Genomic DNA, 230,686 nt, shown 5'->3' with positions numbered 1-230,686 from the left:
TGGATATCCACGTCTGCCTGGAACTTCTTTTCTTGCAGCGGAAATTTCTCTTAAAGCATCGGCGTAGTTTGTCATATCTGTCATTATAACAAGTACGTGCATATCTTTTTCATATGCCAGATACTCTGCTGTAGTCAGCGCCATTCTTGGCGTTGATATTCTCTCTATGGCTGGGTCGTTTGCAAGGTTTAAAAATAGAACGGATCTATCAATAGCACCTGTTCTATTAAATTCATCTATAAAGAAGTTAGCTTCTTCAAAGGTAATTCCTATTGCTGCAAATACAACGGCAAACTTAGAGTCAGAGGATAAAACTTTTGCCTGTCTTGCAATCTGTGCTGCAAGCTCGGCGTGTGGAAGTCCTGAAGCAGAGAACACAGGAAGCTTTTGACCTCTAACAAGAGTATTAAGATGGTCTATAGCAGAAATACCTGTCTGAATAAATTCTGACGGATAGTCTCTAGCTACAGGATTTATTGCTTCTCCAGTTATATCCAGTTTTTTCTCAGGAAGGATTTTAGGACCATTATCCTTTGGTCTGCCCATACCATCGAAAGTTCTTCCAAGCATATCTTCTGATACACCAATTTGAAGAGGTCTTCCAAGGAATTTAACTTTAGTTTGAGTTAAGTTTATTCCAGATGAACCTTCAAATATTTGCACCATTGCCTTGTCTCCATTAACTTCAAGTACCTGACCTCTTCTTTTTTCACCGGTTTGAAGTTCAATTTCAACAAGTTCGTAATATTTTGCTCCTTCAACGCCCTCAACAACCATAAGAGGGCCTACTACTTCTGTGACTGTTTTGTATTCTTTAAGCATGTTTTTTTAGCCCTCCTTCCTCAATTAGTTTGTCTATAGCTTCTGTAAGTTCCTTTTGAATATCATCAATTTTATTTAAATCTTCTTCAGCTATATATTTGCTTCTTGCTATTTTGTCTCTTACTTCAAGTTCTAGGATGCTCTTTAGATAAATACCATTATCAAGAGCTCTTTTTCCTTCTCTGTAGAAGGAGACTATAAGCTTTAACATTTTATACTGTTTATTAAGTGATGTGTAAGTATCAATTTCATGGAAAGCATTTTGCTGCAGATAATCTTCACGGACTGATTTAGCAGCTTCAAGCTTAAGCCTATCTCTTTCAGATAGGGCGTCGATACCTACAAGCCTAACTATTTCATCAAGGCTAGCTTCTTCCTGAAGAAGTGTCATAGCCTCAGTTCTAAGCTCAGACCAATCGGAAGCCTGATGCTTATTTATATAGGAGTCAATTTTATCTTGATATAGAGAATAAGAGTTAAGCCAATTTATAGAAGGGAAGTGTCTTCTATAAGCAAGCTGTGCATCAAGTCCCCAGAAAACTTTAACTATTCTTAAGGTAGATTGTGTAACTGGCTCCGAAAGGTCTCCACCAGGAGGAGATACCGCACCGATAGCTGTTACCTCACCAATTCTGTTTTCATCACCAAGGCATACAACTTTACCAGCTCTTTCATAGAACTCAGCAAGTCTTGAGCCAAGGTAGGCTGGGTATCCTTCTTCACCAGGCATTTCTTCAAGTCTTCCGGACATTTCTCTTAAAGCTTCTGCCCATCTGGATGTTGAATCAGCCATGATAGCTACTGAGTAACCCATATCTCTAAAATATTCTGCAATAGTTATACCTGTGTAGATAGAAGCTTCTCTGGCAGCAACAGGCATATTTGAAGTATTTGCTATAAGAACAGTTCTCTTCATTAAAGATTCGCCTGTTTTTGGGTCTTTTAGCTCAGGAAATTCCATAAGAACGTCTGTCATTTCATTTCCGCGTTCGCCGCAGCCAACGTAAACAACTATTTCAGTATCTCCCCATTTTGCTATCTGGTGCTGAACAACAGTCTTTCCAGCTCCGAAAGGCCCTGGTACTGAAGCAGCTCCGCCTTTAACAACAGGGAAAAATGTATCAATAACTCTTTGACCAGTAAGCATTGGTTCCATTGGGCTTAGTTTTCTAGCGTAAGGTCTACCGCGTCTTACAGGCCACTTCTGCATCATTGAAAGCTCTTTAATACCTGAGGAAGTTTCTACTGTACAAATTGTATCAACTATTGTAAATTCACCAGATTTGATTTCCTTAACTGTACCAAAAACTCCATAAGGAACCATAATTTTATGAAGTACAACAGAGGTTTCCTGAACAGTTCCTATAATAGAACCAGGTTCAACACTATCTCCTGCTTTAACAGCAGGTGTAAATTCCCATTTCTTTTCTCTATTTAATGAAAAAACTTTTACCCCTTTTTTTAAGAAAGAGCTGTCAGCTTTTTCAAGGTAAACATCAAGAGGTCTTTGAATTCCATCAAACATGGATTCAATAAGTCCAGGAGCAAGCTCAACTGAAAGAGGTTCTCCTGTAGTTGTAACAGGGTCTCCAGGTCCAAGACCAACGGTTTCTTCATAAACCTGAATGGAGGCTTTGTCACCTCTCATTTCTATGATTTCGCCGATAAGACCATGTTCGCCAACTTGACATACGTCATATACATTAGCATTACTCATTCCCTCAGCCACAACTAGAGGGCCAGCTACTTTGATTATTCTTCCCATGCTTATCTTGTTCCGCCTTTCTTACAATATATTCATACCGATAGCTTTTTGAACATTATCTTTAATTCGCTTTTTACCAACTCCAAGGCTTCCTTTATTGCCGGGTATTAAAATAATTGATGGAGTAATCATCTTGTTGTATCTTTCAATAGTTTCTTCTATCTCAATTGCTGCCTGCTCTGTAATAAAGATTACTCCATAGTTATTAAAAGCCAAGGTGTCTACAGTTTTTTTAGCTTCTTCGCTGTTTTCTACGGAGAAAACTTCAATCCCAATTGCCTTAAAAGGCAGAACGGAATCTTTATCTCCAACAACTGCAACCTTATACATAACTATCACGCAGCCTTTCTCTAATTAGATTTTCAGAAACCTTATTAAGTTTGCCAACCAAGATGATTCTTATGTTTTTAATTTCAGTTTCCCGAGCTAAGATATAAACAACAATGGGTTCTGGGCCTAAGTTGATGAATTTTGCTTTTTTCATATAATTCATTAAATAGTTGTCGATATTTTTTTCAAGGATAGCAAGGGAATCAGTTTTAAAATAATATTCCATGCTTTCCTTAAGCATACCGCCGTACTCAGTGGAACTTAATTTGTGAGAAATATCTTCTAGGCTTTCTTGGTAAAGCTCATTGAAAGTTCTTTTATCTATTTTTCCACCTTCAATTAATAAGTCTCTGAAAAAAGCAGCTTCTTTATTTAATTTTTTAACTCTTAGCAGAGTTTTTATGTTGGTTAAATCAATTAAAATAATGAGAAACTTATTTATAAATTCATTATTAATGTCTTTTACAATTTGTCTCATATGAGAGAACATATATTTATCTAAAATAATATCGATTCTCTGAGGATCTTTAACAGCTTCATAATCTTTTAAGGCTGCTTCTATGCCTTTTTTAATTACATCAGGTAAATCCTTAAGTTCTTCACTGCTTATAGCAGCTTTAAGCTTATCAATATGTATAATTCCAGTTGGAATTAAAATATGTGAAAAATCTTTTTCAAGGATTTTACCTTTTATTAGTGTTTTTATGTTATGATAATCAAATTTTACTTTCATAAAATTAACTATGATTTCATAAGGAGCTGCTTTAGAAATATCTCTGTACATATTTCCGGCTGCTGCATTTAAAGCTGTTTCAAAATTGTCATTTTCTAAAAAGCTGCCATAGGGTGTTTCCTGTAGAAGCTTTAAAGCATCCTCCAAGTTCTCTGAGTCTATTAGTCTGTCATATTGAGACTTTGTAAGGAGTTTTGATTCCCATACTCTTATTAAAGAGACTATAGAGGCAAATTCTGTTGTTTTCATGGAATCACACTCCTTACTCAAATAGAATTTTGGTAATATCAAATATTAAATCTTCCTTTAAGGAATTGATTAATGCTTCAAAGGTAAAGTTTATTTGAATACCTTTTTGTTCAACTATAAATCCATCCTGGTTATTTTCAAGTGCTTCTCCAAGAGTTAAATCAGCTCCTGCTAAGCTTTTAAGTTCACTTAATGTTACTGGTGTTATAAGAGCATGTCTAGCAGTGTTTACACGAAGTACACTGTTCCCAGTGATTCCATAGTTTTTAACTGTATTTTTCAGGAAGTTTAAAAACTCAGTTTCATTAAGATTTTTCAAAGCATCTAAAGCATATTTAAAAGTTTTCTCAATAACTTCATGTTTAGCAGTAAGTTTCTGATTTCTTACTTTAAGTTCAGCACTTTGAATGATTCTATTTTTTTTAGTTTCAGCTTCTTCTTCAGCTTTTCTTATTATATGCTCTTTAGAAGATAGAGCTTCTTCTACTTTGCTGTTAATTAATTTCTCAGCTTCCTGCTTAGCTTTAGCTAATATATCAGCTTGCTTTTCTTTGGCATCGCTAACTATTTTATCTGTAATATTTTTTATTGACATATCATCACATCCTACAAATTAAAATGTTCTGTTAACTAGCAAGAATGACATAACGAAGCCAAGTAATGCATAAGTTTCAACCATTGCAGAGAATATTATACCTTTAGTTGTCTGTTCTGGTTTCTTAGCTAAAATTTGAATACCGCCAACAGCAACTCTAGCCTGAGCTATAGCAGACCACAAACCAGTTGCACCAACTATAAGACCAGCTAGTAAGTAATTTAAACCTTGAGTTAAGGATAAATCAGTTCTTAAATTAGTCATTATTAAAAAGCCTATAACAAATCCGTAAAGACCTTGTGTACCAGGAAGCAATTGAAGTACAAGTGCCTGACCGAATTTTTCAGGCTGCTCTGATGTTAAAGATGATGCAGATTCACCCACAAGTCCAACACCTTTTGCTGAACCAACTCCAGCCATTGCTACTGCTAAAACTATTCCAAGAATTGACATTACTAATCCACCATTAGTTTGAAACCACATAATAAAAAATCCTCCTTATACTACTTAATTTTTATATATTTGTTTATCATTTTAAAAGGTGTAAAAGGTCTACCTCCACCTTCATAGAACTTACTGAAGTATTCAACATACTGCAATCTGCATGTATGAACATAAGCACCTAAAAGGCTTAATAACAGATTGAAGATTTGAACAGCTGCGAAAAATAATGGACCTATAATATATATGCTTACTCCAGGGAAGTAGCTCATTATAAGGTTCATAGCACCAGCTATAGAACCACCAGCTATACCAAGAGCCATAAGTCTTGTGTAAGAAACTAAGTCTCCTATATATCCTGTAATACCATATAAAGCGTATAGTCCACCACCTAGTCTTGCACCAAGTGAGCCGGCCTGACGTCCATTTGTTGCAACAATTAATAACATACCGAGTATCATTGTATATTTTGCTGCGGCTAAATTAAATGCTGCCATTAAACCTATACTTACTAAAGTAATTATCCAAGAACCAGCGTCATACAAGGCATCAAGCGGTTTACCATCTCTTATAAGGACATAAGCTTTTATGAATAAACCAACAAAAATCTGAAGCACACCAAATCCAAGAGAAAGATAAAGTACAGAGAAAATATCTTTATTAGGATTTATAAGTGCTGGAAGTTGTACCAGGTTTCCAAAGAAAGAGCCGTAAACAGCTCCCCAGACAGCAGTTGAAATACCTAAATAGAAAAAGAACCTAACAAAATTCTCGGTTTTTTCTTCCAGGTTAAATTTGTTAAGAACAAATAAAGCGGCTAAAGTTACTATAAGACCATAACCTAAGTCTGCTACCATCATTCCAAAGAAAATCATATAAAATGGTGTTAAAAGCGGAGTAGGGTCAATGCCTGTATATTTAGGCAGACTATACATTGCTGTAATGGACTCAAAGGATTTAACAATTTTATTGTTATTGAGCATAATTGGAACATCATCAATTTCTTCTTCTTTAACTTCTGAGAAGTCTAAGAAATAATGATTTCCAGTTACATCCTTTACATAACTTTCCAATACTTCAGTCTTTGCCTCAGGAACCCATCCAGAAATAACAACTGTTTTATTACTCTTTAGGAAGTTTTCGCTTTGACGATACCTTAAAAGCTTATTTTCATAATATTCATAAGCTCTTTCTAAATCAGTAAGCTTATCAGCAAAGGCTTTTAACTCATCTTCAATTGATGGTTTTTCTTTTAAAAGACTGTTTAATTGTTTATTAATATCATTGATTATAGCTTCCGGCTTTTTTGTATAATTAAGCTTAACTTCGGAAAACTCAAAAGTCTTTATCATAGCCTCAATTTCCCTGCTTTCGTTTTTATGAGCAAAAACTAAAATATAGGCAGAGTTTGTATCCCGGCTGATAACTTCTAAATAGCTGTTTGGAAAGTTTTTATCAAGTTCAGAGTTTAAATTATTTTCGTTTTGAAGTGGAATTGTTCCTATGTAATAAACTACATTTTTCATACCTTCTAAATCAGTAAAAGGTATATCAAAATTTTTCCAAGGGTATAATGCATCAAGCTCTGACCTTAATTTAGAAACAGCATTATCAATTGCATTTAATCTTTCCGCCTTGCTTTTTAGAAAGCTTATGGTATTAATCCAATGCTTTTCATTACCATACTCTTTAAGGTCTTCATAAGTTAAGGTTGGTATACCTTCCTTAAGAGCCTTTAAAGCGGATTCTTTAGGAACGTAATTTTTAAGAAATTCAATGGCAGATCTTAACTTAGACAAAATGTCTTCAATATCTTTAGCAGATGAATCTAATGTGTCTTCCTGTAAAAAACTTAAAGCTTCATTTTCTTCTTCCAGCCTTTTGCTCTGTAAGTTAATAAATTCAACTTCACCAAAGGCTTGCAGCTTTTTAAGAAGTTTGTTCTTACTAGCTTCAAAGGCTATAAGAGTGAACTTGTTCATTCTAACTATTGCCATTGCTATTTACTATCCTTTCAATTATTAATTTTACAGCAGAATCAAGCTTTGTCTTTGGGATATTCAAGATAGCCTCAACTTCAGTTTTACCTCTAGCAAGTATTATTTCAGCTTCTTTTTCTCCAGAAGATATAGCAGAGTCCACTATGTTTTTAGCCTTAGCATTTATTTCCTGCAGAGTATTTTTAAATTTTTCATTAGCTTCAAGCTGAGCATTTTTTATAATATCTTTAGCTTGATTTTCTGCATTTTTAATTAATTCTAAGGCTTCATCTTCTGCTTTTTTTATTTCTTGAAATTCATGTAATGCCAAAATTTCACCTCCCCGTGCTATAAGTATATAATAAAAAATGAGTTTTGAAACGATATTTTTAAAATTATAAATATTCAAAATTATTTTAGAAATATAAGTGAATTATATCATAATTGTAAAAATAGATAAAGTTTATATTAAATTTTTTAATACAAATATAATTTGTATAAATCATAAATTATAGTTTGTTCCATGATTTCTTTTTTAGTCTTAAAAGATTTAAATTAAGAAATATACAGAGTAGTTATGTTTATTTTTCTCATGGGTTGTCCATAATATAAATGAGTAACAACTTTTATAAAGTCTGCATATATAATTAATGAATTTTATTAAAAGGGGATACGGTGAGAAAAATGGAACTAAATAGTAAAGACAGAGAATTAATTGAAAGAGGAACAAAGGCTTTAATAAATGAATTGGGGTATTCTGGATTTTTAAAATATATATCAAGAATACATTTATGCAGCAAGAAATATTTCAGAGCAGAAGAAGAGATTTATAAAAGTATATCGGCAGATGAAAAACTTAAAGAAAATAAAATAGGGTAGTTTTTAATACTACCCTATATTCTAACAAAATGTTTCATATACTCTTATAGTATTTATTATATTTTTTTCCCACTTATATTTATAAGTTACTTCTGATTGTTTATTTATAATTTGTTCTCTTTTGCTTGTATTATTAATTATATCTGAAATTTCATCTACCAGCATATTATGATCATTAGCATCTACTGGCAAACCTGAATCACCAAACACTTCTTTGAAAAAACTTACATCATTCCATATAACAGGTGTATTACAAGCCATAGCTTCTAAAGAAGTCAAAGGAAATCCTTCATATTTTGAAAGATTTATAACACATTTTGCTTTGCTGTAAAAATAAGGCATATCATTGTAATCTACTTCTCCTGTAAATATTACAGAATCTATTAAATCCATATCTTCTATTAACAGTCTAAGCTTTTTATAATATGCTTCTCTCTTGCCTTTGCAGCTGCCGACAAAAACAAGTTTTAAGTTTTTATTATATAAATTAACGTATTTAAATGCTTTTATTAACTTTTCTAAATTTTTTCTTATATGAATACTGCCTGCGTGCAGTATGTAATCACCATTTATTTTGTACTTGCTTTTTAGTATATTTACACAGCTTTCTTCGTTCTTAGGTTTAAAAATAGCAGAACACCCTGGGTAATTTACAACTATCTTTTTATCAGGAATATCAAAATAGTTTTTTAGTTGTTCTCTTAAAAACTCTGATACCACAATAATCTTATCAGAATTTTTTACTACATTGTTAAAAACTCTGTTAAACTTTTCTAAATATTTATCATCAACAAAATTTTTATTAACCACAGGAAGTAAATTAACTACAGTGCTTATATAGTGACATTTTTTATTTTCTGGTATGCTAAATCCATTATTAGGTGAATGATATATATCAATTTTATTTTTAATAATATGGTTTTCAATACTGCTATAATCATTATTAAGTCTATTAATTTGTAAATTCAAAGGAAATACTTTGCTGTTTCTGTTTACCTTGAAATCAAAGTTTTCACTATCATACAGCAGGTGATATTCAGGCTGTGGATACATATATAGCAAATTTTTTAAGAATTCAAAGGTAAAAGTGCCCAATCCCGTTCCACTTAAATTAGATACACCTATACTATCAATGCATATTCTCATACCATCCTCCTATAGATATTCAGCATCTATATCAATAAGGTTATTTTTAAAAGTTATGTTTTTTTCAACTGTTTCGTTAAAATCACGCTTTATATCTTTTGAAATAGACATTTCACTGAGTATCTGTTCTTTTAGTTCTTCTTTTTTATTTTTATAAGCTTCATTTTCATTTCTTCGTACGTCTCCAAAATAGTGAATATCCAATATATAAATTATATGGCAGTACAATATTTTATAATTGAGTAATTCAAAATATGTATCTGCAATATAAAGATTTATTTTTTCTGTTTCAATGGCACTACTTTCTATATCAAAAAATAAATTAAAAGGAGAGTTTAATTCTATTACTCCCATATTATTATCCATATCATAATAAGCAATTTTAAATTTTTTAAAACCATCTATAACCACAATTCTGTTTAAAGGTGTATTTATAACTCTTGTATCTTTTATTTCAGCATGAACAATTATTTGATATATATTTTTAATTTTAATATTACTATCAATAAGTAAATTTTCAGTTTCTGAGGCTTCTATATGTTGTCCATTTATTCGATCTGGAAGTTCATTTTCAGGAGTTATTCCTATAATATCTATACAATTTCTTACAACACCCATCTTACCCCTTCTTTTTCATAAAAATTACGTATATTATTAAGCTTGTAATATTATGATATTTTCGTACGGCAGCATAACTTAATATTATTAGCTTTAGTATTTGAAATTTGGTCTTTTATTTTATCGCAAATATATGCAAAATAAACATTATAATATTCCATTTCATTACTTGAAAAGTATATGCCTGAAGAATCTAAGTTCCAATCATAATCACTTATGTTTATTCCGCATTCATTTTCTGTTAAATTGATAATGTGGTTTTTTAATAAGTCATAGATATAAATATCAACTTTTCCGAAATTTTCTCCAATAAAAGAAATATATCTGTTATTTAAAGAAATTTTTATATTTTTAATTTTCAATTTTAATTTAGATAGGTGCAGACAAACACTGTAATTATATATTAAGTCTACTAAAAAAATTTCATCTCTGTTATCTTCGCAGCCTAACATATATTCTTTTTTATTTTCATTTTCATCCTTCTTTCTGCAAACAACTGTAATTCTTGAGCTGTTATTTTCCCAGCAGAAATCCTTAATGTAACCTAAGTTTTCAATTTTTCTGATTCCTAAGCCGTTTTTTTTCATTACATATAAGCTTCTCTCGTTATTTACTACCCTTATGAATGCAATTTGTTCACCGTTAAAAGAAACTTTAGGTTTAATACTCATGCATCCTGCCGATCCATAAGTAAGCTGCTTCCATTCTAATGTATTTAAATTTATAGTGAAAATATCTTTATTTCCGTTAAAATAAGCTGTAAATAATATATCAGTACTATTTTTCTGCCAGGAAAAACTGCTTATAAACTTGAACAAATCTGTATCAGTTACAGGATATGTAGTATTTCCTTTAATATCTGAGATGCATAAAAAGCTTGAATCCTTCTGCTGACATATATAGGCAATCTTTTGCCCACAGGGAGACCACTGAGGCATAATTATTTTTCCTTTATTAAAAGATGTAATTTTTCTTTTTTTAGTTCCGTCTTTAAAGGTTATAAATAATTCACTTCTATGACAATTATAATCCTCTATATAACAGAGCATATAACTGGGGATTATTTCTGCTTTAATAAACAAAGCTACAGTTTTATATATATGTCTATTATCAATTTTAGAAGCTGATGCATTTTCTACTTCAATAGAAACTTTAATATATTTATTGTTTAATAAATACTCTATACTTGTTCCGTATATAAATTCCGGCACAATAATCATTATACTTTTATAACAGTCATTTTCAATTACATGTACTGATTGAACAGTAGTTTTTGAAATATACATTACCTTTTGTCTCATTTTTATTTCAACAGATAATTTTTTGCCTGTTAATCTTTCGCCTTCTACGGAACAGCCTATGGGAGTATCGATAATTCTTAAAGAAATTATTTGAGGATCAACTATAATAGAAGCTATATCTTCAATATCAAGCTTTTGCTCTGGAACAGCAATATTCTCTTCACATAAAAATTGTGTAAAAAATAATTGTTTTTTATTGCAGCTTCTTTTATGATTCATAACAGGTTTTCCTCCTAAAATAATACTACAGCCCTCTTACAAAAATATTCATAGAGGAATTTAAATATTACTGAATTAACTGAATAAAAAATAATTTATATTGTTATAAGAACAGTAATTTTTTTATATAAACTTTACATATATTTATAAAGTGAAAATCATTAAAACTCTTAAGGAGGCTTGTATGGCAAGTATCGTAAAAAACCTTATAGAGTATGTGGGTATTGTATCCCCTGCTCAACTTCCAACTTTAACTAATCCAGATGCATTTAAAGAATTTGTTGTGGAAGAAAAATTAACAATACCAGAAGCAAAACCGGATATTGAACAGATCGTAAGAGTAATGGCTGAAGCAACTATCACAAGTTTAAAGGTAATAAAAACACCAGCTGCAACCTCAATTGGAGGTCAGGTTTTAACAGGATGGAAAGTAATAGTAGAAGGATTTATAAATCAAAAGATAGAATATGTTGCAGATGAGCCTACTCAATCAGTTCATGCTGCTCATTTTAAAGTGCCTTTCAGTACATTTATTGTATTACCTCCTGATCCAACATTCACCAAAGATATGGTAGTAAATGTAATTCCGTATATAGAAGATATTTATGCTAAGCAACTAGATAAAAGACACATATTTAAAAATGTCACCTTACTGCTTCATGCAATTTATTAAAAATAGGAGGTGTAATATATGGCAAATATAGTTCGTGAAAATGTTGAAGGTATTGGTGTTTATGAAGATATAGAAAATATTCCGTTAGCTGATGGTGATACATTTATCGAAATAGCTGTTCCCGAAACTGTTGTAATACCATCTGCAAAACCAGATATGGAAGAATTACTTTCTGTTATGGTTGATGCTAAAGTAGTATCTGTAAGAGTTATTGATACTCCTGCACCTACTACAACTCCTTCTGCTGAAGGACAAATACTTACTGGCAAAAAATTAAGCGTTGAATTAGAGCTTCAGCAAAAAGTTAAATATATAGCTGACGAACCGACTCAATCAGTTCATGCTGCTCATTTTAATAAATTAGTTAATAGTATTTTACTAGTAGCTCCAGCAGCCGTAAACAGTATACCTATTGAAACATTATTAATGCAGGGTAAGGTTATTGTTACACCTTATATTGAAGACATATATGGTGAAAAACTTGATAATAGAACAATTTTCAAAAATATTACCTTATTGATAGTTGTAAAATTTGCTGTATAGCATAATGTTTTAAGGAGGTTATTATGGGAAGTATCGTTAAAGGTTTAATAGATTACTCAGGCATAGCAATTAAAAGTGATTTTCCGATTAATCCAAGATCCTTTAAACAATTTACTGTTCAAGAGGATCTTGAAATACCAAGTGCTAAGCCTGATATTGAACAAATTGTAAGGGTCATTGCACAGGTAGTTATAACTAATACAAGAGTTATTGTAACACCTGTTTCAACGTCCTATGAAGGTCAGATTCTTACAGGCAGAAAACTAATTGTTGAAGGTGAACTTGTTCAAAAAATAGAATATGTAGCAGATGAACCAGCCCAAAGTGTTCATGCAGCTCATTTTACAGTTCCTTTTAGCACATATATTGTATTAGACAGCAGTTATACCGATGGAGATATTGTAACGGTTGTTCCTTATATTGAAGATATCTACGTTCAACAAATTGATAAGAGAAAATTATTCAAGAATGTTGCATTATTTTTACATGCAGTGATAAGTTAATAGTACTTACTAATAAAAAAAGGGATTTCTAAGAAAGTTAGAAATCCCTTTAACATTAACAATCTAGTTTTCCTTGAAGCATTAAAGTAACATTTTTAAAGATTGTTCGCTTATTAATAAGTCGAACGAATACATCTTCAATAATCCCTTCAACCTTTATACGCTGACACTTTTTATAGTCTTTAGAAAGTACTAAGAAAGTGCTGAAAGGTATATCAAATTCTGCTGCGTGTACTGATTGAGCAGGTTCATCGGCAATATAAACTATTTTTTGTTTAAGCTTGCCTTCTACAATTAATTTCCATCCTGTTAACTGCTGACCTTCATAGGAGGTAACTACAGGAGTTTTAATTACATTAGTATAGGTTATTACAACATCAGCTATGACTTCCAGTATCTCCTCTACATCAGGTTTTACATCTGGAATAGTTAAATTTTCATCTACACTTATTTGTTTAAAGGCTTTTACTCCTACATAGGTTACAGCTTCATTGCTTTCAATTGTTAAACTTCTCTGTGTTTCAATTATAAAAGTACCCTTTATCAAAGCTATATTAACTAATTTTGGAGGACATGGTTTTGATACTATCTGAACCTTGAATGTTATTGTCTTTGATTCACCTGGTGCTATACTGCCGAGATTAATATTTTGTACTGGTTGATTTCCTACTAGTATTGTACCTTCCGGTATTACGTCATTAAAAATAACATTATCTATAGTTATATTTCCAGTATTTTTTATAACTACAGTATAGGTTAAAAAATCTCCAACTTCAGCTTCAGTTTTATCAACTGTTTTAACAGCTTCTAACTGAACTTTTACTAAATCTGTTTCTACTTTATTACTATTTACAGGGTCTCTTGGCTGCAGCTGTCCATCTAATTCAACATCAAAGGTTACTAAGGCTACGTTTTCTGCTATAGGTTCTTTTGGCGGATTTGGGATAGCTGCAACTTTTACATTAAACTTGATAGTAACTATTTCACCTGGTGCTATAGTACCAATAACTGTACCTGCATCTAAAGTAGAATTAACTTGACTTCCGTTTACTGTAAAACTTCCGTCTACGAACTCTGTACCTTCAGGAACATTATCACTAAATACTACATTTTTTGCTGCTGTATTTCCGTTGTTTATTATTAGCACTGTATAGTGTAGTATATCACCTATAGTAGCTATACTTTCCTCTACGGATTTTATTACATCTATTTTTATTAATTTAACTTCCGTAGTTACTTCATCAGTTACAGGAACTCCTTCTCTTATTGGTCCGCCTGGGAATAAACTATAAGAAGGTACTGCACTAGCTGCATTAGTTATTTCTTGTGGTGCTGGTGGACTTGGTAAAGTTAAGATTTTAACCTTATAGCTGAATATTACTGAAGATTGAGGCTGTATATTATTTATATCTAAATCTATTAAATTACTATCGGGTAAAGTGTTATTAATTATTGTTGCACTTCCGCTTATTAAATTAAAGCTTCCAGTTACATATTGAGTAACTGCTGGCAGTGTATCTGTAAATTTAATATTAACAGGTACTGTAGATTTATTACTTATTGTAACTGTATAGGTTAAATTTTGTCCTACTTCTACATAATTACTGTTTGATGTTTTTAGAAGCTCAACTTTTATTTCCTGAATAATTGTACTAACAATATTACTTGGTATATTGGTTTTACTTAAAGCAGGTGGCAGCTGAGGGTCTAAACTGTATTTAAAGTTTCCATAAGCTATATTATCTACTTTACCTGATGGCGGTCTGCTGATTACTTTTGCGTTAAATTGTATAATAACTGCATTAGGATTTGCTCTTATAATATTAACTTTTATATAACTTGGGTCTGTTCCTGTTATTGTATCTCCTGCCTGCTGTGGTGTAACTATTAAACTTCCTGGTACAAACTGCAAAAAAGGAGATAATATATCAGTAATTTCCACATCGTAAGCATTAACAGTACCTGTATTTTTAACAGTTAGAGTATAAGATAAAATATCTCCTGTTTCAGCATATTGATTTGAAACAGTTTTTAATATTTCTATTTTTGCAATTTCTACTTTAGTATTTACCTGATTACTATTTACTGGTCCTGCGGGCTGACCGGGTCCTGGTTCATTTGGATTTAACTTAAAGTTATAGGTTACTGACCCTGTATCTGGTATATTTACAGAGGCTATAAGGTTAGGATTTATTCTAATCTTAAAACTAACTACAACTTGACTATTATTAGGAATAGTTCCTATGAAAGCCCCTGGGAATTGAACAGGATTTTCTTCAGGGTTAAGTGAAAATGAACCTGAAACAAAGGTAGTATCTGCAGGCAGTGGATCATATAGATAAACATTTGTTATGGGAACACTGCTTTGGTTGTTAATTGTAAAGGTGTAGGTTACTTCTTCTCCAGGCTCTGCGAAAGTTTTGTTAACTGCCTTTGTTAAGCTGACCTTTATTTCTTCTACGTTTAGGGTAAAGCTGTCTTGCATTTGCTCAGTGTAAGTTTCTTGTCCTACTTGATAAGCAAAACTTACTGTAACTGTATTATCTATTTTTTTATCTGGCGGTAATGCTGTAATTAATACATTATAGCTTATTGTTGTTGACTGGCCAGGCTGTAAAATTATATTTAAAGGCATATTAGTTGCACTTGGAGTTGTAAATCCTATTTGCTGTATAACATCTGTAAGGTTTGTAAGAGTTACAGGCACATTACCTGTATTAGTAATATCTACTTTATATGGTATCGTATCGCCTACTTTTGCAAAAATTATATTTCCTTCAGTTCCTTTATCTACAGTAATTATACCTTGTATAACATTTGTTGTTTCACTATCTGATACTGGTGGTTTTTCTACTCCATCTACTGTATAAATTGCGCTAATATTATTTGTTATTGTGTATGGAGCAGGGGGGAGCGTGTTAACTGCAACTGTTATAGTAACATTTGCTGTGGCATTTACTGGAATAGAAGCTACTTGCAGTGTTATTATCTGACCTACTTGACTTATAAATGTGGCACCAGTTGAACTAATATAATTTGTTCCATTTGGTATAGTATCTACTAATTTTACATTAGTAAGTGGTACTTTACCATTGTTAGTTAAAGTTATTGTATAGGTTAAATTTTCGCCGAGCCTTACGAAAGCAGGGGCAGCTTTTATAAGCTGCAGGGAAGCTATATTAGTTTCCACAGTATTGCTATTTACACCGGTTATTGTTCCAGTGTCTGGAGATTCTATTATATAAGTGTAATCAACGGTAGCATGATTTTGTACTGGATTTGGTGGTATTGAGTTAACCTGAACATTAAACTCCACAGTTATTTTGTCAGTAAAAGTTCCTGGAGTTGCTCCTACAGGCTCTAAATCTCCAGTTACTATAACTTCTATTCTTCCAGGGGAAGGTGCAGCTATATATTGTGCTGTTATATTAGGAGTTGGAGATATATTTTCAGTTGTAACATTGAGAGTTCCTGGTATATAACTGGTTCCTGTTGGGATTAAATCCGTAAGTTTTACTTCTTTTATTAATGTGTTTCCTGTATTGGTTATATCTATTTTATATTTTAATATATCACCTATAGCTGCATTTGTTTTATCAACACTTTTAATAGCAGAAATATCGGGTAATACTATATTAGTTATAGCTCTATTACTATTTGGTGATGTTAATGGCACATCCGGGTCTGGAAACCTGTTTACATAATTAACTTGTGCTACATTTATAATTTCATCTGGTGGTACAACAACATTTCCTTTATGGGCAGCATTAACAGTTACTGTAAGCACATTATTTGGTGCATTTTGTGCTGGAGGTATAACTACAGCTTGTGGATCTGGTGTCGTTTTAAATACTATTTTCTTATTTATAGTATCAATTGATGCTGGTGTTGGTATTACATTGATTAATCCAAAATTAAAATAATCAAATAAATTTGGATCTACAAGTTCTATATCATAGGCTGGCTGATCGCCGCTATTTGTAATAGTATAAGTGAATACTACACTGTCACCGGATTCTATAAATGTTTCAAAGTTTCCGTTAACCCTTTTTTCTACACTTAAAAATGGCGAGTTAGATGGTACAATTGTTAAAGCGCTGCAGGCATTTAGTTCATAAGGATTTTGACCTGTAGCAAAAATTTCATCTCCATAAGTTGCCGAAAAGGTTATAGGAAATGTACCAGGGCTGCCAGGAGTATAATTAAGAACGTCAAAGGTTATTGCTTGACCTCCATCTAAAGTTATATTGCTCCAAGTTATAGTATCTCCAATAATACTAGTTGGTGCTATGCTGAAATTACTTGGGATCATTCCTGAAAGTAAATTAATAGAAATAGTTGCATTTTTAGCTTGAGCTCCACCTAAATTTTTAATTGTAAAAGTTAAATTGTTTGAAGCTCCCGCATTTATAGAATTAGGATTTATTATTAAATCTATAAATGGTTTTGTCACTGACAAAAATATAGAATTTAACACAAATTTAGTATACATGTTTTCTGGATTGCCAGTATATGGAGTACTATTTGTATATTGATGTCCCCCTTCATATATTACTGCTCCTGCTCCAGCAGTACCTGGATAAACTGTGCTTCCTTGATACTTACCGCCCACCATAAAATCATACTGTATAGCATTTCTTATAAAATATGCAAAAATTTTAGTTAGGGTTTTGTAAGTTGTTAAACTGTTCTGCCAAGTCTGTACGCTTCCTCCAGGTAAAGCTTGTGGATTAGTTGTAGAAACAGCTTGAAGAAGAGGATTAGTAGCTTCTGCTGTATTTATAAAGAAACTTGTACCTTGATTAACTGCGTTAATCCCGCTGATAGTTAAAAATTTTGCATTATTTTCAATTGCTTCTATTGAAGCACACATTGAGTGCAAAACTCCACCAAGTCTTATAAATTGATCCAAGTTTGGCAAAGTTGCCGGCAAATCAGTCCAAGTTTTTTCATCTGTATGAGGGGATATAAATATATCATATCCTAGCTTCCTGCAAATTGATTGTACTGTGCCACGAAAGAAAGCTCCGGTATTTATTTCATTAGATGTTAATACACTTGTATTGGTAGAAGTCCATACAGGTGCTGCTCCATAAGCTCCAGATAGTACATAGTAATCAGGTAGTCCTGCAGCATTTAAATAAGCTCTAACGATGCTATTATTAGTATCTTCAACTGCTATTCTTGGTGGTCTTATTAATTTTGCTGCTGTGTCTATTGTTACCTGGTCAACAAGTTCGTGGATAGTTACTACTGGAGTGTTGTTAGTATTCCAGGTGTTTATAAGAGTTTTTACATAAGCTAAATCATCAGATTGTATAATAAAGGGGCCTCCGCTGTATTGACGTGCTGCAACAGGATCTGATGTGTTGTATCCTTTAGTAGTTGCAGTAAAATCAACAGTTGTCAGTGTTGTTTTAGTAGGATTTATTGCCCAGTAAACATATATAGGTTTATAATTAACATTGGTATTTATTATATTTTCGTAAAGCAGCCTGAAAATTAATCCATAAGCTTTATACATACCATTATTTTGGAAAGCTGAATCCATTGGTACGATTAAAGTTGTGGCAGGTAAAAATGTCACTGGTACTGGTGTATAGGACATTTTATTTTTCCTCCTTTCTTATCTTACTTTAATTAGTACATGTAAAAGTTACATCAATAAACAAAGTAATATTTTTAAAAATGGTTCTATTATCTTTTTGCTCTGCATATATATCTTCTATATATGGGGAAACTCTAACCTTACCTGCTTTTAATAAAGTATCTATTGAAAAATTGTCAATATATTTTGGGACAATTATAAAGACACTTCTCATAACCTCTTCATAATGAGCTGCATGTACTGGCTGGGAAACCTCATCAGCTACATAAACTATTTTTTCTTTAAGCTTTAATTCCAAAATAAGTTTTTTACCGCTTAACATTTCACCTTCATAGGATTTTAAGCAAGGGGTATCAACTAATCTCATAGACATAATTTCCGGTTCAACAAGCACTTCAACTAATTGCTCTATATTTGGTTTTTGAGAAGGAATTTTAATTATTTCAGGTATTGATATTTCAGTAAAATATTTTGGTTTATCTGGCAATGCCTTTGCTACCCCTGCAGTTTTTACGGGCTGGTCATTATTAGCCATCATTTTACCTCCTTTGCTATAAAATTCTAGCTACCAGTAATATTGTTATATTTTTAAATATCTGTCTTTTTCCTATTTTCTCTGCATAAATATCTTCAATATATCCTTCCATATTAACGCACTGTCCTTCTTCAAAATCTGGAGGAAGAACTACAAAATTACTGAAAGGCACATCAAAATGTGCACCATGGACGCTTTGAGCAGGTTTATCCGCCACATATTGTACTGTCTGCTTTAATTCACCTTCTATAATTACTTTCCAGCCTGTCAAAACCTGTTCGCTAAGAGATATTGCTGCTGGTGTTTTTATTACTTTTGTGCTTGTTATAATAAGTTCAGATTTCACTTTTACAAGCTGTTCTATATCTGGCTTTTCAGCAGGAATATCTAAAGTTTCCTGAACATTAAATTCTTTTATCGGTGCAAATTTTTCTGAAAACTGAGGCAAAAAGTCTGAAATTCCGTCTAATTCAATGAGGTTTTTTACAATACTTGCCATGATATCACTTCCTTATTTATTTCATAAAGAGTTCATTAAATAAATCTTATCCTGTTATACAGTATATTCTTAGTAAGGTAATGTGTGTTTCACAGGCATATGAAACAAAGATAAATAAAAACAAGGCCGTTAATAATTTTTAACAACCTTGTTTTTAAAAATTATCCTTATTTAATTTATCTATAATTCATCATCATTAAGAGACATTCTGATTTGTATTTGTTCCTCATGTTCCTCTTCATTATGTGTTCTATAATTATGATTACAATCATGGTCATCATTAGGATTTTCAATGCAGTTATCATTACATTCTTCTGGTTTAATAACAAGTTCTCTAGTTTTTACATGATTAATCCATACTTTAATTACATATTTTACATGAGGGCAGAGAGGTCCAAATAAAAATTGTCCGTGTTCATCGGTGAAGGTATGAGTTATAGGTTCTAACCGTTTAGGATCATGACTGCTCATTTTTAATAGTTTTACAACTGCATCCTTTTTAGGTCTATTACATTCGTCTAGTACAACACCATGAATTACACTTCGAGGCTCCTTAGGAACTTTTATTATGGCATCTATTTGTTCATTTTCCTCTGGCACAACATTGAATTTTACTAATTTATATCCCATGAAACTCCTCCAAATATATTTGATTACTCTTTCTTAAACATTATATGTTTAAGAAATAAAAAAATGTCATTAACTTATAAAAAAACAGGTCTTGCTCTGAAAATGTTTTTTAAAAATTTAAATAAATAAGGTGAATTTTCAAATTACTGCATATTTAATTAATGCAAGGGCAAAACAGCCCGAATTATTGAAAGGAGCTGATAATATGGCAGTTAATTCAACAAAGGTGCAAAGCACCATGGTAATCAAGTTTAAAGCTGGAACAGACATCAATGGAAATGACATATTTAAAAATCAGAGGTTTTCAAAGGTAAAGGTTACTGCAGATGATGAAAGTATTTTAAATGTAGGAACTCAACTAGGCACACTTCTTAAATATCCTTTAGTTGAGGTAATAAGAGAAGACCAGAATCTTGTAGAAGCAGCTGAATAGTAAATAATCATTTTAAGCTGGAAAATGTAAATATTTATTAATGGGGAGGTTTTATAATGGATAGAAGTTTAGTAATGAGCTTTATGAATGAAGCTGGAAGAAAAGTTTCCATAAGACTGGATGGAATAGGGGATACAGTAACTCAGGAACAGGTTTCTTTAGTTATGGATGCTATAATAGCAAATAACATATTTGAATCCACTGGAGGAGATTTGAAGGTTAAGGACTCAGCACAGATAGTTTTAAAGGATGTTGAAGTGCTTCAGGTTAAATAATTAAGATTTAAGGGTGTAGAAGTAAATTCTACGCCCTTTGTTAGATTTAGAATACAAGAAAAACCAGCTCTTAGGATAAATATCCTTGAGCTGGTGTAAATAAATTATTCTATTGAATCAGCTGCAAAGAAGCCGGCTCTTATTGCGTTGCCTACCTTGCCTACATTTGTACAGTCGCCTATCATTCTTGTTTTTAGTACAAAGCGGTCACGGATGGCTGCAGCACTGTCTGTGTTTGGTTTCATGCCGAAGGCAGCAACCATTGTATCTCCTTTTATTGTAACTTCTTTTCCGTCTTTTGTTTCTGCAATGATACCGTCAGGGGTTATAGCAAGAACCTTATGGCCCGTCAGTTGTTTTACACCATATTCATTTAATTTGTTGAATAAGGATATGGAATTAATAAACATAAGATCCTTGGCAAGAGAATCCATCATTTCAACTATAGTTACATTCTTGCCCTCCATTGCAAGCTCTAGTGCGCTGTCGCATCCAGAAAGGCCACCGCCCATCATAATGATGTTTTCGCCTTTTACTTTGCTTTTATCCATATGGGCTGTTAAAACATCTAAAACATTAGCTCCATCAATTCCAGGAATAGGAGGAATAATTGGCGAGGCACCTATGCCTACTAAAATATTATCAGCAGCTGCAAGCTCAGGAGTATCTGCTGTAACTTCAACATTGAGTCTAATGTCTACGTTTAATTTGTTCAGCTGAACTTCATACCAAGTGATGAGTTTTCGAAGCTGGGTTTTAAATGCAGGTGTTGCTGCTGCAGCTATTTGGCCTCCTAAAATATTATTCTTTTCAAATAAAGTAACCTTGTGACCTTTTATAGCGGCTACCCTTGCTGCTTCCAGACCAGCCGGACCTCCGCCTATAACTACAACATTCTTTGAAGATTTTGCATCTTTTATAGTAAAGCGTACCTCATTACAAGCTCTTGGATTTACTGAGCAGCTAAGCTTAGTTAAACGGTTAACAATTCTGCCTATACATTCTTCATTGCAGCGGATGCATGGGCGGACATCTTCCGCTCTGCCTTCCATAAGTTTATTAGGCATATCTGGATCAGCAATAAGTTGACGGCCGAACATTACAAAATCAAGGTTACCTGATTCTATTGCTTTAAGAGCTGTTTCAGGTGTATAGTTTCCTGTATTTAGTATAGGTATGGATACAGCCTTTCTTGCTGGTTCACACACATAATTCATGCAGGCATCTCCAAGATAAGTTGGTGGGAATATATAGTCAATAGTTTCATAGGCGCCTGCATCTATATCTATTGCATCCACACCAGCATCCTCTAATATTTTGAGCATTGCCATACTTTCTTCTAAGGTTCTTCCTCCGTTGAAGCGATGGTCACAGGATATTCTAAACAGGATAGGCATGTCAGGACCTACAGCACTGCGGATGGATTGTACTATTTCTACTGCAAAGCGCATTCGTTTCTCTAATGTACCGCCATATTCATCCTGACGCTTATTCCAGATAGGAGACATAAACTGGTCGATTAAATATCCTGCATGACCGTGGATTTCTATGGCATCAAAACCTGCTGCTTTTACTAAACTGGCTGATGATGCAAATTGTTTCATGATAACTTTAATATCTTCTACTGACAGAGGACGGCAAAGTACATCAGGGTTGAACTGAGATGGGATTGGTGAAGCTGATACTGGCGGTTCTCCAAACATATTTGGGAATGCATTACGGCCGGTACCACAGCTTAATTGAGCAACAATTTTAGCACCATAGCGTTGAACAGCTTCACATAAATCTGTTAATCTTGGGATTACATAATTTTTTTCTAATACACCTTCCATTGAACCCTGAGCTAGTTCAGCGGTGAGGAACTGGCAGCCCATTATTATCATGCCGACGCCGCCTTTGGCTCTTTCTTCAAAATAGTCAATTTCATCTACAGAAATAGTACCATCAATATGAGCAGAGTTTGTTCCCATAGGTGACATGACAATACGATTTTTAACTTCCATCTTACCGATTTTAAAGGGAGTAAATAGCTTTTCGAATTTGTTTTCCATGAAAAATACCTCCATATTAAATAAATTAATGTAAGAGTTACATTAATTTATGGCTTAAACCATTTGTTATTAATGCAACAAGATTGATGTTTTTTTAACAATTTTATTTTAGCATAATGGTAAATGGAGGTCATTATGCAGGTTTTTAGAAAATTATTAAATTATATTGTGAATTTTGCACTGAAGTATAAAAAGGAAAAACAGCAAACTCCACATAACGTACCGGAATTTACTGGCTGCTATAAACGCCCTGAATACTTAAGTATTTTGTAAGAGACAAAAATATGCATAAGCAAATCATTATTATTAAGATCAATACCTGAAATCTCCTGTATTTTAGCAATTCTGTAGCTCATGGTGTTTCGATGTATAAAAAGGGAGTCGGCAGCAGAAATTAGGTTTCTGGCATTTACTATATAGGTATATAAACTTTTTACATAATCAGTTTTATGTTTGTTGTCATATTCAAGTAGCTGAAGAAGTGCAGGATGACAGAATCTAGCAATGTTTTCATAATGATTTAATATATTAATCATGTGGTAAAGTGAATAATCGTCATAAACATACAGTACATCATTTTTGTTTATTCTTAATCCAATATCTATAGATGAAATGGACTGCTTGTAATATTCCTTTAAGTCTGTGATTTTGTTAAAACATTGACTTAGTCCAGCGCTCATATTATTTTTTCTTAAGAAACTAATGAGAGGCTGAAAATCTGACTTTGTTAAACTTTTTTCTTTGCTGCAGCCAAGTATAATAACAATACGGTTATCGTAAATAACTGCATTTTCTCCTTCCATCATTTTGCCTAAAGAGTCTCTTATATATGGAATTAATGTAAAGCTGTTTTCTAAACCACCTATATCTATAGATAGTACGTATAACTTATCTTTTATTTTCCATTCAAAGTGATTTATCCTTTCTTGAATTAAATTTTCATTTTGATTTATGCCATTTAGTAAATCGGTTATCAAATTTTCATATATAACTGCTTTTGTGTTTAAAAAATGACTGTTTTTCTGCATTTCAGAAGAAATTACATCGCATATGAAGGCGGTTATTTCGATATCGCTTTCAGTGAAGGGTTTATTATGCTCTAATACAGCCAAATGTCCAACTATTTTATTGTCTATTGTTATCTTTGCCAGTATTCTTCTCTTTTTTTCAGCTGCTCCTGCATCGGCTATAAATGGGGTGCCGCTTTTTATTTCCTGCTCAATTAGTTCCTTGAATTTATAACGTGTAGCAAAGTCGTAGGAGCAGTAGCCTTTGGCTACTAGTTCGTTCCATGCTGGATCATCCACTTCCTCATTTTTGGAATGGGCTAACAGTCTGTAGTTGGTATCTCCAAGCATAATAGGGTTACCTAGGAGTTGATAGCCGATTTCGATTATATACTGAAGCCCTCGTCCCTCTATTATTGAGTTTAGTAAGGCAGCAGAACTTAGGATAAACCTCTGTTTATCTAATAATATATCCTGAATTTCATTTAAAAGTTCTGCTGTATCTGCTGAACTTTTTACTTGAAGGAGATTGACACAGGTATTTTTTACAACTTGTTCAGGAAGATTGCAATCTTTAATACATAACAGGTTTATATTCATATTCTCCGGCAGTCTGCACGGCAGGTCGGATAAATTACCAACATATAAAATGTCCTGCTGAAAGTCATCTTGTGTTTTTTTAAATATTTTACCGCCCTTATGGAAGCATTGCTGTAATTAATAAAAGATGAGGGCAGCAGTTTATGTTTAAGTTTTTCATACAGTATATTAATTTCTAAATTCAATAAAGTCACCACCTGCAATTAGTATTTAAACAAATCTTTTTATAATGGTATTGTACATTAGATAAGTTTGATATAACAGTTTATAAATAGTAAAAGGGACTGTTGACAGCCCCTTTTTAATATTAATTATTCAGCTAAATACATTTCACCAATCTTGTAAACATCTCCTGCGCCTACAGTAAGAAGTAAGTCTCCATTTTCAAGCACAGTATTTAAATAACTCACTATGTCCTCGAAACCGTGGAAGTTTTTACAGTTTTGTCCAAGTTCTCTGATTTTATCTCCAAGCATATCTGAGCTAACTGCTTTTGTAAACTTCTCTCTGGCAGCATAAATATCTGCCAGGATAACTTCATCAGCGTTAGAAAAAGAGTGCACAAAATTATCAAAGAGTGTTAGAGTTCTTGTGTAGGTATGCGGCTGAAATACGCAGTATATTTTTTTGTGAGGATAATTTTTAGCTGCCTCTAAGGTAGCTTTAATTTCTGTTGGGTGGTGAGCGTAGTCATCTACTACTGTTACTCCATTTTTTACACCTTTAATTTCAAATCTTCTGTGAGTACCAAAGAAATTTGCCAGCCCTTCAACTATATTTTTGTAATCTACATTAAGACTTAAGGCAACGCATATACTTGCCAGACCATTAAGCACATTGTGCTTTCCTGGTACATTTAAATTGGCTGTAAATAATTTTTCTTCATTTTTATAAACATCAAAAATAGCACAGCCTCTGTCATTGAAATTTATGTTCTTAGCCCTTATATCTCCTTCATTAATTCCATATGTTAATACATTACATTTTGCAGATTTTATTACTTTCTTTAATTTTTCATCCTCGCTATAAGCAATTAAATATCCGTCCTCTGGAATTAATTTCACAAATTCTGTAAAAGTATCTTGTATGTGATCTATATTTCTATAAAAGTCTAAATGATCCGCTTCTATGTTTAATATAACTCCTATATAAGGAAAGAATTTTAAAAAGGATGCTTTATATTCGCAGGCTTCTGTTATAAAATATTCACTTTTTCCTGTCTTTACATTTCCGTCTATTATGTCAAGTTCTCCACCTACAAGTATGGTAGGGTCTAAATCTGCATTTAAAAATATGTGTGAAACCATAGAGGTTGTAGTAGTTTTACCATGGGTTCCTGATATTGCTACATTATACTTGTGTCCCTTCATTATTTTGCCTAGAAATTCTGCTCTGTCCATAGTAGGAATATTCAGTTCTTTAGCTCTTATAAGTTCTGGATTGTCCTCTGAAACAGCGGCAGTATACACAACTAAATCAGAACCTTCTACATTTTTGCTAGCATGACCTATGAAAATCTCAGCACCATGCTTGCCTAATTTTTCAGTAAGAAGTGAGGATTTCATATCTGAACCGGAGACTCTATAATTATTTTCCAGTAGTATTTCTGCAAGGCCGCTCATGCTAATGCCGCCTATGCCTATAAAATGTATTTTTTTATGTTTATCTTTTATAAAATCGAAAGACAAATTATCAACTCCTTAAAAACCACTCTATTATATCATTATATACAAATTTCATAAAAAGCAACACTTGTTACGAATATTTATTTGAAATTCAGTTAAGTATTTACTAAAACTGTTGATAATGTTCGTAAAATAGAATAAAATATGAATAATAGAATTTAACATACAAGAAAATATTCGTGTTAATTAAAAGTTTAAATAAAAGGTGATGCATATGGAAAAATTTAGCAGAAATATGAGGATATCAGCTATAAGTAAAATGCTTACAGAAAATCCTAATAAGGTTATAAATTTAAATACTTTTACAGAAAAATTCAATGCAGCAAAGTCTACAGTCAGTGAAGATATACTGGTTATAAAGGATACATTAAGCAGACTTAATTTAGGAAGAGTAGAAACAGTAGCTGGTGCTGCCGGCGGAGTTAAGTATGTATGCGGTATTTCAGAGGAAGACAGAAGGGAATTTGCAGAACAATTATGTACTATTCTTAGAGAAGAAGACAGAATTATACCTGGTAATTATATATATATGACAGATATAATGTACAACCCTGAGATAATAAGTAAGGCAGGATTGATTCTAGCAACTGCTTTTAACGATAGAGTTGTAGATTATATAGTAACCGTTGAAACAAAGGGAATACCTCTTGCCTATGAAGTAGCTAAGATGCTTGGGGTTCAGCTTGTTATAGTGAGAAGAGATAATAAGGTTACAGAAGGTACTACTGTAAGTATAAATTATGTTACGGGTTCAAGTAAAAGAATTCAGACTATGTCTCTTTCAAGAAAAGCATTAAAAAGCGGAAGCAGCTGCATTTTTATAGATGATTTTATGAAAGCAGGGGGAACAGCTTTAGGCATAGTGAATATGCTTAAGGAATTTGACAGCAAACTTGTAGGTATAGGAGTAATGATTGAAGATGTAGAAACACCTAAGAAACTGATTGAGGATTATATTTCTATAGTGAAGTTTAAGGGAGTCAGTGAAGAAGGTATTGCAGTAGTTTCTCCGTCGAAATAGTTTAAATAGTGAAATATTCAAAAAAGTATTAAATATTTTGAAAAATAAGCAGGAGAAATAAAAAATATGTAGAATACTATTATGTATGAGCATCGTGGAGGTGGTTTTATATGCAAATTACAGATGTAAGAGTTAGAAAAGTTGCAGCTGAGGGTAAAATGAAAGCTATTGTTTCAGTAACTTTTGACAATGAATTTGTTGTTCATGATATAAAGGTTATTGAAGGTCAAAATGGGCTTTTCATTGCTATGCCAAGCAGAAAGACTCCAGATGGAGAATTCAAGGACATAGCTCACCCAATCAATACTCAAACTAGAGAGAAGATTCAGCAGGCTATATTAGATGAGTATGAAAAAGTAAAAAATGATGAATCAACAATTTCTCAAGAGGAATAAATAAAAGGGGGTTTTATACTCCTTTTTATTTTTTGCTGCAAATTGTTTTGTAAGGTTGCAAAATAATATTATATAAAATATAATAAAAGAGGCGTTTTTATGTTATACGAATAAAAATATAAAGTAGCCTATTTTTGTCTGTGTATGGAGAGTGATGTTATAGTGTATAAGTGTGCTGCTATACTGGCTGCAGGTGAAGGAAAGAGAATGAAATCTGATACACCTAAGGTTCTTCACAAGGTATGCGGGAAAGAAATGGTAAACCATGTTATTGACATAATGAGAAAAGCTGGAATTGAAGATGTTAATGTAATAGTTGGAAAAGGTGCAGAGAAGGTTAAGGAAGGAACAAAAGACAGAAATGTCAGCTATTCTTTTCAAGAAGCACAGCTTGGCACAGGTCATGCAGTTAAGTCTGCAAAAGACTTTTTAAGCAGCAAAAGCGGAACAGTAGCAATATTTACGGGAGATGCTCCTTTAATAAAAGAAGAAACAGTAAAAGAATTTATTGCTTTTCATGAAAATGGAGGCTTTAAAGCTACTATACTTACTTCGGTTATAGATGATGCTGCACATTATGGAAGAGTTATAAGAGACGAAAACGGTGATGTATTAAAAATAGTTGAAGCTAAAGACTGTAATGAAGAAGAGTTAAAGGTTCAAGAAATAAATGCAGGAATGTATTGTTTTGATATAGAGTTACTATTAGAAAGCTTGGAAAAGCTGACTAACAATAATGCTCAGGGAGAATACTACATAACTGATGTTATAGGCATTTTAAAAAGTGAAGGCTTTAAAGTTGGTGCAATGATTACTGACTATGAAGAAACTATAGGTGTAAATTCCAGAGTTGAGCTTGCTGAGGCTGAGGCAATACTTAGAGACAGAATAAACAGAAAGCACATGGAAAATGGAGTTACTATTATAGATCCAAAGAGTACGTACATAGGAAGCGATGTAGAAATAGGCAGAGATACTATTATATATCCAGGAAACGTAATAGAAGGTAAAACAGTTATTAAAGAAAATTGTACTCTTTATCCTAATTCAAGAATAGCTGACAGTACTATAGAAGCAGGAGTAGACATTCAAAGTTCAGTTATAATAGAAAGCTATATTGGAGAAGGAACTACCGTAGGTCCTTTTGCATATATAAGGCCTGAAACTAATATTGGTAAAAATGCTAGAATAGGTGACTTTGTTGAGATTAAAAAATCTACAATAGGTGATAATACTAAGGTATCACATTTGACTTATATAGGTGATGCTGAAGTTGGAAGCGGATGCAATTTTGGCTGTGGGACTGTTGTGGTAAATTATGACGGAAAGAAGAAGTATAAGACTAAAATAGGAAACAATGTTTTTATAGGCTGCAATACAAATTTAGTTGCACCTGTTGAGGTAAAAGATAATGCATACACAGCTGCTGGTTCTACTATAACATCAGAGGTTCCAGAAGATTCCCTTGCTGTAGCCAGAGCTAAGCAGGTTAACATAGAAGGCTGGGTAGTTAAAAAAGGATTAAAGAAAAAATAACAGCTACTTAAAATAAATAGCGGTGCTTTTATAAGGAGGAAAACTGATGATAACTCATGGTAAAGACATTAAGATTTTTACAGGAAATTCCCATAAAAATCTGGCAAAGGAAATTGCTGATATATTAGGTGTGTCTGTTGGTCAGTCTAATGTAGGAAAGTTCAGCGATGGAGAAATATCTGTTGATATTAATGAAACTGTAAGAGGTTCCGATGTATTTGTTGTGCAATCAACTAATGCTCCGGTAAATGATAACCTTATGGAGCTTTTAATTATGATGGATGCATTTAAGAGAGCTTCTGCAGGAAGAATTACTGCTGTTATACCATATTACGGCTACGCAAGACAGGACAGAAAGGCAAAAGCTAGAGATCCAATTACTGCAAAGCTTGTTGCTGATATATTAACAGCAGCAGGAGCAGACAGAGTACTTACTATGGATTTACACGCTGCTCAGATTCAAGGTTACTTTAATATACCAGTGGATCATCTTTTAGGTGCTCCAATACTTGCAAAATACTTTATTGATAAAGGTTTCCATGAAAGAGAAGATGTAGTTGTTGTATCTCCTGACCTTGGAAGCGTTACAAGAGCTAGAAAATTTGCAGACAGACTTCATGCTCCAATAGCTATAATTGACAAGAGAAGACCTAAGGCAAATGTTTCAGAGATTATGAATGTTATCGGAGATGTTAAAGATAAAATTGTTATTCTTATAGACGACGTAATAGATACAGCAGGAACTATATGTAATGCAGCTAATGCTTTAGCAGATATGGGGGCTAAAGAAGTTTACGCCTGCTGTACTCATTCAGTACTGTCAGGACCTGCTATAGAAAGAATTGAAAAGTCTGCCATAAAAGAATTAACAATGTTAAATACTATTAATCTTCCACAGGAAAAAAAGCTTGATAAGTTTAAAATTCTTTCAGTTGCTCCAGTATTTGCTGATGCAATAAGAAGAATTTATGAAGATATGCCTGTAAGCAAACTTTTTGAAGAAGTTTAAGTAATATAAATAGAACAATAAGAATATAAAAAAGCATGCACGAAACCTTATGGTATTTGTGTGTGCTTTTTTATATTGGTAAATTATTTGTAACTTTTTAAATATACTATATTTGTAGGCAATATTTTATGATAAATTATTATTAGTAAAAAAAGATAAATTAGGAGGAAATTATGGAAGGAACTATAGGAAAAGTTTTAATTGTGGATGATGATGAAAACATTTGTGAAGTTATAAAAATGTATCTTGAAAGCTCAGGCTATGCAACAAAGCTGGCTCATGACGGAAGGTCAGCTCAGGAAGCTTTTTTAGATTATAAACCAGATTTAGTTCTTCTTGATATTATGCTACCTCATATTGATGGGATAGATGTTTTAAAATGGATTAGAAAAGACTATGAGACACCGGTTATAATGCTTACTGCAAAGGGTGAAACTTTTGATAAGGTGCTTGGACTTGAGCTTGGTGCTGATGATTATATTGTAAAGCCATTTGAACCAAAAGAGCTTTTGGCAAGAATTAAGGCGGTACTTAGAAGATACAATACAGAAAATACAAATAAAGAAGTTATAAGCTTTGAAGATTTGATCATAGATGTAAATTCCTACAACATAATTTATAAAGGACAGGAAATTAAAATGCCTCCAAAGGAATTCGAGCTTGTTTACTATCTTGCAAGCAATAAAAATAGGGTATTTACACGAGAGCAGCTTCTTTGCGAGGTTTGGGGTTATGATTACCCAGGGGATTCAAGAACTGTTGATGTGCATGTAAAAAGACTTAGAGAAAAACTTCCTGGGGGGGCTAATTGGCAGATAGAAACTGTATGGGGTGTTGGATACAAATTTGAGGTGAAATAGATGAGATTAAAACTCAAATTTAAAAAAGGTTTATTTTCGAAGATGGTATTTACTTATGTAGTTATTATTGCTCTAAGCTTTATAATAATAGCAGCATTTTTATCTGTATGGTTTGAGAAGTATTATTTTGCACAAAGAAAAGCTCAGCTGGAAAAGGAATCTACATTAATAAGACCTTATGCCATTGATTACATTAAACATGAACTTAAATACAAAGCTTCTCAAAGAGATGAGATTTTAAAGTTTTTCAGCAGTTATACAATGGCGGATATCTGGCTTGTGGACAGATACGGTTTTGTATATTCTGTATCAGATGAAAAATTTGAGAATTTAAAAGGGAGACAGGTGCTTACTAAGGGTCTGGAAGAAATGAGGTTAAATAAAATATATGAGATTAAAGGAACTTACGGTGAGATAATTCCTAAATCCTCACATATTTATGGTATACCTGTATATGATTCAGAAGCTTTTTGCGGGGCTGTAATAATGATTACACCGTTAAATGAAATACAGGAGCCTCTTACTGGTGTTTACAGGATTATATGGGCTACAGCACTTTTTGCAGTAATAATATCTTCTTTCATAATATATTATTTTTCAGAAAGAATAATTATAAAGCCTCTTGCAGCAATTAACGCAGTAGCTAAAAAGATATCCAAAGGGGAAGTAGAGAAAAGGGTAAAGATAAACTCTAATGATGAGATAGGAGAACTGGCGGAATCTTTTAATTATATGGCAGATAGTCTTGAAAAGGTTGAAAAAGCAAGGCGTGATTTTATATCTAACGTATCTCATGAAATACGTTCTCCTATAACTTCAATAAAAGGTTTTATTGGAGGAATATTAGACGGAGTTATACCTTATAATAAGGAAAAATATTATTTGTCTATAACTTACGAAGAAATCCAGAGATTAACAAGATTGGTAAACGATTTACTGGATTTGTCTGCAATTGAAGCAGGACAGTTTAGACTTAGAATTGATGAAATAGATATAAATGAAATTATAAGGGTTTCTATAATTAAGTTTGAAACAAAGATTAAAGAGAAGAAGCTGAATGTAGATGTATTATTTAATCAGGAACACCAGTATGTTGCAGGGGATAGAGACAGACTGATACAGGTTGTGACTAATTTAGTAGATAATGCTATAAAATATGTAGATGAAGGCGGAACGATTAAAATATGCACTAAGGTAAAGGGAGAAAAGGTGCTGGTTTCAGTATTTAACAGCGGGCCATTAATAGCAAAAGAGGATTTGCCGCATATATGGGATAGGTTTTATAAGGCTGATAAGTCTAGAACTTCAAAAGTAAGTACAGGTCTTGGTCTTCCTATTGTAAGAAATATATTAACTCAGCATGGGGAGGATATTTGGGTGGAAAATAAAGAAGGTGAAGGAGTGTTTTTTACCTTTACACTTAGAAGGCTTAAATAAATACTTACATTTTGTTCATATCTTTTTAAAACAGTAGGTATATAATAAAAATAGAAAAAACCATTTAACAGGAGGAAAACGTTGATGGAAAACAACGATTACAAAGAATATAAAGATGCGTCCTGGGAACTGGTAAGCCGAGATGGGCATACATTTGAAGGGACAGGAATAAAGTTCAGGAATAAAAGAAGAAACGGAGCTGTAAGAGGATTTTTTAAAGGAGTTGCATTTATATTGATTGCTGCTGTTTCAGGAGGAGCAACTGCAGCTTATATTGTAGATAAAAAGTATAGTAATTTAACCAACACTTATGTTCCAAATAATCCATCGCTGATTGAGCAGAAAAATAATAACACACCAACTGCGGAAATTCCTAAAAATGCTATAACTAAAGTTGCAGAAACGGTAGGACCAACTGTTGTAGGAATAAGTAATCAGGTGGAAAATTTTTTTGGTGAAAGGACAAATGGAAGCGGTTCAGGTATTATTTTTGACAAAGAAGGTTATATAGTTACTAACTATCATGTAATTCAAGGTGCGGCTAAGGTTACTGTTAAGCTAGCCAACTCTGATAAAGTTTTTACGGCTAAGTTTGTTGGTGCGGAACCTAATAGAGATATAGCAGTTATAAAGATAGATGCGCAAAATCTTCCTGTAGCAAAGTTTGGCGATTCTTCTAAGGTTAAGGTTGGAGACTTGGCTATAGCCATAGGCAACCCTCTTGGACAAGAGTTTGCAGGCAGCGTTACAGCTGGTATAATAAGTGCAGTAAATAGAGAAATACAAATGCAGGATTCAACTACAGGCAGAGTTGTAAAGTATAAGGTACTTCAGACAGATGCTGCAATAAATCCTGGAAATAGCGGTGGAGCATTAGTTAATGAAGCTGGTGAAATAATAGGAATAAATAGTTTAAAAATTGGTTCACAATATGGTGCAGAAGGTATGGGATTTGCAATAAATATAAATGATGCAAATGAAATTATTAAAAATATAATGGGCAACAATGAACCAATAGATATAAGTAAGGGAACTGTAGATGTTCCAAGAGTTATGCTTGGTATTTCGGGACGTACTGCTGTACTTGAGGGTAATGATAAAATCAGCGGTGTTTATGTTGATGAAGTAAGCTCTGGAACTGGAGCAGATAAGGCAGGGATTAAGCCCTCTGATATAATTACGGAAGTTGATGGTAATAAGGTGGAAAGTATTCAGGATGTGCAGGATATTTTAAGAAAATATAAGGTAGGAGATGTAGTAACCTGTAAAGTATGGAGAAATGGAAAAAACATAGATTTAAAAGTAACCTTAACTGAAAGAAAGACTGAATAAAAGGAGACTATAAAGTCTCCTTTTTTTAAAATTATTTTACTTCAGTAACCCAATTATGTATATCTTCAATTTTACCTAACTGGATACCTGTTATGTTATCATATAATTTTTGACTTAAGCTTCCAATACCGCCGTCTTGTATTACCATTACTTCATCTTTCCATCTAAGCTTTCCTACAGGAGAGATTACTGCTGCTGTACCAGTACCCCAAACTTCTTCAAGCTTTCCTGTTTTATGAGCTTCATATATTTCGTCAATTGATATTCTTCTTTCTTCTACTGGAAGTCCCCAGGATTTACATAACTTTATTACTGAATCACGAGTAACACCTGGCAGTATGCTTCCGTTTAATGCAGGAGTTATTACAACTCCGTCTATTTTAAAGAATATATTCATAGCTCCTACTTCTTCAATGTATTTTCTTTCTACACCGTCAAGCCAAAGTACTTGTGCATATCCTTCTTCGTGTGCTTTTACTTGAGCCGCCATGCTTGCTACATAGTTTCCGCCGGTTTTAGCTTCTCCTATACCGCCTTTTACAGCTCTTACATATTCGTCTTCAATCCAGATTCCTACAGGACTTAATCCGCTTGAGTAGTAAGCACCGCTTGGGGAAAGAATTATCATAAATAAATAAGTGCTGGAAGGTTTTACACCTAAAAATTCATCTGTTGCAATAATGAATGGTCTAATATATAAAGATGTACCTGGCGCTGTTGGAATCCAGTCCTCATCTACTTTTACTATTGCTTTTATAGCTTGTACATAATCTTCAACAGGTATTTCAGGAATACAAAGTCTTCTATTAGTGTTATTTGATCTTTTTGCATTCATTTCAGGACGGAACAAAAGAGTTCTGCCGTCTTCTGCTTTATAGGCTTTTAGTCCTTCAAACATTTCCTGACCATAATGATAAACCATGGTAGCAGGAGATAAGGAGATGTTTTGAAATGGTACAATGCGAGCATCATGCCAGCCTTTTCCTTCTGTATAATTCATAATAAACATATGATCTGTAAAAATTTTACCAAAACCTAAAGGCTGGTCTGCTGCAGGCTTTTGTTTTGGAGCAGTTGTTTTTACTATTTTAATATCAAGCATATAAATAAGCCTCCCTTTTTACTTAGCTATATAACTTTTTATTATTTTTATTAATGAAAAATAAAGTTTCCCCTTGCAAAGTTATATAACTGAAATTTTATTTAAATATAATTTTTTTATTTATAATACTGCATAAAACTGGATTTGTAAATAAAAAACTTAAAAAAATGTCAAGTGCCAGGCACTTGACATTTACATTAGTTCTTAAAGCTGTGAATAGGAGCAGGAATTCTTCCGCCTCTATTTATAAAGTCAGTACTTGCAAATTTACTAACAGCCATAATTGGAGCTCTTCCAAGCAGTCCTCCGAATTCAACGGTATCACCGATAGTTTTGCCGTGAACAGGAATTATTCTTACACCTGTAGTTTTATTATTAATAACTCCAATAGCTGCTTCATCTGCAATGATAGCAGATATTGTTTCTGCAGGTGTATCACCAGGTATTGCTACCATATCAAGTCCTACAGAACATACGCAGGTCATAGCTTCAAGTTTTTCAAGGCTTAAAGAGCCCACAGATACTGCATTGATCATTCCTTCGTCTTCGCTTACAGGAATAAATGCACCGCTAAGTCCTCCTACATGATAAGCTGCCATAACTCCTCCTTTTTTTACAGCATCGTTTAAAAGAGCTAAAGCAGCAGTAGTTCCATGACACCCGCAGCTTTCAAGCCCCATTTCTTCTAATATTCTTCCAACGCTGTCCCCTATAGCTGGAGTTGGTGCAAGAGATAAATCTACTATACCAAAGGAAACACCTAGTCTTTTTGAAGCTTCTGAAGCTATGAGCTGTCCAACCCTTGTAATTTTAAAGGAAGTTTTCTTAATAGTTTCTGATAATACATCAAAGCTTTGTCCTCTAACTTCTTCAATAGCTGATTTAACAACACCAGGGCCGCTTATTCCAACGCTAACAACACATTCTGCCTCGCCAACTCCATGATAAGCTCCTGCCATGAAGGGATTATCCTCTACTGCATTAGCAAAAACTACAAGCTTTGCACAGCCTATGCTTTTTTTTTCTTTTGTAAGATAAGCTGCTTTTTTTATAATATGTCCCATATCCCGTACAGCATCCATGTTAATTCCTGACTTTGTACAGCCTACATTTACAGAGGCACAAACCTTGTTAGTAACAGCTAAAGCTTCAGGCAGAGAATTTAAAAGTATTTTGTCACCCATGGAGTATCCTTTCTGCACAAGAGCTGAAAAACCGCCAATAAAGTTAACTCCTACAGTATCTGCAGCTTTATCTAATATTTTAGCAAATTCCACATAATCAGTATCGCTGCTTGACTGTGCAATTAAAGACATAGGAGTAACGGAAATTCTTTTGTTTATTATAGGGATTCCATATTGGGTTTCAAGTTCTTCTCCTACTTTAACCAGGTTTTCTGCATATTTAGTAATTTTGTCATAAATTTTCGTTCTAACCTTTTTTCCGTCGCTATCGCAGCAGTCTAAAAGGGATATTCCCATTGTTATAGTTCTTATATCAAGTTTTTCTTTTTCTATCATTTGAATAGTTTCCATTATGTTTTGAAAGTTAATCATATTTTTCAGCTCCTTAATTTATATTGTGTGCATTGAATCAAATATATCCTTATGCTGAATTTTGATTGAAACACCTAATTTATCTCCAACATCGTCTAGTGAAGCCTTTAGTTCTTTAAAATCTGATTTCATATTTGTTAAATCAACAAACATAATCATTGTAAAATAATTGTCAACAAGAGTTTGAGTTATATCTAGTACATTTACGTTAGCTTCTTTAAGAACACCAGTTACTCCGTAAATAATACCAACCTTATCTTCGCCGATTACAGTAATAAATGCTTTCATTTTAATATCTCTCCTCACTACTGAATATTTTATATTTCAATAAAAAATAAAGACTAAACGTGTAAGTTTAGCCTCTGGAGATAATAAGGATTTTATTATAAAAAGAAATAAAATACATTGACTAAAGCAAATTATGTGCATAGCCTAGCATTAATACTTTTTATAAAATCCCCTGTCCTTTTACCTGAGAGTTTCACCAATTATTTTGGCTTTCCCCTTCGGTGCCCATCTGAGTCTCTCCAGAGGCTCGTCTAATAACGGTCTATTAAATATCCCGCTATCTTCAACCGAATTTATTAAATTATAATGGCAATTATACCATAGATAGTTTGCATGTTCAATAATATTTTTAAAATTGTGAATAAAGAATGTTGAGGTTAGCTTATAAAATTTCATTGTTTCTTCGAAATTACTGATTTGAAAAAAAGTTAAGAATATAAAAATAATAGGGGGTAATTTACTATAGGAATTAGCCTTGGTTTATTTTATAATATAATTACAATAAATTAAAGAAAGGGTTGATTATCATAGAAGCTATAAGCACTAAAAGAGAATATTTTATCACAGGTATGTATACGTTATCACTAATTTTTTTCGGTTTTATAATTAATTCTACAAAAGAAATTTTAGAGGGAATATATAAAATAATTAAGGAACAGGATGTTTTAATTAGTGATTACATTGATATAGGAGGATTAGGAGCAGCTTTTGTAAACAGCGGCATTTTAGGATTTACAACTCTAATTATTTTATATATATTAAAAATAAATATCACTGGAGTTTCAATTTCAGTTGTATGGTTGATGAGTGGTTTTTCACTTTTTGGTAAAAACATATTTAATGTATGGTTTATTATTGCTGGAGTATTTTTATATTCTAAGTTCCAGAAAGATAAATTTTCAAAATATGTATATATAGCTTTGTTTGGTACAAGCTTAGCACCATTAGTTACTTTTATTATGTTTGGATTAAATACTTCAAGATTTATAAGTGTTGTTTTAGGTGTTGTCGTTGGACTAACTGTAGGTTTTATATTATCACCTTTAGCAGCATATCTTATGAGAGTACATCAAGGATTTAATCTTTATAATATAGGTTTTACAGCAGGGATAATCGGTACAATAGTGATGTCTTTGTTTAAATCATATGGATATTCAGCTAAAATGCGCCTGATTTGGAGCTCTGGTAACAACAAAGTTTTAAGTGTATTTCTATTTATTTTATTTATATCTATGATAATTACTGCATATATACTTGACAAACAAGTGTTTACTAAGTATAAAAAGCTATTGAGTTATTCCGGGAGATTAGTTACAGATTTTATGATTTTAGAAGGGTTTGAAGCTTGTTTGCTTAACATGGGGATAAATGGTATTTTTTCAACAGCATATGTTTTATTATCCCGCGGAGAATTAAACGGGCCTACAATTGGAGGTATTTTTACTATAGTTGGATTTAGTGCTTTTGGAAAACATTTAGGGAATATGATTCCTATATTTATTGGTGTATTAATAGGGGGAATAACAAAAACTTGGAGTATTAACGACCCAGCTATTCTTTTAGCTGCACTTTTCGGAACAACTTTAGCTCCTATAGCTGGAGCTTTTGGATGGAAATATGGTATTATGGCAGGTTTTTTACATTCATCAGTTGTTTTAAATGTAGGGGCATTGCATGAAGGTATTAATTTATATAATAATGGTTTTTCAGGTGGAATTGTAGCAGCCACTTTAATTCCAGTTATTGAGGCCTTGAGAAAGGATGACTAAAAATTGAAACATGAAAGTTTAAAAATATCAAAAATGGCAGCAGAATTAATGAATTATTTCTTTTATATGAATGCTACTGATATAAATATTAATATTAGAGAAACTGAGCAGCATTATGAAATAATTTGTAAAAGTAATTATAAAGATGAAACACAGAAAAAAATAAATAAATTTATGAAACTTATAAATTGCAAAAAATATGAAGAAATAGAGGAATACTATTGGAATCTTACTGGTGATTGTGATGTAGCTAATGAACTTTCTCTTATTGCAATGATGGCGGATAAAGTTGATGTGCAAATTAAGGATAATGCAGAAATGGAAGTTGTTATTTATAGATATAAAAAATAATTTTAGGCCACTTTAAGTGGCCTTATATTATATAAAAATAAATTTTTCTTTCAATAAGTATTTTACAACTTCATATAAAGCATCGCAGTAAGATGATTGAAAATCTGAGTCAAAATTAATGGTTTTTCTATTCATGTTTTCACTGCATATTTTTACTCTGTATTTATCATTTTTTATTTCAGGTATAGGGAACTGACCGGTGTAATCTTCTACAATTTCAATTAGCTCACCGACTTTGACAGAATATCCATAGCTTAACAGCATTCCTTCTTCATCTTTCATTCCTTTTTTATATTCATTTTCTATATATTCTTTTGTAAGGCCGGTAACTAAAGATAAAAGAGTTATTCTATCTTCAAAATTTATTTCTAAAAGCTGATTTCCTAGTAGATGTTGTTTCATATTAAATTACTCCTTTCAAATTTGTATTTTATAAAATATTTATTAAAACATTTTCAATAAAAATATTCTACATTTTTTATTAAAATCCTTCAAAAATTAAAAATTAATAAAGGAACTGATAATGTAAATTTGTTATCAGTTCCTTTTAGGAATTATGTAGTTGGTTGTTCATTTTTTTCTGTAGCTGGTTTTTTTGAAGGAGGACTGTCTGGAATAATTTTTTCCATTACTTTATCAGCTTGTTCCTGTGTAATTACTCCATCTGATACTAATTGACTTAGAGGATTAAATCTTCCCTTTTTTTCAGTTGATTTTTGTGTTGTTGAAGAGAAAGCTTCTAATATTTTATTACCTTGAGTTTCAGTAATGGTTTTATCTTGTACGAGAGATGCAATAGTTTCTTTTAACGATTCAGTGTTTAACTTTCCTCTTGCATTGTCACCTTTTTGAGAAGCTCCGGATACTGTATCTGAGCTTTCAGGTTTAGAATTATTATTTTCTTTAGCTGAATCATTTGATGATGAATTAGAATTCTGCTGAGAATTATTTGATGAAGATGCGTAAGTATTGGGTTCTGTTTCAGCAGTACTATTATTTTTGCAGCCTGTAAAAATAGATAGTGCTATAACTGTTGTAAGTAATGTTACTAAAGTTTTTTTAGCTAAATTTACTTTTCTCATTTACTTAACCCCTTCCTGTAAATTTATAATAATTATCTTAATAGTATATTAGAACAAGTTTATGACAGTTTTGTGGCAAGATTTTAAAAATTATGTTTATAAATTAGACAAAAATTACATTTTTAAGCAGCTATTATTTAATATAACTTTATTTTCATAAATTAAGCCCAAGTATTTTTCCTACTTGAGCCTTTTGAAATTTATTTTAAAATATTATTTATAAAATATCACTTTACAATTTAAATTTTTCAACAAGAGTAGTTAGTTCCACTGCCATGGCATTAGTTTCTTCAGCAGTAGATGTTAAATTTTCAATTGCAGCAGTTTGTTCCAAGGCAGCTGAGGATACATTTTCACTAGTTTTGGAAGTATTTTCTGTCATTGTAGCTATTTCATTTATTAATTTAACTATTTGGTCTGAAGATGCAACTTCATCGTTTGTTATATTCAGTATTTCTTCAATATTTTTAACTATTTCTTCTACTGCAGATAATATATTAACAAAGGCTGTATCTGTTTCTGATACTATTGTTACACCATTATTAACTTCTATTTTTGCTCTTTCCATTAATGTTACTGCATTTTTTATATAGCTAATCATTTTATTAAGCAAACCGGATATTTCCGTTGCTTTATCGTTGGATTCCTCAGAGAGTTTTCGTATCTGTTCAGCAACTACGCTGAAACCTTTTCCGTTTTCTCCTGCTCTTGCAGCTTCTATAGCGGCATTTAACGCAAGAAGATTGGTTTGCTTTGCAATAGAATTTATAGCGTTAATGATTCCTCCTATTTGAGCGGATAAACTATTTAATTGTTCTAATACCTGTGCTGTTTCGTCAGTGCCTTTATTAATAACACTAATTGCTTTAACTGTTTCATTTACTTTTGTTCTTCCAAGTTCTGCAACCTTCATTGAATTTTCTGTATTTAAATTTGCTGCTCTTGCTTTACTTTGAGCAAGTTGAACGAGACTTGAAAGCTGCATCAGCACCTGAGAAACATTAATTATAGATTGGTTTTGCTTTTCTGCATCGTCAGCTACCTTATTTATACTTGAACTAATTTCTTCAGATGCTGCATTTATTTCTTCAGAGGAAGCAGATAATTCTTCAGATGCTGCATTTAACTGTTCAGCCGCATTTAAAACTTGTTTCACTATGTCATGCTGATTATTAATCATAGAATTAAAGCTGTCACCTAACTGTTTTAATTCATCATTACTTTTTATATTTATTCTGACGCTTAAATCTCCCTCTCCTGCACGTTTCATTAATTCTTCGAGCTTAACAATAGGTGTTATTATTGTTTTGTGTGAAAAAACATATGATAAAATAATAGCCAAAATACAAGCTATAACTAATATTAGTATTGTATTGTTTCTGATTTGTATAGCTGGTTTCATATATTCATTATAATTGCTGGTTGTTACTATTAACCAGTTTCCTACTGTTTTAAAAACAGCATACTTATAAACACCTTGGTAAGTATAAAAACCTTCGGATGTTTTTTCAGTTACAGCTTTATTAAAATAAGCAGTTAAATCTTTATTGTTTATATCTTTTAAGTTTTCCTTAAGTACTTTATTACTGTCTGGATGATAAACAAGTAAACCTTCTTTATTAATTATATAGGCATATCCGTTAGTACCAATTTTAACTTTAGATGCATATTTAGAAATTGTATTAAAAGGAATGCTTCCTATTAAAGTGCCAACAACAGTATCACCTTTTTTTAAAGGGTATGCTATTAAAACTGAAGGTTTATTTGTAAATCTAGATATTACTACATCACTAACTGATGCTGTACCGCTTATAGCCTTTTTAACATAATCACGATCACTTAAATCAATATCAGGATTTCTAGTTTCGTTAGTCATAATAGCTTTGCCTTTAGAATCTGTAATAATTATTGTTTCAATAGAATCATTATTTTTTTCTTTAACATTTTGAATATATTGAAAAGCAGCATCACTATAAGCATCCATGGGGTTTTGTGCCACATTAGCAATAGCTTCATTTAAGCTGGCAGTTTCCATAGAACTTTTAACATTAAGAAGTATGTTTTCTATTAATTCAGCAGTCTGTTCTGTGCTTTCTTTTAAGTGGCTTTCAATAGATTGTTGTAATGCATTTGATGACATTTTGTAGGAGAAATAACCTAAAGATAACATAGGAATAGAAATAAGCAATACAAAGGCTGACATTAATTTTGCTTTTAAAGAAAATTTCACTTTTAAGACACCTCTTTATTAATATATTTTTTCACTAAATAAGAAACAAATCTTTTTTGCTTTATTTAAAGATTATTGTTCATTAATATTAATATTTTTAAATGTTAAAATAGGTTCTTTTATTAGCAATTTTTTATTATTAAACACATTTACCATCATTTAAAAATTGATACAAACTTAAGAAATATTTTCATATATTTTTCTTAAGTTTAATAAATTACCATTTTATAATATAAATTTCTTATAAATTTTTCAATAAAACATTGTTAATTTTTTATTAATTGTTGCTATTATGCACAATTGTTCAAAGTAATGGAACTTAAATTAAAATTTTACAAAATTTTAAACATTATCATTGTAAATTTAATGCATTAGTTGAAATGTATATACAAAAACGAAAAAGTTTACATGTATTTTAGATTTAGAATAATAAATATTTAGATTTCATTGTTAAAACAGGGGAAATTGTTTATAATAATATAATAATAGTTATGTATATAAAAATCTAATATTAAAAGTAATTTCAAGCTAACTATGAAAAGTAGTTAGCTTATGCGTTATGGGCATTTTTACAAAATATGCAGTAATGGAGGTTGTAGTATATGTACTTAATAGTTGGCTTAGGAAATCCTGGCGATGAATATAGACATACAAGGCATAATGTTGGTTTTGATATTATAGATTTAATGGCTAAGAAGTATAATATAAGGCTTAACAGGATAAAATTTAAAGGTACCTATGGAGATGGAATAATAGGCGGGGAAAAGGTAATTCTTCTTAAGCCGTCTACTTATATGAATTTAAGCGGTGAAAGCGTAATAGAAGCTGCAAGTTTTTATAAGATTCCAAAGGAAAATATAATAGTAATATATGATGATGTAAGCCTTCCTGTTGGAAGGATGAGGCTAAGACCTGAAGGAAGTGCAGGAGGACACAATGGTATAAAAAATATAATTCTCCACCTATCTTCAGATATTTTTCCGCGCATAAAAGTAGGGGTAGGGCAGCCTGAAAAAGATTTAGTTTCTTATGTTCTTGGTCGTTTTCCAAAAGAGGAGTGGGAAACCTTGCAAAAAGTGTTCCCAGCAGCCTGCGACGCAGCGGAGGTTATAATACAAAAAGGTATTAAAGAGGCTATGAATAGATTTAATGGATTTACTGTAGGAGGGTTAAAATGAGACTTGAGGGCTTAATGCAGCCTTTGAAAGAAAGCAAAGAGTTTGGAGAAATTATGAATGCAGTAGAAAAGCACAGATACCCAATTGGTGTATTTGGGCTTTCAGAGTCTGCCAGAAGTTATTTAATAAATGGAGTGTATAATGAATTAGACAAGCCATTTCTAATTCTTACTCATAGCGATGTAGAAGCAAAAAACATATACGAAGACTTAAACTTATATCTTCCAAACGTATTCTATTTTCCAACAAAAGAAGTTGTATTTTATAATATAGATGCAATTTCAGGCGATTTAAGATGGGAACGATTAAAAGTAATAAAGGAAATGACTAAAAAAGGGAAAAAGATTATAGTAGCTTCAATAGAATCTTTGGCTCAGCGATATATTCCCTTTAATCTTTTTAAAGAATATACCTTTAAGTTTTCTGTAGGAGACAGCATAAGCTTAGAGCAACTTAATGAAAAACTTGTACAAAGCGGCTATGAAAGGGTGGACATAGTAGAAGCTAAAGGACAGTTTTCTATAAGAGGAGGAATAATGGATATATTCCCTCCTTATGGAAGTTTGCCTTATAGAATAGAGCTTTTTGGTGATGAAGTTGACTCTATTAGAACTTTTAATACAGAATCTCAGAGAAGTATAGAAAAAGTTAAAAGAGTAGAGATTTTTCCTGCAAAGGAAATGATTTTAAGCAGCGAAAGCATTAAAAAGGCTGCAGCAGCTATTGAAGAAGATTTAAAAACTGTTTTAGAAACATTAAAATCAAAGAAAAATAAAGAAGCTTTGGAAAAGATAAGTTCTATAACAAAAGCTAATCTGGAATCTTTAAAAGAAAACTGGAGCTTTGAAACTATAGACAGCTATCTTACCTATTTTTATGAAAGTACATCAAGCTTTTTAGATTATATTCAAGACGGTTTTGTAATTATTGATGATATTCAAAGATGTAAGGGAAAGCTTGACAGTGTATATTTTGAATTTGAAGAAAACTATACAAATTTCCTTCAGCTTGGGAATATACTTCCAGGTCAGGGCAATTTGTTAATGCCTAAGGAGGAGCTTCTGGAAACACTTGCATCTAGCAAGGTATTAACATTAAGTGCAATACCTAAGTCCACTGATTTTCTTGCACCAAGGGCAATTGTAAGCTTTACTCAAATAACTCTTCACAATTATCATGGACAGCTAGATCTTCTTATAGAAGATATAAAGGACAAGAAGGCAAGGGGATTTAAAACAATTATACTTTCAGGCACAAGGCCTAGAGGGGAGAGATTGGTTACTACTTTAAGGGATAGAGGCATAGAAAGCACTTACAGCGATGTTATAAGCAATATGGAATTTGGTCAGGTTATGATAACCTTTGGAAATCAGCTCAGGGGGTTTGAGTACCCGGATTTAAAGGTTTGCGTAATTTCTGATAAGGAAGTGTTTGGGGAAGCCAAAAGAAAGAAAACCTCAAAACCTCAGAAAGGTGTCAGCAAGATAAAGAGTTTTACCGAGCTTAAAATCGGGGATTATGTAGTTCATACAAATCATGGTATAGGTGTTTATAGAGGTATAAAGCAGCTGGAGCTTGAAGGACACAAAAAGGATTACCTGCAGGTAAACTATGAATCAGGTGATATGCTTTATGTGCCTGTAGATCAGCTGGATTTAGTTCAGAAATATATTGGTCAGGAAGGAAAAATACCTAAGGTAAATAAGCTTGGGGGAACAGAGTGGGCTAAGGCCAAATCTAAGGTTAAGAAGTCTATTGAGGCTATAGCTGAAGATTTAGTAAAGCTTTATGCTGTGCGTTCTACCCTTAAGGGACATAAGTTTTCAAAGGATACTGTTTGGCAAAAGCAGTTTGAAGGAGAATTTCCATATGAGGAAACGCCGGATCAGTTAACTGCTATAGCAGAGATTAAAAGGGATATGGAAAGCGATAAGCCTATGGACAGACTTCTTTGTGGAGATGTTGGCTATGGTAAGACAGAAGTTGCTATCCGTGCCGCCTTTAAGGCAGTAATGGACGGAAAGCAGGTAGCTTTTCTAGTTCCAACTACAATATTAGCAGAGCAGCACTACAATAACCTTGTGCAGAGATTTTCTGATTTCCCTGTAAAAGTGGATATGGTAAGCAGATTTAGAACTCCAAGTCAGCAAAAGGCTACTATGAAGGCAGTTAAAGAAGGAAACGTGGATATACTTATAGGTACTCACAGGCTGCTATCTAAGGACATACAGTTTAAAGATTTAGGACTATTAATAATTGATGAAGAGCAAAGATTTGGAGTAACTCATAAAGAAAAGCTTAAGGAGTTTAAGAAAAATATAGATGTATTAACTTTATCTGCTACTCCTATTCCAAGAACTCTTCATATGTCTTTAGTAGGGGTTAGGGATATAAGTGTTATAGAAACTCCTCCGGAGGAAAGATACCCGATACAGACTTATGTAGTTGAATTTAACGATCAGCTTATAAGAGATGCTATAATGAGAGAACTAAATAGAGGTGGACAGGTATATTTTGTTCACAATAGAGTTGAAACTATAAGGGAGATGTCTTCTTATCTTCAAAAACTGGTGCCTGAAGCGAAAATTGCTGTTGGCCATGGACAGATGAGTGAAAGAGAACTTGAAGATGTAATCATGGGGTTTGTAAAAAGTGACTATGATATTCTTGTTTCAACTACAATAATTGAAACAGGAATGGACATACCAAATGTAAATACAATAATAATCAATGATGCAGATAAGATGGGACTTTCTCAACTCTATCAGCTAAGAGGAAGAGTAGGACGTTCTAATAGAATTGCTTATGCATATTTAACTTATAGAAAAGATAAAATACTTACAGAAGTAGCTGAAAAAAGGCTTAAGGCTATAAAAGAATTTACAGAGCTTGGTTCAGGTTTTAAAATAGCCATGAAGGATTTAGAGATTAGAGGAGCAGGAAACATGATGGGGTCTTCACAGCATGGTCATATGGCGTCAGTAGGTTATGACCTTTATTGCAGAATGCTCGAGGACATGATTAAGCTTATTAAAGGTGAAATTGAAAAAGAACCAGTTGAAACAACTGTGGAGCTTAAGGTGGATGCTTATATTCCTTCTGACTATATAAGTGATGAAATGCAGAAGATTGAAGTTTATAAGAAAATTGCAGCTATAAGTTCTGAAGATGATATGATGGAAATTCAAGACGAGCTTATAGATAGATTTTCTGATATTCCTCCTTCTGTACGTAACCTTATGAATATAGCCTATATAAGAAGTATTGGTAAGTTATTAGGAATTGAAGAGATTAAGGAAAGAAAAGATGAGCTTCAGCTTGTGCTTGAAAGCAAAGATTCAATAAATGAAAATTTAGTTAAGGTTCTTATGGAAAAGTACAGTAGAAAGATTTCCTTTAAAGAAGACAGAAAGCCTGTTATTGTCTACAAGCTTACAGATGTAAAAAAAGAGGATTTAATAACAGTAGTACGGGAGCTTTTGGAAAATATGAAAACTGGTGTTGCAATAGCATAGCATTATGATACAATATTCAGTATGAGAAACAACTAATTTAAAGGTTAGAAAACAAAATTAAGAGCGGGGGAATTAGAGTGAAAAACATTAGAAAAATAGCAGCAGCTGCATTAATAAGCGTGTTTACTGTAGCTTTAGCAGGCTGCAATATGATAACAAAGACGGACGAAGCGATTAAAAAGAGTCCTGTTGCTAAGTTTGGCAATATGAGCATAACAAAGGGTGAGCTTGATGAAGAACTTCAGTTTGTGTCTAAAGAAATGGAAGGTCAGTATAAGTCAATTTATGGAGAAGAATACGTAAAAGGTGAAGATTTTAAAAAGCAAAAACAAGAATATATAGATACGTATAAAAAACAGATTCTTGACAGCTTAATAACTAAAAAAATAGCGCTAAATAAAGCTGCTGAAAGAAACCTTATTGCATCAGATGATGAGGTGAATAAAAAGATAGAGGAATACAAGAAGGACACAAAAGAAGAAACTATTAAAGAGCTTGGGTATACAGAAGGCTTTAACGATGCTAAGTATAAACAGAGTATAAAAGACCAATTAACTTTGGAAAAACTTCAGAATGATATAATTAAAGATGTAAAGGTTGAAGATAGTGAAATTCAGGATTACTATAACTCAAATCAAAGCAAGTTCACTGAACAGCCAAACAAAATTCATGTAGCCCATATACTTTCTGCAACAGAAGAAGATGCTAAAAAGGTTAAGGAAAGACTGGATAAGGGCGAAGACTTTGCAAAAGTGGCGAAGGAAGTTTCTACAGAACCTGCTGCAAAAGAATCAGGCGGAGATTTAGGTTTTATTGAATATGATAATGCAAATTACGATAGAACCTTTATGCAGGCTGCAATAGCACTTCCTGAAGGGAAAATATCAAATCCTGTTCAGACTCAATTTGGATGGCATATAATAAAGGCTATAAAGAAAGAAGAATACCCTGTTAAAAAACTTGAAACTGTAAAAGAAGAAATAAAGTCTACCTTACTGTCACAGAAGCAAAATGCTAAGGTAAGTGAAGAAGTTTCAAAGTGGAGAGAAGAAGCTAAAATCAAGTATTACGAAAAGAATATGTAAAATATATGCAATTGTAAAACTTAACTGAATATATAAATATAAAAAAACGACTTAAAAGTTAGCTTTTAAGTCGTTTTTTATACAACTAATATAATGAAATATTTCTAAAATTTTCAAATTTAAAAATAAAAGAGTCCAATCTGTGTATAAATTTTCATAATTGGAAGGATAATAATAACACAGATAAGATTTATTAGTTAATTTTTAATTTATATTTTAAAGGAGGTTATTACATAATGAAAGCAACTGGTATAGTTAGGCGTATTGATGATCTTGGAAGAGTAGTAATACCTAAAGAAATAAGACGAACTTTAAGAATAAGAGAAGGAGATCCGCTTGAGATATTTACTGATAGAGAAGGTGGAGTAATACTTAAGAAATATTCACCAATAGGAGAATTAAGTGATTTTTCAAAGGAATATGCAGAATCACTTCAACAATCAATTGGACATATTGTACTTATAGCTGATAAAGATGCTATTATATCCGCCAGTGGTGCACCAAAGAAAGATTACTTGGAAAGAAAAATAAGCAATGAACTTGAAAAATGTATGGAAGATAGAAAAACAGTAGCTTTAGGAGAAGGAACTTCCAAAATGATACCTCTATATGATGATGAAGATGTTGAAGGAAAATATACAGGACAAATAATTTCTCCAATTATTGCAGAAGGCGATGCAATTGGCGCAGTTGTCATACTAGCAAAGCAGCCTGGAGAAAAGCTCGGAGAACTAGAACTTAAACTCGCCGAAACCGCATCAGCCTTTTTAGGGAAGCAAATGGAACAATAATGGTAGACAGCTAATGGCAGCGTGTCTGCCATTTGTTTTTTTGCTTCAGTTTGAATTATAGACAACAATTAAACAAAATATACAGCTATTTTATAAAAAAGTAATAAAATTTCTTAAATTTAAATATTAATAATATGAATAATTTTTAGGCAGCACAAAGAACAAATAGGGGGAAGTATCTTTATGAGGAAACAGTCTTTAATTAAAGGAACATTAATATTAGGTTTAGCAGGTATTTTTGCCAAGTTTCTAGGTATATTTTTCAGGTGGCCATTAATAATGCTTATAGGAGATAAGGGTATTGGATACTACCAAATGTCTTATCCTCTTTATACTTTCTTTGTTGCTGCAGCATCAGGAATTCCGCTTGCTATTTCAAAGCTTGTAGCAGAGAGAAATGCTGCTATGGATAGAGCAGGAATTATTCAGGTATTAAATAGTGCGCTTCTTCTTATGATAATACTAGGAGGAGGTTTTTCTGCAGTACTTATTATTTTTTCACGACAGCTTATACAATTTTTTAACTGGGATGCTAAGGCTTATTACTCACTTATGGGAATATCTATGGCACCAATTATAATATCAATAATGAACAGTTTTAGAGGATTTTTTCAGGGTTTACAGAACATGATGCCTACTGCAGTATCACAAATAATAGAACAAATAGGAAGAGTATGTATTGGGGTTGGACTAGCTTATCTATTTCTTCCAAGAGGAATAGAGGTTTCTGCAGGTGGAGCTGCTTTTGGAGCAGCAGCAGGCGGGTTTATGGCAGGAATATATTTAATTTATAAATATATAAGGGTAAGAAAGGAATTTATTGTAAGAAGATATACAAAAAATACTGATATAATGTACAGACTTTTGAGAATTGCTATACCTATGTCCTTAGGAGCAACTGTAAGTTCCATTATGGGACTTATTGACGTTTTATTGGTTCCGAGAAAGCTATTAGAGGCAGGAATCTCGCAAGATGAGGTTATAGCACTTTTCGGTCAGTTAACAGGAAAAGCGGGTACTCTTGTGAGTGTACCTTTGACTCTTTCCATGGCACTTTGTATGTCACTGGTTCCAATAATTGCAGAGTCTCATTTTTTGGGGCGAACAATAGATGTACACAGTAAAGTAGATACTGCTATCAGAATTTCTACAGTGGTAGCATTTCCATGTACTCTTGGACTTTACTTCATGGCCAGACCTATTTTACAATTAATATTTCCAGGACAGTCTGATGGATATCTTATTTTACAAGTTTTATCATTATCTGTGCCTTTTATAATTTTAACTCAGGCTAGTACATATATTCTACAAGGAGTTGGAGAAGATATAAGACCTGTTATTAATCTAGGTTTAGCATGTATAGTTAAGGTTATAATAACCTATATATTAGTGCCTATACCGTATATAAATATATATGGAGCTGCCTTAAGCAGTTTAGGAGCATACATAGTTGCAGCTTCATTAAATATGCATCTTTTAAAGAAAACCTTCAATGTAAAGATTAATTATTATGAAATTGTTATAAAACCTGCTTTTGCAGCTGTTTTAATGATAATAGCAGTTGTATTTATCTATTTGAATGTCTATAATTATACAGTAAGCGTTAGAATTTCAAGTTTACTTGCTATCGCAGCAGGAGCTTTAATATATGTACTTTTAATAGTTGGTTTTGGAACTTTTAAATATAGCTACATAAAAAAGAGATTTTTGAAAAGGTAAAATCAGAAGGCATAAAGATTGATAATTTTTATGTGCTCTCTAGGAATACAGAAGGGAAGATATAAATGATTAAAATTGTTGGACTTGGGCCTGGAGCAAAAGAGGCTATGACTTTAGGAACATTAGAAGTTTTAAAAAAGGGAAGTAAAGTTTTTTTAAGAACTTGTAAACATCCTAATGTAGAATATCTAAAGGAATTAGGAGTAGAATTTAAAACCTATGATGATAAATACGATACCTTTGATAGTTTTGACGAGGTATATAATTCAATTGCAAAAGAGCTTATAGATGAATATGAAAAGAGCGGAGATATAGTTTATGCAGTTCCGGGACATCCGCTTGTGGCAGAAAAATCAGTAACTATCTTGCTTGAGCTTTGCAGAGAAAAGGGCATTCAAACTGAAATTTATCCAGCAGTTAGTTTTGTGGATGCCATAATGGAGAGTTTAAAGCTTGACCCTGTAGAGGGTTTAAAAATAATAGATGCTTTTGATATAAAAAATCAGGTTCTGGATAAAAGAATAGGAACTATAATAACGCAGGTTTATAACAAGTACATAGCTTCAGAGGTTAAGCTTGCATTAAATGAGTATTATAGAGATGATACCGAAGTTTATTTTATTAGAGCAGCGGGAGTAAAGGAATTTGAAAGCATAAGAAAGATAGCATTATACGAATTAGACAGGCAGGAAGATATTGATCATCTGACTTCTATTTATATTCCAAAGGATTTAAATAACACTATGGATTTTCATGACTTACTGGCAATTATGGATACTTTAAGAGGAGAAGATGGCTGTCCTTGGGATAAAGAACAGACTCACGAGTCTTTAAAGAGATATTTGATTGAAGAGTGCTATGAAGTTTTAGAGGCAATAGATGAAAAGAATGAGGATATGCTTATTGAAGAGCTGGGAGATGTGCTTCTTCAGGTAGTATTTCATGCAAGGATTGGCAAGGAAGAAGGTTACTTTGATATGAGTGATGTTATAAAGGGAATAAGCAATAAGATGATAGAAAGACATCCTCATATTTTTGGAAAAGTTAAAGCAGAAACATCTGAAGAGGTTCTTAAAAACTGGGATGAAATAAAGAAGAAGGAAAAAGGTTTTGAAAGCTATACAGAGGAGCTAAGGCATGTTCCTAAAAATCTGCCGGCACTTATGAGGGCTGAAAAAGTTCAAGCTAAAGCAAGAAAAGTAGGATTTGATTGGGACAAAGTTGAAGATGCATTAAATAAGGTTTTTGAAGAATTCAATGAGGTTAAAGATGTATATAAAGGGAAAAACAGGGCAAAAATACTAGAAGAAGTTGGAGATTTGATATTTGCAGTGGTAAATGTATGCAGATTCCTTGACATTGAGCCAGAGAATGCATTAAATTATACTATAGAGAAATTTATAAATCGCTTTGAATACATAGAAAAAGTTGCTTTAAGTAAAGGTATGAAACTTAAAGAGATGACTTTAGAGCAAATGGATGCTCTTTGGGAGGAAGCTAAGCAAAAGAAAATTTTGGCTGAAAAGAAGGAATTTTAATATTAGTGCAGAATATAGTAATTCACTAAGATTTATAGTTTGTAGATTAGAAATACAAGCTAAAAGTAAGTTTGTTTAGTTATATTTTTACATATATACTAAAAGAAAAAATGGGCTGAAAATAAATAAATTTTTTAGGAGGTGAAAACCCTGGTTTAGGTTTTATTGCCTATCTTGCTGGCCCGGTGGATAAATCTAATAGATTGAAACCAGGATACAAAAGTGAACAAAGCAGAATTAATAACAAGCATGGCTGAAAAAAGCGGTTTAACAAAAAAAGATGCTGAAGCAGCTTTAAAATCATTAATAGAGAGTGTTCAAGAAGCACTAGCAAAGGGAGAAAAAGTTCAATTAGTAGGATTTGGAACTTTTGAAGCTAGAGAAAGAGCTGCTAGAGTAGGAAGAAATCCAAGAACTAAAGAAGAAATAACTATACCAGCATCAGTAGTTCCAGTATTTAAAGCTGGTAAAGAATTCAAAGAAGCAGTAGAAAAGAAATAATGACTTTTCAAAAAGCCTGGATTTTTAATTCAGGCTTTTTATTTTAGATTAGGAGGATTTTCATGAGGCTAGATAAATATTTAAAAGTTTCAAGGATTATAAAGAGAAGAACTGTTGCTAAAGAAGCTTGTGAAAATGGAAGAGTTAGCATAAATGGAAAAACAGCAAAGCCAAGCACTGACATTAAAGAAGGAGATATAATAGAAATTCAATATGCTGCAAAGATTTTAAAAGCAAAAATAACAAATGTAGCTGAGCATGTAAGAAAAGAAGAGGCTAAGGCTATGTATGAAATATTAGTTGGAGAAGAAGACACGGACGAAGAGTAATATATAAAGACTTCCAGGCATATAAATAAATACAAGAGGGGCAAGACCTCTTTATATGATTGAGCAATATTAATGTAATGCCTGGAGGGATAAAATGGAGGCTAAAAAAGAAATAAAGATAGAAGATAAAAGGAGTAATTTAACCCTTGAAAACAGAAGAAAGCTGTCATTAACTGGAGTTGTTGAAGTTATAAGTTTTAATGATTCACAGATTATGCTTAATACTAATCTTGGCTCTATGACTATCAAAGGGGAAGGGTTAAGAATGAACAAACTAGATGTACAAAATGGGGAAGTTATAATTATAGGAATGATTAATTCCTGTGTTTACTCTACTGCTGAAATTAAGAAAGACAACGAAAGCATATTTGCTAAGTTGTTTAAGTAGGTATAATTATGTTATTTCCCGTTTCAGTTCAGTTAAATATTCTTATTTTCAGCATACTGGCAGGAGTATTAACAGGAATATTGTTTGACTTATATAGAGTTTTTAGAGGGCTTGAAAACCCAAATAGGATAGTTACATTTATTGAGGATATGTTGTTTTGGATATTTACTGGTATAGTAGTATTCATATTCCTCCTATTTACAAACTATGCCTACATGAGAATGTATGTATATGCAGCAATAGGAATAGGAATAATCATATATATGGAAATGATTAGTAAAATATTTATTAAGGTACAGTATAAGCTTATTAAAAGTATAATTAAATTTATAAGAATAACTTTTAATTTTTTAACATATCCAATTCAACTATTGTTTTATAATATTAAAAGAAAAAATAAACAAAAAATCCTTAAGAAAAAACTTGAAGAAAATCAAAATAGAATTTAAAATATATAGTGAGACATAAAAGTGATATTAACCAATGATTAAGAGTATAAGGAGTAAGGGCACATGAATAAAAAGCTTAATCTTAAAAAGGTATTGATTATATTGGCTTCGTGTTATGTGGGTTACATACTTGTCAGTACTCAGTTAGTTATGGTTAAAATCAAAAAAGAAATAAAAGTTAATCAGCAGGAACTTTCTAAACTAAAGCAGAAAAATCAGCAATTACAGGATGAGGTTAATATATCAAAAACCGATGCTTACATTGAAAAGCTTGCAAGAGAAAGGTTAGGCTTAATAAAAGAAGGAGAGACTCCTGTAATATCAAAATAACTTAGTTTTTAATATTATAAATATATAACATATTTAATTTTTAAGGAGGAGTCTTTTTAATATGACCTTACAGACAGGTAGTATCCTAGAAGGTACAGTAGTTAACATTACAAATTTTGGTGCATTTGTTGAAGTGGATGGGAAAACAGGTTTAGTCCACATATCAGAGGTTTCAGACACTTTTGTAAAAAACATCAGAGACTATTTAAAAGAGAAAGATAAAGTTAAAGTTAAAGTAATTTCAGTGGATGATAATGGAAAGATAAGCCTATCCATAAAACAGGCTACCCCTCCAAGAAAATCTGTAAGACCAATTGAAATTGATTGGAGTCAAGAAAAAAATAGATCAAATGCTTCCAGTTTTGAAGATAGACTTTCAAAGTTTTTAAAGGAAAGTGAAGAAAAGGTACAAGAACTTAAAAAACATCAAGAGTCAAGAAGCCGTGGTTACAGAAAAAGTTCAAATTATTAGCATATAGAGGAATCGCTAAGGCGATTCCTTTGTTAAGCTGTAGGTATGTGGTAAGTTACATTTTGGTATGATATTAATATATGAACAACCAAAAAATAACTTATAAAAAAATGTTGACATGATATAATATATAATATATAATAAACTATGTCGCTAGGAAACGACATGCTGAAGTGGCGGAACAGGCAGACGCACAGGACTTAAAATCCTGCGGTGGTTAAACACCGTACCGGTTCGATTCCGGTCTTCAGCACCAATATCGCGGGGTGGAGCAGTTGGCAGCTCGTCGGGCTCATAACCCGAAGGTCGCAGGTTCAAGTCCTGCCCCCGCAACCAAAAGTTTCAGATATGAAACAAATAAATAATATGGCGGAATAGCTCAGTTGGCTAGAGCAATCGGTTCATACCCGATGTGTCGTAGGTTCAAGTCCTATTTCCGCTACCATACATAAATCCTGAAGTATTACTTCAGGATTTTATTTTATACTAAAGCTCTGTACAAACAATGCAGAAGATATGGCTACATTTTCATTACTATGAATTATTTTAACTACATACCAGCAATAATCTTCAGTTATGGTAAAGTCTAAATTCCATTCTAATACAGAGGCTGCTTTAAAGTTTTTTTCTGCAATTATCTTTCCTCTATTTGTAATTACTTCAACTTTTTCTATAGGATTAATTAAATCTTCCGCTTTAATGTGAAGATTTAATTTATCTCCTATATTAATATTCAAAATACTTCCCATCCAGCGGTTATTTCCTTTAACTACAAGTTTTAGAGTTTTAGATTCAGTTGAGTAAACTCTTCTTAATTTTATTGCATCTAACAAAGAATCTATAGTGAGTTCTTTTGCTATAACTGCGGTAATGTTAGGAGAATTTCCCCAATCATTAATGTGATTATCCTGGCCGTTTATTGCAGCGATATGCCATCCGTCATCTAACGCATTATAATAATTTTTTTCTGTTCTAGTGTAGATACGAGTGGTAGAGCCGTTGCCTACTTCATATAGATTTACAAAATTATCAAAGTTATGGGAAAAAGGGAGAGTTTTTGGAGAACGATGAGGATGATTTATAGAAAGAAGTATATTTTCTTCTGTAATAAGCCATTCATAAAGTTCTTCTAAAAAATTCGGCTTTTTTTCTATAATGCTTTGGCTGTTGATAATGTTAATATGTCCCCAAAATTTTGTGCTTAATTCAAAACCAAAAAGAGCAGCAAAATCTTTATATCTTTTATTTGCAGCAGCAGCTTCAAGTTTCAGCATTTCCCATTTCGGGTGTTTTTTTCCGATTATAAATATGCTCCTGTCATAATTATATTTTCCATTAACAAGTTTTCCCTGATGATCAGTTACGATTAAGAAGTTAAGACCATTATTTTTAGCCTGTTCATAAGCTTCTGTAGGTGTACCAATTCCATCGGAATAGGAGGTATGGGCATGTGGTATGCCGAAATAAAAATTATATTCCATAAGTTCATCTTCAATTATAAATTTCCAGATAAATTCTTGGGGGTTATTATCTTTATCATTAATAACGAGCTTTACTGTATGAGTTCCATACTGTAAAGGGTCTTTAACAAAATAACTTATACTGTTGTTTTTTAAATAAGCATTCAGTTCTTTGTTATCTACATAAAGTTTAGAACTTTTAAAATCTAAAATTTCATTTCCCTGCTTTAGATAGGCACAGATATAAGGCTTTGTATTAGAAGTTGAGGTAAGGTTGCCGGGAGTTAAATAAAATATTATAGGCTGTTTAGCATTTTTAATTCTATATTCGCTTGAGCGCATATTATTAAACAGAAACTCTTCCAATGAACATAAAAAATGTTCCTTCAAAATCAAACACCACCATAAAAATCATCTGAATATATATTATTCAAATTGCAGATAACAGGTGACTAAATATTACAAAAAATAAGTAAATAAAAAGCTCCGTTATGTGGAGCTTTTAAAATAACAATCATTGTTTTCCATTTATGTATTCAGCTAATATTCTTGCTACATATACACCTGAAGTTTTAGCTTCTTCTAGAGTATTGTTTTCCGAACCTACTTCTAATAACAGGGCGTTAGGGCTTTTTTGCTGGTTGAACTTAGTTCCGTTATTATGGACATAAATGCCGTAATCACCTTGATTTCCAGGACGTATAAGTCCAGGAAAAAGACTTTGCCCTATGTTTACAAGTTTTTTCATAAGTGCTGCATTTTTATCCTTATTAGGATTTCCTGGTCCTTCAACAAAGATAAGCCTTGCAACATTTGAACTATGCATACTTACAGTTACATCTTCTTTTTTTGGTCCACCATCTCTATGCAGGTCTATTATTACTTTAAAGTCTTTATATTTATTTAAATACTTATCTAAGGTTTCTCCTGAACGTGCGTAGCTCTTATTAAATACCATATTATGTACTGTTTTATCGTGAATTACAGCAATACCGTAGTTTTTTTCAAGTTCATTAGCTATTACATCTCCAACAGCAACAACAGTTTTGCTTTGATCATCTGATACGTTGGCTGCATAAGGTTTATAGCTTTCAGTTGTGTGAGTATGATAAATTAAAACTTCTGGTTTTGCGGGATTTAAAGTCTTCTTTAATTTAGCATTGTATACTTCTGCAATTTTAGTATAATCCACAGGAGTATTTGAGTCGGTTGTTTTAACATCTGTATTTTTTATTATGTTGTTTTCGTTAAGCTTAAAAGGATTTAGAGTAAAAGGCGTTGTAGTATCTCTGGCTATTCCTTTAGGATCCCCATCTTTAATAAGGTTAAATTCACGACTAACAATTGATAAAGGACTGTTCACATCTAAACCCATCATTTCGAGGAACTTGTCCGTTAATGAGAAATCAGCTTCTGCCATGTCATCTTCGTCAAGGTTCATTGATTTTAAAAGAGGCAGGGCGTTTTTCATTACTTCTATATAGTACATGCTTTTATCAAAAGAAACGGTATCTTCTGTACCTGCTTTTGCAGTCAAGGGTACAGATAAAGTGAGTAATAAGGACAATGAAAGTGAGGTATAGATTTTACCTTTTGTATTTTTATTCTTTAACAATTTAATCCCCTCCATACAACTCATTATATTCAGAGAGGTTTGCTGATTATTACAGGTTTTAAAAAATAAATTATTGAAATACCGACATGTTTTCTGTTTATGTTGCATAAATTAATAAGATATCTTATTCAAACTATCTTTTATAAAATTTACTAATAGCTTGTTTTTATAAGGTTTTAATGGGTAAAAAGCAAATTTAAAAATTTTATTAAATGGTAATTATTTGGAAAATTATACGAATTAATGTCCAAATAAATTTGGTAAAGGCTTTCATGGTATGACATTTATTTCCAAAGAACTTTGTTATAATAAAAAGCAAGATTGGATGGGGGAGTGTTATTAATGCAGTACGGAGCAAATTTGTCAGCTTATGAGAGAGCGGTTAAGACTAAGAAAAAAGAGGAAAAGAAATTAGTAGATGTTAGGCTTATATTAAAACTGCTGGTTTATTTTGCAGCGTCTTTTTTAATAAGCAGAGTACTTTTAGTAAATTATATGGCTCCATTTGGCATAGCTTTTTTAATAGCAGCTGCTATGTTTGGAGAAGAGAGAATTTCTTTGGTTGCTGGATGTGGTTCTCTTATTGGTTATGCAACACTGTATGGAAATTTAAAGGAAATGCCTTCCTATATGGTATTGGTTGGAATTATCACTTTTGTAGGTTATTTGTCTATGGGTCTTGGAAAAAAGAAACAACTTATATTGTTATTCTCAGCTGTTTTAATTGAGTTAACAGCATATAAAATGCTTATTTTGAGTTTTACTATTGGTGTAGCTTTTTTTACTGCTTTTTTGGAAACAGTTTGTATATTCCCATTATATTTTATTATAAATTATTCTATACTATGCTTTAAAGATTTAAAAACAAAGCATTTATTTACAAATGAAGAACTTATAAGTATGGCAGTAACGTCGTCTCTTATTATATCAGGAACCTGGGGCGCCAGTATTTTTGGAGTTTCTTTAAGAAACCTTTTTGCTCTTTTATTTGTACTAGGTATAAGTTATATAAAAGGAAGTACGGTTGGAGCAGCCAGCGGGGTAGCTATAGGAGTAATTGTTGGAATTGCATCAAATAATATGACTTTGTTTATAAGTGTATATGGCATTTGCGGGCTTATAGCAGGAACCTTCAAAGAAACTGGAAAAATATTAACCGGGCTTTCATATTTAGTGGCTTTTGTTATAGTAAACATTTATTCCAATATCAATGGAGAATTTAGATTTATAGAAGCAGCAATTACCTGCGGGGTTTTTCTTTTTATTCCAAACAAGATTTATGATAGATTAGCTTTAGAGCTAGATTTTGAAAAGAAACAGGAAAGTATAAGTTCAAACTATGTGGAAAAAATTAAAAATATGTTAATAGATAGATTAGATAGTTTTTCAGATGTACTTTTAAATATGTCAACAATACTTGAGAACTTAGCAGAAAATGATAAGCTTGTTATGAAAAATAAGAGCTCAGCTTTAATAGAAAATCTGGCAGATAGGGTTTGCAGCAACTGCAATATGAATTCTATGTGCTGGAGAAGGGAAAGCTATTATACATATAATGCCTTTGGAGAATTAATTCAAAACTATCAGGAAAAGAATGAGACAATGCCTCAGGAACTTGAGAGAAAATGTGTTAAGAGAACAGCTTTAATAAAAAGTACTGAGGAGATAGTGAATAACTATATAATAAGCGAGATGTGGAGAAAAAGATTAAGCGAAGGAAGAGAACTTCTATCTAATCAGATAGGAAATATGGCTGATTCTGTTTCAGAAATTATTGAGGATTTTAATGCTAATATAAAAATTGATGTTGAAGCTGAAAATAGTATAAGAAGAATATTAGACAGAAACAGAATAAAGTATAGAGATGTATTTTGTTTAAATAATAAAAATGATAGGTTAGTAGTTAAGCTTAAAATGGCAGCTTGCGGCGGAAGACAAAGCTGTGTTAAGGATATACTTCCTCTTATTAATGAAGTTATTCATAAAAACATGTGTGTCAGCGATGACGGATGCAATATTGATCCAAAGGATAATAATTGTACTATAACTTTTGAAGAGGCACCAAAGTTTCATATAGGTTCCCATGCTAAAAGGGTGTGCAAGGATGGAGAAAATTATAGTGGAGATAGTTATACTTTTGGAAAGCTTAGTGATGGGACTTATATGACGGTTATAAGTGATGGAATGGGTTCAGGTCCTCAGGCAGAACAGGAAAGCAATGCAGCAGTTGAACTTATTGAAAAGTTTGCCAGTACAGGTTTTAACAGAATTACTGCTATAAATACAGTAAACTCTATAATGAGTTTGAAGTTTTCTGCTGATGAAAAATTCTCTACGGTAGATTTAAGCAGCATAGACTTATATACTGGTGAAGCAGAATTTATGAAGGTCGGTGCTGTTGCAAGTTTTATAAAGAGCGGAAATAAGGTAGAAGTTATAAGATCAAAGACTCTTCCTATGGGTGTGCTTGATAAGGTGGATATAGATATAGTGAATAAAAAGGTAAAAAATGGAGATTTGGTTATAATGCTCACAGACGGAATTTTAGATTATAATAATGAATCAGCAGGGAAGGTAGACTGGATAGTTGACTTTTTGCAGAATACAACCTGCAGCAGTCCGAAGGAACTTGCTGATGAAATTATAGAAAAAGCTAAAGAACTTGGCGGCGGAAAAGTGAAAGATGATATGACGGTTGTGGTTTCAAAGGTTTATTCTTTATATTAAAATATATAGAAGGGAGATTTAGTCTCCCTTTATTTATGTTATAATAAGTTTAATTATTACATTTAGGAAGTGTTTGTTTTGATAGATAAGGTTTTGAATACAATAAATCAATATAATATGTTTGAGAAAAATGATAAAGTAATAGTTGCAGTATCTGGGGGACCTGATTCTGTCTGTCTTCTTCACCTTTTGTATACTTTAAAGGGAGATTTTAACTTAACGTTGTATGCTGCACATGTAAATCATTGTCTCAGGGGAGAAGAAGCAGATAAGGATGAGGAGTATGTAGAGGAGTTTTGCAGAAAACTCGGTATAGAATGCTTTGTAAAGAGAGTAGATATAAAAAAACTTTCAAAAGAAAGAGGATTATCTTCTGAAAGTACAGGAAGAGAGGCTAGATATGAATTTTTTGAGGAGCTTTATAAAAAACTGAGAGCTGATAAAATAGCACTGGCTCATAACTTTAATGATAAGGCAGAAACTGTGCTTATGAGAATAATAAGAGGAACAGGTATGGAAGGTCTTTCAGGGATTAAAGCAGTCAGAAGTAATATATTTGTAAGACCTTTAATAAATATTAAAAGAGAAAGTATTGAAAAATACTGCAGAGATAATAAATTAGAGCCCAGAATAGACAAGACCAATTTAGAAAACATTTATACGAGGAATAAAGTAAGGCTTGAACTTATTCCTTATATTGAGAAAAATTTTAATAGTGATATAATAAATAGTCTGAATAGATTAGCAGATACTATGGCTTTAGATAATGATTATTTAGAAGCAACCTGTAAAGAAAAGTATAGAAACTATTGTGAAAAGAAGGGCGGAAAGGTTATAATATACAAGGAAGCTTTTAAAGAACATGAAGCAGTACTTAGCAGATTGCTTAGGTTTGCTATAAGAGAGGTTAAGGGTAATCTATATAATATTGAAAAAGTACATATTTATGATCTTATTAATCTTCAAAAAAGTGGAACGGGGAAAAAAATAACTTTGCCTGGGGATTTAGTCGGGTTTAATAATTATGAAAATATTGAACTTTCTATAGCTGAAGTTAATAAAGTTTATAAAGAGAAAAAAGAATATACTATTCAAATTGAAGAGAAAAATTATATTGAAGCCTTAAACTTAGAAGTTCAGTTAAGATTATTAAATAAAGACGAAAAGCCTGATTTTAAAGAAAAAACTTACATAAAATATTTTGATTTTGATAAGATTAAAGGAAGGATTACCTTAAGAACAAGAAAAAATGGAGACAGGTTTATTCCGCTTGGTATGAAGGGAAGCAAAAAGCTAAAGGACTTATTTATGGATTTAAAAATTCCACAAGAGGAAAGAGACTATATACCGCTTATTTGCTTTGGTGATGATATAGCCTGGATAGTAGGCTATAGAATAAGTGAAAGCTACAAGGTAAATAGTGATACAAAAAATATACTAGAGATAACTGTTAGGAAGGGGAACAGCAATGAGAGACCATATTAAAAAAATACTTTTAGACGAAGAAAAAATAAGTGAGAAAATTAAGGAATTAGGTAGCCTTATAAGCAGGGATTATGAAGGAAAAGACCTGGTGCTTGTTGGTGTGCTTAAAGGTTCTGTTATGTTTATGGCAGATCTTTTAAAGGAGATTACTATTCCATGCTGCATGGATTTTATGGCTGTATCAAGCTATGGAAATTCTACAACAAGTTCAGGAGTAGTTAGAATTTTAAAGGATTTGGATTTTGAAATAGAAGGCAAGGATGTGCTTGTAGTAGAAGATATAATAGACAGCGGAATAACATTAAAGTATCTTATGGAATACTTAAAAGGAAGAAAACCTAATAGTTTAGAAATAGTCTGTCTTCTTGATAAACCAGAGAGAAGAAAGGCAGAAATAGGAGTAAAATATAAAGGTTTTTCTGTCCCAGATGAATTTTTAGTAGGTTATGGATTGGACTATGCAGAAAAGTATAGAAATCTTCCATTTATAGGGGTATTAAAAGAGGAAATTTATAAATAATTCATAATAAGTTTATTGTAAAGAAAAAAGCCTTATGATACAATTTTACAATATAGATTAACAGAAAGAGAGGGGGGCCTGTATGAAGAAATACTCTGGTATTACGGCCTGGATTATTATACTTGTAGGAGTTATTTTTGCTTCTCTATTTTTGGTGGAGACGGGCAGAAATGTAAATAGTATTACTTTCAACGAGTTTCAAAAACAATGGATAAGTAATAATATAGAGAGTTTTAAAGTAAATGAAGACAGAACTGTTACAGGTACTTATAAAGATGGAACAGCTTATGAAACTGTAGTTCCAGCTGAAAGACTGTTTCAATTTATAAATCAATATCCAAAGAACGGCGAAGTTAAGGAAATTTATGCAAAGCCTGCAACAATACCTCTTTGGGTACAGTATCTGCCTACAATTCTTCTGATTTTACTGTTTGTAGCCTTTTGGTTTATGTTTATGCAGCAATCACAAGGTGGTGGAGGCAACAGAGGAGTTATGAATTTCGGGAAAAGCAGAGCAAAAATGGCTACTCCCGATAAAAAGAAGGTTACTTTTAATGATGTAGCAGGTGCAGATGAGGAAAAGGCTGAACTTGCTGAGATAGTTGACTTTTTAAAGCAGCCAAAAAGATACATTGAGCTTGGTGCCAGAATACCAAAAGGAGTTTTATTAGTAGGACCTCCTGGAACTGGTAAGACACTTCTTGCTAAGGCTATAGCTGGAGAAGCTGGAGTCCCATTTTTCAGCATATCTGGTTCAGACTTTGTGGAAATGTTTGTGGGTGTTGGTGCTTCCAGAGTCAGAGACCTTTTCGATCAGGCAAAGAAAAACTCGCCTTGTATAATTTTTATCGATGAGATTGATGCTGTAGGAAGACAAAGAGGAGCTGGACTTGGAGGCGGTCATGATGAAAGAGAGCAGACTTTAAATCAGCTTCTAGTTGAGATGGATGGTTTTGGAGTTAATGAAGGAATAATAATGATAGCAGCTACAAATAGACCAGACATACTAGATCCGGCGCTTTTAAGACCAGGAAGATTTGACAGACAGATAGTTGTGGGAGCACCAGATGTTAAGGGGAGAGAAGAAATACTAAAAGTTCATTCAAAGAACAAGCCTTTAGCTGAAGAAGTTAAGCTTGATGTGCTTGCAAAGAGAACACCAGGTTTTACAGGAGCGGATCTTGAAAACCTAATGAACGAAGCTGCTCTCTTAGCCGTTAGAAATAATAAAAAGATTATCGGAATGGATGAACTTGAAGAGGCTGTAACTAGAGTTATTGCTGGTCCGGAAAAGAAGAGCAGAGTTGTAAGTGAGAAGGATAGAAAACTAACTGCTTATCATGAAGCTGGTCACGCAGTTGTTATGAAGCTTCTGCCAAATGCTGATCCTGTTCACCAGATAAGCATAATTCCTAGAGGAATGGCTGGAGGATACACAATGCATCTTCCTGAAGAAGACAGAGCATACACTTCAAAATCAAGACTTAAGGATGAAATGGTTGGGCTTCTTGGTGGCAGAGTTGCAGAGAAGCTTATCATTGGAGATATAAGTACAGGAGCTAAGAACGATATAGATAGGACTACATCTATAGCTCGAAAGATGGTTATGGAATTTGGTATGAGCGATGAGCTTGGACCAATATCCTATGGCAGCGGTCATGATGAAGTATTTATAGGTCGTGATTTAGGTAAGAGCAGAAACTTCAGCGAAGAGGTTGCAGCTAGAATAGACAGTGAAATCAGAAGATTTATCGATGAAGCTTATTCCAAAGCAGAAAGTCTTTTAACAGAAAATATAAATAAGCTTCATGCAGTAGCACAGGCTCTTCTTGAAAAGGAAAAGCTTGAAGCAGATGAGTTTGAAGAGATATTTAATAATGCATAAATATAATTACGAACAATAATTATATAAATGATTAGAAGTATAGGTGTTATTAGGAATAATGCCTATACTTTTTTGATTATAATTCGTAATAATTTATTGTTAATAAATAAATTATAATGATATAATAAGGTTAAAATAATATTTAGGAATGGGGCGATAATTTGGAGCATAATTTAAAAGAAGGATTAACCTATTCGATGGAGCTTTTGGCAGATGAAAAACAGACAGCTAAATTTTACGGTTCAGGGAGTTTAGACGTTTTTGCTACTCCTGCAATGATTGCACTTATGGAAAATGCTTCAGCAAATTGCGTAGAAAGCAGGCTTCCAGAAGGTTATACAACTGTGGGCATAGAGGTAAATGTAAAACACATAAAGGCTACACCAGTTGGAATGAAAGTAAAAGCGGAAGCCTTGCTTGTAAAAATTGAGGGTAAAAGATTGTTCTTTAAGGTAGAAGCTTTTGATGAAAAAGCTAAGATTGGAGAGGGAACTCACATAAGATATATTGTAAATTCAGAAGAATTTATGGGAAGATTGGCACGATAATTATTAATGTAAATTGTCAAGTGCAAAAACACCCAAAAAGGAGGAAACTTAAGTGAAAAATGATATAGAAATAGCACAAAGTGCAAAAATGGAGCCTATTGTTAAAGTTGCGGAGAAGTTAGGACTTTCAGAGGATGACATTGATCTTTACGGAAAGTATAAATGTAAAATTTCCCTTGATGTACTAAAAAATCTTAGCGATAAAGAAGATGGAAAGCTTATTTTAGTAACTGCTATAAATCCAACTGCTGCAGGAGAAGGAAAATCTACTGTTACGGTGGGACTTGGTCAGGCCTTATGCAAATTAGGAAAAAATGCTGTTATCGCACTTAGAGAGCCTTCACTTGGACCTGTATTTGGAGTTAAAGGAGGAGCTGCCGGAGGTGGATATGCTCAGGTAGTTCCTATGGAAGACATAAATCTTCACTTTACTGGAGATATGCACGCTATAACAGCAGCTAATAACTTACTTGCAGCAGCTATTGATAATCATATACATCAGGGCAACAATTTAAGAATTGATTCAAGAAGAATAATCTTTAAAAGAGTAATGGATATGAATGATAGAGCTCTTAGAGATATTGTTGTGGGAATGGGAGGAAAAGTTAACGGCTTTTTAAGAGAAGATGGCTTTATGATAACAGTTGCTTCAGAGATTATGGCTATCCTTTGCTTAGCTAAAGATTTAATGGATTTAAAGATGAGGATTGGGAATATATTAGTTGCTTATAACTTGGAAGGGGAGCCGGTATTTTGTAAAGATTTAAAGGTTCAAGGAGCTATGGCACTGCTTATGAAGGATGCTATAAAGCCTAATCTTGTTCAAACATTAGAAAATACACCTGCTATAATTCACGGCGGACCATTTGCCAATATAGCTCATGGCTGTAATAGCCTCCTTGCTACAAAAACCGCTTTAAAGCTTGGAGATTATGTAGTAACAGAAGCGGGTTTTGGAGCAGACTTAGGTGCTGAAAAGTTTTTTGACATTAAGTGCAGATATGGTGAACTTAAGCCGGAGTGTGTTGTTATAGTAGCTACTGTTAGAGCACTTAAAATGCATGGCGGTTTAAAAAAGGATAGTTTAAGTGAGCCTAATGTTGAAGCTTTGTCTAAGGGCATTGAAAACTTAGAAAAGCAAATCGAAAATATCAAAAAATATGGAGTTACTCCAGTAGTTGCAATTAACAGATTTATTACAGACAGCCAAGAAGAACTTAAGTTTATCGAAGAATATTGTAATAATTTAGGAGTAGATGTAGCACTTACTGAAGTTTGGGCGAAGGGCGGTGAAGGAGGTATCGCTTTAGCTGAAAAAGTTTTACATATTCTAGAGAATGGTGAAAGTAATTTTAAGGTTTTATATGACGAATCATTAAAAATAAAAGAGAAATTAGAAATTATTGCTCGGGAAATATATGGCGCAGATGGGGTGAATTTCTCGAAGGATGCAGAAAAACAAATTAAAGAATTAGAAGCTATTGGACTTGATAAATTGCCTATATGTGTTGCAAAAACTCAATATTCTTTATCTGATAACCAGGCTTTGCTTGGAAGACCAAGAGGTTTTAATATTACAGTTAGGGAAATAAGAGTATCAAACGGTGCAGGGTTTATAGTAGCGCTGACAGGAGATATAATGGTTATGCCAGGACTTCCAAAGATTCCTGCTGCAGAGAAAATGGATATATTAGAGGATGGAACAATAATAGGGCTATTTTAAAAGATATGTGAAAAATTTACCATAAAACTTCTAAACATAAATATAATGAATAATGCTAAAAATATTAGCAAGGAGGGATAAAGAATGAAAAAAAATATAATAATCCCTGCAATATTTCTGGCATTATTCATTTTGCCTTTTAACAATATTAAAGCAGCTGAAGAAGAAAAATTTAAAATAGATACAGAGTTCAGCACTAATAAACTGAAACTAAGAGAAAATACTTTTATACTCGATTATAAATATGAAGATGTTACTGGAGATAATATTAAAGATGATATCTTACTTTTAGGCCATAAGAATAGTAATACTCAAAATACCTGGAGCGATGACATTTACATAATACTTCAGGATGGAAAAAGTAACAGGTATTCTAAATTCTCAATAGGGAAAATCAATTATGGTTATAATAGTAAGATGTTTTTAGGTGATTTTAATGGAGATAAAGTAGATGATATTTTTGTAAAAGTATGTAATGGAAAGGAAACAGGAGCTTATTATAGTTTAATTTCTTTAATTAAAAATAAGGCTTTATATTTGTTTGAGCAGAAAAAGTTTTCTTTAGGCATTCCCTTTGATATAAACTATGTTGATGATTTTAAGGTTAATATATTTTGTAAAGATATTAATAAGTCATATACTACAGATGTATCAAATAAAAAAAATATATATATAAATTCAGAAGTTTATAATAGTATAGGAGAAGTGCTTAAGGAAACAAAAGGAATTCAAAGCAGCTTAGAGGAGCTGCACCCTATAGATATAGATAAAGATGGTGTGTATGAACTTAAAGGAGTGCAAAAGTTGAGAGGTTTTTGCTATGCTGATGTTGTAGGCTATGCAAAATCCATATGGAAATATGATGGCTCAAAGATGAAGCTAATAAAATTAGACATAACTTCTATTAATAAGTCAGAAAATATTAAAAATGCACAAAATGTACTTCCTGTAGGAATATTTAAAAACTAAAGAAAAAAGAAACGGGGGATAAATAGTGGATAGAGATAGTCTGCAGAATATGGATGTATTTATGCTGTTAAGTTTAATAAATATGAAACTCAGAGATGAGTTTGACAGTCTTAACAGTCTATGTGATGATTATGATATAAAGGAAGATGAAATTAAAACAAAATTAAGAACAATAGGTTATGTGTATAATGTGGATAATAATCAGTTTATATCAGAGTAAATGTTGATAAATCTGGTTGATTTTAATAAAAAAATATGATATATTTAGCATGTTAGAATTTATGGGTGATGGAGTTCACCAGAAACGCTAAATGCTAATGACTCCTACAGGCGACACTATAGCTGTACCTGTAGGAGTTTTTATATTTATTATCTTATTTATGGAGGGGATTTTTATGGCAACAAGCTTAGCACTTATAATTATACTAGGATTAATTTTTAATACTCTGTTTGCAAAGATTAAAATGCCTGGGCTGCTTGGAATGTTAATTTTAGGAGTGGTCATAGGACCTTATGGGTTTAATTTAATTCAACCTGAAATAATGAACGTTTCTGCGGACTTTCGTAAAATAGCACTTATTATAATTTTACTTAGGGCAGGTTTTGGAATAAGTAAGGAAGATTTAACCAGAGTTGGAGCACCTGCATTGAGGATGAGTTGTATTCCGGGTATATTTGAAGGTTTTTTTATTGCCTTTGCTGCGGTAAAGTTTTTAGGATTTTCTTTTATTCAGGGAGGAATACTTGGTTTTATAATTGCAGCAGTTTCTCCAGCAGTTGTAGTTCCGCAAATGCTCAATTTTATGGAAAAGGGTATAGGTACTAATAAAGGAGTGCCAACCTTGATATTAGCAGGAGCTTCTATTGATGATGTGTTTGCAATTACAATTTTCAGTACTTTTTTAGGTTTATACAGCGGAAGCCATGTCAATATAGGAATTAAGCTTATAGGAATACCCGTTTCTATTATTTTAGGCATTGCAGCAGGGATAATTATTGGATTTATATTTATTAAGCTTTTTAAAAAGTACCATATTCGTGATACGAAAAAAGTTCTTCTTATATTAGGAGCCTCAATACTTCTTACAACTATGGAAAATCTGATTAAAAGTAAGATTGAGATTGCAAGTCTTCTAGGAGTTATGACTATTGGTTTTATTATACTTGAAAAAATGCCTGCAGTAGGGAAGCGATTAGCTATAAAGTTTAATAAAATATGGGTGTTTGCAGAAATACTTCTCTTTGTACTTGTAGGTGCCCAGATGAATGTATCTGTGGCAATTAATGCAGGTATTTCTGGAATTATTATAATTTTGATTGGACTAATTGGAAGGAGTTTAGGTGTAATCATTTCTTTAATAGGAACAGACTTAAACTTTAAGGAAAGATTGTTTTGCACAATAGCATACATACCTAAAGCTACTGTACAGGCAGCTATGGGAGCTATTCCTTTATCTTTAGGTGTAGTTTCTGGAGATGTGATACTTGCAGTAGCGGTAATGTCCATATTAATTACAGCACCTCTTGGTGCAGTAGCAATAAGTTTATCTGCACCAAGATTACTGCATATAGATAAAAATTAATAAAAACAACAGCTGATTTTATAGAAATCAGCTGTTGTTTAGTTATTCATAAAGCTGTTTTTCATTTTTCATTCTTTTTATCTTTTTAATGTGAGATATAAACATTTGTGTTGATACAGCAGTTATGGTTAGATTTAAAATTGAAATAGAAAAGTTAAAAAAATGTGATACTATTCCGTTCTTTAAGCTAAGAATAAAGTTTGATATTGCAGGAAATAAATTTAATAGTGCAACTGTTCCATACAATATGGCAATTTTTTTATAAAGTTTTATTCGTGAATCATAGTCAGAATATATATCAAAAGAACCTTCGTTTGCTTTTTTTCGGAAATAAACCCATCTCATGTAAGATGCAACACATTCCACTCCAGATTCCTCCATAAAATTTATATAGGCTTTACTCTCAGGATTTGAGGGAAACTTATTTAAAAGTTCAATTCTGTAAATATATTCTGAAGGCATCCCTTTTTCAAATATATATTTTCCTATTGAGTAATAAACAAGGTTTAATCCTTTTGCAGCCATATCGTTAAGCCATTTTTCTTCTTTTTCATAGTTTATAAATAATTTTCTTACTACGACCTTCATTTCTATACCCCCAATATTTTTATTCCGTTATTTAACAGCTCTTTAAGTCTTTTAATTTCATCCAATAATACCTTGTGTCCCTCTTCTGTGATTTTATATTCTTTTTTTCTGCTGTCTGCTTCACTTGGAAGAGCTTCAATCCATCCTTTTGATAACATTGTATTGATAGCTCCATATAAAGTTCCAGGTCCCAGGTTAACTCGATTACCACTTATTTCTTTAACAAACTGCATAATTCCATAGCCATGCATAGGGGTGTTAAGTGCTAAAAGAATATAGTATACAGCTTCCGTTAATGCTCCACGTTCTGTGCTTTCTGGCATTATTAAATCCTCCTGATATTATTATTGTTAAATATTATATCATCCATAGATATATCGTAAAACGATATAAATTATATTATTAGTATATCGGCTAACGATAGTTTTGTAAATACTTTTTTATAAATTTTTCTAAATATATTTATTATTTGCAGTAGAATAAACCATGATAAATTTCTATTTCATAATAATATGAGAAATGTTATAATAAGTCATTATAACAAGTGGGGTTGATAATATGGATGCTGAACTAAGAAATATGCTTGTAAAGATACTTGAAAATCAAGAACAGTTCAGAATTAATCAGGAACAATTTAATAGCAAACTGGAAGGCTTTGAAAACAGGTTAGAAGGTTTCGAGAATAAATTAGAAGGCTTTGAAAACAGGTTAGAAGGTTTTGAGAATAAGTTAGAAGGCTTCGAAAGTAAACTTGAAAAAAATACAGAAGCTATTGTCAGCTTAGAACAGAAAATGATGGATAGAACAGAAGCTTTATTTGACGGCTATAAAGCAAATACTGAAAAAATAACTGAGCTTAGTGAAAAGATTGATGACTTAAGATATGATTTAAACAATTTTGGAATTAAAGTTTTAAGAAATGAAACTAAAATTTTGGATTTAGATAGAAGATTAGCAAAGTAAGGGGCCTGGTTTGGCTCTTTTTTCTTTAGAAAGGAGAGAACCTCAGATGAACATACAAATTTTTGGAGTAAAAAAATGTTTTGATACCCAAAAGGCAGAGCGCTATTTTAAAGAAAGAAGAATTAAATATCAGTTTATAGATTTAAATCAAAAGGCTTTAAGTAAAAGAGAACTAGAGAGTGTCAGAGCAGCTGTTGGATTAAAAAATTTAATTGATGAAAAATCAAAGGAATATGTAAAGCTAAATATTGCTCAAATAAGAAGTGATCAGATGAAGGAAGAGCTTCTGCTTAATAATCCTAAGCTTTATAAAACTCCTTTAGTTCGTAATGGAAAGCTTGCAACAGTAGGTTATGTGCCTGAGGTTTGGGGTGCTTGGGAGTAAAAAGAAATTTTATAATAAAGTATGAACCTTTAATTGATTTATTGACATTTTATTTATATTAAATTAAAATAAACATAATTTAATAAAGATTGTTTCTTATCAAGAGAGGCGGAGGGACTGGCCCGGCGAAGCCCGACAACCTATGTTCTTTTGCATGTTAGTGTGCTTTGAGAATAAAAGGTGTCAATTCCAGCAGAAATATTATTTCTGACAGATAAGAAAAATAGTTGGGGTACTTTATATTAACGCTATTTTTCTTAGAGAGAAATAGTGTTTTATTTTTATAGATAAGTTAATACCAAAAAGGGGGCATTAAAATGAGATACAATATAGAAGAGCTTTTAAAAGAAAAAATATTAGTTCTTGATGGGGCAATGGGAACAGCAATACAGAAGTTTAACTTAAAGGAAACAGATTATAGAGGACAATATAGCTGCCATTGCAATCAGAAAGGCAATAACGATATACTTAATTTAACTTTGCCCGAAGTTATAAGGGAAATCCATAGAAGATATCTGGAGGCTGGAGCTGATATTATAGAGACCAATACCTTTAATGCAAATAGAATATCTCAGGCAGATTATTTTTTAGAGAATAAAGTTTATGATATTAATTATTATGGTGCTAAAATAGCAAGAGAGGAAGCAGACAGCTTTACTTTAAAAGATAGTTTAAAGCCAAGATTTGTGGCTGGGTCTATAGGGCCTACTAATAAAACCGCTTCACTATCTCCAGATGCTTTAAATCCAGGGTTTAGAAATATTAGTTTTGATGAACTTAGAGAGGCTTATGAGGAACAGATAGAAGGACTTGTAGATGGCGGTGTAGACCTTCTTCTTATTGAAACTATATTTGATACTTTAAATGCAAGAGCAGCAATTATAGCTGCAGATAATGTGCTTACGAAAAAAAATAAAAATCTTCCCTTAATGATATCAGGAACTATTGCAGATAAAAGTGGAAGAATACTGTCAGGACAAACTTTGGAGGCTTTTGCAGAAAGTATAAAAAGTGAAAGAGTAATAAGCATAGGTTTAAATTGTTCTTTTGGAGCTAAGGACTTAATCCCATTTATAAAGAAGTTATCTAAAACTCAGAATTTATATATAAGCTTTCATCCTAATGCAGGGCTTCCAAATTCTTTGGGAGAATATGAGGAAAAACCTGAGGAAACAGCGAGCTTTGTAAGAGAGCTGGCAGAGGAAGGACATTTAAATATTGTGGGAGGCTGCTGTGGAACTACTCCTTCTCATATTAAGGCTATTTATGAAACAGTTAAAGATATTAGGCCAAGAGTTGTTCCAGAGATTGAAAGAGAAACAGTATACTGCGGACTTGAGATTGTTAAAGTTAATAAGGAAAATAACTTTGTAAATATAGGGGAAAGACTAAATGTAGCTGGTTCTGCAAAATTTGCAAGGCTTATAAGAGAAAAAAAATATGAGGAAGCTTTATCTATTGCAAAAGAACAGGTGGAAAATGGAGCTCAGATAATAGACATAAATTTCGATGATGCCCTTTTAGATGCAGAAAAAGAAATGGATACATTTTTAAAGCTCCTTGCTAGTGAACCAGAAATAGTAAAGGTACCTGTAATGATTGATTCCTCAAAGTTTCAGGTACTAGAGACTGGACTTAAAGCAATTCAGGGAAAAGCTATAGTAAATTCAATTTCATTAAAAAGTGGTGAAGAGGAATTTATAAGGCAGGCTCAAATAATTAAAAAATATGGAGCTGGAGTTGTTGTTATGGCTTTTGACGAAAAGGGGCAGGCAGACAGCTTTGAGAGAAAAATTGAAATATGTAAAAGAGCTTATGATTTGTTAGTAAATAAAGTCAAGTTTCCACCTGAAAATATAATTTTTGACCCAAATATTCTGGCTATTGCAACAGGTATTGAGGAGCACAATAATTATGCAGTGGATTTTATCAAAGCAACAAAGTGGATTAAAGAAAATCTTCCCTATGCAAAGGTAAGCGGAGGAGTAAGTAATCTATCCTTTTCTTTTAGAGGAAACAATCCAATAAGAGAAGCTATGCATTCTATATTTCTTTATCATGCTATAAATGCTGGTATGGATATGGGGATAGTAAACCCTGGAATGATACAGATTTATGATGAAATTAATAAGGAGCTTTTGGAAAAAGTAGAGGCGGTAGTTTTAAATAAAAGCAGCCAGGCTGCAGATGAGCTTTTAGAGTTTGCAGAGAAGTATAAAGGTACTGAAAGTCAAAGCAGGGAGGTTAATGATAAACTTTCCTGGAGAACTTTAAATTACAGCGAAAGATTAAAGCATGCTTTAATTAAGGGGATAACAGATTTTCTTGAAGAAGACGTTGAAGAAGCAAGAAAGGCTTCTCAAAAGGCACTTCAGGTTATCGAAGGACCTTTAATGGATGGAATGAGTGCTGTGGGCAATCTCTTTGGAGAAGGTAAAATGTTTCTTCCGCAGGTAGTAAAATCTGCAAGAGTTATGAAAAAGGCAGTAGGTTATTTGCTTCCATATATTGAACAGGAGAAAGACAAGAGTGAAAACAGTAGTGCTGGTAAGGTTGTTTTTGCTACAGTTAAAGGGGATGTTCATGATATAGGAAAGAATATTGTATCTGTTGTGCTTTCCTGTAACAATTTTGAAGTTATTGATTTAGGTGTAATGGTTGATTCTAAAATTATACTTGAAACTGTAAAAAGAGAAAATGCCAGTTTAGTAGCTTTAAGCGGATTAATAACTCCTTCTCTTGAAGAAATGGCACAGGTAGCAGAGGAAATGGAGCGTCAAGGATTTACTATTCCTATTATGGTAGGAGGGGCTACTACTTCCAAGGTTCACACAGCCTTAAAGCTTGCACCAAAGTACTCAAAGGGAGTTGTTCATGTAACAGATGCTTCAAAAGCAGTAGAGGTAGCCAGAAAGCTTGTTGATATAAATACAAGAGAACAATATTTAGAAGAAATAAATAATGAATATGAAAAAATAAGAGAAAATTATTTAAGTATGCAGAGAAAGCTGATATCATTTAAGGAAGCAAGAGAAAACAGCTTTAAGATTGATTGGAAAAACGCTGATATAAAGCTTCCAAACTTTACAGGGATTAAAAAACTTATAAATTTTCCTATAAGGGAGCTTAGAAAATATATAGATTGGACCTTTTTCTTTGTAGCCTGGGATATGGGAATGGTTTATCCTAAGATAATGGAGGATTCCAAATACGGTACAGAGGCAAGAAAGCTTTTTGAGGATGCAAACAAAATGCTCGATATATTAGAGAAAGAAAATATACTGACTGCCAATGCCGTATTTGGAATATTTCCTGCAAATTCAAAGGGTGATGATATTGAAGTATATAGTCCTAGTGATAGGGGTCAGGTTCTTACAACTTTTAACATGTTAAGGCAGCAGGAAGTTAATAAGAGTAATGAGTATAGATGTCTTTCTGATTATATAGCACCTAAAAACAGTGGTATAACTGATTATATCGGAGGCTTTATTGTAACTTCTGGCATTGGAGCAAAGGAGTATGCAGAAAGTCTTAAGTCAAAGGGTGATGACTACGGTGCAATAATGGTGAAACTTCTTGCAGATAGGCTTGCTGAGGCTTTTGCAGAATATCTTCATTTAATGATTAGAAAAGAGTATTGGGGTTATGCAGCAGATGAGAACTTATCTGTTGAGGCTTTACTTAAAGGCGATTACCAAGGAATACGTCCAGCCTTTGGGTATCCTTCATTAAGAGATCACAGCGAGAAAGAAAAGCTCTTTAAGCTTTTAAATGGAGAAAGCATAGGAGTTTCATTGACAGGAAATTATATGATGGAGCCGGCAGCCAGTGTAAGCGGTCTTTATTTTGCAGCTAAGGAAGCTAAATATTTTGACATCTACAAAATAGATAGAGAGCAGTTTGAAGATTATGTAAAGCGAAATGGCAAAACTAGCGAAGATGTGCAGAAAGTATTAAATTCTATTATAGAATTTAAATTTTGATTTATTTAAATGGTTAAGCTATTCTTCTAAGAAGAATAGCTTAACTATTTAGAAAACTTTAGGTATTTGAACTTGTGGCGCTAAAGAATTGCTTACTTTTTCTACAACAATATCTTTGTTTACAACATAGGGGACTGTTCCTTTAATATTTTCTGATGAAGCACCTGCTTTTATTTCGTAGGTACCTTTTTCTAATATCCATGTGGATTGATTTTCATCAAAGGATGATAAATCTTTTACAGTTAGTTCAAATTTAAGAGTTTGTTCTTCGCCTGGTTCAAGCAGCTTTGTTTTTCCAAAGGCCTTTAATTCTAAGGCTGGTTTTTCAAGCTTTCCTTTTGGTGCAGTTACATAAATTTGAGCTGCTTCTTTTCCAGGTACTTTACCTGTATTTTTAATTGTTACAGATACTGTAAAAGAGTCTTTAGATTTATTTTTCTGAGTTATTTTTAAATCATTGTATTCAAAGTTTGTGTAAGAAAGACCATAACCAAATTCATAAGCAGGTTTTACATTAAAGGTTGTATTGTAGCGATAACCTGTATAGATATCTTCTGCATATATTACTTCAGCAGGATTATCAGGGGGATTACCTGGAAAGTTTGCAGCTGACGATACATCGCTGTAGCTTATAGGAAATGTAGTTGCAAGTTTTCCTGATGGGTTAACAGACCCTGATAATATATCGGCAATTGCGTGCCCTGCTTCCTGACCAGGCTGCCAGGCTAGCAAAATTGCATCTGTTTTATCTCTCCAGCTGGCTACATCTATTGGACTTCCTATATTAAGAATTACAGCTGTGTTTTTTCCTGCTGCATGATATTTATTTGAAATCTGGTCAATCATTTTTTGCTCTGCATCTGTTAATAGAAAATCTCCTTTTTCATTTTTTCTATCTTTAAATTCACCAGAGATTCTACCTATGACTATTATACCAATATCAGTATTCTTTACCGCTGCATCAATTTCGCTTGATTCAACAGGCTTTTCTGGAATAGTAGGAATTACTTTTCCAAGGGTGCCCTGATAGGGTTTATATTGCTCTTCTTTTCTTAATTTTGATATATAATCTGTATAGCTTTTTAACAGTTCTTTATCTAACTTAAATCCTGCAGCTTGTAATCCCTCTGCAATAGAAACTACTTTTTTTACATTTACATCGCCGCTGCCAGTTCCGCCTTTAATTGTTTCAATTTGAGTATTACCGAATAATCCTATTGAAGTACCTTTATTTAATGGCAAGGCTGATTTATCATTTTTTAGAAGCACCATGCCGGCTGCAGCAGCTTCACGTGATATTTGTGCATTTTGGATAAGATTTGGTTTGTTTGAATATTGATAACCTTTGAAAGCAGGCGTTTTAAGTATAACTTTAAGAATATTTTTTATATTTTTATTTAATACCTTTTCATCAAGGCTGCCATTTTTAACAGCATTAATTATAACCTCTGGCTGATAAATTATATTACTTTCTAAACTTCCTCCAGGCATTATAAGATCGTTTCCTGCCTTCATCTGAGCAATAGGATTTTTTCCTGCAAACCAATCTGTCATAACAAAACCTTTAAATCTTAAGTCATTTCTTAATATGTTAGTAAGTAAATCCCTGTTTTCAGAAGAATAGGTTCCGTTGATTTTATTGTAGGAGCTCATAACCGTCCAGGGCTGTGCTTTTTTTGCTGCAATTTCAAAGCCTTTAAGGTATATTTCTCTTAATGCTTTTTGAGAAACTATTGTATCTATGGTCATTCTGTTTGTTTCCTGATTGTTTGCAGCAAAATGTTTAAGAGTTGCTCCTACACCATTTGACTGAATACCTTTAACTGTAGCTGCAGCCATTTCACCTGAAATTAACGGGTCTTCAGAATAGTATTCAAAGTTTCTTCCGCCTAATGGATTCCTATGAATATTTAATGCAGGTGCCAGCATTATGTCTATGCCGTATTCTTTGGCTTCATTACCTATAGCACTCCCTACTTTGTTTGCAGTGTTTATGTCCCAGGTAGATGCAATAAGAGTTTCAATTGGAAATGCCGTAGCGTAATATGTATCGCTGCTTTCAGGACGTGTAGGACTTATTCTAACTCCAGCAGGACCGTCTGATAGTATTATTGATGGTATTTTAAGCCGTGGTATAGCATAAGTTGCCCCTGCAGCTCCAGGAACACGTGCAACATTCATGCCGGTACCAACAACTAAATTAGCTTTTTCCTCTAATGTCATTGCATTAATTACTGAATCAATGGAAGCTTCATCTGCTAATTTGGGCACTTTGGCAGAATATGATGTTGAAGGATAGAATAATACTATAACAGATATTAATAAGGACATAATTGCACTTGATTTTTTCACTGACATCACTCCTAAGGTGTTTATTATTTAAAAAAAAGCAGTAATAAAATCATTATTAGATTTTGTAGAGTTATTTATAGTTATACATATTTAAATTTGGTATAAAAAACAAAATTGTAACAAATTATGGTATTTCACTTGGATATATGTTAAAATATAAACATTAATCTATATTTTAGAAGTAACAAGGATTAATACAAGGAGGTAGAAAATATGGAACCAATTACAAATGAGATTAATCAGGAAATAAATCTAACATTTGGAGAGAAACTTAAATACTTCTTCATTAAGCCAGGAAAGGTTTTTGCGCAGTTTTTAGAGAAACCTAAGTACTTAGGGAATATGCTTGTTCTTGCAGTTATTACCTGCATAACTTCTGTAATGGGCTCAATTGCAGCAAAAGGTGTAATGGATGAGATTTTAGATAAGCAGACTCAGGGGTTAGATCCAGCTGCTGCACAGATGTCAAAGGGTATAGCAAATGTAATGACTTCACCTGCAGTTGCTGTTATAGGCGGCTTAGTAGGATTAGTAGTTGGCATTTATGTGTCATCAGCAATTTATTTTGGACTAGCTAAGCTTTTTAAAGGAGAAGGCACTTACACACAGATGGTGGCGGTTTATGTGCTTGCACATTATCCATTAGTTATAGGTAAGTTTATAAGCACTGTTTATTCAGTAGCTGTGAAAAAAACAATAGCAGACCCTAATAAAGCTGTAGGTTTTGGAGATGTAATAATAAACGCACTTAATGTGTTTGGAATTTGGAGAATGGTTATATTTGCAATAGGTATTTCAGTAGTATTTAAGATAAGTAAAAAGAAGAGTGCCACAATTGTAATTTTAATATGGGCTATAGGATTAATATTCTCGTTAATTTCTGTAGGTTTTGCTCAAGCAATGCAAAATATTGTACCTGCTCAATAAAAAATGCCAGACTAGTGACAAGTAACAAAATTTAATATGTTACTTGTCATGAGTCTGGTACTTTTTATTCGTCCTTGATAGAACTTATAACATCAAGTTTTGCTGCCTTAGTGGCAGGAAGTATGCCGGATATAAATCCAATAAGTGCACTAAAGATAAGTATGAATATTATTAACCCGAAACTAGCGGAAGCTATTTTAATAGAAGCTGTACTTATAGTATTTTTCATGTAAAGGTTCATAACCACGTTTATAAGAAAGTTTACAATAAACCCAAGAGCAATACCGATTACTCCTCCTAAAAGACCGATGGTACATGCTTCACCTACAAAAATTTTCTTTATATCTTTAACGCTTCCACCTATAACCTTCATAACTCCAATTTCTTTTTTTCTTTCATAAATGGCCATGTTCATGGTATTTGTTATACCAAAGGCTGCAACTAAAAGGGATATTCCGCCAAGAGCTGCTAGCACAAGTTTTACTCCATCTAATAAAGTTCCTATGCTTTTTTGCATTTCTTTAAAGGAGTTAATCTGGTAGCCGTCTTTTTTAAGAATTTTTTCAGCTTCGTCTATTTTATTAATATCCTTAAGTACTACATCAATGCTGTTATAGGTTTTTTTGTCATTGTTTTCGCTGTCTTGAGTTTTCCATTTTTGCACATCTTCAAGCACTTTAAGGGGAGTTTTTACTATAAAGTCATCTAAAGTACTTTCTTTAGCTATGCCGACTACAGTTAGGTTTATTACTTTTTCATTGTCTTTATTAGACACTTCCGTATCAGAAATAGTACCTTCTTTAGTTATCTTTAGTTTTATTGTTTTTCTAAGTATATTGTCTATTTCTCCTTCATCTATTTTATCTGTTGGCTTATGTCCAAGGAGCATTAAAGCTATTTTATATCCAAGTACACATTCATCCTTGCCGTCTACAGCAAATCTTCCAGCTGCAAGCTTATTATCTTTTGATAAGTCTTTCATAGGCATGGCTGTAATACTGGAAGCAGTAGATATTTTTTTATATTCAATATCTCCATAGTCATTAAGCTTAGGTACTATATATTTAACAAAAGGATAGCTTTTAAGCTCTTTTAAAGTTTTTTCATTCAGTTTTGTTTTAAGTTTTTTTTCATCTGCAGTAGAAGGAGCACCAAAGGACGAGGGAGGAATAGCAGGGGATATAGACACAACTGAAGTATCAAAAACTGAACTAAGCTGGTCTGTTATATATTTTTTAAAGCCGTTTCCCAAGGATACTATTGTGAATATAGCAACGCAGCCTATAATTACACCAACCATTGTAAAGATGGTTCTGCTTTTTCTCTTCCAAAGATTTTTCCATATAAGCTGAAATAGATCTTCAAGTCTCATTTTAATCACCAAGTCCGAATAATCTCTTTAATATGGATAGAAAGGAATTCTTTTTCTTATTATCAGTTGAAGCAGCTTTGGCTGTATTCACACTTGCAGCCTTTATATCAAGTTCTTTTGATACTTTGCCTTCAGTTCCCATTTCATCAATAAAACTTATTTCTAATGTACCCTTAGTATCTGCACTTACAGGTTCAAGGCTTTCTTCAAAGTTTTCTTCAACTTCAGCATCCAAAGTTCCGAAATATTTTGAATAAGTCTTATCTTTAATTTTGAAGTTAACCATGACATTATTAAGCGGACCTTTGCCCGCATTAATAAAGCTTGCAGATAATTTGCCATTATCTTCTTTAAGAGAATTAACAGTTAGATTTGGAGTATTTTTAACTACAATTCCTGCAACTTTATTTATCTCTTCTTGAGCTTTATTAGGAGCATTAAAGGTAACACTTATTTGAAAATTGTATATACCAACCTTTAAGGAAGGATCACTTATAAGCTTGATTGACAGTTCTTTGCTGCCATTTTTAGCAATGGTTCCTCCGTAAATTTCATTAGTTGTTCCAACAGGAGAAAAGCCTGATAATAAATTTTTACCTTCAATACCTACAACTTTTAGAGATACATTTTCAAGCTTTGAGCTATGGTTATTTGTAAGCTTAAAGGTCAGTGAAAAGGTTTGTCCAGGGCTTATCGTTGCAGGTTCGCTTTTTACATCCGATATGAGAATTTTTTTTGATTGTAAATTATTTATTACTGCTGATGTTTGGTTTAATGTACTTAAATCATTAGTTTCCTGAGCTTTAACACTAATTGTCATTCCTATAAGAATTGTACAGGCTAAGCTGCAGGCTATAAATTTTCTTTTCATAACATAACCTCCTGATTTTATGATTCCAATAGTCCGTCTTTCATTTTAATAATTCTGTCTGCATAGCTGTAAACCTGGCTGGAGTGAGTTACAACTATAAAAGTCATTTTCAGGCTCTTATTTAATTCTTTTAATAAATCAAGAATTTCAATGCTTGTCTTACTATCCAGGTTTCCAGTAGGTTCGTCAGCAAGGATTAGCTCAGGGTTGTTAACCAAGGCTCTGGCAATTGATACTCTCTGCTGCTGTCCACCGGAAAGCTCACTTGGCTTGTGATGAATTCTATCTTTTAAGCCTACTTTTTCAAGAATTTCCAAGGCTCTTTTCTCTCTTTCCTTTTTAGATACTCCAAGAAAAATTAAAGGCATTATTACATTTTCAAGTGCAGTAAGCTGTGGAAGAAGATTATATGATTGAAATATAAAACCAAGATGTTTTCTTCTAAATAGAGCCAGTTGATTTTCATTTAAATTTTTAATTTTTGTGCCTGCTACAATAACTTCACCTTCATTGTAGGGCATAAGTCCGCCAAGCACATTTAAAAAGGTAGATTTTCCAGAACCAGATTCACCTACAATTGCAGTAAATTGTCCTGCTTCAATCTGAAGAGTTATACCTTTAAGCACCTCAACTTTAATCTTACCTAAATTGAAGCTTTTAACTACATTAGAACATTCTATTATGGGCATTTGTTCACTCCTTCCATACATTGTTAAAAATACAGCATGATTTTATTATAAGCTATTGGAATAATAATGTTAATATGTTAAATTTATTTATTTTGGTTTAGAAAATAATGTTAGACGTAAAATATAATATTAAAATGAAACAGCTTCCTGGTTTATATCCAGTCCGCTGTTTCTATTTTGAATAACTGCCATATTATCGTTTTACTACATCAAAATTGTTTTCTATAAGAAGCCAGTTCTGCGGGAAAGAAATACCTAACTTCCAATAGCTTACACCTCTTAAGCCCAGTTCTTTTACAAGATTGAATTTTGCTTGAATTGATCTGGCATCTTCAAACCATACGGTATGACGTTTTTCATTTGAATCTGTATAATCAAAATGAGGGGCTTGTGCCTTAGTATCATAGCTTATTGATACATTATTATCTGCTGCCAGTAAAATTGCCTGTTGAGGACTTACTGCTCTTGCAACGCTTCCTGGTACAAAAGGAAGCGTCCAATCGTATCCGTATAAATTCTGTCCCATCATAATTTTAGAAGCAGGCATTTCTGTTAAAGCATATTCAATAACCTGCCTCACTTGAGGAAGTGGTGATACAGGCATTGCCGGACCGCCACTATAACCCCACTCATAGGTCATTATGACAACAAAATCTGCAATTTGTCCATGGGCTCTATAGTCATGGGCTTCGTACCATTCACCTGCCTGAGCAGCGCTTGTTTTGGGAGCTAAAGCTGTTGACATTAAGAAACCCTGAGCGCTTAATCTTGCTTTAGCCTTTCTTAGAAAGGCGTTATAATTTTCTCTTAATTCACGAGGCAAATGCTCTAAATCAAAGTGTATGTCTCTAAAGTTAAGCCGTTTTGCTGTAGCAATTATATTGTCAAGCAGAGTATTTTGTAATTGTTCGTTCGTTAAAATCAGTCTCCCAAGTTCTGTACTGAATTGTCCTTCTTCAAGATTAGTTACTGCCATCAACAAAATTGCACCACTATTTTCAGCAATTCTTCTGAAATTATTGAGAGGAGGCTCTTTTAAGGTTCCATCTCTCTGAATCTGAAAGCTGAAAGGTGCCAGGTAGGTAAGGTGTGGTGCTGCACTGCGGGCGGACTGCTCTAATACAGGGGAAACTGTTCCGCCTAGAGGCTCAGCATACGCATTTATTTCTGCACTTTTTTTTGGAGTGGGAGGAATATATAATCTTAGCCCAATGGTGAGCGGTCTGTTAACTGGTATTCCATTAACTCTTGCAAGTGTCTGATAGTTTGTTCCAAATCTCCTTGCAATACTGTACAAGCTATCTCCTGGCTGTACCCAGTAGTAACTCCCCACAATTGGAATTACTAATGCCTGACCTACCACTAAATCGTTAGGATTAGGCAGTTCATTTGCCCCTGCAATTGCACCAACAGTAGAATTATATGTTCGCGCAATGTTAAATAAAGACTGTCCTGGTTGAACAACATGAATTTGCATAGTATCTCCTTTCACTTATGAATGCATCCATTATTATTGTATGAATGAGAAGAAGAAGTGTACCATTTTAAAAAGTGTTCATATTATTTTTAATGGGATATCAGCCAATATAACCGTATCAAACATACTTATATTTCTACTTGACAAATGAATTGCTAGAGTTAAAATATAAGGCGTATTGTTGTAAAGGAAATACACGAGAGGAATACGGAAGGCGTAACAATTAATAATTGTTAGGTTCTTAAAAGGAATACGGAGGGGTTAGATTGATTTTAGTTTTAGATGTTGGAAATACTAATATTGTATTAGGGGTTTATGAAGGCAAAAATTTAATTGCAGACTGGAGACTGGCTACAGATTCAAAAAGAACTTCAGATGAATATGGGGTGCAGGTTACTCAGCTTTTTATGCAGAAAAAGCTTGATTATACTAAAATAGAAGGTGTAATAATCTCCTCTGTTGTGCCTAATATAATGTATACTATAGAACATATGATAAGAAAATATTTTAATATGACTCCACTCATTGTAGGACCGGGTATTAAAACAGGAATAAATATAAAATATGATAATCCTAAGGAAGTAGGAGCTGACAGAATTGTAAATGCAGTTGCTGCTCATGAAAAGTACAACAGACCTCTTATTATAATCGATTTTGGTACAGCAACTACCTTTTGTGCTGTAACTAAAAATGGAGATTATTTAGGAGGAACTATTACTCCTGGCATAAAAATTTCTGCAGAAGCACTTTTTGAAAGAGCGGCAAAGCTTCCTAGAGTTGAGCTTGTCAAAACACCGGGAGTAATCTGCAAAAATACCGTTACAAGTATGCAGGCTGGTATTATCTATGGATATACTGGTGCTGTGGATTTTATAGTTGAAAAGATGAAGAAAGAAATGGAAACTTATGGAGAGAAAAACCCTCTTGTAGTAGCAACTGGAGGACTTGCTACATTAATAAGCAGGGAGTCTAAGCATATAGAAAAAATAGATCCATATTTAACTTTAGAAGGACTTAGAATAATTTACGAAAAGAATAAAGAAACGGTGATTTAATGAACATAGGAAATCTTCACTTTAAAAACAATGTATTTTTGGCACCTATGGCTGGAGTTACTGATATAGCATTTAGAGGTCTTTGCGTTCAGATGGGCTGCGGGCTTGTGTATACAGAAATGATCAGTGCTAAGGCTCTTTATTATAAAAGTGAAAATACAGAAAAGATGCTTGAGGTTTCAGAGGAAGAGAAGCCTGTAGGGGTTCAGATATTCGGAAGTGACCCTTATACCATGGCAAAAGCCTGCGATTATTTTAATGATAATGATGATATTTGTCTTGTAGACATAAATATGGGCTGTCCAGTGCCAAAGGTAGTTAAAAATGGAGAAGGCTCTGCTCTTATGAGAAATCCAAAGCTGGCTGCTGAGATAGTCAGGGAAGTTAAAAAAGCAAGTGTCAAGCCTGTTACTGTAAAGTTCAGAAAAGGTTTTAACGAGAGAGAAGTTAATGCTGTAGATTTTGCAAAAGAAATGGAAGAGGCAGGAGCAGATGCAGTAACTGTTCACGGAAGAACCAGAGAACAAATGTATGAAGGCAAGGCAGATTGGGATATAATAAGGCAAGTAAAAGAAAGTGTAAAAATTCCCGTTATTGGAAATGGGGATGTTTTTTCTGTAGAAGCGGCTATTAAAATAAAAGAACTTACAAAATGCGACGGTATTATGATAGCTAGAGGGGCTCAAGGAAACCCCTGGATATTTAAACAAATACAACAGATACTAAATGGTGAGGAAGTAATCTATCCAACTGATGATGAAAAAATAGAACTCTGCATAAGGCACTTTAAGAAAGCAATTCACTACTTTGGTGAAAATAAAGCTATAAGAGAAATGCGAAAACATACAGCTTGGTATATCAAAGGCTTAAAAAATTGTACTGAAATTAAAAATGCTGTAAATAGTGAAAAGAGTGCAGAAAAAGTATTTGAAATTTTAAATAATTATAAACAGATGCTTTCAAAGTAATTTTTTTACTATTTATGAATATAATAGCATTGTAAATATTTTCATAGAGGGCAAAAATGGATCCCATCTTATATGTAAAGACAGACATAAGAAAAGCTTACAATGATGAAAGTTTTTTTGGGAAAATAAGAGATAGGTTTAAAATAAGAGAAATTAGAGAGAGTGTTATAAAGGACCTTAATTTAAGCATAGCTCACATAAAAATTCCTCCTAATTTGAACCTGCAGGCATATAGGAATAATATGGAGACTGTTAAAAGGTTTATGAAAAAAAGAAATCCCTGTTTGGCTCCTAAAACTTACAGGTATTATGATTACAAACTGCTTAACGATTTTCAAAAAAAACTGTTTGCTTATGGTATAGTAGAAAGTATAAAGCTTATTCTTAGAATAAAGAATAAAAGTATAAAGTCTTCTTGTATCTTAGTTTATGACGGTGCGGATGATATAAATCGTGAAGTAATTTTTCAGCTTTCTAAAGAGTGTAAGTATTTTATACTTTTATCCCATAATGTTTCTAAAATCAGTGAACTAAGAGATTATGTGGTTGCAAATTATGGTATATCGCCTATAGTAACCAGTGATTATAATTATGCTTTAAGCAAAGCAGATTTTATAATAAGTTCAAGAGAATTGCAAGCAGAAAATTTAGTCTGGTACATAGATAATTCTTTTATGCCTAAAGAAAACAGCAGCTTAGCTATTAATGATATCAGTTTTTCTGTACCTTGGGATAGCGAGGAGCTGGAATTTGGCTTTGAGCTTTTAGGCGCTATATTAAATCAAATGCAGGAGAGGGATATAGATACTGCTCTTAAATATAATGGGATTTATCTGGATAAAATAAAGTTTAACGATGAAGTAAAACAGTTCTAATTATTGACAATATATAAAGGCTGATTTATAATATTTACTTAAATGATTAGCTTGTTTACATACATGACACATTTTAGAATTATAGGGAATTATAAGTAAAAGCGTAGAAGGGGAGAAAAAAATGGCAGATTCAAAAAAATTTGTTATGACTTATGAAGGTGTAAAAAAATTAGAAGAAGAGTTAGATTTTCTTAAAACAATAAAAAGAGTTGAGATAAAAGAAAAAATAAAAGTTGCTCGTGGCTATGGGGATTTAAGTGAAAATGCTGAATATGATGAAGCTAAAAATGAACAAGCTTTTGTTGAAGGCAGAATTGCTCAGCTTGAAAATATGCTTAGAAATGCTCAAGTAGTCGATGAAGCAGAATTACCTACAGATAAAGTAAGCGTAGGTACAATAGTTAAAGTAAAAGATTATGATTTTGATGAAGAAATAGAATTATTCATAGTTGGTTCCGCAGAGGCTAATCCAATGGATAATAAAATTTCAAACGAATCACCGGTAGGAAAAGCACTTATAGGTAGAAAAGTTGGTGACATAGTAGAAGTTCCGGTTCCAGATGGAGTTAGCAAGTATGAAATCCTTGAAATAAGACATGCGTAATTTAAGAAACGGAGGAGAATATAAATGGCTAATGATGAATTAAATGTTCAGCAGCATGAAACTGAGTTTAATGAACAGATACGAATTAGAAGACAAAAGCTTGCTGATCTTCAGGCAGCAGGTAAGGATCCATTTGATGTATATAAAGTTAATAGAACACATACTTCAAAGGATGTTAAGGATAATTTTGAAGTTTTAGAGAACCAGACTGTTACAGTTGCAGGCAGACTTATGTCTAAAAGAGTACAGGGTAAGGCAGGCTTTTCGCATATTCAAGATAGGTTTGGAAGACTTCAGATTTATATTAAGATAGATGATGTGGGAGAAGAGAAATTAAAGGAATTTAAAGCTTTTGACTTAGGAGACTGGTTAAGTGTTACTGGTTTTGTATTTAAAACAAAGACAGGAGAAACCTCTGTACATGTTAAAGACTTCCAGCTAATATCAAAATCCTTAAAACCGCTTCCAGATAAATGGCATGGATTAAAAGATCCAGATTTAAGATATAGACAAAGAGAAGTTGACCTTATAATGAATGAAAATGTAAGAGAAACTTTTATAAAGAGAACTCAAATTATAAGATATGTTAGAGAGTTTTTAGACAACAGAGGCTATTTAGAGGCTGAAACCCCAATACTATCTCCTATAGCAGGAGGGGCTGCCGCAAGACCTTTTATTACACACCATAATGCTTTGGATATAGATATGTATCTTAGAATAGCTACAGAACTATATTTAAAGAGACTTATAGTGGGCGGTTTTGAAAAAGTTTATGACATGGGTAAAAACTTCAGAAATGAAGGTATTGATATAAGGCATAACCCAGAGTTTACTATGATAGAGTTATATGAAGCTTATGCTGATTATAATGATATGATGGAGCTTATGGAAAACTTAGTAGCTTATGTTTGTGAAAAAGTAAATGGAACTACTAAAATAACATATCAGGGAACTGAAATAGACTTAACTCCACCATGGAGAAGAATAACTATGGTAGATGCGGTTAAGGAATATGCAGGAATAGACTTTACTGAAGTTAAAACAGATGAAGAAGCCCAAGCTATAGCTAAGGAAAAGCATCTGGAGTTTAAAAAGGAGCTTAAGGATTGTACAAAGGCAGACGTATTAAATGCATTATTTGAAGAATATGCAGAACATCATTTAATACAGCCTACTTTCCTTTTAGATTACCCTGTAGAAATTTCTCCTTTAACTAAGAAAAAGAGAGGAAATCCAGAGTTTACAGAAAGGTTTGAAGGCTTTATTTTTGGAAGAGAAGTTTGTAATGCTTACTCAGAGCTTAATGATCCGATTGTTCAAAGACAAAGATTTGAGCAGCAAGCTAAGGAAAGAGAGCTTGGAGATGATGAAGCTTACGTAATCGATGAAGAATTCATGAGTGCTCTTGAAACAGGAATGCCTCCAACAGGCGGACTTGGAATAGGTATAGATAGAATAGTAATGTTCTTAACTGATTCAGTATCTATAAGAGACGTATTGTTATTCCCAACAATGAAACCAATTGATAATAAATAATATTAAGGCAACTGGCTAAGGCTGGTTGCTTTTTATTTGGAGAATTTTATTTAAGATAGGCTAAAATATATTGACAAAAAATATAAAAATTGCTATGTTTTAATAGTGCACAAAATACTATATATGTTATAAATTGTTAATAATAAGTAATAATAGTGTTTGTGTAATTTACGGAAGTATAAAATACTCATTTTAAATAATTTATCAAATATTTCAAAGGAGATAAAAATGAAACTGATACTTAAAAATATAGAAAAAAGTTTTGGAGAAAAAGAAGTTCTTAAGAAAGCTTCTTTCACCTTTGAAAAGGGAAAAATTTACGGACTTTTAGGTCGTAATGGAGCTGGAAAGACAACTCTTTTTAACTGCATAAGCGGGGATTTACAGTATGATAATGGTTCAGTAAGGATTTTTGATGAGGAAAAGGGTGAGAAAGAAATTGAGTATTCAAAGGTTGGATACGTGTTTTCAGAGCCTGTACTTCCAGAATTTCTAACAGGCTATGAGTTTTTAAAATTTTATATAGATATAAATAAAAATAAAATAAAGGATTTGAAAAGTATAGATGAATACTTTGACATAATAAAGATTAACGAGGAAGACAGGTACAGGCTTATAAAAAATTATTCACATGGAATGAAAAATAAAATACAGATGCTCTGCTTTTTAATTACAAGACCTCCTGTAATTTTATTGGACGAGCCTTTAACCTCCTTTGATGTAGTTGTAGCTCTTGAAATAAAAAACTTGCTTAAGGAAATTAAAAGTGAACACATAATCATCTTTTCAACTCATATTTTGCAGCTGGCAACTGATTTGTGTGATGAAATTGTGATATTAAACAATGGTAAGCTAGAAGAAGTTGATAGTGAGGTTATAAAGAGCACAGAGTTTGAAACGAAAATAATGGAAATTTTACAGGAGGGCGGAAATGATTAGAACTTTTATTGCCAGTTTTAAAGTTTCCTTTGCTGAAAATGCTAATACCTTTATACATTTTCTTAAAAGGGTTCCGCTCATAGGCAAGAAAATTCCTGACAGCTTATATAAAGAGACAGGAGCTAAGCTCTTTGTAGGAATTGTAAGTCAAATATTTAGCATATTTGCAGCAATATTTAAAAAAGCTCTTTACTTAGGAATAATGCTCGTGCTGCCTGCTTTTCTCATGTCAGAAAAAACAGGGGGATTTTTAGCTAAGTTTTTACATATGTTTTTCTTTTTAAATATTATATATGGGTCAATTATGAATAATGTAATTTTTAATTATGCGGACAAGTCTGCTTTTAATATGATAACATTAATGAGAGCAGATGCCAGAGAATACTATGTAAGTGCAATGTTATATAAATATATAACAAATTTCATATATTTTATACTTCCTATGATAATTACGGGGTTAATAGTTAAGTTTTCACCCCTAAAAGCATTAACGCTGCTTCTTTTTTTAACTTGTTTTAAATTTATTGGTGAATACTTAAATATTTTTATATACAATAAAAAAGTCATGGTGCTTCAAAAGCAAAATGTATTTGTGACAGTATTCATATTTATAACCCTTGCATTAGCTTACGGATTGCCCTTTTTTGATTTAACTCTTAAATTAGAAAATGTATTTTTTAATGTTTTTATAGTTTTAATCGTATTGTGTTTAGGTATAGGTTCTTTGATATATCTATGGAACTATAAAAAATATACTCCTATTGCAAAAGAATTACTAACTAAAGAAAATATGTTTGACATAAATAAATTTGAAAGTGATATGACTTTTGCAGATGTAAAGCTAGATGAAAAAAAACTTTCAAAAGAAGTGCTTAGCTCTAAAGCTTATGAGAAAAAAGAAGGCTATGAATATTTAAATGCAATTTTTTTCAGCCGCCACAGAAAAATGCTTGTTAATCCTATAAAATTAAGGGTTATAATTATAGCTGTATTATTTATAGCTGTAAGTATTTTGATAATATTAGTGCCGAATGTAAGAGAAAAGATTTCTAAAGACATATTAATAATTGCTCCTGCTCTTGTATTTATAATGTATATTATGTCTACAGGAGAAAGAATCTGTAAGGTTATGTTTTATAACTGTGATGTAAGTCTTTTAAGATACTCCTATTACAGGGAGCCAAAGGTTATTCTATCAAACTTCAAAGCGAGACTTAAGTTTACAGTAGGACTTAATATAATTCCTGCATTAGTTCTTTGTATTTCAATAGCAGGGATTTTACTTCTTACAGGAGCTTCAAACAAGCTTATTAGTGCAATACCTCTGTTTTTATGTGTGCTTTGTCTTGCCTGTTTTTTTTCTATACATAATCTGTTTATGTACTATGTTATACAGCCTTACACAGCACAGCTTATTGTGAAAAGTCCTTTATATAAGTTTGTGAATTTTATTGTTTACATGGTAAGTTATGGATGCCTTAATATTAAAACATCATCTTATATTTTTACAGCAGGAGTTATCGCAGTAACTTTAATATATATTGTTATTGTTCTTATAGTAACCTACAGGGTAGCACCAAAAACCTTCAGATTAAAATAGAAACTATAAAGAAGATTTATATAAGTTATATCTGCTAAGTTAAAGAAATGTGAATTATTCCCTGATAAAGTAGACTTATACTTAGCAAACCCTAAAGAACCAATAAATATTGATGATTTTAAAAAACCAATTGTTCCAGATTTGTTTGCAGTATGTAATAACAAATTTGAATTAGTAAATAATAATATAGTAGCTATATTTGATTTTATATGTGAGATAGTTAGCCCAAGTTCAATAAAAATGGATAATGAAATAAAAAAAGAATTTTACTTATCTAAAGGTGTTAAGGAATACTGGATAGTAAACTATCTTGAAAAATCTGTTACTGTATGCTTTGAAGGTAAAGAAATAAAGTATTCCTTTGAAGATGACATTAATGTAAATATATTTGATGATTTAAGCATTTGTTTAAAAGATGTGAAATTATTTGAAGTATAGAGAGCTAGATAATTTAACAGCTAGGGTTTTCAGCAGTAAACCCTGGCTGTTAGCTTACTTATTTTTCAACAGTATAGATAAGCATATCTTCTAAAGTTAAATCCAGTTCTTCTATAAAAAGTGCTTCAGTTTCCTTTAGTTTTTGTACAAGCTCTTTATTGTAACTTTCAGTAATTACATTATAGCTTCGCCCAAGCTTTTCAACTTTTAAAAACTCATTCCAATTTTCAAAGTTCTCTGGAGCCTTGTCTTTAAATATAATCTGCAGTTTCCTCATGGAAGTTTTTAAATTTTCCAAGGTATTATCTTTTATTATTTCACCGTCTTTTAAGAAAACAACTTGGTCGCAGATGTTTTCCAGGTCAGAAAGATTATGGGAGGAAATTACAACTGTTGTACCTCGCTTTGATACATCCTCAATCAATATTTGATGAAATTTTCTTTTAACTATGGGGTCAAATCCAGAAGCAGGTTCATCCAGTATTAAAAGCTCTGGTTTTATGCTCATAGCAAATATGAAAGCAACTCTAGAGACATTACCTTTTGATAGCTTTGATATTTTTTTCTTTCTAGGTATTTGAAAAATAGAGTTTAATTCAAGAACTCGAGTAATATCAAAGGTTTTATAGGCAAGTGAGTAATAGTTAATCATTTCATCAAATGTATAAGAATTAAAAAAGTCATTTCTATCAGCTACATAACCGATACTTTCTTTAAGATTAAAATTGTCTTTTATATTGTTACCCTTAATAATAACCTCTCCGCTGTCAGGAGTATAAATATCAGCAATAGTCCTAAGAAGTGTAGATTTTCCAGCTCCGTTAGGACCAATAAGTCCCATTATAGTTCCGGCTTTAACTTCAAGGCTTATATTTTTAATAGCTTTTTTGCCGGAAAAGCTTTTTGAAACATTTATTACTTTAAGCATTAGGCAACCCTCCTTTTATTTACTATTTTAGTTATCAGATTGTAATTTAAAATGTAAAGTGGTATCCATAAAATATTTAAAATAAGGTATATGGTATGCTCTATATTTTCTTTTCCCTGAAGACCGTATTTAATTATTAATAATGTTGATAAATTTCTGCCTGATATAAATGAAATAATATAGTAAACAGCGGCACATACAATAAGGCTGCCTAAAATTGTTAAAGTAAAACAAAATATAGCATTAAAAATTCTTTCGCTGAATTTAAATAAAAATATATTGGAAAGATTTTCAGTTTTAATTTTTTTGTTTAATCTAAGGATAATATAAAATAAAGCTATAGATAGAGCTATAAGTATAAGAGAACAAATAGGATTAAAATTATGAAAGCTTTCATAAATAATCAAAAACAATGACTTATTTTCAACATTTTCCATATTTTGAAAAATTACACCATAATTAAATATAAAGGATAAAGTTTTATTCATATATTCACGAAGATTTCCTAGTTTATTGCTTATAAAGCTATGCATTACTGATAAAGTGATAAAAAACAAATACCATAAAGAAATAGGAATAATTATAACTGCAGGTGTTTTACCAAAACACATTTCCAAAAGCTGCATAAGTATTACTATAAATGTAAGTGCTGAAAGAGTAAATAAAATACTTAAAAACAGTTTAGACATTACATCCCCATAGATATTTCCAATATATACATTGTAATTTATATAATATTTTTTATTAAATATCAAAAATATAAATGATAACAGGCCGTAAATAATAGTAGGAAGTGTGTAGCTAATCATATAACTTAAAGTTTTTGTAATTAATATGGTATCTCTGCCATAAGGCTGTGTAAGCATAAAGTAATATTTCTTATCTTTTTCCAGGTAAGAGTAAATAACAGAAATAACAGCAATGGCTGTAATCAGAGAATAAGAATTGAATATATCATAATATATAGGTGGTGTATATAAAACATTTGCCTTTACCATACGCAATTTCTCAATAGTATCGATTATACCCCATAAATATAAACTGGAATAGGCAATCATTGAATACAATCTGTTTTTTTTCTCAGTATAAAATACTGCTTTACTGAAATACTTATTCATATTCATTTCCTCCTTCACTTTCTCCTAAAAGCTCAGTATAAAGCTCATCCATAATCTTTTTAATATCTCTTTTTTTAATTCCTAAATAATGAGCATCTAAAAGAAGTTTTTTTAAATCATCCTTTAACTTTGTCATTTTATCTTCCTCCAATCTAGGCTTATAATTTGTAGACACAAAGGTTCCTCTGCCTCTTAAAGTTTCAATTATCTTCAGTCTTTCAAGGCAACTGTAGGCTTTACTTACAGTGTTTGGATTTGTAGTGAGCATTAAAGCAAGATCCCTTACAGAAGGCAGCTTATCCCCAGGCTGAAGTATACCCTTGATTATGCACTCTTTTATTCCTTGTATGATTTGCTCATAAATCGGAGTACTGCTTCTTGCATCGATATTAAACAAATAATCCACTCCTTACTTAAGTAATACATGTATTAAGTGTATTAGTTTATGTAGTACACTTTGAGTATAGCTTATAATAATATAATTAATCAACAAAATTTTTTCGACAAAAAATTTAAACCTGTATAAAGTTTGAGAACAAACAATATATTAACCAAAAAAATAAATATTTATATTAAAATTTAAAAAAACTATTGCATTTTAAAAAAAATATGATATACTAACAAATGTAGTCAGTTTTCCGTGGTAGCTCAATGGCGGAGCATTCGGCTGTTAACCGAAGGGTTGGAGGTTCGAGTCCTCTCCACGGAGCCATTTTATTTTTTGAATTTAATATGAAATTAATTCAGCAATGTCGTGTTGACGTTGCTTTTTTGCATTTGTTTAGTGAAAAAGCTTAAATGAAGGCAAATTTAAAAATATTATTGACAATACCTTCTAATATGCTAAAATTGTATGTAAATATAATATAGCACGATGAGAAAGAAGAGTAGTAATAGAAATTCAATAGAGAGGCTGTGGTTGGTGCAAACAGCTGGAGGACTATTGTGAAGGGAGCTTTTGAGTGATTGATTTGTAAAGCAGGGCTTTTGCCAACAAGGGTGGAACCGCGGAAGGGTTTTTCTTTCGTCCCTTATGGTAAAGGGCCTTTTTATTATGTAAAGTTAACTTGTTGTGCTGGTTTTTATTTTCACAGGCTGCAGCATTGGCTGTATACTAAACTAGAACTGCAAGTAAAATAATAAGGAGGAGTTAAAATGGCAGTTGAAAAGACTATGGATAAAATCGTAGCACTTGCGAAAAACAGAGGTTTTGTGTTTGCAGGCTCAGAAATATATGGAGGTCTTGCAAATGCGTGGGATTTTGGCCCAATTGGAGTGGAGTTTAAAAATAATGTAAAAAAAGCTTGGTGGAAGAAGTTTGTTCAAGAAAGCCCATATAATGTTGGCGTTGACACTGCAATTTTAATGAACAGCCAGGTTTGGGTTGCTTCAGGACACGTAGGAGGATTTTCAGATCCATTAATGGACTGTAAGGAATGTAAAGCTAGATTTAGAGCGGACAAATTAGTTGAAGACCATATGACTGAGCAAGGGGCTGCTGTTGCCAGTGCTGATGGATGGACTAATGAGCAGTTAAAGGGTTATATCGAAGAGCATAATATTGTCTGCCCGAAATGCGGTAAGAAAAACTTTACTGATATAAGAAAGTTCAATCTTATGTTTAAAACTTTTATGGGTATAACAGAGGATTCAAAATCAGAAGTATATTTAAGACCAGAAACTGCACAAGGTATCTTTGTTAATTTTAAAAATGTTCAAAGAACTTCAAGAAAAAAGGTACCTTTTGGTATAGCTCAAATAGGTAAATCCTTTAGAAATGAAATAACACCAGGAAACTTCATATTTAGAACAAGAGAATTTGAACAGATGGAGCTTGAATTCTTCTGTAAACCGGGCACAGATTTAGAATGGTTTGATTACTGGAAAAATTATTGCTGGAACTTCCTTTTAAGTCTTGGCATGAAAGAAGAAAATTTAAGAATCAGAGATCATTCAAAAGAAGAGCTATCCTTCTACAGTAATGCTACTTCAGACATAGAATTCCTTTTCCCATTTGGCTGGGGAGAACTTTGGGGTATAGCAGACAGAACTGATTACGACCTTAAGAAGCATTCAGAGCATTCTGGGGAAGAATTAAGCTATCTTGATCCTGCAACAAATGAAAAGTATATACCATACTGCATAGAGCCGTCACTTGGTGCAGACAGAGTTGCTTTAGCCTTTTTATGCAATGCTTATGACGAAGAAACTTTAGAAGATGGAGATGTAAGAACAGTGCTTCACTTCCATCCAGCTTTAGCACCATTTAAGGCAGCTGTTCTTCCTCTTAGCAAAAAGCTTTCAGAAAAGGCTACTGAAGTTTACGACAAGCTTAGAAAGAAATTTAATGTGGACTATGATGAAACAGGAAGTATAGGAAAAAGATATAGAAGACAAGATGAAATTGGAACTCCATACTGCATAACTATAGATTTTGATACTTTAGAGAATAACACTGTTACAGTAAGAGACAGAGACACAATGCAGCAGATTAGATTGAATATAGATGAACTTGAAAAGTTCATAGAAGAAAAATTAGAGTTTTAAACTTTACCGCCAGAAATGGCGGTTTTTTATTTTTGGCAGAAAAATATTTTTCTTGTAAAGATAATATAATAAATCAGCATAAAATAAAAAAAACTATTATATAAATAGGATGTATTAAGATTTTCTGTTAATAAAATAACAAAGCAAACAGGAGGAGTATAGAATGGAAAAAGGCTGCTGCTGCTCTTGCGGCGAAAATGATGACAGGTTAAAAAAAGCCAGACAGATAATTCAAGAACATAAGGAAGTAAAAGGAGCTTTAATTCCAATACTACATGAAATACAAAAATTATTTGGATATCTGCCTGAAAAAGTCATGCAAATCATTTCCCAAGAACTAGGTATTCCTATGTCAGAAATATATGGAGTTGCCACTTTCTATTCCCAGTTTGCACTGGAACCTAAAGGAAAGCACATAATTAAAGTATGTCTTGGTACTGCATGTTATGTAAAAGGAGCACAGGATATATTGGATAGGTTAAGCAGCCTTCTTGAAGTACAGGTAGGCAAAACAACAGAAGATGGATTGTTTACATTAGAGGCTGCCAGATGTTTAGGAGGCTGCGGGCTTGCTCCCGTTATGATGATTGATGAAAAAGTATACGGAAAACTTATACCAGATGATTTAATAAAAATAATTGAAGAATTTAAAGTTTCAGGATAGGAGATTGGAGGGAGCAGCATGAAAACAATTCAGGATATAGAAAATATAAAAAAAGCTGCATGGGATAGAGTTAACCAAGGTACAAATAGAAAAACAACGAGAATAGTTGTAGGAATGGGAACCTGTGGCTTAGCAGCTGGTGCGGAATCTGTATATGAGGCAGTAGTAGATGAGATAAATAAGCTTGGGCTAAACAATATTATTGTGGTTAAAACTGGGTGCATAGGAGTCTGCAGACTGGAGCCAATTGTGGAAATTATAAGACCGGGGGAAGAAAAGGTAACTTATGTGAATATGTCGCCTTATAAAGCAAGAAGAGTAGTTGCAAGTCATCTGCTTGTAGGTGCTGTGCTTAAGGATTATACAATTCATGTGGTTAAGGGAAAAATTTTAAATGATTATACAATAGATAATGATTAGAGGGAGGCTAAATAATGGATTTTTATCGTGCACAGGTACTGGTCTGTGGTGGTGCAGGCTGCTCAGATATCCACTCTTCAAATCTATTTAAAGTTTTAAAAACAGAGCTTAAAAGACATAATATAGACCACGAAATAGAACTTATAAAAACAGGGTGCTTAGGGCTTTGTGAGCTTGGGCCTGTAGTTATTGTTTATCCTGAAGGAACTTTTTACAGTAAAGTAAAAGTAGAGGATATTCCTGAACTTGTAGAAGAACATTTTATAAATAATAAAGTACTGCAAAGGCTTGTTTATAGTGCAGAAGGTGATGGAAGAGTTAGAAATATAAATGAATTAAGTTTCTTTAAAAAGCAGGTAAGAATTGCTTTAAGAAATTGCGGAATTATAGATCCTGAAAATATCGATGAATATATTGCCTTTGATGGATACAGTGCTCTTATTAAAGTTTTAACTTCTATGACTCCTGGAGAAGTTATAGATATAATTAAGCAGTCTGGCTTAAGAGGGAGAGGAGGAGGCGGCTTTCCAACAGGTAAGAAGTGGGAGTTTGCAGCTAAGCAGAGAAACTCTCAGAAATATATAATCTGCAATGCTGATGAAGGAGATCCAGGGGCTTTTATGGATCGTTCCGTATTAGAAGGAGATCCTCATTCTGTACTTGAAGCTATGACTATAGGCGGGTATGCAATTGGAGCAGACAAAGGGTTTATTTATGTAAGAGCTGAGTATCCAGTTGCAGTAGAAAGACTTTATACTGCTATTGAGCAGTCAAGAAATTATGGACTTCTTGGGGAAAATATTTTAGGAACAGGCTTTAAATTTGATATTGAACTAAGGCTGGGGGCAGGTGCTTTTGTGTGCGGAGAAGAAACTGCACTTATGCAGTCTATAGAAGGCAGACGAGGTATGCCTATGCCAAAGCCGCCTTTTCCTGCTGTCAGCGGATTATGGAGTAAGCCTACTATTATAAATAATGTTGAAACTTTTGCAAATATTGCTCCAATAATATTAAAAGGTGCTGAATGGTTTAGAAGTATAGGAACAGAAAAAAGCCCAGGAACAAAGGTTTTTGCTTTAGGGGGTAAGATAACAAACACTGGATTAGTTGAAATTCCAATGGGGACAACATTAAGAGAAACTATTTATGAAATAGGTGGTGGAATTCCAAATGCAAAGAATTTTAAAGCAGTTCAAACAGGCGGTCCTTCCGGGGGGTGTATTCCAGCAGAACATTTAGATGCAACAATAGAATATGATACTTTAACAGCTTTAGGCTCCATGATGGGATCCGGAGGCATGATAGTAATGGATGAAGATAACTGCATGGTTGACGTAGCAAGGTTTTTCCTTGATTTTACTAAGGATGAGTCCTGCGGTAAATGTACTCCTTGCAGAATTGGAACTAAGAGACTGCTTGAGATTCTTGAAAAAATAACTCAAGGCAAAGGAACTTTAGAAGATATTGAGTCACTTGAAGAATTAGGGAAAGGTATAAAAAATGCTGCTCTCTGTGGACTAGGACAGACAGCTCCAAATCCGGTACTCTCAACCTTACATTATTTTAAAGATGAATATATTTCTCATGTTACTGATAAAAAATGTCCTGCTAAAGTATGCAGACCTCTTGTTAAATATGTAATACTTGAAGATAAATGCAAGGGCTGCGGACTTTGTACCCGTAACTGCAGTGTGGGTGCAATCAGCGGAAAAGTAAGAGAAGTTCATGCAATAGATGCTGAAATTTGTGTAAGATGCGGTTTGTGCATGAGTGTATGTAAATTTAAAGCAATAGTTAAAGTGTAATAGTGTATGGGATAGGAGGAAAGAGGATGGAAAAGGTCAGGTTAACTATAGATGGTATAGAGGTAGAAGTTCCTAAAGAAACTACAGTTCTTGAAGCAGCAAGAACTGTAGGCATTGAAATACCCACACTCTGTTTTTTAAAAGATATAAATGAAGTAGCCAGCTGCAGAGTCTGTGTAGTAGAGATAGGAAAGAAACTTATAGGAGCTTGTACTTTAGTTTGCGAAAACGGTATGGAAGTTAAAACTAATACTGCTGCAGTAAGAGAAGCTAGGAAAATGGTAGTTGAACTTTTATTATCCAATCATAAAAGAGAATGTACTACCTGCATAAGAAGTGAAAACTGCGAACTTAAGAAGCTTTCAAAAGATTTAAATGTTAGAGAGATAAAATATCAGGGAGAAAAGACAGTTTCTCAAATTGACTGTTCATCTACATCTGTTATTAGAGATACAGAAAAATGTGTACTTTGCGGCAGATGTATTAACACTTGTAAAAATATACAAAGTGTAGCTGCTATTAATTTTTCGCAAAGGGGGTTTAATACAAAAGTAACTACAGTATACGATAGACCTCTTTCAGAAACTACCTGCGTAAACTGCGGACAATGTATAATGTCTTGTCCAGTGGGGGCACTCCATGAAAAAGAATGTATAAAGGAAGTTTGGAAGGCTATAGCTGATCCTGATAAATATGTAGTTGTTCAAACTGCCCCTGCAATTAGAGTTGCCTTAGGAGAAGAATTTAATCTTCCAATTGGCACAAGAGTTACTGGAAAGATGGTTTCGGCACTGAAAAAACTGGGATTTGATAAAGTATTTGATACAGACTTTGCAGCAGATTTAACTATAATGGAGGAAGGCACTGAATTAATAAATAGACTTCAAAACGGAGGGGTATTACCTCTTATGACTTCCTGCTGTCCCGGATGGGTAAAATTTGTTGAACATAATTATCCTGAAATGCTGGATAACTTATCAACCTGCAAGTCTCCAAGCGAAATGGAAGGGGCTTTAATAAAATCTTATTTTGCTGAAAAGATGAATATAGCACCTGAAAAAATCGTTGTTGTTTCAATTATGCCCTGTGTAGCAAAAAAGTTTGAAGGACAAAGAGAGGAGTTATCAAACAGCAGTCTTCAGGATGTAGATTATGTGCTTACTACAAGGGAGTTATCTCAGATGATTAAAGAGGCAGGAATAGATTTTTTAAATTTAAAGGAAGATAAATTTGATAATCCCTTTGGAGAATCAACTGGAGCTGCAGTAATATTTGGAGCTACCGGAGGTGTAGCGGAAGCAGCTTTAAGAACAATATCGGAAATTTTATCAGGTAAGGATATAGATACTATAAACTATACTGCTGTAAGAGGAACTGAAGGTATTAGAGAAGTTTATATCGATTTGCCTGATGGTAGAACAATTACTGCAGCAATAGCTAGCGGCTTAGGTAATGCCAGATTAGTATTGGAGTCTATAAAAAAGAAAGAAAAAAAATATGACTTTATAGAAGTAATGGCATGTCCGGGTGGGTGTGTAACCGGAGGGGGACAGCCTATAGTTGATTCTAAAATAAGAGAAAAGATAGATATAAAGGCTGAAAGAGTTAAAGCAATTTATGATGAAGATGAAGCATTAACCATCAGAAAATCACATAAAAATCCATACATTATTAAAATATATGAAGAATATTTAAAAGAACCAAATGGACATTTAAGTCATAAACTTCTTCATACTCATTATATTAAGAGAAATAAATTTTAATTAAGCTTAAGGAAGTTAATTTAAAATAAATCAGATAAACTGCTTCAGCAGTTTATCTGATTTATTTTAATATTATACACTTTTAATAATCATAAATTTATTTAAAATTCAGATATAATTAGTTAACAAAAGTTACTACATGATGTATAATATTAATGAATGATAATATAGAATTTATATAATACAGAAGTATTACATTAATTTAGATGAAAGATTTAGAAAACAGAGGTGATAATTTTGAAAGGCACAGTAGTAGCAGCTTGGATGAAGACATGCAGAAAGCTTTATGGAGATTCAGTAGTAGACAAGGCTATGGAAGCAAATGGCTGGAGCAGCGGGAAAATTTTTTCTCCAGCAGAAAATGTTGATGATTCGCAGATTATGTCTGTTATAAGCGCCGTTGCAAAGAGTGAAAATATAGATATAAAGGCTCTTTGGAGAAACATAGGAAATTATAACCTGAAATCTTTTGCTGAAGATTTTCCAGCCTTTTTTGACCATGAAAATTTATATTCATTTTTGAAATCCATGTATGATGTACATGTGGTTATGGTTAAGAGGTTTCCTGGAGCAACACCGCCCATTGTTGTAATTGAGCCAATTTCAAGCAGAGAAGCTGTTTTTAGTTATGAATCTAAAAGAGGAATGTTTGACTATTTTCTTGGAATGCTTGATGGAAGCTGTGAATTATTTAATGAAAATGTGAAAATCGAGGAAATTGAAAGGACAAGCACCAGTATAAAGGTTAAGCTCACCTTTGAAAAAGATATATTCTATAAGAAGACTTATACATTTAACAGGCTTTTGTCCCTAGGTTTTATAAGAAATATTGGGGCTAAAGTAGCATTATTTACATTTATAATTACAGCGCTTGGACTTATTCCTGTTATGGGACTTGGTGATATACTAAAGCTTTTGGTTGGAGCGGCTATTCCAGCTGCAGCAGCTTTCATAGCAGCAAATGTTTTAGTAAGACCTAGGAAATTACTTGAGGAAAGCTTAAAAAAGCTTAATAGCAGTAATTTTGTTGAAGATATGCAAATAGTCACTGGTGACTTTTTTGAAGATTTATTTAAATATGTTACAGAGCATAAAAAAGCTGTTAGAGCTGATTTTGTTGGCTTTAAGGGTGTAACTGACGAAATGAATACCTTCGCTGATAGAATAAACAGAATATCAGATTCTATGAACCAGACTTCAGAAGAAATTTCACAAGTTGTGGAACAGGTTGCAAATACTTCTGTAAGCCAAGCTGAAAATACAGAAAATGCAGTAGCAATATTAAATGACAATATACAAGCTTTAAGAACTATAGTAGATAGTGAAAATTTTAATAAAACAGAGCTTCAGAAGGCAATAGATAAAATTGATAACAGCTATAGAAATGTGGATAATGCAAGTAAAAATATTCTAAGTAGTTTAGACAAGTTCCAGGAAGTTAAAGATAAAGGATTAGAGCTTGAAATGAAGGCTAAGGATATTACAAACATTGTATCAATAGTTTCTGGCATTTCAGAGCAGACAAATCTTCTGGCACTTAATGCGTCTATCGAGGCTGCAAGAGCTGGTGAGGCAGGAAGAGGGTTCTCGGTTGTTGCAGAAGAAGTTAGAAAACTGGCAGAGCAATCTCAAAATGCAGTAGAAGAAATAAATACTAATTTAGCTCAGTTTGTAAAAGAAATAAATGTGCTGGTTGATAAGATTGAATCTCAATTTGAGGTACTTCAAAACGAAACAAACAGTCTTCAAAAGGTTAGAGATATAAGCTATGAAGCTACAACTTCCATTCAAACCGTTGCACAGTCTACAATTAACAATATAAATGAGTTAAACAAGGAAACAGACTCTATAGCAAGAATTTATGAAACTATGGAATCCTTGGCTGCCATAGCAGAAGAAAATTCCGCCTCTTCAGAAGAAGTAAGCGCAAGTGTTTCAAACTATACAAATGAAATTAAAAAGCTTATAGATAACATTTATGAGTTTAAAAAGATTACTGAGACTTTTAAAGGCGATTTAAGCAAGTATAAAATTTAGTACAGTGCCAGACATATGATCTTATTGTCATGTGTCTGGCACTTAATCTTTAGGATATTTTTTATATCCCCCTTAAATCAAAATCAGGTATAAAGCTTTCAGATGCAGTACCTTCCTCTTGAATGAAGGCGTTTTTTATGCCTAAAGTAAGACAGTAATCTATAAGGGCTTCATAATGTTTTGGATTTAAAGGTTTATTTATCTCTGGATACCTTTCTACATTGTTAACAGGTGTGTATTGGTTCATTAAGCTTATAAAAACAGAATTTCCAAAAGTATTGTTAATATAATCTATTATTTTTTTAGAGTCAAATAAAAGTCCAGGCAGCATTAAATGTCTGATTATTACTCCTTTTTTCATCATTCCTTTTTCATCAAACTCTGGTTCGCCTGCTTGAAAATACATTTCTTTTATAGCTTTTGACGCTGCTTTAAAATAGCCTGGGGCATGAGAGTATTTAACGGCGTATTTGTCATCAAAATACTTTAAGTCAGGAAGATATATGTCTATATGACCTTTAAGAGTCTTTAAAGCTTCTACATTTTCATAGCCATTGCTATTGTAAACAATAGGCAGCATAAGTCCATTATTTTTAGCTATTTTAACAGCTTCAATTATCTGCGGAATAAAGTGAGTAGGAGTAACTAAATTTATGTTGTGAGCTCCTCTCTCCTGCTGCTTAAGAAAAATTTCCGCAAGATGTTCTATTGAAATTTCTTTCCCAATACCTTTATGGCTTATAGTATGGTTTTGACAAAACACGCATTTTAAATTACACTCTGAAAAAAACACAGTTCCAGAGCCTTTCTCACCAGAGAGGCAGGGCTCTTCCCAATAATGCAGTGAAACTCTGGCAACTTTTACACTGGCACCAGATTTGCAAAAACCTAATTCACCTTTTAATCTATTAATGCCGCAATTTCGCGGACAAAGTCTGCAGCTGTATAATAATTCAAGCATAAACAACACTCCAAGTTTAAAATAAAAATTTGAATTAATTATACAACATTTATAAGCAGTAATGTTAAGATTATCTGCAGTTTTTGAAATAAAAATATATGCACTGCACCATAAAAACAAGGCTTATTATTCCAAAGGCTGGGTATATAATGCTTATCAGGTGTACAAAGCCTACTAAGGATATTGGAATTGCTGTTAAAATAATTATAACAACAGAAGTTTTATAAGATATATTAAATATCTGGTTTAAAGCTTTACCAACGCTGTATACATCAGATACTTCTGTAGAAAACATTTCAAGCCAGATTATCCCTAAAAGAAGTATTTGAATTAAGCTGCCGAATCTGTTGGATATGTATAAAAGTGGAATTTCATATTTAAATATGTAAGGTACATTTAGTAAAAGCATAAAGTTTATTATTATTGTAAGTGCTGTTAAAACTAAAGCACCCAATACAATTCCCCAAAGCATGCTTTTTTTATTTTTCATTTCCGCACTTAAAGGAACTATAACACCGCTGCAGCCTAATATGTTAAAGCCACTGTAAAGCAAGGTAGATAAAAACCAATTATCTTTATACCTAGGAATGATTTTAATATCATTTGCACTAACCATTTCTTTGCTGAAAAATATGTATAGAATAAATATAGTTATAAGCACTATTATAAGTGAAGGTACAATAAAGGAATTAATCTCAATTAGACCTTTAGTATCTCTAAGCAGTATTATTAAGGATATAGCAGCCATTACTAATATACCTACCCATTTTGATACCTTAAAATATTGATGAACAAGTGCTCCGCTTCCTGCCAGTATTATTGCAGAACCGCTTATAAGAAACAAGCTAGTTATTCCATCTGTTAAACCTGCAAATATTTTAGGTTTAATTACAAGATTTATAAGCTCATTATAAGATTTTAAATTGTATTTAAGACTAATGCTGCTTATTATATAGCCCATTACTATGTAAATAAAGCAGCATATTAAAATTCCCCAAAAGCCTCTGTACCCATACTCTGTAAAGAACTGTTTTATTTCCTGGCCAGAAGCAAGTCCGGCTCCAACTATTGTGCCAATGAATACTGCCGCAATCTGAAAAGCAAGTATAATTCCCCTTCGCAAGTAAATCAACCTCCCAGTATTCCCTTAAGGAGCATAAAGATTATGAAAATTTCTTTATGCCTCTTTAAAATGAGATATTTATATAAATATATTGAAAAAAATTAAAAATAATGATTTATAAATTAAATTTTTATTTTTTGGGAAACTATATTTATAGGTATGGGATTATGTTAAAAGAACAAAAGGAGGGTCAGATATGAGAAAAAACTTACATATAAAAAAGCTTACATCATACATGCTTATACTTTGCTTAATATTCGCATTTACAGCCTGTAAAAAAACAAGCAAAGGTGAAGTTCAGGCTGAAACAAGCGATTTCGAAATTAAAGTAGCACAAAATGTAGTTGATGTATATATGAAAGCCCTTATGAAAGAAGATTTTCAAGGTGCAAAAAAACTGTATAGCAAGGAGCTTACTCAAAAAACACAGGAAAGCGGAAAAAGCGAGCTAAAAGTAAAGGGCTACAGCATAGAGGAAACAAGCGAAATAGGAAAAACTGGATTTTTCAAAATAAAAGTTGCCAGAATGAATCTCTCAGAACCTATAGCAGCTTTAGATGAAGCAATTATTAAGGTTATAAAAGAAGGAGCAGAGTATAAGATAAATGAAGTGAAAAACGAAACGGAGAAGGAAGCTTTTCTTGAAAATCATGCACTTAGAGTAAGAAGTAAAAACAATATTAAAACAAACCTTTTAATAGACCCCAGCAGTTTTCCTCAATATATTTTTGCAAAAGATGATAAAGGAAACTTATCAAAACAGGCAGTTCCACGAAATAGTTTTTCTGTAATTAATTTCGGTTATGAAGGTGAAAGAATAGCTATTTCTACATACAATAAAGATTCTTATGCCGGAATTATAAAAATTGATGAAAGCATGGCAACTCAAGGCGGCGCTGATTCTGGCGGTTCAGAAGAAAGTGAAGGACAGCAGGGAGGAAAGTCTGGAGGACAGCAAGGGGGAGCTATGGCAAGGGAAAAGCCTATAGGCAAAGAATTAATTTCACTGGACTTATTTAAGAATGCAAAAATACAGTTTATGAGTTTTTCAATTGGAGAAAAGTTCATTGTAGTGCAGTATGAAAAGTCTGATAAGGGAAAATGCATAAGAGTCTACAATACAGACAGCGGAGAGCTTATACCTGTAAAGTTTGAAGAAAAATACCCTTATGGTAAAGTAGAAGTTGTTTTTTCTTCCTTTGATAAAGATGCTTTAAACTATGAAGTAATTCAGAAGGATATGAATGATAAAACTCTTCAAGAGCAGGCAGGGAAATATAAACTGGATTTAAAAGAGTTTAAGATTAAGAAGCTTTAACTAGACATTATAAAATGCACAGGGTAAAATTAAAGGGGGTGCCAGGTAAGGGACTGGCACCTTAGAAAAGGAGGTCCTTATGCAAAAGGATTGGGGAGGAAAAAGATATCATAGTTTAAATTATTTTTTAAGAGAAAAATTTGGAGAAAAGGTGTTTAAGATTTCCTTAGATGCTGGTTTTTCCTGTCCTAACAGAGACGGTACAATAAGCCGGGGAGGATGCGTTTTTTGCAGTGAAAGAGGCTCAGGGGACTTTGCAGGCAATAGAAATTTTTCTATAACCAGACAGTTTGAAGATATAAAGGCAATGATGAATAAAAAGTGGAAGGAAGGAAAGTATATAGCTTATTTTCAGGCTTATACCAACACTTATGCACCTGTAGATGAACTTAGGAAAAAATATGAAGAAGCTGTAAATCAGGAGGGAGTAGTGGCACTGGCTATTGCCACAAGGCCTGATTGCCTTCCATATGAGGTTTTAGATTTGTTAGAGGAACTTAGTCATAAAGTTTATGTTTGGGTGGAGCTAGGTCTTCAGACAATAAATGATAAAAGTGCCAGACTTATAAACAGAGGATATACATTAAGCACATTTGAAGAGGCTTTGGAAAAACTTCATAGCAGAAATATAGATGTTGTAGTTCATACTATTTTTGGTCTTCCTTATGAAACTAAGGAGGATATGCTATCTACAGTTAACTATGCAGCACATAAGCATATCAAGGGAATAAAGTTTCACCTTCTTCACCTAATGGAAAACACACCATTAGTTAAAATGTACGAAAAAGGGTTATTAGATTTTTTAGAGCAGGAAGAGTATATAGATTTAATCTGTACTTCTATTGCAATGCTTCCACAGGATATGGTTGTTCACAGGCTTACAGGGGATGCACCTAGAGAGCTTTTAATAGGACCTATGTGGAGCCTTAAAAAATGGGAGATACTAAATGCCATAGATAGAAAACTGATAGAAAAAGATTTATATCAGGGTTTGTACTTTTCTACAAAATCATAGATTTTCTTTTGTATAGTTTACGAATAGTTTTTGTACCGTTTACATGCTACAATAAAGACATGCTATAAGAATAATTTATTGTAGGGAGGAATTATATAATGGCAAGTTTATCATTAAAACATATTTATAAAATTTATCAGGGGAACGTAACAGCAGTTAAGGATTTCAGCTTAGATATAGACGATAAAGAGTTTATAGTTTTCGTTGGACCATCAGGATGCGGTAAGTCTACAACACTTAGAATGATAGCAGGACTTGAAGAAATATCAAAAGGGGAGCTGCATATCGGTGATAAGCTGGTTAATGATGTTGCTCCAAAGGACAGAGATATTGCAATGGTTTTCCAAAATTATGCATTATATCCACACATGAGTGTATATGACAACATGGCTTTTGGTCTTAAGTTAAGAAAGGTTCCAAAAGCTGAAATAGACAAGAAGGTTAAAGAAGCAGCTAAAATTCTTGATATAGAGCATTTACTTGACAGAAAGCCAAAGGCACTTTCCGGAGGACAAAGACAAAGAGTTGCCCTTGGTCGTGCTATAGTTAGAGAGCCAAAGGTATTCTTGATGGACGAGCCTTTATCAAACCTTGATGCTAAGTTAAGAGTACAAATGAGAACTGAGATATCCAAGCTTCATAAGAAATTACAAACTACATTTATATACGTTACTCACGATCAGACAGAAGCTATGACAATGGGTACAAGAATAGTTGTTATGAAGGATGGAGTTATCCAGCAGGTTGATACTCCACAGCACATATATGACCACCCGGCAAATATATTTGTAGCTGGATTTATTGGTTCACCACAGATGAACTTTATAGATGCTAAGGTTGAAGAAGTAAACGGACAAATAGTTCTTGTTTTTGGAGAAGATAGAGTAACTCTTCCAGCAGAAAAAGGTGCTGTTGTTAAAAAGGAAGGTTATGTAGGAAAAGAAGTTATAATGGGAATAAGACCAGAAAATATTGATGACAATGAAGAGTTCATAGCTAAGCATCCAAATTCTGTAGTAACAGCAGCAGTTGAAGTTACAGAGCTTATGGGAGCTGAAACTTATATCTACCTTTCAAAAGGAAAATCAAACATTACAGCAAGAGTAAATGGAAGTTCAAAAGCTAAGGCTGGAGATAAATTAAAAATTGCATTAGATGAAACTAGAATACATGTATTTGATAAAGAAACAGAAAAAACAGTTGTATAGTTTAGGGGCGTGAAGATTTAATGTATACTTTCCAAAGCTTTCTGCAAGACTTAATTAGCAGTACAGGTATAAAATTTAATCTGATATTTGAAGATGGAAATTTTAAGTATTCAGGATTAGAAGGTGTGGAAAGCTCGGAAATTACTTCATCAATAATGAATTTAGGCACATCAAGGGTAATCTTAGAAATTTTAAAGTGTGAAGAAAACTGTACAGCTCTTTTAAGATATACTATTGAAAATAAATATAGGGAAATTTTTTCCATGAGAGAGCAGGCTATTATTGAAGTTTTGGAAGGAAAAGAAGCTTCAGCTGAGTCTTTAGGAAAAGATATTTCATTTATATCAAAAGGCTGCACCTTGTTTTTAATAAACGTGGATGGAAGCAGATTTGAAGCTTTAAATATTGTAAGGCAGCTTTACAGTCAGGGAGAAACTATAAGCTTCATATACAAAAACTGCATAGTTTTATTAGGTTATTTTGAGGATATAGATGAGCATGCACAAAGTATAAAAGAGTCTATTGTGTCTGATTTATACTGCAAGTGCTATGTAAGCTATAGAAATCCAATCAGCAATATAAAAGATATTAAGAAAGCCTATGATGAAGCTTTAGAATGTTTTGCTCTGCGTAAAAACTTTGGACTTAAAGAAGAGATTTTCTTTTATGATAAGGTGCTTTTTGAAAAAATAGTTTACAATATAAATCCTCAGGTTAAAGGTGAGCTTTTTAACAGATTCAAAGATAAATTCAATTCTTTCGACAGTGAAATTATAAATACTATAGAGGAATTTGTAAACTGCGATCTTAATGTAAGTGATGCTGCAAGAAAGCTATACGTGCACAGAAACACACTTATATACAGGCTTGATAAAATAACTAAAGAAACAGGTTTTGATATAAGAAACTTTAGAGAAGCAGCTGTGTTTATAATTGCTTTTCTTATCTGGAAGGAAAATAAAACTTTATAATAAAAAACTTTTCAGACTCTTTTTAGGGTTTGGAAAGTTTTTTATTTTTTTGAGCAAATTAAAATAGTTACTATTGAAAATTTAATAAGAATATTTTGCCAGGAAAATATAAATAATATTTTAAAGAAGTAAATTAAGGCTAAGTAAAAGAATACAAGAGGGGATAAAGCATGGGAAATATAAACTTCAATTTAACAAGGTCACTTAAGGAAAATCTGAAGTTTTTAAAAGAGTTCTTTAAAAATGATAATGCAATAAAATTCAGAGAGTTTGAAAATAAATATAACAGCAATTTAAAATACTGTATCATATATGCCGATGGAATGGTAAATAAGCAGCTTGTTAATGAACACATAATAGAGAGGTTAATGAATATTAACATCAGCAGTTTAAATGTAGGGGGAGTGGTTTCACCTGACAATATACTAGAGATAATAATTAAAAAAATTATTATTTCTGCAGAAGTAAACAGGAAAAAAGATATAAACGAATTAACATGGGATATGCTGTATGGAGATACACTTCTTTTAATAGATGGTTTTGATGAAGGCTTAATAATAGATACTAAAGGCTGGCCGGTAAGAGCACTAACTGAATCTTCAACAGAAAAAGTAATTAAGGGGTCAAGAGAAGCTTTTACTGAAAGCATTATGACCAACACAACTTTAATAAGAAGAAGAGTGAAAAATCCCAGCCTTAAATTTATTTTCAGTGAAGTTGGTACAGAGACTAAAACAAAAATATGCGTAACTTATATAGAAGGCATAGCTAATGAAGAAATTCTTAAGGAACTTAATAAAAGGCTTCAAAATATTAATATTGACGGTATATTAGAGTCTCAGTATATTCAGGAATTTATACAAGACTCTCCGTTATCTCTTTTTGATACAATAGGAACTACGGAAAGTCCTGATATAGTTGCAGCAAAGCTTTTAGAAGGAAGAATTGGCGTAATATGCGACGGTACTCCATTTGTTCTTCTGCTGCCTTTTATATTCTTAGAGTATTTCGATATATACGAAGATTATTATCTTAACTATATATTTGGTACCTACAATAGATTGGTTAGAATGCTTGCATTTTTTATGACAATAAGTGTACCAGCTTTATATATATCAGTAGTATGCTTTCATCAGGAGCTTATACCAACCTCTCTTTTAATAAGCATATATACCGCAAGACTAGGCATACCTTTTCCTACAGTGTTGGAAAATTTAATTATGCTTACTGGTTTTTCTGTGCTTAGAGAAGCAGGAGTCAGACTGCCAAGACCTATAGGGCAGGCGGTGAGTATAGTTGGTGCCTTAATTCTTGGGGATGCAGCGGTAAATGCAAGAATTGTAAGTGCTCCTATAGTTATAGTAGTGGCTACAACGGGAATTGCTTCTTTTATTGTTCCTAAAATGATAGGAGCCTGTATAATGGTAAGATATATATTTATTGTTTTAGCTTCTTTTTTAGGACTTTACGGCTATATCTTCGGAGTAATGGGGTTATTTCTTTACCTCATGTCCATGAGGTCTTTTGGAGTTCCATATATGTTAAATACAGCAAGTATTAAGTCTGAAGATTTAAAAGACACTGCAATAAGAGCACCTTGGGTTTACATGAATTTTAGAAACAAATTGATTACTAGAAATAGAAAGAGGCAGAAACAAATAAATTCTGAGAAAAGAGGCTAAGTAAATGAGATTATTAAAAAAATTTCTAGCTTTAGCTCTTGTAATAATTAATGTATTTATATGCACTTCCTGCTGGGACTATAAAGATGTTGAAAAGTATAATATTGTGATAGGATGTGCTGTTGATAAAGACAATAGAGATAATCAGTATGTTATTACACTTGAACTTATAAAGCCTAAACCTCAGGAAAAAGAACTGCAGTCTGAGCTTTCTGAAAGTAAAGGAAGTACCATTTTAGAAGCTATAAGAAACGCAATATCCAAAATGGGAAAAAAAGGATATTGGGCTCATACTACTATGCTTATTTTCAGTGAGAAGGTTATTTCTGAAGATATTACTACTGTTATGGATCTTTTTTACAGAGGTGCAGAGATTAGAGGAGATGTACTGATTTTAATTTCAAAAGAAGAAACAGCGAAGGAAATTTTACAGATTAATCATTCTATAAAAGAAATCAGAACAGATAGGTTAGAGTATATTGTTGACAATCAGAAAAGTTCACCTAAGTATCCAAAAACTCGATTAATAAATATTGTTGCAAATTTAGCCTCTAAAGATACTGCAATGTTAGTACCCATTGTAAATATAAAAAAATCAGATGATAAATTTGAACCTGAAATCAGCGGCAGTGCTGTTTTAAAATATGACAAGATAACAGGATATTTAAATGGCGAAGAAACCCAGTATTCACTGATGGTAGAAGATAAACTGAAGAGCGGTCTCATTGTAGTTCAAAACATTGCAGATACGAAAAACAATATAACCTTTGAAATACTTGATAATAAAACAAAAGTAAAACCTGTATTTTCTAACGGAGAAATTACAATGAAGGTAGATGTTGACACTACTGTTAATATATCTGAATTAAACGGAAACTTAGACTTTTCCAAAGAAGACATAGAAGAAATGATAAAACGGGAAGGAGAAAAGGTTATAAAGGCAAGGCTGGAAAGTATAATAAAAAAGCTTCAAAATGAATATAAAAGCGATGTTTTTGGTTTTGGAAAAAAAGTAGAAATAAAAAATCCGAAGCTTTGGAAAAAGTTAAAGGAAAATTGGTCTGAAGAATTTTCAAGCCTGCCGGTGGAAGTTAATGTAGACTTAAATATAAAAGGAAGCGTACTGGCTTCTAAACCTATGAAAGGAGGAAAATAAAGTTTGAATGTACTGCTGGTTTTATTAATTTATTTTATAATAATGTTTATTGAAATAGCTTACCTCCTTAAGAAAAAAGAAAAGAAACAGATTATAGTATATGTTATATTTATGCTTATAGCTTTAACTTGCAGTATAAATATTAGGATTGGAACCAGCATTCCAAGTATAGCATCTATCACGACAAAGCTTATTTTACCTATATTAAAGAAAATACAGGAGATAAAAATATGAACAAAGAAGTAATTTCTGATAAACAAGGTATAACTTTAGTAATACTTTTTATACTTGGAAGTACTCTTGTAGTATGCTCAGGAGGAGAGGCTAAAAAAGATATGTGGCTTGCAAATATTATAGGAATTTTATTAACTTTTCCTATAGTGCTTATATATGCAAAGCTTCTTTCCATGTTTCCTGGAAAAGATATTTTTGACATATCAATAATGGTTTTAGGTAGACTACTCGGCAGAATAGTTAATATACTATTTATCTGGTTTGCAATACATTTAGGAGCATTGGTTTTGTCTAATTTTTCTGAATTTATAAGCATTGTTGGACTTCAAGAAACTCCTAGTGTTGCACCGATGGCGTGTATTATGATTTTATCTGCTTGGGGAGTAAAGGCAGGCATTGAAGTAATAGGAAGATGGGCAGAATTTTTTTTTAGTGTTCTCATGATTATAATAATTTTTCAAGAATTATTATGTATACAAAATATTAATATTGTTAATATTCTGCCTGTATTGGAAGAGGGTATAAAACCTGTAATTAAAGGAGCACTTTCAGCATTTGCGTTTCCCTTTGCAGAAACAGTTATATTTATTATGGTTTTTTCCTCCTTAAAGGATAAAAAATCACCTTTTAAAAGTTATATAGTAGGTTTAATCATAGGAGGAATATTATTAACAGTTATATCCTTTATAAATACTCTTGTATTGGGAGATTATATTATATCACTTAACTATTTTCCAAGTTATGCTGCAATTAAAACAATAAATATTACTGAATTTCTTCAGAGACTGGAGTCAGTTCTGGCTATTACATTTTTGATTGCAGGTTTTATTAAAATAAGCATGTGTCTTTTAGGTGCTTCAAAAGGCATTTCTAAATTGTTTAATTTCAAAGACTACAGGTTTATTGTAGTGCCTATTGCACTGATTATTTTAAATGTAGAATTTCTTGTTTATAAAAATATGATGGAATTAAACAGATGGGTAGAACAGGTATATTTTTACTATGCCTTTATATTTCAGGTGATTTTACCTGTTGTAATTTTTATTGTCGCTAAAATAAAACTGCGCAAAAGCAGCGGGGAGATAAGAGTATGAACAAAGAAGTGATTTCCAATAAACAAGGTATGGTTCTTTTGATTTTATTTATACAAGGCAGTACAGTAGTGGTAGGTACAGGCGGGGAAGCTAAAAAAGATGTGTGGCTTGCTATTATTATAGGAATGATTTTATCTTTTCCTATGCTGTTTATTTATGCAAAGCTTATTTCAATGTTTCCTGGAAAAGATATTTTCGATATATCTGTATTGGTTTTAGGAAAGTTATTCGGAACAGTTGCTAATATACTATTTATCTGGTTTGCAATACATGTAGGTTCATTAGCACTTAATAATTTTGCAGATTTTGTAAATAATATTGGACTTCCAAGGACTCCTAGAGAGGTGATGATGGCATGTATTATGTTCTTATGTATTTGGGGTGTAAAGGAAGGTATTGAAGTGCTCGGAAGATGGGCAGAGTTTCTTTTTAATTTTCTTAATATTATGTTATTTCTTACCATTACATTGTCTATACAAAACATTAATATAAATAAAATACTGCCTATAATGGAAAATGGTGTAAAGCCCCTTATCACTGGGGCGTTTTCCGCATTTTCTTTTCCTTTTGCAGAGACGGTTATATTTACTATGATTTTTTCTTCTTTAAAAGATAAAAAAGCTGTATTTAAAACTTATATGATGGGGGTAATTATTACAGGATTAATGATTTTTACCTTAGCAATTAGAAATGTGATGGTTTTAGGGGAATACGTAATTTCAATAAGTTTTTATGCCGGCTATATTACAGTTTCATTAATAAATATAGCTAATTTTTTGCAGAGATTGGAGTCGGTAGTTTCTATTGCATTTTTAATTACATGTACAATAAAAATAAGTATTTGTCTCTTTGGTGCTTCAAAAGGTGTTTCCAAATTATTTAATTTTAAAGATTATAGATTTATTGTAGTGCCTATAGCATTGATAATTTATAATTTAGGCTTTTTGGTAGTTGATGACATAATGGAATTAAAAAAATGGTCATCTCAGATAGCACCATATTATAAAATACCTTTTGAAATTATTTTACCTGTTATTATTTTTATTGCAGCTAAAATTAAATATAAAAAGATAAATATTTATAATTCACAAAGTACTTAAAAATTATTAAGTAAATTAATTTAATAATTATGAAAAAGCTTGTCTATTTCTGTGGATAATAATGTGAATTTTCTGAATAATTTTTGATTTAAAGAAGTTAAGAATTAGAAATTTATCTATAACTTACCTTGAATTAATGAATAAATATGTTTATTTGACATAAAATATAAAAAATTGAAATGCTATGAGGTTTTTTATGAAACTATTTAACGTGTTATTTGGTGGAAATAGTACTCAATCTAATACTGCAGAAAACAATACGCTTAATAAACAGTCAATTCCTTTAAACACTAATTTAAAGGATAGTATGCAATATATCTTAAATACATTAGGAAACAGTTATGATGTTTCAGTAAGAATATTTGTTGTTGGCAAAAATATTAAAATTAAAATGGGGGTTATTTATGTAGAAGGTCTTGTTGATAAGGCTGTTATTCAGCACTTTATATTGGAATCTTTAATGCTTGAAACAAAGAAAACCAGCATTGAGCAGCAGATTACCTCCCCGCAGAATTTAGCACAGATAGTGCGAGATATAATTATGCCTGCAGCTGGAATGAAATTTGTGAAAGATTATGAACAATTATTTGATTATTTATTATATGGATATACTATTGTATTTATTGATGGCTGGGGACAAGCGATAGCAGTTAACTCTAAAGGGGCGAAGTCACGCAGTATAGAAGAGCCTACATCTCAAACCGTAATCAGAGGTCCAAAGGAAGGGTTTACAGAGAATTTAGGTACTAACACTGCTCTTATCCGCAGAAAAATTAAAAATCCTAATCTATGGATTGAAAGCAAATTTATCGGCAGGCAAACAAAAACTGAGGTTGCTGTTGCTTATATTAAAGGTATTGCGGATGATAAAGTAGTTAAGGAAGTTCACAGCCGATTAAACAAAATTAATATAGATTCAATTTTGGAGAGCGGATATATTGAAGAACTTATTCACGATGAACCTTATTCGCCATTTCCAACAGTATTTAATACAGAAAGGCCGGATACTATAGCGTCGGGTTTACTTGAGGGAAGGATTGCTATATTTGTAGATGGAACACCTTTTGTCCTGCTAGTACCAGCACTGTTTGTTCAATTTTTTCATGTCAGCGAAGATTATTACAATCAGTTTATTATAGGAAGCATGACTAGGGTTTTAAGATATTTCAGTTTTTTTCTTGCATTGCTTGTTCCTTCTTTATATGTAGCTGTAACTACCTTTCATCAGGAAATGATTCCAGCTACACTTCTTATTAATATTGCAGCACAAAGAGAAGGGGTACCTCTGCCCGTTGCTTTAGAAGCTTTAATAATGGAAATTACATTTGAAATATTAAGAGAAGCAGGGGTAAGAATGCCAAGAGCAGTAGGGCCTGCTATTTCTATTGTAGGAGCTCTTGTACTTGGGGAATCTGCAGTAAAAGCTGGTGTGGTTTCACCTATTACCGTAATAATTGTATCAATTACTGCTATTTGCAGCTTTATATTCCCTGCATTTAACATGGCTATATCTGTAAGAATACTTAGATTTATATTTTTGCTTTTAAGTGCAACTTTTGGATTATACGGTATTGCCTTGGGACTTATTGTTATGGTGCTTCACTTATGCAGTTTACGATCCTTTGGCGTACCATATTTATCACCTATGTCGCCATTTGTAATACAAGACCAGAAAGACAGCATACTTCATTTTCCGATACATAAATTATGGTCTAGACCTAAGTTTATAAGTAAAAACAATATAATAAGACAGAAAGACAGCGGGCCGAAGAAACCTGAGTAGAAGTAAAGGAGTTTCACATGAAAAAAATATGGTTTGCAATATGTACACTTATATTTTTTATTATACTTTGTACTGGCTGCAAAGGTAAAAGAGAAATAAATGAATTAGCTATTGCTACAGCCATTGGGATAGATAAAAATGACAATCAATATAGAGTTACTGTTCAAGTGCTAAATCCCAGTGAAGTAGCTACAGAAAAGGCAGGCGGGGGCGGTTCAGCTGTTACAACCTACAGCACTAACGGCTATACTTTATTTGAAGCACTTCGCAGAGTTACTATGCAGTCTTCCCGCAGAATATACGTATCTCATATTCAAATTGTTATTTTTGGACAGGAGATTGCAGAAGACGGAATAGGAGAAACTTTAGACTTTCTTTCAAGAGACCATGAAATGAGAGCTAATATGTATATGCTCGTTGCAAAAGATAAAAAGGCAGAAGATGCATTAAAGGTATTAACTCCTCTTGAAAAAATTCCAGCAAGTAAAATATTTTCATCTTTGGAGAAGGAAGAGAATTCATGGCCTGCATCAGCTTCAGTAAAATTAGACGAACTTATAAGTACAACAGTAAGTGAAGGTAAAAATCCTGTGCTGGCAGGTGTTGTTGTTAAAGGAAAACTGGAAGCTGGAAAGGACAATAAAAATATACAAAGAATAGAGCCGGAGGCTGTCTTAGACTTAGATGGCATTGCTGTTTTAAAAAAGGATAAACTTATTGGATGGCTTAACGAAAGAGAAGGTATTGCATATAATCTGGCTGTAAATAAAGTTAAAAATACTGTTATAACATTAAGCTGTATTGATGAGGGAAAGTTAACAATTGAAATGAACAAGATTAAATCTAAAATTAAATGCAGTATAAAAGACGGTTCTCCAAAAGGCAGCATTGATATTAAAGTGGAGGGAAATGTAGGAGAAGTAGAATGCAAGATTGATTTAACAAAGCCAGAAAGTATTGAAAAAATACAAAATGACTTGGAAAATGAAATAAAACAGAGAATAGAGGGTGTTTTGGAAAAAACTCAGAAGGATTTACAATGCGATATTTTTGGTTTTGGGGAAGCTTTACATCGTTCTAATCCTAAGCAGTGGAAAACTTTAAAAAATAATTGGGATGAAAAATTCGCTGATCTGCCAATAGATGTAAAGGTTCACTGTGAAGTCAAGAGATTAGGAACTACTATAAACCCTGTCTTAAAGAAGGAAAAGGAGTAGTTTTATGATATTAGTTATAATATTTATTACTATTGCTGCGGTTATAATTGAAACACCTTATTTAATCCGAAAAAATTATAAAAAAGAGCTTTTAACTTTTGCTGTTTTATTAATTGTGGGAGATACACTATTTATTATGAAAAGCTTAAATAAGGAAATAGGTAATCCTTTTGACTATCTTTCAATGTTTTATAAGTGGTTTACTAACCTTTTATTAAAATTGTTTAAGTTTTAAGATAAGGAGAAAGGCTATGAAGGATGGCGGAAAAATCAGCCAAAATCAAATAAGAACTTTGATTATATTAAGTATTGCTGGGACAGCGATGCTAGATATGCCTGGAACATTAGCTTTGGAAATAAAACAGGATGCCTGGATTGCTGCAGTAATAGGAGTAATAGGCGGAGTATTTATTGCAAATTTATATAATCGTCTGGCAGCTCAGATGTCAAATATGACTTTAATGGAATATAGTGAAAAAGTAATGGGAAAATGGTTAGGAGCTTTGTTTTCAATATTTTTTTTAATATTTCTCGTTTTAAACTGTTCTAGAATAGTTTATATGGTAGGTAATTTCATGACTACTCAAATTATGCCTGAAACTTCTATGCTTATGATGAATGTGCTAATTCTTATTCCTGCAGTTATTGGAACAAGATTAGGGCTTGAGCCTATTGCCCGTTCAGCAGAAGTATTTTTTCCCTGGATACTTACAGGTTTTATTTTAATGGCTGTTTTTGCTTTTTTAGATATTAAATTAATAAATATACAGCCTATATTTGAAAGCGGAGTAAAGCCTGTATTATGGTCTGTAATATTATTTGAAAGTTTTACTAATCTTACGGTTATTGTTTTTCTTATGTTTTATCCAGTATGTGCAGGTAATTTAAAGGAAGCTGGGCGTGCTTTTTCAAGCGGAGTACTTATAGCTGGAATTATGATAATGATTCAGACAATATTGTGCATTTTATCATTAGAGCCTTATGGAACTGTACATAATGTGTATCCTAGCTATATATTAGCAAAAAATATTACTGTAGGAAGGCAGATTGAGAGGTTAGAATCTATTATTGCTATGGTATGGATAATATCTATATATTATAAGATAAATTTATATTTTTATGCAGCAGCCTTAGGTATAACTCAGATTTTTAAGCTTAGAGATTATAAATCATTAACAATCCCTTTAGCTATTCTTGTTGTTTATTTTTCTTTAATTATTTATCCTAATAGTGTTTATTACAGAAATTGGGATACTACTACATGGGTGTCTCATATATTAACAAACGGACTTTTTATTCCGGTGTTATTATTAATACTTGGGAAAGTTACAAATAAGAAAAAGGAGAATACTAACAATGGAGAAGGCTAAAATCAGTTTAAAACAATTTTTTGCTATTATCGTTTTGTTTGAGCTGGGCAGCGCAGTTGTTGTTGGTTTGGGAATGAAAGCAGGGCAGGCAGCCTGGCTTGCTATAATAGTAGGAATGCTTGCGGGGCTTATACTATTTAAAGTATACGGATATCTTTATAATAATTATACTGATTTGAGCCTTACTGGATATATTAAAAAGCTTCTTGGTCCGTACCTAGGTTTTGTTGTTTCTCTTGCTTATATTACTTACTTTATGTATATTGCTTCTCGTGTTTTAAGGGATTTCAGCGAATTAATTGTAGTTGTCGCTTTACCAAATGTTTCAACATTATTTGTAAGTTTTTCAATGCTTACAGTTATTGCCTATGGAAATTATTTAGGTATTGAAGTTCTCGGCAGGGCGGGAGAAATATGCTTTGTAATAGTAATGAGTTTTATATTGTTTTTTATTATTATTATTTTTGGAGCAAAATTGCCCAAAATAGAAAATCTTTTGCCGATAATTGATTATGGTACATGGAAAAAGGTTTTTTCTACTGCTTTTCCCTTAACATTAACTTTTCCTTTTGGAGAAATGATTGTATTTACAATGTTTCTTCCTAATGTGAAAAATAAAGATAAAGTGATAAAAACAGGATTGTCTGCAATGCTGTTTAGCGGCATAATTTTAAGTATAGTAATTGCTTTAAATATTAGTGTTATTGGTGCTCATTTAGCTGGAATTTCTACCTTTCCGTTTTTAAAGACCTTATCTAAAGTAGCAATTGGAGAGTTTTTGCAAAGGTTAGATTCTATAGCAATATTTTTGCTTATTCTTGGAGTTTTTTTTAAAATCTCTATTTTCTTTTATGCTTCGCTATTAGGAATATCAGATTTAATAAAAGTAAAAGATTTACGATTTTTAATTATACCTGTTTTTATAATAATACTTATAGCAAATTTTAAGATAGCTGAAAATATAGTAGAGCATCTGGAAATTGGATTGGAAAAAGTACCTTTATATATCCACATTCCTCTTCAGATTGGAATACCTTTACTTCTTGCTTTTTTAACTTACATTAAAAGGAAATTTATTAAAGGATAGTGTGGTGTTTCAGGCACTATCCTTTAATAATCTTCTTAATATCTTTTTACATTAGCAGCCATAGGTCCTTTTTTGCCTTCAACTATCTCGAATTGAACTTCCTGACCTCCTTCTAACTGCTCATCCATTGCAATACCTGAATGGTGAACGAATATATCTTCTCCGCCGTCTTGTGCTATGAAGCCAAAACCAAGCCTTGGGTCAAACCATTTAACTATACCAGTTTGCATGTTATTCCTCCTCATATGCTGAATATGTTATTTCAATTTTATTATGCAACAGAAGGCATATAAACATACAAGCAATTATTTACTGATTTAAAGAAAAGCCTCCAAGCTTGTATATAAAGCTTGGAGGCAGAAACGTTGAATTTATATTACTTGAAAAATTATAAATTTTAAATAGTAAGATTCATCAGAGTTCCATAGTATAGGATGGTCAGCAGCCTGAGTTCTGAATTCCACTTGTCTTAGTGTTCTTTTAGCATCTTTTGCTGCATCTTTTATAGTTTCTCTGAAAAGTTCTTCCTTCATAAAGTGAGAGCAGGAACAGGTTACAAAGAAGCCGCCGGGTTTAACCATTTTAAGTCCTCTTAAATTTATATCCTTATATCCTCGTACAGCACCTTTTACTGTTTCTCTTGATTTTGTGAAAGCAGGAGGATCTAATATTACTACATCAAATTTTCTTCCTTCCTTTGACCATTCTGTAAGTACATCAAAAGCATTATGGCATTCAAATTTTACTCTATTAGAAAGTCCGTTAAGCTCTGCATTTTTTGTAGCAAAATCTACTGCGTGCTGGGATATATCAATTCCTAAAACAGATTTTGCCCCGGCAATGCCTGCATTTAGGGCAAAGGAACCAGTATGGGTGAAACAGTCTAAAACTTCTGCATTTTTACAGATTTTATGTATAGCTGCTCTGTTTTCTTTTTGGTCTAAAAAGAAACCGGTTTTTTGGCCGTTTTCTATATCTACATAATATTTAACTCCATTTTCAACTATTTGTATCATAGTATCAAAAGGCTCAGTCAAAAAACCTTTAGTCTGCTCCATGCCTTCAAGCTCACGGACAGCAGCATCACTTCTCTCAAAAACTCCTTTGGCACCATATTCATCTACAAGAATTTTAACCAAGATGTTCTTATATTTATCTATGCCTAAGGCTAAACTTTGAATAACGTAGTAATCCTCAAATTTGTCTATAATAAGTCCAGGAAGAAAATCAGCTTCTCCAAAAACAAATCTGCAGCTGCTTGTATCTATAACTTTTTTTCTATACTCCCAGGCATCTTTAAGCCTTCTTCTAAAAAAATCTTCATCTATTTCTTCGTTTATATCTCTAGTCATTATTCTTATAGCAATTTTGGAAACATCATTAATATAGCCTTTTCCTATAAAATCATGTTTAAAATTATATACTTCAACTATATCTCCATTTGTATACTCGCCGTCATATTCATCTATCTCATCGGTAAAAATCCAAGGATGACCGCTTTCTGCCTTTCTGCCTTTTCCTTTATGTAAATAAAATTTACAAGCCATTTAAAACACTCCCTTAGCTTAATTAATCCATTATGTAGTATACCACATTCAGATAATATTAGTACAAGGAATGATTTAAAATAACTACTAATTAAATCTTAAACTTATTGACTTGCTCTAACATATTTTTTGTCATGTTATTTAACTTTTCAGAGGAGTGGGCTACTCCTTCTGTATTTGCTATAGGGGCGTAGCCAACATATTTACGTACACCTCACAAGTATATATGGAAAGTTAATTTTAATTGTTAATTTAATATTTAACAAAATAATGTTTAAAATTTAACAAAAAACTATTGAAATGTAATGAACATCATGTTATATTCAATATGTAATTGATGACAGGTTTAGAATGTCATATATACATAAAACGCCGTATTTATCAGGCTTATACATGCAGATTGATTTTGAAATCAAATTTGCTTGTGAAATTTATCGTTAAAAATATAATAAAGGAGTTGGGAAAATGGCTAAAATAATATCAGCTGCTGAAGCAGCACAATTAATTAAAGATGGATCTACTGTAGCTGCAAGTGGTTTTGGTTTGTCTTGCTGGGCAGAAGAAATGGGAATAGCAATTAAGGAACGTTTTATTGAAACAGGGCATCCAAGGGATTTGACAATCGTGCATTCTACAGCTGTAGGTAATAGAAAAGAAAAAGGGATGAGTCATCTAGGTATTGAAGGGCTTGTTAAACGTTGGATCGGAGGTATAGCAATAGCTTCTCCTGGTATGGCAAAGTTAATCGAAGAAAATAAATGTGAAGCTTATAATCTTCCACAGGGGGTAATCACACAGCTTTATAGAGAAATCGCTGCTAAAAGACCAGGGGTTATTACTAAAGTAGGAATAGGTACTTTTGTAGATCCAAGAGTTGAAGGTGGAAAAATGTCACCAAGAACTACAGAGGATATTGTAAAAGTAGTTGAATTTGAAGGTGAAGAGTGGTTATTCTATAAAGCCTTCCCAATCAACGTAGGATTAATTAGGGGAACAGTTGCTGACGAGAACGGTAACTTGACTATGGAAAAAGAAGGTCTATTAATGGAAGTACTTCCGATTGCTCAAGCTGCTAAAAACTCAGGAGGTATAGTTATTGCACAGGTAGAAAGTATAGCAGCAGCTAATACTTTAAATCCAAAGGCAGTTAAAGTACCAGGAATATTGATCGATTATATAGTAGTAGCAAAACCAGAAAATCATTTCCAAACGGAAGTAACTAAATATAATCCGGCATTTTCAGGTGAACTTAGAGTACCTGTAAAGAGTATTTCAGCTCTACCGCTTGATGAAAGAAAGGTTATAGCACGTAGGTCAGCTATGGAGCTTCAACCAAATGCTGTATTAAATCTTGGTGTTGGCATACCAGCTAATGTAGGTAGTGTAGTTGCTGAAGAAGGTGCTGAAGATCAAGTAATGTTCACCACAGAAGCTGGAAGTATTGGTGGAGTTTCAGCTGGAGGTGGAGACTTTGGTCACGCATATAATAGCCAGGCTATCGTAGATCATCATGCTCAGTTTGATTTTTATGATGGTGGCGGATTAGATCTATCTGTTCTTGGTTTAGCGCAAACTGATGAATATGGAAATGTAAATGTAAGTAAATTTGGTACAAGAGTTACAGGCTGCGGTGGATTTATAAATATTTCTCAATCAGCTAAAAAGCTTATATTCGCTGGAACATTTACAGCAGGTGGTTTAGAAGTTGAAGTTAAAGATGGAAAACTTAAAATCCTTAAGGAAGGAAAGGCAAAGAAGTTTTTAAAGCATGTACAGCAAATAACTTTCAGTGGAAAATATGCTTCTAAAATAAATCAATATGTTCTTTATGTTACAGAGAGAGCAGTATTTAAATTAATTGATGGTAAGATGACATTAATTGAAATAGCTCCTGGTATTGATTTACAAAAAGATATTTTAGATCAAATGGATTTTGTTCCTGAAATATCTAAGGATCTAAAGGTTATGGACGAAGGTATCTTTAGTGAAAAATGGGGCAAGCTTAAAGGAATACTAGAAGAAAGGAAGTGTAATTAATGGATAAAAAAATTAATCGTAACTTAGTGCTTTTTGCTTCAGTAATGGTAAATCTTTGTGTTGGTGCAGTATATGCTTTCAGCGTATTTGCAGGTCCTCTAGGTGCAAAATTTGGATGGTCCAGAGCAGTTGTAATGATGGCGTTTACTGTTAACTCAGCAATATCACCAATTCCAATGATTTTAGGCGGAAAGTTATTAGATAGAGGTCTTGCAAAGTATTCTATTATAATTGGCGGAGCGATGTTTGGCTTAGGCTTTATTTTAACATCAATGGCTCAGACACCAATGCAGTTATATATATTCTATGGAGTAATTGCAGGATTTGGACAAGGTATAGCTTACTCAGGAACTATAGGAAATACAGTAAAGTTGTTCCCAGATAAGAGGGGACTAGCTGCTGGTATTGTTACTGCTGGATTCGGTGGTGCTACTATTATAGCTGCTCCAATCGTAAATCGTCTGATTGAAAGCAGTGGAGTATTATCAGCCTTTAAAATAATGGGAATAGCTTATTTAATAATAACAGTAGCATTTGGATCATTGATAACTGCTGCTCCTGCTGGATATAAGCCAGAAGGTTGGAATCCACCAGTTATAAATAATGCAGGACAGAAAGCAAATGTTAATTTTAATTGGACTGAAATGATACGTACTCCAAAGTTTTATATCATATTATCAATGTTTACAATTGGTGCTTTATCTGGAATGATGATAACTTCAAATGCTTCAGTTATTGGACAAAAAATGTTTGGTTTAACTGCAGCAGTAGCAGCGGTATATGTAAGTTTATACTCATTTAGTAACTGTCTTGGCCGTGTGTTCTGGGGAGCAGTATCTGACAAGTATGGCAGATACAATGCGTTAATATGCATTTATACAGTAGTTGCGGTAATGCTGTTAGTTATGGCTAACGCAGGTTCAAAGACAGGTTTTGCAATATCAATTATAGGTATTGGATTGTGTTTTGGTGGAACCTTAGGTATATTCCCTTCTATAGTATCAGAAAAGTTTGGTATGAAATTCTATGGTATTAACTATGGTATCACCTTTATTGGTTATTCCATGGCAGGTTTTTTTGGACCAAGACTCGCAGTTCAAGTGGCAGAAGCTAATAACGGTAATTTTACAAAAGCCTTTTATATAGCTTTAGTATTAAGTTTAGCAGGGGTAATTTTAACATTATTATTTAAATCAGTTGAGAAAAAAGAGCAGAAAATAAAAGTTAATGAAAATATAGCATAATATTTCAGGAGGAATTTTTAATGAGTATAGCAAGATTACTTAACATTAAATATCCAATTTTCCAAGGAGGAATGGCTCAAATTGCTTTAGCAGAATTAGCAGCTGCTGTATCTAACGCTGGTGGATTAGGTATTATTGCAGCAGGCGGATTTAGTGCAGATCGTTTACGTGAAGAGATTCGCAAGTGTAAGACTTTAACAGATAAGCCTTTTGGAGTAAACATTATGTTAATGGCTCCAAACCGTGAAGAATTAGCTGACGTAATTGTAGAAGAAGGTGTAAAAGTAGTTACAACTGGAGCTGGCTCTCCTGCACCTTTTATGAAGAAGTGGAAAGAGGCTGGAATAAAAGTTATACCTGTAGTTCCATCTGTTAAATTAGCAAAAAAAGTTGAACAATTAGGGGTAGATGCAGTAATAGCTGAAGGAACTGAATCTGGTGGACATGTTGGTGAAACAACAACAATGGCTCTTGTACCACAAGTAGTTGATGCAGTTTCAATCCCTGTAATAGCTGCAGGCGGTATTGGTGATGGAAGAGGAGTAGCAGCAGCTTTTGCACTAGGTGCACAAGGAGTTCAGGTTGGAACACGTTTCTTAGCAACAGAAGAGTGTCCTACACATGAAAACTTCAAAAAAGCAGTAGTTAATGCTTCAGATGAAGATACCCTTGTAACGGGCAGAAGCATAGGTGGTCCTGTGAGAAGCATTAAAAATAAGATGACTTTAAAGTATTTAGAGTTAGAAAGTAGAAAAGCATCAAGAGATGAGCTAGAAGAATTAGCATTGGGTTCTTTACGTAAAGCAGTTCTTGATGGAGATACAGAGAACGGTTCTGTAATGGCTGGACAGATCTGTGGGTTAATAACTGAGATTACAACAGTTGAGAAAGTTATTACTTCAATGTTTGAAGAAGCAAAGGAAGTTTGTAAGAATCTTAATGTAGGTTCATTAGTTTAAAGTTATTTATCCATTGTTTTCTGTATTTAGGATATTGTTAAATATTGTAGGGATTTTCCTTGTATTAGGGAAGTCCCTATAATTTTTTTGTTCATTTATATTTGGATTTTTAGCCTGCATTTCTCAGCAAAATCTAAAGGAGTGGAAAAAACTGAAGGATAAATGGGATGAAATATTTCCAGAGGTTAAGGTTTCGGTTTCTGTGGATTTTGTTATAAGACGAACTGGAATGACAGGTGCACCGATACAGCTTAAGGAAAGTGAAGTGAAAAAGAAATAATTATCTAAGTTAGCTGCAGAAATATTAATAAACTACTGAAATTTCCTTTGACATAGACAGTATAGATATTTTAAACTATACTATGTGTAATCAGATGGACTATGGAGAAGGAGAGAATTGGATGAGCATACTAACGGTTAAGAATATGAGCCACGGTTTTGGAGATAGAGCAATATTTGAAGATGTATCCTTCAGATTGTTAAAGGGGGAGCACGTTGGTTTTATAGGAGCAAATGGAGAAGGTAAATCTACCTTTATGAATATAATAACAGGAAAGTTAATGCCTGACGAAGGAGTAATTGAATGGTCTAATAAAGTCAGAGTAGGTTACATGGATCAGCATGCGGTACTTCAGAGCGGACAGACTATAAGAGACATTTTAAAAAGTGCTTTTCAATATTTATTTGATGCAGAAGCTGAAATGAATGAGCTTTATGGAAAAATGGGAGATGTTTCTCCTGAAGAGCTTGAGAAAATGCTTGAAAGAACAGCAGTAATTCAGGATATGCTTGACCATAATGGTTTTTATGTTATAGATGCAAAAATCGAAGAAACTGCCAGAGGCTTAGGACTTTTAGATGTTGGACTGGATAAAGACGTTACTGATTTAAGCGGAGGACAAAGAACAAAGGTTTTACTTGCAAAGCTTTTACTTGAAACTCCTGATATATTACTTTTAGACGAGCCTACAAACTACTTAGATGAGGCTCATATTGAGTGGCTTAAGAGATTTTTAAATGATTACGAAAATGCTTTTATACTAATATCCCATGATATACCATTTTTAAATTCAGTAATTAATCTTATTTATCATGTGGAAAATAAGCAGCTTACAAGATATGTTGGAAACTATGAAGAGTTTGAAAGAGTATACGAAGCTAAAAAGAGGCAGTTAGAGCAGGCCTATGAAAGACAGCAGGCAGAAATTGCAAGATTAGAGGACTTTGTTGCAAGAAACAAGGCTAATGTAGCAACAGCTAACATGGCAAAATCAAGACAAAAGAAGCTTGATAAAATGGAAAGAATTGAGCTTGTTAAAGAAAAACCAAAGCCGGTATTTAACTTTAAACAAGCTAGAGCTTCAGGAAAGGTCATATTTGAAACTAGAGATTTGGTTATAGGTTATGACCACCCGCTTACAAAGCCAATTAATCTTTATATGGAAAGAGGACAAAAAATTGCTTTAGTAGGCTCTAACGGATTAGGAAAGACTACACTTCTTAAAAGCTTAATGGGATTAATAAAACCAATAAGCGGAGAAGTTCAGCTTGGAGATTATCAGCACATTGGATATTTTGAGCAGGAAAGCAGAGAAGGAAACACTAATACATGTATTGAAGAATTCTGGAAGGACTTCCCTGGATATACTCAGTACGAGGTTCGTGCTGCTCTTGCAAAATGCGGTCTTACTACAAAACATATTGAAAGTATGGTAATGGTCTTATCAGGAGGAGAAGCAGCTAAAGTCAGACTTGCAAAGCTGATAAATACTGAAACAAATATATTAATTTTAGACGAGCCTACAAACCATTTGGATGTAGATGCAAAAGATGAGCTTAAAAGAGCATTGAAGGAATACAAAGGTTCTATACTGCTAGTCTGTCACGAGCCTGAGTTTTATAGAGATGTGGTTACTGAAGTTTGGAACTGTGAAGAATGGACAACTAAAATTATTTAATATAGTTAAGAGGACGTTTCCTGTGGTGTAAATATATATGCCCAAGGAAGCGTCCTTTTTATTTATTTGTTAATTTTTCCAAATATGCCACAGGGCATTATTTGTACCTCTGGCAAATACGTCAGTTCTGTTAGGGCCCCAGGATACAGCAGCAGGGTCAGAGGTTAAAGTTCCTCCAATATTTTGCCAGTCACTCCAGCGAGAACCGTTCCAGTTTCGAGTAATTAATTGATTATTTGCACCTCTGGCAAAAACTTCAAGTCTATTTGCGGCTCTTGAAGAAACAGCAGGTGCAGAGGTTATATTGCCTCCAAGGTCTTCCCAGCTACTCCAGCGAGAGCCGTCCCACCACTTATGATATAGTCGGTTTCCTTGGCCTCTTGCAAATACGTCGATTCTGTTTGATCCCCAGGAAACAGCAGCAGGAGAAGAAGTTAAAGTACCCCCAAGGAATTCCCAATCGCTCCAGCGAGAGCCATCCCACCATTTATGATAAAGAGCATTGTCGGTTCCTCTTACAAAGGTGTCAATTCTGTTTGGAGCCCAAGAGGCAGCAGCAGGTGCCGAGGTTAAAACTCCGCCGAGACTTTCCCAATCGCTCCAGCGAGAACCGTTCCACCATTTGTGCCACATTGCATTATCTGTACCTCTGCCAAATACATCAATTCTGTTTGGTCCCCAGGAAACAGCAGCAGGTGCGGAAGTTAATATACCGCCAAGGTTTTCCCAATCACTCCAGCGAGAACCGTCCCACCACTTATGATAAAGAGCATTATCTCTGCCGGCTGCAAAAGTATCAAGCCTATTAGGTGCCCAGGAAGAAACGCCAGGAGCAGAATTTAGATATCCTCCAAGGTCTTCCCAGCGGCTCCATTCTCTGTCGGGTTGTGGAGGAGGAGCAGTCATGTTTCTTAGAGTGAATTCTATTACATCTTTAAAGATGCGGTTAGCTACGCTGCTTGGAACACCTGCAGAACGAAGTGTTAAGAAAATCCATCTTTGCTGCCTTCTAAAATCGTCAAATATTGCGTTAGTTTTCTGATTTATATTTCCTGTATGTTTTGAAGCATTATCTAGTGTAAAGGATATAGCTGCTCTGAACATGAGGTTAATAGTTGTTCTGTTTACTCCATATCTTTGTAATTCTCTAAAAAGGTCAGGGCGTTCATTACTGAGAAGTCTGAATATCCTGTTTATTTCCTGCTGAGAAGCTCTTGTATCCTCAAAAAATTCATCATCTTCATTGAAAGAATCCAAGCTATCAAGGTCATCTAAACTTTCGAAATTGTCAAAATCGTTAAGTTCATCAATGTCGTCGAAATCTTCAATATCCTCAATATTTCTGAATTCGTAATATGTTCTCATTTGATTAACTGAGTGAGGACATACAGTAGGCTGTATGAAAAAAGGACAATATATTGGCTTGTTATACATTAAAACACCTCCAAATCTTATCAATTACAGTTTATGATAATATATTGGAAGTGTTACAACTAAAGTTCATTTTCACCATTAGAATTAAAATTTTTATTATCCATATCAGCATGTGTTTCTGTATCTTTAATATCTTTAAGTTTTTTAATTGTTTCTTTTAGTTCAGTATTTTGCTTATTAAGCAGCATAATATGTCTTCGGTATTGAGTAATTTGGTTGGAATAATAGGCGTAAATAATAAAGCAAAGAGCAGATAACAGCAAAAATAATATAAATGTAAACAAAGTGCCCATCTCCTTTATATAGTTTTCTATATATTATATTCATAAGATAAGCAAGGTTTACATAAATTATATATTACATATCTTTCATTAAATCCTCATAATTATATATAAAGTAATCTGCATTAGCTGATATTTCATCTGCTTGATAATGTGAAGCTTTGTCATAAACACCAACAACTTTCATGCCCGCTGCTTTAGCCCCTAACACAGCAGCAATAATATCCTCAAAAACGATACATTGCTCTGGCCTTACTTGAAGCTTTTTGGCAGTTAGCAGGTAAACATCAGGAAAATTTTTGCCTCTTTCTGTTTCTAATGTAGTTGTTATATTTTCAAAGTAGTCATATACTTTGTTATTTTTTAACACTATTTCAATTAATGATTTTAAGTTGCTGCTTGCTATGGCTAGTTTTATGCCTTTTGATTTAAGAAAAGACAAGTACTCTTCTGCTCCCGGTTTAAGTTTGATGTTATTTGCATATTCATAATAAGCCATAGTATTCCATTCATCCATTATAGCTTCTATTTCTTCAGTTAGATTAAAACGCTTTTTAAAATACTTAGCTGTATCTATAAAGTTCAAGTGGGTTACAGCATCATTTAAGCCCTCAGGTACTTCTAAATTTCTAGCTTTAAGAAAGTCTAAATCTATTTTCTCCCAAACGTACATTGAATCTATAAGTGTACCATCTAAATCAAAAATAGCAGCTTTTATATTGGTAAGCAAATTTATCCCCCCATATTACCACATGTTATCCTCTGATAGTATAACATGAAAGCTGTGAAATATGTTTAGAAATGTCTTTCAAAAATTACGCACTTTTCTTTATGCTTAAAGTCTTCAGCAGAATTAATTCCTAACCTGTTTAGAATGTTTTTCATAGTATCGCTGTCAACTGATACTTTAATTTCAGAATTATAAGCAAATTCATTAAGGCTATCTCTTCCTTCATCTTTTGGAATTATAGCTTTAGGTCCTCCTACACAGCCCCCTATACAGCCCATGCCTTCAATAAAGTTTGCACGAATATTTCCTTCTTGGACTTCACTTAACATTTTCTTGCATTCTACCATTCCATTAGCCTGAGTTGTTGTGAGCATTTTAAATTTTTCAGGGAATAATCTTTCTATAGCATCACTGACAGCTTTAGAAACTCCTCCGGTTCTTCCGTAAAGTCTTCCACCCATAGAAGCATATTCTGTAGAATAGTCTTCTTTCATATCTTTAGGGTTTATATTTAATGCGTTAAATATATCCTTAACTTCTGCAAAGGTTAATACATAATCTATGTCTCCAAGTAAATCCTTTTCTTTGGCTTCTGCCTTTTTAGCAATACAAGGTCCTATAAAAACTACTTTGCAGTTTGGGTTTAAAGTTTTCATTACCCTTCCGGCAGCTATCATTGGAGATACTGAAGGTGAAACATGTTTAACTAAATCCTTGTAAACTCTTTTTAGGGCAGCTACCCACATAGGACAGCAGCAGGAGGTTATCATAAAATCGTCTTTTGTATGTACATGTTCGTCAAATTCCACAGCTTCTTTTAGTGTAAGCATATCAGCAAAGAAAGCTACTTCTACCATTTCTGTAAAGCCAATTTTTTTGAAGGCACTTCGAAGTTTATATATGCTTACATCAGATCCAAACTGTCCTTGAATTGCAGGGGCTACTGCAGCAATTACAGGGACTTTTTCTTTTAGAAGATTTACAAAAGGAATAAATTCTACTTTGTCTAATATAGAACCTGTTGGACATCCTTCCACGCAAAAACCACAGTCAGTACATTTTTCTTTATCAATAAAAGAAGTGTGATTTTCCTGGTCTATAATTATAGCATCAAAAGGGCAGGATTTTTTACAGGCAGTAGTACCGTCTGTATCTGCACAATCCATAGAACAAGTTCTGATTTTGGTTACTATCTTGTGCTCAGCCTTATAATTTTTTACAGCCTTTTTTAAGTCATCTATATAGTTATCAGTAAAAGTTAGCTCAACTCCGCAAAGAGAAGATATTATCCTTGCGAGATCTTTTTTATTAATATCCGGTTTACTAAGTATATTTTTAACTTTTTCTTCAAAATTTCCATTATAATAAGCGTATACAATTTCTTTAAAAAGGTTGCTGTATTCAGCCTTCAAATTAACATCTCCAATCTTTAAAAAATCCTACATTATTTTATGAACAATATATTTTTTTATACAAAAAATATATTCAATAGCCTCCTCTAGAATATTTTTACTAAAACGTAGTGTGCTTTTCTTTCTCAAAAAACTATGGATAAAAAATAAAAATATGCTAATACTATATTTATCGTTGAAAAAAATGAAAAATGGAGTGAACTTTATGACTTCTTTATTGTTAATAATGCTTGGTGGAACATTAGGATTTTTTGCAGCATCACTTTGCAAGGCAGCAGGAAGAGCTGATAGAGATATAGAAGAAATTGAAGAACAAATAGAAAAATAAATGATAACTATTTTCAATATTCCTTCATAGATTATATTATAATATATAATTTTGGAGGAATATTATGGTGATAGAAGCGGCAGCAGTAATTACTGCGGTAGTAGCTATTGTTATTATTGCTTGTTATAAAGCTACAGGTATTTATGGTGATATAAAAAATTTTTGTATAAAAAATAATGATAAAAATAACTGAAATTTGAATAAATTATAACAACTTGTCCATAATTCCTAATAAGAATTTTATTAAGGAGGAATACTATGGATTATATTATTAAATGTACAAGGGAAGAAAAGGAAATATTACAAATAGCTCTTTATGGATATTTAAATAGGTATAGAGAAAGACTGAAAGAAGTGCAAGATAGTGTTTATAGAGAAGCTATAGAAGATAAAATAAGAATTACGGAGAAAATGCTAGAAGAAATTGGATAAATATAAACTTATATTTAGAAGATGGTTTCACTAGGAGGTGTGACTTTGATTCTAAGGTGCAGATACAGACATAGAAATGCTATGATAGGCAAGTTGCTGGCTGCTGCCGCAATAGGTGCAGCAGGCTGCATAATTCATAAGCTTTTTACATTTAAAGAAGATAACAAATGTCATTATGAAAGCGAAGAAATAAAAATTGTAGAAAGTGCCAGGAAAGCATTAATAAATAAAATAGGGGTTACAAATTCTGAAATAGAAGAGGCAAAGTTATTAAACTTAACAGCTTATGATTTGGCAAAAGATAAAGGATTTAGTGAAGACCAGCTTAAGATGTTTATAAATCACGATAGATTTATTGCAATAGATGAGCTTGTGCTTAACAGAAAAATTAGCAGAGAGATTGGAGAACAGGTTAAGCAGAAAATCAAAGAACATACAGACAGCTGGAGTGGAAAGTTATGTTAATTTGAATATTGTTAATTTTGTGTGGGAATGCTATAACTGAAAGGGGAGTGTAAAGCTTTGTCCAAGGGAAAAGGAAACAAAAACGATAAACAGAATGAAAATATAGGAACTAAGAGAACAGATCCAAGCAATATACAGGATAAAGATATAAAAACCAGAAAAAACAGATAATAGGGAGGCAAGCTGTTATGATTAGAGAGATTATAGGTGCAAAAACTTTAGCTTCAATGGTTATGCCAAAGAAAAACAAAAGAAAAAGAATGGTAGTTCCAGGAATGAGTGCATTAGGTGTTTTAGCCGGAGCTGGAATTGCATATATGGCTATAAAGCGTAGTAAAAATTAATATTCAAAGAGTAGGCTTAACATTGGTCGGGGTGACAGGACTCGAACCTGCGACCTCATGCTCCCGAAGCACGCGCGCTACCATCTGCGCTACACCCCGATAAAAATATTATATTATAATAAAATGGAAAATTCAATATGAATAAAACAAAAGGAGTTATCAAACGATAACTCCTTTATTGTGGTCGGGGTGACAGGGATTGAACCTGCGACCTCATGCTCCCAAAGCACGCGCGCTCCCATCTGCGCCACACCCCGTGAACAAATATTATTATATTAGGAAAGTATAAATAAATCAAGAGTTATTTTTGAAAAAGATAAAAAAACTTTTGAAATTTTTAAAGGACTACAGCTTATATAAACTCTGCAGTCCTTTTTTATTAAAGGGGGAATCTAAGGTTATTTATTTTGTTCTTTTTCTTTATCTCCATAACCTCGAGTAGGAACTGTTGATACTACAAAACCTACAAGTATTGAGACAAGTGCAGGAGCTATTATGTTTAAATACTGAATGTATCTGGTTCTATATAGAGCTAGGGCTGTAATTCCAGTTATGGCTAATGAAGCAGCAAAAATGAGAATTACAAATTTTGCAAAAGAACTGAGAAATTTTTCATATAATCTATGTCTTGTAGGACCGCTTATAATTCCTCTGAATATAAAGTAGGAAACTAAAATAAGTATTACATCAACGCCTGCTGCTATTAAAAAGTTTTTCATTAATTTTATGCCTCCAGTATAGTACTAAGTATTTTATATATATTGTTACCAGTTTTTTAATTTTTTACACAAGTAAATTTAAAATAATAACAAAAATATTTATGCAGCTACAACTTTAAATTTTGTATAAATATACATATTTTTAAATTATGCGTGTATATTTATAAATTAAACCGTTTATTGTATGAAGCACTTTAGCTAAAAATTTGTAATGATGAAGTATGCTAAATATAAACATAATTTTAACTATTTATCATAAAAAATGATAAAAATTACTAATAATAATTATAAAAAAATATTCTTGCATAATTATAAAGGTGCGAGTATAATGATACATGTAATAAATAATAAAGAAAATAAGAATAGATATGAGGGGGAAAATAAATGAAATTTAGATACTTAAAATTAACAGCACTTGCACTTACAGCAGTTTTAACAATGGGATTAGCAGGATGTGGTAAAAAACAGGCGGTTAATACTGATGCAGCTGCAAACAAAGAGCCAGAGAAAAAGGTTGAAACAAAGGTAGATCAAATAAAAAAGGCAGGAAAGATAGTACTAGGAACAAGCCCAGACTATCCTCCTTATGAGTTTATAAAATCAGTTGATGGTAAGGAAACTATTGTAGGTTTCGATATCGAAATTGCTAAGGAAATAGCAAAGGACTTAGGAGTAGAATTAGAAATAAAGTCTATGGACTTTAAAGGACTTCTTGGTGCACTTCAGGCGGGAAATATTGATTTTGTATTATCTGGAATGACTCCAACGGAAGAAAGAAAGCAAAGCGTAGATTTTTCAAATATATACTATACTGCAGTTCAACAAGTTGTAGTTAGAGCAGAAGATAAGGATAAAATCAAGTCAGTTGATGATTTAAAGGGTAAAAAAGTCGGTGTTCAAAAGGGAGCTATACAAGAAGAAATTGCAGCTAATCAAATGCCTAATTCAGAAGCTAAGGCTTTAGGAAAGATTTCAGATATAACTTTAGCTTTAAAGACAAAGAAGGTAGATGCTGCTATAATTGAAGGACCTGTTGCAAAGTCAAATGTAAATGCAAATAGTGATTTAGCAATATCTGATATAGTTCTTAAAACAGAAGAGGCAGGATCTGCAGTAGCTGTTAAAAAGGGAAATAAAGAACTTGTAGATGAGATAAACAAAACTTTAGATAGATTAATGAAAAATAATACTATAGATAAATTAGTAGCTGATGCAAATAGCTTAGCAGAATCAAAATAAGAAGTTTGGGATGAGTTAGACAACAGCTGTTGTCTAACCTCTTTTATTGTTTAGAGTAAGAAAAAAGGAGGGAGTAATTTGGATTTTTCTTTTTTATTTAAGTATTATATGTTCTTTTTAAATGGAGCAAAATTCACATTGATTTTAGCTTTTTTTACTGTGTTATTCGGAGTTATATTAGGACTTTTACTTGCATTAATGAGAATATCTAAAATTAAAGTTCTAAATATTATATCAGGAGCATATATTGAGTTTATAAGAGGAACACCATTAATGGTTCAAATATTTATAATATACTACGCATTACCTGATTTAATAGGTTTTAATATACCTGAAATGCCTTCAGCAATTATGGCGCTAGCTATAAACAGTGGTGCTTATGTAGCTGAAATAATCAGAGCAGGTATACAAGCGGTAGATAAGGGACAGATGGAAGCAGCACGCTCACTAGGTTTAAGCTATGGTGCTGCAATGAGATATGTAATAGTGCCTCAGGCTATTAAAAATATTCTTCCCGCACTTGGAAATGAGTTTGTAGTTGTTATAAAGGAATCATCAGTAGTTTCTGTTATAGGTATTAAAGAGCTTATGTATAATGCAGATACAGTAAGAGGTAATACCTTTAGAGCTTTTGAGCCTCTTATAGTAGCTGCATTAATATATTTTATAATGACCTTCACACTTTCAAAGCTTATGGGAAGGTTTGAGAGGAGGCTAAAGAATAGTGATTAAGGTAAGAAACTTACAGAAAAAATTTGGAAAGCTCCACGTGCTTAAAGGTATAGATATTGAGATTAACAAAGGTGAAGTTGTTGTTGTAATAGGTCCTAGTGGTTCTGGAAAAAGTACTTTTTTAAGATGCCTCAATTTACTTGAAGAGCCAAGCGATGGACAGATTATATTTGAGGGAATTGACATAACTGATAAGGGTACAAATATTAATAAGTTAAGAGAAAAGATGGGTATGGTATTTCAGCAGTTTAATCTTTTCCCTAACATGAGTGTAATAGATAATATTACTCTTGCTCCAAGGAAGCTTAAAGGTCTTTCTAAAGAAGAAGCAGAAAAGACAGCTAAAACGCTGCTCAGGAGAATAGGACTTGAAGATAAGGCTTCAAGTTACCCATCACAGCTGTCAGGGGGACAAAAGCAGAGAATAGCCATAGCAAGAGCACTTGCAATGTCGCCGGATGTTATGCTGTTTGACGAGCCTACATCAGCTCTTGACCCGGAAATGGTAGGAGAAGTTTTAGATGTTATGAAGGAACTTGCGGCAGAAGGTATGACTATGGTTGTTGTAACTCACGAAATGGGTTTTGCAAGAGAAGTAGGGGATAGAGTAATATTCATGGATGAAGGAAGAATACTTGAAGAGGGAACCCCTGAAGAGATATTCAGAAACCCAAAAGAAGCAAGAACTCAGGATTTTTTAAGAAAGGTATTATAGTTATTATAGTGCCAGGCATGTGCCTGGCACTTAATATTTTATATTGTATTTTTCAATGAAATCATTTAAAATGAAATAGAAAAGGCTTTCTATAAATATAAGTAAAGAGGTGCTATATATAATGAATAAGTTTAAATACCTACCTCCAGATAATGGATATCCTGAATGGAATAATAATCCTGAGATTTTTCAGGTTAACAGAATGGATGCTCATGCAACACTTATGCCGTTTGATAGTATTGAAGAAGCATTAGAAGGAAACAGATTTAATTCAAAGCATTACTTATGTTTAAATGGTATGTGGAAGTTCAGCTTTGCTGAAAATCCTGAGAAGAGAATTAAAAACTTTTATGAAAATGATTTCGATACAAGCTCCTGGGCTGAAATAAAGGTGCCGTCTCACTGGCAGATGCAGGGTTATGACTATCCCCAATATACTAATAAAATATATCCTTGGTATGGAAAAGAGAACATAAAACCACCAATAGCACCTACAGCATATAATCCAGTAGGTTCATATGTAAGAAATTTTACTATACCTGAAGGATGGGAAGGAAAACCTGTGTATATAAGGTTTCAAGGAGTAGAATCCGCTTTTTACCTTTGGGTTAATGGGGAATTTGTAGGTTACAGTGAAGATACTTTCACACCTTCAGAGTTTGATATAACGCCATACTTATTAAAAGGAGAAAATAAACTTGCAGTAGAAGTTTACAGATGGTGTGATGCCAGCTGGCTTGAGGATCAAGACTTCTGGAGATTAAGCGGTATTTTTAGAGATGTTTATTTATACTCTACACCAGAAGTTCATATATACGATTTTTCAGCAATTCCTGACCTTGATGAAATTTATAAAAATGCAACTTTAACTGTGAAAGCAAAACTTATAAATTATTATAACAAATCTGTGGACGGTTTAAGTCTAGAAGGTATGCTTTATGACAAGTTAAAAAATAAAGTGTTAAATGAACCTATGAAAATAAATGTAGATTTAAATAATAAATTTGAGTATAAGGTTGAAACTTCAGCTTTTGTTGAAAATCCATTAAAGTGGAGTGCAGAAAATCCTAACCTTTATACTTTAGTACTTAGTTTAAAGGACAGTACAGGAAATATAATAGAAACAGTAAGCTGCAGGATAGGTTTTAGAAAGTTTGAGATTAAAGATGGGTTAATGAAGATAAATGGAAAAAGAATACTGTTTAAAGGTGTTAATAGACATGAATTCAGCCATATAGATGGAAGAGCTGTAAGTTATGAAGATATGCTTTATGACATAAAGCTTATGAAAAAGTTTAATATAAATGCAGTAAGAACTTCCCATTATCCAAATAATGAGCTTTGGTATGACCTTTGTGATGAATATGGGCTTTATGTTATAGATGAAACTAATCTGGAAACTCATGGTATGTGGGAGATGGGGCACTATAAAGAAGAGGAAATTATTCCAGGCAGTCATCCTGAATGGACTGGTGCAGTTTTAGACAGATGCAACTCTATGTTCCAAAGAGATAAAAATCATCCATCTGTAATAATATGGTCTCTTGGTAATGAATCTTACGGTGGAGAAAATTTTATTAAAATGCATGATTTTTTAAAAGAAAATGATCCAACAAGAGTTGTTCATTATGAAGGAATTTTTCATAATAGGGCTTTTGAAGCTGCATCAGACATAGAAAGCCAGATGTACACTAAGCCTCAGGATGTAGAAGCCTATGCTTTAAAGAATCCTAAAAAGCCGTTTATTCTATGTGAATATAGCCACGCAATGGGTAATTCCTGTGGAAACCTATTTAAGTATTGGCAATTATTCAGAAAGTATTCTATACTTCAGGGCGGATTTGTTTGGGATTGGAAAGATCAGGCTATACTTACTGAAACACCTGAAAAAATAGAGTATTTAGCTTATGGCGGTGATTTTGGGGATAAACCAAACGATGGAAACTTTTGCGGTAATGGATTAATATTTGCAGACAAAAGTTTAACACCTAAAATCTATGAAGTTAAAAAATGTTATGAATCTATTCATGTTAATGAGGTAGATTTGAAGAATGGAATAATAAAAATTTATAATGAATTTTTATTTACAAATTTAAATGAGTATAAACTTTTATGGAATGTAACTAAAAATGGCGAAATAATTTCTGAGGGAAGTTTGGATTTGGATATAGAACCGCAGACATCAAAACAAACAGAAATAAATTATAATTTACCTAAAAATGCTCTGCCTGATGAAGAATATATTTTAAATATAAGTTTTGTATTAAAAAAAGAAACTCTTTGGGCAGAAGCAGGTCATGAAGTTGCATTTAAGCAGTTTATTCTTCCTGTTGAGTATAAAGTCGAAATAAAGGCGGTAAATTATCCAGGCATTTCTATTGAGGATAATGAGGATAAATTAAATATTATAGGAAGCAATTTTACAGTTGTTTTTGATAAATTAAAAGGAGAGATTGTATCTTACAAGTTTGAAAATATAGAGCTTTTAAAAGAAGGAATAAGGCCGAATTTCTGGAGAGCAGTAACAGATAATGACAGAGGAAATATGCTTCAGGAAAGATGTGCAGCATGGAAAAATGCCGGAAGTTTAAAGCAGATGAAAAAGTTAAGTATAGAAACTTATAGTTCAAAAGTAATTTTAACTGCTGAATTTATTCTTCCTGCTTCAAGCTTTTCCCTATGTAAACTTCAATATGAAATATTAGGCAATGGAGAGATAAAAATAAATGAAACTCTTGTACCAGGAGAAAACCTGCCTGAAATACCTGAAGTAGGAACACTATTTATTATGGATTCAGTTTTTGAAAATCTGTCATGGTATGGTAATGGACCACATGAAAATTATTGGGATAGAAAAGAAAGTGCTAAAATAGCTATTTACAGAGGAAAGGTTCATGAACAATATGTACCATATTTAAAACCACAGGAATGCGGAAATAAGACAGAGGTTAGATGGGCTGCTTTAGTTAACGAAGAAGGGGCAGGCTTAATGATACTTGGAAATCCTGTAGTTGAATTGAATGTTCTGCCATATTCTATAGAAGAATTAGAAGAAGCTGACCATAATTATAAGCTGCCTAAAAGCAATAAGGTTGTAGTAAGAGTAAATTATAAACAGATGGGAGTAGGCGGTGATGACAGCTGGGGCTCAAAAACTCATCCGGAATTTACTTTATATGCTGACAAACATTACAGCTTTTCCTATACTATAAAAGGAATAAAAAAATAGATTGATATGAATTGAGTCTTCTCAAAATAGATTATAATAATTGAGAGGACTCTTTTTTGTTATTGAAGTAATGTGAAATTTAGTTTATGATTTAAATTAAATATTTTTAACGTAAAGGGGTAATTAAATGAGAAAGTATAAACTTCTTATAGTAGATGATGAAGTTGAGGTTAGAAAGGGAATTATAGATAAAATAGATTGGGAGGCCATAGGGTTTGAAATAGTAGGTGAGGCTGAAAACGGCAAGGAAGCTCTTGAAATTTTTGAAAAAACTTTACCTGATGTTCTGCTTACGGATATAAACATGCCTTTTATGAATGGATTAGAGTTATCTTCAATTGTCAGGGAAAAATATCCTACAACAAAGATAATTGTTGTAACAGGTTATGATGAATTTGAATATGCACATAAGGCTATTAAGTTAAATGTTTTGGAATATATTTTAAGACCTATTTCAGCATCTGAACTTACAGAAATACTTATAAAGACTAAAAAAAAGATAGATGCTGAAATTTTAGAGAAAGAAAACATGGAAACGCTGAGAGAACATTTTAGAAAGAGTCTGCCTATATTAAAGGAAAAATTTTTAGCTTCCCTTATAACAAGTACTTTAACAAAAGAAGAAATAGAAGAAAAAAGTAAAATTTATAATATTGATTTAAAAGGAAACAGCTATACAGTATCTATTGTCAGCATAGATTTTTCAACTTATGAAAAGCGGTTTGAGAATGAAAAGGAGCTTTGGAAATTCTCTGTTCTTAATATTGTAGAGGAAATCGCTGCTAAATATAACTTAGGTGTTGCTTTTATAAATGATGAAACAGTTGTTATAATTAGTAATTTTAAAGATTATGAAAGAGAAAAAATTATTGAAAAAAACTTTAATGCCTTAGAAGAATTAAGACAGACAATTGAAAAGTTTTTGAAGTTTACTGTTACTATAGGTATAGGAAGTATATGCTGTGATATAACTCGTATAAGCCAATCGCATGAAAACGCTTTAGCTGCACTGGATTATAAAATTATTATGGGTAACAACAGACTTATTTGGATTGAAGATATAGAACCTAAAAGTGCCAATAAAATTGTATTTGATGATCTTAAGGAAAAGAGTCTTGAAAGTTCTATAAAAGTAGGTACAGCAGAGGAAATTTCAGATATAATAGATAAGATTTTTAAAGAGATAGCAGATTCTAAAATTTCATTTAATGATTATCAGATATATATTATGGAAATGCTTACTACAATTATGAAAGTTGCAAGGAATTCAGATATTGATATTGATAATATTTTTGGTTCTAATCACAATTTATTTGTAGAGCTTCATAGTTTAAAAGGAATAGAAGAAGTGCAAAGCTGGTTTAAGGATATTTCAATTAAAATAAGAAATTACATTATTAAGGATAGACAGGATACAGCAAATGATTTGGTTGAGAAAGCAAAAGAATATGTAAAAGAACATTTTGGAGAAAGCGATATAAATATAAACAGAGTATGTAATTATCTTCACATAAGTCCTAATTATTTCAGCTTTATATTTAAAAGAGAAACAAAAACAACATTTATAAATTATTTAACCCATGTAAGAATGGAAGAGGCAAAGGAACTTTTAAGGACAACTAACATGAAGACTTTTGAAATTGCAGAAAAAGTTGGATATTCAGAACCCAATTATTTCAGTTACAGTTTTAAGAAAAAATTTAATTTATCGCCTTCGGAGTTTAGAAACAGTGTAAAAGGAACAGCACAGTAAGGAGCTTAGATAAATGAGAAAACTAATGAATAAAATAACTAATTTTATAACACTTAAGAGTATACAGTCAATAATTACAGTGTCTTTTGCTATTATTACTGTTATTGCTATGGTGTTTGTAAGCGTTATACTTTCAGGAAAATTTTCAAGTACAGCTAAACAAAATATAAGCAGAAGCACAATGCAAGTTATTGAGCAGGTAGGATTTAATATAGAAAATTACAAAAACAGCATGATTGATATTGTTAATTTAATTGATGAAAGTATAAATAAAGTAAATACTACTAATAGTCCTGACCTTATTGAAAAGTTAGATGTTATACTTGATATGAGGGATGATATAGTATCTATTGCGTTATTTTCTGATAAAGGAAATCTTATTATGGGGGATCCATTTTCAAAGCTTAAAAATAATGCAGATATAGTAAATCAAGAGTGGTTTATAAAGGCAGTGGAAAATAATGGTGAAGTATTTATATCATCACCCCATGTTCAAAATTTATTTGAGGTTAAACATAATTGGGTAATATCTTTAAGTAAAGCTGTTACATTTAATCAGGGAAGCGAGAAGATAAATGGTGTACTGCTTATAGATTTAAACTTTAGTTCAATAGAACAACTTTGCCAAAAGGTAAGCTTAGGTAAAAGAGGGTATATGTTTATAGTAGATTCAAAAGGAAACTTTATATACCATCCTCAGCAGCAGCTTATATATTTAGGTCTTAAAAATGAGGATGTTAAAGATGTATTAAAAACTTCTTATGGAACAATTACTCAATATATTGATAGAGAGGAAAGGCTTGCAACAGTTAAAACTATAGGAAACAGTGAGTGGAAAATTACAGGGATATCCTATTTGGATGAGTTCTATAAAACTAAGAAGGATATAACAAACTTTTCAGTTTTAATTTTATTATTTGCAATGGTGTTTATTGTATTAATTTTTATAATTATTTCTGCAAAAATAACAAAGCCAATCAGACAGCTTGATAATTCTATGAAAAAGTTAGAAGAAGGTGACTTTAATACAACAGTTCATATTAATGGAGACAAGGAAGTTGTACATTTAGCAAAAACTTTTAATATAATGGTTTCAAAGATAAAACAGCTTATGGAGCAAATAGTTGTTGAGCAGGAAGCAAAGAGGCGCAGTGAGCTGAACGCTTTGCAGGCCCAAATTAATCCCCACTTTTTGTATAACACATTAGATTCTATAGTGTGGATGGCTGAAAATGGAAAAATTGAAGATGTTATAACTATGGTAACTTCTCTTGCAAGACTTTTCAGGATAAGCATAAGCAGAGGGAAAAATATAATTACTGTAAAAGAAGAAATAGAACATGCTAAAAATTATTTAATTATACAAAAGATAAGATTTAAAAGTAAGTTTAGGTTTAATATTGAAGTTGAGGAAGAAGTTCTTCAGTACAAAACTTTAAAGCTTATACTTCAGCCTATTATAGAAAATGCTCTCTATCATGGAATTCAGTATATGGTTGAAGAAGGGGTTATAAATGTTTCTGCTAAAACAGTTGATAATAAGCTGCTTTATGAAGTAACAGATAATGGCTTAGGAATAAAACCAGAAGTTTTAGAAAATATACTTTCGTATAATTCCAAAGAAAATGGCGGGGCAGGAGTTGGAGTAAGAAATGTTCATGAAAGAATACAGATTTATTATGGAAAAGAGTATGGATTAGAAATTCAGAGTGAGTTGGAAGAAGGAACAAGAGTAAAGTTCTGGCTTCCAATAGAAAAGGATGAGAACGATGAAAAATAAATTGCGGTTGTTTTTGATTTTACTCATTATTATTAGTGCTGCTGGTTTTTACGGTTCTTACAGGAGTAAGGGAAAAACCAGCCTTGAACAAAGGATAAATATTGATTTTATTGTGAAAATGAGGGGGGGACAGTTCTGGAACTCCGTATATTTAGGAGCTCATGAAGCTGCTAAGGAATTTAATGTAAATATGACTTTTACAGCACCAGATAGTGAACAAAATACAGAAAGGCAGAAGGAGCTTTTTTTAGATGCATTGGATAAGAATGTGGATGCGGTTATATTAGCTGCTTCGGATTATAAAGGTATGAAAGATTCAGTAGAAAAAGCTTATGAAAGAAAAATTCCTGTTATTACAGTAGACTCTGGTGTTGACTCTGATAAGGTAGTAAGCAGCATTTCTACAGATAATTTCGAAGCGGGAAAGATGGCTGGAGAAAAACTTATTAGTATAGTTGGTGAAAGTGCTAATGTAGCAATAATAAATTTTGTTAAAGGCAGTGAAAGTGCAGACAAGAGAGAGGCTGGAGTAATCAGTGCGTTAGAAAAATATTCTGGAATAAATCTGGTAAGCAGGAAGTATTCTAATTCAAATGAAAAACTTGCTTATACTTTAACTAAAGAACTGCTTTTAAAACAGGATAAAATAGATGGAATAATTGCTTTAAATAATTCAGCTTCCCTAGGAGCAGCTCAAGCTATAGAAGAATTAGGGCTTGCTTTTAAGGTTAAGTTAATTGCCTTTGACAACACACCTCTTGAAATTCAATACTTAGAAAAAGGCGTAATAAATTCAATCGTCGTACAAAATCCTTTTGCAATGGGATATCTTGGAGTAAAATATGCTGCTATGGCAGCAAGAGGAATTAAGGTAGATAAAGAAGTAAATATAGAAACAAAAATTATTGATAGTAACAATATTTATACAGAAGAAAATCAGAAGTTTATATTTCAATTTTCAAGGTAAGATTTAAAGTGAATAAGTATAACGATTAAATTCTACTGTGTATGTTTACAACACAGTAGAATTTTTATATAACAGCGTAGAATTTTATATTATCTTTACATGGACAAGATGTTATTATTAGTACATGAAAACGATACATTACAAACTCAAATTAATAAATCAATAATAAGTAGGGGGAATGGTTTATGAATAAAAAATTAGTTGCAGCAGTATTAGCTACAGCAGTAGTACTTGGAGGATGTGCTTCAAAGTCAGCTTCAACAGGTGGTTCAAATTCATCAGGAAGTTCATCAAATGCTCCAAAGATAGGAGTTACTATTTACAAATTTGACGACAACTTCATGTCCTTTGTAAGACAATCAATTGAAAAGGGAGCAAAGGATAAAGCAGAGTTAACACTTAATGACTCACAAAATGACCAATCTAAGCAGCTTGAGCAAATTGATGCTATGATTTCAAAGGGAGTTAAGGCTCTAGCAATTAACCTTGTTGACCCAAAGGCTGCAGGAAACGTTATTGAAAAAGCTGAAGCAGCTAAACTTCCAGTAATATTCTTTAATAAAGAGCCAGATGCAGCAGCTTTAGCTAGCTATGATAAAGCTTGGTATGTTGGAACTTTATCAAAAGAGTCAGGAGTTATGCAAGGTGAGTTAATAGCAGATGAGTGGAAAAAGAACGCAGAAAAATGGGATTTAAATAAGGATGGAAAAATTCAATACGTATTATTAAAGGGTGAGCCAGGACATCCAGATGCTGAAGCAAGAACTAAGTATGTTGTTGATACTATAGTTGAAAAAGGAATTGGTGTTGAAAAGATAGCAGAAGATACAGCTATGTGGGATACTAACAAAGCTGCAGAAAAAATGGACGCATGGCTTGCTAAGAACGAAGGCAAAATAGAATTAGTTATAGCTAATAACGATGCTATGGCATTAGGTGCTGTAACCTCTCTTGAAAAAGTTGGGTATTTCAAGAATGATAAGTTTATGCCAGTATTTGGTGTTGATGCTATTCCAGATGCACTAGCTAAGATTAAAGAAGGTAAAATGGTTGGTACAGTATTAAATGATGCTAAAAATCAAGGACAAGCAACTCTTGATTTAGCTATAAATGCTGCTAATGGAAAAGATGTTCTTGATGGAACAAAATGGAAGCTAGATGACAAAAAAGCAGTTCGTGTACCATATGTTAAGATTAACAAAGATAATGTAAACACTGCTGAAGAAGCGTATAAATAATAAAAGTGCATATGAGGCACACTTTAAAGTGTGTCTCAAAGCATTTAAAAATTTTGTGGATAAGGAGGGAAATCCATGGATAATACAGCAAACACAATAAAGAGTGCACAATATGTATTAGAAATGATAAATATATCTAAGGAATTTCCTGGAGTTAAGGCATTATCAGGTGTAACTCTTAAAGTTAGACCAGGTACTGTTCATGCTCTTATGGGTGAAAATGGTGCTGGAAAATCAACACTTATGAAATGTTTATTTGGTATATACCATATGGATGAAGGCGAAATTTATTTATGCGGGAAAAAGGTCGAGTTTCAAAATTCCAGGCAAGCATTAGACAATGGTGTTTCAATGGTTCACCAGGAATTAAATCAAGTTAGACAAAGAAATATTATAGATAATATCTGGTTAGGACGCTATCCGGAAAAAGGTTTTTTCATTGATGAAGAAAAGATGTATGAAGATACAAAGAAAATATTTGAAGAACTTGATATAAACTTAGATCCAAGACAAAAGATAAACACATTATCAGTATCACAGATGCAAATGGTGGAGATTGCAAAAGCAGTTTCTTATGATTCTAAAGTAATTGTTATGGATGAGCCAACCTCTTCTCTTACAGAAAAAGAAGTTGACCATTTATTTAAAATTATTGAAAAATTAAAGAAGAAAAATGTAGGAATTATATATATATCTCATAAAATGGAAGAAATTCTTAAAATATCAGATGATGTTACTATAATGAGAGATGGTCAGTGGATTGCTACAAAATCTGCAAAAGAGTTAACTACTGACTTAATAATAAATATGATGGTTGGAAGAGACTTATCTCATCGTTTCCCAGAGAAAACAAATAAGCCTGGAAAAATTATATTAGAGGTAAGAAATCTAACTGGAGAAGTTCAGCCGTCACTTAAGGATGTAAGCTTTGATTTAAGAGAAGGCGAGATACTTGGAATAGCTGGATTAGTCGGAGCCAAGAGGACAGAAATACTTGAAGCTTTATTTGGAATAAGAAAAATAAGTTCAGGAAGTATTAAGCTTCACGGCAAGGACATTAAAAATATTAATCCGCGTGCTGCTATGAAAAACGGCTTTGCTCTTGTAACTGAAGAAAGAAGAGTAACTGGCATATTTGACAGATTATCAATAAGTTTCAACTCAATTATTTCTAACATTGAAAGTTACGTTAAATTTGGATTTTTATCTGATAAAGATATCAGTAAGGATACTCAGTGGGTTATTGATTCTATGAGAGTTAAAACACCTGGTCAGAAAACAGCAATAGGAACATTATCTGGTGGAAATCAGCAAAAGGTTATTATAGGCAGATGGCTGTTAACAAAACCTGAAATATTAATGTTAGATGAACCTACAAGAGGTATAGATGTTGGTGCTAAGTTTGAAATTTATCAGCTTATGAATAAATTAGCCGCAGAAGGTAAAGCCATTATAATGGTATCCTCAGAAATGCCGGAGCTTTTGGGTACAACTGATAGAATATTAGTTATGAGTAATGGAAGAGTTGCTGGTATAGTTGATACTAAGAAGACAACTCAGGAAGAAATTATGAGATTATCTGCAATGTATTTGTAGTGAGGATGTATTAGAATGTATAGTATTCTGAATCGAAAAGGAGGATTTAGCGATGGAAAACAAAAAAGTTTCTTTTGATGCAAAAAGAACAGGACAATGGCTTATGAACAATGCAATATATGTAGTACTAGCAGTACTTATAGTAACTATTATTGCAATAGAGCCTGACTTTTTATCAATGAAAAACCTTATGAATATATTAACTCAATCATCAACACGTATAATAATAGCGCTAGGAGTTGGAGGTATATTAATAACTCAAGGTACAGATCTTTCAGCAGGACGTATGGTAGGTCTTTCAGCTGTTGTATCAGCTTCCTTGCTGCAGGCAACTGATTATGCTTATCGTATGTATCCAAACTTACCTAAACTGCCAATAATAGTTCCAATTTTACTGTCTATAATAATTGGCTGTACTATAGGTTTATTAAATGGAACAGTAGTTTCAATATTTAAAGTACCACCATTTATAGCTACACTTGGTATGATGATTATAGTTTATGGTTTAAGTTCAATATATGTTGACCGTCCGCCATTAGGAGCACAGCCAATAGGCGGTTTCGATAAAGGGTTTAAGAATTTTGTTACTGGAAGTTATGATATATTTGGATTTCAATTACCTCACTTAATTGTTTATGCACTTATAGTAACAATAATTACCTGGATTCTTTGGAACAAAACAAGACTTGGGAAAAATATGTATGCTATAGGCGGAAACCCTGAAGCAGCTGCTGTATCTGGTGTTAATGTTACTAAATATTTAATAATAATATATATTATAGCTGGAGCACTATATGGTTTTGCTGGTACTTTAGAGGCAGGACGTGTAGGTAGTGCAACAAACAATACAGGAAATATGTATGAACTTGATGCTATAGCTGCTTGCGTTGTTGGTGGAGTATCAACTTCAGGCGGTATAGGTACAGTTCCTGGAATTATAACAGGAGTTCTTATATTCCAGGTTATAAATTACGGATTAGCATTCTTAAATGTTAACCCATATATTCAATATATTGTTAAGGGTTTAATTATAGTATGTGCTGTTGCAATTGATATAAGAAAATATTTAAAGAAGAAATAAAAGGGAGGCTTAAGAGCCTCCCCCTATTTTTACGCTCCTTCACTAAGAAATTTGTATTGAGCCATATATAAATCGTAATAAAGTCCTTTAGATTTTATTAGCTCCTCATGAGTTCCTGCTTCTGTGATTCTGCCGTTATTAACTACCATTATTTTATGGCAGTCTCTTATGGTTGAAAGTCTGTGAGCTATAACAAAGGAAGTTCTTCCATGTAAAAGTTTTTGTATTCCTTTCTGTACAAGCTTTTCTGTCTGGGTATCTATATTAGAAGTAGCTTCATCAAGAATTAATATTCTCGGATTTGCAAGAAGGGCTCTAGCAAAAGATATAAGCTGCCGTTGACCTACTGATAGCCTTGAACCTCTTTCGTTTACCTCTGTATCATAACCTTTTTCAAGGCTCATTATAAAATCATGAGCGTTTACGGTTTTGGCTGCTAAAATAACTTCCTCATCTGTAGCATCAAGCCTGCCGTACCTTATATTTTCTTTAATAGTTGTAGAGAATAGGAAGGTATCTTGAAGCATTATACCCATCTGACTTCTTAAGGATTCAAGCTCAACATGTTTTACATTTCTGCCGTCTATTAAAACCTCCCCTTCTTGAGCATCGTAGAAACGGCTTATGAGGTTGACAATTGTGGTTTTACCTGCTCCTGTTGGTCCAACTAAGGCTATAGTCTCGCCAGGATTAATTTTAAAGTTTATCTTATCTAAAACTTTTGTTCCATCTTCATATCCAAAGGTAACATTTTTAAATTCAACTTGTCCTTTAATCTTTGGCATTTTAATGGCATCTTTTATATCTATAATATCAGGCTTAATGTCCATTATTTCAAAAATTCTTTCAGCGGCTGCAAAGTTCATTATTAAAGTGTTATAAAAACTACTTATATTCATTATAGGTCTCCAGAACATGCTTATATACCAGGTAAAAGCTATTATCGTTCCAACGGTCAGACCGCTGTCAATAAGCTTTGCACCATACCAGAAAACTATAACTGAGCCTAAACCCCAGGAAGTTTCAACCATAGGCCAGAACAAGTCATTTAACTTAACAGCGTGGATAAATGCATCCATCATGTCTTTAACCAAACCAAAGAATGTGCTGGAAGTTCTTTTTTCATTAGCAAAAGCCTGAACAACCCTTATGCCTGAAAAATCTTCATGGGTATAAGCATTAAAAGTAGAACGCTTTTTTCTAAACTTCTGCCATCTTTTTCTTGAAAAAGTTTCTATGGAGAATAGACCTATAAGAAGGAAAGGAAGCATAGTAATAGAAGCAAGAGCCAGCTTAAAATTCATAACAAACATCATTACAGCTACACAAATAAGTGTTAAAAGCTCTGGTATAAAGCTGGTTACACTGTTAGTCAGAAGATCATTAAGAGAGTTAACATCTCCTATAACTCTGGCAAGCACCTTTCCAACTGGTCTATTGTCAAAGAAGGAGAAGGACAGCCTTTGTATGTGTTTATATAAATCATGTCTTATGTTTAGAAGTATATTGTTTGTAACAGATGCCATAGCAGTTATTCTTGCTTTTGATGCAATCATAGCTGAAAAGTTCAAAATTATCATAATAGCACCTATTATAATAAGCCCCTTTATATCTTTAGTTTTAATGTTTTTATCTATAGCTATTTGTAGCAGATAAGGGTTTATAAGTCCTACAGCCATAACAAATATAAGAAGTAAAACTACAACAGTTATTTTAAGTTTATAGGGTTTTAAATATTTCAATAATCTTACAGCTAGCTCTGCGTTTGAAAACTTTCTTAAATCTTCATCCTGTTTAACTGTATTTCTAGACATTAAACCACCTCCTCTTTTTCTTCTGATAAGTCAAAGTCTTTAAATTGTTCGCAGTAAATTTCGTAGTATTTTCCTTTTTTGCAAAGAAGCTCTTCATGAGTTCCTTTTTCAATTATTCTTCCATTTTCTACATATATTATCTGGTCTGCATTTTTAACAGCAGATATTCTGTGAGCAATAATAAAGGTTGTTGCCTTTTTATTTCTTTCATGAAGATTTTTAAGAAGTCTGAATTCTGTTTCCATATCAAGAGCAGAAGTTGCATCATCAAGTATTAAAATATCTGCATCTTTTATAAGTGCTCTTGCTATAGAAAGTCTCTGTTTTTGTCCCCCTGAAAGTCCGATACCTCTTTCACCTATAATAGTTTCATATTTTTCATCAAGCTCTTCAATGAAATCTTCTGCACAGGCTAATCTGCAGGCTTCTTTAATCTCAGCTATTGTTGCATCTTCTCTGCCGAAACGTATATTTTCTTCAATGCTTGCTGAGAAAAGGAAAGTGTCCTGTGAAACCACAGCCATCCTGCTTCTTAAATCGTTAAGATTAACTTTTCTAACATCATGACCATCTATAAAAACAGTTCCATCTGTAACATCGTAATATCTGCCTATTAAGTTTAATATAGAAGACTTTCCAGAACCTGTAGTTCCCATTATGGCAACTGTGCTTCCAGCAGGAGCTTTAAGATTTATATTTTTCAATACATACTCATCTTTATACTTAAAAGAAACATTTTTAAATTCTATATCTCCTTTAATTTTTTCAAGTCTTTGAGAATTTTCAAAGTCTTTGATAGCTGGTTCTATATCCATGATAGCCATTATCTTTTTAGCTGAAGCATTAGCCTGAGCTATAAGATTTGTAAGCCAGCCAAGCATTCTCATAGGCCAGATAAGCATCCATATATATCCGCTGAAAGCTACCAGTGTACCAAGAGTTATGGAATCCTTCATAACGAATATTCCACCGACAGCTACTAAAAGAACAATAGAGATATTAGTTAAAAATTCAATTGGAGGAAAGTAATTTGCAATTACATTTGTCTGCTCCATATTAAGATTGTAGTTTTCTTTATTAAGTTTTAAAAATTTTAACACTTCGTATTTTTCACGGGCAAAAGCTTTAACAAGCCTTACTCCAGCTATATTTTCCTGAGCTGCAGTGTTTAAAATAACGCTTTGATCGCTTAATTTTTCATAGGTTTTTCCTATTTTCTTTTCAAGCTTTAAAGCAAGATAAGCTATAGGAGGCATAGTTATAAGGCAGATAATAGTAAGCTTTAAGTCTAAGAAAAATAATATGGAAGATGCAATTACAAAATAAATTATATTTTCAATAAATAGTCTAATGCCAAAGGATATACTTCTCCACACATTGTCTACATCTTCTCCTATTCTTGACATAAGTTCTCCTGTGTTCATATTGTCAAAAAAGCTAAAAGGAAGTTTTTGGATGTGATCAAATAAATCTTTTTTTATATCTATACTAATCTTTGCAGAAAGTACATCAAATAAATATTCCTTAATATATCCAAGTATTGCTCTGCCTAAAGTTATAGCGATAAGTCCCCAAAGCACAGGCCAGAGCATTTCAATTTTGCCGTTTATAAATACATCATCTGTAACTACCTTTTGAAGATATGGATTGTACATATCTATTATAATTGCCAGTGTCATTGCTATGGATGGAACTATAATCAGCAATTTATAATTCCAAACATACTTAAAAATTCGTTTCATTTAAAATCCCCCTTTCAATAGTAACATAAAAATAAAAAACCATGGTTATCCCATGGTCTCTAAACATAAATATACAAGGCAAAATATACCTTATAAATTGTATATAAAAAGGCCATGGGTTAACAGCAGCCCATGACCTGTATTTCATAACCTGTATTTCATGGTGTCAATTCTGAGGTAGGGCTGCCATATAAAATTTTAGACGCAAAAATGCCATAAATTCCGTTAGCGATCATAGTAATTTGTTTTAATGATGATTTATTTACTAACATTGATCCTACCTCCTTTTTTAATAATTTATAATTACTTCCATTTAAGGATACAACTTTTAACAATCTTTGTCAATGGAAAATAAGGAAAAATTTCAAAGTATATAATGATAAATTTAAAAAACAACATAGTAATATCGTATCGATTTATATTATGTGTCGTATATATAATTAGATTTTAAAAATGGAGGAATAACTATGAAAAAAAGAAACTTACTTTGTATAACTTTAGCCTTGTCCTTTGTTCTCTCAGCCTGTGCCGCAAAGAAAAGTGAAAGTTACTCTAAAGCAGCTATAGAAAATAACGCATCTCAGGAAACATCTATAAGTAGTGCAGGTATGGCTGATAATGGTGCTCAAGTAGCAGATGCTGAAGAAAAGCTAGAGAATCAAGCTAATGCAATAAGCGATAAAAAGATAATCACAAATGCTAATATTTATATTGAGGGAGAGGATCTTTTAAAGCTTTCAAACAGCATACAGCAAAAGGCAGCTGAACTAGGAGGATATATTGAAAGCGAAGAATTTTCAGAGTACAGGCTTACTACACGAGTAAGAATTCCAGCTGCTAAGTTTGACAGCTTTATAACTTATACTGAAAAAGGGTTTACTGTAAAGAGCAAAAATGTTTTCAGTGAAAATATAACAAATGCTTACGTAGATAATGAAGCAAGGCTTAATAATTTAAAGGCACAGGAAAAGCAAATACTTGAAATACTAAAAAAGGCAAATACAGTAGAGGAGGTTTTAAAAGTTCAGGCAGAGCTTTATAAGGTAAGAGGAGAGGCAGAAGCATTGGAGGCAAGAAAGAAAAGCTGGGATAGGCAAGTAGATTATGTCTCTGTAACAATTATAGCAGATAAAAAGCAGATTATTCCGGATAATAAAAAGACTATTATAAGCGGAAATGAATTTGTAAAGGCTATAAGTAAAGGTTTTATAAATACAGCTATTTCTTTAATACTTTTTGTGCAGAATTTACTTATATTTATTTTTTCAAATATACTAGTAATTGGGCTATTAATTATTGCAGCATTATTTGGATACAGGAAGTATAAAAAGTATAGTAAAAAATAAGATGTTTAGGTTTTACTTAATTTATGAATAAATACCAAATTTAAGGGAAAAATAAACCCATATATATGTAATTTTTATAATGGAGGTATAGATATGGGTGGAGGAAATAATAATAACGAAGATAATTCATTAGAGAGTCTTTATAATAGTTTTGGCGGCGGAAATGATAGCGAAATGGCTCAAGAGATAAGCAATCTGAAAGAGCAGTTAAACAGTTTGCAGCAAACACTTTATGATATGCAGTCAAATTCCTTCAGCGGCGGAGGAAATAATTTTAAAGACAGCGGCAGTCAGCAGAAAGAACAAAAATCCGGTGGTGAAAGAAAAAGCAATAAAGAAAGCGGAAATGGACAAAATGCACAGGCTTTAAATCAGCTTTTACAGCAGATGCAGGAATTTAGAAGTCAGGCGCAAAAACAGCAGCAGCAGGTTCAAATGGAAGTAGAAAAGTCAATTTCACAGGCAATGCAGCTGCTTCAGCAGGCAAGCGAACAAATACAATCAAATAATGCACTATATCAGATGAATTCACTTATAGACCAGGCTCAGATGCAGCTTAACGGTATGGGAGCGGGAGCACAAAAACAGCAGGGAAAGCAAGAGGAACAAAAATCTCAAGATAAAAAACAGTAAAATGTGTATAATATAAATTAAAGAAAGCAGCATAGCTGCTTTTTTTAATTTGAAGTCAGGAGTGTAGTTCAAAATGAAAAGGCTTGAAAGAGATTTTTATAATAAAGACGGTGTTACAGTAGCCAAAGAGCTGTTAGGAAAATATCTTGTACATGTTGTAGAGGGGGAAGAGCTTATAGGCAAAATAGTAGAGGTAGAAGCTTATATGGGGCCTTTTGATAAGGCTGCCCATTCTTTTAACAATAGAAGGACTGAAAGAAATGAAGTTATGTATGGACCTCCAGGTTTTGCTTATGTATATATGATATACGGTATGTACAATTGTATGAATGTAGTTGCAGAGGATATAGGCAAGCCTCAGGCAATTCTTATAAGAGCATTGGAGCCGGTAAAGGGTTTAGAAGCTATGAGTAAATTCAGATACGGCAAAGAATACTATAAGCTATCTAAGAGAGAAAAGCTAGGCTTAACAAGTGGTCCTGGAAAGCTATGCAAGGCTTTCAATATAGATAGAAGTGTAAATGGTGAGGATTTGTGCAAGGAGAAGTTATATATATTTAAGGATGAAGTTGAGGAAAAGTTTGAGATAATAACAACTAAAAGAATAAACATAGACTATGCAGAGGAAGCTAAAGATTATCCATGGAGATTTTACATAAAAGATAATTCTTATGTTTCTAAAAAATAATAATTTCAAAATATTTTGTGCTGAATTTTTTAATAAATATATTAAAATTTAAAGTATTGACAATATTTTTAATATGCGTCTACAATAAAATAGAAATAGTATACAATTGAAAGGATTTTAGCACTTTTCAGCTATAATTGGTAAATACTATGAAGCTTAGAGAAAAGACATTAATAATAATAATCTCTGCCTTTTTTGCTTTATTTATAATATTATTTGTTACTAATGTACTGATTGTTGTAAGAAGTTTCATAGAACTGGAAAATCAGGATACTGCAAAAAATGTAAGCAGAATTGCAGATACAATTAACGATAATATTTCTAAACTGGATTTAAAAAATAAAGATTATGCTTCTTGGGATCAAACTTATGATTTTATGGAAAATTGGAATGAAGATTATCTGAAATCTGAATTTGCAGATGAAACTTTTTCTAATTTAAACATCAATTTACTTGCTATAGCAGATAAAAATTTGAACTTTGTATTTATAAAAGGTTTTGATTTTGAAACTTTAAAGGAAACCTCTTTAGATATTTATGAAAAAGAATTTTTACAGGAGGTTAAAAAAAGTTTTCTTTTAACTGATTTAAAGGAGCAGGAAAGCGTTAAAGGCATTTCAAGGATTAATAAAAAATATATTATGCTTTCTATAAGGCCAATCTTAACTACTGAAAATAAAGGGCCTTCCAGAGGCTATATGCTTATGGGAAGGTACCTTGATTCTATGGAGATTCAAAATATAAATAAAGTTGTACATAGTGACTTTAACATATATGACGTTGAATGTATAGAAGATTCACCACAGGATATAAAAAAGTACTATAATTTATTGCTTCAGAATAAGGGAATATTAGTTAAAATGCTGAACTTTGATACAGTGGCAGGATATATCACTTGGAAAGACATATATGGAAAAGATTTGTTTTTTATAAGAGTACCAATAGAAAGAAAAATATTTCATCAAGGACTTATAAGTATAAAATATCTTATTGTTTCATTATTAATTGTAGCTGCAGCTGCTTCTTATTTAATCATTATAATATTAGATAAGCTAGTACTTAAAAGATTATTAAGGTTAAATAGTCAGGTAGATGCTATAGGAAAAACTCAGGATTTTTCATTAAGAGTTGAAGTTAAAGGTAATGATGAGTTATCAAATTTAGCAGCATCAGTAAATGATATGCTGAAGAATCTGGAAAGCTCAGTAAATATATTAAAATATAATAATGAGAAGCTTAAAGAATTAGACAAGCTTAAAAATGAATTTATTTCTACAGTGTCTCATGAGCTTAGAACTCCGCTTACTTCAATTTTAGGTTTTGCTGCAATAATTAAGAAAAGACTTAGGAAGATAGTTTTTCCTAAATTAAATTTTGAAGATGATAAAGTAAAAAAAGCTTATGAACAAAGCATGCATAATTTAGATATTGTTTTATCAGAAGGGGAAAGACTTACAAATATTGTAAATGATGTATTAGATATTGCTAAAATGGAAGCTGGAAAAATGGACTTTAAAAAGGAGTCTGTTAATATTAAAGATATTATAAATAGGGCTGTAGAAGCTACAGAAGCTCTTTTAAATGATAAAAAATTAAGTATTAAAGTAGAGGTAGAGGAGAAATTGCCTGCTGTTACAGGGGATAAGGACAAGCTACTTCAGGTAATTATAAATTTAATATCCAATGCAGTAAAATTTACAGAAGAAGGTTTAATAACCTTAAGAGCTTATTTACAGGAAGATGAAATAATTGTAAGTATTGTAGATACAGGTATTGGGATTGCAGAGGAGAATTACAGTATAATTTTCGAAAAATTCAAGCAGGTTGGAGACTCACTTGTAAATAAAACTAAAGGAACAGGTTTAGGACTTCCTATTTGCAAAAGTATTGTGGAGCATCATGGAGGCAGAATCTGGGTTGAAAGCAGTATAAATAAAGGAAGCAGTTTTTCGTTTTCACTGCCTGCTTCAGAGGAAAAAAGTTAGTTTGTTTTAAGTAGAAAATTTAGGGGGGATACTCGTGGCCTTTGTTAAGCTAAAGAAAATACTTTCCAGGGAAGAAAATTTAAAAACTATAGAAAATACTATTAATATGTTAAAGGCTAAAGTTGTTATAGAAGATAATAATGGTGTCATTTATGGGGATAAGCTATCTTTGGAGAAAACAGAAAAATTCGATATAATTGTTGAAAATCAGATTATAGGTTTTGTTTTAGGAGATGAAAAAGCATCTTGTATAGCTTCAATTATAAGCTTAATGGCTGTGCATGAATATGAGAAGAAGAGGCTGGCAGATGAAACAATAGAAAGATATAAAGAGCTTAATATACTTTATAATGTTTCGGAAAAGATAGCTACTACAGTAGGGATAACTAATGTGGGTAAAGTTGTATTAACTGAAGCTATGAAATATATAGACAGTACTTTTTCTACTATAATGCTTTTAGATGAGCAGACTGAGAAGCTTGAAGTTCTTTGTCAGATAGATAGGAATTTATTCAGTGAGAAGGATAAGTCTAATAAGTTAATAGATTTAGAAAGCAGTATTATTAAAAATACAATTACTAAAAAAACTGGTGAAATAATAAATAATGTAAGAGAAAGTTCTCTTCCTAAAGATGATAAAAGCTTTTTATTTTCTTTTATATGTACTCCAATTATGGTTAAAAGCAAAATTGTCGGTGTTATGTTAATTGGGCATGAAGGACAGAAAGAGTATACAGCTTCAGACTTCAAACTTTTTAATTCCCTGGCTTTTCAAGCAGGGACAGCTATAGAAGGTGCAAAGCTTTTTGATTCACTAAAGGATAATTTCTTTGACACTGTACAGGTTTTATCACAGATAATTGAGATAAGGGATTCTTATAAAGTCGGTCGTACTCAAGCTGTAATAAATTATTCGTTAAATATTGGAAGAGCAATGGGTATGTCAGGAGTGGAATTGGTTAAATTAAAGCTTGCAGTTATGCTACATGATATAGGAAATGTGGCTATAAGTGATGAAGTTTTGGCAAAAAGAGGTAAGCTTTCAGAAGAGGAATTTGAAATTGTAAAGAAACATTCAGAAATTGGAGCCAATATGTTAAACAAAATAGATCAGTTGAAGGATATTGTTCCTTCCATAAGAGCTCATCATGAAAGATATGATGGTTCTGGGTATCCAGATGGACTAAAAGGAGAAGAAATTCCGCTTATGGCAAGAATTATATCCGTAGCAGAAGCTTTTGAAGCTATGACAAATGATAGACCGTACAGAGAAGCTATGGATTTATATTTTGCTTTTGAAGAGCTGCTTAATAATAGAGGGAAGAAATTTGATCCTGAGGTTGTGGATGTTTTTTATAAGATTTATAAAGAAGTAAAAGTAGATAAAATAGAAAGCTATGTTTATACTAATTAGAATGAGAATAGAATGGAGGCTTTATTATGCCTAAAATTTTAATAGTAGATGATGAGGCACATATAAGACTGCTGCTAGAACAGACTCTTGAAGATTTTGAAGATTATGGTGTAGAGATACTAACTGCAGGAGATGGGAAAAAAGCTATAGAGCTTATATTAAAGGAAAAACCTGAAATTGTTTTTTTAGATGTAATGATGCCTGATATGAGCGGCTATGATGTTTGCAGCAAGATAAAAAACGAATATAGACTTACAAATGTAAATATTATAATGCTTACAGCGAAAGGGCAGGGAATTGATGAGAAAAGAGGCTTGGATGCTGGTGCAGATATGTATATGACAAAACCTTTTGATCCAGATGTGATAGTGAAAAGAGCTTCTGAAATTTTAAATATAAAATTTTAAAGCTAAGCTGGAATTTTCCAACTTAGCTTTTTATTTCAGAAGGCAAATGCTTTGGGCTGAAATTCCTTCTTCTCTGCCTGTAAAACCCAGGCCTTCCTCTGTAGTAGCTTTAACATTTACTTTATCAGAGGAAATATCAAGTGCTTCAGCTATGTTTTTCACCATAGAAGCTATGTGTGGAGCCATTTTAGGTTTTTGAGCTATTATTGTTGAATCTATATTTTCTATTTGGTAGCCTTTTTCCTTAATAATTCTGCCAACTTCTTTTAAAAGCAGCATACTTGATATACCCTTGTATTTTTCATCTGTATCAGGAAAATGTCTTCCGATATCATTAAGTGCAGCAGCACCTAAAAGACTATCCATTATAGCGTGCAGCAGCACATCGGCATCAGAATGTCCTAAAAGTCCTTTTTCGTAAGGTATTAGAACACCGCCAATTATAAGTTTCCTGCCTTCTTTCAATTTGTGTACGTCATAACCTATGCCGATTCTCATGTATTAATTACCTCCATATTTTTATATCAACGTTATTTTATCATAAAAGCTGAAAACATATAAGCGGCTTGAAATTTTACAGAATTGATTTATCGTAGTGATTTTTATTCAATTTAAAGTTATAACGTTTACGTGATTTATAAAAAATATTTTTTAATTTAGTCAATATTTTTGAAAATGTTTTCTTAAATGGGCTTTTTCTTTTATTTTTTGAATTAAAATCTACCCAGATAACATTATCTTTCATAATATTTCCTCCATATTGCTGTATATCCTCTATATTAATGATATCATAAATGGATAATGATGTTAATATTGTTTATACAAAATATTATTCTGAAAAAATTAAACAAAGCTATGATGTTATTTAAAATACTTGTCCACACATTATCCACAAATTTGTGGATAATGTGGAAAAAAGGGATAGAGGGTAAGCAGGGTGCATTGCAAGCTGGTTATAAGGGTAAGTAGTATATGCTAAATTACGATGCCTTCTGCTTGTATATTAATATATCAACATTAAGTAAACATAAAATTCACATAATAAATGTTAATTATGTGGATAAATATATTTATTTTGAAGCTTCTTCAGTTTTAATAGAATGAGATATTAATTTATTTAAGGTTTTAAGTTCTTCTTCTGTCAGGTATCTCCACTTTCCTATAGGTAAATTACCAAGATGTATATTCATTATTCTTATTCTATTGAGCTTTAAAACTTTGTAGCCAAAATACTCGCACATCCTTCTGATTTGTCTGTTTAAGCCTTGAGTAAGTATTATTCTAAATATATATTTGCTTTCTCTTTTAACTATGCAAGGTTTAGTTATAGTATTTAATATAGGAACTCCACTTGACATTCCTTTAATAAATTCTGTTGTTATGGGTTTATCCACAGTTACTATATATTCTTTGTCATGATTGTTGCCAGCTCTTAATATTTTATTTACTATATCCCCGTCATTAGTTAAGAGTATTAAACCTTGTGAATCTTTATCTAATCTTCCTATAGGGAATATTCTTTTAGGATGATTTACAAAATCAACTATATTATCTTTTACTTTTTTTTCTGTAGTAGATGTAATTCCAACAGGTTTGTTAAGAGCTATATATATTAATGATTCTCTTTCTTTTAACAGCTTTCCATCTACTCTTATCTCGTCATTTGCTTTTACTTTAGAACCAGTTTGGGCTTTAATTCCATTTATGGTAACTCTGCCATTTTCAATAAGTTTATCTGCTTCTCTTCGTGAGCAGAACCCTTTTTCGCTTATAAACTTATTTATTCTTATTTCTTCTTTCATGTCGTGATGAATAATAAGGTTTTTATTCTCAGTTGTTTTTTTATTATATTTTTTACTATTTTTCATCGTAATCTCCCTAATTTGTAGTAATTTATTGCCAAAAATTGTTGTAGCAGTGGATTTATAATATTAATATTATTGTATAAAATATTTTTATTTAATCCAATATAAAATTAGATTGACAAATAATTTGTTTAAGGTATATAATGGAAGTGTAAATAATTATCAAATAATAATTATTTTCAATTAGAATAATTATTTTCAATTATAATAAAATACGGAGGTAAAGATAAATGAAAAATGTTATAGTATATACTTCAAACAATTGCATATATTGCTCACAGGCAAAAGAGTATTTAAAAGAAAATGGAGTAGCTTATCAAGAAAGAAATATACAGGAACCCAATTATAGAAAAGAGCTTATGGCAATGAAAATTATGAGTGTGCCTGTTTTAAAGATTGATGACGAAGTAGTTGTTGGATTTAATAGGGAAAAAATAGATTCATTGCTTGGTCTGTAGTTTTAAAATATATAGTATTAAAAAAAGTTACCAAAATGGTAACTTTTTTTATTTTTCCTATTGACTTATTTTTTAAAAATGATATTATATTCTTGTAAGGAAAATAATTATTAATTAATAAAAATTATTAATATATATGGAGGAATTAAAAATGAAAAAATTTGTATGTAAAGTATGTGGATACATTCATGAAGGAGAAAACGCACCAGAAAAATGTCCAATATGCGGTGCACCAGCAGAAAAGTTTGAGGAACAATCAGGAGAATTAGTTTGGGCAGATGAACATAGAATCGGAGTTGCTCAAGGATTAGATGAAAAAGTAGTAGCTGGATTAAAGGAAAATCTTTATGGTGAGTGTTTTGAAGTAGGACTTTATTTAGCAATGGCTAGACAAGCGTTTAGAGAAGGTTATCCAGAAGTAGGTTTATATTATGAAAAGGCTGCTTATGAAGAAGCAGAACATGCTGCTAAGTTCTGCGAACTTTTAGGAGAAGTAGTAACAGACTCAACTAAGAAGAACCTTGAAATGAGAGTAGCTGCTGAAAATGGAGCAACTGCAGGTAAGAAAGAACTTGCTTCACTTGCAAAACAATTAGGTTATGATGCAGTTCATGACACTGTTCATGAAATGGCGAAAGATGAAGCAAGACATGGAAAAGCATTTAAAGGTCTATTAGATAGATATTTTGCAAAATAATAAATAGTTTTAATATAAAAGAGCCTGAATTTTAATTGTTCAGGCTCTTTTTAACTATAGTATTCCTTCTGATTTTAATATGGCTTCAAGATCTTGAAGCTTTTTAGATAAAAACATGAACTTTTCTTTTACAGAGTCTTTTGAAAGTACTTCTTTTTTTAAATCTTCTTCCATATTTTCGATAGTTAATAGTGCTTCATCAATATCTTTCTGAAGCAGTTTTAAGTTGTCTTCTTTCATTAGTATTCTCCTTTAGTTTAAATTCTTTTTTAGTTTATTAGATTGTTTTTGTTCTATAAAAGGGGCAGAAAACTCAAATATCTTTTCATGCCCGCAGTTTTGGCAAATACATGCACATAAATCATATGGAACATCATCTATAAATGCAACTTGTATATCTTCTGTTAAATACTCCCCGCCGCAAAGCTCGCAGGGAGTATGATTTATCACTTTATACTCACTTTCGATGTACATCATTATATCTCTTAAGGTCATGCGTACCTCCCGCTTAATTAGATTAATATAAATAAATGGTAACATTATATAAAATTAAATGCAATAGTAATCAACTGCTAACATATAAATAATTGTAACTGTTTTGGGACAGTCCTGGGTGCTCAAGAGTTAGATTTAAATTAAAAGGAGTTAAAAACTATGATTAATGTAATTTGGTTTTTCATTTTAGCTATAGGCATAGGAGTTGGACTTATTACTGGAAGAGGAGAAGTTGTATCTAAATCTATTATTACTACTGCTGGTTCAACAGTGGAGTTTGTAATTAAGCTTGTAGGTATAATGTGTATTTGGTGCGGTGTAATGAGAATAGCAGAAAAAAGCGGTCTTACAGAAAAATTAGCCAAGCTTTTGAGACCGATTTTAAAATTAATTTTTAAAGAAGCTGCTAAAGATGAAAAAGCTATGGGAGCAATAATTATGAACTTAACTGCAAATATGATGGGACTTTCAAATGCTGCAACTCCATTTGGCATTAAAGCTATGGAAGAGATGGAGAGACTCAATACTAATAAGGGTACTGCAAGCAACGATATGTCCTTATTTTTAGTGCTTAATGCAGCCTGTATTCAGCTTGTGCCTACTACCGTTATAGCAGTGAGAGCTGCCAGCGGGTCTCAAAATCCAGGCGAATTTATTATACCAGCTTTGATAGCATCTACAATTGCAGCAGTGATGGGAGTAGTATACTGCAAAATACTTGAGAGATATTTTTAGGAGGATGATTATGTATTTATTTGGTTTAAATTTAGGTAAAATTTTTTCTTTTGATTATGGGATTAAATCTATAATTGCTATACTAATATTAGCTATTGCATGTTATGGCATGGCTAAAGGAGTTAAGGTTTATGAGTGTTTTGTTGAAGGAGCTAAGGATGGAATTACAATAGCGATTAGGATTTTTCCATATCTTTTGGCTATGCTGACTGCAATTGCTGTGTTTCGTGAATCTAAGGCACTGGATTATTTTATAAGTATTATAAAGCCGGCTGTTAAGCTTGTGGGGCTTCCTCCAGAGATAGTTCCGCTTATACTTATTAAACCTCTTTCTGGAAGCGGTGCTCTTGGGGTGCTTTCAGATATACTTATAAAATATGGTGCTGACAGCTTTATAGGAAGACTTTCTTCAATAATTATGGGAACTACTGAAACAATATTTTATACTTTAACTGTGTATTTTGGTGCGGTTAATATAAAAAAAATACGTCATACGCTTTGGGCGGCAATATTAGCGGATTTAACTGCCATTATTGCAGCAGTTACTCTTGCCAGAATAATGTTTTAAAATAAAGATAAATGGAGAAAATTAAAGACAGATATAGATTATATTTAAAAAGGTTAACGATATACCAATAAATAGTATTTAATAACCTATAACACAGAATGGTATAATTTGAAAGTTAATATTTTACAAGGTATAATTATTACATAGTTGTTAAAGCAGCTAAGAATTTTATTAATGTGGGGGAATTTTATGATAGAAATTAGTAATGTGAGCAAAAGCTACAATGGAAAAACAAAAGCAGTAGACAGCCTGAACTTAACTATACCAGAAGGTGTTGTCTTTGGATTTTTAGGTCCTAATGGTGCAGGAAAAAGCACAACTATTAAAATGATTACAGGTATTTTAAATGCTGACAGCGGAGATATAAAAATAAATGGTGTGAGCATTAAGGACAAGCCGATTGAAGCAAAAAAACAGTTTGGCTACGTTCCAGACAGCCCAGATATGTTTTTAAGGCTTAAAGGACTGGAATATTTAAATTTTATGGCGGATATATATGATGTTCCAAAGGAATTAAGAAAAGAACGAATACAAAACTTAGCTAATAGATTTGAACTTTCAGATGCCCTTGGAGACAGAATTCAAAGCTATTCTCATGGTATGAGGCAAAAAATTGTACTAATGGGTGCTTTAATTCATGATCCTTCAGTATGGATTTTGGATGAGCCTCTTACAGGACTTGATCCAAAAGCTTCTTATACTTTAAAGGAAATGATGAGAGAACATGTTTCAAGCGGTAAAACTGTGTTTTTTTCCACTCACGTTCTTGAGGTTGCAGAAAAAATATGTGATAAGGTAGCCATTATAAACAAAGGAAACTTATTATTTTGTGGAACTCTTGATGAAATGAGGGAGCATTTTAAATCAAATGAGTCATTAGAAAAAATGTTTTTGGAGATTACAGAAAATGAATAAGTTTTTAGTTTTAACTAAGGTTTTGTTTAAAACTGGCGGCGAAAGTTTAGTACAGAAGGATAAAAAAAGGCTCCCTAAAACAATAGCCCTTCTAGTACTTATGGTTGTTGCTTTTATACCAATGATTTCTGTCTTTGTAGCTATGGCTGCTGGTTCTTATTGGGCATTAGCAAAATTAAATCAGCAAGGATTGATACTTGAGTTTGGAATTTTAGCTTCTTGTCTTGTTATATTTATATTTGGTATTTTCTTTGTTATGAGTACATTTTATTTTTCCTCAGACATAGAAAGTCTTCTGCCTATGCCTTTAAAGCCGTCTATGATACTTGGTGCAAAATTTACAGTAGTTTTAATATATGAATATTTTACTGAGCTTGTGTTTTTACTGCCTGTAATGATAACTTATGGAGTTATGAGCAGTGCCGGGTTTATTTATTATTTATATGGAGCAATAGTATTCTTTGCCTTGCCGGTTATACCTCTTGTTGTAGCATCTTTTATTAGTATGATTATTATGAGATTTGCACCATTTACTAAAAATAAAGATGCTTTCAATATGATTGCAGGGATTATAGGGTTGATTCTGGCAATTGGTTTTAATATTATATTCCAAAAATTTGGAGCAAGTACAAAAAGCCAGGAGCAGATGTCAGCTCTTATGATGAAAGGAAATAATTCTCTTGCAGGTACATCTTCAAAACTTTTTCCTAGTGCTAAGCTTGCTGTAAGAGCCATGGTTTATAATGGTGAAATAAAAGGCTTTGTAAATATACTTTTATTTATAGCTGTAACTATTGCACTTTTGGCAATACTATTAATATTAGGTGAGGCTCTTTATTTTAAAGGGGTAATCGGTATTTCAGAAGCTTCAGCAAAGAGAAAAAAATTAAGCAGTAAAGAGTTTGAAGAAAGTACTGTTCAAACTTCTGCGTTTAAAGCTTACACAATTAAAGAGATGAGGCTTTTATTCAGAACACCGGCATATTTTATGAACTGCGTTTTAATGAATTTCCTGTTTCCTATATTTTTATTTATACCTGTGATTTCACAGCCTGAGATTTTAAAGGATCTGGATAAATTAAGAGAAGTGTTAAGAAACGGTACATTTTCTGGTATAGTAATCGCTGTAGCTTTTGGAGCTATGATGTTTATATCAGTTGTAAATCCAGTAGCGCCAACGGCAATATCAAGAGAAGGTCAGAAACTATTCGTATGCAGGTATTTACCTATAAGCTATAAAAAGCAGATTATGGCTAAAGTACTTTCTTCTGTGTTATTAAATTTTATAGGGCTTGGACTTTTGATTATAATTGCTGCAGTTATCTTAGTTCCACCAGTTTATTTAATAATTCAACTTATTGTTCTTGCAGTTTTAGCAACTCTTTTTGGAAGCTTTTTAGGAATACTTATAGATTTAATTTTCCCAAAGCTTCAGTGGGATACTGAGCAAAGAGCAGTTAAAAACAATTTTAATGTGATTATATTGATGTTTATAGGTTTTGCTGTTGCTGGACTTACTATATTTGCAATTGTTATATTTAAGTTAAATTTATGGACTGCCTTTGGAGCATTAGTTATTTTGTATGGTATTTTAGATATAATACTTTATATAATCATTAGTACTGCAGGAGTATATATCTTTGAAAAAATTCAATCATAATATAAAAGAAGAAAGGCTGAGCAGTTAAGCTAGTCTTTCTTCTTTTTCTTCTATATTAAACTTTTTAAATTTTCTCGTAAATAATACAAGTATTAAAGTACCGTCAAAAATCCATTGAATTGCTGTAATAAACCAAACATAAACTACAGATACTTTAAGTATATAAATAAAGTAAAGTATTAAAGGAAGTCTGATAAACCAGCTGGAAACAAAGGATACTTTAAAAGGAGTTTTAGTATCTCCAGCACCTTTTAAAGAGCCGCCAAGTATCATGGAAATTGCCATGAAAGGCTGCTCTATAGAAGCTACCATAAGGCATAGGGTACCAAGGCGGATAACTTCTGTTTCGCTGCTTTTTATAAAAAAGTTGATTAAAGAGTTTGGCAGCAGAATAAAAAGTACAGAGCATAATGTCATAATTCCTACGCCAAGTATAGTACAGGTGTAGGCATATTCTTTAGCCTTCTTTGGATTTTCTTCTCCTGTTTTATGTCCTACCAATGTTGTTGCAGCTACAGCAAAGCCCCAGCCAGGCATGAAGGATATAGACTCTATAGTAGTCGTTATTTGATTTGCTGCGAAAGCTATAGTGCCAAGATGCATAATGAAAAATGTGCTTAGAAGTCTGCTTATGCTGAAGGATGCTTCCTGAAGGGAGGAAGGTGCAGAAAGTCGAAGTAATGCTATAAATTTATCTACTTTAAAATTGTAAATGTATTTTATTTTTGGTTTTATCTGTGATTTTTTTAATATATAAGATAGGAATATTACAAATCCTGTAATTTGTGCTAGTGTAGTAGCTATAGCAGCTCCTTTTATGCCTAGCTCAGGAAAGCCGGATTTTCCGAATATTAAAATATAGTCCAAGCTTAAATTTATTACATTTACAACTAAAGAAATAAGTAATGGGGTCTTAGTATTTCCATAGCCTCTTAATATGGCACTGAAAACATTGGTAATCATATTGAAAAATATACCTATAGATGTTATTTTCATATATATTTCACCGTAAATAGTAACTTCAGTTGAGGCACCTGCTATTTTAAGTATATTTTTTGAAAATATAAATAGTATTGAAGATATTATAAACGATATGATTGTTACGGCTGTTATACCAAGTGCAGCATATTCTTCAGCATTTTGAAGTTTCTTTGCACCAATGTTTCTAGCAACAAGGGAGGTTACTGCAACAGAAATACCAACTGATATAAAAATTCCGCTGAAGGTGTACATTATTTCTGAACTAAGTCCAACAGTACTAACAGCTACATTACCTCCGTACTGACCAACCATCATAGTATCAAATACCCAAATCATCATATATAGTATCATTTCTCCAACTGCAGGGAGAGCCAATGATAATACGTTTTTAACTGTTTCTTTTTTTAGTTTAAAAAACAAGATATTTACCTCCTAAGTTTTAAAACCTGTTATTTTAATATACCTTATTATAGAGATTAATTCAATCTTTGAACTTTTAAATGAAAAAACTGTGGAGCAGATTTTGCCCCACAGCCTTGTTAATCAAATACATTTATTATATTTCCGAATATATCTTTATTAGCTTTTATCTTTTCTTCGCTTCCAAGAACGCAGAAATAGTTCTGTTTCATAACATCGGAAACTAAGCTGGCAAGATTTTTGATATCTTCCTTTTTAGTATTTAATATTTCTTCTCTTTCCTTTTGAATAGCTTCTTGTGTAACATGTCGGATATAATATTCGTCAGCAATATAACCTTTCATAGCAGGAGTGAGAGGAGAATCCAGTTCACTTATAGTTCCTATAATGTATTTTGTCATTTCACGATTATCTGCATTAAAGTTTTCAATAAATTCTGCTGCTTTATCATAGGCATTTAAGGTTTCTGTAAGATTAGGATCACGATAAGAGCTAAATACGGTGTTTCCTCCCCATTGGAAATTAGCAAAGGCTCCATAAGCTCCTCCTTGAACTCTTACTCTATTCCACAAATAGTCAAAACCTACAATAGTTTTTAAAACCTGTAGTGTTCCAGTATATGAGTAGCCTAATTTTCTAAAGTTATAAGCTTTAGCTACATATTGTACTTTTGATGAAGTCATCAAACCTTCATTTAATGGGCTGAATTCAAATTTATATTCTACAGGAGCAGGAGATTCATTTCCTAAGTTCTCATATAATATAGGGAAATTTTGTTCAAAATTTGAATAATCTTTTTCATCTCCCGTAAAGCTCAGGATGATATTGTTTTTATTGAATATTGCTTTTGAAACGCTCTCTAAGCTTTCAACTATATCATTAAGCTTAGCTTCAAAATTATTATCTAAATCAGATATAAATTTGTAAAAAGATAGTCCTATAAGCGTTTCTTCATATTTTGCAATAGGTGAAAAATACGAACAAGCTCTTTTTGAAGCTACAGTATGACCTCTTTGAAGCATTCTCATTTCCATTCTGGATTTCATTTCCTGGATAATTTCTTTAAGCCTCTTTCTATCATTAAATTTGCTATGTCCTAATATTTCTCCTAATAACTCCATAAGTTTAGGCAGCTTTGTAATTAGTGCTTTTGATCTTATTACAAATTTAGGATAGTAAACTTCATTGCTGCCGCATTCAGCAAAAGCATCTCCTGAAAATCTTATTCCTCCTGTATTTATGTTTATTTCATTTGAAAGTTCTTCATAACTGTATTTTTCAGTACCTATTTTGCCAAGAACAGCAGAAAGCAGGTTTATATAAGGAAGTTTATCTTGAGAAACAGTTCTAGAGTTAAAATATAAGCTTACATAGCCTATCCCACTTGTAAATATAGGATGTGCAAGCACTTTAAGTCCAAGGAGTGTTTTTTCCTCAAGAGGAAGCTTTTCTGCTTTAACTTCAATATCGCTTAAAGATAATAGAGGAATTTTTTCTAAAGCCTCTGGTGAGTCTGGTGTTTCTTGTCTTTCCTTAAGCTTTTTAGTATTTTCTATTATTTTATTAATTTCATCCTCAGGTAACCCTGCTTTGTAGTCTGCAAGCTTTTTTGCAAGCTCTGCTGCTTTTTCTTCAGAAAGGCCTTTTTGAGGCTTAGCTATCACTAAAGAGCGATGGGTATTATTAAGTAAATATTTTTCAATAAGATTTTCAAAATAGCTGCTAGTTAAAGCTGTCTTTATTTTATTAAGTGCATCTTCATACTCTAAGTGAAGGGCAGGATTTTCGCCGTAGAGCCAGCTATCCATACATCTTATGCCGTACATAAGCCCTTTAGGATATCCATCGTACTCAGATTCTCTTAATTGAAATTCTTTAATATTAATTGAAGACTCTACTAATTTTTTATCTATTCCATTAGAAACTAAATTTTTAAGTGTATCTAGTACCACTTTTTTAAATTCATGAATTTTATCTTCATTAGTGTTTTTTACTACAACGCTGAAGGTAGGCTGTAAAATTCCATTGTCAAAGGAACCGAATACGTCCTTGCCTAAGTCAGCATCAATAAGCGCTTTTTTAAGCGGTGCAGCTGGAGTTTCAAGAAGAAGATGTTCTAAAATGTCAAAAGCTAAAGAGAGTTCTTTGTCTGTTGCTTTTCCAACAGCAAAATTCAAGCTTAAAAAAGTTTTATCTTCTTCCTTTTCATTAGGTGAAATAGGGTAATTAAAAGCTACCTTTCTTTCTTCATTAAATGGCATTTGATATGGAATTTCAGAATCAACCTGAATTTTATCAAAGTTATTTAAGTATTCATCATTGATAAATTTTAAATCATCAAGTAAATTCATGTTACCATAAAGAAATATAAAACTGTTAGAAGGATGATAGTATTTTTTATGAAAGGCTATAAACTGCTCCTGAGTTAATTCTGGAATTACATCAGGATCCCCGCCTGATTCAAAGCCATAAGGTGTATCAGGGAATAAGGACTCCTTAACCTTTCTCATAAGTATGGATTCAGGAGAAGAGAATGCACCTTTCATTTCATTGTAAACTACACCTTTATAAGTAAGAACACTGTCTTTGCTGTCAAGCTCGTAATGCCAGCCTTCCTGCATTAAAATTTCAGGATATTTGTATATGTTAGGATATAAAACTGCGTCAAGGTAAACGTCCATTAAGTTGCGAAAATCCTTAGGATTTCTGCTGGCAACAGGATACATGGTTTTATCTGAAAAGGTCATGGCATTTAAAAAGGTATTTAAGGAGCCTTTAATAAGTTCTACAAAAGGTTCCTTTGAAGGAAACTTTCTAGAGCCGCAGAGTACTGAATGTTCAAGTATATGAGGAAGTCCTGTGCTGTCTTCAGGGGGAGTTCTAAAGCTTATAGAAAAAACTTTATTATCGTCTTCGTTTCCCAGATGGAAAAGTCTTCCTCCAGTTTTTTCGTGTTCAAATAATCGAGCTGTTGAATTTATCTCCTTAATATTTTTCTCTTCGAGCAATTTAAAGCCGTGATAAGTTTTGTTTAATTCTAACTTCATATAGATGTACTCCTCTCTATTATTATCTGAAATTTATATTGTCCAGTTTTTGGTGCAATTATTATATATTCTCGCTTAAGAAAAAAATTCCTTTAAATAATTATTACAGTTATTTTAATATTTATGAATTTTGTATAAAATATAAGTTATTATAAAAATTTAGATTACAAATTAAAAGAGGTAAAAAATGTTTGAGATAGATGAACAACATTTAAAAAACATGTGTGGAAACAAAATATATACTAGAGGACTTGATATGTACCTTAGAAATAAGGTGAGAAGAATAGATACGAATATAGAAAAGGATGAATGGAGCGGAGATAATGTTTTGTTTATAGAGGCTCTTGTAGAATCCTCCTATGCAAATGAAAATTATGAAGTGGAGCTTCTTTTAAGTGATAAAACTAATAGATTAAGATATGGCTGTAACTGTCAGTATGCAGAAGACACAAATTCAATTTGCAAGCATGTAGTTGCAGTGCTTTTAAAGTGGAATAGAGAAAAGTCAAATTTGATGAAACAGTATGGAGCTTTGTCCAAGAGTAAAACAAATCAGTTTATAGAATACATGAAAAATGCTATGCTCAACAATCAGAAGGATTTTAAAGAGCTTAAGATAGATATTAAATATGAGCTTGAAGCTTACGGCAGAAGAAACTCCTCAATTGAGTTAAAAGTTGGTGAGGACAGGACTTATGTAGTTAAAAATATGAAAGCATTTCTTCAGGCAGTAAGCGATATGGGAGAATTAGAGTTTGGTAAAGGCTTTACTTTTAATGCTTTTATTCACGGTTTTACTAATGAAGATAAACAGCTTATAGATTTCCTTCTTGAAATATATGAAATAGATATGAAGGTTTCAAGTTATAGCAACACTTTTTCAAGAACCTTTGGAAATTTCAGCGGCCTTATGTCAGGCAAGAAAATATATTTAACGGATATACAGGTTAAAAGATTTTTTAATATTGTTAAAAATAAAAGCTTTGATGCAGTTATAAATGGAGTAAGTTTGTCTAATACAAAAATTATTCATGAAGATATGCCTTTAGAGTTTAATCTGAAGCTTAGTTATAATTCTATGGTTATACATCAGGGCAAGGATTTACCCCTGCCTATTACGGATGATGGTGAATACTTTTTTTATAACAATGCAATATATCATCCAAGCAGCAGTCAGTCAAAGCTTTATAAGCCCTTTTATAATGAAATTGCAAATTCTAAGTCAGGTCAGATAGTTTTCAGCAAGGATGATTTAGAAAATGCAGTTTCATATATAATACCCAGCATTAAAACTATTAGTAAAAATATAAAAATAGATGAAAAGTTTAAAGAAAAATTTTATGAAGAAGCATTAAATATATCAGTATATTTAGATAAGGAAGATGAAGGAATTTCCGCGGATGTAGTATTTCAATATGGAGATTTTAAAATTAATCCTTTAGTTGACAAGAATATTTCAGATAATAATAAAGTTATTATAAGAAATGTAGGCAGGGAACTAGAGTTTACGAGAGTTTTAGAAAGCATGGCTTTTACTACTGAGAAAAATAAATATGTACTTAAAGATGAGGAAGCTTTAATAGATTTTATGACTAATGGTATATCAAGGCTTCAGGAAATATCAGAGCTTTACTATTCGGAAGCTTTCAAAGGAATAAAGGTATATAACTCATCAAATATTAAATCTGTTGTCAGGCTTAATGAAGAAGATTTTTTGGAATTTTCTTTCAGTATAGAAGGTGTGGACAGAAAAGAACTTAAAGAAGTTTTAAGTGCTCTAAAACAGAAGAAAAAATATTACAAGCTGAAAAAAGGCGGCTTTGTATCGCTGCAGAGTAAAGAGATGCAGGATATGAGCAGTATGATAGAGTTTTTAGATATAAAAGACGCTGATTTAGATAAGGATAAAATTCTTCTTTCAAAATATAATGCATTGTATTTGGATCAAAGCTTAAAAGGCAGTAGTATGATACAAGTTGAAAGAAACAAAAGATTCAGAGAGCTTGTGAATAATATAAAAGAAGTTCAGGAGCTAGAATTTAAGCTTCCTGAGCATTTGGAAGGTATAATGAGAGGTTATCAGAAATTTGGCTTTAAGTGGCTTAAAACTTTAGCTAGCTGCGGCTTTGGAGGAATTCTGGCGGATGAAATGGGACTTGGAAAAACCCTTCAGACAATAGCCTTTATTGAGTCGGAGGTTATGGAAAGAGGCGAAAATAGAAAGCCTTCTCTAGTGGTAGCTCCTACATCTTTAGTTTATAATTGGAAAAGCGAAATAGAAAAATTTGCACCTTCTTTAAAAGCACTTGTTATATCAGGTGCAAAGGATAAAAGAGAGGAAAAAAGAAAGGAAATTGAAGAGGCCCATATAGTAATAACTTCCTATCCTCTTATAAGAAGAGATATAGAAGAATACAAAGGAATTAAATTCAGATACTGTATTTTGGATGAAGCACAGCAAATAAAAAATCCTTCTTCTATTAATGCTCAGTCAGTTAAAGAAATTAATGCTGAAGGGTATTTTGCACTAACAGGTACACCTATAGAAAATAGTTTAACTGAGCTTTGGTCTATTTTCGATTTTATAATGCCTGGATATTTATTATCTCATGGTAAATTTACTAAAAAGTACGAAACACCTATAGTTAAAAATAAGGATACTAAGGCACTGGAAGATTTAAATAAGCATATTAAGCCGTTTATTTTAAGAAGACTTAAAAGAGAGGTTGTCAAAGAGCTGCCTCCTAAGATTGAACATAAGCTGATTGTTGAAATGACAGAAGAGCAGAAAAAGTTATATGCAGCTTATATTGCAGAGGCTAAGGCAGAGATTGATAATGAAATAAGAGAAAAAGGCTTTAATAAAAGCAAAATTAAAATACTTTCTACCCTTACAAGGCTTAGACAAATCTGTTGTGATCCTTCGATTTTTGCCGATAATTATGAAGGTGAAAGCGGAAAGCTTGAAGCACTTGATAATATACTTGAGGAGAGCATAAATGAAGGACATAGAATCCTTCTGTTTTCTCAATTTACTACGGTGCTTAAAAATATAGAAAAAAGACTTGCTGAAAATAATATTGAATATATGTATTTAGATGGACAAACTAAAATTGAAGATAGAGGAAGAATGGTTAAGGAATTTAATGAAGGTAAGGGCAGTATATTTTTAATTTCCCTTAAAGCTGGAGGAACGGGACTGAACCTGACAGGTGCCGATGTAGTAATACATTTTGACCCTTGGTGGAATCCGGCGGTTGAAGACCAGGCAACAGACAGAGCTCATAGAATTGGTCAGGAGAAGACTGTTGAAGTAATTAAACTTATTGCCCAGGGAACAATTGAAGAGAAGATATATAACCTTCAGGAAAAGAAAAAGGATATAATAAATAGTGTTATGAGCGAGGAAAGCGGTGAGGAAAGCCTCATTTCTCAGATGAGTCAGGAAGAGATTGAGGAATTGTTTAAGCTGTAGTAAAATAATTATAATATTAAGAAATTGAACCTATACATGAGTTTTGGTGTTGAAGAGTATTTTATAATAAGCCCAAACAATAAAATTATTCAGATATTTACTACTAAAAATGATTTAGTTAAATCAAGTGTGTTTGAAGAACTGTCTATAGAAATTGCAAAGATTTTTGATTAGTTTAAAAACATATTTAAGGCGGAGTCACTTAGTGAGATATCTGTGGCGACACAGGTATGAATTAGAGTGGTAACACGTATATTACGTCTCTATGCAGCATTTTCTGCATAGGGGCTTTTTATTTTTTATTGCATATTACATATGCAGATGAGGAGAGTAAGTATTCCATGAGACTTCCCAACAGAAAGCTAGGTAATATAAGAAAAGTTAAAAGTAAAACCTTCAGTGAGAACTGGAGGTTTTTGTGGTATGCGTCCGGCATAGTTGCTGTACAAGATATGTATTTATTTATAAATTTTTATTTTAAATTAGTAAGTTTATACTCCATATCAGACTCTGATATCTCTTTTTCAAAGTTAGTCACTAAATCAATCTTACTGGAGTTTTCTGATTCTTTATTGTTTGTTATTGTATCATCTTTTGTATCTAATGCAATTCTTTTATACATTTCGTCGCTCTTATCTAAAGTAAATTTTCCATATAATGAACTAACAATTCTATAAGAATCAGTTGGAAGGGGGGCAATATTTTTAGTTAAATATAATATTACTTGTTGTCCTTTTTTTGCATGTGGAGCGTTGAAAAATTTGATATCAATAACACCATTATCAATTTGTTCTTGTGTAAGTTTTTCAACATCAATGTGTTTTTTTAATTCATCAAGCTTATCTTTTACTTTTACATATCCGCCGTCTTCATAAACTTTAATAGTTTTTGCACAATTGCCTTTATATGATTGCAATACATTTATTGTAAGTATAGAATATGCAAGGCCACTGACATATACATACTCTATATTAGTAATAGTACCTTTGACTATGGTATCTACAGCATCACTTTTATTAAATTCGTCAACTGTTGAATAGATATGTTTTAAAGATGCATCTGCGGTGACTGTAAATAATATATTAGGTTTATTTTCTAACTTTATTTGTTGTATTGAAACTACATCTAGATTAGATTCATTCTTTATAAAAGAATTTTTAGTTTTATTATCTTGTGATGATAAGCAAGCTGTAAATGTAATTAAAATAAACATACTTAGTAAAGCTGATACAATTTTTTTCATTGCACTTCCTCCGATATGATTAATATAGATAATTAATACCAGCTAAATCATTAGGTTGAGCTCTAAATATACCTGGGCTACAATATGCTATATCAGCACGCATAATTGCATTTGTAAAAGAAGTGTGAGCTAATCCCATAACATGACCCATTTCATGGGCAATAACGGCTTTTCTTCTATTATCTGAACTTGAACCTGATAACTGGCTAAAATCACCATCTAACAATATTTTGCCCCAAATCCAATTACTAGAATAAGGATTAATTTCAGTGCCATTATACATTAAAGTTAGTCCCCACCATTCATTAATTGTATCAACTTTTACAATATCCATACGACTGTTAGACGAAGAGGTTGTTTTAGTATACCATATTGGAGTTGTAATTCCCCAGTAACTAGTTGTATACTTCCATTCATTTATAGCAGCATCAATATAACTAGTATATTCTGATGCTGTTTCGTCAATCCAATAGTGTTGAGTATTGTTTCCGTAGTTACCGACTCCATATATTAATTTATGTTGATTAAAAGTATTATAAGCATATGCATTGGTTGATAGAGTAGTTAATATGAAAAAAACACTTAAAAAGAATGTAAAAATTTTTTTACGCATCATTATCACCTCCTGTTTTGGTTTGAGCATAACTTTAAGACTTTGATATTACTAGTCGGTTAGAGCTAATTTTTGAAATAACTTAAATATATTATAGGATTTTTTTACATTTTTGTCAACTTTATTAATAATATTAAATAAAATTATTAATAAAGGAAAAAATCTTTATGTGCCAACGTTAAGAAATCTTTAACTTAATTGAATTTTTTATTTCTTAAAGCTTATCAATTTTTATATAAAAACCTTTGATAATTTTGATTTAAATGCTTTTGTATAAATATAACATATTTTAACTATATTATATAAATTTTTGAATTAATTGTAATATATATTATTAGTTTATTAAATTTAACTTGTTATGCTAAAGTTTTAATTGTTGAAATTATAAGGGGGAATGTGCTTATTTGTATATGCTGCAGACAGATAATGTTTTGTAAGAAAATTATAATATGCGAAAAATAAAAAATTAAGTATTAACGAGATTTTAAGACTAATTGTCTAATTACAGGGGGTTAATCCGGTTAAAATTTAAAAACATATTGACATAATAAATGACATAGAATATCATAATATATAAATAAATGCAGTGATGGGAAGAGTAGCAGAGGGAAATGCCAAAAGAGAGCTGGGTTAGGTGAAAGCCGGCGGCAGTAAAGTCTGTGAATATGGCCCCTGAGCAGATTATCTGAAGCAAAGTAGGATAATACGGAAGCAGCCGTTATACTGCAGGGTGATAAAAGCCTTTTTAGGCGGAGTCACTTAGTGAGATATCTGTGGCGACACAGGTATGAATTAGAGTGGTAACACGTATATTACGTCTCTATGCAGCATTTTCTGCATAGGGGCTTTTTATTTTTATTGCATATTACATAGAAAAATGGAAAAGATTTTAATCAGGAGGAGAGAATGATGACAAAGAAACCATATTATATCACTACCCCAATTTATTATCCATCAGCAAACCTTCATATAGGAAACACTTATACAACAGTAGCTGCAGATGCTCTAGCAAGATTTAAAAGATTAACAGGCTATGATGTATTTTTCCTGACAGGAACAGATGAGCACGGTGAAAAAATACAGAGAATTGCAGAAGGCAAGGGAGTTACTCCAAAACAATATGTAGATGAAATTGTTGCAGGAATTAAAGACCTTTGGAAGCTAATGAACATAAGCTATGATAAATTTATAAGAACAACAGATGACTATCATGAAAAAGCAGTCCAAAAGATATTTACTCAGCTTTATAAGCAGGGGGATATATATAAAAGCTCCTATGAAGGACATTATTGTATACCTTGCGAATCCTTCTGGACTGAAACACAGCTTGTAAACGGCAACTGCCCGGACTGCGGAAGACCTGTTGAAAAGAAAACAGAAGAAGCTTACTTTTTTAAAATGTCAAAATACGCTGACAGGCTTATTGAGCATATAGAAACTCATCCAGAGTTTATTCAGCCGGAATCACGTAAAAATGAAATGCTAAACAACTTTTTAAGACCAGGACTTCAAGACCTTTGCGTATCAAGAACCTCTTTTAACTGGGGAATACCTGTAGAGTTTGATCCAGGTCACGTTGTTTATGTTTGGATAGACGCTCTTTCAAATTATATTACTGCATTAGGTTATAAGAATGATGTAGATACCGAGCTTTACCAAAAATACTGGCCTGCAGACGTACATCTTATAGGAAAGGATATTTTAAGATTCCATACTATTTACTGGCCTATTATGCTCATGGCTTTAGATGTTCCGCTTCCTAAGCAGGTGTTTGGACACGGCTGGCTTTTAGTTGACGGCGGAAAGATGTCAAAGTCTAAAGGAAATGTTGTTGATCCGGTAGTTTTGGCACAGCACTTTGGAGTAGATGCTATAAGATATTATCTGCTTCGTGAAATACCTTTTGGTTCAGATGGACTATTTAATAACGAAATATTTATAAAGAAGGTAAATTCAGATTTAGCTAATGATTTAGGAAATCTTTTATCAAGAACTGTAGCTATGATTGAAAAGTACTTTGAAGGCCTTATACCAGCTCCAACAGCTAAGGAAGAGATAGATGATGAACTAATAGGTTTAGCTCTTGAAACACCGAAGAAAGTAGAAGCTCATATTGATAATTTAAGAATTCCAGAAGCTTTAGCTGAAATCTGGACGCTTATAAGAAGAGCAAATAAATATATAGATGAAACAACACCTTGGATACTTGCAAAGGATGAAAGCAAAAAAGAAAGACTGGGAACAGTTCTTTATAACTTGGCAGAAACTTTAAGATTTTCATCAGTTTTAATATCTTCTTTCCTTCCAGAAACTTCTGAGAAGATAAATGAGCAGTTAAGCATAAACTTAACAGCTTGGGATACACTTTCTGCGTTTGACGGTACTGAAGCTTCTGCAAAGGTTAAGAAAGGTGATGCTATATTCCCAAGAATTGATGTTGAAGCTAAGCTTAAGGAACTTGAAGCGCTTAAGGAAGTTAAGGAAGAGCCAAAGGTGGCTTGTCAGCCAATAAAAGAAGAAATAACTATAGAGGATTTTGAAAAGATTGATTTGAGAGTAGTTAAAGTAATATCCTGCGAACCTGTTAAAGGTGCTAAAAAGCTTTTAAAGCTTAAGGTAGATTTAGCAGGAGAGGAAAGACAGGTAGTTTCAGGCATTGCTAAGTGGTATAAGCCAGAGGACTTAGTAGGAAAATATGTTGTATTAGTTGCCAACTTAAAGCCTGTTAAATTAAGAGGAGAGCTTTCTCAGGGAATGATACTTGCAGCTTCAACAGATGACGATAGTAAGCTGTTTACAGTAAGTATTCCAGGAGACCTTCCAACAGGAAGCCAGGTAAGATAAGAAAAGTTAAATGTAAAACCTTCAGTAAGAACTGGAGGTTTTTTTGTGGTTATTAAATTAATTCTATGTTAAAAAACATTGACCAAGCTACAGACATTCACGTATAATATAATAGACGTTTAGTTTTTATACTAGAAAGGTGAATTAAAAAGGAGGGGGGAAAGTAGTTAATAACTGGATAAATAAAAGCGCCAGAACTTAGCTAAAATAAGTTAGTTAAGTTGACGAGGTTGGGGAATATCGAGTATTCGGCGGGTGCCCCACGGTAATGCACTACCGTTAAAGGTTAGTAAAAACAAGAAGTGATTCTTGCCACAACACTAACCGGGTGTTAAAACCTTTCTTTTATAGAACGCCATAGAGATAAAATTATAAAAAATCCTATGGTTTATTAAAGTCGTCTAAGATTCAGAAAAGAAAGGGAGATTAATAATATGTGTGGAATAGTTGGATATGTAGGTAAAAAAGAAGCATCACCAGTTTTAATTCATGGATTATCAAAGCTTGAATATAGAGGATATGATTCAGCAGGAGTTGCAATAATAGAAGATAATTTGTTAAAGGTTACAAAATGTAAAGGAAGACTTGCTAATCTTGAAGCAAAATTAAATGAAAATCCAATACACGGAGCAGTAGGAATAGGGCATACAAGATGGGCGACTCACGGGGAGCCGTCAGACCTTAACTCACATCCGCATTCAAATGAGGATGAAACTATAAGTGTAGTTCATAACGGAATAATTGAAAACTATCTTCAGCTAAGAGAATGGCTTTCAGCTAAGGGTTATAAGTTTATGTCAGAAACAGATACAGAGGTTATTCCTCATCTTGTGGATTATTATTATAAGGGAAATTTAGAAGAAGCTGTAATGAAAGCAATAACAAAGATGGAAGGAAGTTATGCTATAGGTGTAGTTTCAACTCATGAGCCAGGAAAGCTTGTAGCAGTTAGAAAAGATAGTCCGCTTATAGTAGGTCTTGGAAAGGACGAGTTTTTCATAGCTTCAGATATTCCTGCAATATTAAATTATACAAGGGATATTTATCTTTTAAATGACAAGGAATTTGTTGTTATAAATGAAGATGGAATAAAGCTTTTAACAGAAGACGGAGATGAAATTAAAAAGGATGTTTTCCACGTAACATGGAATGCCGATGCTGCAGAAAAAGGCGGTTACGAGCATTTTATGATAAAGGAAATTCATGAGCAGCCAAAAGCTATAAAAGATACAATGACTTCAAGAATTGTTCTAGGAAAACCAATAGCCTTAGATAAGATAACAATAACTAAAGAACAGCTTGCAAATATAGATAGAGTTTATATAGTAGCTTGTGGAACTGCTTATCATGCAGGAATAGTAGGAAAATATGCAATAGAAAAACTAGCTAGAATACCAGTTGAAGTAGATATAGCTTCAGAGTTTAGATATAGAAATCCAATAATGAATGAAAAGACGCTAATGATAGTTGTAAGCCAATCAGGTGAAACAGCAGATACTTTAGCAGCTCTTAGAGAAGCTAAAAAATATGGAGCAAGAGTTTTAGCTATAACAAATGTTGTAGGAAGCTCTGTTTCAAGAGAAGCTGACGATGTCCTATACACTTGGGCAGGACCGGAAATAGCAGTTGCTTCAACTAAGGCTTATACAACTCAGCTTATAGCTATGTATATACTTGCATTATATTTTGCAGACTGCAAAGGTACTTTAAGTACCGATGAAATAGAGAGCATAAAGGCAGAAATGCTTAAACTTCCTGAAAAATGTGAAGAAGTTTTAAAACACAAGGAAGTTCTTCAAAAGTTTGCTTCTAAAAACTTTATGCATAAGGATATGTTCTTCCTTGGAAGAGGCTTAGACTATGCTGTTGCAATGGAAGGTTCTTTAAAACTAAAGGAAATTTCCTACATTCACTCAGAAGCTTATGCTGCAGGTGAATTAAAGCACGGTACCATTGCTTTAATAGAAAAGGGAACAGTAGTTATTGCACTTGCTACTCAAGAAGAGCTTTTTGAGAAGATGTTAAGCAATGTTAAGGAAGTTAAAACAAGAGGAGCAAATGTTTTAGCCTTTGCTTTTGAAGGAAATGAAACTGTGGAAAAAACTGTAGATTCAGCACTTTATATACCAAAAACAGCAGAAATACTTGCACCAGTATTATCAGTTGTACCACTTCAGCTTCTTGCTTACTACATTGCAGTTCAGAAAGGCTGCGATGTTGATAAGCCAAGAAACTTAGCTAAGTCTGTTACAGTAGAATAAAAAATATATTAATAAGAAAATGTGCTAAAAGTCATGGTGAAAATAGGGTAGAAAACCTTATTTAAGCCATGATTTTTGTTTTAGGATGAGTAGGTTTAAGGTATAATGAGGGTATATAATTAAAATGATATGAACAAAAATCTTAAAACAGAAAAGTACTTTCATTATAAGATAAGTACTATTAAAATAAAAATAAAGGAAGGTAAGGCTAAAATGATAAATAAAAAAATAAATATATGCTGCTGTGGTGGAAAAGAGCCATCTAATAAAGTGGAAAATGATAATACATGTCCTGTATGTAAAACATCAGGAGTCAAAGTAAAAAGTATTACAGTCAGACATTTGGTAGTTGATACATTAACAGAATTGGTCGGAGATACAGATTATTATATATGCATGAATGAAGAATGTGACATTGTTTATTATAATCCAGAATCAGGTGTTAAATTTAATAAGCAGCAAGTGAAAGTGCCTATATGGTTTAAAAAAGATGCCAATCCTAAATACGCCTGTTACTGCAGTAAAGTTACAGAGGAGCAGGTTATAAGTGCCGTTATAAAAGATGGGGCAAAAACAGTCAAGGATATTATAGAAATCACAGGGGTTATGAAAAACAGCCAGTGTATAAAGAATAATCCGTTAGGGAAGTGCTGTCATGAAATAATTCAGAAGGCTATAGATAAAGGGTTATCTATGAAATAAATAGGATTGTATTTTTATATATTACAAGATATAAAAAATGGAATGTATGAAAGACTTGAGTATGATAGAAAAAATGAAAGAAAAAACAAGTGAGTTAAAGAAACAGGTTTTTGCTTTATATCTGGCATATAAAAAGAAAGAAACACCTTTAATTGCAAAGGTATTTACTGCTGTTGTTGTTGCATATGCACTAAGTCCTATAGACCTGATACCTGACTTTATCCCCGTATTAGGATATTTAGATGATTTCATACTGATACCTATGGGGGTTGCGATTGCATTAAAGTTGATACCAGCAGAAATTATGGAAGAATGCAGGAAAGAAGCCGAGATAAAATTGAAAAGTGATATTCCAGAAGCCAAGGCAGCAGGTGTGATTATTGTAATGCTGTGGATACTGATTTTAGGATTTATCGGGTATAGGATATTAGCAATTATATAAGAAGAAGGAATCAATTTGAATACTCCATGGATATATTTTCTCCTTTTTGCAGGTAGTTTTTTGGCTGTAGCAATATCAGGAGCAGCAGGTTTTGGTGGTGCACTATTATTACTTCCACTCTTATCGAAAACAGTTGGTACAACTATGGCTGTGCCAATACTGACCATTGCACAGTTAATTGGCAATTTATCACGGGTTTTCTTTGGCTTTAAACAAATTAAATGGAAACCTGTGTATATATTTATAATAGGTGCAGTGCCAATGTGTGTTTTGGGAGCATTTTCTTTTGTAAAAGTTCCGAAAGAAATCATTACAAGAGGAATTGGATTTGCTATTATTGTTTTTGTGGCATTAAAATATTTCAAAATGCTTAAATTTGAACCTAGTGACAGGACAATGCTTATTGGTGGAGCAGTGACAGGTTTGATTTCAGGTCTTGTCGGCAGCGCAGGACCGGTAGGGGCAGCATTATTTCTTTCATTGAACCTTTCACCTGTAGCTTATATTGCAAGCGAAGCAGTAACTGCCGTTGCTATGCATATTTCCAAGACAGTTATTTATCAAAGATACCTTGGTATTGGACTATATGTGCTGGGAATTGGATTGTTCATGGGTATTGCTATGATTGCAGGAACAAGGGCTGGTAAAAAGGTAATTGATAAAATGCCAAAAGAGAAATTTATAAATTTTGTAGGTATCCTTTTAATACTGATTGGATTACAAATGATGATATGGGGTTAAGTAATTCTCCAATTCAATTTATTAGAAGGGGTAGATAATTTTGTTTTTTAGCAGTGAACAAGTTAAGAGGGGCAGGAAAATCGTAAATACAGGTATAATTATTTTATTTTTTCTTTTACTTGCAGATATTGCTTTAAGTTTAGTATCTAACGGTATTAAAGGATTAGCGGGAAAAATATTTATTAGCGGGATAATTTTAGTTAACATATTTTTTTACTATAAAGGCAGCAGGATAGCATTTAAAATAACGATGTTACTGCTGTCAGGAGTTTATATTTTTATCTTTGGTTTGCTGCCTTCTTATTTGGTTTTAGGGCTGCTGCGTGTTCTAAATGTCCTGGATTCTTTTGGCGGTGCTTTATATTTGGTTGTCCCAGCCATAATTATTACAGCAGTAAGCATTTTGGTATTTAAAACAGAATTTTATAATGATATTATGGCTTTTAAAAACTACTACGATAAGATAAATAAAACAAAAAAATAAAACAGGAAATGGATAATATGGATGTTTTGACCTATGAACATTAGATAAAACGGGAGCACTGATATTGGAAATGTTAGAGAATAATCAATTTATAAAGCAAATAGAACTTGACAGAAAAAGGGTAGAATCTTTTCGGAGATATCCATTCTCTCTTCCAGTTATTCGGGGATTATCAATTCTTGATATGCACCCTAAAGAGACATTTATTGTTGGAGAGAATGGAACAGGAAAGTCAACTATTTTAGAGGCTGTTGCCGTAGCCTGCGGGTTTAATCCTGAAGGCGGGAGCAGGAATTTCAATTTTTCATCAAGAGCCTCTCATTCTGAATTATATAATTACATAAAGATAATTAAAGGAATCAGAAGACCTAAAGACGGGTTTTTCCTGCGTGCAGAAAGTTTTTACAACCTTGCAACAACAATTGAAGAACTGGATAAAAGCGAGGGAGGTGCAAGAATTATTGACTCGTACGGCGGGCGTTCACTTCATGAGCAGTCTCATGGAGAATCCTTTTTTGCCGTGTTTATGAACAGGTTTAGGGGAAACGGACTTTACATATTGGATGAGCCTGAGGCAGCATTATCACCTACAAGGCAAATGTCGATGATTAGCAGGATTCATCAGTTGGTTGGGAAGAACTCACAGTTTATAATAGCAACACATTCCCCGATTTTGATGGCATATCCTGATGCAGTTATATATGAAATAAAAGAAGACATTAAAGCGGTTAAATATGAAGAAACGGAGCATTACCAGGTAATGAAAAGTTTCCTGAACAATACGCAGAAGATGTTAAATATACTTATGAAATAGCACTGTCAAAGGAACATGGAATTTGCTTTTTAGCAGTGAAGAGGTGTATTTCTTGTGGAAAATGCAAAAGAGTATGTCCCATGAATGTAGATATTTTAGACAGCAAAAGAAGCAGGGAAAATGGAACAGAGTGCATTTTATGCATGGAATGTGTGAAAAGTTGTCCTAAAAGCGCTGTTTACTTTTAAACAGGATAAAAAGGGTGTTAAATTAACCAGATTATAAGAGGATTAATTGCGCCGAATCAGGGATTTTTCCCAGAATATACATCAGGAGAATACAAAAGAGGGAACTGCACTATGATTGTAAGCAGGGGACTTGGAAACAGCATTATTCCACAAAGGCTTTTCAATCATCCCGAAAATAGTTGTTTTAACGCTGTCAAAAGAAAAAGAAGCATTTTAAACTTTATACAAAATAGGTATTGACTATCACCTTAGGTGTTAGCCTATGATAATTACGAGGTGATAAGAATGTTAATTAAAGATGTATGTAGAGAATGTAAATTGACGAAGAAAGCGGTTGAATACTATGAACAGGAGGGATTGATATGTCCAAAGATTGAGGATAATGGTTATCGGAATTACAGTGATGAAGATATTTCTGTATTAAAAGAAATTGGAGTTTTGAGGAAATTAGGTATCAGCATTGCTGAAATCAAAGATATTCTTACGAGCACTAATAGATCCGCTGCTCTGGCAAAATGCAAATATAAGATGTATTTAGAAGTTGAAAAATCAATTGCTAAGAAAAAGTGCCTTGAACAGTTGATAAAACATTATGACATTGAGCAGGCAAATACCTATATTGAAGAAGATATAGAAAAGCATTTTACAATCAAAGAGAAACTGCTGCAAGCATTTCCAGGAGGTTATGGGATGTATTTATGCGTACATTTTGGACAGTTTCTTAATGAGAAAATTGATACTGAGGAAAAAGAAAGGGCATATAATAAAATTGTTGATTATTTGGATAAAATTCAAGAAAAAGGATTTCCTGAAGAACTGGAAGAATTTTTACATCAGGGTCTTGGACAGATGGAAGAGGCAGATATACAGAGAATTAATTCATCTATAATAGATTCAGTAAACAATATGGATATGTATTTAGAAGAAAATAAAGAAGATATTGAAAAATATTTGGAATACAGAAACTCAGATGAATATAAAAAATCACCTGTCTGTAAAATACAGCAATTATTGTTGAAATTTCAGCAAGATAGTGGATATAACGACATATTTATTGAAAATTTAAAAATATTGAGCGATTCATATAGGGAGTATTTTGGAAAACTCCAGGCTGCAAATAAAGCATTTATAGATAAATATTCACAATTTGATAGTATTTATAAGGTATAGATCTGCAATAATAATCTTATGCTAAAATTGATATTTGCAGTTGCTAATGATAATATAGCAACAGGGACATATAAGTACTATTTAGAAACAAAGAATAACATCTTAATTCAAAGGGAATACTAATTACAAAGTAAGCTTTTGAAGGGAGATGTTTTTTTATGCCAAGAATAGCAAGGCAAAAGAAAGAAGACGCTATTTTTCATGTAATGGCTAGAAGCATAAGTGAAGTTGATTTGTTTAATGATAATCAGGATAAGGCTTGTTATTTAGATCTTGTTAAAAAATATTAAAAAACTTACGAATTTAGAGTATATGGATATTGTTTTGTTGAAAAAATAAAATTACATACCAAATACTGCAGGGAGATAGTTGAAGCAAAGGCTTTAGCTGTACTTTTAATGAGAAGTCTTTGCAACTTAAAATGCAGTGAAATTTGTCGTGTCTTTGGAAACATAACTCAAAGCAGAGTTTCAAAATTAAGCAGCCTAGGGGTAAAGCTTCTTGATAACTAATACTATAATTGGACAAGCATTGCAAAAAATATTAATTTAACGAGAAATTATTTGAAACTGTAATAATAAAGAAACATAATAATCAAAATATAATCTAAAAAGAATAGAACCTTTAGGCAGTAGGTTGTAATATTAAATAACTGTTCCTATAAATTATATTAGAGCATTCTAGTAAAGGAGAATTTACAAATCCTAAGAATCCAAAGAAAGAGACTTTAGGAAAGTTTAAAAGTGGTGGACATGTTTAAGAAAATATTGATTTTTTAGAAAGTCATGGCATAGAATATAATATAGTTAAAGAATATGCTAATGGTGTAAGAGTAGGTAATGTTCCAAGCCATGCAGAACGGACAAAACGGGCAGGAAATTATCAATCATGGTTTCCTAAAGATTGGGATAACGAAAAAATACTTATTGCAGCAAATTATACAGTTAATTTAAAAAGAAAAAATTTATTTTATAAAAAAAATATAGTAGATAAACAAGGGAATATTATAGGGTATTCTAAATTTGCTAAATATGAGAATGTGGTTGTAGTTATAGTGGCGGATAAAAACAATATAGTTGCCACTATATTTCCGGATAGTTTGCAAAGAAGTATAGAGGAGATGAAAAAAGGTGGATAAAAAAGAAATTAAGGAACTAATCCTGTGGAGAAAAAATCTACCTGATAATTATCCATGGTTGGAGAGAGATTTCTGGAGCAAAATAGAAAGTGAACTTACAAAAAATGAAAATGAAACGATAGAGTTTCTTAAAACATGTACTTCTGAGGAGCTTTTCTATTTATCTGAATCCTTTGAAGAAATTTCATTTGTTTTTCAGAGTAGAGAATTTGTTGATTTTCTTAAAGAACTTGCAAAACTGCATCCAAATATTATAACAGATGTGGATATAAAATGGGCAGAAGATGCAATTTTAGATTAAAAGGCACTTGTTAATATATAAATTAGCAGGTGCTTTTATTATGTTTTAAAAAGAATCATCCGTAGGAAAGGGAGCATCCATAGTTTTGTGTAAATCACATCTATGGATGCTCTTCAATATATACATTTTTATCAATTACATATAAAACTACTTATTTAGGTACTTCTACTAAATGACTATTAACATACTTCATTTGTTCTTCTGAAAGCTTTCCTTTTTCTTTTAATATCTCTGATGCCGGCTTAGGAAGATAAATATCTTTGCTTAAATTATAAGGCATCCCATTATACATAGCTACAAAGAATCTAACATTTTCTGTTCCTATCTCTTTGTCACTTCCCTTATAAGATGAATATATAGCTTCAAACTCCTTAACCTTAAAAGTTTTCAGGCTTTCTACTCCTTTTATTCCAAAGGCTTCAGCTAAATCATTTACTGGCACGCCATAAGATTTAAATATATCATCAAGCGTATAAGATCCTCTTATATCCTCTGGTTTAGCTTGCCCCATAAGTTCTCCGGAAGTATATTTAACTGGTATTTTTTCTGATTCTGTAGACCACAGGTTTAACTTGCTGGATACTGCAATGCCTCCAAATAGTATCATTACTGAAATTATCCCTGCAACCAGTGGCTTTAATGATTTATTAGTTAAATTGCTGCTCATATTAACTGTATTTACTACTGAACATGCCTCTTCAGAAGTACATTTCATACAGGATATACACTGATGATCCCTTACTACATTATTTTGTGATACTTTTATATTCATTGGGCAATTACTATCACACATTTTGCAGGACACGCAGGAACTTGAATTCCTCTTAATCTTAAATATTCTAAAAAGATTAAATACTCCTAAAAAAGCTCCGTAAGGGCAGGTATATTTACACCATGGCCTTTCAACAAATAATGAAGCTAAAATAACTAACACAAGGATTATTACTCCACTGACTGCCAGTTCTGAACTCCAAAGATTAAATAAGCTATAAAATGGGTCATATGCCTCAAAGGCAATTTTACCGGTTATAGCGGTCATATATATTACCCAGGCTAGAACTGCATATCTTAGGTATCTTAAATATTTATCATATTTATAAGGTATAAAATTGTTATACTTCTTTTTAAATATTCTTTTCCCTATTTTACTTAAGCCTTCCTGAAGTGTTCCTAAAGGGCATATCCAGCCGCAGAACAATGGGCCAAATAGTGTGGCTAACAGTATGCCGATTGCCATTAGGACAAAGGAAGATTCATGCAACTTTTTGACCAGAGTCCCTGAAGTTATAAACTGGTATATGGAAGTTATACCACCAAAAGGGCACAAGGCATGCATGGACGCTGATGATAAAAACGGTATTGCCCTTCCGTTTTCAACAAGACTATGATTTAGTGATATAAGTGCAATAAACAAGAAGAAAAATACTTGTATACCTCTTCTTATACCTATTTTTTTATTTTTTTTCATTTAATTCACTCCTCGTTTCACTTTATATTAAAATTGTATCTCAATATTTTGTTGTTTTTTTAATGTAAATGTGATGAATTTGTGAAAAATATAACTACTTGACATTACAAAGTAGTGGGTGTATATTTTATATATACTATTATGCAATACAAAGTAGGTGATTATTTGGCTAATACTACACAGATACTGAAGGGTTTGCTTGAAGGATGTATTTTAAAGATAGTAAGTAATCATGAAACATATGGTTATGAAATATGTGAAAGATTAACAGCATATGGATTCCAAGAAATTTCTGAAGGCAGTGTTTATCCCATACTTATAAGATTAGAAAAGAAAAAATTACTTTATTCTAATATGAAGCAATCTCCTTTAGGACCCATGAGGAAATATTATTATCTTACGGAAGAAGGGGTTAAGGAATTAGAAGATTTTATATCATCATGGAATGAAATTAAAAAGAACATTGATAATGTATTGGAGGGATAGTTAATGTTGTTAGAGTGGCGATTAAAACAAATCAGGTTAAAACAGCAAAAGAAATTAAATAAGACTAACTTGTATTTGTATAAGAGTATAACTTCATATATACAAAACAGCGGCTTAAGGGGAATTGAAAAGGAAGAAATCTTCCAGCAGGTTATGGATATGATGCTGCAGGCACAAATTGAAAATAAATCTATGAATATGATTATTGGAAATGACTATGAAAAATTTTGCAAATCTATTATTGAGGAATATAGCAGATACAAAAGTAAAACTTATAGTCTTCTAAATTATATACAAAAATATTTACTATGGATGCTTTTAATTTCAACATTCATGATGATGTTAAAATGGATACTTAATCCTTCATTTAATTTAGGTATAAGTGTAGATCAGTTTATATTAGTAAATGTTATTTCCTTTATTATAGTTCCCATATCAAAAAAGAGCAGACAGAAAACAGCATCATTAACTTCCCTGTATCAAAGATTTTATGCGATAAATAGAGGCTTAACTAAATGGGAAATATATGCTTTTGTTCTTATGTTGGGGATTTTGGGGCTGTTAAGGTTTATTTTTGGTAAAGCAATTGGTACTGAAGTTTTTAATTATACAATAAATTTACTGGAAAGTGCTCCTTATTCTGTTTTAATACTTTTATTAATAGGAGCAATTGAAATTTACAAGAGAAATTATGATAAGAGGCAGTGAAAATGAATATTTATAAGCTTGATGCAAAATTTATTAGTATTATGGAGAGGATTGTATGAATATCATTTTTAATTTGCTGAATAATCTATTACACCGTCTTTTTAATTTTACTGGTGATTGGGGAATATCTATAATTCTTTTGACTGTATTGGTGAGAATTATACTTTTACCAATTTCAATAAAGCAAAAAATTAGCATGGCGCAGCAACAGACTCTATCTAAAAAAATTGCAGAGTTAAAAGAGAAATATAAAAATGACAAATTAAAACTCGAGTCAAAGGTGGAAGAATATTATAGTCAAAGTGCTAAAAGTATGTTAGGATGTTTCGTGGGCTTATTACAATTGCCTATTATATCCTCACTGTATTTTGTTATTATCAGAATGCCAGTGGAAGTCGGTACAATTATTATTCCATGGTTAGATAGCATCAAAATGCCAGATAAATATTTTATAATTCCGTTATTATATGTACTGACATCGTTAAGCCGAAATTTATTTTTATATTTTAAAACAAGGCTATGTTAAAGAATAGTGTTGATATTATAGCATTTTAAAGGAACTCCAGTAGGAGTTCCTTTAGTTCGTCTTTTTAGAATATTATGCAATATAATCATAATGAAAATATTAATATATCCCATTTGTATTTATAAAAATTAATTATTATCTCTTGTTGCCCATATAGTAACCTATAACTCCTAACAGGAAAATTGCTAATCCTAAAATTGAAAATGATATTGTATATGCAATATAAGTAAAATATGAACGTGTAACATCTTCATAGATTGAGTGTAATTCAACATTATTTCCAAGCATAGGTGCAAATATTATTAACATAAGTCCTATACCCATTGGAATAAAGTTTAACGCTTTTTTCTTATTCATAAAAACTTTCCCCCTTTATTCTTATACATTTTGTTTTGTAATATCCTACAATTGTTCATTTATTCTATTATATAGCATGTAATTACTAAATTTCAAATATTTAGCATGTCTTATATATAAATTGCTTTTTTAGCCCTAAAGTCTTTTAATTTTGTACCAATATGAGAGGTGTGAGATTGCACTAATAGGTTTTTGCTCTTTATAGTATCTTTCTCTGTATTAAAGATTTCAAGCCATTTAAACCAATACATATAGTTAGCAAGGTATTTAGTTGCAACGCCATTAAACCTATCCATCCATTTCTTGAGTTTGCTATGGAAGGCATTAATATGCTGTATGTGATATATTCCTTCTTTATGCTTACCACGCTTAATTTGTTGTAGTTCTATGCCTAAATTTTGTGCAAATTTAATATAACTCTTATGGGAGTCCGTACAAAGGATGGCTTCATCCTCAATCCTTCCACTAAAGAGCCTTTCTAAATCTGTATGCTTCATTCTTCCTTTGCATATAAGTTCAGTAATAAGGTTTCCTGCTCTGTCCATAGCACACAAAACGCATACCTGCTCATTCGAGATACCTCTTTTTCTCTTTTCGGTCTTACTGCTATGACTACCCTTCACACCTCTTTTATGGGCTTTTCGTGGCATGGTAAAAGTAGTGCTTTTCTTGTAGTTTCCTTTAAACGACTCCCTAAAGAATGCCTTGTCAACCTCTATAACACCACCAACACTTCCTATACCCATAAAGGCTCTAATTGCGTCTAATATTTTATGTCTCCAGTAAAATGATGTAGGTATGTTTATTTTAACTTCCTCGGCACACTTTCTTATGGAGTAACCATTTATCATGCACTTGGCATATTGTATCCATTGCTTTACATCTTTTTTACTATTATGCTTTGGAGAGAATGTAAAATCAGTAAAAGTCTTTAGGCAGGATTTACAAATATATCTTTGCTTTCCATGATACTTTCCATTTCTGGATACTTCATCACACCCACAGTGAGGGCAGACTTTCCCCTTGAAAACCTGTTCTCCTTAACTTCATTTGTAACCTCTGTAGCAAATGAGCCTAACACGAATACTTCTTCAAGGTAGTTTAGTATTTCTTCTTTTCCTGTTGTTCCTAATGCGTCTATATCATGTTTTACTGACTCTACCGTTGGCATAGTAAGACCTCCATAATCATTCGTATAGTCTTATTATAACCAATTTGACAGGTTGTAGCGAAATTTCAACACAGTTCTTTAACAGAGCCTAAAACAATAGAGAAAGTTAAGATGGCAAAATCAAACCTTATATTTACGAGTATTTTTAGTATACTGCTGACAATCAAAGCGCCTGTTGCTATAGGAATATATTTTATAACTACAACTATGTTTTCCTTATTTGAAGAAATAGGCTACAGGTTGTACATGAGAATCTATTAAACAAAAATATTTTAACATCAATATAGGATAATGCTTCCTGATTAAAGTGAGGTAAATTTTACAGCAAACAGCAATAGGAAGAAAGAATCAATATAAGTTAAGTATTAAGTAATTCTTTAATTTAAAAAGGGTGTTAAATTAACTAGCCGCCTAAAATCTCTTAAAATATTTAGGAATATCATTATAAAGGCAAATAGTCAATATCAATACTAAGAACTTCAAGCACTTATTGAAATGATAACTGATGCGATAAAAACTGAGTATATATTTGAAATTTTTATAAAACAGGTATTGACTAGTACCTTGGGAGTTAGCCTATGATAATTACGATGTGATAAGGATGTTAATTAAAGATGTTTGCAGAGAATGTAAACTGACGAAAAAAGCAGTTGAATACTATGAACAGCAGGGATTGATATATCCAAGGTTAGAGGATAATGGTTACCGAAATTACAGTTATGAAGATATTGATGAATATAAAAAATCACCTGATTGGAAAATACAGCAATTATTATTAAAGTTTCAGCAAGAGAGTGGATATTACGATATATTTATTGAAAATTTAAAAATATTGAGTGACTCATATAGGGAGTATTTTGAAAAAACTTATTTTACAGATTACTCTTTGGACATTGATAATAATGGAGCTTAGAGAGCAATAAAACAAATGGCTTAATTATTGAAAAGTATTTAATTTATGTGATGTATGTGCTTTGCAATATGGAACAAAAGATTAAAAATAATCCAGTAGAAGGCTTTACAGCTTACTCTACTGGATTTATTTTATCAAAGGTTAAATAGTTAGTGAATACGGAAATTTTTTGACTCTTAATTCTGTACTAAACAGTATAACTTTTTTATGAAAAAATGGATATAAAATTGAAAGAATGATGGGGAAAATAAAGCTGTTTTTATACGACTTTATTATGGTGCTATTTTATGATAAAGTAAGGTAAAAGGGCATAGTAGCAAGGCTAGGGTAGGATGCTATTATTTGTTTCTAGCATAAATAAAAATACTTATGAAATATTAAAATAACAATGAAGTGGAGGATAAATAAAATGGATACATCAATGTTTAGTTTTATTAAATCTTATATACCAAGTAAAAATAAAGATCCTAAAGAAGATTATTTAACTCAATTACTTGCTTGGATGCTTTTAAATATAGAAGGGCTAAGTTATGAGTATTGTAGATTTTTATTAGGTAAGTCACAGAATAAATTTTTTGAAATTAATGGAGATGAAATAATAAATATTAGAACTCAAGTTACGGTTGAAAATGGAAGAATTGATCTTGTTATTAATGTAAATGAAAATGGATTTATATGTGAGCATAAAGTTTTTAGTTCATTAAGTAATAATCAAATTGAGAAATATAAAAATAATAGCAGTACTTTAGGTAGCGGTAAATTCTATACTGTACTTATTACAGCAACTAGATTACAGCATACTCAGGATGCAGATATTAAATTAACTTGGGGAGATATTTGTGAATTTTTAGAATTAAATACCTATAAATTTGGAAATTTGGAAGAATTCTTAATTAAACAACTTGTTGCTTACTTAAAAGAGCAAGGATTAGGATATTCTGAGCCAATAAAAATGGAAGATATTTTAGCATATTTTCCAGCGATGACGTTAGAGAAGAACTTAGATGCTCTTTTTTATGAATTGGAAAGCAAGGACTGGGAGAATGAATGTCCTAGTCTGAAGAATATTAATCCAAAGGATTTTTCAAAGAAGTATAATAAATACCGTTGGGGAAGAAAGGGCATTGACTTCTTTACACCATGGAACCCAGGGATTTTTGCTGGAGTTCTGTTAGATACAGATGATCATCAAATAAAGCCTACGGATGTAAATAAGGGGCCGGACTTTGTAGTACTTGTTGAAACTGATTATTATCCTAATAAAAAAGAAGTAATGGAAAAAAGAAATAGAGTATTAAATTCCCAAGAATTTCAACAATTGAAGAAAAGATTACAAATGAATCATGGTGAATTTCAATTAATGACTGAAGTTCCTAATAATCCATGGAGGATATTAGTTTTAAAGAAGCCGTTATTTGACATATTTAAAGGTAAGAATACAAAAGAAGAACAAGTACAAGCATTATTTGATAATATTATTAATGCAGTGAATTTAATTGCTCAAGATGATTTGTTACATAAAGCCTTTTTATAGAATGACTGAGGTTTCCCAAAGATTATCTATATCATATAAACTGGAATATAGTAAAGATACTAAAAGAAGGTGAAAGTTAGATAATGTTTAAAGAAGTAATAATGAAATTAGAGATATTTAAATCAACTGATATAGAAAATTATGTTAATAATCATATTAGATTGCTATATATTATAAAAGGTGAAGTATATGTTAAGATAGAGTCTAATGAGTACGCTATGAAAAAAGATGATGTATTAGTGATAAACGACAATAGCAAGTGTAGTTTTAAAACAATAAATGATGCTATTTTCATTTGTATTGATATTTCTTATATGGAATTATGCAAAATTATAGAATATAAAACTGTTAAATTTAACTGCAATTCTGTTGCTTATGTTGAAAAAGATTATACTAAATTAAAAGAGTGTATAAATAGAATATTAGATTGCTTCATAAAGAATGGTAAAAAGCTAACATTGATAAGTTTGCAGTTTGAATTAATTAACGAATTGGTAGAAAGTTTTATAACTTGTGATGATGCTATACTAAAAAATAGCAAAAAAACCAAGCATGTTGATAGATTAAATAATATAATAAACTATATTTACAGCAATTATAAAGAACATATAACATTAAATGATTTAGCAAATAAAGAATTTTTATCAGTTCCATACTTGTCTAAATTTATAAAGGATCAATTAGGCTTAACCTTTACTGAATATTTAAATAGTGTAAGATTGAATTATGCAGTCAAAGATATAATAAACACAGATTTACCTATCACAAGAATTGCATTAGAGAATGGGTTTGCTACAACTTTTCTTTTTAATAAATGTTTTAAAGAAACTTTTAAAATGACTCCAAATGAGTATAGAAAGAAGTTTAAACAGGTTAATAAAGTAGAGAGTAAGGACTTTATTGAGGTAAAAGAAGAGATAGAGGCGTATTTAAGTGAAAGGAAACTTGAGCAAGGCATAACTGTGGTACCGTCAAATGAAGTAAAAATTAAAGTTGATATAAATAATAGTAAAATATTAAAAAGAAATTATAATAAAATAATAAATATTGGATATGCAAACGATATACTACAATCCTTATTACAGGAACATATTATACTATTAAAAAAAGAAATAAATTTTGAATATGCACGTTTCTGGGGAATTTTTAATGAAGATATGAATATAGAGAATAAAGAGAACGAATATAACTTTTATAAAATAGATAAGATATTAGATTTTATTATAAATATCGGGATGAAACCATTTATAGATTTAATGCCTAAAGCAAAGAAAATATCTAAAAATCCAGAACAAAATGTTAGTTTGAAGACTGAGGTTATTAAATATAGAAATTTAAAAGAATGGAATAGATTAATACATAAATTTATTATTCATTGTATTAATAAATATGGAAAGGAAGAAGTTGAAAAGTGGTATTTTGAAGTTTCTAGAAATGAAAATATCAGTAGTACTTTATCAGATGAAAATATTATATACTTTGAGATATTTGAAGTAATATATAATAAAATAAAGGAAGTGCTACCAAATGCTAAGGTAGGCGGACCAGGAGGTAATTTCACCAAATCAAGTTCTTTGGAATTTTTTAGAGAATGGAAAAAATATAAAGCTAAACCTGACTTTATATCTATTTTCATATATCCATACACTACGATTATAAAAAGTGGTGCAAAAGGAGTGCAAGCATCTAGTGAGAGAAACTATTTTTTAAACAAGTTAAAGAGTATAAAAGAAAATGTTAGAGATTTAGGATATTTATTTGAGGAATTAATTATTAGCGAGTGGAATTCAACTGTATCCAATCGAAACTATACAAATGATAGCTGTTCTAAAGCTACATATATAATAAAAAATGTATTAGATAGTATGGATAAAGTTGATAAGGTAGGTTATTGGATGGCTTCTGATATTTCTGGAGAATATCTTGATACAGACTTATTACTACAGGGGGGGACAGGGCTAATAAGTAAAAATGGCATTAAAAAACCATCATTTTATGCATTCACTTTTTTAGAAAAACTAAATGAAAATATGGTACAAAAAGGAGATAGTTATATTATAACTAAAAAGAATAATAATTCTTTTACCATGATATGTTATAACTATAAACATTTTAATAATTCTTACTTATTAAATACTGAGGAAAGTATTAGTTTAGATGAATTGGAAAACATTTATGAGAATGAAAATGAACTTAATTTATTTTTTTCTATTACCAATATCCCTAATGGAAGATATAGGGTTAAAAGTTTTATATTAAATGAAAAGCATGGAAGTATTCTAAATCAATGGGTAAAATTAAATGCAGAAAATAATTTAAGAACTGATGAAATATCTTATTTGAAAGGAATCAGTATTCCAAAGTTAGAGATTGATTATATTAATGCTAATAAAGATACATTAAATTGTAATTTTAAGTTATTGCCCCATGAAGTAAGAGTGATTAATTTTGAAATTGATTATACATAAATAAAAGTAATTCTAAAAGTAGTGTAGATAAAGATTAAAATTAGTGATACTAATTTTAATCTTTTTTCTTTTTAAAGTTTACAAAATATTTAAAAACTTAAAATAAGAGAATAATTTCAATAAAAATAGAAGATTAAATTAAATGATTACAACTATATAATAAAGGCATGATAAAGAAAAAGTCGCTAGCGAAATTAATATATTATATAAAAGAAATGGGAGAATAAAGCTATGAATTACAAAAATGTTGCAATTGAAGTTCTTGCTAAAGTTGGTGGAGAATTAAATGTTAAAGATGTGACACATTGTGTAACTAGATTGAGATTTAGTTTAGTTGATACAAAAAAAGCTGATGAAGAAGCAATTAAGAAAATCAATGGTGTTATGGGAGTAATAAATAAAGGTGGACAATTTCAAGTTGTTATAGGAAATGAAGTAAGTAAGGTTTATAACGAACTAATAAAATTAGGTAAATTTACACAAGGCACTATAAAAGATGAAAATAACGAAAAACAAAGCATAGGAAACAGGGTAATGGATGTGTTAGTAGGTTCATTTGCACCACTTATCCCCGCAATTGCTGGAGCCGGTATATTAAAGGTATTATTAACTGTAATTTCAATGTTCCATTTAATGGCTCAAGATAGCTCCACTTATAAGCTTCTTTCAATAATGGCAGATTCGATTTATTACTTCTTACCATTCTTTGTAGCTTATACATCAGCGGTAAAAATGAAAACTAATCCATTTTTCGCTATGATAATTGCTGGAGTATTAGTACATCCAAACTTTATTGCACTATCTAGTAAGGGAGAGCAATATTCATATTTCTTTGGAATCCCTGTTAGATTAGCAATGTACTCCTCTGGCGTAGTTCCAGTATTATTTGGAGTTTGGTTTATGTGTTATGTTGAAAAGTTTGCAGAAAAAGTTTCTCCAAAAGTAATAAAGATTTTCTTCAAACCATTAGTAGTTATATTGATAACAATGCCAGTTGTTCTTGTAGTTCTTGGACCTTTAGGAACTTATATAGGAGATTATTTTATCAAAGTCGTACAATTTGTATATGATAAAGCAGGCTGGGTTGGAGTAGGTTTTTCAGCGGCAACTTATCCGCTTTTGGTATTAACTGGAATGCACAATGGAATGATAGGTGTAATAATAATGATGTTTGCTACTATGCACTTTGATCCTATATTAGTACCATCAGCATTGGCAGCAAATATTGCGCAAGCTGGAGCAGCATTCGCAGTTGCACTTAAAACAAGAAATAAAAATGTAAGAGGAGTAGCTTTCACTGGAACAATTTCAGCTTTAGTAGGGATAACTGAACCAGCAATGTATGGTATACACTTGAAGTTTAAGAAACCATTTTATGCTGTTATGATTGGAGCTGGTATAGGTGGAGCTGTATCAGGACTATTACATGTAAAAGCATATGCTTTTGTTAATCCAGCATTAGTTTCCTTACCAATATTCATTGGACCAGAAAAGAATTCATTTATATTCACACTTTTAACAGTAATTGTTTCTTTTGTGGCACCATTTATATTAACTCTTGTATTTGGGTTTAAGGATGAAGTTGAAGTAAATGATACTTATGTAGCTGATATATCAAATAAGGAATCTCAAAATATTGCTAGTCCAATTGACGGAGAATTAAAGGATTTGTATCAGGTAAATGATGAAGTGTTCTCAAAAGAATTAGCAGGAAAGGGAATTGCTATAGTCCCAACAAATAATAAAGTTGTATCACCTGTAGATGGTAAAGTTTCATTGATGTTCCCAACTAAGCATGCTGTGGGGATAACATCTAATAATGGGGTTGAGCTATTAATTCATATAGGTATTGATACGGTTAAATTAGAAGGAAAATTTTTTGAATCCTTTGTTAAGGTTGGCGATGAAATAAAAAAAGGTGATTTATTAATTAAATTTGATAAAGAATCTATAGAAAAAGAAGGTTATGATTTAACAACAATGTTTGTTGTAAGTAATACATCAGAATATAATGATGTTCTACCTATTAAAACTGGTAAAGTTAAATCTGGTGAAGATATAATTAAAACTGTCTAGGAGGAAAAAGAATGTCATATATAAATAAATTTCCAACAGACTTTCTTTGGGGAGCAGCAAGCTCAGCAAATCAGTTTGAAGGTGGTTGGAATGAAGGTGGAAAAGGAACTTGTACTGCAGATATTATTACTAATCAAAAAGACGGTTTTTTAAGATTGACAACTCCACAAATTGACACTGATAAATATTACTATCCTAGTCATGAAGCAAGTGATTTTTATCATAACTATAAGGAAGATATAAAACTATTTTCTGAAATGGGGCTTAATTGTTTTAGAATGTCTATCGCGTGGTCTAGAATATTTCCAAATGGAGATGATGAAGTAGCAAATGAGGAAGGCTTAAAGTTCTATGATGATGTATTTGATGAATTGAAAAAATATAATATTGAGCCGATTGTAACAATATCACACTATGAAGCACCGCTTAATTTGGCTATTAAATACGGTGGATGGAGAAATAGAACGTTAATAAGTCTATATATTAGGTATTGTGATACGATTTTTAGAAGATATAAAGATAAAGTGAAATTTTGGTTAACTTTTAACGAAATAAATTGTTTGACCGTTTCCTTTGGTGCTATAACAGCAGGAGCTATGCTTTTAAGCGATGAAGAAAATACGGAAGAGGTTAGATTCCAAGCCTTACATCATCAATTTGTTGCAAGTGCCTTAGCGGTTAAACTAGGACATGAAATAAATTCCAACTTCAAAATAGGCTGTATGATTGCATATATGTGTGGATATCCAAGTACATGTAATCCACTGGATATATTAAAAGCGCAGCAACACGATCAAATGAAAAACATGCTATGTGGAGATGTACAAGTTAGAGGGTACTATCCTGGTTTTGCAAAGCGTTATTTTAAAGAGAATAATATAAATATTGTTGTTGAAGAAGATGATGCTGAGATTTTAAGAAATGGAGTTGTTGATTTTTATTCATTCAGTTACTATATGTCAAATTGTGTTGGTGCTGATGCTTCCAAAGATAAAGCTTCAGGTAATTTAATTGTTGGGTTAAAAAATCCTTACTTAAAAGCAAGTGAATGGGGTTGGCAGATAGATCCTGAAGGCTTGAGATGGGTTTTAAACAATGTTTATGATAGATATCAAATACCAATTATGATTGTTGAAAATGGGTTAGGTGCAGATGATATTGTTGATGAAAATAATCAAGTAAATGACGATTATAGGATTGACTATTTGAGAAGACATATTGAACAAATGAAAGAAGCAATAAATGATGGTGTGGAGTTAATTGGGTATACACCATGGAGTTGCATGGATTTAATAAGCTTATCTGGTGGAGAAATGAAAAAGAGGTATGGTTTTATTTATGTGGATAAGGATAATGATGGTAATGGAACTTTAAAACGCATTAAGAAGAAATCATTCCACTGGTATAGAAAAGTTATTGATAGCAACGGGGAGAATTTAGATTAAAAAGTTATATATCTTGTAAAGGAGACTCAAAATTTAATTTTTGAATCTCCTTTATTTTAATAATTAATATAAAATGAAGATGGACTGCTCCATTTTTGCTATTTTAGTTACGTATCTTGCTCAGGGTTTACGAATAATATCAAAGTTACAGATAGTAATATAATTGGCGTCATAATCAATGAGGCCATCTTTTTTCATTTTATTGAGTTCACGGGAAAGAGAAGTCCTTTGAAAACCTAACTTTTCGGCTAATTCCTTTTTTGTAATATAAAGTTTTATTTTTTTATTTTTTTGAGTGTAATATTCATAATTCAAAAATTCAATAATAGATTCTCTTATAGATTTCATGGAGATGGATTTAATTTTGCTTGTTAAAATAGCAGTTTTGTCTGATATGCAAGTTAAAAACTGTATTAAAAAATCCTGGCTAATTTGACAGAGCAGCAGTACAAAATCTTTATTAATATGTAAAATTTCAGTATCACATTTTGCCAGTACACTCATAGGATAATAAGGATACTTTGAAAACAATAGATTGCCTCCTATGCTATCTCCAACTTTAAATTCGGTTATAGTTAGTACATTTCCTTTTTCATCAATCTTTTGAATAAATACCTGACCTTTCAAAATAATATCCCAGTAATTGCATTTCTCGGTTTCAAAATGAATAATACTGCCTTTATTGTATTTAGAGATAATATAATTATGCGTTTTAAAAAGATTAAGCAGTTCCTCATTAGAAAATCCACCAAATAACTCTGTTAATCTTAAAATATTTAGATAATCTTTTATATTCATAAATACCACCTTTTTTGAAATTAGTTACCGTGGTAACTGTATATTGCTGTAAATTATTATAATATGGATTTAAACATAATGAAAGGAGAGTTTTTATGCTGGAGAAAAAATATGTATATAGTATTACAGATGATAAAATAATTGAAAGGATTGTGGATGATGAAAATGTCCACCTGAATCATATGGTTCTTGTAAAAGGAACAAGTCTTCCTGAACATTATTCTAATTCAAACGTTTATATGATAATTGTACGAGGGAAAATGACTTTACAGTTAAATGAACAAGAAGCACATCATTACACCAAAGGAGATATTATTAATATTCCCTATAAAACAAAAATGAATGTTCATAATCACGACGAAGAAGTGTTGGAATTTTTTGTTATAAAATCACCTAATCCAAAAAACTATCAGGATAAGGAGTGATAAAAGGTGGATATTTTCACAGCATCATTATGGGGTATAACAGGGGCTGCGTTTGTTGCATCCCTTGTTAAAAATAAGAAAAAGACATTTAATTCTATGAAAATGGCAAAAGGTATGATGAAAAATATGATTGGAGAGATTATAGGCATCTTATTTCTTATTGGATTGATTTTAACGTTCATACCGCCTGAATTTATAAAGGATGCTTTGGGAGGATCTAGTTTGTTTATTTCCACTGTTATTTCTGCCTTTGTAGGCAGTATTACATTAATTCCAGCCTTTGTAGCATTTCCACTGGTAGGTTCTTTGGTAGATGCAGGCGCAAGTATTGTCCCTGTCGTTGCATTTTTAACTACTTTAACGATGGTTGGAATAGTGACATTTCCATTAGAAAAACAGGAGTTTGGTTTGAAATTCGCTGCTGCCCGTAATGTTCTTAGTTTTGTATTTGCACTTATAATAGCACTGATGATGGGAGTGATTATGTAAAATGATAAAAGTAATTAAAAAGAATAAACTGCTGACTGCAGTATCTTTGGCATATATTTTTTTATTTATTGCAATGCCCAATAAGGCTTATTTATCAGTGAAAAATAGCATGTATTATATTATAGAAATGCTTGAAATTATGCCAGTTATTTTTATACTTACATCAATTATTGAAGCATGGGTTCCTAAAGAAGTAATTATAAACGGATTTGGGGAGAAAGCGGGAATAAAAGGGAGTATATTATCATTTTTATTGGGCAGTTTTTCAGCAGGGCCTATTTATGCAGCATTCCCAGTCTGCAAAATGCTTTTAAAGAAAGGTGCTAGCATCGCAAACGTAGTTATTATATTAAGTACATGGGCAGTAATAAAAGTACCAATGCTTGCTAATGAAGCAAAATTCCTAGGTGTGCAGTTTATGGGGATAAGGTGGATATTTACAGTAATATCAATACTGATAATATCGTATTTAATGACTGTATTTGTAAAAAAAGAAGATATTTCTATTCAGGAAGAGCAAAGTTTAAGAAAAGTAACTGGTATGGATATTAATGGGAAGTATTGCATAGGATGCGGAGTGTGTGAAAAATTAATGCCTCAGTATTTTAAGGTAGTGGATAAGAAAGCAAAATGGAAAGAGTCTACACTTAATGATATGGAAATAAATGAATTGAAAGCGATAATCGATAAATGTCCTGTTAAAGCTATAGTTTTTAAATAATATTTTTACTGTATTTTTGTTAAAAATCATGGTGAAAATAGGGTAGAAAACCTTATTAAAGCCATGATTTTAGTTTTAAGTTGGGTACGGCTAAGGAAAAGAGATAAACTTAGTATTTATACAAAAATAGTTGCAATATACAACTGTTTTGTGTTACAATTAATATAGAGGTGAAAACATGAATAATAAACAAAGTTACTATTTAAGAGAACTAATAAGAGTTCTTGTTAGAAACTTAGGTATAGTAGAGGAAAGTGAAGCCACGTGCTGCGGAACAACAGTATCTCAATGTAATGCTATTGTTCAAATAGGAAGAGCAAAGGATGTATCTCTAAATGAACTTGCTGAACTATTAGCGCTAGATAAAAGTACTATGAGCAGGACGATTAATAAATTAGTGGACTCAGGCTTAGCCATTAGAGAAATACATCCTGAAGATAGAAGGTATGTTTCAATTAAGTTAACAGATGAAGGATTAAGAATATTTGATAATATTGAAAGGAGCTTGGATCAATACTATCAAAGGATATTTTTATCTATTCCAGAAGAAAAGAGAGAGCAGGTATTAGAAAGTTTGCAGTTAATAATTAATGCTGCAAAGCAAAATAAATGTTGTTAATGAAAGGGGTATAAATTATGGATAACAATATTAAAGGTAAAATTAAATCTTATTATGGCGGTATTGCTAAGAAAGTAAGCAGTAATTTGAAGGCATCTTGTGGCTGTGGCAATGCTTGTTGCGGAAATATAAGTGATAACGCAAATATTTATACAAAGGAATATCTTGAGGGGTTACCTGAAGATGCTGTAAATGCATCTTTAGGTTGTGCTAACCCTGTAGTTTTAGCAGCTTTAAAAAAAGGTGAAATAGTATTAGACTTAGGCAGTGGTGGAGGAATTGATGCATTTATATCTTCTAAGTATGTAGGTGAAGAAGGAAAAGTATATGGTCTTGATATGACAGATGAAATGCTTGAACTAGCCAATAAGAACAAAGAAAAAATGGGGGTAAATAATGTAGAGTTTTTAAAGGGTTATATTGAGGATATTCCTCTTGATGATGAAACAGTAGATGTTATTACTTCAAATTGCGTAATAAACTTATGCGAAGATAAAGAAGTGGCTTTAAAAGAGGCCTACAGGGTTTTAAAACAAGGTGGAAGGCTTGCTATAGCAGATATTGTGCAATTAAAAGAAGTGACTGAAGATATAAAACAAAGTGTAGAAATGTGGGTAGGATGCATTGCAGGAGCATTAGATATAAAATTATATGAAGATATACTCAGGAAAGTTGGCTTTAAGGAAGTAGAGATTACCCCAATAAATTTATATACAAAGGAAATTATTCAGGATATAGCCAAGCAAAAGAATTTAGAAGATATTTATAATCAAATTAATTCCGACTTATTAGACGGTGCTTATGCAGGTGCTCATGTAAAGGCATATAAATAGGCAGTGTGTATGGAGTATAAAATATAATTGGAAGAGGGAATCAAGATGAGCGTTATATGGACATATTTTTTTCTTTTTTCAGGCAGTTTTTTAGCTGCTGCAATATCGGGTGCTGCAGGTTTTGGGGGTGCACTATTATTACTTCCGCTCTTATCCAAAACCATTGGTACAACAATGGCTGTGCCAATATTAACTATTGCACAGTTAATCGGCAATTTATCACGGGTTTTCTTTGGTTTTAAACAAATTAAATGGAAACCTGTGTATATGTTTGTAATAGGTGCAGTACCAATGAGTATTATAGGGGCATTTTCTTTTGTAAAAGTGCCTAAAGAAATTATTACAAGAGGAATTGGATTTGCTATTATTATTTTTGCGGCGTTAAAGTATTTTAAAGTGCTTAAATTTGAACCTAGTGACAGGACAATGCTTATTGGTGGAGCAGTGACAGGTTTGATTTCAGGAATTGTGGGAAGTGCAGGACCAATAGGGGCAGCATTATTTCTTTCATTGAACCTTTCACCTGTAGCTTATATTGCAAGCGAAGCAGTAACTGCTGTTGCTATGCATATTTCTAAGACAGTTATTTATCAAAGATACCTTGGTATTGGACTATATGTTTTGGGTATTGGACTATTTATGGGTATTGCTATGATTGCAGGTACATGGGCAGGCAAAAGGGTTATTGATAAAATGCCTAAAGAGAAATTTGTAAATTTTGTAGGGATTCTTTTAATTCTTATTGGATTTCAAATGATGATATGGGGTTGAATAATTTTCATAAGAGGTTTCAATTGCATCTGTGTTAAAATTTTTGAAATTAAAAATAACTCCAGTAGAAGGCTTTACAGCTTACTCTACTGGAGTTATTTTATTAAAGGATAAATAAGCAGTGAATGCGGAAATTTTTGATAATTACTTAAAAATTAGGATAAAGGTTGAAACAACACAAATTAATATATTCCATATTTACCTGTTGGGCCATCTTTAAATAATGGTAAGTGTGGTGGATAAAAAGTAAATAATATAAAAAGAAAAATTAGAGAGAAAATTATACTTATTGATATAGTTGAATCAATACCTTTAGTGTACTTATAAAAATGAAGACCTGCTAGTTGACCAAATAAAAGAGCTATAAATAATAATAGAATATCAACTATTAATAATTCTATTCCAAAAGCTCTAGTATAAAAATAAAATAGTAGTGGGATTGTTATTAAAGCAGTAAGCAGTGCGGCTAAAGCAGCGGTGAACCACTTGTTTTTATCAATATTATATATTCCTCCAACTGCTAAATAATAAATTGTCCACCATAAGATTACTGGTAAAAGAATCATTTTTAAATGTTCCCAGACACTTTCATTCACTGGTGCTATGATACCAATTATTACATTTTTACTAGTAAAGTCATATAAAAAGTGCATAAAGGAACCTACTATAAAAAGAACTGGAATTCCTGTAAGAATCCATTTTTCTGGTGAAGATAATGATTTATAACACATAAAACCCTTCTATAATATTAATTCATATAATTGTATATGATAAAGTAATTTAATTTATTCGCATATTTTATAATTATTTTTAAAAAATGTAAAAACTAGACGTATAGATTGATGTTATTATAATTATCATAATGTATAATTGTATAAAAACAGTAATTTTACGTCACACATAAAACTAAAATTAAAAAATTAGTGAAAGTCACGGTAAATAAGAGTAAAAACCTTATTAAAACCGTGGCTTGTTTTGTTTGGAAAGAGTTAAGGGAAATGTTAAAAGGAGCATGATTATGTCGAATAATAGTAATAAAATATCTGTAATTTACAAATTATAATAAGAATTATTAAAAAGTATTTAAATTTAAAATATTTATTGATATTATTTATAATATAATACATACAAATAATAGAAAAATTAGACAAAATATGATAATATATTATTTGTATTTATGGAAGGTGGAAAAGTTATGAATAGTAAAGTAGAAGGAACTAAAAAAGCGGATATAAGTATGCGTTTTTCAGAGTTTGAAATGCCTCCAATGCAGGATGTACTATTAGTTGGTAAGAGAGCACCAATAGGTCCAGAGGCTGCAAGAAGAATGGTAGATGTACTTTCACCGGAACAATATGAAATAATCAGAATTGAACATGAATATATTGAGGCTGTTGTTGTAAGAAAGTCTCTACTTAATATGCTGTCAAAAGATAAACTTATTCCTATAATTATGGAGGAAGGAGGACGTATTGCTAACGAATCTATGATAATAAAAGCACAGGTAAATATTACTCTTAATGTTAGCAAATCAATTGATTTATGATAAAGAAGGCTTTTGATATAATAGAAAATAATATATTAAAGGTTAATGTGTTAAATGCAACTAGAAAAATACAAGATATTTTTCAGGAAAAAGGTACAGGTTGCTTTATTGTTTATGAAGAAGATAAATTAACTGGTGTGATTACAAAAAATGAATTAATTGGATCACACCCAAATAGAATAGCTGCTGACATTATGTCTCACAAATATATGCGTGTTGATTATGGTATGTACATATGGGAAATAAAAGAAATATTTGATTTAAATGAAGATATTAATGTTATACTAGTAGAAAAGGAAAATGAGGTTATAGGATATATTACAAGGACAGCTTTAAATATGGAATTAAGTAAACATATTGACTTGCTCACAGGTTTATATAAAAGTGAATATATGTTTTATAATACCTATAAATTTATAAAGCACGGAAAACATGCAACAATAATTTTTATTGATTTAAACAATTTTGGTTATGTAGATAAAAAATATGGACATATTGTTGGAGATACAATACTTAAAAATGTGTCGGATATATTAAGAAATAATCTTAATCCAAATTCTTATTTGTGCAGATATGCTGGAGATGAATTTGCTATAGCAACTCCTTATTGCATAGAAGAAAGTAAATTACTTGCTGAAAAAATAATGAGAGCAATAAAGTCATATCCTTTTTTAAATGATATACCCGTTTCAGCATCAATAGGAATTACTGGATGTAAAATACAAAATAATAAATTTAGAAATATATCAACATATATAAATAAGTTAGTAAATACTGCAAGTTTAGCATCTACAATGGCAAAAAAAGATATTAATAACTTAATTATTGTTGAAAATGTAGAAATAGATGAAATTGCATAAATATAAAAACGGAGTACTTATAAATATATTTTAATGTAAGAGAATGGATAATATTTTAATAAAGAGTTATCTATTCTCGTTTATTATTTTTTCTTAAGAATCTAGATTTCTATTGACATTTAAAAAACATAGGAGTATTATACTCATATACTCATATAGGAATATAAGTATAATACTTTATATTTTTCAAAATTATATATACAAAAGCAAAATCTATTTGAAAGGAAGATTTTATGAATAAATTAACTGATTTTTTCAAGATATTATCAGATGAAACAAGGTTAAGAATACTTATTTTGTTATATCATAAAAAACTCTGTGTCTGTGAAATATGCGGTATTACTGGTGAACCTCAGCCTAAAATATCAAAACACCTTGCTAAACTTAGGGATATGGGCTTTGTAAAAGATGAAAGACAGGAACAGTTTATATTTTATGATTTATCTCTTAATGAACAGGTGCACAAAGAGATACTTGAAAAAATAGTGGATAATATAAGGGATTATCCAGAACTGAAAAGTGATATTGAAAAGTGTAAATATGCTGAAAAGTATATTGAAGTTTATAAAAAGTAAGGAGGATGTTTTTATATGAATATATTGTCTTTAATATTCAGCTGGTTAAATGATCAGGTATTTAAAATGACATGGCTTTCACAGCTTGTAAAACTTCTTGTTGAAAAGGTATTTGGCTTATCCATTAATGATAGGCTGGGTGGAAGCATTCACTTTTTTATATATGATACTATAAAGATTTTTATATTATTATCAGCTTTGATATTTATTATATCTTATATTCAAAGTTACTTTCCGCCAGAAAGAACAAAAAAAATTCTCGGAGGGATAAGAGGAATTAAAGGAAATATACTTGGAGCATTACTTGGAACGATAACACCTTTTTGCAGCTGCTCCAGCATACCGATTTTTATAGGCTTTACATCTGCTGGATTGCCTTTGGGTGTTACCTTTTCGTTTCTCATATCTTCTCCTCTTGTAGATTTGGCATCGCTTTTATTGCTTATGTCCTTCTTTGGTGCCAAAATTGCCATAGCCTATGTTATAGTAGGATTGATTCTGGCGGTTATTGGAGGAACTTTGATTGACAGGTTGGGACTTGAAAAATATGTAGAAGGATATGTAAAAGAAATCGAAAATGTTGATGCCGAAGTGCCTGAAATGACTCGTAATGAGAGAATATCTTATTCAAAAGAACAGGTGAAGGATATTATACAAAGAGTATGGTTATATGTTTTAATTGGCGTTGGAATAGGTGCAGCTATTCACAATTGGGTTCCTCAAACAATCATAGAAAATGTGGTTGGAGGAAATAATCCATTTGCAGTATTGCTTGCCACAGTAGTAGGTATTCCTATGTATGCTGATATATTCGGCACTTTGCCTATAGCTGAAGCATTATTTGCAAAAGGAGTAGGTGTGGGAACAGTATTGTCATTTATGATGGCAGTAACAGCTCTTTCACTTCCTTCTATGATTATGCTCAGTAAAGTAGTAAAGCCTAAACTTTTAGCTATTTTTGTAGCTATCGTATCAGTAGGTATTATTTTAATTGGATACTTATTTAATACTTTTTCATACGTTTTTGTATGAGAAAGGTATTATTATAATATTTTATAATAAAAGCAAAATGATTTATGAAGGAGGATTTTATTATGGTAATTAAAGTTTTAGGTTCAGGATGTGCTAACTGCAAGAAATTAGAAGCTAATGTAAGGGAGGCTGTAAAAGAATTAGGAATTGAAGCTGCTATTGAAAAAGTTCAGGATTTTAAGGATATTATGGCCTATGGTGTTATGAAAACACCTGCACTTGTAGTGGATGAACAGGTAAAAGTAATGGGAAGAGTTCCCACAGTAGAAGATATTAAAAAGTATTTATAAAAGGGTATAAGCATACAGTAAAAGTCAGTTATCAGGAAAGAGATAAATTAAAGACCTGCCAGCTAATATAAGCAAAGCAGGTCTTTTAATCTTACTTATTCAATTTATTTTTAATGCTTGTCCAATAATTTTCATCTTCAAGTCCAAGTCTCCAAATTGCTACACCTGAAAGATTATTGTTATTTACAATATCAAGCTTATAAGAAATGCTCTCAGCATTTTCAAACCAGACAATACGTTCCATTCCTGAACTATCGGTATAAGTAAAAAAAGGACTTTTTGAAGTATAATCCCATTGTACAGTTGCTCCATACTGTCTTGCTAAATTATAAGCTGAGGAAATACCGTAAGCCTTAGCACTGCCTCCGTTTGACGGCCAATCATAAGCATAAGCTGCAAGACCTAACAATACTTTTTCTTTTGGAATAACAGAAACAGCATAATTTATTACATTCTGAACCCAGCCTATGGAGGCAATTGGGCCTGCTGCACCGCCAGTCCAGTGCTCATCATAAGTCATTAAAACTATTTGGTCTGCACAGCTTGCAAGTTTTGCATAATCATAAGCACCGCTCCAGGAATTTTTTACATTGTCATAGGTTTTAGCAGGCACAGCCACAGTAACCTTGTAGCCAAGCGGATGTAAAGCGGCATAAAGCTCACTCATTAAGGCTGTAAAATGTTCTCTGTTATAGTAATACACACCTTCAATATCAATATTTACACCTTTATAATTATAAGTTCTTAAAGCGTTTAAAATATTATTAATCAATGCTTTTCTTTTATTTCCATCTTCAAGTACAGACTTTGCTGTATCTGCATTGAAGGCATTGTGCACCATGGCAAAAGTCGTTATGTTATTGCTGTTTGCAAAGTTTACGTGGTGAAGGGCAACGTTTGCAGACATATTTCCGTTAGCATCTATTTGAAAGGCTTCAGTAGCTATTGTATCAATTAAGGAAGCATATTTGGTTAAAGATGTATAGGAAGTATCATTATTTGGACTATAATAAGTTGCATATCCAAGAACTAATTTTGAGTTTTTAGAAACCGCATTCAGAAACTCTTTAACTATATTATCAGAAATAATCCCTGTACCCCCTAATATTTTTAAGGCTGGAAGATTATTCAGACTGTTGTTTAAATCTAAATTGTTATAAAAACTGTAATTATTTGTAAGTATAATAGCGGTTGAATTCATAGCCGCTGCTGCTGCACCGCTTAGTGCATCAGCAAAATTTTCACCATTAGCTAGATAAACTGTATTTAAATTAAGCTCGCTGGAAAATCTTTTAAACACAGCAGAATTAGTAAGATATCTGCTTAATCCGCTTAACCTTTCATAACCTTTTAAGGAGATTAAGGAAGCATCACTGATTACCCCAGTCCCTCCAATAATATAATATTTTGAAGCTGGATTAGTTTTTACAAAGTTGTTTACGTTATCAGGGATTAAATTCTTTGTAGTCAGCAAAATCGGCATTTGCTTTTGTGCAGCTATGGGAGCAATAGATAAGGCGTCAGGAAAATTCTCGCCTGAAGCAATTACAACTCCGTTACTAGTACCTATTTGTTTAGCTACCTCTATGCTTGTACCAAAACGATCAGCACCGGCAATTCTAGTAACAGCAATATTTAAGTTCTTAAGCTGATTTTCGATATTATGTGTTAATACTCCAGTTCCCCCTACTAAAAAGGCATTTTTAACTCCAAGTCTCTTAAGTTCAGATATAATATTAGCTGTCATGGAATTTCCAGGAGTAAGTATTAAAGGAGCATTATATTTTTTAGCTAAAGGTGCTGCACTTAAACCATCTGGAAAGTTTTCTCCAGAAGCCAAAACAATATAATCCGATTGCTGCCAGCTATTTTGAGATATTTTTACAGATGTTTCATATCTATCAGCTCCACCAAGCCTAACAGTACTTGTAGCAGCAAAAGTTGTGTGCGTCTTTAAAGTTAAAGCAGCCAAAAGCACTATGGGTAACAAAAATTTTTTTAAGTTTTTCATAAATCCACCTTGAACTCCTTATTTAGCACGCAATGATTATTGACTTTATGCCCTTAATATTATATCATCCATTCGACAAAGTTTTTAGTGGAAATTAAAATACTTCTTATTAATATTTTCCATTATTCTAATCAAGATCATGTGTATAAAATTTAACATCATTTTTACCACGTTTTTTAGCAGAGAACATAGCTTTATCAGCCTTATTAATAAGTATTTCCGGATTATTACCATCTTGTGGATATAAACTGATTCCTATACTAACTGTGAAAAATACACTATCATTATTATTTAAAGTGTAAGGTTCACTGACTGATTTGATTATACGGTCTGCAATTTGTAAAGTCTGATTTTTATCGCTATTTTCAAGAACTATAAGAAATTCATCTCCTCCAAGACGAGATGCAATATCATTTTCCCTGATATTATTTTTAAGTCTTTGTGATACCTGTTTTAATAATATATCTCCAGCTTCATGACCATATTTGTCATTAACATCTTTAAAACCATCTAAATCTAAAAACAGAATGGAAAGACCCTGATTATTTCTTTTAGAACGAGCAAAAGCCTTATTAAGATACTCATAAAGAAACCTACGATTAGGCAAGTCGGTTAAAGTATCATGATATGCTACATGATGTATATTTTGTTCTGCTAATTTTCGCTCTGTAATATCAACTGTTGTACCAACAAGTTTAATTAAGTTACCTGATTTATTGAATACTGGCTTTCCGTTGCTTTGAATCCATCTTATTTGACCATCTGAACGTATTATGCGATACTCAGCAACACTTTCTTTTCCTGATAATAATTCCTGATAATACTTATTAACTAATTCTTTATCTTCAGGATGAGCAGCTTCTGTGAAAAGGTGATAGTTCTTTGAAAAATCTTCAGTTTTATATCCGAATAAATCAGAAGCTCTTTTTGAAACTGTGGTTTGTTTATTGATTAGGTTACTTGACCAAAGTACAACATTTATATTATCAAAAATTTCTTGAAATTCCCTATGTGAATTTTCTAATTCCTGCTGATAAAAATTTAATTTGTCATAAGTTTTTCCTAACAGATAGCAAATAGCACTGACTACAATAAAAACTATTATATCTATAAGAAATCTGCAAATACTTTTAAGTGTCATATAGTTATAAAAAATATAAGGTAATCCAACTATAATATTAATTAATAGTAATATAAATCTGCCAAAATAGCTCATAGTTCACCACCCAACATTTAGATAATAATAAAAAATATAAATATCTAAAATATAATGATATCATATTTAAGACTAATATAAAAGATGAAGTATTACAGTTAGTTTGTATTGATAATAGTTTATACTATGTTTTTAAGTTTCTTTATTTTAAACACAGCAGATTTTGCAACTAAATTTTTATCAAAAAAATAACTTTTTTGTTAAAATAATAATTATTCTAGATTTTTCTGTAGACTGTACATTATTAATTATGATAATATTTTTCATGTAGCAAGTTTATGGAAAATAAATTATGATTATAAAATAGAAATAGGTTAATAAAATTTTAAGACTTTACAGGAGATGATAATAATGAAGGTATTAGTAACGGGTGGAGCAGGATATATTGGAAGTACAGTATGTTCTGCTTTAATAGATAAAGGCCATACCCCTGTAATTTTGGATTCTCTGGTTACAGGCAGAAAGGAATTTACAAAGGACAGAATATTTTATAAAGGAGATATTGCAGATAGTGAGCTTCTTCAAAAAATTTTTAAAGATCATCCAGAGATATCCCATACAGTTCACTGTGCTGCTTTAATAGTAGTTCCTGAATCTGTAGAAAGACCTTATGATTATTATCGTGAGAATGTAGCAAAGTCTCTGGAGTTATTTAATAATTTGAATAAACTAGGATGTAAAAATATTATATTCAGTTCTTCAGCTTCAATATATGATGATGTTGAAGGTTTTATGGTAACAGAAAAATCACATCTGAACCCAAGAAGTCCATATGCAAGAACAAAATATATGATGGAAATGATACTTAAAGACTTTTGTACAGCTTATGGAATGAAAGGAATAGCACTTAGATATTTTAACCCAATAGGAGCAGACCCAAAAATGAGATCGGGAGTACATATTAAGTTTCCTTCTCACGTTCTAGGAAAACTTGTTGATGTTGCTCTTGGAGCTAGCCCAACCTTCTATATAACAGGAACTAATTATGATACTCGTGATGGTTCAGGAATTAGAGACTATATACATGTCTGGGACTTAGCACAGGCTCATGTTAAAGCCATTGAAAATTTTGATGACGCTTTTAATAAGGAAGGTAATCCTGATTATTTGGTTATAAACCTCGGTACGGGAAGAGGAGTAACTGTTAAAGAATTAGTTTCTGCATTCGAGAAAGTTTACAATCAAACTATAGATAAGGAAGAAGTAGAACCAAGACCAGGAGATGTGCCGGGAGCTTATGCAAATGCTGATACAGCTTGGAGACTTTTAGGATGGAGAGCTGAAAAGAGCATAGAAGAAGGAATTGCAGATGCACTCAAGTGGGGAGAGATAAGAGAGAGTATAATTAGATATGAATAAAGAAAGGGTCCAATAATAAAAAAGGAACTCGATATTTTGTTTGTCAGTTTTAATGATATATTTATTGATAAGATAAAAAATAGCAAACAAATTCTTTACAAAAAGGTTATTTTTTCTACATACTTAGCAAACCATATTAATATTAATGTATAATTTTTTGTAAAAGTATCAATAATTTTAAGGTTTATAGTATACTGTAATTTATAAATTATGATATTATATTTATTGTGGTAAGTATAAGGAAAATAAATTAGTATTATATTAGTATTTTAAATGTGATTGTAAAGATATAAAAATTTATTAACAAATATAAAAATAATTGTAATAGTGAGATGTTTTTATAAGTCTATGATAGAAAATTAAATTGTTGTTAAAATAAGACATTACTTAATATGGAGAAAGATAATGAAAATATTAATAACTGGAGCAAAAGGGCAGTTAGGAACCCAAATAATATGTATATTAAAGTCCATGAAATCAGAATTAGGTTCAATTAGCAGCGCATATAAGAATGCTGACATTGTAGGAGTAGATATTGACGAGTTAGATATTGCAAATCTGAAAGCAGCAAGGGAATACATAACAAATGTAAAACCAGATATTATAATAAATTCAGCAGCTTATACACACGTAGATGATTGTGAAACAAATGAAGATATAGCCTTTAAAGCAAATACTATAGGACCTAGAAACTTAGCAATAGTTAGTGAAGAATTAGGAGCAAAACTTATACATATTTCTACAGATTATGTTTTTGCTGGTGATGGAACTAAGCCCTATAGAGAATATGATTTGCCTAATCCAAAGAGTGTATATGGAAGTACAAAATATTTAGGAGAGGAATATGTAAAGCAATTTTCAAGCAAATACTTTATAGTGAGAACTGCATGGCTTTATGGCTATTATGGAAACAATTTTGTAAAAACTATAATGAAAGCAGCAAAAGAAAAAGGTAAACTAGATGTAGTTAATGATCAGAGAGGGAATCCAACTAATGCTGAAGATTTATGTTTTCATCTATTAAAGCTAGCATTAACTGAAGAATATGGAATATACCACTGTACAGGAAAAGGTGAATGCAGTTGGTATGATTTTGCATGTAAAATAGTTGAATATGCAAATATTAATTGCATTGTTAATCCAACAACTTCTGATAAAATTAATCGAGCAGCAAAAAGGCCATTATTTTCTTCCTTGGATAATATGATGCTAAGATGTACTGTTGGAGACGAAATGAGACATTGGGAAGATGCATTGAAGATATTTATACAAAATGTTAAGTAAATAGCAACAGAAAGTTATACGATTATAAATTATATATAATACTAATTAATAATTTAGATAAATTAGGAGAGGTTTAAAAAAATGAAAGGTATAATACTAGCTGGAGGGTCTGGTACCAGGCTTCATCCTATAACAAAAGCAGTGTCAAAACAAATATTGCCTATTTATGATAAACCTATGATATATTATCCTTTATCTGTACTGATGTTAGCAGGAATAAAAGATATTTTGATAATATCAACTCCAAGAGATATTGGCAGCTTTAAAGAGCTTCTTGGAGATGGAAGTCAAATAGGAGTAAAATTTGAGTATGCTATTCAGGAGCAGCCAAGAGGACTTGCAGATGCTTTCATAGTGGGAGAAAAATTTATCGGCAATGATAGAGTAGCACTAGTTTTAGGTGATAATATATTCTATGGCTACGGATTTTCAGAAAGACTTGAAAGAGCAGTTAATAGAGAAGAAGGAGCTACTATATTTGGCTACCATGTAAGCAATCCAACAGAATTTGGAGTAGTAGAATTTGATAAGAATAATAATGTAGTTTCTATTGAAGAAAAACCTAAAGTTCCTAAATCAAATTATGCAGTACCAGGACTTTATTTTTATGATAATAATGTTGTAGAAATAGCTAAAAATGTAAAGCCTTCTGCTAGAGGTGAAATAGAAATAACTGCAGTGAACAACGAGTATTTAAATAGAGGCAAATTAAAGGTTGAGCTTTTTGGTAGAGGTATGGCTTGGCTTGATACAGGAACACATAGAGGACTACTTGAGGCTGCAAATTTTGTTGAAGCTATTCAAACAAGACAGGGATTGTATGTAGCATGCATTGAAGAAATAGCCTATAGAAAAAGCTTTATTAATAAAGAACAACTTATAGAATTAGCTAAGCCTTTATCAAAAGTAGAATATGGTAAGTATCTATTGAAGATAGCAGAAGAAATTATATAGCGGAGGATCATAGTATGAAAACATATTTAGTTACAGGTGGAGCAGGATTTATTGGGGCAAATTTTGTACATTATATGTTTAAGAAATATGATAACATTAAGCTTATTAATTTGGATAAATTAACTTATGCAGGAAATCTTGAAAATTTAAAAGCTGTAGAAAATGATTCAAGATATACCTTCGTTCAAGGTGATATATGCGACAAAAGCTTAGTGGAAAAGTTGTTTAAAGACTACGATATTGATTATGTAGTGAACTTTGCTGCAGAATCACATGTAGATAGAAGTATAAGGGAGCCAGAAGTGTTTGTAAATACAAATGTGCTAGGTACAGTAACACTTTTAAATGCTGCAAAAAACGCTTGGCAAACTGATGATGGCTTTAAAGAAGGGAAAAAATATCTTCAAGTTTCTACAGATGAAGTTTACGGATCTTTAGGAGAAACTGGTTACTTTACAGAAACAACACCACTAGATCCTCATAGTCCGTATTCATCAAGTAAAGCTGGTGCAGATTTAGTTGTTAAAGCGTATTTTGATACATATAAAATGCCTATAAATATTACTAGATGTTCTAATAATTATGGACCATATCAGTTTCCAGAAAAATTAATACCGCTTATTATAAATAATTGTTTAAATAAAAAACCTCTTCCTGTGTATGGGGATGGACTTAATATAAGAGACTGGCTATATGTAGAAGACCACTGCAAAGCAATTGATATGGTTATAAATAAAGGCAGGTTAGGAGAAGTTTACAATGTAGGTGGACATAATGAAAGAACTAATATTCACATTGTAAAAACTGTTATTAAGTACATTAATGAGAATGTAGATGATTCAGTAACAGAAGATTTAATAAAGTATGTAGAGGATAGAAAAGGACACGATAGAAGATATGGAATAGATCCAACCAAGATAAGAGAAGAACTAGGTTGGGAACCAGAGACTATGTATGAAGAGGGAATAGTAAAAACAATAAAATGGTATTTAAACAATAAAGATTGGATGGAAAGAGTAACTTCAGGAGAGTATAAGAAGTATTATAATAAAATGTATGAAAATAAATAGGGGTTAAAAACTATATGGGACAATTTATTTTTAAAGAAACAGAAATAAAGGGAGTTTATATAATAGAACCTAAAGTATTTGAAGATAATAGAGGATACTTTATGGAAACCTATAATTATAAAGACTTTAAAAAAGCAGGTTTAGATATTAATTTTGTTCAGGATAACCAGTCAAAATCAAAAAAAGGAGTACTCAGAGGGTTGCATTATCAAAATCCAAAGCCACAAGGCAAGTTAATAAGAGTTATTAGTGGAGAGATTTTTGATGTGGCTGTAGACTTAAGAAAAAGTTCACCTACTTATGGAAAATGGGTTTCCGTTATATTGAGTGAGAAAAATAAAAAACAATTTTATATACCTGAAGGCTTTGCACATGGATTTTTAGTTTTATCTGAAGAAGCTGAAATTACATATAAATGTACTGAGTATTATTATCCTGAATATGAAGGAAGTATTGCTTGGAACGATCCAAGATTATCAATAAATTGGCCAATAAGAGATATTAAAGAGGTTATATTGTCAAATAAAGATAAAAATGCTCTTACACTAAAAGAGCATAATGTTATTTTTACGGAATACTAAATATTTAAAATTTATTTATATTGTTTTGTACTGAATTATATAAACCTATAAAAGTATAGGGGGAGATTATAGTGGAGATGTATTCAAAAGAACAGACATTAAAAAATAATAAAAGCAGACTTTACTTTTTAGTAAAAAGGCTGATGGATATAGTTTTATCTATATTAGGGCTTGTTCTTTTATCTCCAGTTATGATTATTGTTTCTATAATAATAAAGTTTGAATCTGAAGGTCCCATAATATTTGTTCAAGAAAGAGTTGGTCAATATGGAGAATTATTCAAAATGTATAAATTTAGATCAATGATTGATAATGCTGAAGATTTAATAGAATCTTTAAAAGATAAAAATGAAATGTCTGGTCCTATGTTCAAAATAACTGATGACCCGAGAGTTACCAAAATAGGAAAATTTATCAGAAAAACAAGCATTGATGAATTACCTCAACTAATTAATGTACTTAAAGGAGAAATGTCTTTAGTAGGGCCAAGACCAAATCTTCCTAGGGAAGTTAGGAAATTTACACCATATCAAAATAATAAGCTATTAGCAAAGCCAGGACTTACTTGTTATTGGCAGGTTATGGGTAGAAATAACATTGATTTCGAAGAATGGATAGAATTGGATATTAAATATATAGAAGATCGAAGTTTGTGGGTTGATATTAAACTAATATTCAAAACCATTTTTCTTTTATTTGGTGATAAAAACGCAAGATAGGGGAGTGTCTTAATTATGCTTTGTGCATTAATTATGGCTGGAGGTAAAGGAGAGAGATTTTGGCCGCTGTCAACTGAAGAAAAGCCAAAGCAATTTTTGAATCTTTTGGGAAAAGATTCAATGCTTCAAATGACTGTTAAAAGGCTAAATAATCTTATACCTTTAGAAAGAATTTTTGTAGTTACAGGTAAAAAATATAAGCAGCTTGTAAAAAATCAGCTTCCAAATTTGCTAGATAGAAATATTATAATTGAACCAATTGGTAAAAATACAGCACCATGTTTGGCACTTTCTGCGTTTATAATAAATAAATATTATAAAAATTGTACCATAGCAGTTATTCCAGCTGATCATCTGATTAAGAATGAAAATAAATTTATTAAAACTTTAAAAGCAGCTGATAGTTTTATTGAAAAAAATAATAATTCGGTAGTTACTGTTGGAATATTTCCTAATAGACCAGAAACTGGATATGGATATATAAAGTTTGGTAAAACTAATATGAATATAGATAGTTTCGAAATAAAGGAAGTAGAAAGATTTATAGAAAAACCAAATTTAGAAACTGCTGTACAATATGTAAAAGAACAAAAATTTCTTTGGAATAGCGGAATGTTTATTTGGAAGGCTGATACAATATTAATGTTAACAAAAAAATATCTTAGTAAAACTTATAAATTATTAGAAGAAATAGCTATTTCTAAGGAAGATAAGTTTGAAGAAGTTTTAGAAGAAAACTATGGAAAAGTAGATAGTATTTCAATAGATTATGGAATTATGGAGAAAGCTGATAATATTTATGTAATTCCATCAGACTTTGGTTGGGATGATGTTGGAAATTGGACTAGTTTGGAGAGATATAGAGAGAAAGATAAAAATAATAATGTTAAAAATAATAATTGTATATTTTATAAGTCAGATGGGAATATAGTGGTTACAAATAAAAAAGTTGTTTTAAATGATATACATAATTTAATAGTTGTAGAGACGGATGAATATATTATGATCTCATCAAAAGAAAAAGAGCAAAATATTAAGTTTGCTAAAAATACAATAAACAAAGAGGTGTAATTGTGAAAGTAGCTTTAATACATGATTGGTTAACTAATATGGGCGGAGCTGAAAGAGTGTTGATTAATTTTAAAGAAATCTTCACAGATGCCTCTATTTATACATCGTTATATAATGCTGAAAATCTAGATCCAGCACTCAGAGATATAGATGTAAAAACTTCTTTTTTACAAAATAAAAGAAATATAGATAAAGGACATCAAAGATTGTTGCCATTTATGCCTATGGCTTTTGAGAGTTTTGATTTAAATGAATTTGATATAATACTTAGCAGTAGTTCTGCTTGTGCTAAAGGCGTTGTTACTAAGTCTGATACAATGCATATTTGTTATTGCCATACACCCATGAGATATGCATGGGAATTTTATTATGAATATGCTGAAACTGAGAAAACTCTTATAGGTCCTTTTAAAAAAATATTTTTAAAATATTTTATGAATTATATGAGACTTTGGGATAAAGTTTCTTCAGATAGAGTTGATTACTTTATTGCAAATTCGGAAAATGTTGCTAAAAGAATTTGGAAACACTATAGAAGAGAAAGTACTGTTATTCATCCTCCCGTAAGAACAAAATTATTTAATATATCTGATACTACTGAAGAGTATTTTTTAATAATTTCCAGATTAGTTCCATATAAAAGAGTTGATTTAGCTATTGAAGCTTTTAATGAATTAGGATTACCTCTTATAGTAATTGGAGATGGTTCTGAAAAAGTAAGACTTGAAAACATGGCGAAGGCAAATATAAAATTTTTAGGAAGACAACCTGATGATGTAATAAAAGAGTATTATTCAAAATGTAGAGCTTTTATATTTCCGGGAGAGGAAGATTTTGGAATTGCGCCGCTTGAAGCTCAATCAAGTGGAAGGCCTGTAATTGCATATGGTAAAGGTGGAGCCTTAGAAACAGTAATTAATGAAAAAACAGGTGTATTTTTTAATGAACAAAAAACTTTTTCATTAATAGAAGCAGTTAATAAATTTAATAATATGTGCTTTGATAAATATTATATTAGAAAACATGCAGAAAAATTTGATGAAGAAATATTCAAAAAGAAAATAAGTGATTTTATAAATGAAAAATATGCAGAATTCAAAAGCAAAAAGCCGTATAAGGTATTGTAACTTAATTAATTAGGGGAAATGTATAATGATAATTTTTAATGCTTTACAAACTTCTTTAAGTGGTGGAATTGGCAGATATAGTTATGAACTTGCAAAAGCTCTTTATTTACAAAATGAAATTTCCATAAAAATTGTAATAAGGGAACAAGATAGAAATAATTTTAACTATGTTCATAATAATGATGACTTGATAGTACTTAAAGGTATTACAAATTCTATACAAAGAAATTTTTATGAGCAATTTAAATTGCCAAAGTATATTTATAAAAAATACCCTAATGCAATTATACATTATCCAGATTCTATGGCACCTATTAATTCAAAAAACAAAATAATCATAACAATTCATGATTTGGCTTTTCTTAGCAGAAGTCAGGATTTTACTAAAAAAACAGTAATTTGGAAAAAAGTTATTACTAATATTTCAGTTAAGAAAGCTAATAAGATTATCTGCATAACAAATTTTGCAAAATCTGAGATTAAAAAATATTATCCTGATGTAGTAAATAAAACAGCTGTTGTATATAATGGATTTAATGATTTTTCACATGACACAATACAAGATAATATGGTTAGCAATAAAATAAGACAGTATTTATCAATGCCATATATACTAACTGTTAGCACTATATCACCACGTAAGAATATTGATGGTTTAATTAAGGCTTTCGATAGAATTAAGGATAAAATTCCACATAAACTTATAATTGCAGGGAATAATGGGTGGAAGTATGAAGAAGTGTATAAGTTAATTAAAAAAAATAACCTTAAAGGGAGGGTTTTTTTTACAGGTAAGGTTAATGATGAAGAATTAAAAACATTATATAAAAATTCAGAGTTATTTGTCTATCCTTCTTTTTACGAAGGTTTTGGACTACCACCTTTAGAAGCCATGTCTTATGGTGTACCTTGTATAGCTTCACAAACTTCTTCGATTCCAGAAGTATTACAGGAGGCAGCAATTTATATTAATCCGTATTCTATTGAAGATTTGGCAGACAAACTTCTAATGAGTACAAAAAAAGATATAAATATTATTGAGTTAAAAGATAAGGGATATGCAAGAACAAAATGTTTCTCTTGGGAAAAATGTGCTAGAGAAACCTTCGAAGTATATAGAACTATTTTATAATAAATTTATAAATACTAAGGAGATACAATATGTTTTTACTTCGTAATGAGGAAACTATTAAAAGATATATGTGGATATTTATGTCTATATTAATATTGTTAACAGCTTTGGGCGGCATTTTAAAAATATCGCTACTAATATACTTTTTTTTTATTTTTGGTTTTATATATTTTTTATATCTACCAAAGCAATATATATATTTTCTTATATTAATTTGGCCGTTTACGTTTTTACATAATCAATTCAACATATACGTAAAAGTTTTAGGAATTATTTTATTGTTTATACAAATTATAAAGAAAAAGGCTAAAATAAAATATTCCTATTTTCAAATTTTTTTTATAGCATTTATTTTTATTGGATTTATATCTTACATAATATCTCTTTTTTATAAAAGCTCTATTGGTAGAGTTACTGGATATAAGGTTATATTTGGATTTAGCAGTTTAGGGTTTCAAAACCTATTTCAGTATTTTTATATAATCTGTTTATCTTTTTTAATATTAAATCTGTTTAATAATAAGAATGAGATTATTAATTTAGTAAAGTTATTTATTAATGTAGGAATAATATCTAGTATAATTGGATTATTTATATATCTTTTATATTCATTAGATTTGTCAATTGTAATACCTAATGTTATAAGAGAGTTTCCTGGACCTCAGCAAGGGGTTTGGGATAATAGATTAGCAGGTACTGCTTTTGAACCTTTAGCTTTTGGAAATCAAATTGGTATAATGATTCCACTAACTATAGGTCTGTTTATTCTTTGCTCTAAAGATAAGCTTAAGTATAGTATATATTTATTTATTGAATTTTTAACTTTAATATTAACATTTTCAAGTGGGGCATGGATTAGTACTTTTGTAAGTGTAATTGGTTTTTTTGTTTTTCTAATTTCCGTATATGGTAGAAAATATATTAATAAAAAAATTATTGCTAAAGGTATAGCTGTAATTGGGATATTAGGTTTTTTTCTTATAGGAACACTTTATTTTACGGATAACTTAAACTACGTAAAATTTGTAATAAGTGATAAATTTAAAGGTTCCCAAAGCATGAATGAAAGAAGAGCTATGAATACAATATTATTAAAGACCTTTAAAGAGTATCCTGTTATAGGGGTAGGTATTGGAAGATATGTATTTTATATAGATAAGTATGGTCCTGCAGGTAAAAAACAATTCAAATTTATTCCTAGACCAGTTCCAGCAGGTTGGCGTGCTAATAATGATTACTTTACTATTTTGGCTGAAACAGGTATTTTAGGTTCAAGCTTTTTCGTTATTTCATTTATTTTTATTTTTAGAGAAACCTTTTTTAATACATTTAAATTTAGACGTGATAGATATTTTATTTTGCTATGTAGTATTCTTACTTCTATATGTATAATATTAATTCAAATGGCAGTAGCGTTTTTAATTTATAGCTATTATCTTTGGATTCTTATAGGGTTGGCTTTAGTGTTTGCTAGAAATTATAAAGAAACGGGTGAAACAAATTGAATATTGGTATAGATGCCAGACCGTTATCAAAATATAAAACAGGAATAGGGTTTTATCTTGATAGTCTGCTTACAAATTTATTGGAGATAGATAAAGAAAATGTATATTATCTCTTTTCAGATAGACATGTTGTTTTCGAAGGCGATAAATATAAAAATTTAATAGTTATTGAAGATTCAAATAAGATTTATAAAAAAACTTTATGGTACTTGTTTAAGGTTCCACAACTAATAAGAAAATATAATATTGATATATTTTGGGGAACACAACATGTATTACCTTTAAAGCTTTATAATGCAAAAAGCTTATTAACAATACATGACTTGGTTGTTTATGAAATGCCTGAAACTATGCAAACTTACAACAAGCTTATAAATAAGATTTTTATACCATTTTCAATTAAAAAGGCAGATAAGATTATTGCAGTATCTAAGGCTACTAAATTAGGTATACATAAATATTTCTATAATGATATTGATACAGAAAAGATTAGTGTTATTTATGAAGATGGAACCTATATTGAAATATCAAAAGAACAAGAAGTGGATTTCTTTAAGAAAAACAATAAAATAGTTCCTAAAGAATATTTATTATATGTAGGAACTATAGAACCAAGAAAAAATATTAGTACCTTGCTTAAGGCTTATGAAAGTATAAGAAAAGAAACTGATTTAAAGCTAGTACTATGTGGCAAGTTAGGGTGGAAGTCTAAAAACATTAAAGAAGCTATTCATAATCATAAGTATGCTGAGGACATAATTTATTTAAACTATGTTACGAATGTTGAAAAGCATGTACTTATGAAAAACTGTTTTATATTTATATTTCCTTCATTATATGAAGGTTTTGGGCTGCCAGTTGTTGAAGCTATGAAACAAAATGCAGTAACTATAGTATCAAATTCCTCATCATTAAAAGAATTAGTTGAGTTAGAAGAATTAAAATTTGAAAAATTTGATTATGAGAAGCTTTCGAATAAAATAGAAAATTTATACAATAATGAAAAAGAATATGAAAGATTGAAAGCATACTGCATCAGAAGAGGAAAAGAATTTAATTGGCAGAGTGTTGCTAAGGATTATTTAAATATAATAAGAAATATGAAAAATTAAATATAACGAAGATTTGAGAGTGAATAATATAATGAATAAAACTATTATAATATTAGTTAACTATAATAATTTTACAGATACTATACAATGTGTAAATAGTTTAAAAAAACTAACTAATAAAAATTATGAAATTGTAATAGTAGATAATGGATCTCAAAATAATTCCGTAGAAGAAATAAAAAAAAGTCTTCCTAATATAAAGCTTATTGAAACAGGAAAAAACTTAGGCTTTGCAGGGGCAAATAATGTAGCAATCAAATATGGACTAGAAAATAATGCAGACTTTTATTTATTACTAAATAATGATACTATAGTGGAGCCAGATTTTTTAGATAATATGATGGAAATTTTTAAAAATTATTCCAAAGTTGGTATCGTCGGTAGTAAAATTATGTATTATGGTAATAAAAAGTTAATATGGTATGCTGGAGGAAAGGTTAATTGGCTTAAATTTCGAGTAGAACATTTTGGACTAAAAGAAATAGATAAAGGACAATATGATAATGAATCTGAAGTTGATTTTATAACAGGTTGTAATATGCTTATAAAAAAAGAGGTTTTAGAAAATATAGGCTTATTAGAAGAAGACTATTTTATGTATTATGAAGATGTTGATTTTTGCATAAAGGCAATGATGAAAGGATATAAACTTATCTATACCCCTAAAGCTGTTATATATCATAAAGTAAGTGTAGCAAGCGGAGGAGAAGATTCGGCCTTTGCAATAAAGTGGAATACTAGAAATAAAATTATTTTTATGAATAAATTTAAGAAAAAAGTTAAATTGTTTAGTTATTTAGTATCTATTGCAGGAATAAGTGTTTCAAATATTAAGAAATGGATTATGTATAAAATCAAAGGAGATTATAACAGAGCAAGTGCCTTGGTAGAAGGAACTATAGAAGGTATAAGATATATATTTAAAAATTAAATAAAGTTAATATTTAAGGCAGGGATTTTGATGAAAAACAAAGAAACTTCAGCTGCTGTAGTTGTCACTTTCAACAGAAAAAATTTTTTAATTGAAAGTATAAAAGCATTAATAAATCAATCCTATAACCTTGATGGAATAATAATAATAGATAATGCTTCAACGGATGGAACAGCTGAATTGTTAATACAAAATAAATTTATTTGTGATTTTTCTCAGGATATAAATAAAAGTACGGAAGTTTTAAATGTATATGAAGGTATAAATATACATTATATAAGATTACAGCAAAATACTGGAGGTGCAGGTGGATTCCATAAGGGTATTGAGACAGGAAAGATATTAGGATACGACTGGCTTTGGCTAATGGATGATGATGCGGAGCCTCAAAATGATGCTTTTGAAAAATTAATGAAAGTAAAGGAAAAAACATCTGCATTTGTATTAGTTAGTGCTGTTTATAATAAAGATTTAACGCTTCAAAAAAGACCGATATACTCAGTTATTGATAATGATAAGTATTTTAAAAATATTGAACATAAAGAATCAGATTTTATTGAAAATGAAATTCTTAATATTTATACGTATCCTTTACTTGGGGTATTAATTAATCAAAAAGTTATTGAAGCCTGTGGTAATGTAAAGGAAGAATTTTTTATTCAGTGTGATGATTTAGAGTACACACTAAGAATATCAGACAAGTTTAGTATTGTTTGGGTAAGAGATAGCATACTTATTCATAAAGAAGTAGAAAGTCTCATTTTACATAGAAAAGTATTAGGTAAAAACTTTTACTATATAAATATAAAAGAACAATGGAAAGATTATTATGGTTTTAGAAATCATATGCTTGTAGCAAAAATAAGAAATAACAATAGACTTGTGCTTAAAAGATATTTAAGAGATTATATAGATAGGATAATAAGAATAATAATTGCTCAAGATAATAAATTATTTAGGATAAAAATAAATACTAAAGCTATTTTGGATGCTGTTAACAATAGAACTGGTAAACGTGTAAAGCCAGGACTGCTTCCTAAGAAGGAGAGGAGTTAGTGTGAAAATAAATTTTATAATTCCTTTTATTAACCTTACTGGAGGTTTGAAGGTTGTTTTTGAATATGCTAATAGATTGAAAGAGAGGGGACATGATGTTGTATGCTATGTCCCTGTATTATCTTATAAATTTCAAAATAAAGGTTTAAAAGGTGAATTTAGAAGAATAAAAGCTTCTGTAGGTAACGTTATTAAAAAAAGAAATAAAGTAGATTGGTTTGATTTGAAAGTAAAAGTAAAGCAGGTTCCGTTAATTAATAGTGTATTTATAAGAGATGCAGATGCTACCATAGCTACAGCATGGCCAACAGCATATTCAGTCAGTAAGTTAAATAAAAACAAGGGTAAGAAGTTTTATTTTATTCAGCATTACGAAAAATGGAGTGGACCTGAATACTTAGTTAATAATAGTTATAAGCTCCCTCTAAGACGTATTGTTATTGCAAAGTGGCTTAAGGATTTAATGGAGATGAAGTTTCATGTAGAGGTTGATGCGCTAATTCCTAATGGAATAAATTTTGATGAATTTTATAATAATAATAAAATTTATAATAGAGAAAAAGTAATTTTAATGCTTTATCATAAATTAGAGTGGAAAGGCTATAATGATGGAATAAAGGCCATAGAAATTGTTAAAAAAATTCATCCTGAAATAAAGGTTAGACTATTTGGATTAGAGAAAGGTACTGATATACCAAGTTATGCTGAGTTTTATGAAAATCCTGAAAAAAGTAAGTTAAGAGAATTGTACTCAACATCAGATATTTTTATATCTCCTAGTTGGACAGAAGGATGGCATCTTCCACCAATGGAAGCTATGGCATGTAAGTGTGCAGTAGTAGCAACTAATGTTGGATGTATACCGGATATAGGAATACATAGAGAAACTTCTATGGTTTGTGAACCCCACGATATAGAGTCACTTGCTCAAAATATATTAAGCTTAATAGAAAATGAAAATTTATTAAGAAAAATATCTGAAAACGGATATAAATTAATTAAAACATATACGTGGAATAATTCAACAGATATATTTGAGAATACTCTAAAAAAATAATTATTCTTTTGTAATTTAATTATATTAGAGGTAAAATATGATGCGGCAAAAATCATTAATTAAGAACTATGTATACAATGTAAGCTTGACTTTATTAAATATGCTTTTTCCTATTATAACATTTCCGTATGTTTCCAGAGTAATAGGTGCTGTTGGTGTAGGTAAAGTTAGTTATGCTACATCTATTGTAAATATTTTTTTGATTTTTGCAAGTCTAGGAATACCTGTTTATGGTGTAAGAGAAATTGCAAAAGCAAGAGATAATAAGATTAAGCTTTCAAAAGTATTTTCTGAGATATTTTTAATAAATACAATTGCAGGAATAGTAAGTTCAGTTGTTTATTATACGGCTGTACTTTCATTAGATTATTTTTGGAATGAAAGAATACTATTTTTATTATTAGGAAGTTTATTAATATTAAATATCTTTAGTATTGATTGGATGTATCAAGGATTAGAGAACTATGGATTTATTACTATAAGAAGTATAATGTTTAAAATAATATCAATAGTACTTCTTTTTTTACTAGTTCAAAATAGAGGTGATTATATTATTTATGGTGCTATAAGTGTTATAGCACTTAGTGGAGCAAATATAGTAAATATAATAAACTCCAGAAAATATATTAAGATTGGCTTTAAAAATTTAGATTTTAAAAGGCACTTAAAGCCTATTTTAATTTTGTTTTCGTCACAAGTTGCTACGAATATTTATATAAATCTTGATAGTGCTATGCTTGGAATAATATCAGGAGATAAATATGTAGGGTATTACTCAGCTGCTTTAAAGATAAATAGAATGGTTCTTGGTATAGTTACTTCTCTTGGTGTTGTATTGCTTCCTAGACTGGCTTATTATATAAAACAAGACATGAAAGAGAATTTTAATATATTAATTGAGAAATCTGTTCAGTTTATATTGTTTCTTGGACTTCCTTCCTGTGTTGGTTTATATGCATTAGCACCTCAAATTATAAGATTATTTTCGGGTGATGAGTTTATTCCTGCAGTACCCACTATGCAAATTACTGTTTTTATAATTATATTAATAGGACTTAGCAATTTAACAGGGATACAGATATTAATGCCACTAGGAAAAGAACGAAAGTTGTTAATATCTGTTATTGTAGGAGCTGTAGTTGATTTTATATTAAATTTAATATTGATTCCTATTTTTAACCAAAATGGTACTGCGATTGCTTTTACTATTGCAGAGTTTTTAGTTTTAGCTATTCAATTAAAATATACAAAAAATTATATGAAGAGAAAAATAATAAATAAAAAAAATGTACATTATTTGATAGGAAGTATTTTTGTATTTATTGCAGTAGAATTAGTAAAGTTGTTAAATTTATCTGATATATTTACTATTTTATTAAGTATAGTTTTTTCAGGTTCATTATATTTTGTATACTGTTTAATTGTTGGAGAATCTATAATACAAGAAATATTAAATAAATCAGGTTTGAGATAGTGTCAATAAACATTAATAATATGTATGCAGTTGCCTATATGTACTTAAGATATTTTTGAAAATATAATAGAAAAATTAAATATACTAAACTAAATAAAAGCTGCTAATAAACTGAGTTAGCAGCTTTAGATATAAAAAATTAATTGCTATGGTAATTTAGATAAAGAAGAAACTGTAGTATTATCACTTTTGTTAACATACTTTTGGAGAATATATAAAGGTGTATATTTTTGAACTTTCCATATATAATGTAATTGTTTTGCCATTAATGGGCAAGCATCAACTGAACTATTTGTGTTATTTTGCATTGTATCAAAATCAAAAGGATATTCATTCCAGCCAATTTCTAAGTTTGCAGCAAAGCCACCATATTTCTTTGTATACCAACCTACAAAGCCTATAGGAAGAGAATCGCTAAGTGAAAAAGGAGATTGAGTAAGTATAGCTATATCAATAACTATATTTTTATTTTTTTCATAAACTTCGCCTGAGAGTTTATAATTCCAAAATATTGTAGGTCCTCGCCCGTGATAAGTTATAGCATAATTGAAAAGTTTATACTTGTCTATAAAATTAACTACAGCTTTTGTTTCAGGTTCAGATAAACCACTTGATCCAATATAATATTCTGAAGCAGGTTCAGATTTAGCCCACCATTTTGGATCAGTAGCAGTATAACTTTTTACGTCTTCATCATTTACACCATCTTCCCAAAAGTTATAGTGTAAATCAACACCATTAATATTAGATTTCCATACTCTAAAATCTTTATCATTATATTGCCAATTAGAATCTACATCACCAGGATTTATTAGATGATTATCTATTTTATTCTTTAGCATGGCTAATAAATTTTCATATCGTATGCTATCATTTACTGAATTAAGTCCGCTAAATACAAGCTCCGTACCATCAGGATTTTGCATTGGCACATAAAAAATTGCTGATTTTGAGAAAATATCTTTAAGCTTCTGACCATTATAGTAATTATTCCAATTATAAAGATAAAACTCAATTTGTTTCATAATAATTGGTGTACTATGAGTTTCTCGAGCATGAGAGTTTCCCATGATAAAAAAACGGTGAGGTATGTTTTTTTCAAGTTTTGATAGATTTTCAAGTCCATTTACATTACCTATTATTACTGCTGGAATATCACGTCCTAGTACAGATTTACCTATTATAACTTTTTTTACTTTATCAGGAAACATAGAAATTAACTTATCAATATCCTTTATCATATCGTTATATCTATATTCTATTGTTGATAAATCAATAATACTTTTATAATTTTCAGTTAAAGTTTGTTTAGATGTAATAGAAGAATTTGTACTTACATAGTTTTTATCAGGAGTCATATTGTTATCATCATATACTCCTGAACCGGATTTTAATACATCTTGAGATTCTATATTATTTGAGTTACTGACATTATTTGTGTTGATATTCTTTGGAGTTATAAGCCCTAATAAATTAGATTTAAATAATATAGTCGCAAGAATAGTTATTAACAGAATACATAATATATAAAAAGTAAATTTGCGCATCATATCACCTTGAATAATAGTAATTATGCATTTTTTTATTTAATAATTGAGATTCTAAATTTTTTAAGTATTGTAATTTCGATATATAATTATATGCTATAATAAAAAGCATATGTTTTTTAATAAATATTATAATATTATTATTTATTTTTAGCATTATTTATATATAATATGACAAATTTATAATTCTTATTCACTTATATATTAAATAGAAATCGACGCTTGAAATATTGAAATAACTAATTGAAAGATATATAATAAGCATTAGTGAATAAATAGCAATAAAATTATAATAATAGAAAGTATTGTTGCATTTTGCTCGAAAGGAGTATAACGTATTGATTACAAGTAAATTGGACAAAGAACGTCTCTTCGTAGTTGTGCTTATAGCTTGTTCGTTTTTTTTATATATTGCTTGGGCTGTAATTATTCCATTTGATCATGCTCCAGATGAGTTTCAAAGGTTTGATATTGTTAATTTCATTATTAAATATAGAAATTTACCTATAAGTGGTGATATAAGATTATTTTATGGAGACTATGGGATTTCATATGCTACAACGCCTTACCTCCCTTATATAATATCAGCTGGTTTATGCATATTTGCTGATAAAATAGGTGTCAATTTGCCAGTATATATAATTTCAAGAATGCTTTCTGTATTTTCAGGGGTGGGAACAGTATACTTTTCTTGGCTAATAAGTAAGCGTATATTTAAACAATCTAAAGTAAAGTATTTTTTTCCTTTATTTCTAGCTTTCATTCCCCAATTTGCCTTTATATCTGCATATACAAATCAAGATGCATTTACTGTATTTTTATCATCTATTATGATTTATTTATGGCTTTTAGGTTTAGAATCAAATTGGGGATATAATGTAGTGATAAAAGTTGGCATTGTATCAGGTTTGATGGCATTATCATACTTGAATGGATATTCTATAATACTTGCTACACTTTTTATAGTATTAATTACTTATAAAAATAAATTATCAAATAGTTTTTTTAAAAAACTATTATTATGTATTTTTATTATTTTTATAGTATCTGGATGGTTTTTTATAAGAAATTATTTAATTTACGACGGAGATTTTTTAGGGAGAAACTATGGCAGAGCGTTATCAGAAAAACTTGCTATACCTAAATATAAGCCTTCAATTAGAAATACATTAAAACATAGAGGATTAGGCATAAGATATTTATTGTTTAATACAAATTGGCTGAGTGATACATTCAAAAGCTTTTGGGGGTATTTTGACTATATGATTTTGCCAATGAACAATAAATATTATTTTTTAATGTTTTTAATTGTTGCAGCTAGTTTAATAGGTCTGTTTTATAAAATAGTATATTATTATAAAACTGATATTAAAATGTTAATGAGAAATAAATTTTATATAGCTTTAGCTTTTACATCTGTTATTTCTTTTATATTACATTCTTATTACTCAATTTACTCAGATTATCAGCCGCAAGGACGATATTTATTTCCTGCACTAATAGCATTAATAATATTATTATGCAAGGGATTAGATGGAATAATTGCTGATAAATACAAAAGTATAGTTTATAAATTACTTGGTATTTTAGCTATTATGTCTAACTTTATGGCATTATTTTATATAATATTTTTAAATTATTATGTTTTTTAAGGTGATAACTTGAAAATGAAAACCATAAATGAAGGCACACAAATAAGACCCATTCCTTTTGTTCGAAAAAAAGAGGATCTCTTATAGGATC

General features: G+C 31.7%; 212 protein-coding genes, 6 tRNA genes, 2 pseudogenes, 3 riboswitches and 2 other annotated features (1 of these 225 cut by a window edge). Of the genes and pseudogenes, 154 read left to right on the top strand and 66 right to left on the bottom strand.

Going from position 1 to position 230,686, the window contains the following annotated elements; translation table 11 throughout:
- The 8 genes in view from M2651_RS01070 to M2651_RS01035 are tightly spaced (at most 21 nt apart) and all read right to left on the bottom strand, a layout consistent with a single transcriptional unit that may run on beyond the window.
- A protein-coding gene (locus tag M2651_RS01070) for a V-type ATP synthase subunit B (protein ID WP_252130473.1) crosses the window boundary here: on the bottom strand, nucleotides 1-822 show its 5' portion. 558 nt of this gene lie to the left of the window's left edge; only the first 822 of its 1,380 coding nucleotides appear in the window; its start codon is at nucleotides 820-822; its stop codon lies off the left edge, out of view.
- A complete protein-coding gene (locus M2651_RS01065) occupies nucleotides 815-2,587 on the bottom strand; it encodes a V-type ATP synthase subunit A (RefSeq protein ID WP_286207896.1) in 1,773 nt (590 codons plus the stop codon). Before M2651_RS01065 ends, M2651_RS01070 begins: the two co-directional genes overlap by 8 nt.
- Before the next feature lie 21 nt (nucleotides 2,588-2,608).
- Nucleotides 2,609-2,917: a V-type ATP synthase subunit F gene (locus M2651_RS01060; RefSeq protein WP_252130525.1), complete on the bottom strand. Its 309-nt coding sequence runs from the start codon at nucleotides 2,915-2,917 to the stop codon at nucleotides 2,609-2,611.
- Nucleotides 2,910-3,899: a V-type ATP synthase subunit C gene (locus M2651_RS01055; RefSeq protein WP_252130472.1), complete on the bottom strand. Its 990-nt coding sequence runs from the start codon at nucleotides 3,897-3,899 to the stop codon at nucleotides 2,910-2,912. Before M2651_RS01055 ends, M2651_RS01060 begins: the two co-directional genes overlap by 8 nt.
- A gap of 13 nt (nucleotides 3,900-3,912) precedes the next feature.
- Nucleotides 3,913-4,494 (bottom strand): V-type ATP synthase subunit E, encoded by a 582-nt coding sequence (locus tag M2651_RS01050; protein ID WP_252130471.1) that lies wholly within the window; start codon nucleotides 4,492-4,494, stop codon nucleotides 3,913-3,915.
- A gap of 18 nt (nucleotides 4,495-4,512) precedes the next feature.
- Nucleotides 4,513-4,977 carry a V-type ATP synthase subunit K gene (locus tag M2651_RS01045; protein ID WP_252130470.1) on the bottom strand — a complete coding sequence of 155 codons (465 nt, stop codon included), beginning with the start codon at nucleotides 4,975-4,977 and terminating at the stop codon, nucleotides 4,513-4,515.
- 20 nt (nucleotides 4,978-4,997) lie between these two features.
- Nucleotides 4,998-6,932, bottom strand: coding sequence for a V-type ATP synthase subunit I (locus M2651_RS01040; RefSeq protein WP_252130469.1), 1,935 nt, complete (start codon nucleotides 6,930-6,932; stop codon nucleotides 4,998-5,000).
- Nucleotides 6,919-7,245 (bottom strand): hypothetical protein, encoded by a 327-nt coding sequence (locus M2651_RS01035; RefSeq protein ID WP_252130468.1) that lies wholly within the window; start codon nucleotides 7,243-7,245, stop codon nucleotides 6,919-6,921. Before M2651_RS01035 ends, M2651_RS01040 begins: the two co-directional genes overlap by 14 nt.
- Before the next feature lie 353 nt (nucleotides 7,246-7,598).
- Between M2651_RS01035 and M2651_RS01030 the strand changes: the two genes are divergently transcribed.
- Nucleotides 7,599-7,793 (top strand): hypothetical protein, encoded by a 195-nt coding sequence (locus M2651_RS01030; protein WP_252130467.1) that lies wholly within the window; start codon nucleotides 7,599-7,601, stop codon nucleotides 7,791-7,793.
- Between the two features lie 21 nt (nucleotides 7,794-7,814).
- Here M2651_RS01030 and M2651_RS01025 read toward each other — a convergent pair whose 3' ends face one another.
- Genes M2651_RS01025 through M2651_RS01015 form a run of 3 tightly spaced genes read right to left on the bottom strand, consistent with a single transcriptional unit; the run spans nucleotide 7,815 to nucleotide 11,077 of the window.
- Entirely contained in the window at nucleotides 7,815-8,939 is a 1,125-nt protein-coding gene (locus M2651_RS01025) for a glycosyltransferase family 4 protein (RefSeq protein WP_252130466.1), read from the bottom strand.
- A gap of 9 nt (nucleotides 8,940-8,948) precedes the next feature.
- Complete coding sequence (locus M2651_RS01020; RefSeq protein ID WP_252130465.1) at nucleotides 8,949-9,557, bottom strand: hypothetical protein; 609 nt, start codon at nucleotides 9,555-9,557, stop codon at nucleotides 8,949-8,951.
- Nucleotides 9,558-9,607: 50 nt separating this feature from the next.
- Nucleotides 9,608-11,077, bottom strand: a complete 1,470-nt coding sequence (locus M2651_RS01015) for a TolB family protein (protein ID WP_252130464.1) — start codon at nucleotides 11,075-11,077, stop codon at nucleotides 9,608-9,610.
- 184 nt (nucleotides 11,078-11,261) lie between these two features.
- Between M2651_RS01015 and M2651_RS01010 the strand changes: the two genes are divergently transcribed.
- From M2651_RS01010 to M2651_RS01000, 3 genes are read left to right on the top strand one after another with little or no spacing between them, the layout of a single operon-like run.
- Entirely contained in the window at nucleotides 11,262-11,750 is a 489-nt protein-coding gene (locus M2651_RS01010; protein ID WP_252130463.1) for a DUF3794 domain-containing protein, read from the top strand.
- A gap of 18 nt (nucleotides 11,751-11,768) precedes the next feature.
- The gene (locus M2651_RS01005) at nucleotides 11,769-12,293 is read left to right on the top strand and encodes a hypothetical protein (protein WP_252130462.1); all 525 of its coding nucleotides are present in this window, start codon (nucleotides 11,769-11,771) and stop codon (nucleotides 12,291-12,293) included.
- A gap of 23 nt (nucleotides 12,294-12,316) precedes the next feature.
- Nucleotides 12,317-12,796 (top strand): DUF3794 domain-containing protein, encoded by a 480-nt coding sequence (locus tag M2651_RS01000; RefSeq protein ID WP_252130461.1) that lies wholly within the window; start codon nucleotides 12,317-12,319, stop codon nucleotides 12,794-12,796.
- Between the two features lie 55 nt (nucleotides 12,797-12,851).
- Here M2651_RS01000 and M2651_RS00995 read toward each other — a convergent pair whose 3' ends face one another.
- The 4 genes from M2651_RS00995 to M2651_RS00980 all read right to left on the bottom strand — a co-directional run bounded on the left by M2651_RS00995 (nucleotide 12,852) and on the right by M2651_RS00980 (nucleotide 20,068).
- Nucleotides 12,852-18,404: a DUF7507 domain-containing protein gene (locus M2651_RS00995; protein ID WP_252130460.1), complete on the bottom strand. Its 5,553-nt coding sequence runs from the start codon at nucleotides 18,402-18,404 to the stop codon at nucleotides 12,852-12,854.
- 28 nt (nucleotides 18,405-18,432) lie between these two features.
- Nucleotides 18,433-18,939, bottom strand: a complete 507-nt coding sequence (locus tag M2651_RS00990; RefSeq protein WP_252130459.1) for a hypothetical protein — start codon at nucleotides 18,937-18,939, stop codon at nucleotides 18,433-18,435.
- A gap of 16 nt (nucleotides 18,940-18,955) precedes the next feature.
- Complete coding sequence (locus M2651_RS00985; RefSeq protein ID WP_252130458.1) at nucleotides 18,956-19,438, bottom strand: DUF3794 domain-containing protein; 483 nt, start codon at nucleotides 19,436-19,438, stop codon at nucleotides 18,956-18,958.
- Nucleotides 19,439-19,618: 180 nt separating this feature from the next.
- Nucleotides 19,619-20,068 (bottom strand): carboxypeptidase regulatory-like domain-containing protein, encoded by a 450-nt coding sequence (locus M2651_RS00980; protein ID WP_252130457.1) that lies wholly within the window; start codon nucleotides 20,066-20,068, stop codon nucleotides 19,619-19,621.
- Nucleotides 20,069-20,273: 205 nt separating this feature from the next.
- Between M2651_RS00980 and M2651_RS00975 the strand changes: the two genes are divergently transcribed.
- Nucleotides 20,274-20,501: a DUF1659 domain-containing protein gene (locus M2651_RS00975; protein ID WP_252130456.1), complete on the top strand. Its 228-nt coding sequence runs from the start codon at nucleotides 20,274-20,276 to the stop codon at nucleotides 20,499-20,501.
- A gap of 56 nt (nucleotides 20,502-20,557) precedes the next feature.
- Nucleotides 20,558-20,776, top strand: a complete 219-nt coding sequence (locus M2651_RS00970; protein WP_252130455.1) for a DUF2922 domain-containing protein — start codon at nucleotides 20,558-20,560, stop codon at nucleotides 20,774-20,776.
- 104 nt (nucleotides 20,777-20,880) lie between these two features.
- On the opposite strand, the gene M2651_RS00965 is transcribed toward M2651_RS00970, so the two are convergent.
- The 3 genes from M2651_RS00965 to murC all read right to left on the bottom strand — a co-directional run bounded on the left by M2651_RS00965 (nucleotide 20,881) and on the right by murC (nucleotide 26,122).
- The gene (locus M2651_RS00965; protein ID WP_252130454.1) at nucleotides 20,881-22,827 is read right to left on the bottom strand and encodes an NAD(P)/FAD-dependent oxidoreductase; all 1,947 of its coding nucleotides are present in this window, start codon (nucleotides 22,825-22,827) and stop codon (nucleotides 20,881-20,883) included.
- Between the two features lie 239 nt (nucleotides 22,828-23,066).
- Nucleotides 23,067-24,434, bottom strand: coding sequence for a PucR family transcriptional regulator (locus tag M2651_RS00960; protein WP_252130453.1), 1,368 nt, complete (start codon nucleotides 24,432-24,434; stop codon nucleotides 23,067-23,069).
- Nucleotides 24,435-24,745: 311 nt separating this feature from the next.
- A complete protein-coding gene (gene murC, locus M2651_RS00955; protein WP_252130452.1) occupies nucleotides 24,746-26,122 on the bottom strand; it encodes a UDP-N-acetylmuramate--L-alanine ligase in 1,377 nt (458 codons plus the stop codon).
- Between the two features lie 211 nt (nucleotides 26,123-26,333).
- Here murC and purR point away from each other — a divergent pair, with 211 nt between their 5' ends.
- The 7 genes from purR (at nucleotide 26,334) to M2651_RS00920 (ending at nucleotide 33,709) form a co-directional block, all read left to right on the top strand.
- Nucleotides 26,334-27,140, top strand: a complete 807-nt coding sequence (gene purR, locus M2651_RS00950) for a pur operon repressor (RefSeq protein ID WP_252130451.1) — start codon at nucleotides 26,334-26,336, stop codon at nucleotides 27,138-27,140.
- A gap of 110 nt (nucleotides 27,141-27,250) precedes the next feature.
- Nucleotides 27,251-27,535, top strand: a complete 285-nt coding sequence (spoVG, locus tag M2651_RS00945; RefSeq protein WP_252130450.1) for a septation regulator SpoVG — start codon at nucleotides 27,251-27,253, stop codon at nucleotides 27,533-27,535.
- Nucleotides 27,536-27,697: 162 nt separating this feature from the next.
- A complete protein-coding gene (glmU, locus tag M2651_RS00940; protein WP_252130449.1) occupies nucleotides 27,698-29,071 on the top strand; it encodes a bifunctional UDP-N-acetylglucosamine diphosphorylase/glucosamine-1-phosphate N-acetyltransferase GlmU in 1,374 nt (457 codons plus the stop codon).
- Between the two features lie 46 nt (nucleotides 29,072-29,117).
- Entirely contained in the window at nucleotides 29,118-30,080 is a 963-nt protein-coding gene (locus tag M2651_RS00935; RefSeq protein WP_252130448.1) for a ribose-phosphate diphosphokinase, read from the top strand.
- 173 nt (nucleotides 30,081-30,253) lie between these two features.
- Nucleotides 30,254-30,940: a response regulator transcription factor gene (locus tag M2651_RS00930; protein WP_252130447.1), complete on the top strand. Its 687-nt coding sequence runs from the start codon at nucleotides 30,254-30,256 to the stop codon at nucleotides 30,938-30,940.
- The gene (locus tag M2651_RS00925) at nucleotides 30,941-32,377 is read left to right on the top strand and encodes a sensor histidine kinase (protein ID WP_252130446.1); all 1,437 of its coding nucleotides are present in this window, start codon (nucleotides 30,941-30,943) and stop codon (nucleotides 32,375-32,377) included.
- An 84-nt stretch (nucleotides 32,378-32,461) separates the two neighbouring features.
- Nucleotides 32,462-33,709, top strand: a complete 1,248-nt coding sequence (locus tag M2651_RS00920) for a S1C family serine protease (protein ID WP_252130445.1) — start codon at nucleotides 32,462-32,464, stop codon at nucleotides 33,707-33,709.
- Nucleotides 33,710-33,740: 31 nt separating this feature from the next.
- On the opposite strand, the gene M2651_RS00915 is transcribed toward M2651_RS00920, so the two are convergent.
- From M2651_RS00915 to M2651_RS00905, 3 genes are all read right to left on the bottom strand, one after another.
- The gene (locus M2651_RS00915) at nucleotides 33,741-34,811 is read right to left on the bottom strand and encodes a branched-chain amino acid aminotransferase (protein WP_252130444.1); all 1,071 of its coding nucleotides are present in this window, start codon (nucleotides 34,809-34,811) and stop codon (nucleotides 33,741-33,743) included.
- Nucleotides 34,812-35,008: 197 nt separating this feature from the next.
- A complete protein-coding gene (locus M2651_RS00910; protein WP_252130443.1) occupies nucleotides 35,009-36,367 on the bottom strand; it encodes a PFL family protein in 1,359 nt (452 codons plus the stop codon).
- An 18-nt stretch (nucleotides 36,368-36,385) separates the two neighbouring features.
- A complete protein-coding gene (locus tag M2651_RS00905) occupies nucleotides 36,386-36,655 on the bottom strand; it encodes an ACT domain-containing protein (RefSeq protein ID WP_252130442.1) in 270 nt (89 codons plus the stop codon).
- Between the two features lie 162 nt (nucleotides 36,656-36,817).
- A riboswitch (glycine riboswitch) is annotated at nucleotides 36,818-36,908 on the bottom strand.
- 265 nt (nucleotides 36,909-37,173) lie between these two features.
- Between M2651_RS00905 and M2651_RS00900 the strand changes: the two genes are divergently transcribed.
- Together M2651_RS00900 and M2651_RS00895 are read left to right on the top strand one after the other, a co-directional pair.
- Nucleotides 37,174-38,424, top strand: a complete 1,251-nt coding sequence (locus M2651_RS00900) for a DUF1576 domain-containing protein (protein ID WP_252130441.1) — start codon at nucleotides 37,174-37,176, stop codon at nucleotides 38,422-38,424.
- A 3-nt stretch (nucleotides 38,425-38,427) separates the two neighbouring features.
- Nucleotides 38,428-38,775, top strand: a complete 348-nt coding sequence (locus M2651_RS00895) for a hypothetical protein (RefSeq protein WP_252130440.1) — start codon at nucleotides 38,428-38,430, stop codon at nucleotides 38,773-38,775.
- A gap of 27 nt (nucleotides 38,776-38,802) precedes the next feature.
- Here M2651_RS00895 and M2651_RS00890 read toward each other — a convergent pair whose 3' ends face one another.
- The 3 genes from M2651_RS00890 to M2651_RS00880 all read right to left on the bottom strand — a co-directional run bounded on the left by M2651_RS00890 (nucleotide 38,803) and on the right by M2651_RS00880 (nucleotide 42,087).
- Nucleotides 38,803-39,177 carry a hypothetical protein gene (locus tag M2651_RS00890; RefSeq protein ID WP_252130439.1) on the bottom strand — a complete coding sequence of 125 codons (375 nt, stop codon included), beginning with the start codon at nucleotides 39,175-39,177 and terminating at the stop codon, nucleotides 38,803-38,805.
- Nucleotides 39,178-39,329: 152 nt separating this feature from the next.
- Complete coding sequence (locus tag M2651_RS00885; protein WP_252130438.1) at nucleotides 39,330-39,857, bottom strand: hypothetical protein; 528 nt, start codon at nucleotides 39,855-39,857, stop codon at nucleotides 39,330-39,332.
- Between the two features lie 232 nt (nucleotides 39,858-40,089).
- Nucleotides 40,090-42,087, bottom strand: coding sequence for a methyl-accepting chemotaxis protein (locus M2651_RS00880; protein ID WP_252130437.1), 1,998 nt, complete (start codon nucleotides 42,085-42,087; stop codon nucleotides 40,090-40,092).
- A gap of 602 nt (nucleotides 42,088-42,689) precedes the next feature.
- On the opposite strand from M2651_RS00880, the gene pth reads away from it, so the two are divergent.
- From pth to M2651_RS00805, 15 genes are all read left to right on the top strand, one after another.
- Nucleotides 42,690-43,265 carry an aminoacyl-tRNA hydrolase gene (pth, locus tag M2651_RS00875; RefSeq protein WP_252130436.1) on the top strand — a complete coding sequence of 192 codons (576 nt, stop codon included), beginning with the start codon at nucleotides 42,690-42,692 and terminating at the stop codon, nucleotides 43,263-43,265.
- On the top strand, nucleotides 43,262-46,780 hold the full coding sequence (gene mfd, locus M2651_RS00870) for a transcription-repair coupling factor (RefSeq protein WP_252130435.1): 3,519 nt from the start codon (nucleotides 43,262-43,264) through the stop codon (nucleotides 46,778-46,780). The genes pth and mfd overlap by 4 nt, the downstream gene beginning before the upstream one ends.
- Nucleotides 46,781-46,857: 77 nt before the next feature.
- Nucleotides 46,858-47,865: a peptidylprolyl isomerase gene (locus M2651_RS00865; RefSeq protein WP_252130434.1), complete on the top strand. Its 1,008-nt coding sequence runs from the start codon at nucleotides 46,858-46,860 to the stop codon at nucleotides 47,863-47,865.
- Nucleotides 47,866-48,101: 236 nt separating this feature from the next.
- A complete protein-coding gene (gene spoVT, locus M2651_RS00860) occupies nucleotides 48,102-48,656 on the top strand; it encodes a stage V sporulation protein T (protein ID WP_252130433.1) in 555 nt (184 codons plus the stop codon).
- A 183-nt stretch (nucleotides 48,657-48,839) separates the two neighbouring features.
- Nucleotides 48,840-50,375, top strand: a complete 1,536-nt coding sequence (locus M2651_RS00855; protein WP_252130432.1) for a putative polysaccharide biosynthesis protein — start codon at nucleotides 48,840-48,842, stop codon at nucleotides 50,373-50,375.
- Between the two features lie 65 nt (nucleotides 50,376-50,440).
- Nucleotides 50,441-51,913: a bifunctional methyltransferase/pyrophosphohydrolase YabN gene (gene yabN, locus M2651_RS00850; protein WP_252130431.1), complete on the top strand. Its 1,473-nt coding sequence runs from the start codon at nucleotides 50,441-50,443 to the stop codon at nucleotides 51,911-51,913.
- A 222-nt stretch (nucleotides 51,914-52,135) separates the two neighbouring features.
- A complete protein-coding gene (locus tag M2651_RS00845; RefSeq protein WP_252130430.1) occupies nucleotides 52,136-52,414 on the top strand; it encodes an HU family DNA-binding protein in 279 nt (92 codons plus the stop codon).
- Nucleotides 52,415-52,476: 62 nt separating this feature from the next.
- Nucleotides 52,477-52,743: an RNA-binding S4 domain-containing protein gene (locus M2651_RS00840; RefSeq protein WP_252130429.1), complete on the top strand. Its 267-nt coding sequence runs from the start codon at nucleotides 52,477-52,479 to the stop codon at nucleotides 52,741-52,743.
- A 94-nt stretch (nucleotides 52,744-52,837) separates the two neighbouring features.
- Nucleotides 52,838-53,131 (top strand): sporulation protein YabP, encoded by a 294-nt coding sequence (gene yabP, locus M2651_RS00835; protein ID WP_252130428.1) that lies wholly within the window; start codon nucleotides 52,838-52,840, stop codon nucleotides 53,129-53,131.
- Between the two features lie 8 nt (nucleotides 53,132-53,139).
- Entirely contained in the window at nucleotides 53,140-53,580 is a 441-nt protein-coding gene (gene yabQ, locus M2651_RS00830) for a spore cortex biosynthesis protein YabQ (RefSeq protein ID WP_252130427.1), read from the top strand.
- A 63-nt stretch (nucleotides 53,581-53,643) separates the two neighbouring features.
- A complete protein-coding gene (locus tag M2651_RS00825) occupies nucleotides 53,644-53,910 on the top strand; it encodes an FtsB family cell division protein (RefSeq protein WP_252130426.1) in 267 nt (88 codons plus the stop codon).
- 61 nt (nucleotides 53,911-53,971) lie between these two features.
- Nucleotides 53,972-54,382 carry a S1 domain-containing RNA-binding protein gene (locus M2651_RS00820; RefSeq protein WP_252130425.1) on the top strand — a complete coding sequence of 137 codons (411 nt, stop codon included), beginning with the start codon at nucleotides 53,972-53,974 and terminating at the stop codon, nucleotides 54,380-54,382.
- 167 nt (nucleotides 54,383-54,549) lie between these two features.
- Nucleotides 54,550-54,638, top strand: a tRNA-Leu gene (locus M2651_RS00815).
- Between the two features lie 4 nt (nucleotides 54,639-54,642).
- Nucleotides 54,643-54,718 (top strand) — tRNA-Met (locus M2651_RS00810).
- A 32-nt stretch (nucleotides 54,719-54,750) separates the two neighbouring features.
- Nucleotides 54,751-54,827 (top strand) — tRNA-Met (locus tag M2651_RS00805).
- 31 nt (nucleotides 54,828-54,858) lie between these two features.
- On the opposite strand, the gene M2651_RS00800 is transcribed toward M2651_RS00805, so the two are convergent.
- Nucleotides 54,859-56,232: a CehA/McbA family metallohydrolase gene (locus M2651_RS00800; RefSeq protein ID WP_252130424.1), complete on the bottom strand. Its 1,374-nt coding sequence runs from the start codon at nucleotides 56,230-56,232 to the stop codon at nucleotides 54,859-54,861.
- 124 nt (nucleotides 56,233-56,356) lie between these two features.
- Nucleotides 56,357-57,457, bottom strand: a complete 1,101-nt coding sequence (locus M2651_RS00795; protein ID WP_252130423.1) for a stage II sporulation protein P — start codon at nucleotides 57,455-57,457, stop codon at nucleotides 56,357-56,359.
- Between the two features lie 342 nt (nucleotides 57,458-57,799).
- On the opposite strand from M2651_RS00795, the gene spoIIE reads away from it, so the two are divergent.
- From spoIIE to M2651_RS00750, 9 genes are all read left to right on the top strand, one after another.
- Nucleotides 57,800-60,184 carry a stage II sporulation protein E gene (gene spoIIE / locus M2651_RS00790; protein WP_252130422.1) on the top strand — a complete coding sequence of 795 codons (2,385 nt, stop codon included), beginning with the start codon at nucleotides 57,800-57,802 and terminating at the stop codon, nucleotides 60,182-60,184.
- 78 nt (nucleotides 60,185-60,262) lie between these two features.
- The gene (tilS, locus tag M2651_RS00785) at nucleotides 60,263-61,669 is read left to right on the top strand and encodes a tRNA lysidine(34) synthetase TilS (RefSeq protein WP_252130421.1); all 1,407 of its coding nucleotides are present in this window, start codon (nucleotides 60,263-60,265) and stop codon (nucleotides 61,667-61,669) included.
- The gene (hpt, locus tag M2651_RS00780; RefSeq protein ID WP_252130420.1) at nucleotides 61,653-62,189 is read left to right on the top strand and encodes a hypoxanthine phosphoribosyltransferase; all 537 of its coding nucleotides are present in this window, start codon (nucleotides 61,653-61,655) and stop codon (nucleotides 62,187-62,189) included. The genes tilS and hpt overlap by 17 nt, the downstream gene beginning before the upstream one ends.
- A gap of 82 nt (nucleotides 62,190-62,271) precedes the next feature.
- Nucleotides 62,272-64,074 carry an ATP-dependent zinc metalloprotease FtsH gene (gene ftsH / locus M2651_RS00775; RefSeq protein WP_252130419.1) on the top strand — a complete coding sequence of 601 codons (1,803 nt, stop codon included), beginning with the start codon at nucleotides 62,272-62,274 and terminating at the stop codon, nucleotides 64,072-64,074.
- A gap of 161 nt (nucleotides 64,075-64,235) precedes the next feature.
- Complete coding sequence (locus M2651_RS00770; RefSeq protein ID WP_252130418.1) at nucleotides 64,236-64,622, top strand: thioesterase family protein; 387 nt, start codon at nucleotides 64,236-64,238, stop codon at nucleotides 64,620-64,622.
- 52 nt (nucleotides 64,623-64,674) lie between these two features.
- Complete coding sequence (locus M2651_RS00765) at nucleotides 64,675-66,345, top strand: formate--tetrahydrofolate ligase (protein ID WP_252130417.1); 1,671 nt, start codon at nucleotides 64,675-64,677, stop codon at nucleotides 66,343-66,345.
- An 84-nt stretch (nucleotides 66,346-66,429) separates the two neighbouring features.
- The gene (locus M2651_RS00760) at nucleotides 66,430-67,314 is read left to right on the top strand and encodes an FG-GAP repeat domain-containing protein (protein WP_252130416.1); all 885 of its coding nucleotides are present in this window, start codon (nucleotides 66,430-66,432) and stop codon (nucleotides 67,312-67,314) included.
- Nucleotides 67,315-67,339: 25 nt separating this feature from the next.
- Complete coding sequence (locus tag M2651_RS00755; protein ID WP_252130415.1) at nucleotides 67,340-67,534, top strand: DUF4250 domain-containing protein; 195 nt, start codon at nucleotides 67,340-67,342, stop codon at nucleotides 67,532-67,534.
- Nucleotides 67,535-67,589: 55 nt separating this feature from the next.
- Nucleotides 67,590-67,648: riboswitch (Fluoride riboswitch) on the top strand.
- A gap of 61 nt (nucleotides 67,649-67,709) precedes the next feature.
- A complete protein-coding gene (locus M2651_RS00750) occupies nucleotides 67,710-68,897 on the top strand; it encodes a cation:proton antiporter domain-containing protein (protein WP_252130414.1) in 1,188 nt (395 codons plus the stop codon).
- Nucleotides 68,898-68,939: 42 nt separating this feature from the next.
- On the opposite strand, the gene M2651_RS00745 is transcribed toward M2651_RS00750, so the two are convergent.
- Complete coding sequence (locus M2651_RS00745) at nucleotides 68,940-69,485, bottom strand: DUF2812 domain-containing protein (RefSeq protein WP_252130413.1); 546 nt, start codon at nucleotides 69,483-69,485, stop codon at nucleotides 68,940-68,942.
- 2 nt (nucleotides 69,486-69,487) lie between these two features.
- Nucleotides 69,488-69,808: a PadR family transcriptional regulator gene (locus M2651_RS00740; RefSeq protein WP_252130412.1), complete on the bottom strand. Its 321-nt coding sequence runs from the start codon at nucleotides 69,806-69,808 to the stop codon at nucleotides 69,488-69,490.
- A 235-nt stretch (nucleotides 69,809-70,043) separates the two neighbouring features.
- On the opposite strand from M2651_RS00740, the gene M2651_RS00735 reads away from it, so the two are divergent.
- The 3 genes from M2651_RS00735 to metH all read left to right on the top strand — a co-directional run bounded on the left by M2651_RS00735 (nucleotide 70,044) and on the right by metH (nucleotide 74,816).
- Nucleotides 70,044-70,448: a hypothetical protein gene (locus M2651_RS00735; RefSeq protein ID WP_252130411.1), complete on the top strand. Its 405-nt coding sequence runs from the start codon at nucleotides 70,044-70,046 to the stop codon at nucleotides 70,446-70,448.
- 46 nt (nucleotides 70,449-70,494) lie between these two features.
- Nucleotides 70,495-70,833, top strand: a complete 339-nt coding sequence (locus tag M2651_RS00730) for an arsenate reductase family protein (protein WP_252130410.1) — start codon at nucleotides 70,495-70,497, stop codon at nucleotides 70,831-70,833.
- Between the two features lie 93 nt (nucleotides 70,834-70,926).
- A riboswitch (SAM riboswitch) is annotated at nucleotides 70,927-71,054 on the top strand.
- Nucleotides 71,055-71,150: 96 nt separating this feature from the next.
- The gene (metH, locus tag M2651_RS00725) at nucleotides 71,151-74,816 is read left to right on the top strand and encodes a methionine synthase (protein WP_252130409.1); all 3,666 of its coding nucleotides are present in this window, start codon (nucleotides 71,151-71,153) and stop codon (nucleotides 74,814-74,816) included.
- Nucleotides 74,817-74,864: 48 nt separating this feature from the next.
- Here the strand turns inward: metH and M2651_RS00720 are convergent, their stop codons facing one another.
- Nucleotides 74,865-77,168 carry a beta-glucosidase gene (locus tag M2651_RS00720; protein WP_252130408.1) on the bottom strand — a complete coding sequence of 768 codons (2,304 nt, stop codon included), beginning with the start codon at nucleotides 77,166-77,168 and terminating at the stop codon, nucleotides 74,865-74,867.
- Nucleotides 77,169-77,381: 213 nt separating this feature from the next.
- Here M2651_RS00720 and M2651_RS00715 point away from each other — a divergent pair, with 213 nt between their 5' ends.
- A complete protein-coding gene (locus M2651_RS00715) occupies nucleotides 77,382-78,095 on the top strand; it encodes a Yip1 family protein (RefSeq protein WP_252130407.1) in 714 nt (237 codons plus the stop codon).
- Between the two features lie 64 nt (nucleotides 78,096-78,159).
- Here M2651_RS00715 and M2651_RS00710 read toward each other — a convergent pair whose 3' ends face one another.
- From M2651_RS00710 to M2651_RS00695, 4 genes are all read right to left on the bottom strand, one after another.
- Complete coding sequence (locus tag M2651_RS00710) at nucleotides 78,160-79,467, bottom strand: ABC transporter permease (RefSeq protein ID WP_252130406.1); 1,308 nt, start codon at nucleotides 79,465-79,467, stop codon at nucleotides 78,160-78,162.
- 1 nt (nucleotide 79,468) lies between these two features.
- Nucleotides 79,469-80,338 (bottom strand): COG1361 family protein, encoded by an 870-nt coding sequence (locus M2651_RS00705; protein ID WP_252130405.1) that lies wholly within the window; start codon nucleotides 80,336-80,338, stop codon nucleotides 79,469-79,471.
- A 17-nt stretch (nucleotides 80,339-80,355) separates the two neighbouring features.
- A complete protein-coding gene (locus M2651_RS00700; RefSeq protein ID WP_252130404.1) occupies nucleotides 80,356-81,027 on the bottom strand; it encodes an ABC transporter ATP-binding protein in 672 nt (223 codons plus the stop codon).
- A gap of 193 nt (nucleotides 81,028-81,220) precedes the next feature.
- Entirely contained in the window at nucleotides 81,221-82,504 is a 1,284-nt protein-coding gene (locus M2651_RS00695) for a glycoside hydrolase family 18 protein (protein WP_252130403.1), read from the bottom strand.
- A 266-nt stretch (nucleotides 82,505-82,770) separates the two neighbouring features.
- On the opposite strand from M2651_RS00695, the gene M2651_RS00690 reads away from it, so the two are divergent.
- From M2651_RS00690 to M2651_RS00655, 8 genes are all read left to right on the top strand, one after another.
- Complete coding sequence (locus tag M2651_RS00690) at nucleotides 82,771-83,559, top strand: type III pantothenate kinase (protein ID WP_252130402.1); 789 nt, start codon at nucleotides 82,771-82,773, stop codon at nucleotides 83,557-83,559.
- Nucleotides 83,559-84,527, top strand: coding sequence for a tRNA dihydrouridine synthase DusB (dusB, locus tag M2651_RS00685; protein ID WP_252130401.1), 969 nt, complete (start codon nucleotides 83,559-83,561; stop codon nucleotides 84,525-84,527). Before M2651_RS00690 ends, dusB begins: the two co-directional genes overlap by 1 nt.
- A gap of 56 nt (nucleotides 84,528-84,583) precedes the next feature.
- Nucleotides 84,584-85,402 (top strand): hypothetical protein, encoded by an 819-nt coding sequence (locus M2651_RS00680; RefSeq protein ID WP_252130400.1) that lies wholly within the window; start codon nucleotides 84,584-84,586, stop codon nucleotides 85,400-85,402.
- Nucleotides 85,403-85,523: 121 nt separating this feature from the next.
- Nucleotides 85,524-86,006 (top strand): transcription elongation factor GreA, encoded by a 483-nt coding sequence (greA, locus tag M2651_RS00675; RefSeq protein ID WP_252130399.1) that lies wholly within the window; start codon nucleotides 85,524-85,526, stop codon nucleotides 86,004-86,006.
- 24 nt (nucleotides 86,007-86,030) lie between these two features.
- Nucleotides 86,031-87,542 carry a lysine--tRNA ligase gene (gene lysS, locus M2651_RS00670; RefSeq protein ID WP_252130398.1) on the top strand — a complete coding sequence of 504 codons (1,512 nt, stop codon included), beginning with the start codon at nucleotides 86,031-86,033 and terminating at the stop codon, nucleotides 87,540-87,542.
- 228 nt (nucleotides 87,543-87,770) lie between these two features.
- Nucleotides 87,771-88,481: an ABC transporter ATP-binding protein gene (locus M2651_RS00665; protein WP_252130397.1), complete on the top strand. Its 711-nt coding sequence runs from the start codon at nucleotides 87,771-87,773 to the stop codon at nucleotides 88,479-88,481.
- The gene (locus M2651_RS00660; RefSeq protein ID WP_252130396.1) at nucleotides 88,474-90,081 is read left to right on the top strand and encodes a hypothetical protein; all 1,608 of its coding nucleotides are present in this window, start codon (nucleotides 88,474-88,476) and stop codon (nucleotides 90,079-90,081) included. Before M2651_RS00665 ends, M2651_RS00660 begins: the two co-directional genes overlap by 8 nt.
- A 27-nt stretch (nucleotides 90,082-90,108) precedes the next feature.
- On the top strand, nucleotides 90,109-90,519 hold the full coding sequence (locus M2651_RS00655) for a Uma2 family endonuclease (RefSeq protein ID WP_350338271.1): 411 nt from the start codon (nucleotides 90,109-90,111) through the stop codon (nucleotides 90,517-90,519).
- A 58-nt stretch (nucleotides 90,520-90,577) separates the two neighbouring features.
- Here the strand turns inward: M2651_RS00655 and M2651_RS00650 are convergent, their stop codons facing one another.
- Genes M2651_RS00650 through M2651_RS00640 form a run of 3 tightly spaced genes read right to left on the bottom strand, consistent with a single transcriptional unit; the run spans nucleotide 90,578 to nucleotide 92,962 of the window.
- On the bottom strand, nucleotides 90,578-91,447 hold the full coding sequence (locus tag M2651_RS00650; protein ID WP_252130394.1) for an ABC transporter ATP-binding protein: 870 nt from the start codon (nucleotides 91,445-91,447) through the stop codon (nucleotides 90,578-90,580).
- A complete protein-coding gene (locus tag M2651_RS00645) occupies nucleotides 91,447-92,565 on the bottom strand; it encodes a hypothetical protein (protein ID WP_252130393.1) in 1,119 nt (372 codons plus the stop codon). The genes M2651_RS00650 and M2651_RS00645 overlap by 1 nt, the downstream gene beginning before the upstream one ends.
- Nucleotides 92,558-92,962 (bottom strand): GntR family transcriptional regulator, encoded by a 405-nt coding sequence (locus tag M2651_RS00640; protein WP_252130392.1) that lies wholly within the window; start codon nucleotides 92,960-92,962, stop codon nucleotides 92,558-92,560. Before M2651_RS00640 ends, M2651_RS00645 begins: the two co-directional genes overlap by 8 nt.
- A gap of 240 nt (nucleotides 92,963-93,202) precedes the next feature.
- Between M2651_RS00640 and M2651_RS00635 the strand changes: the two genes are divergently transcribed.
- The 7 genes from M2651_RS00635 (at nucleotide 93,203) to M2651_RS00605 (ending at nucleotide 101,801) form a co-directional block, all read left to right on the top strand.
- Nucleotides 93,203-93,277: transfer RNA gene (locus M2651_RS00635), tRNA-Asn, on the top strand.
- 153 nt (nucleotides 93,278-93,430) lie between these two features.
- Nucleotides 93,431-93,600: a binding site (T-box leader), on the top strand.
- Between the two features lie 120 nt (nucleotides 93,601-93,720).
- Nucleotides 93,721-95,112 (top strand): glycine--tRNA ligase, encoded by a 1,392-nt coding sequence (locus M2651_RS00630; RefSeq protein ID WP_252130391.1) that lies wholly within the window; start codon nucleotides 93,721-93,723, stop codon nucleotides 95,110-95,112.
- A gap of 163 nt (nucleotides 95,113-95,275) precedes the next feature.
- On the top strand, nucleotides 95,276-95,776 hold the full coding sequence (nuoE, locus tag M2651_RS00625; protein ID WP_252130390.1) for an NADH-quinone oxidoreductase subunit NuoE: 501 nt from the start codon (nucleotides 95,276-95,278) through the stop codon (nucleotides 95,774-95,776).
- 18 nt (nucleotides 95,777-95,794) lie between these two features.
- Entirely contained in the window at nucleotides 95,795-96,196 is a 402-nt protein-coding gene (locus tag M2651_RS00620) for a (2Fe-2S) ferredoxin domain-containing protein (protein WP_252130389.1), read from the top strand.
- Nucleotides 96,197-96,210: 14 nt separating this feature from the next.
- Nucleotides 96,211-98,001 carry an NADH-quinone oxidoreductase subunit NuoF gene (locus M2651_RS00615; protein WP_252130388.1) on the top strand — a complete coding sequence of 597 codons (1,791 nt, stop codon included), beginning with the start codon at nucleotides 96,211-96,213 and terminating at the stop codon, nucleotides 97,999-98,001.
- A gap of 26 nt (nucleotides 98,002-98,027) precedes the next feature.
- Nucleotides 98,028-99,764, top strand: a complete 1,737-nt coding sequence (locus M2651_RS00610; RefSeq protein WP_252130387.1) for an NADH-dependent [FeFe] hydrogenase, group A6 — start codon at nucleotides 98,028-98,030, stop codon at nucleotides 99,762-99,764.
- 237 nt (nucleotides 99,765-100,001) lie between these two features.
- Nucleotides 100,002-101,801, top strand: coding sequence for a heme NO-binding domain-containing protein (locus M2651_RS00605; RefSeq protein ID WP_252130386.1), 1,800 nt, complete (start codon nucleotides 100,002-100,004; stop codon nucleotides 101,799-101,801).
- A 61-nt stretch (nucleotides 101,802-101,862) separates the two neighbouring features.
- On the opposite strand, the gene M2651_RS00600 is transcribed toward M2651_RS00605, so the two are convergent.
- Both M2651_RS00600 and M2651_RS00595 read right to left on the bottom strand, forming a co-directional pair.
- A complete protein-coding gene (locus tag M2651_RS00600) occupies nucleotides 101,863-102,762 on the bottom strand; it encodes a radical SAM protein (RefSeq protein WP_252130385.1) in 900 nt (299 codons plus the stop codon).
- A 70-nt stretch (nucleotides 102,763-102,832) separates the two neighbouring features.
- Complete coding sequence (locus M2651_RS00595; RefSeq protein WP_252130384.1) at nucleotides 102,833-103,885, bottom strand: YkvI family membrane protein; 1,053 nt, start codon at nucleotides 103,883-103,885, stop codon at nucleotides 102,833-102,835.
- 196 nt (nucleotides 103,886-104,081) lie between these two features.
- Here M2651_RS00595 and M2651_RS00590 point away from each other — a divergent pair, with 196 nt between their 5' ends.
- From M2651_RS00590 to M2651_RS00525, 14 genes are all read left to right on the top strand, one after another.
- Nucleotides 104,082-105,203: a hypothetical protein gene (locus tag M2651_RS00590; protein WP_252130383.1), complete on the top strand. Its 1,122-nt coding sequence runs from the start codon at nucleotides 104,082-104,084 to the stop codon at nucleotides 105,201-105,203.
- Between the two features lie 79 nt (nucleotides 105,204-105,282).
- Nucleotides 105,283-106,218 carry a tRNA modification radical SAM protein MnmL/YtqA gene (gene mnmL, locus M2651_RS00585; RefSeq protein ID WP_252130382.1) on the top strand — a complete coding sequence of 312 codons (936 nt, stop codon included), beginning with the start codon at nucleotides 105,283-105,285 and terminating at the stop codon, nucleotides 106,216-106,218.
- A 98-nt stretch (nucleotides 106,219-106,316) separates the two neighbouring features.
- A complete protein-coding gene (locus tag M2651_RS00580; RefSeq protein WP_252130381.1) occupies nucleotides 106,317-107,426 on the top strand; it encodes an ABC transporter ATP-binding protein in 1,110 nt (369 codons plus the stop codon).
- 20 nt (nucleotides 107,427-107,446) lie between these two features.
- The gene (locus M2651_RS00575) at nucleotides 107,447-108,397 is read left to right on the top strand and encodes a PucR family transcriptional regulator (protein WP_252130380.1); all 951 of its coding nucleotides are present in this window, start codon (nucleotides 107,447-107,449) and stop codon (nucleotides 108,395-108,397) included.
- 170 nt (nucleotides 108,398-108,567) lie between these two features.
- Entirely contained in the window at nucleotides 108,568-110,079 is a 1,512-nt protein-coding gene (locus tag M2651_RS00570) for a spore germination protein (protein ID WP_252130379.1), read from the top strand.
- A gap of 4 nt (nucleotides 110,080-110,083) precedes the next feature.
- Entirely contained in the window at nucleotides 110,084-111,235 is a 1,152-nt protein-coding gene (locus M2651_RS00565; protein WP_252130378.1) for a Ger(x)C family spore germination protein, read from the top strand.
- A gap of 3 nt (nucleotides 111,236-111,238) precedes the next feature.
- A complete protein-coding gene (locus M2651_RS00560; protein WP_252130377.1) occupies nucleotides 111,239-111,469 on the top strand; it encodes a hypothetical protein in 231 nt (76 codons plus the stop codon).
- On the top strand, nucleotides 111,466-112,563 hold the full coding sequence (locus M2651_RS00555) for a GerAB/ArcD/ProY family transporter (RefSeq protein WP_252130376.1): 1,098 nt from the start codon (nucleotides 111,466-111,468) through the stop codon (nucleotides 112,561-112,563). The genes M2651_RS00560 and M2651_RS00555 overlap by 4 nt, the downstream gene beginning before the upstream one ends.
- Nucleotides 112,560-113,663: a GerAB/ArcD/ProY family transporter gene (locus tag M2651_RS00550; RefSeq protein WP_252130375.1), complete on the top strand. Its 1,104-nt coding sequence runs from the start codon at nucleotides 112,560-112,562 to the stop codon at nucleotides 113,661-113,663. Before M2651_RS00555 ends, M2651_RS00550 begins: the two co-directional genes overlap by 4 nt.
- A 196-nt stretch (nucleotides 113,664-113,859) precedes the next feature.
- Nucleotides 113,860-115,446 carry a spore germination protein gene (locus tag M2651_RS00545; protein WP_252130374.1) on the top strand — a complete coding sequence of 529 codons (1,587 nt, stop codon included), beginning with the start codon at nucleotides 113,860-113,862 and terminating at the stop codon, nucleotides 115,444-115,446.
- Between the two features lie 17 nt (nucleotides 115,447-115,463).
- Nucleotides 115,464-116,663, top strand: a complete 1,200-nt coding sequence (locus M2651_RS00540) for a Ger(x)C family spore germination protein (protein WP_252130373.1) — start codon at nucleotides 115,464-115,466, stop codon at nucleotides 116,661-116,663.
- A gap of 4 nt (nucleotides 116,664-116,667) precedes the next feature.
- On the top strand, nucleotides 116,668-116,898 hold the full coding sequence (locus tag M2651_RS00535) for a hypothetical protein (RefSeq protein ID WP_252130372.1): 231 nt from the start codon (nucleotides 116,668-116,670) through the stop codon (nucleotides 116,896-116,898).
- Nucleotides 116,899-116,914: 16 nt separating this feature from the next.
- Entirely contained in the window at nucleotides 116,915-118,033 is a 1,119-nt protein-coding gene (locus M2651_RS00530) for a GerAB/ArcD/ProY family transporter (RefSeq protein WP_252130371.1), read from the top strand.
- Nucleotides 118,020-119,120 carry a GerAB/ArcD/ProY family transporter gene (locus M2651_RS00525; RefSeq protein WP_252130370.1) on the top strand — a complete coding sequence of 367 codons (1,101 nt, stop codon included), beginning with the start codon at nucleotides 118,020-118,022 and terminating at the stop codon, nucleotides 119,118-119,120. The genes M2651_RS00530 and M2651_RS00525 overlap by 14 nt, the downstream gene beginning before the upstream one ends.
- 35 nt (nucleotides 119,121-119,155) lie before the next feature.
- On the opposite strand, the gene M2651_RS00520 is transcribed toward M2651_RS00525, so the two are convergent.
- Together M2651_RS00520 and M2651_RS00515 are read right to left on the bottom strand one after the other, a co-directional pair.
- Complete coding sequence (locus M2651_RS00520; protein WP_252130369.1) at nucleotides 119,156-119,350, bottom strand: cold-shock protein; 195 nt, start codon at nucleotides 119,348-119,350, stop codon at nucleotides 119,156-119,158.
- Between the two features lie 141 nt (nucleotides 119,351-119,491).
- Nucleotides 119,492-120,667, bottom strand: a complete 1,176-nt coding sequence (locus tag M2651_RS00515) for a class I SAM-dependent rRNA methyltransferase (protein ID WP_252130368.1) — start codon at nucleotides 120,665-120,667, stop codon at nucleotides 119,492-119,494.
- A gap of 465 nt (nucleotides 120,668-121,132) precedes the next feature.
- Here M2651_RS00515 and M2651_RS00510 point away from each other — a divergent pair, with 465 nt between their 5' ends.
- The 5 genes from M2651_RS00510 (at nucleotide 121,133) to M2651_RS00495 (ending at nucleotide 126,865) form a co-directional block, all read left to right on the top strand.
- On the top strand, nucleotides 121,133-122,704 hold the full coding sequence (locus M2651_RS00510) for an acyl CoA:acetate/3-ketoacid CoA transferase (RefSeq protein ID WP_252130367.1): 1,572 nt from the start codon (nucleotides 121,133-121,135) through the stop codon (nucleotides 122,702-122,704).
- Nucleotides 122,704-123,948, top strand: a complete 1,245-nt coding sequence (locus M2651_RS00505) for an L-lactate MFS transporter (protein WP_252130366.1) — start codon at nucleotides 122,704-122,706, stop codon at nucleotides 123,946-123,948. Before M2651_RS00510 ends, M2651_RS00505 begins: the two co-directional genes overlap by 1 nt.
- A 20-nt stretch (nucleotides 123,949-123,968) precedes the next feature.
- Nucleotides 123,969-124,907 carry an enoyl-[acyl-carrier-protein] reductase FabK gene (gene fabK, locus M2651_RS00500; protein ID WP_252130365.1) on the top strand — a complete coding sequence of 313 codons (939 nt, stop codon included), beginning with the start codon at nucleotides 123,969-123,971 and terminating at the stop codon, nucleotides 124,905-124,907.
- Nucleotides 124,908-125,004: 97 nt separating this feature from the next.
- Nucleotides 125,005-125,187 carry a Ger(x)C family spore germination C-terminal domain-containing protein gene (locus tag M2651_RS14385; protein ID WP_350338270.1) on the top strand — a complete coding sequence of 61 codons (183 nt, stop codon included), beginning with the start codon at nucleotides 125,005-125,007 and terminating at the stop codon, nucleotides 125,185-125,187.
- A 121-nt stretch (nucleotides 125,188-125,308) separates the two neighbouring features.
- On the top strand, nucleotides 125,309-126,865 hold the full coding sequence (locus M2651_RS00495; protein ID WP_252130364.1) for an ABC-F family ATP-binding cassette domain-containing protein: 1,557 nt from the start codon (nucleotides 125,309-125,311) through the stop codon (nucleotides 126,863-126,865).
- A 69-nt stretch (nucleotides 126,866-126,934) separates the two neighbouring features.
- Here M2651_RS00495 and M2651_RS14505 read toward each other — a convergent pair whose 3' ends face one another.
- The 4 genes from M2651_RS14505 to M2651_RS00480 form a co-directional block, all read right to left on the bottom strand.
- The gene (locus M2651_RS14505) at nucleotides 126,935-128,230 is read right to left on the bottom strand and encodes a PLL family lectin (RefSeq protein WP_491524968.1); all 1,296 of its coding nucleotides are present in this window, start codon (nucleotides 128,228-128,230) and stop codon (nucleotides 126,935-126,937) included.
- 128 nt (nucleotides 128,231-128,358) lie between these two features.
- Nucleotides 128,359-128,487 (bottom strand): hypothetical protein, encoded by a 129-nt coding sequence (locus tag M2651_RS14280; protein ID WP_286207894.1) that lies wholly within the window; start codon nucleotides 128,485-128,487, stop codon nucleotides 128,359-128,361.
- Nucleotides 128,488-128,656: 169 nt separating this feature from the next.
- Entirely contained in the window at nucleotides 128,657-129,310 is a 654-nt protein-coding gene (locus tag M2651_RS00485) for an HAD family hydrolase (RefSeq protein WP_252130362.1), read from the bottom strand.
- A gap of 65 nt (nucleotides 129,311-129,375) precedes the next feature.
- The gene (locus M2651_RS00480; RefSeq protein WP_252130361.1) at nucleotides 129,376-130,722 is read right to left on the bottom strand and encodes a [Fe-Fe] hydrogenase large subunit C-terminal domain-containing protein; all 1,347 of its coding nucleotides are present in this window, start codon (nucleotides 130,720-130,722) and stop codon (nucleotides 129,376-129,378) included.
- A gap of 205 nt (nucleotides 130,723-130,927) precedes the next feature.
- Between M2651_RS00480 and M2651_RS14275 the strand changes: the two genes are divergently transcribed.
- From M2651_RS14275 to M2651_RS00465, 5 genes are all read left to right on the top strand, one after another.
- Nucleotides 130,928-131,050 (top strand): hypothetical protein, encoded by a 123-nt coding sequence (locus M2651_RS14275; protein WP_286207893.1) that lies wholly within the window; start codon nucleotides 130,928-130,930, stop codon nucleotides 131,048-131,050.
- A gap of 64 nt (nucleotides 131,051-131,114) precedes the next feature.
- On the top strand, nucleotides 131,115-131,243 hold the full coding sequence (locus M2651_RS14270; protein ID WP_286207892.1) for a hypothetical protein: 129 nt from the start codon (nucleotides 131,115-131,117) through the stop codon (nucleotides 131,241-131,243).
- A gap of 65 nt (nucleotides 131,244-131,308) precedes the next feature.
- On the top strand, nucleotides 131,309-131,482 hold the full coding sequence (locus tag M2651_RS00475; RefSeq protein ID WP_252130360.1) for a hypothetical protein: 174 nt from the start codon (nucleotides 131,309-131,311) through the stop codon (nucleotides 131,480-131,482).
- Nucleotides 131,483-131,527: 45 nt separating this feature from the next.
- The gene (locus tag M2651_RS00470) at nucleotides 131,528-131,947 is read left to right on the top strand and encodes a hypothetical protein (protein ID WP_252130359.1); all 420 of its coding nucleotides are present in this window, start codon (nucleotides 131,528-131,530) and stop codon (nucleotides 131,945-131,947) included.
- Nucleotides 131,948-132,135: 188 nt separating this feature from the next.
- Nucleotides 132,136-132,291, top strand: a complete 156-nt coding sequence (locus tag M2651_RS00465; protein WP_252130358.1) for a hypothetical protein — start codon at nucleotides 132,136-132,138, stop codon at nucleotides 132,289-132,291.
- A 23-nt stretch (nucleotides 132,292-132,314) separates the two neighbouring features.
- Here the strand turns inward: M2651_RS00465 and M2651_RS00460 are convergent.
- The 3 genes from M2651_RS00460 to M2651_RS00450 form a co-directional block, all read right to left on the bottom strand.
- A tRNA-Pro gene (locus M2651_RS00460) sits at nucleotides 132,315-132,390 on the bottom strand.
- Between the two features lie 82 nt (nucleotides 132,391-132,472).
- Nucleotides 132,473-132,548, bottom strand: a tRNA-Pro gene (locus tag M2651_RS00455).
- Nucleotides 132,549-132,689: 141 nt separating this feature from the next.
- Nucleotides 132,690-133,010 carry a hypothetical protein gene (locus tag M2651_RS00450; RefSeq protein WP_252130357.1) on the bottom strand — a complete coding sequence of 107 codons (321 nt, stop codon included), beginning with the start codon at nucleotides 133,008-133,010 and terminating at the stop codon, nucleotides 132,690-132,692.
- A 384-nt stretch (nucleotides 133,011-133,394) separates the two neighbouring features.
- Here M2651_RS00450 and M2651_RS00445 point away from each other — a divergent pair, with 384 nt between their 5' ends.
- From M2651_RS00445 to mglC, 10 genes are all read left to right on the top strand, one after another.
- On the top strand, nucleotides 133,395-134,249 hold the full coding sequence (locus tag M2651_RS00445; protein ID WP_252130356.1) for an ABC transporter substrate-binding protein: 855 nt from the start codon (nucleotides 133,395-133,397) through the stop codon (nucleotides 134,247-134,249).
- Nucleotides 134,250-134,327: 78 nt separating this feature from the next.
- Nucleotides 134,328-134,981, top strand: a complete 654-nt coding sequence (locus M2651_RS00440; RefSeq protein ID WP_252130355.1) for an amino acid ABC transporter permease — start codon at nucleotides 134,328-134,330, stop codon at nucleotides 134,979-134,981.
- A complete protein-coding gene (locus M2651_RS00435) occupies nucleotides 134,974-135,696 on the top strand; it encodes an amino acid ABC transporter ATP-binding protein (RefSeq protein WP_252130354.1) in 723 nt (240 codons plus the stop codon). The genes M2651_RS00440 and M2651_RS00435 overlap by 8 nt, the downstream gene beginning before the upstream one ends.
- A 121-nt stretch (nucleotides 135,697-135,817) precedes the next feature.
- Entirely contained in the window at nucleotides 135,818-138,925 is a 3,108-nt protein-coding gene (lacZ, locus tag M2651_RS00430) for a beta-galactosidase, LacZ type (RefSeq protein WP_252130353.1), read from the top strand.
- 127 nt (nucleotides 138,926-139,052) lie between these two features.
- A complete protein-coding gene (locus M2651_RS00425) occupies nucleotides 139,053-140,678 on the top strand; it encodes a response regulator (protein WP_252130352.1) in 1,626 nt (541 codons plus the stop codon).
- 13 nt (nucleotides 140,679-140,691) lie between these two features.
- Nucleotides 140,692-142,458: a sensor histidine kinase gene (locus M2651_RS00420; RefSeq protein WP_252130351.1), complete on the top strand. Its 1,767-nt coding sequence runs from the start codon at nucleotides 140,692-140,694 to the stop codon at nucleotides 142,456-142,458.
- The gene (locus tag M2651_RS00415; protein WP_252130350.1) at nucleotides 142,448-143,425 is read left to right on the top strand and encodes a substrate-binding domain-containing protein; all 978 of its coding nucleotides are present in this window, start codon (nucleotides 142,448-142,450) and stop codon (nucleotides 143,423-143,425) included. The genes M2651_RS00420 and M2651_RS00415 overlap by 11 nt, the downstream gene beginning before the upstream one ends.
- Before the next feature lie 185 nt (nucleotides 143,426-143,610).
- A complete protein-coding gene (gene mglB / locus M2651_RS00410; protein ID WP_252130349.1) occupies nucleotides 143,611-144,663 on the top strand; it encodes a galactose/glucose ABC transporter substrate-binding protein MglB in 1,053 nt (350 codons plus the stop codon).
- Nucleotides 144,664-144,738: 75 nt separating this feature from the next.
- Nucleotides 144,739-146,259, top strand: a complete 1,521-nt coding sequence (gene mglA / locus M2651_RS00405; protein ID WP_252130348.1) for a galactose/methyl galactoside ABC transporter ATP-binding protein MglA — start codon at nucleotides 144,739-144,741, stop codon at nucleotides 146,257-146,259.
- A 52-nt stretch (nucleotides 146,260-146,311) separates the two neighbouring features.
- Nucleotides 146,312-147,340 carry a galactose/methyl galactoside ABC transporter permease MglC gene (gene mglC, locus M2651_RS00400; RefSeq protein ID WP_252130347.1) on the top strand — a complete coding sequence of 343 codons (1,029 nt, stop codon included), beginning with the start codon at nucleotides 146,312-146,314 and terminating at the stop codon, nucleotides 147,338-147,340.
- A gap of 29 nt (nucleotides 147,341-147,369) precedes the next feature.
- Here mglC and M2651_RS00395 read toward each other — a convergent pair whose 3' ends face one another.
- Complete coding sequence (locus tag M2651_RS00395) at nucleotides 147,370-149,154, bottom strand: ABC transporter ATP-binding protein (RefSeq protein ID WP_252130346.1); 1,785 nt, start codon at nucleotides 149,152-149,154, stop codon at nucleotides 147,370-147,372.
- A complete protein-coding gene (locus M2651_RS00390) occupies nucleotides 149,154-150,896 on the bottom strand; it encodes an ABC transporter ATP-binding protein (protein ID WP_252130345.1) in 1,743 nt (580 codons plus the stop codon). Before M2651_RS00390 ends, M2651_RS00395 begins: the two co-directional genes overlap by 1 nt.
- A gap of 467 nt (nucleotides 150,897-151,363) precedes the next feature.
- Here M2651_RS00390 and M2651_RS00385 point away from each other — a divergent pair, with 467 nt between their 5' ends.
- From M2651_RS00385 to M2651_RS00360, 6 genes are all read left to right on the top strand, one after another.
- Nucleotides 151,364-152,242, top strand: coding sequence for a DUF4349 domain-containing protein (locus M2651_RS00385; RefSeq protein WP_252130344.1), 879 nt, complete (start codon nucleotides 151,364-151,366; stop codon nucleotides 152,240-152,242).
- A 93-nt stretch (nucleotides 152,243-152,335) separates the two neighbouring features.
- Nucleotides 152,336-152,875: a hypothetical protein gene (locus M2651_RS00380; RefSeq protein ID WP_252130343.1), complete on the top strand. Its 540-nt coding sequence runs from the start codon at nucleotides 152,336-152,338 to the stop codon at nucleotides 152,873-152,875.
- A gap of 73 nt (nucleotides 152,876-152,948) precedes the next feature.
- Nucleotides 152,949-153,563 (top strand): DNA-3-methyladenine glycosylase, encoded by a 615-nt coding sequence (locus M2651_RS00375; RefSeq protein ID WP_252130342.1) that lies wholly within the window; start codon nucleotides 152,949-152,951, stop codon nucleotides 153,561-153,563.
- Between the two features lie 149 nt (nucleotides 153,564-153,712).
- The gene (locus M2651_RS00370; protein ID WP_252130341.1) at nucleotides 153,713-155,548 is read left to right on the top strand and encodes a CHASE4 domain-containing protein; all 1,836 of its coding nucleotides are present in this window, start codon (nucleotides 153,713-153,715) and stop codon (nucleotides 155,546-155,548) included.
- A gap of 34 nt (nucleotides 155,549-155,582) precedes the next feature.
- Complete coding sequence (locus M2651_RS00365; RefSeq protein WP_252130340.1) at nucleotides 155,583-156,962, top strand: HD domain-containing phosphohydrolase; 1,380 nt, start codon at nucleotides 155,583-155,585, stop codon at nucleotides 156,960-156,962.
- A gap of 26 nt (nucleotides 156,963-156,988) precedes the next feature.
- Nucleotides 156,989-157,369: a response regulator transcription factor gene (locus tag M2651_RS00360; RefSeq protein ID WP_252130339.1), complete on the top strand. Its 381-nt coding sequence runs from the start codon at nucleotides 156,989-156,991 to the stop codon at nucleotides 157,367-157,369.
- A gap of 30 nt (nucleotides 157,370-157,399) precedes the next feature.
- On the opposite strand, the gene ispF is transcribed toward M2651_RS00360, so the two are convergent.
- The 3 genes from ispF to rluF all read right to left on the bottom strand — a co-directional run bounded on the left by ispF (nucleotide 157,400) and on the right by rluF (nucleotide 159,237).
- The gene (gene ispF / locus M2651_RS00355; RefSeq protein WP_252130338.1) at nucleotides 157,400-157,867 is read right to left on the bottom strand and encodes a 2-C-methyl-D-erythritol 2,4-cyclodiphosphate synthase; all 468 of its coding nucleotides are present in this window, start codon (nucleotides 157,865-157,867) and stop codon (nucleotides 157,400-157,402) included.
- A gap of 76 nt (nucleotides 157,868-157,943) precedes the next feature.
- A complete protein-coding gene (locus M2651_RS00350) occupies nucleotides 157,944-158,114 on the bottom strand; it encodes a hypothetical protein (protein ID WP_252130337.1) in 171 nt (56 codons plus the stop codon).
- A 325-nt stretch (nucleotides 158,115-158,439) separates the two neighbouring features.
- Complete coding sequence (rluF, locus tag M2651_RS00345) at nucleotides 158,440-159,237, bottom strand: 23S rRNA pseudouridine(2604) synthase RluF (protein ID WP_252130336.1); 798 nt, start codon at nucleotides 159,235-159,237, stop codon at nucleotides 158,440-158,442.
- Between the two features lie 227 nt (nucleotides 159,238-159,464).
- On the opposite strand from rluF, the gene M2651_RS00340 reads away from it, so the two are divergent.
- Nucleotides 159,465-159,692, top strand: a complete 228-nt coding sequence (locus tag M2651_RS00340) for a glutaredoxin family protein (RefSeq protein ID WP_252130335.1) — start codon at nucleotides 159,465-159,467, stop codon at nucleotides 159,690-159,692.
- 151 nt (nucleotides 159,693-159,843) lie between these two features.
- Entirely contained in the window at nucleotides 159,844-160,389 is a 546-nt protein-coding gene (locus M2651_RS00335) for an NADH peroxidase (protein ID WP_252130334.1), read from the top strand.
- A 54-nt stretch (nucleotides 160,390-160,443) separates the two neighbouring features.
- On the opposite strand, the gene M2651_RS00330 is transcribed toward M2651_RS00335, so the two are convergent.
- Entirely contained in the window at nucleotides 160,444-160,629 is a 186-nt protein-coding gene (locus M2651_RS00330; protein WP_252130333.1) for a hypothetical protein, read from the bottom strand.
- 12 nt (nucleotides 160,630-160,641) lie between these two features.
- Nucleotides 160,642-160,884, bottom strand: a complete 243-nt coding sequence (locus M2651_RS00325) for a metal-binding protein (RefSeq protein ID WP_252130332.1) — start codon at nucleotides 160,882-160,884, stop codon at nucleotides 160,642-160,644.
- A gap of 159 nt (nucleotides 160,885-161,043) precedes the next feature.
- Between M2651_RS00325 and M2651_RS00320 the strand changes: the two genes are divergently transcribed.
- The 4 genes from M2651_RS00320 (at nucleotide 161,044) to M2651_RS00305 (ending at nucleotide 164,762) form a co-directional block, all read left to right on the top strand.
- A complete protein-coding gene (locus M2651_RS00320) occupies nucleotides 161,044-161,619 on the top strand; it encodes a nucleoside recognition domain-containing protein (protein WP_252130331.1) in 576 nt (191 codons plus the stop codon).
- 10 nt (nucleotides 161,620-161,629) lie between these two features.
- Nucleotides 161,630-162,187, top strand: coding sequence for a spore maturation protein (locus M2651_RS00315; protein ID WP_252130330.1), 558 nt, complete (start codon nucleotides 161,630-161,632; stop codon nucleotides 162,185-162,187).
- Nucleotides 162,188-162,376: 189 nt separating this feature from the next.
- A complete protein-coding gene (locus M2651_RS00310) occupies nucleotides 162,377-163,102 on the top strand; it encodes an ABC transporter ATP-binding protein (RefSeq protein ID WP_252130329.1) in 726 nt (241 codons plus the stop codon).
- A complete protein-coding gene (locus tag M2651_RS00305) occupies nucleotides 163,095-164,762 on the top strand; it encodes a putative ABC transporter permease subunit (protein WP_252130328.1) in 1,668 nt (555 codons plus the stop codon). The genes M2651_RS00310 and M2651_RS00305 overlap by 8 nt, the downstream gene beginning before the upstream one ends.
- Before the next feature lie 24 nt (nucleotides 164,763-164,786).
- On the opposite strand, the gene M2651_RS00300 is transcribed toward M2651_RS00305, so the two are convergent.
- Both M2651_RS00300 and M2651_RS00295 read right to left on the bottom strand, forming a co-directional pair.
- Nucleotides 164,787-166,163, bottom strand: coding sequence for an MATE family efflux transporter (locus tag M2651_RS00300; RefSeq protein WP_252130327.1), 1,377 nt, complete (start codon nucleotides 166,161-166,163; stop codon nucleotides 164,787-164,789).
- 119 nt (nucleotides 166,164-166,282) lie between these two features.
- A complete protein-coding gene (locus M2651_RS00295; RefSeq protein WP_252130326.1) occupies nucleotides 166,283-169,210 on the bottom strand; it encodes an insulinase family protein in 2,928 nt (975 codons plus the stop codon).
- 187 nt (nucleotides 169,211-169,397) lie between these two features.
- Here M2651_RS00295 and M2651_RS00290 point away from each other — a divergent pair, with 187 nt between their 5' ends.
- Together M2651_RS00290 and M2651_RS00285 are read left to right on the top strand one after the other, a co-directional pair.
- Nucleotides 169,398-172,685, top strand: a complete 3,288-nt coding sequence (locus M2651_RS00290) for a DEAD/DEAH box helicase (RefSeq protein WP_252130325.1) — start codon at nucleotides 169,398-169,400, stop codon at nucleotides 172,683-172,685.
- A gap of 36 nt (nucleotides 172,686-172,721) precedes the next feature.
- Nucleotides 172,722-172,859: a hypothetical protein gene (locus M2651_RS00285; RefSeq protein WP_252130324.1), complete on the top strand. Its 138-nt coding sequence runs from the start codon at nucleotides 172,722-172,724 to the stop codon at nucleotides 172,857-172,859.
- A 298-nt stretch (nucleotides 172,860-173,157) separates the two neighbouring features.
- Here the strand turns inward: M2651_RS00285 and M2651_RS00280 are convergent, their stop codons facing one another.
- Both M2651_RS00280 and M2651_RS00275 read right to left on the bottom strand, forming a co-directional pair.
- Complete coding sequence (locus M2651_RS00280) at nucleotides 173,158-173,928, bottom strand: hypothetical protein (RefSeq protein ID WP_252130323.1); 771 nt, start codon at nucleotides 173,926-173,928, stop codon at nucleotides 173,158-173,160.
- A 19-nt stretch (nucleotides 173,929-173,947) separates the two neighbouring features.
- Nucleotides 173,948-174,544 (bottom strand): matrixin family metalloprotease, encoded by a 597-nt coding sequence (locus M2651_RS00275; RefSeq protein ID WP_252130322.1) that lies wholly within the window; start codon nucleotides 174,542-174,544, stop codon nucleotides 173,948-173,950.
- A gap of 574 nt (nucleotides 174,545-175,118) precedes the next feature.
- Nucleotides 175,119-175,366: a binding site (T-box leader), on the top strand.
- 75 nt (nucleotides 175,367-175,441) lie between these two features.
- Between M2651_RS00275 and metG the strand changes: the two are divergent.
- The 13 genes and pseudogenes from metG to M2651_RS00220 all read left to right on the top strand — a co-directional run.
- Nucleotides 175,442-177,385: pseudogene (gene metG / locus M2651_RS00270) on the top strand (methionine--tRNA ligase); the annotation flags it as partial.
- Between the two features lie 434 nt (nucleotides 177,386-177,819).
- Nucleotides 177,820-179,646 (top strand): glutamine--fructose-6-phosphate transaminase (isomerizing), encoded by a 1,827-nt coding sequence (glmS, locus tag M2651_RS00265; RefSeq protein ID WP_252130321.1) that lies wholly within the window; start codon nucleotides 177,820-177,822, stop codon nucleotides 179,644-179,646.
- A 213-nt stretch (nucleotides 179,647-179,859) separates the two neighbouring features.
- Nucleotides 179,860-180,348 carry a Csac_0668 family 2Fe-2S cluster-binding (seleno)protein gene (locus tag M2651_RS00260; RefSeq protein WP_252130320.1) on the top strand — a complete coding sequence of 163 codons (489 nt, stop codon included), beginning with the start codon at nucleotides 179,860-179,862 and terminating at the stop codon, nucleotides 180,346-180,348.
- 61 nt (nucleotides 180,349-180,409) lie between these two features.
- Nucleotides 180,410-180,790 (top strand): YkvA family protein, encoded by a 381-nt coding sequence (locus M2651_RS00255; RefSeq protein WP_252130319.1) that lies wholly within the window; start codon nucleotides 180,410-180,412, stop codon nucleotides 180,788-180,790.
- A gap of 15 nt (nucleotides 180,791-180,805) precedes the next feature.
- The gene (locus M2651_RS00250) at nucleotides 180,806-181,531 is read left to right on the top strand and encodes a sulfite exporter TauE/SafE family protein (protein WP_286207891.1); all 726 of its coding nucleotides are present in this window, start codon (nucleotides 180,806-180,808) and stop codon (nucleotides 181,529-181,531) included.
- Nucleotides 181,532-181,571: 40 nt separating this feature from the next.
- The gene (locus M2651_RS00245) at nucleotides 181,572-182,015 is read left to right on the top strand and encodes a hypothetical protein (protein ID WP_252130317.1); all 444 of its coding nucleotides are present in this window, start codon (nucleotides 181,572-181,574) and stop codon (nucleotides 182,013-182,015) included.
- Nucleotides 182,016-182,079: 64 nt separating this feature from the next.
- Entirely contained in the window at nucleotides 182,080-182,829 is a 750-nt protein-coding gene (locus tag M2651_RS00240; protein WP_252130316.1) for an AAA family ATPase, read from the top strand.
- Nucleotides 182,826-183,017, top strand: a complete 192-nt coding sequence (locus M2651_RS00235; protein WP_350338267.1) for a 4Fe-4S dicluster domain-containing protein — start codon at nucleotides 182,826-182,828, stop codon at nucleotides 183,015-183,017. The genes M2651_RS00240 and M2651_RS00235 overlap by 4 nt, the downstream gene beginning before the upstream one ends.
- Before the next feature lie 33 nt (nucleotides 183,018-183,050).
- A pseudogene (locus tag M2651_RS00230) lies at nucleotides 183,051-183,234 on the top strand (metallophosphoesterase); the annotation flags it as partial.
- Between the two features lie 68 nt (nucleotides 183,235-183,302).
- Nucleotides 183,303-184,187: a MerR family transcriptional regulator gene (locus M2651_RS00225; RefSeq protein WP_252130315.1), complete on the top strand. Its 885-nt coding sequence runs from the start codon at nucleotides 183,303-183,305 to the stop codon at nucleotides 184,185-184,187.
- Between the two features lie 158 nt (nucleotides 184,188-184,345).
- The gene (locus M2651_RS14265) at nucleotides 184,346-184,477 is read left to right on the top strand and encodes a hypothetical protein (protein WP_286207890.1); all 132 of its coding nucleotides are present in this window, start codon (nucleotides 184,346-184,348) and stop codon (nucleotides 184,475-184,477) included.
- Nucleotides 184,478-184,953: 476 nt separating this feature from the next.
- Nucleotides 184,954-185,325, top strand: a complete 372-nt coding sequence (locus tag M2651_RS14380; protein WP_350338266.1) for an EndoU domain-containing protein — start codon at nucleotides 184,954-184,956, stop codon at nucleotides 185,323-185,325.
- Nucleotides 185,318-185,626, top strand: a complete 309-nt coding sequence (locus tag M2651_RS00220; RefSeq protein ID WP_252130314.1) for a hypothetical protein — start codon at nucleotides 185,318-185,320, stop codon at nucleotides 185,624-185,626. The genes M2651_RS14380 and M2651_RS00220 overlap by 8 nt, the downstream gene beginning before the upstream one ends.
- Nucleotides 185,627-185,777: 151 nt before the next feature.
- Here the strand turns inward: M2651_RS00220 and M2651_RS00215 are convergent, their stop codons facing one another.
- Nucleotides 185,778-187,094, bottom strand: a complete 1,317-nt coding sequence (locus M2651_RS00215; RefSeq protein WP_252130313.1) for a 4Fe-4S binding protein — start codon at nucleotides 187,092-187,094, stop codon at nucleotides 185,778-185,780.
- 165 nt (nucleotides 187,095-187,259) lie between these two features.
- On the opposite strand from M2651_RS00215, the gene M2651_RS00210 reads away from it, so the two are divergent.
- From M2651_RS00210 to M2651_RS00200, 3 genes are read left to right on the top strand one after another with little or no spacing between them, the layout of a single operon-like run.
- A complete protein-coding gene (locus tag M2651_RS00210) occupies nucleotides 187,260-187,580 on the top strand; it encodes a PadR family transcriptional regulator (RefSeq protein ID WP_252130312.1) in 321 nt (106 codons plus the stop codon).
- 3 nt (nucleotides 187,581-187,583) lie between these two features.
- On the top strand, nucleotides 187,584-188,288 hold the full coding sequence (locus M2651_RS00205) for a DUF1048 domain-containing protein (protein WP_252130311.1): 705 nt from the start codon (nucleotides 187,584-187,586) through the stop codon (nucleotides 188,286-188,288).
- A 55-nt stretch (nucleotides 188,289-188,343) separates the two neighbouring features.
- Nucleotides 188,344-188,814: a YidC/Oxa1 family membrane protein insertase gene (locus tag M2651_RS00200; RefSeq protein ID WP_252130310.1), complete on the top strand. Its 471-nt coding sequence runs from the start codon at nucleotides 188,344-188,346 to the stop codon at nucleotides 188,812-188,814.
- Between the two features lie 135 nt (nucleotides 188,815-188,949).
- Here M2651_RS00200 and M2651_RS00195 read toward each other — a convergent pair whose 3' ends face one another.
- A complete protein-coding gene (locus M2651_RS00195) occupies nucleotides 188,950-189,171 on the bottom strand; it encodes a hypothetical protein (protein WP_252130309.1) in 222 nt (73 codons plus the stop codon).
- 110 nt (nucleotides 189,172-189,281) lie between these two features.
- A protein-coding gene (locus tag M2651_RS00190; protein WP_252130308.1) for an IS1595 family transposase occupies nucleotides 189,282-190,342 on the bottom strand; the annotation gives its coding sequence in 2 pieces (ribosomal slippage) (nucleotides 189,282-190,198 and nucleotides 190,198-190,342; 1,062 coding nt in all).
- Between the two features lie 601 nt (nucleotides 190,343-190,943).
- On the opposite strand from M2651_RS00190, the gene M2651_RS00185 reads away from it, so the two are divergent.
- The 5 genes from M2651_RS00185 (at nucleotide 190,944) to M2651_RS00165 (ending at nucleotide 198,778) form a co-directional block, all read left to right on the top strand.
- On the top strand, nucleotides 190,944-191,255 hold the full coding sequence (locus M2651_RS00185; RefSeq protein WP_252130307.1) for a MerR family transcriptional regulator: 312 nt from the start codon (nucleotides 190,944-190,946) through the stop codon (nucleotides 191,253-191,255).
- 409 nt (nucleotides 191,256-191,664) lie between these two features.
- The gene (locus tag M2651_RS00180) at nucleotides 191,665-192,789 is read left to right on the top strand and encodes a PD-(D/E)XK nuclease family protein (RefSeq protein WP_252130306.1); all 1,125 of its coding nucleotides are present in this window, start codon (nucleotides 191,665-191,667) and stop codon (nucleotides 192,787-192,789) included.
- A gap of 83 nt (nucleotides 192,790-192,872) precedes the next feature.
- Nucleotides 192,873-195,257 (top strand): GH39 family glycosyl hydrolase, encoded by a 2,385-nt coding sequence (locus tag M2651_RS00175; protein ID WP_252130305.1) that lies wholly within the window; start codon nucleotides 192,873-192,875, stop codon nucleotides 195,255-195,257.
- Between the two features lie 231 nt (nucleotides 195,258-195,488).
- On the top strand, nucleotides 195,489-197,333 hold the full coding sequence (locus M2651_RS00170) for a beta-glucoside-specific PTS transporter subunit IIABC (RefSeq protein WP_252130304.1): 1,845 nt from the start codon (nucleotides 195,489-195,491) through the stop codon (nucleotides 197,331-197,333).
- An 11-nt stretch (nucleotides 197,334-197,344) separates the two neighbouring features.
- On the top strand, nucleotides 197,345-198,778 hold the full coding sequence (locus M2651_RS00165; protein WP_252130303.1) for a glycoside hydrolase family 1 protein: 1,434 nt from the start codon (nucleotides 197,345-197,347) through the stop codon (nucleotides 198,776-198,778).
- A 120-nt stretch (nucleotides 198,779-198,898) separates the two neighbouring features.
- Here the strand turns inward: M2651_RS00165 and M2651_RS00160 are convergent, their stop codons facing one another.
- On the bottom strand, nucleotides 198,899-199,576 hold the full coding sequence (locus tag M2651_RS00160; protein ID WP_252130302.1) for a Crp/Fnr family transcriptional regulator: 678 nt from the start codon (nucleotides 199,574-199,576) through the stop codon (nucleotides 198,899-198,901).
- 95 nt (nucleotides 199,577-199,671) lie between these two features.
- On the opposite strand from M2651_RS00160, the gene M2651_RS00155 reads away from it, so the two are divergent.
- The 6 genes from M2651_RS00155 (at nucleotide 199,672) to M2651_RS00130 (ending at nucleotide 203,434) form a co-directional block, all read left to right on the top strand.
- Nucleotides 199,672-200,001 (top strand): cupin domain-containing protein, encoded by a 330-nt coding sequence (locus tag M2651_RS00155; RefSeq protein ID WP_252130301.1) that lies wholly within the window; start codon nucleotides 199,672-199,674, stop codon nucleotides 199,999-200,001.
- Nucleotides 200,002-200,007: 6 nt separating this feature from the next.
- The gene (locus tag M2651_RS00150) at nucleotides 200,008-200,490 is read left to right on the top strand and encodes a permease (protein ID WP_252130300.1); all 483 of its coding nucleotides are present in this window, start codon (nucleotides 200,008-200,010) and stop codon (nucleotides 200,488-200,490) included.
- A 1-nt stretch (nucleotide 200,491) separates the two neighbouring features.
- On the top strand, nucleotides 200,492-201,211 hold the full coding sequence (locus M2651_RS00145; protein WP_252130299.1) for a permease: 720 nt from the start codon (nucleotides 200,492-200,494) through the stop codon (nucleotides 201,209-201,211).
- Nucleotides 201,212-201,389: 178 nt separating this feature from the next.
- Nucleotides 201,390-201,830, top strand: coding sequence for a MarR family winged helix-turn-helix transcriptional regulator (locus tag M2651_RS00140; RefSeq protein ID WP_252130298.1), 441 nt, complete (start codon nucleotides 201,390-201,392; stop codon nucleotides 201,828-201,830).
- Nucleotides 201,831-201,847: 17 nt separating this feature from the next.
- Complete coding sequence (gene arsM / locus M2651_RS00135) at nucleotides 201,848-202,663, top strand: arsenite methyltransferase (protein WP_252130297.1); 816 nt, start codon at nucleotides 201,848-201,850, stop codon at nucleotides 202,661-202,663.
- A 45-nt stretch (nucleotides 202,664-202,708) separates the two neighbouring features.
- Entirely contained in the window at nucleotides 202,709-203,434 is a 726-nt protein-coding gene (locus tag M2651_RS00130) for a sulfite exporter TauE/SafE family protein (RefSeq protein ID WP_252130296.1), read from the top strand.
- A 182-nt stretch (nucleotides 203,435-203,616) separates the two neighbouring features.
- Here the strand turns inward: M2651_RS00130 and M2651_RS00125 are convergent, their stop codons facing one another.
- Nucleotides 203,617-204,165, bottom strand: a complete 549-nt coding sequence (locus M2651_RS00125) for a DUF6512 family protein (protein ID WP_252130295.1) — start codon at nucleotides 204,163-204,165, stop codon at nucleotides 203,617-203,619.
- Nucleotides 204,166-204,629: 464 nt separating this feature from the next.
- On the opposite strand from M2651_RS00125, the gene M2651_RS00120 reads away from it, so the two are divergent.
- The 5 genes from M2651_RS00120 to M2651_RS00100 all read left to right on the top strand — a co-directional run bounded on the left by M2651_RS00120 (nucleotide 204,630) and on the right by M2651_RS00100 (nucleotide 207,737).
- On the top strand, nucleotides 204,630-204,980 hold the full coding sequence (locus tag M2651_RS00120) for a hypothetical protein (protein WP_252130294.1): 351 nt from the start codon (nucleotides 204,630-204,632) through the stop codon (nucleotides 204,978-204,980).
- On the top strand, nucleotides 204,977-205,840 hold the full coding sequence (locus tag M2651_RS00115) for a GGDEF domain-containing protein (RefSeq protein ID WP_252130293.1): 864 nt from the start codon (nucleotides 204,977-204,979) through the stop codon (nucleotides 205,838-205,840). The genes M2651_RS00120 and M2651_RS00115 overlap by 4 nt, the downstream gene beginning before the upstream one ends.
- 233 nt (nucleotides 205,841-206,073) lie before the next feature.
- Nucleotides 206,074-206,415: an ArsR/SmtB family transcription factor gene (locus tag M2651_RS00110; RefSeq protein ID WP_252130292.1), complete on the top strand. Its 342-nt coding sequence runs from the start codon at nucleotides 206,074-206,076 to the stop codon at nucleotides 206,413-206,415.
- 15 nt (nucleotides 206,416-206,430) lie between these two features.
- Entirely contained in the window at nucleotides 206,431-207,447 is a 1,017-nt protein-coding gene (locus M2651_RS00105; protein ID WP_252130291.1) for a permease, read from the top strand.
- 62 nt (nucleotides 207,448-207,509) lie between these two features.
- Nucleotides 207,510-207,737, top strand: coding sequence for a thioredoxin family protein (locus M2651_RS00100; protein WP_252130290.1), 228 nt, complete (start codon nucleotides 207,510-207,512; stop codon nucleotides 207,735-207,737).
- Nucleotides 207,738-207,828: 91 nt separating this feature from the next.
- Here the strand turns inward: M2651_RS00100 and M2651_RS00095 are convergent, their stop codons facing one another.
- On the bottom strand, nucleotides 207,829-209,748 hold the full coding sequence (locus M2651_RS00095; protein ID WP_252130289.1) for a cell wall-binding repeat-containing protein: 1,920 nt from the start codon (nucleotides 209,746-209,748) through the stop codon (nucleotides 207,829-207,831).
- A 127-nt stretch (nucleotides 209,749-209,875) separates the two neighbouring features.
- Nucleotides 209,876-210,964, bottom strand: coding sequence for a sensor domain-containing protein (locus M2651_RS00090; protein WP_252130288.1), 1,089 nt, complete (start codon nucleotides 210,962-210,964; stop codon nucleotides 209,876-209,878).
- 351 nt (nucleotides 210,965-211,315) lie between these two features.
- On the opposite strand from M2651_RS00090, the gene galE reads away from it, so the two are divergent.
- From galE to M2651_RS00015, 15 genes are all read left to right on the top strand, one after another.
- Nucleotides 211,316-212,323, top strand: coding sequence for a UDP-glucose 4-epimerase GalE (galE, locus tag M2651_RS00085; protein ID WP_252130287.1), 1,008 nt, complete (start codon nucleotides 211,316-211,318; stop codon nucleotides 212,321-212,323).
- A gap of 405 nt (nucleotides 212,324-212,728) precedes the next feature.
- Nucleotides 212,729-213,607 (top strand): dTDP-4-dehydrorhamnose reductase, encoded by an 879-nt coding sequence (gene rfbD, locus M2651_RS00080; protein ID WP_252130286.1) that lies wholly within the window; start codon nucleotides 212,729-212,731, stop codon nucleotides 213,605-213,607.
- Nucleotides 213,608-213,688: 81 nt separating this feature from the next.
- The gene (gene rfbA / locus M2651_RS00075; protein WP_252130285.1) at nucleotides 213,689-214,561 is read left to right on the top strand and encodes a glucose-1-phosphate thymidylyltransferase RfbA; all 873 of its coding nucleotides are present in this window, start codon (nucleotides 213,689-213,691) and stop codon (nucleotides 214,559-214,561) included.
- Nucleotides 214,562-214,575: 14 nt separating this feature from the next.
- Nucleotides 214,576-215,631 (top strand): dTDP-glucose 4,6-dehydratase, encoded by a 1,056-nt coding sequence (gene rfbB / locus M2651_RS00070; RefSeq protein WP_252130284.1) that lies wholly within the window; start codon nucleotides 214,576-214,578, stop codon nucleotides 215,629-215,631.
- Between the two features lie 14 nt (nucleotides 215,632-215,645).
- A complete protein-coding gene (gene rfbC, locus M2651_RS00065; RefSeq protein ID WP_252130283.1) occupies nucleotides 215,646-216,212 on the top strand; it encodes a dTDP-4-dehydrorhamnose 3,5-epimerase in 567 nt (188 codons plus the stop codon).
- Nucleotides 216,213-216,289: 77 nt separating this feature from the next.
- A complete protein-coding gene (locus M2651_RS00060; protein WP_252130523.1) occupies nucleotides 216,290-216,931 on the top strand; it encodes a sugar transferase in 642 nt (213 codons plus the stop codon).
- A gap of 15 nt (nucleotides 216,932-216,946) precedes the next feature.
- Nucleotides 216,947-218,002, top strand: a complete 1,056-nt coding sequence (locus tag M2651_RS00055) for a mannose-1-phosphate guanylyltransferase (RefSeq protein WP_252130282.1) — start codon at nucleotides 216,947-216,949, stop codon at nucleotides 218,000-218,002.
- Between the two features lie 2 nt (nucleotides 218,003-218,004).
- The gene (locus M2651_RS00050) at nucleotides 218,005-219,129 is read left to right on the top strand and encodes a glycosyltransferase family 4 protein (RefSeq protein ID WP_252130281.1); all 1,125 of its coding nucleotides are present in this window, start codon (nucleotides 218,005-218,007) and stop codon (nucleotides 219,127-219,129) included.
- 25 nt (nucleotides 219,130-219,154) lie between these two features.
- Complete coding sequence (locus tag M2651_RS00045) at nucleotides 219,155-220,261, top strand: glycosyltransferase family 4 protein (protein ID WP_252130280.1); 1,107 nt, start codon at nucleotides 219,155-219,157, stop codon at nucleotides 220,259-220,261.
- Between the two features lie 278 nt (nucleotides 220,262-220,539).
- A complete protein-coding gene (locus M2651_RS00040) occupies nucleotides 220,540-221,766 on the top strand; it encodes an O-antigen ligase family protein (RefSeq protein ID WP_252130279.1) in 1,227 nt (408 codons plus the stop codon).
- The gene (locus M2651_RS00035) at nucleotides 221,763-222,878 is read left to right on the top strand and encodes a glycosyltransferase family 4 protein (RefSeq protein ID WP_252130278.1); all 1,116 of its coding nucleotides are present in this window, start codon (nucleotides 221,763-221,765) and stop codon (nucleotides 222,876-222,878) included. Before M2651_RS00040 ends, M2651_RS00035 begins: the two co-directional genes overlap by 4 nt.
- Nucleotides 222,879-222,909: 31 nt before the next feature.
- The gene (locus M2651_RS00030) at nucleotides 222,910-223,809 is read left to right on the top strand and encodes a glycosyltransferase family 2 protein (protein WP_252130277.1); all 900 of its coding nucleotides are present in this window, start codon (nucleotides 222,910-222,912) and stop codon (nucleotides 223,807-223,809) included.
- Between the two features lie 30 nt (nucleotides 223,810-223,839).
- Nucleotides 223,840-224,865 carry a glycosyltransferase gene (locus M2651_RS00025; protein ID WP_252130276.1) on the top strand — a complete coding sequence of 342 codons (1,026 nt, stop codon included), beginning with the start codon at nucleotides 223,840-223,842 and terminating at the stop codon, nucleotides 224,863-224,865.
- Nucleotide 224,866: 1 nt separating this feature from the next.
- Entirely contained in the window at nucleotides 224,867-225,922 is a 1,056-nt protein-coding gene (locus tag M2651_RS14375; RefSeq protein WP_252130275.1) for a glycosyltransferase family 4 protein, read from the top strand.
- Between the two features lie 37 nt (nucleotides 225,923-225,959).
- The gene (locus M2651_RS00015; RefSeq protein WP_252130274.1) at nucleotides 225,960-227,396 is read left to right on the top strand and encodes a flippase; all 1,437 of its coding nucleotides are present in this window, start codon (nucleotides 225,960-225,962) and stop codon (nucleotides 227,394-227,396) included.
- Between the two features lie 146 nt (nucleotides 227,397-227,542).
- Here M2651_RS00015 and M2651_RS00010 read toward each other — a convergent pair whose 3' ends face one another.
- A complete protein-coding gene (locus M2651_RS00010; protein WP_252130273.1) occupies nucleotides 227,543-228,946 on the bottom strand; it encodes a M14 family zinc carboxypeptidase in 1,404 nt (467 codons plus the stop codon).
- A gap of 335 nt (nucleotides 228,947-229,281) precedes the next feature.
- On the opposite strand from M2651_RS00010, the gene M2651_RS00005 reads away from it, so the two are divergent.
- Nucleotides 229,282-230,595, top strand: coding sequence for a glycosyltransferase family 39 protein (locus M2651_RS00005; RefSeq protein ID WP_252130272.1), 1,314 nt, complete (start codon nucleotides 229,282-229,284; stop codon nucleotides 230,593-230,595).
- Nucleotides 230,596-230,686 lie beyond the last annotated feature (91 nt).

The sequence above is a fragment of the Clostridium caldaquaticum genome (assembly GCF_023806125.1).
Classification (GTDB): domain Bacteria; phylum Bacillota; class Clostridia; order Clostridiales; family Clostridiaceae; genus Clostridium_AT; species Clostridium_AT caldaquaticum.
The sequence above is the reverse complement of the archived record's forward strand: the minus strand, read 5'-3'. Positions and strand labels throughout refer to the sequence as shown.

Coding starts and splice junctions, on each gene's coding strand:
- M2651_RS00255 (WP_252130319.1), top strand. CDS start 180,410: ATGATAGAAAAAATGAAAGAAAAAACAAGTGAGTTAAAGAAACAGGTT.
- mglC (WP_252130347.1), top strand. CDS start 146,312: ATGGAAAACAAAAAAGTTTCTTTTGATGCAAAAAGAACAGGACAATGG.
- M2651_RS00745 (WP_252130413.1), bottom strand. CDS start 69,485: ATGAAGGTCGTAGTAAGAAAATTATTTATAAACTATGAAAAAGAAGAA.
- M2651_RS00295 (WP_252130326.1), bottom strand. CDS start 169,210: ATGAAGTTAGAATTAAACAAAACTTATCACGGCTTTAAATTGCTCGAA.
- M2651_RS01050 (WP_252130471.1), bottom strand. CDS start 4,494: ATGTCAATAAAAAATATTACAGATAAAATAGTTAGCGATGCCAAAGAA.
- rluF (WP_252130336.1), bottom strand. CDS start 159,237: ATGAAAAATAGTAAAAAATATAATAAAAAAACAACTGAGAATAAAAAC.
- M2651_RS01030 (WP_252130467.1), top strand. CDS start 7,599: ATGGAACTAAATAGTAAAGACAGAGAATTAATTGAAAGAGGAACAAAG.
- M2651_RS00995 (WP_252130460.1), bottom strand. CDS start 18,404: ATGTCCTATACACCAGTACCAGTGACATTTTTACCTGCCACAACTTTA.
- M2651_RS01060 (WP_252130525.1), bottom strand. CDS start 2,917: ATGTATAAGGTTGCAGTTGTTGGAGATAAAGATTCCGTTCTGCCTTTT.
- yabN (WP_252130431.1), top strand. CDS start 50,441: ATGATTAAAATTGTTGGACTTGGGCCTGGAGCAAAAGAGGCTATGACT.
- M2651_RS00010 (WP_252130273.1), bottom strand. CDS start 228,946: ATGATGCGCAAATTTACTTTTTATATATTATGTATTCTGTTAATAACT.
- M2651_RS00100 (WP_252130290.1), top strand. CDS start 207,510: ATGGTAATTAAAGTTTTAGGTTCAGGATGTGCTAACTGCAAGAAATTA.
- M2651_RS00925 (WP_252130446.1), top strand. CDS start 30,941: ATGAGATTAAAACTCAAATTTAAAAAAGGTTTATTTTCGAAGATGGTA.
- M2651_RS00045 (WP_252130280.1), top strand. CDS start 219,155: ATGATAATTTTTAATGCTTTACAAACTTCTTTAAGTGGTGGAATTGGC.
- M2651_RS00055 (WP_252130282.1), top strand. CDS start 216,947: ATGCTTTGTGCATTAATTATGGCTGGAGGTAAAGGAGAGAGATTTTGG.
- M2651_RS00960 (WP_252130453.1), bottom strand. CDS start 24,434: ATGAATATAAACCTGTTATGTATTAAAGATTGCAATCTTCCTGAACAA.
- M2651_RS00550 (WP_252130375.1), top strand. CDS start 112,560: ATGAACAAAGAAGTGATTTCCAATAAACAAGGTATGGTTCTTTTGATT.
- M2651_RS00930 (WP_252130447.1), top strand. CDS start 30,254: ATGGAAGGAACTATAGGAAAAGTTTTAATTGTGGATGATGATGAAAAC.
- M2651_RS14270 (WP_286207892.1), top strand. CDS start 131,115: ATGGTGATAGAAGCGGCAGCAGTAATTACTGCGGTAGTAGCTATTGTT.
- M2651_RS00120 (WP_252130294.1), top strand. CDS start 204,630: ATGAATAGTAAAGTAGAAGGAACTAAAAAAGCGGATATAAGTATGCGT.
- M2651_RS00195 (WP_252130309.1), bottom strand. CDS start 189,171: ATGAATAAGAAAAAAGCGTTAAACTTTATTCCAATGGGTATAGGACTT.
- M2651_RS00580 (WP_252130381.1), top strand. CDS start 106,317: ATGGCAAGTTTATCATTAAAACATATTTATAAAATTTATCAGGGGAAC.
- mglA (WP_252130348.1), top strand. CDS start 144,739: ATGGATAATACAGCAAACACAATAAAGAGTGCACAATATGTATTAGAA.
- M2651_RS00225 (WP_252130315.1), top strand. CDS start 183,303: ATGTTAATTAAAGATGTATGTAGAGAATGTAAATTGACGAAGAAAGCG.
- M2651_RS00495 (WP_252130364.1), top strand. CDS start 125,309: ATGAGCATACTAACGGTTAAGAATATGAGCCACGGTTTTGGAGATAGA.
- M2651_RS00565 (WP_252130378.1), top strand. CDS start 110,084: ATGAGATTATTAAAAAAATTTCTAGCTTTAGCTCTTGTAATAATTAAT.
- M2651_RS00165 (WP_252130303.1), top strand. CDS start 197,345: ATGTCATATATAAATAAATTTCCAACAGACTTTCTTTGGGGAGCAGCA.
- M2651_RS00200 (WP_252130310.1), top strand. CDS start 188,344: ATGAATATCATTTTTAATTTGCTGAATAATCTATTACACCGTCTTTTT.
- nuoE (WP_252130390.1), top strand. CDS start 95,276: ATGGAAAAAGGCTGCTGCTGCTCTTGCGGCGAAAATGATGACAGGTTA.
- yabP (WP_252130428.1), top strand. CDS start 52,838: ATGGAGGCTAAAAAAGAAATAAAGATAGAAGATAAAAGGAGTAATTTA.
- M2651_RS00575 (WP_252130380.1), top strand. CDS start 107,447: ATGTATACTTTCCAAAGCTTTCTGCAAGACTTAATTAGCAGTACAGGT.
- M2651_RS00920 (WP_252130445.1), top strand. CDS start 32,462: ATGGAAAACAACGATTACAAAGAATATAAAGATGCGTCCTGGGAACTG.
- M2651_RS00105 (WP_252130291.1), top strand. CDS start 206,431: ATGAATATATTGTCTTTAATATTCAGCTGGTTAAATGATCAGGTATTT.
- M2651_RS00160 (WP_252130302.1), bottom strand. CDS start 199,576: ATGAATATAAAAGATTATCTAAATATTTTAAGATTAACAGAGTTATTT.
- M2651_RS00175 (WP_252130305.1), top strand. CDS start 192,873: ATGTTTAAAGAAGTAATAATGAAATTAGAGATATTTAAATCAACTGAT.
- M2651_RS14505 (WP_491524968.1), bottom strand. CDS start 128,230: ATGAGAACATATTACGAATTCAGAAATATTGAGGATATTGAAGATTTC.
- M2651_RS00535 (WP_252130372.1), top strand. CDS start 116,668: ATGATATTAGTTATAATATTTATTACTATTGCTGCGGTTATAATTGAA.
- M2651_RS14280 (WP_286207894.1), bottom strand. CDS start 128,487: ATGCTGCTTAATAAGCAAAATACTGAACTAAAAGAAACAATTAAAAAA.
- rfbD (WP_252130286.1), top strand. CDS start 212,729: ATGAAAATATTAATAACTGGAGCAAAAGGGCAGTTAGGAACCCAAATA.
- M2651_RS01020 (WP_252130465.1), bottom strand. CDS start 9,557: ATGGGTGTTGTAAGAAATTGTATAGATATTATAGGAATAACTCCTGAA.
- M2651_RS00030 (WP_252130277.1), top strand. CDS start 222,910: ATGAATAAAACTATTATAATATTAGTTAACTATAATAATTTTACAGAT.
- purR (WP_252130451.1), top strand. CDS start 26,334: ATGGAAAAATTTAGCAGAAATATGAGGATATCAGCTATAAGTAAAATG.
- M2651_RS00280 (WP_252130323.1), bottom strand. CDS start 173,928: ATGAAAAAAATTGTATCAGCTTTACTAAGTATGTTTATTTTAATTACA.
- ftsH (WP_252130419.1), top strand. CDS start 62,272: ATGAAGAAATACTCTGGTATTACGGCCTGGATTATTATACTTGTAGGA.
- M2651_RS00510 (WP_252130367.1), top strand. CDS start 121,133: ATGGCTAAAATAATATCAGCTGCTGAAGCAGCACAATTAATTAAAGAT.
- M2651_RS00465 (WP_252130358.1), top strand. CDS start 132,136: ATGATTAGAGAGATTATAGGTGCAAAAACTTTAGCTTCAATGGTTATG.
- M2651_RS00545 (WP_252130374.1), top strand. CDS start 113,860: ATGAAACTATTTAACGTGTTATTTGGTGGAAATAGTACTCAATCTAAT.
- M2651_RS00855 (WP_252130432.1), top strand. CDS start 48,840: ATGAGGAAACAGTCTTTAATTAAAGGAACATTAATATTAGGTTTAGCA.
- M2651_RS00985 (WP_252130458.1), bottom strand. CDS start 19,438: ATGGCAAGTATTGTAAAAAACCTCATTGAATTAGACGGAATTTCAGAC.
- M2651_RS00395 (WP_252130346.1), bottom strand. CDS start 149,154: ATGTCTAGAAATACAGTTAAACAGGATGAAGATTTAAGAAAGTTTTCA.
- M2651_RS00890 (WP_252130439.1), bottom strand. CDS start 39,177: ATGAAACAACATCTACTAGGAAATCAGCTTTTAGAAATAAATTTTGAA.
- M2651_RS00285 (WP_252130324.1), top strand. CDS start 172,722: ATGAGTTTTGGTGTTGAAGAGTATTTTATAATAAGCCCAAACAATAAA.
- hpt (WP_252130420.1), top strand. CDS start 61,653: ATGAGAGACCATATTAAAAAAATACTTTTAGACGAAGAAAAAATAAGT.
- M2651_RS00525 (WP_252130370.1), top strand. CDS start 118,020: ATGGAGAAGGCTAAAATCAGTTTAAAACAATTTTTTGCTATTATCGTT.
- M2651_RS00665 (WP_252130397.1), top strand. CDS start 87,771: ATGAAACTGATACTTAAAAATATAGAAAAAAGTTTTGGAGAAAAAGAA.
- M2651_RS00915 (WP_252130444.1), bottom strand. CDS start 34,811: ATGCTTGATATTAAAATAGTAAAAACAACTGCTCCAAAACAAAAGCCT.
- M2651_RS00380 (WP_252130343.1), top strand. CDS start 152,336: ATGGGTGGAGGAAATAATAATAACGAAGATAATTCATTAGAGAGTCTT.
- M2651_RS00060 (WP_252130523.1), top strand. CDS start 216,290: ATGTATTCAAAAGAACAGACATTAAAAAATAATAAAAGCAGACTTTAC.
- lacZ (WP_252130353.1), top strand. CDS start 135,818: ATGAATAAGTTTAAATACCTACCTCCAGATAATGGATATCCTGAATGG.
- M2651_RS00445 (WP_252130356.1), top strand. CDS start 133,395: ATGAAATTTAGATACTTAAAATTAACAGCACTTGCACTTACAGCAGTT.
- M2651_RS00840 (WP_252130429.1), top strand. CDS start 52,477: ATGAGGCTAGATAAATATTTAAAAGTTTCAAGGATTATAAAGAGAAGA.
- M2651_RS00970 (WP_252130455.1), top strand. CDS start 20,558: ATGGATAGAAGTTTAGTAATGAGCTTTATGAATGAAGCTGGAAGAAAA.
- M2651_RS00185 (WP_252130307.1), top strand. CDS start 190,944: ATGTTAATTAAAGATGTTTGCAGAGAATGTAAACTGACGAAAAAAGCA.
- metH (WP_252130409.1), top strand. CDS start 71,151: ATGAGATACAATATAGAAGAGCTTTTAAAAGAAAAAATATTAGTTCTT.
- pth (WP_252130436.1), top strand. CDS start 42,690: ATGTACTTAATAGTTGGCTTAGGAAATCCTGGCGATGAATATAGACAT.
- M2651_RS00715 (WP_252130407.1), top strand. CDS start 77,382: ATGGAACCAATTACAAATGAGATTAATCAGGAAATAAATCTAACATTT.
- M2651_RS00555 (WP_252130376.1), top strand. CDS start 111,466: ATGAACAAAGAAGTAATTTCTGATAAACAAGGTATAACTTTAGTAATA.
- M2651_RS00205 (WP_252130311.1), top strand. CDS start 187,584: ATGTTGTTAGAGTGGCGATTAAAACAAATCAGGTTAAAACAGCAAAAG.
- spoVT (WP_252130433.1), top strand. CDS start 48,102: ATGAAAGCAACTGGTATAGTTAGGCGTATTGATGATCTTGGAAGAGTA.
- M2651_RS00095 (WP_252130289.1), bottom strand. CDS start 209,748: ATGAAAAACTTAAAAAAATTTTTGTTACCCATAGTGCTTTTGGCTGCT.
- M2651_RS00615 (WP_252130388.1), top strand. CDS start 96,211: ATGGATTTTTATCGTGCACAGGTACTGGTCTGTGGTGGTGCAGGCTGC.
- mnmL (WP_252130382.1), top strand. CDS start 105,283: ATGCAAAAGGATTGGGGAGGAAAAAGATATCATAGTTTAAATTATTTT.
- M2651_RS00600 (WP_252130385.1), bottom strand. CDS start 102,762: ATGCTTGAATTATTATACAGCTGCAGACTTTGTCCGCGAAATTGCGGC.
- rfbA (WP_252130285.1), top strand. CDS start 213,689: ATGAAAGGTATAATACTAGCTGGAGGGTCTGGTACCAGGCTTCATCCT.
- ispF (WP_252130338.1), bottom strand. CDS start 157,867: ATGAGAATCGGCATAGGTTATGACGTACACAAATTGAAAGAAGGCAGG.
- M2651_RS01005 (WP_252130462.1), top strand. CDS start 11,769: ATGGCAAATATAGTTCGTGAAAATGTTGAAGGTATTGGTGTTTATGAA.
- M2651_RS00145 (WP_252130299.1), top strand. CDS start 200,492: ATGATAAAAGTAATTAAAAAGAATAAACTGCTGACTGCAGTATCTTTG.
- M2651_RS00760 (WP_252130416.1), top strand. CDS start 66,430: ATGAAAAAAAATATAATAATCCCTGCAATATTTCTGGCATTATTCATT.
- mfd (WP_252130435.1), top strand. CDS start 43,262: ATGAGACTTGAGGGCTTAATGCAGCCTTTGAAAGAAAGCAAAGAGTTT.
- M2651_RS00320 (WP_252130331.1), top strand. CDS start 161,044: ATGATTAATGTAATTTGGTTTTTCATTTTAGCTATAGGCATAGGAGTT.
- M2651_RS00170 (WP_252130304.1), top strand. CDS start 195,489: ATGAATTACAAAAATGTTGCAATTGAAGTTCTTGCTAAAGTTGGTGGA.
- M2651_RS01000 (WP_252130461.1), top strand. CDS start 12,317: ATGGGAAGTATCGTTAAAGGTTTAATAGATTACTCAGGCATAGCAATT.
- rfbC (WP_252130283.1), top strand. CDS start 215,646: ATGGGACAATTTATTTTTAAAGAAACAGAAATAAAGGGAGTTTATATA.
- M2651_RS01045 (WP_252130470.1), bottom strand. CDS start 4,977: ATGTGGTTTCAAACTAATGGTGGATTAGTAATGTCAATTCTTGGAATA.
- M2651_RS00610 (WP_252130387.1), top strand. CDS start 98,028: ATGGAAAAGGTCAGGTTAACTATAGATGGTATAGAGGTAGAAGTTCCT.
- M2651_RS00885 (WP_252130438.1), bottom strand. CDS start 39,857: ATGAGAAAAGTAAATTTAGCTAAAAAAACTTTAGTAACATTACTTACA.
- M2651_RS00115 (WP_252130293.1), top strand. CDS start 204,977: ATGATAAAGAAGGCTTTTGATATAATAGAAAATAATATATTAAAGGTT.
- M2651_RS00740 (WP_252130412.1), bottom strand. CDS start 69,808: ATGCCAGAAAGCACAGAACGTGGAGCATTAACGGAAGCTGTATACTAT.
- M2651_RS00505 (WP_252130366.1), top strand. CDS start 122,704: ATGGATAAAAAAATTAATCGTAACTTAGTGCTTTTTGCTTCAGTAATG.
- M2651_RS01015 (WP_252130464.1), bottom strand. CDS start 11,077: ATGAATCATAAAAGAAGCTGCAATAAAAAACAATTATTTTTTACACAA.
- M2651_RS00155 (WP_252130301.1), top strand. CDS start 199,672: ATGCTGGAGAAAAAATATGTATATAGTATTACAGATGATAAAATAATT.
- M2651_RS00650 (WP_252130394.1), bottom strand. CDS start 91,447: ATGCTTAAAGTAATAAATGTTTCAAAAAGCTTTTCCGGCAAAAAAGCT.
- spoIIE (WP_252130422.1), top strand. CDS start 57,800: ATGCAGTACGGAGCAAATTTGTCAGCTTATGAGAGAGCGGTTAAGACT.
- M2651_RS00350 (WP_252130337.1), bottom strand. CDS start 158,114: ATGAAAGATAATGTTATCTGGGTAGATTTTAATTCAAAAAATAAAAGA.
- M2651_RS01025 (WP_252130466.1), bottom strand. CDS start 8,939: ATGAGAATATGCATTGATAGTATAGGTGTATCTAATTTAAGTGGAACG.
- M2651_RS00700 (WP_252130404.1), bottom strand. CDS start 81,027: ATGCCCATAATAGAATGTTCTAATGTAGTTAAAAGCTTCAATTTAGGT.
- M2651_RS00275 (WP_252130322.1), bottom strand. CDS start 174,544: ATGATGCGTAAAAAAATTTTTACATTCTTTTTAAGTGTTTTTTTCATA.
- M2651_RS00630 (WP_252130391.1), top strand. CDS start 93,721: ATGGCAGTTGAAAAGACTATGGATAAAATCGTAGCACTTGCGAAAAAC.
- M2651_RS00820 (WP_252130425.1), top strand. CDS start 53,972: ATGACCTTACAGACAGGTAGTATCCTAGAAGGTACAGTAGTTAACATT.
- M2651_RS00515 (WP_252130368.1), bottom strand. CDS start 120,667: ATGGCTTGTAAATTTTATTTACATAAAGGAAAAGGCAGAAAGGCAGAA.
- M2651_RS00705 (WP_252130405.1), bottom strand. CDS start 80,338: ATGAAAAGAAAATTTATAGCCTGCAGCTTAGCCTGTACAATTCTTATA.
- dusB (WP_252130401.1), top strand. CDS start 83,559: ATGAACATAGGAAATCTTCACTTTAAAAACAATGTATTTTTGGCACCT.
- M2651_RS00335 (WP_252130334.1), top strand. CDS start 159,844: ATGAAAAAATTTGTATGTAAAGTATGTGGATACATTCATGAAGGAGAA.
- M2651_RS00645 (WP_252130393.1), bottom strand. CDS start 92,565: ATGAATAAGTATTTCAGTAAAGCAGTATTTTATACTGAGAAAAAAAAC.
- M2651_RS00735 (WP_252130411.1), top strand. CDS start 70,044: ATGGATGCTGAACTAAGAAATATGCTTGTAAAGATACTTGAAAATCAA.
- fabK (WP_252130365.1), top strand. CDS start 123,969: ATGAGTATAGCAAGATTACTTAACATTAAATATCCAATTTTCCAAGGA.
- yabQ (WP_252130427.1), top strand. CDS start 53,140: ATGTTATTTCCCGTTTCAGTTCAGTTAAATATTCTTATTTTCAGCATA.
- M2651_RS00025 (WP_252130276.1), top strand. CDS start 223,840: ATGAAAAACAAAGAAACTTCAGCTGCTGTAGTTGTCACTTTCAACAGA.
- M2651_RS01055 (WP_252130472.1), bottom strand. CDS start 3,899: ATGAAAACAACAGAATTTGCCTCTATAGTCTCTTTAATAAGAGTATGG.
- M2651_RS00710 (WP_252130406.1), bottom strand. CDS start 79,467: ATGAGACTTGAAGATCTATTTCAGCTTATATGGAAAAATCTTTGGAAG.
- M2651_RS00260 (WP_252130320.1), top strand. CDS start 179,860: ATGATAAATAAAAAAATAAATATATGCTGCTGTGGTGGAAAAGAGCCA.
- M2651_RS00180 (WP_252130306.1), top strand. CDS start 191,665: ATGGATACATCAATGTTTAGTTTTATTAAATCTTATATACCAAGTAAA.
- M2651_RS00660 (WP_252130396.1), top strand. CDS start 88,474: ATGATTAGAACTTTTATTGCCAGTTTTAAAGTTTCCTTTGCTGAAAAT.
- M2651_RS00125 (WP_252130295.1), bottom strand. CDS start 204,165: ATGTGTTATAAATCATTATCTTCACCAGAAAAATGGATTCTTACAGGA.
- galE (WP_252130287.1), top strand. CDS start 211,316: ATGAAGGTATTAGTAACGGGTGGAGCAGGATATATTGGAAGTACAGTA.
- mglB (WP_252130349.1), top strand. CDS start 143,611: ATGAATAAAAAATTAGTTGCAGCAGTATTAGCTACAGCAGTAGTACTT.
- M2651_RS00360 (WP_252130339.1), top strand. CDS start 156,989: ATGCCTAAAATTTTAATAGTAGATGATGAGGCACATATAAGACTGCTG.
- M2651_RS00305 (WP_252130328.1), top strand. CDS start 163,095: ATGAATAAGTTTTTAGTTTTAACTAAGGTTTTGTTTAAAACTGGCGGC.
- arsM (WP_252130297.1), top strand. CDS start 201,848: ATGGATAACAATATTAAAGGTAAAATTAAATCTTATTATGGCGGTATT.
- M2651_RS00905 (WP_252130442.1), bottom strand. CDS start 36,655: ATGAAAGCATTTATTACTGTAATCGGCGAAGATAAGGTTGGTATTATT.
- M2651_RS00695 (WP_252130403.1), bottom strand. CDS start 82,504: ATGCAAATTCATGTTGTTCAACCAGGACAGTCTTTATTTAACATTGCG.
- M2651_RS00540 (WP_252130373.1), top strand. CDS start 115,464: ATGAAAAAAATATGGTTTGCAATATGTACACTTATATTTTTTATTATA.
- M2651_RS14265 (WP_286207890.1), top strand. CDS start 184,346: ATGCCAAGAATAGCAAGGCAAAAGAAAGAAGACGCTATTTTTCATGTA.
- M2651_RS00520 (WP_252130369.1), bottom strand. CDS start 119,350: ATGCAAACTGGTATAGTTAAATGGTTTGACCCAAGGCTTGGTTTTGGC.
- M2651_RS00390 (WP_252130345.1), bottom strand. CDS start 150,896: ATGAAACGAATTTTTAAGTATGTTTGGAATTATAAATTGCTGATTATA.
- M2651_RS00015 (WP_252130274.1), top strand. CDS start 225,960: ATGATGCGGCAAAAATCATTAATTAAGAACTATGTATACAATGTAAGC.
- M2651_RS00965 (WP_252130454.1), bottom strand. CDS start 22,827: ATGGAAAACAAATTCGAAAAGCTATTTACTCCCTTTAAAATCGGTAAG.
- M2651_RS00140 (WP_252130298.1), top strand. CDS start 201,390: ATGAATAATAAACAAAGTTACTATTTAAGAGAACTAATAAGAGTTCTT.
- M2651_RS01065 (WP_286207896.1), bottom strand. CDS start 2,587: ATGGGAAGAATAATCAAAGTAGCTGGCCCTCTAGTTGTGGCTGAGGGA.
- M2651_RS00450 (WP_252130357.1), bottom strand. CDS start 133,010: ATGAAAAACTTTTTAATAGCAGCAGGCGTTGATGTAATACTTATTTTA.
- M2651_RS00325 (WP_252130332.1), bottom strand. CDS start 160,884: ATGACCTTAAGAGATATAATGATGTACATCGAAAGTGAGTATAAAGTG.
- M2651_RS00425 (WP_252130352.1), top strand. CDS start 139,053: ATGAGAAAGTATAAACTTCTTATAGTAGATGATGAAGTTGAGGTTAGA.
- M2651_RS01040 (WP_252130469.1), bottom strand. CDS start 6,932: ATGGCAATAGTTAGAATGAACAAGTTCACTCTTATAGCCTTTGAAGCT.
- M2651_RS00415 (WP_252130350.1), top strand. CDS start 142,448: ATGAAAAATAAATTGCGGTTGTTTTTGATTTTACTCATTATTATTAGT.
- M2651_RS00215 (WP_252130313.1), bottom strand. CDS start 187,094: ATGAAAAAAAATAAAAAAATAGGTATAAGAAGAGGTATACAAGTATTT.
- M2651_RS00935 (WP_252130448.1), top strand. CDS start 29,118: ATGATAACTCATGGTAAAGACATTAAGATTTTTACAGGAAATTCCCAT.
- M2651_RS00975 (WP_252130456.1), top strand. CDS start 20,274: ATGGCAGTTAATTCAACAAAGGTGCAAAGCACCATGGTAATCAAGTTT.
- M2651_RS00310 (WP_252130329.1), top strand. CDS start 162,377: ATGATAGAAATTAGTAATGTGAGCAAAAGCTACAATGGAAAAACAAAA.
- M2651_RS00370 (WP_252130341.1), top strand. CDS start 153,713: ATGAAGCTTAGAGAAAAGACATTAATAATAATAATCTCTGCCTTTTTT.
- M2651_RS00750 (WP_252130414.1), top strand. CDS start 67,710: ATGGCAACAAGCTTAGCACTTATAATTATACTAGGATTAATTTTTAAT.
- M2651_RS00130 (WP_252130296.1), top strand. CDS start 202,709: ATGAGCGTTATATGGACATATTTTTTTCTTTTTTCAGGCAGTTTTTTA.
- M2651_RS00530 (WP_252130371.1), top strand. CDS start 116,915: ATGAAGGATGGCGGAAAAATCAGCCAAAATCAAATAAGAACTTTGATT.
- M2651_RS00570 (WP_252130379.1), top strand. CDS start 108,568: ATGGGAAATATAAACTTCAATTTAACAAGGTCACTTAAGGAAAATCTG.
- M2651_RS14275 (WP_286207893.1), top strand. CDS start 130,928: ATGACTTCTTTATTGTTAATAATGCTTGGTGGAACATTAGGATTTTTT.
- M2651_RS00980 (WP_252130457.1), bottom strand. CDS start 20,068: ATGGGATATAAATTAGTAAAATTCAATGTTGTGCCAGAGGAAAATGAA.
- M2651_RS01010 (WP_252130463.1), top strand. CDS start 11,262: ATGGCAAGTATCGTAAAAAACCTTATAGAGTATGTGGGTATTGTATCC.
- M2651_RS00340 (WP_252130335.1), top strand. CDS start 159,465: ATGAAAAATGTTATAGTATATACTTCAAACAATTGCATATATTGCTCA.
- M2651_RS00090 (WP_252130288.1), bottom strand. CDS start 210,964: ATGAGCTATTTTGGCAGATTTATATTACTATTAATTAATATTATAGTT.
- greA (WP_252130399.1), top strand. CDS start 85,524: ATGGCAGATTCAAAAAAATTTGTTATGACTTATGAAGGTGTAAAAAAA.
- spoVG (WP_252130450.1), top strand. CDS start 27,251: ATGCAAATTACAGATGTAAGAGTTAGAAAAGTTGCAGCTGAGGGTAAA.
- M2651_RS00620 (WP_252130389.1), top strand. CDS start 95,795: ATGAAAACAATTCAGGATATAGAAAATATAAAAAAAGCTGCATGGGAT.
- M2651_RS00375 (WP_252130342.1), top strand. CDS start 152,949: ATGAAAAGGCTTGAAAGAGATTTTTATAATAAAGACGGTGTTACAGTA.
- rfbB (WP_252130284.1), top strand. CDS start 214,576: ATGAAAACATATTTAGTTACAGGTGGAGCAGGATTTATTGGGGCAAAT.
- M2651_RS00910 (WP_252130443.1), bottom strand. CDS start 36,367: ATGATTAACTTTCAAAACATAATGGAAACTATTCAAATGATAGAAAAA.
- glmS (WP_252130321.1), top strand. CDS start 177,820: ATGTGTGGAATAGTTGGATATGTAGGTAAAAAAGAAGCATCACCAGTT.
- M2651_RS00330 (WP_252130333.1), bottom strand. CDS start 160,629: ATGAAAGAAGACAACTTAAAACTGCTTCAGAAAGATATTGATGAAGCA.
- M2651_RS00680 (WP_252130400.1), top strand. CDS start 84,584: ATGGATCCCATCTTATATGTAAAGACAGACATAAGAAAAGCTTACAAT.
- M2651_RS00730 (WP_252130410.1), top strand. CDS start 70,495: ATGAACATACAAATTTTTGGAGTAAAAAAATGTTTTGATACCCAAAAG.
- M2651_RS00990 (WP_252130459.1), bottom strand. CDS start 18,939: ATGGCTAATAATGACCAGCCCGTAAAAACTGCAGGGGTAGCAAAGGCA.
- M2651_RS00590 (WP_252130383.1), top strand. CDS start 104,082: ATGAGAAAAAACTTACATATAAAAAAGCTTACATCATACATGCTTATA.
- M2651_RS00825 (WP_252130426.1), top strand. CDS start 53,644: ATGAATAAAAAGCTTAATCTTAAAAAGGTATTGATTATATTGGCTTCG.
- lysS (WP_252130398.1), top strand. CDS start 86,031: ATGGCTAATGATGAATTAAATGTTCAGCAGCATGAAACTGAGTTTAAT.
- M2651_RS00385 (WP_252130344.1), top strand. CDS start 151,364: ATGAAAAAAAGAAACTTACTTTGTATAACTTTAGCCTTGTCCTTTGTT.
- M2651_RS00110 (WP_252130292.1), top strand. CDS start 206,074: ATGAATAAATTAACTGATTTTTTCAAGATATTATCAGATGAAACAAGG.
- M2651_RS00475 (WP_252130360.1), top strand. CDS start 131,309: ATGGATTATATTATTAAATGTACAAGGGAAGAAAAGGAAATATTACAA.
- M2651_RS00290 (WP_252130325.1), top strand. CDS start 169,398: ATGTTTGAGATAGATGAACAACATTTAAAAAACATGTGTGGAAACAAA.
- M2651_RS00420 (WP_252130351.1), top strand. CDS start 140,692: ATGAGAAAACTAATGAATAAAATAACTAATTTTATAACACTTAAGAGT.
- M2651_RS00315 (WP_252130330.1), top strand. CDS start 161,630: ATGTATTTATTTGGTTTAAATTTAGGTAAAATTTTTTCTTTTGATTAT.